Annotated in this window: 201 protein-coding genes and 4 riboswitches (2 of these 205 cut by a window edge); of the genes, 134 read left to right on the top strand and 67 right to left on the bottom strand. The window is 67.2% G+C overall.

Annotated features, from left to right (window positions below; translation table 11 throughout):
* The 3 genes in view from ACOQFL_RS06910 to ACOQFL_RS06900 are tightly spaced (at most 38 nt apart) and all read right to left on the bottom strand, a layout consistent with a single transcriptional unit that may run on beyond the window.
* On the bottom strand, positions 1-998 hold the 5' portion of the coding sequence (locus tag ACOQFL_RS06910) for a right-handed parallel beta-helix repeat-containing protein (RefSeq protein ID WP_435543247.1). It extends 817 nt beyond the left edge of the window; 998 of the gene's 1,815 nt are visible here — the first part of the coding sequence; its start codon is at positions 996-998; the stop codon falls past the left edge of the window.
* Positions 999-1,036: 38 nt separating this feature from the next.
* Entirely contained in the window at positions 1,037-1,465 is a 429-nt protein-coding gene (locus tag ACOQFL_RS06905) for an FAD synthase family protein (protein WP_435543246.1), read from the bottom strand.
* 2 nt (positions 1,466-1,467) lie between these two features.
* Positions 1,468-2,259, bottom strand: a complete 792-nt coding sequence (locus ACOQFL_RS06900; protein ID WP_435543245.1) for a CDP-alcohol phosphatidyltransferase family protein — start codon at positions 2,257-2,259, stop codon at positions 1,468-1,470.
* A 466-nt stretch (positions 2,260-2,725) separates the two neighbouring features.
* On the opposite strand from ACOQFL_RS06900, the gene ACOQFL_RS06895 reads away from it, so the two are divergent.
* Both ACOQFL_RS06895 and ACOQFL_RS06890 read left to right on the top strand, forming a co-directional pair.
* The gene (locus ACOQFL_RS06895; protein ID WP_435543244.1) at positions 2,726-4,264 is read left to right on the top strand and encodes a cellulose synthase operon protein YhjQ/BcsQ; all 1,539 of its coding nucleotides are present in this window, start codon (positions 2,726-2,728) and stop codon (positions 4,262-4,264) included.
* Positions 4,261-5,532: a hypothetical protein gene (locus tag ACOQFL_RS06890; protein ID WP_435543243.1), complete on the top strand. Its 1,272-nt coding sequence runs from the start codon at positions 4,261-4,263 to the stop codon at positions 5,530-5,532. The genes ACOQFL_RS06895 and ACOQFL_RS06890 overlap by 4 nt, the downstream gene beginning before the upstream one ends.
* 85 nt (positions 5,533-5,617) lie before the next feature.
* Here ACOQFL_RS06890 and ACOQFL_RS06885 read toward each other — a convergent pair whose 3' ends face one another.
* Entirely contained in the window at positions 5,618-6,163 is a 546-nt protein-coding gene (locus ACOQFL_RS06885; protein ID WP_435543242.1) for a YbhB/YbcL family Raf kinase inhibitor-like protein, read from the bottom strand.
* Positions 6,164-6,520: 357 nt separating this feature from the next.
* Between ACOQFL_RS06885 and ACOQFL_RS06880 the strand changes: the two genes are divergently transcribed.
* Positions 6,521-7,327 (top strand): S1 family peptidase, encoded by an 807-nt coding sequence (locus ACOQFL_RS06880; protein ID WP_435543241.1) that lies wholly within the window; start codon positions 6,521-6,523, stop codon positions 7,325-7,327.
* 25 nt (positions 7,328-7,352) lie between these two features.
* On the opposite strand, the gene ACOQFL_RS06875 is transcribed toward ACOQFL_RS06880, so the two are convergent.
* Positions 7,353-7,988, bottom strand: a complete 636-nt coding sequence (locus ACOQFL_RS06875) for a LysE family translocator (RefSeq protein WP_435543240.1) — start codon at positions 7,986-7,988, stop codon at positions 7,353-7,355.
* A 322-nt stretch (positions 7,989-8,310) separates the two neighbouring features.
* Here ACOQFL_RS06875 and ACOQFL_RS06870 point away from each other — a divergent pair, with 322 nt between their 5' ends.
* A complete protein-coding gene (locus ACOQFL_RS06870; protein WP_435543239.1) occupies positions 8,311-9,177 on the top strand; it encodes a S1 family peptidase in 867 nt (288 codons plus the stop codon).
* A 221-nt stretch (positions 9,178-9,398) separates the two neighbouring features.
* Here the strand turns inward: ACOQFL_RS06870 and ACOQFL_RS06865 are convergent, their stop codons facing one another.
* Positions 9,399-10,400 (bottom strand): adenosine deaminase, encoded by a 1,002-nt coding sequence (locus ACOQFL_RS06865; protein ID WP_435543238.1) that lies wholly within the window; start codon positions 10,398-10,400, stop codon positions 9,399-9,401.
* Positions 10,401-10,552: 152 nt separating this feature from the next.
* Between ACOQFL_RS06865 and ACOQFL_RS06860 the strand changes: the two genes are divergently transcribed.
* From ACOQFL_RS06860 to cobA, 9 genes are all read left to right on the top strand, one after another.
* Positions 10,553-11,029, top strand: a complete 477-nt coding sequence (locus ACOQFL_RS06860) for a GNAT family N-acetyltransferase (protein WP_435543237.1) — start codon at positions 10,553-10,555, stop codon at positions 11,027-11,029.
* 43 nt (positions 11,030-11,072) lie between these two features.
* Positions 11,073-11,242, top strand: a riboswitch (cobalamin riboswitch).
* Positions 11,243-11,278: 36 nt separating this feature from the next.
* Positions 11,279-13,474, top strand: a complete 2,196-nt coding sequence (locus tag ACOQFL_RS06855; RefSeq protein WP_435543236.1) for a putative cobaltochelatase — start codon at positions 11,279-11,281, stop codon at positions 13,472-13,474.
* Between the two features lie 345 nt (positions 13,475-13,819).
* A complete protein-coding gene (cobO, locus tag ACOQFL_RS06850) occupies positions 13,820-14,434 on the top strand; it encodes a cob(I)yrinic acid a,c-diamide adenosyltransferase (RefSeq protein WP_435543235.1) in 615 nt (204 codons plus the stop codon).
* Positions 14,428-15,831, top strand: a complete 1,404-nt coding sequence (locus tag ACOQFL_RS06845; RefSeq protein ID WP_435543234.1) for a cobyrinic acid a,c-diamide synthase CobB — start codon at positions 14,428-14,430, stop codon at positions 15,829-15,831. Before cobO ends, ACOQFL_RS06845 begins: the two co-directional genes overlap by 7 nt.
* A 506-nt stretch (positions 15,832-16,337) precedes the next feature.
* Positions 16,338-17,975, top strand: a complete 1,638-nt coding sequence (locus tag ACOQFL_RS06840; protein WP_435543233.1) for a cobalt-precorrin-4/precorrin-4 C(11)-methyltransferase — start codon at positions 16,338-16,340, stop codon at positions 17,973-17,975.
* Positions 17,976-18,027: 52 nt separating this feature from the next.
* The gene (cbiE, locus tag ACOQFL_RS06835; protein WP_435543232.1) at positions 18,028-19,236 is read left to right on the top strand and encodes a precorrin-6y C5,15-methyltransferase (decarboxylating) subunit CbiE; all 1,209 of its coding nucleotides are present in this window, start codon (positions 18,028-18,030) and stop codon (positions 19,234-19,236) included.
* Entirely contained in the window at positions 19,233-19,718 is a 486-nt protein-coding gene (locus tag ACOQFL_RS06830) for a cobalamin biosynthesis protein (protein WP_435543231.1), read from the top strand. Before cbiE (ACOQFL_RS06835) ends, ACOQFL_RS06830 begins: the two co-directional genes overlap by 4 nt.
* 493 nt (positions 19,719-20,211) lie before the next feature.
* Positions 20,212-21,312, top strand: coding sequence for a pyridoxal-phosphate-dependent aminotransferase family protein (locus ACOQFL_RS06825; protein ID WP_435543230.1), 1,101 nt, complete (start codon positions 20,212-20,214; stop codon positions 21,310-21,312).
* A gap of 390 nt (positions 21,313-21,702) precedes the next feature.
* Entirely contained in the window at positions 21,703-22,938 is a 1,236-nt protein-coding gene (cobA, locus tag ACOQFL_RS06820) for a uroporphyrinogen-III C-methyltransferase (protein ID WP_435543229.1), read from the top strand.
* Positions 22,939-22,995: 57 nt separating this feature from the next.
* Here cobA and cobN read toward each other — a convergent pair whose 3' ends face one another.
* On the bottom strand, positions 22,996-26,610 hold the full coding sequence (cobN, locus tag ACOQFL_RS06815; RefSeq protein ID WP_435543228.1) for a cobaltochelatase subunit CobN: 3,615 nt from the start codon (positions 26,608-26,610) through the stop codon (positions 22,996-22,998).
* Between the two features lie 130 nt (positions 26,611-26,740).
* A riboswitch (cobalamin riboswitch) is annotated at positions 26,741-26,865 on the bottom strand.
* A 124-nt stretch (positions 26,866-26,989) separates the two neighbouring features.
* Between cobN and cobG the strand changes: the two genes are divergently transcribed.
* Genes cobG through ACOQFL_RS06800 form a run of 3 tightly spaced genes read left to right on the top strand, consistent with a single transcriptional unit; the run spans position 26,990 to position 30,545 of the window.
* Entirely contained in the window at positions 26,990-28,381 is a 1,392-nt protein-coding gene (gene cobG, locus ACOQFL_RS06810) for a precorrin-3B synthase (protein ID WP_435543227.1), read from the top strand.
* Entirely contained in the window at positions 28,378-29,004 is a 627-nt protein-coding gene (locus ACOQFL_RS06805; RefSeq protein ID WP_435543226.1) for a precorrin-8X methylmutase, read from the top strand. The genes cobG and ACOQFL_RS06805 overlap by 4 nt, the downstream gene beginning before the upstream one ends.
* A gap of 23 nt (positions 29,005-29,027) precedes the next feature.
* Positions 29,028-30,545, top strand: coding sequence for a precorrin-2 C(20)-methyltransferase (locus ACOQFL_RS06800; RefSeq protein ID WP_435543375.1), 1,518 nt, complete (start codon positions 29,028-29,030; stop codon positions 30,543-30,545).
* Here the strand turns inward: ACOQFL_RS06800 and ACOQFL_RS06795 are convergent.
* Positions 30,533-31,282, bottom strand: coding sequence for a cobalt-precorrin-6A reductase (locus tag ACOQFL_RS06795; protein ID WP_435543225.1), 750 nt, complete (start codon positions 31,280-31,282; stop codon positions 30,533-30,535). The genes ACOQFL_RS06800 and ACOQFL_RS06795 overlap by 13 nt on opposite strands.
* Positions 31,283-31,521: 239 nt before the next feature.
* On the opposite strand from ACOQFL_RS06795, the gene ACOQFL_RS06790 reads away from it, so the two are divergent.
* Positions 31,522-32,625, top strand: a complete 1,104-nt coding sequence (locus tag ACOQFL_RS06790; protein WP_435543224.1) for a cobalt-precorrin-5B (C(1))-methyltransferase — start codon at positions 31,522-31,524, stop codon at positions 32,623-32,625.
* A gap of 107 nt (positions 32,626-32,732) precedes the next feature.
* On the opposite strand, the gene cobM is transcribed toward ACOQFL_RS06790, so the two are convergent.
* From cobM to ACOQFL_RS06770, 4 genes are all read right to left on the bottom strand, one after another.
* Positions 32,733-33,476: a precorrin-4 C(11)-methyltransferase gene (cobM, locus tag ACOQFL_RS06785; RefSeq protein WP_435543374.1), complete on the bottom strand. Its 744-nt coding sequence runs from the start codon at positions 33,474-33,476 to the stop codon at positions 32,733-32,735.
* Positions 33,473-34,717, bottom strand: coding sequence for a precorrin-6y C5,15-methyltransferase (decarboxylating) subunit CbiE (gene cbiE / locus ACOQFL_RS06780; RefSeq protein ID WP_435543223.1), 1,245 nt, complete (start codon positions 34,715-34,717; stop codon positions 33,473-33,475). Before cbiE (ACOQFL_RS06780) ends, cobM begins: the two co-directional genes overlap by 4 nt.
* Positions 34,718-35,170: 453 nt before the next feature.
* Complete coding sequence (gene yaaA, locus ACOQFL_RS06775) at positions 35,171-35,911, bottom strand: peroxide stress protein YaaA (protein WP_435543222.1); 741 nt, start codon at positions 35,909-35,911, stop codon at positions 35,171-35,173.
* 178 nt (positions 35,912-36,089) lie between these two features.
* Positions 36,090-36,362: a hypothetical protein gene (locus tag ACOQFL_RS06770; protein WP_435543221.1), complete on the bottom strand. Its 273-nt coding sequence runs from the start codon at positions 36,360-36,362 to the stop codon at positions 36,090-36,092.
* A 240-nt stretch (positions 36,363-36,602) separates the two neighbouring features.
* Here ACOQFL_RS06770 and ACOQFL_RS06765 point away from each other — a divergent pair, with 240 nt between their 5' ends.
* The gene (locus ACOQFL_RS06765; RefSeq protein WP_435543220.1) at positions 36,603-38,351 is read left to right on the top strand and encodes a proline--tRNA ligase; all 1,749 of its coding nucleotides are present in this window, start codon (positions 36,603-36,605) and stop codon (positions 38,349-38,351) included.
* 176 nt (positions 38,352-38,527) lie between these two features.
* Here ACOQFL_RS06765 and ACOQFL_RS06760 read toward each other — a convergent pair whose 3' ends face one another.
* Entirely contained in the window at positions 38,528-39,508 is a 981-nt protein-coding gene (locus ACOQFL_RS06760; RefSeq protein WP_435543219.1) for a DUF8017 domain-containing protein, read from the bottom strand.
* 63 nt (positions 39,509-39,571) lie between these two features.
* Positions 39,572-39,982 (bottom strand): YjbQ family protein, encoded by a 411-nt coding sequence (locus ACOQFL_RS06755; RefSeq protein WP_092627287.1) that lies wholly within the window; start codon positions 39,980-39,982, stop codon positions 39,572-39,574.
* Between the two features lie 137 nt (positions 39,983-40,119).
* Between ACOQFL_RS06755 and ACOQFL_RS06750 the strand changes: the two genes are divergently transcribed.
* Positions 40,120-41,166 carry an aminotransferase class V-fold PLP-dependent enzyme gene (locus tag ACOQFL_RS06750; RefSeq protein WP_435543218.1) on the top strand — a complete coding sequence of 349 codons (1,047 nt, stop codon included), beginning with the start codon at positions 40,120-40,122 and terminating at the stop codon, positions 41,164-41,166.
* Positions 41,167-41,688: 522 nt separating this feature from the next.
* Positions 41,689-42,255 carry a hypothetical protein gene (locus ACOQFL_RS06745; protein ID WP_435543217.1) on the top strand — a complete coding sequence of 189 codons (567 nt, stop codon included), beginning with the start codon at positions 41,689-41,691 and terminating at the stop codon, positions 42,253-42,255.
* Positions 42,256-42,363: 108 nt separating this feature from the next.
* On the opposite strand, the gene ACOQFL_RS06740 is transcribed toward ACOQFL_RS06745, so the two are convergent.
* Both ACOQFL_RS06740 and ACOQFL_RS06735 read right to left on the bottom strand, forming a co-directional pair.
* Positions 42,364-42,816, bottom strand: coding sequence for a ferritin-like domain-containing protein (locus ACOQFL_RS06740; protein ID WP_435543216.1), 453 nt, complete (start codon positions 42,814-42,816; stop codon positions 42,364-42,366).
* On the bottom strand, positions 42,813-43,268 hold the full coding sequence (locus tag ACOQFL_RS06735) for a hypothetical protein (RefSeq protein ID WP_435543215.1): 456 nt from the start codon (positions 43,266-43,268) through the stop codon (positions 42,813-42,815). The genes ACOQFL_RS06740 and ACOQFL_RS06735 overlap by 4 nt, the downstream gene beginning before the upstream one ends.
* Positions 43,269-43,567: 299 nt before the next feature.
* Between ACOQFL_RS06735 and rimP the strand changes: the two genes are divergently transcribed.
* The 6 genes from rimP (at position 43,568) to rbfA (ending at position 49,991) form a co-directional block, all read left to right on the top strand.
* Positions 43,568-44,125 (top strand): ribosome maturation factor RimP, encoded by a 558-nt coding sequence (gene rimP, locus ACOQFL_RS06730; protein ID WP_435543214.1) that lies wholly within the window; start codon positions 43,568-43,570, stop codon positions 44,123-44,125.
* Complete coding sequence (nusA, locus tag ACOQFL_RS06725; protein WP_435543213.1) at positions 44,122-45,201, top strand: transcription termination factor NusA; 1,080 nt, start codon at positions 44,122-44,124, stop codon at positions 45,199-45,201. The genes rimP and nusA overlap by 4 nt, the downstream gene beginning before the upstream one ends.
* 149 nt (positions 45,202-45,350) lie before the next feature.
* A complete protein-coding gene (locus ACOQFL_RS06720; RefSeq protein WP_435543212.1) occupies positions 45,351-45,614 on the top strand; it encodes a YlxR family protein in 264 nt (87 codons plus the stop codon).
* A gap of 80 nt (positions 45,615-45,694) precedes the next feature.
* A complete protein-coding gene (gene infB, locus ACOQFL_RS06715) occupies positions 45,695-48,979 on the top strand; it encodes a translation initiation factor IF-2 (protein WP_435543211.1) in 3,285 nt (1,094 codons plus the stop codon).
* A gap of 74 nt (positions 48,980-49,053) precedes the next feature.
* Positions 49,054-49,347 (top strand): DUF503 domain-containing protein, encoded by a 294-nt coding sequence (locus ACOQFL_RS06710; protein WP_435543210.1) that lies wholly within the window; start codon positions 49,054-49,056, stop codon positions 49,345-49,347.
* 149 nt (positions 49,348-49,496) lie between these two features.
* Entirely contained in the window at positions 49,497-49,991 is a 495-nt protein-coding gene (rbfA, locus tag ACOQFL_RS06705) for a 30S ribosome-binding factor RbfA (protein WP_435543209.1), read from the top strand.
* A gap of 148 nt (positions 49,992-50,139) precedes the next feature.
* On the opposite strand, the gene ACOQFL_RS06700 is transcribed toward rbfA, so the two are convergent.
* Positions 50,140-50,652: a CGNR zinc finger domain-containing protein gene (locus tag ACOQFL_RS06700; RefSeq protein WP_435543208.1), complete on the bottom strand. Its 513-nt coding sequence runs from the start codon at positions 50,650-50,652 to the stop codon at positions 50,140-50,142.
* 66 nt (positions 50,653-50,718) lie between these two features.
* Here ACOQFL_RS06700 and ACOQFL_RS06695 point away from each other — a divergent pair, with 66 nt between their 5' ends.
* Positions 50,719-52,062, top strand: a complete 1,344-nt coding sequence (locus ACOQFL_RS06695; protein ID WP_435543207.1) for an MATE family efflux transporter — start codon at positions 50,719-50,721, stop codon at positions 52,060-52,062.
* A gap of 25 nt (positions 52,063-52,087) precedes the next feature.
* Here the strand turns inward: ACOQFL_RS06695 and def are convergent, their stop codons facing one another.
* Positions 52,088-52,588, bottom strand: a complete 501-nt coding sequence (gene def / locus ACOQFL_RS06690; RefSeq protein ID WP_435543206.1) for a peptide deformylase — start codon at positions 52,586-52,588, stop codon at positions 52,088-52,090.
* A gap of 129 nt (positions 52,589-52,717) precedes the next feature.
* On the opposite strand from def, the gene truB reads away from it, so the two are divergent.
* The 8 genes from truB to ACOQFL_RS06650 all read left to right on the top strand — a co-directional run bounded on the left by truB (position 52,718) and on the right by ACOQFL_RS06650 (position 60,602).
* Positions 52,718-53,629 carry a tRNA pseudouridine(55) synthase TruB gene (truB, locus tag ACOQFL_RS06685; RefSeq protein ID WP_435543205.1) on the top strand — a complete coding sequence of 304 codons (912 nt, stop codon included), beginning with the start codon at positions 52,718-52,720 and terminating at the stop codon, positions 53,627-53,629.
* A gap of 105 nt (positions 53,630-53,734) precedes the next feature.
* Positions 53,735-54,715 carry a bifunctional riboflavin kinase/FAD synthetase gene (locus ACOQFL_RS06680; protein ID WP_435543204.1) on the top strand — a complete coding sequence of 327 codons (981 nt, stop codon included), beginning with the start codon at positions 53,735-53,737 and terminating at the stop codon, positions 54,713-54,715.
* A gap of 137 nt (positions 54,716-54,852) precedes the next feature.
* Positions 54,853-55,362, top strand: coding sequence for an XRE family transcriptional regulator (locus ACOQFL_RS06675; protein WP_435543203.1), 510 nt, complete (start codon positions 54,853-54,855; stop codon positions 55,360-55,362).
* 137 nt (positions 55,363-55,499) lie between these two features.
* A complete protein-coding gene (locus tag ACOQFL_RS06670; RefSeq protein WP_435543202.1) occupies positions 55,500-56,078 on the top strand; it encodes a 2'-5' RNA ligase family protein in 579 nt (192 codons plus the stop codon).
* A gap of 214 nt (positions 56,079-56,292) precedes the next feature.
* Positions 56,293-56,562 carry a 30S ribosomal protein S15 gene (gene rpsO / locus ACOQFL_RS06665; RefSeq protein WP_092627302.1) on the top strand — a complete coding sequence of 90 codons (270 nt, stop codon included), beginning with the start codon at positions 56,293-56,295 and terminating at the stop codon, positions 56,560-56,562.
* Positions 56,563-56,845: 283 nt separating this feature from the next.
* Entirely contained in the window at positions 56,846-59,098 is a 2,253-nt protein-coding gene (locus ACOQFL_RS06660; protein WP_435543201.1) for a polyribonucleotide nucleotidyltransferase, read from the top strand.
* A gap of 272 nt (positions 59,099-59,370) precedes the next feature.
* Positions 59,371-60,120, top strand: a complete 750-nt coding sequence (gene dapB, locus ACOQFL_RS06655; RefSeq protein ID WP_435543200.1) for a 4-hydroxy-tetrahydrodipicolinate reductase — start codon at positions 59,371-59,373, stop codon at positions 60,118-60,120.
* The gene (locus ACOQFL_RS06650) at positions 60,120-60,602 is read left to right on the top strand and encodes a tetratricopeptide repeat protein (protein WP_435543199.1); all 483 of its coding nucleotides are present in this window, start codon (positions 60,120-60,122) and stop codon (positions 60,600-60,602) included. Before dapB ends, ACOQFL_RS06650 begins: the two co-directional genes overlap by 1 nt.
* 17 nt (positions 60,603-60,619) lie before the next feature.
* Here the strand turns inward: ACOQFL_RS06650 and ACOQFL_RS06645 are convergent, their stop codons facing one another.
* Entirely contained in the window at positions 60,620-61,177 is a 558-nt protein-coding gene (locus tag ACOQFL_RS06645; RefSeq protein ID WP_435543198.1) for a GNAT family N-acetyltransferase, read from the bottom strand.
* 103 nt (positions 61,178-61,280) lie between these two features.
* Here ACOQFL_RS06645 and ACOQFL_RS06640 point away from each other — a divergent pair, with 103 nt between their 5' ends.
* Positions 61,281-62,492, top strand: coding sequence for a winged helix-turn-helix domain-containing protein (locus ACOQFL_RS06640; RefSeq protein ID WP_435543197.1), 1,212 nt, complete (start codon positions 61,281-61,283; stop codon positions 62,490-62,492).
* A 166-nt stretch (positions 62,493-62,658) separates the two neighbouring features.
* Here ACOQFL_RS06640 and ACOQFL_RS06635 read toward each other — a convergent pair whose 3' ends face one another.
* A complete protein-coding gene (locus ACOQFL_RS06635) occupies positions 62,659-63,612 on the bottom strand; it encodes a DUF4097 family beta strand repeat-containing protein (protein WP_435543196.1) in 954 nt (317 codons plus the stop codon).
* A 50-nt stretch (positions 63,613-63,662) separates the two neighbouring features.
* On the bottom strand, positions 63,663-64,208 hold the full coding sequence (locus tag ACOQFL_RS06630; protein WP_435543195.1) for a toxin-antitoxin system HicB family antitoxin: 546 nt from the start codon (positions 64,206-64,208) through the stop codon (positions 63,663-63,665).
* Between the two features lie 264 nt (positions 64,209-64,472).
* Here ACOQFL_RS06630 and thyX point away from each other — a divergent pair, with 264 nt between their 5' ends.
* The 7 genes from thyX to ACOQFL_RS06595 all read left to right on the top strand — a co-directional run bounded on the left by thyX (position 64,473) and on the right by ACOQFL_RS06595 (position 72,854).
* On the top strand, positions 64,473-65,225 hold the full coding sequence (thyX, locus tag ACOQFL_RS06625; RefSeq protein ID WP_435543194.1) for an FAD-dependent thymidylate synthase: 753 nt from the start codon (positions 64,473-64,475) through the stop codon (positions 65,223-65,225).
* A gap of 89 nt (positions 65,226-65,314) precedes the next feature.
* Positions 65,315-65,941 carry a TIGR03085 family metal-binding protein gene (locus tag ACOQFL_RS06620; RefSeq protein WP_435543193.1) on the top strand — a complete coding sequence of 209 codons (627 nt, stop codon included), beginning with the start codon at positions 65,315-65,317 and terminating at the stop codon, positions 65,939-65,941.
* A 224-nt stretch (positions 65,942-66,165) separates the two neighbouring features.
* Positions 66,166-67,110, top strand: coding sequence for a 4-hydroxy-tetrahydrodipicolinate synthase (dapA, locus tag ACOQFL_RS06615; protein ID WP_435543192.1), 945 nt, complete (start codon positions 66,166-66,168; stop codon positions 67,108-67,110).
* Between the two features lie 32 nt (positions 67,111-67,142).
* Entirely contained in the window at positions 67,143-68,834 is a 1,692-nt protein-coding gene (locus ACOQFL_RS06610; RefSeq protein ID WP_435543373.1) for a ribonuclease J, read from the top strand.
* 424 nt (positions 68,835-69,258) lie between these two features.
* Complete coding sequence (locus tag ACOQFL_RS06605; RefSeq protein WP_435543191.1) at positions 69,259-69,483, top strand: hypothetical protein; 225 nt, start codon at positions 69,259-69,261, stop codon at positions 69,481-69,483.
* A gap of 630 nt (positions 69,484-70,113) precedes the next feature.
* Positions 70,114-72,732, top strand: coding sequence for an FtsK/SpoIIIE family DNA translocase (locus ACOQFL_RS06600; protein WP_435543190.1), 2,619 nt, complete (start codon positions 70,114-70,116; stop codon positions 72,730-72,732).
* Positions 72,729-72,854, top strand: coding sequence for a hypothetical protein (locus ACOQFL_RS06595; RefSeq protein ID WP_435543189.1), 126 nt, complete (start codon positions 72,729-72,731; stop codon positions 72,852-72,854). Before ACOQFL_RS06600 ends, ACOQFL_RS06595 begins: the two co-directional genes overlap by 4 nt.
* A 156-nt stretch (positions 72,855-73,010) precedes the next feature.
* Here ACOQFL_RS06595 and ACOQFL_RS06590 read toward each other — a convergent pair whose 3' ends face one another.
* Both ACOQFL_RS06590 and ACOQFL_RS06585 read right to left on the bottom strand, forming a co-directional pair.
* The gene (locus ACOQFL_RS06590; protein WP_435543188.1) at positions 73,011-73,511 is read right to left on the bottom strand and encodes a phospholipase; all 501 of its coding nucleotides are present in this window, start codon (positions 73,509-73,511) and stop codon (positions 73,011-73,013) included.
* 82 nt (positions 73,512-73,593) lie between these two features.
* Positions 73,594-74,169: an amino-acid N-acetyltransferase gene (locus ACOQFL_RS06585; protein WP_435543187.1), complete on the bottom strand. Its 576-nt coding sequence runs from the start codon at positions 74,167-74,169 to the stop codon at positions 73,594-73,596.
* A 317-nt stretch (positions 74,170-74,486) separates the two neighbouring features.
* Here ACOQFL_RS06585 and pgsA point away from each other — a divergent pair, with 317 nt between their 5' ends.
* The 6 genes from pgsA to ACOQFL_RS06555 all read left to right on the top strand — a co-directional run bounded on the left by pgsA (position 74,487) and on the right by ACOQFL_RS06555 (position 79,915).
* On the top strand, positions 74,487-75,125 hold the full coding sequence (gene pgsA, locus ACOQFL_RS06580) for a CDP-diacylglycerol--glycerol-3-phosphate 3-phosphatidyltransferase (protein WP_435543186.1): 639 nt from the start codon (positions 74,487-74,489) through the stop codon (positions 75,123-75,125).
* Positions 75,122-75,619, top strand: a complete 498-nt coding sequence (locus ACOQFL_RS06575; RefSeq protein ID WP_435543185.1) for a CinA family protein — start codon at positions 75,122-75,124, stop codon at positions 75,617-75,619. The genes pgsA and ACOQFL_RS06575 overlap by 4 nt, the downstream gene beginning before the upstream one ends.
* A gap of 206 nt (positions 75,620-75,825) precedes the next feature.
* Positions 75,826-76,332 carry a helix-turn-helix domain-containing protein gene (locus ACOQFL_RS06570; protein ID WP_435543184.1) on the top strand — a complete coding sequence of 169 codons (507 nt, stop codon included), beginning with the start codon at positions 75,826-75,828 and terminating at the stop codon, positions 76,330-76,332.
* Positions 76,333-76,584: 252 nt separating this feature from the next.
* Positions 76,585-77,412 (top strand): PspA/IM30 family protein, encoded by an 828-nt coding sequence (locus ACOQFL_RS06565; RefSeq protein WP_435543183.1) that lies wholly within the window; start codon positions 76,585-76,587, stop codon positions 77,410-77,412.
* 6 nt (positions 77,413-77,418) lie between these two features.
* On the top strand, positions 77,419-78,303 hold the full coding sequence (gene pspM, locus ACOQFL_RS06560) for a phage shock envelope stress response protein PspM (RefSeq protein WP_503169959.1): 885 nt from the start codon (positions 77,419-77,421) through the stop codon (positions 78,301-78,303).
* A gap of 304 nt (positions 78,304-78,607) precedes the next feature.
* Complete coding sequence (locus tag ACOQFL_RS06555; protein WP_435543181.1) at positions 78,608-79,915, top strand: uracil-xanthine permease family protein; 1,308 nt, start codon at positions 78,608-78,610, stop codon at positions 79,913-79,915.
* A gap of 9 nt (positions 79,916-79,924) precedes the next feature.
* On the opposite strand, the gene ACOQFL_RS06550 is transcribed toward ACOQFL_RS06555, so the two are convergent.
* Positions 79,925-80,773, bottom strand: coding sequence for a ParA family protein (locus tag ACOQFL_RS06550; RefSeq protein ID WP_435543180.1), 849 nt, complete (start codon positions 80,771-80,773; stop codon positions 79,925-79,927).
* Positions 80,774-80,871: 98 nt separating this feature from the next.
* Between ACOQFL_RS06550 and ACOQFL_RS06545 the strand changes: the two genes are divergently transcribed.
* Both ACOQFL_RS06545 and ACOQFL_RS06540 read left to right on the top strand, forming a co-directional pair.
* On the top strand, positions 80,872-81,618 hold the full coding sequence (locus ACOQFL_RS06545) for a class I SAM-dependent methyltransferase (RefSeq protein ID WP_435543179.1): 747 nt from the start codon (positions 80,872-80,874) through the stop codon (positions 81,616-81,618).
* A gap of 182 nt (positions 81,619-81,800) precedes the next feature.
* On the top strand, positions 81,801-82,211 hold the full coding sequence (locus tag ACOQFL_RS06540; RefSeq protein WP_435543178.1) for an SCO2097 family morphological protein: 411 nt from the start codon (positions 81,801-81,803) through the stop codon (positions 82,209-82,211).
* Between the two features lie 109 nt (positions 82,212-82,320).
* Here ACOQFL_RS06540 and ACOQFL_RS06535 read toward each other — a convergent pair whose 3' ends face one another.
* The 3 genes from ACOQFL_RS06535 to ACOQFL_RS06525 are packed head-to-tail and all read right to left on the bottom strand — an operon-like array spanning position 82,321 to position 86,892.
* Positions 82,321-84,558 carry a transglutaminase TgpA family protein gene (locus ACOQFL_RS06535; RefSeq protein ID WP_435543177.1) on the bottom strand — a complete coding sequence of 746 codons (2,238 nt, stop codon included), beginning with the start codon at positions 84,556-84,558 and terminating at the stop codon, positions 82,321-82,323.
* A complete protein-coding gene (locus tag ACOQFL_RS06530) occupies positions 84,555-85,817 on the bottom strand; it encodes a DUF58 domain-containing protein (protein ID WP_435543176.1) in 1,263 nt (420 codons plus the stop codon). Before ACOQFL_RS06530 ends, ACOQFL_RS06535 begins: the two co-directional genes overlap by 4 nt.
* Before the next feature lie 4 nt (positions 85,818-85,821).
* Positions 85,822-86,892 carry an AAA family ATPase gene (locus ACOQFL_RS06525; protein WP_435543175.1) on the bottom strand — a complete coding sequence of 357 codons (1,071 nt, stop codon included), beginning with the start codon at positions 86,890-86,892 and terminating at the stop codon, positions 85,822-85,824.
* 757 nt (positions 86,893-87,649) lie between these two features.
* On the opposite strand from ACOQFL_RS06525, the gene rsmH reads away from it, so the two are divergent.
* The 11 genes from rsmH to ACOQFL_RS06470 all read left to right on the top strand — a co-directional run bounded on the left by rsmH (position 87,650) and on the right by ACOQFL_RS06470 (position 102,713).
* Positions 87,650-88,672, top strand: coding sequence for a 16S rRNA (cytosine(1402)-N(4))-methyltransferase RsmH (rsmH, locus tag ACOQFL_RS06520; protein WP_435543174.1), 1,023 nt, complete (start codon positions 87,650-87,652; stop codon positions 88,670-88,672).
* Complete coding sequence (ftsL, locus tag ACOQFL_RS06515) at positions 88,669-89,460, top strand: cell division protein FtsL (RefSeq protein ID WP_435543173.1); 792 nt, start codon at positions 88,669-88,671, stop codon at positions 89,458-89,460. Before rsmH ends, ftsL begins: the two co-directional genes overlap by 4 nt.
* 164 nt (positions 89,461-89,624) lie before the next feature.
* Positions 89,625-91,415 carry a peptidoglycan D,D-transpeptidase FtsI family protein gene (locus ACOQFL_RS06510; RefSeq protein WP_435543372.1) on the top strand — a complete coding sequence of 597 codons (1,791 nt, stop codon included), beginning with the start codon at positions 89,625-89,627 and terminating at the stop codon, positions 91,413-91,415.
* Positions 91,416-91,626: 211 nt separating this feature from the next.
* Positions 91,627-93,270: a UDP-N-acetylmuramoyl-L-alanyl-D-glutamate--2,6-diaminopimelate ligase gene (locus tag ACOQFL_RS06505; protein WP_435543172.1), complete on the top strand. Its 1,644-nt coding sequence runs from the start codon at positions 91,627-91,629 to the stop codon at positions 93,268-93,270.
* Complete coding sequence (locus tag ACOQFL_RS06500; RefSeq protein ID WP_435543171.1) at positions 93,267-94,775, top strand: UDP-N-acetylmuramoyl-tripeptide--D-alanyl-D-alanine ligase; 1,509 nt, start codon at positions 93,267-93,269, stop codon at positions 94,773-94,775. The genes ACOQFL_RS06505 and ACOQFL_RS06500 overlap by 4 nt, the downstream gene beginning before the upstream one ends.
* Positions 94,772-95,848, top strand: a complete 1,077-nt coding sequence (gene mraY, locus ACOQFL_RS06495; protein ID WP_435543170.1) for a phospho-N-acetylmuramoyl-pentapeptide-transferase — start codon at positions 94,772-94,774, stop codon at positions 95,846-95,848. Before ACOQFL_RS06500 ends, mraY begins: the two co-directional genes overlap by 4 nt.
* A 114-nt stretch (positions 95,849-95,962) precedes the next feature.
* Positions 95,963-97,393, top strand: coding sequence for a UDP-N-acetylmuramoyl-L-alanine--D-glutamate ligase (murD, locus tag ACOQFL_RS06490; RefSeq protein WP_435543169.1), 1,431 nt, complete (start codon positions 95,963-95,965; stop codon positions 97,391-97,393).
* 7 nt (positions 97,394-97,400) lie between these two features.
* Positions 97,401-98,825, top strand: a complete 1,425-nt coding sequence (gene ftsW, locus ACOQFL_RS06485) for a putative lipid II flippase FtsW (protein WP_435543168.1) — start codon at positions 97,401-97,403, stop codon at positions 98,823-98,825.
* 229 nt (positions 98,826-99,054) lie between these two features.
* Positions 99,055-100,170: an undecaprenyldiphospho-muramoylpentapeptide beta-N-acetylglucosaminyltransferase gene (gene murG / locus ACOQFL_RS06480; protein ID WP_435543371.1), complete on the top strand. Its 1,116-nt coding sequence runs from the start codon at positions 99,055-99,057 to the stop codon at positions 100,168-100,170.
* Positions 100,171-100,280: 110 nt separating this feature from the next.
* On the top strand, positions 100,281-101,672 hold the full coding sequence (gene murC, locus ACOQFL_RS06475; protein WP_435543370.1) for a UDP-N-acetylmuramate--L-alanine ligase: 1,392 nt from the start codon (positions 100,281-100,283) through the stop codon (positions 101,670-101,672).
* 390 nt (positions 101,673-102,062) lie between these two features.
* Positions 102,063-102,713 carry a cell division protein FtsQ/DivIB gene (locus ACOQFL_RS06470; protein ID WP_435543167.1) on the top strand — a complete coding sequence of 217 codons (651 nt, stop codon included), beginning with the start codon at positions 102,063-102,065 and terminating at the stop codon, positions 102,711-102,713.
* Between the two features lie 127 nt (positions 102,714-102,840).
* On the opposite strand, the gene ACOQFL_RS06465 is transcribed toward ACOQFL_RS06470, so the two are convergent.
* On the bottom strand, positions 102,841-103,524 hold the full coding sequence (locus tag ACOQFL_RS06465; protein ID WP_435543166.1) for a spermidine synthase: 684 nt from the start codon (positions 103,522-103,524) through the stop codon (positions 102,841-102,843).
* 533 nt (positions 103,525-104,057) lie between these two features.
* Between ACOQFL_RS06465 and ftsZ the strand changes: the two genes are divergently transcribed.
* The 8 genes from ftsZ to ileS all read left to right on the top strand — a co-directional run bounded on the left by ftsZ (position 104,058) and on the right by ileS (position 113,293).
* Positions 104,058-105,545 carry a cell division protein FtsZ gene (gene ftsZ / locus ACOQFL_RS06460; RefSeq protein ID WP_435543369.1) on the top strand — a complete coding sequence of 496 codons (1,488 nt, stop codon included), beginning with the start codon at positions 104,058-104,060 and terminating at the stop codon, positions 105,543-105,545.
* A 106-nt stretch (positions 105,546-105,651) separates the two neighbouring features.
* Complete coding sequence (gene pgeF, locus ACOQFL_RS06455) at positions 105,652-106,371, top strand: peptidoglycan editing factor PgeF (protein WP_435543165.1); 720 nt, start codon at positions 105,652-105,654, stop codon at positions 106,369-106,371.
* Positions 106,368-107,114 (top strand): YggS family pyridoxal phosphate-dependent enzyme, encoded by a 747-nt coding sequence (locus tag ACOQFL_RS06450; protein ID WP_435543164.1) that lies wholly within the window; start codon positions 106,368-106,370, stop codon positions 107,112-107,114. Before pgeF ends, ACOQFL_RS06450 begins: the two co-directional genes overlap by 4 nt.
* Before the next feature lie 61 nt (positions 107,115-107,175).
* A complete protein-coding gene (locus tag ACOQFL_RS06445; RefSeq protein ID WP_435543163.1) occupies positions 107,176-107,793 on the top strand; it encodes a cell division protein SepF in 618 nt (205 codons plus the stop codon).
* A 19-nt stretch (positions 107,794-107,812) separates the two neighbouring features.
* Entirely contained in the window at positions 107,813-108,097 is a 285-nt protein-coding gene (locus ACOQFL_RS06440; RefSeq protein WP_175496697.1) for a YggT family protein, read from the top strand.
* A gap of 46 nt (positions 108,098-108,143) precedes the next feature.
* The gene (gene wag31 / locus ACOQFL_RS06435; RefSeq protein WP_435543162.1) at positions 108,144-109,013 is read left to right on the top strand and encodes a DivIVA-like cell division protein Wag31; all 870 of its coding nucleotides are present in this window, start codon (positions 108,144-108,146) and stop codon (positions 109,011-109,013) included.
* Between the two features lie 94 nt (positions 109,014-109,107).
* Positions 109,108-109,671, top strand: coding sequence for a hypothetical protein (locus ACOQFL_RS06430; protein WP_435543161.1), 564 nt, complete (start codon positions 109,108-109,110; stop codon positions 109,669-109,671).
* A 430-nt stretch (positions 109,672-110,101) separates the two neighbouring features.
* The gene (ileS, locus tag ACOQFL_RS06425) at positions 110,102-113,293 is read left to right on the top strand and encodes an isoleucine--tRNA ligase (protein ID WP_435543160.1); all 3,192 of its coding nucleotides are present in this window, start codon (positions 110,102-110,104) and stop codon (positions 113,291-113,293) included.
* An 86-nt stretch (positions 113,294-113,379) separates the two neighbouring features.
* Here the strand turns inward: ileS and gnd are convergent, their stop codons facing one another.
* Positions 113,380-114,813: an NADP-dependent phosphogluconate dehydrogenase gene (gene gnd, locus ACOQFL_RS06420; protein ID WP_435543159.1), complete on the bottom strand. Its 1,434-nt coding sequence runs from the start codon at positions 114,811-114,813 to the stop codon at positions 113,380-113,382.
* Between the two features lie 216 nt (positions 114,814-115,029).
* On the opposite strand from gnd, the gene lspA reads away from it, so the two are divergent.
* A complete protein-coding gene (lspA, locus tag ACOQFL_RS06415) occupies positions 115,030-115,767 on the top strand; it encodes a signal peptidase II (RefSeq protein WP_435543158.1) in 738 nt (245 codons plus the stop codon).
* On the top strand, positions 115,764-116,696 hold the full coding sequence (locus ACOQFL_RS06410; protein ID WP_435543157.1) for an RluA family pseudouridine synthase: 933 nt from the start codon (positions 115,764-115,766) through the stop codon (positions 116,694-116,696). Before lspA ends, ACOQFL_RS06410 begins: the two co-directional genes overlap by 4 nt.
* 87 nt (positions 116,697-116,783) lie before the next feature.
* On the opposite strand, the gene ACOQFL_RS06405 is transcribed toward ACOQFL_RS06410, so the two are convergent.
* Positions 116,784-117,779, bottom strand: a complete 996-nt coding sequence (locus tag ACOQFL_RS06405) for an Lrp/AsnC family transcriptional regulator (RefSeq protein WP_435543156.1) — start codon at positions 117,777-117,779, stop codon at positions 116,784-116,786.
* Between the two features lie 302 nt (positions 117,780-118,081).
* On the opposite strand from ACOQFL_RS06405, the gene dnaE reads away from it, so the two are divergent.
* Together dnaE and ACOQFL_RS06395 are read left to right on the top strand one after the other, a co-directional pair.
* Positions 118,082-121,681 (top strand): DNA polymerase III subunit alpha, encoded by a 3,600-nt coding sequence (gene dnaE / locus ACOQFL_RS06400; protein WP_435543155.1) that lies wholly within the window; start codon positions 118,082-118,084, stop codon positions 121,679-121,681.
* 158 nt (positions 121,682-121,839) lie between these two features.
* On the top strand, positions 121,840-123,081 hold the full coding sequence (locus ACOQFL_RS06395; protein ID WP_435543154.1) for a cytochrome P450 family protein: 1,242 nt from the start codon (positions 121,840-121,842) through the stop codon (positions 123,079-123,081).
* 99 nt (positions 123,082-123,180) lie between these two features.
* On the opposite strand, the gene ACOQFL_RS06390 is transcribed toward ACOQFL_RS06395, so the two are convergent.
* On the bottom strand, positions 123,181-125,112 hold the full coding sequence (locus tag ACOQFL_RS06390) for an arabinofuranosyltransferase (protein WP_435543153.1): 1,932 nt from the start codon (positions 125,110-125,112) through the stop codon (positions 123,181-123,183).
* Positions 125,113-125,301: 189 nt separating this feature from the next.
* On the opposite strand from ACOQFL_RS06390, the gene ACOQFL_RS06385 reads away from it, so the two are divergent.
* The gene (locus tag ACOQFL_RS06385; protein ID WP_435543152.1) at positions 125,302-125,904 is read left to right on the top strand and encodes a DUF2567 domain-containing protein; all 603 of its coding nucleotides are present in this window, start codon (positions 125,302-125,304) and stop codon (positions 125,902-125,904) included.
* A gap of 106 nt (positions 125,905-126,010) precedes the next feature.
* Here the strand turns inward: ACOQFL_RS06385 and ACOQFL_RS06380 are convergent, their stop codons facing one another.
* From ACOQFL_RS06380 to ACOQFL_RS06370, 3 genes are all read right to left on the bottom strand, one after another.
* Positions 126,011-126,961: a DUF8017 domain-containing protein gene (locus tag ACOQFL_RS06380; RefSeq protein WP_435543151.1), complete on the bottom strand. Its 951-nt coding sequence runs from the start codon at positions 126,959-126,961 to the stop codon at positions 126,011-126,013.
* Between the two features lie 63 nt (positions 126,962-127,024).
* Entirely contained in the window at positions 127,025-127,705 is a 681-nt protein-coding gene (locus ACOQFL_RS06375) for an LON peptidase substrate-binding domain-containing protein (protein ID WP_435543150.1), read from the bottom strand.
* Positions 127,706-127,769: 64 nt separating this feature from the next.
* On the bottom strand, positions 127,770-128,435 hold the full coding sequence (locus ACOQFL_RS06370) for an NUDIX hydrolase (RefSeq protein ID WP_435543368.1): 666 nt from the start codon (positions 128,433-128,435) through the stop codon (positions 127,770-127,772).
* A 193-nt stretch (positions 128,436-128,628) separates the two neighbouring features.
* Here ACOQFL_RS06370 and nadA point away from each other — a divergent pair, with 193 nt between their 5' ends.
* The 3 genes from nadA to nadC are packed head-to-tail and all read left to right on the top strand — an operon-like array spanning position 128,629 to position 132,190.
* Positions 128,629-129,705 (top strand): quinolinate synthase NadA, encoded by a 1,077-nt coding sequence (nadA, locus tag ACOQFL_RS06365; RefSeq protein ID WP_435543149.1) that lies wholly within the window; start codon positions 128,629-128,631, stop codon positions 129,703-129,705.
* Entirely contained in the window at positions 129,702-131,306 is a 1,605-nt protein-coding gene (locus ACOQFL_RS06360; protein ID WP_435543148.1) for an L-aspartate oxidase, read from the top strand. The genes nadA and ACOQFL_RS06360 overlap by 4 nt, the downstream gene beginning before the upstream one ends.
* A gap of 26 nt (positions 131,307-131,332) precedes the next feature.
* Positions 131,333-132,190, top strand: a complete 858-nt coding sequence (nadC, locus tag ACOQFL_RS06355; RefSeq protein WP_435543367.1) for a carboxylating nicotinate-nucleotide diphosphorylase — start codon at positions 131,333-131,335, stop codon at positions 132,188-132,190.
* Between the two features lie 66 nt (positions 132,191-132,256).
* Here nadC and ACOQFL_RS06350 read toward each other — a convergent pair whose 3' ends face one another.
* The 3 genes from ACOQFL_RS06350 to ACOQFL_RS06340 form a co-directional block, all read right to left on the bottom strand.
* Positions 132,257-133,531 carry an amidohydrolase gene (locus ACOQFL_RS06350; protein ID WP_435543147.1) on the bottom strand — a complete coding sequence of 425 codons (1,275 nt, stop codon included), beginning with the start codon at positions 133,529-133,531 and terminating at the stop codon, positions 132,257-132,259.
* Positions 133,528-134,250 (bottom strand): hypothetical protein, encoded by a 723-nt coding sequence (locus ACOQFL_RS06345; RefSeq protein WP_435543146.1) that lies wholly within the window; start codon positions 134,248-134,250, stop codon positions 133,528-133,530. Before ACOQFL_RS06345 ends, ACOQFL_RS06350 begins: the two co-directional genes overlap by 4 nt.
* Before the next feature lie 78 nt (positions 134,251-134,328).
* Positions 134,329-135,027, bottom strand: coding sequence for a DUF5058 family protein (locus ACOQFL_RS06340; protein WP_435543145.1), 699 nt, complete (start codon positions 135,025-135,027; stop codon positions 134,329-134,331).
* Positions 135,028-135,189: 162 nt separating this feature from the next.
* Here ACOQFL_RS06340 and ACOQFL_RS06335 point away from each other — a divergent pair, with 162 nt between their 5' ends.
* Complete coding sequence (locus ACOQFL_RS06335; protein ID WP_435543144.1) at positions 135,190-136,209, top strand: Lrp/AsnC family transcriptional regulator; 1,020 nt, start codon at positions 135,190-135,192, stop codon at positions 136,207-136,209.
* A gap of 72 nt (positions 136,210-136,281) precedes the next feature.
* Here the strand turns inward: ACOQFL_RS06335 and ACOQFL_RS06330 are convergent, their stop codons facing one another.
* The 3 genes from ACOQFL_RS06330 to ACOQFL_RS06320 all read right to left on the bottom strand — a co-directional run bounded on the left by ACOQFL_RS06330 (position 136,282) and on the right by ACOQFL_RS06320 (position 138,218).
* A complete protein-coding gene (locus ACOQFL_RS06330; RefSeq protein WP_435543366.1) occupies positions 136,282-136,422 on the bottom strand; it encodes an Imm1 family immunity protein in 141 nt (46 codons plus the stop codon).
* Between the two features lie 465 nt (positions 136,423-136,887).
* Complete coding sequence (locus ACOQFL_RS06325; RefSeq protein WP_435543143.1) at positions 136,888-137,235, bottom strand: VOC family protein; 348 nt, start codon at positions 137,233-137,235, stop codon at positions 136,888-136,890.
* A gap of 191 nt (positions 137,236-137,426) precedes the next feature.
* Positions 137,427-138,218 (bottom strand): carbon-nitrogen hydrolase family protein, encoded by a 792-nt coding sequence (locus ACOQFL_RS06320; protein WP_435543142.1) that lies wholly within the window; start codon positions 138,216-138,218, stop codon positions 137,427-137,429.
* Between the two features lie 132 nt (positions 138,219-138,350).
* Between ACOQFL_RS06320 and ACOQFL_RS06315 the strand changes: the two genes are divergently transcribed.
* The 6 genes from ACOQFL_RS06315 (at position 138,351) to ACOQFL_RS06290 (ending at position 143,760) form a co-directional block, all read left to right on the top strand.
* Positions 138,351-139,940 carry an ABC transporter substrate-binding protein gene (locus ACOQFL_RS06315; RefSeq protein ID WP_435543141.1) on the top strand — a complete coding sequence of 530 codons (1,590 nt, stop codon included), beginning with the start codon at positions 138,351-138,353 and terminating at the stop codon, positions 139,938-139,940.
* Positions 139,941-139,954: 14 nt separating this feature from the next.
* A complete protein-coding gene (locus ACOQFL_RS06310; protein ID WP_435543365.1) occupies positions 139,955-140,947 on the top strand; it encodes an ABC transporter permease in 993 nt (330 codons plus the stop codon).
* Positions 140,940-141,863 carry an ABC transporter permease gene (locus ACOQFL_RS06305; protein ID WP_435543140.1) on the top strand — a complete coding sequence of 308 codons (924 nt, stop codon included), beginning with the start codon at positions 140,940-140,942 and terminating at the stop codon, positions 141,861-141,863. Before ACOQFL_RS06310 ends, ACOQFL_RS06305 begins: the two co-directional genes overlap by 8 nt.
* Positions 141,864-141,932: 69 nt before the next feature.
* Positions 141,933-142,877, top strand: coding sequence for an ABC transporter ATP-binding protein (locus ACOQFL_RS06300; RefSeq protein ID WP_435543364.1), 945 nt, complete (start codon positions 141,933-141,935; stop codon positions 142,875-142,877).
* Positions 142,871-143,512: an ABC transporter ATP-binding protein gene (locus ACOQFL_RS06295; protein ID WP_435543363.1), complete on the top strand. Its 642-nt coding sequence runs from the start codon at positions 142,871-142,873 to the stop codon at positions 143,510-143,512. The genes ACOQFL_RS06300 and ACOQFL_RS06295 overlap by 7 nt, the downstream gene beginning before the upstream one ends.
* Before the next feature lie 95 nt (positions 143,513-143,607).
* On the top strand, positions 143,608-143,760 hold the full coding sequence (locus ACOQFL_RS06290; RefSeq protein ID WP_165400588.1) for a hypothetical protein: 153 nt from the start codon (positions 143,608-143,610) through the stop codon (positions 143,758-143,760).
* A gap of 46 nt (positions 143,761-143,806) precedes the next feature.
* Here ACOQFL_RS06290 and ACOQFL_RS06285 read toward each other — a convergent pair whose 3' ends face one another.
* Positions 143,807-145,063, bottom strand: a complete 1,257-nt coding sequence (locus ACOQFL_RS06285; protein WP_435543139.1) for a M14 family metallopeptidase — start codon at positions 145,061-145,063, stop codon at positions 143,807-143,809.
* 264 nt (positions 145,064-145,327) lie between these two features.
* On the opposite strand from ACOQFL_RS06285, the gene hisD reads away from it, so the two are divergent.
* The 6 genes from hisD (at position 145,328) to ACOQFL_RS06255 (ending at position 152,618) form a co-directional block, all read left to right on the top strand.
* The gene (gene hisD, locus ACOQFL_RS06280; protein ID WP_435543138.1) at positions 145,328-146,641 is read left to right on the top strand and encodes a histidinol dehydrogenase; all 1,314 of its coding nucleotides are present in this window, start codon (positions 145,328-145,330) and stop codon (positions 146,639-146,641) included.
* A 64-nt stretch (positions 146,642-146,705) separates the two neighbouring features.
* Positions 146,706-147,824: a histidinol-phosphate transaminase gene (locus ACOQFL_RS06275; RefSeq protein WP_435543137.1), complete on the top strand. Its 1,119-nt coding sequence runs from the start codon at positions 146,706-146,708 to the stop codon at positions 147,822-147,824.
* A complete protein-coding gene (hisB, locus tag ACOQFL_RS06270; RefSeq protein WP_092627358.1) occupies positions 147,821-148,435 on the top strand; it encodes an imidazoleglycerol-phosphate dehydratase HisB in 615 nt (204 codons plus the stop codon). The genes ACOQFL_RS06275 and hisB overlap by 4 nt, the downstream gene beginning before the upstream one ends.
* A gap of 244 nt (positions 148,436-148,679) precedes the next feature.
* Complete coding sequence (locus ACOQFL_RS06265) at positions 148,680-149,627, top strand: PLP-dependent cysteine synthase family protein (protein WP_435543136.1); 948 nt, start codon at positions 148,680-148,682, stop codon at positions 149,625-149,627.
* A 391-nt stretch (positions 149,628-150,018) separates the two neighbouring features.
* On the top strand, positions 150,019-152,343 hold the full coding sequence (locus ACOQFL_RS06260; RefSeq protein WP_435543135.1) for an FdhF/YdeP family oxidoreductase: 2,325 nt from the start codon (positions 150,019-150,021) through the stop codon (positions 152,341-152,343).
* Between the two features lie 119 nt (positions 152,344-152,462).
* Complete coding sequence (locus ACOQFL_RS06255) at positions 152,463-152,618, top strand: CG2302 family histidine operon protein (RefSeq protein WP_435543134.1); 156 nt, start codon at positions 152,463-152,465, stop codon at positions 152,616-152,618.
* Between the two features lie 60 nt (positions 152,619-152,678).
* Here the strand turns inward: ACOQFL_RS06255 and ACOQFL_RS06250 are convergent, their stop codons facing one another.
* On the bottom strand, positions 152,679-154,055 hold the full coding sequence (locus ACOQFL_RS06250; protein WP_435543133.1) for a GntP family permease: 1,377 nt from the start codon (positions 154,053-154,055) through the stop codon (positions 152,679-152,681).
* 234 nt (positions 154,056-154,289) lie between these two features.
* Between ACOQFL_RS06250 and ACOQFL_RS06245 the strand changes: the two genes are divergently transcribed.
* Together ACOQFL_RS06245 and ACOQFL_RS06240 are read left to right on the top strand one after the other, a co-directional pair.
* The gene (locus ACOQFL_RS06245) at positions 154,290-155,939 is read left to right on the top strand and encodes a sensor histidine kinase (protein ID WP_435543132.1); all 1,650 of its coding nucleotides are present in this window, start codon (positions 154,290-154,292) and stop codon (positions 155,937-155,939) included.
* A gap of 212 nt (positions 155,940-156,151) precedes the next feature.
* Positions 156,152-156,838: a response regulator gene (locus tag ACOQFL_RS06240; protein ID WP_435543131.1), complete on the top strand. Its 687-nt coding sequence runs from the start codon at positions 156,152-156,154 to the stop codon at positions 156,836-156,838.
* Positions 156,839-156,854: 16 nt separating this feature from the next.
* Here the strand turns inward: ACOQFL_RS06240 and soxR are convergent, their stop codons facing one another.
* Entirely contained in the window at positions 156,855-157,316 is a 462-nt protein-coding gene (soxR, locus tag ACOQFL_RS06235) for a redox-sensitive transcriptional activator SoxR (RefSeq protein WP_435543130.1), read from the bottom strand.
* A 125-nt stretch (positions 157,317-157,441) separates the two neighbouring features.
* Here soxR and hisH point away from each other — a divergent pair, with 125 nt between their 5' ends.
* The 6 genes from hisH to hisI all read left to right on the top strand — a co-directional run bounded on the left by hisH (position 157,442) and on the right by hisI (position 160,391).
* Positions 157,442-158,071 (top strand): imidazole glycerol phosphate synthase subunit HisH, encoded by a 630-nt coding sequence (hisH, locus tag ACOQFL_RS06230; RefSeq protein WP_435543129.1) that lies wholly within the window; start codon positions 157,442-157,444, stop codon positions 158,069-158,071.
* On the top strand, positions 158,068-158,283 hold the full coding sequence (locus tag ACOQFL_RS06225) for a hypothetical protein (RefSeq protein ID WP_435543128.1): 216 nt from the start codon (positions 158,068-158,070) through the stop codon (positions 158,281-158,283). Before hisH ends, ACOQFL_RS06225 begins: the two co-directional genes overlap by 4 nt.
* 78 nt (positions 158,284-158,361) lie before the next feature.
* A complete protein-coding gene (priA, locus tag ACOQFL_RS06220) occupies positions 158,362-159,096 on the top strand; it encodes a bifunctional 1-(5-phosphoribosyl)-5-((5-phosphoribosylamino)methylideneamino)imidazole-4-carboxamide isomerase/phosphoribosylanthranilate isomerase PriA (RefSeq protein WP_435543127.1) in 735 nt (244 codons plus the stop codon).
* 13 nt (positions 159,097-159,109) lie between these two features.
* Positions 159,110-159,256, top strand: coding sequence for a hypothetical protein (locus tag ACOQFL_RS06215; RefSeq protein WP_435543126.1), 147 nt, complete (start codon positions 159,110-159,112; stop codon positions 159,254-159,256).
* On the top strand, positions 159,235-160,008 hold the full coding sequence (gene hisF / locus ACOQFL_RS06210) for an imidazole glycerol phosphate synthase subunit HisF (RefSeq protein ID WP_435543125.1): 774 nt from the start codon (positions 159,235-159,237) through the stop codon (positions 160,006-160,008). Before ACOQFL_RS06215 ends, hisF begins: the two co-directional genes overlap by 22 nt.
* The gene (hisI, locus tag ACOQFL_RS06205; protein WP_435543124.1) at positions 160,005-160,391 is read left to right on the top strand and encodes a phosphoribosyl-AMP cyclohydrolase; all 387 of its coding nucleotides are present in this window, start codon (positions 160,005-160,007) and stop codon (positions 160,389-160,391) included. Before hisF ends, hisI begins: the two co-directional genes overlap by 4 nt.
* 61 nt (positions 160,392-160,452) lie before the next feature.
* Here hisI and ACOQFL_RS06200 read toward each other — a convergent pair whose 3' ends face one another.
* On the bottom strand, positions 160,453-161,091 hold the full coding sequence (locus ACOQFL_RS06200) for a TetR/AcrR family transcriptional regulator (protein ID WP_435543123.1): 639 nt from the start codon (positions 161,089-161,091) through the stop codon (positions 160,453-160,455).
* Between the two features lie 87 nt (positions 161,092-161,178).
* Here ACOQFL_RS06200 and ACOQFL_RS06195 point away from each other — a divergent pair, with 87 nt between their 5' ends.
* From ACOQFL_RS06195 to lgt, 6 genes are all read left to right on the top strand, one after another.
* Positions 161,179-162,813, top strand: coding sequence for an anthranilate synthase component I (locus tag ACOQFL_RS06195; RefSeq protein WP_435543122.1), 1,635 nt, complete (start codon positions 161,179-161,181; stop codon positions 162,811-162,813).
* Positions 162,814-162,907: 94 nt separating this feature from the next.
* Positions 162,908-163,528, top strand: a complete 621-nt coding sequence (locus ACOQFL_RS06190) for a Trp biosynthesis-associated membrane protein (protein WP_435543121.1) — start codon at positions 162,908-162,910, stop codon at positions 163,526-163,528.
* Between the two features lie 303 nt (positions 163,529-163,831).
* Positions 163,832-164,644, top strand: coding sequence for an indole-3-glycerol phosphate synthase TrpC (trpC, locus tag ACOQFL_RS06185; protein ID WP_435543120.1), 813 nt, complete (start codon positions 163,832-163,834; stop codon positions 164,642-164,644).
* Between the two features lie 8 nt (positions 164,645-164,652).
* Positions 164,653-165,936, top strand: coding sequence for a tryptophan synthase subunit beta (gene trpB / locus ACOQFL_RS06180; protein ID WP_435543119.1), 1,284 nt, complete (start codon positions 164,653-164,655; stop codon positions 165,934-165,936).
* A complete protein-coding gene (trpA, locus tag ACOQFL_RS06175) occupies positions 165,933-166,742 on the top strand; it encodes a tryptophan synthase subunit alpha (protein WP_435543118.1) in 810 nt (269 codons plus the stop codon). Before trpB ends, trpA begins: the two co-directional genes overlap by 4 nt.
* Before the next feature lie 58 nt (positions 166,743-166,800).
* Positions 166,801-167,865 (top strand): prolipoprotein diacylglyceryl transferase, encoded by a 1,065-nt coding sequence (lgt, locus tag ACOQFL_RS06170; protein ID WP_435543117.1) that lies wholly within the window; start codon positions 166,801-166,803, stop codon positions 167,863-167,865.
* 104 nt (positions 167,866-167,969) lie between these two features.
* Here the strand turns inward: lgt and ACOQFL_RS06165 are convergent, their stop codons facing one another.
* The 4 genes from ACOQFL_RS06165 to ACOQFL_RS06150 all read right to left on the bottom strand — a co-directional run bounded on the left by ACOQFL_RS06165 (position 167,970) and on the right by ACOQFL_RS06150 (position 173,548).
* On the bottom strand, positions 167,970-168,767 hold the full coding sequence (locus ACOQFL_RS06165) for an ABC transporter ATP-binding protein (protein WP_435543116.1): 798 nt from the start codon (positions 168,765-168,767) through the stop codon (positions 167,970-167,972).
* 17 nt (positions 168,768-168,784) lie between these two features.
* Positions 168,785-169,876 carry a FecCD family ABC transporter permease gene (locus tag ACOQFL_RS06160; RefSeq protein ID WP_435543115.1) on the bottom strand — a complete coding sequence of 364 codons (1,092 nt, stop codon included), beginning with the start codon at positions 169,874-169,876 and terminating at the stop codon, positions 168,785-168,787.
* A 10-nt stretch (positions 169,877-169,886) separates the two neighbouring features.
* Positions 169,887-170,843: an ABC transporter substrate-binding protein gene (locus ACOQFL_RS06155; RefSeq protein ID WP_435543114.1), complete on the bottom strand. Its 957-nt coding sequence runs from the start codon at positions 170,841-170,843 to the stop codon at positions 169,887-169,889.
* A gap of 410 nt (positions 170,844-171,253) precedes the next feature.
* Complete coding sequence (locus ACOQFL_RS06150; RefSeq protein ID WP_435543113.1) at positions 171,254-173,548, bottom strand: HelD family protein; 2,295 nt, start codon at positions 173,546-173,548, stop codon at positions 171,254-171,256.
* Between the two features lie 340 nt (positions 173,549-173,888).
* On the opposite strand from ACOQFL_RS06150, the gene ACOQFL_RS06145 reads away from it, so the two are divergent.
* Positions 173,889-174,593 (top strand): FadR/GntR family transcriptional regulator, encoded by a 705-nt coding sequence (locus ACOQFL_RS06145; protein ID WP_435543112.1) that lies wholly within the window; start codon positions 173,889-173,891, stop codon positions 174,591-174,593.
* Between the two features lie 41 nt (positions 174,594-174,634).
* Here ACOQFL_RS06145 and ACOQFL_RS06140 read toward each other — a convergent pair whose 3' ends face one another.
* The gene (locus ACOQFL_RS06140) at positions 174,635-177,028 is read right to left on the bottom strand and encodes an ATP-binding protein (RefSeq protein WP_435543111.1); all 2,394 of its coding nucleotides are present in this window, start codon (positions 177,026-177,028) and stop codon (positions 174,635-174,637) included.
* Positions 177,029-177,074: 46 nt separating this feature from the next.
* Positions 177,075-177,455: a hypothetical protein gene (locus ACOQFL_RS06135; protein WP_435543110.1), complete on the bottom strand. Its 381-nt coding sequence runs from the start codon at positions 177,453-177,455 to the stop codon at positions 177,075-177,077.
* A 111-nt stretch (positions 177,456-177,566) separates the two neighbouring features.
* Here ACOQFL_RS06135 and pyk point away from each other — a divergent pair, with 111 nt between their 5' ends.
* Both pyk and tesB read left to right on the top strand, forming a co-directional pair.
* Positions 177,567-178,988, top strand: coding sequence for a pyruvate kinase (gene pyk, locus ACOQFL_RS06130; protein WP_435543109.1), 1,422 nt, complete (start codon positions 177,567-177,569; stop codon positions 178,986-178,988).
* A gap of 109 nt (positions 178,989-179,097) precedes the next feature.
* Positions 179,098-180,042, top strand: a complete 945-nt coding sequence (gene tesB, locus ACOQFL_RS06125) for an acyl-CoA thioesterase II (RefSeq protein ID WP_435543108.1) — start codon at positions 179,098-179,100, stop codon at positions 180,040-180,042.
* 149 nt (positions 180,043-180,191) lie between these two features.
* On the opposite strand, the gene ACOQFL_RS06120 is transcribed toward tesB, so the two are convergent.
* Positions 180,192-180,692 carry an Lrp/AsnC family transcriptional regulator gene (locus ACOQFL_RS06120; protein ID WP_092977519.1) on the bottom strand — a complete coding sequence of 167 codons (501 nt, stop codon included), beginning with the start codon at positions 180,690-180,692 and terminating at the stop codon, positions 180,192-180,194.
* A gap of 100 nt (positions 180,693-180,792) precedes the next feature.
* Here ACOQFL_RS06120 and ACOQFL_RS06115 point away from each other — a divergent pair, with 100 nt between their 5' ends.
* From ACOQFL_RS06115 to ACOQFL_RS06105, 3 genes are all read left to right on the top strand, one after another.
* Positions 180,793-181,401 (top strand): LysE family translocator, encoded by a 609-nt coding sequence (locus ACOQFL_RS06115; RefSeq protein ID WP_435543107.1) that lies wholly within the window; start codon positions 180,793-180,795, stop codon positions 181,399-181,401.
* A gap of 109 nt (positions 181,402-181,510) precedes the next feature.
* A complete protein-coding gene (gene dacB / locus ACOQFL_RS06110) occupies positions 181,511-183,103 on the top strand; it encodes a D-alanyl-D-alanine carboxypeptidase/D-alanyl-D-alanine endopeptidase (protein WP_435543106.1) in 1,593 nt (530 codons plus the stop codon).
* Between the two features lie 222 nt (positions 183,104-183,325).
* The gene (locus ACOQFL_RS06105; protein ID WP_435543105.1) at positions 183,326-184,003 is read left to right on the top strand and encodes a DedA family protein; all 678 of its coding nucleotides are present in this window, start codon (positions 183,326-183,328) and stop codon (positions 184,001-184,003) included.
* 132 nt (positions 184,004-184,135) lie between these two features.
* Here the strand turns inward: ACOQFL_RS06105 and bioB are convergent, their stop codons facing one another.
* The 4 genes from bioB to ACOQFL_RS06085 all read right to left on the bottom strand — a co-directional run bounded on the left by bioB (position 184,136) and on the right by ACOQFL_RS06085 (position 188,903).
* Positions 184,136-185,197 (bottom strand): biotin synthase BioB, encoded by a 1,062-nt coding sequence (bioB, locus tag ACOQFL_RS06100; RefSeq protein ID WP_435543104.1) that lies wholly within the window; start codon positions 185,195-185,197, stop codon positions 184,136-184,138.
* A 209-nt stretch (positions 185,198-185,406) separates the two neighbouring features.
* Positions 185,407-186,687, bottom strand: a complete 1,281-nt coding sequence (glyA, locus tag ACOQFL_RS06095; protein WP_435543103.1) for a serine hydroxymethyltransferase — start codon at positions 186,685-186,687, stop codon at positions 185,407-185,409.
* 50 nt (positions 186,688-186,737) lie between these two features.
* Positions 186,738-187,841 (bottom strand): glycine cleavage system aminomethyltransferase GcvT, encoded by a 1,104-nt coding sequence (gene gcvT / locus ACOQFL_RS06090; RefSeq protein ID WP_435543102.1) that lies wholly within the window; start codon positions 187,839-187,841, stop codon positions 186,738-186,740.
* A gap of 34 nt (positions 187,842-187,875) precedes the next feature.
* A riboswitch (glycine riboswitch) is annotated at positions 187,876-187,972 on the bottom strand.
* A riboswitch (glycine riboswitch) is annotated at positions 187,973-188,111 on the bottom strand.
* Positions 188,112-188,270: 159 nt separating this feature from the next.
* Positions 188,271-188,903 carry a TetR/AcrR family transcriptional regulator gene (locus ACOQFL_RS06085; protein WP_435543101.1) on the bottom strand — a complete coding sequence of 211 codons (633 nt, stop codon included), beginning with the start codon at positions 188,901-188,903 and terminating at the stop codon, positions 188,271-188,273.
* Between the two features lie 174 nt (positions 188,904-189,077).
* Here ACOQFL_RS06085 and ACOQFL_RS06080 point away from each other — a divergent pair, with 174 nt between their 5' ends.
* The 10 genes from ACOQFL_RS06080 (at position 189,078) to ACOQFL_RS06035 (ending at position 199,714) form a co-directional block, all read left to right on the top strand.
* Positions 189,078-190,727, top strand: a complete 1,650-nt coding sequence (locus ACOQFL_RS06080) for an AMP-binding protein (protein WP_435543100.1) — start codon at positions 189,078-189,080, stop codon at positions 190,725-190,727.
* A gap of 11 nt (positions 190,728-190,738) precedes the next feature.
* Entirely contained in the window at positions 190,739-191,506 is a 768-nt protein-coding gene (fabG, locus tag ACOQFL_RS06075) for a 3-oxoacyl-ACP reductase FabG (protein ID WP_435543099.1), read from the top strand.
* Positions 191,507-191,612: 106 nt separating this feature from the next.
* Positions 191,613-192,791 carry an acyl-CoA dehydrogenase family protein gene (locus ACOQFL_RS06070; protein ID WP_435543098.1) on the top strand — a complete coding sequence of 393 codons (1,179 nt, stop codon included), beginning with the start codon at positions 191,613-191,615 and terminating at the stop codon, positions 192,789-192,791.
* Positions 192,792-192,964: 173 nt separating this feature from the next.
* On the top strand, positions 192,965-193,126 hold the full coding sequence (locus ACOQFL_RS06065; RefSeq protein WP_435543097.1) for a hypothetical protein: 162 nt from the start codon (positions 192,965-192,967) through the stop codon (positions 193,124-193,126).
* A gap of 346 nt (positions 193,127-193,472) precedes the next feature.
* Positions 193,473-194,675, top strand: coding sequence for a Tm-1-like ATP-binding domain-containing protein (locus ACOQFL_RS06060; protein WP_435543096.1), 1,203 nt, complete (start codon positions 193,473-193,475; stop codon positions 194,673-194,675).
* Positions 194,668-195,537: a phosphoenolpyruvate hydrolase family protein gene (locus tag ACOQFL_RS06055; RefSeq protein ID WP_435543095.1), complete on the top strand. Its 870-nt coding sequence runs from the start codon at positions 194,668-194,670 to the stop codon at positions 195,535-195,537. The genes ACOQFL_RS06060 and ACOQFL_RS06055 overlap by 8 nt, the downstream gene beginning before the upstream one ends.
* Positions 195,538-195,799: 262 nt before the next feature.
* Positions 195,800-196,249 carry an SRPBCC family protein gene (locus tag ACOQFL_RS06050; RefSeq protein WP_435543094.1) on the top strand — a complete coding sequence of 150 codons (450 nt, stop codon included), beginning with the start codon at positions 195,800-195,802 and terminating at the stop codon, positions 196,247-196,249.
* A 267-nt stretch (positions 196,250-196,516) separates the two neighbouring features.
* The gene (locus ACOQFL_RS06045) at positions 196,517-197,458 is read left to right on the top strand and encodes an NAD-dependent epimerase/dehydratase family protein (protein ID WP_435543362.1); all 942 of its coding nucleotides are present in this window, start codon (positions 196,517-196,519) and stop codon (positions 197,456-197,458) included.
* Positions 197,455-198,888, top strand: a complete 1,434-nt coding sequence (locus ACOQFL_RS06040; RefSeq protein ID WP_435543093.1) for a hypothetical protein — start codon at positions 197,455-197,457, stop codon at positions 198,886-198,888. Before ACOQFL_RS06045 ends, ACOQFL_RS06040 begins: the two co-directional genes overlap by 4 nt.
* Positions 198,889-198,916: 28 nt before the next feature.
* The gene (locus ACOQFL_RS06035) at positions 198,917-199,714 is read left to right on the top strand and encodes a glycosyltransferase family 2 protein (RefSeq protein ID WP_435543092.1); all 798 of its coding nucleotides are present in this window, start codon (positions 198,917-198,919) and stop codon (positions 199,712-199,714) included.
* Here the strand turns inward: ACOQFL_RS06035 and ACOQFL_RS06030 are convergent.
* Positions 199,602-200,159: a GtrA family protein gene (locus ACOQFL_RS06030; RefSeq protein WP_435543091.1), complete on the bottom strand. Its 558-nt coding sequence runs from the start codon at positions 200,157-200,159 to the stop codon at positions 199,602-199,604. The two genes, ACOQFL_RS06035 and ACOQFL_RS06030, sit on opposite strands and share 113 nt — an antisense overlap.
* A gap of 323 nt (positions 200,160-200,482) precedes the next feature.
* Here ACOQFL_RS06030 and ACOQFL_RS06025 point away from each other — a divergent pair, with 323 nt between their 5' ends.
* Entirely contained in the window at positions 200,483-201,643 is a 1,161-nt protein-coding gene (locus ACOQFL_RS06025) for an NAD-dependent epimerase/dehydratase family protein (protein WP_435543090.1), read from the top strand.
* 191 nt (positions 201,644-201,834) lie between these two features.
* Here the strand turns inward: ACOQFL_RS06025 and ACOQFL_RS06020 are convergent, their stop codons facing one another.
* Entirely contained in the window at positions 201,835-202,320 is a 486-nt protein-coding gene (locus ACOQFL_RS06020) for a DUF6069 family protein (RefSeq protein ID WP_435543089.1), read from the bottom strand.
* Between the two features lie 719 nt (positions 202,321-203,039).
* Here ACOQFL_RS06020 and ACOQFL_RS06015 point away from each other — a divergent pair.
* Entirely contained in the window at positions 203,040-203,999 is a 960-nt protein-coding gene (locus ACOQFL_RS06015; RefSeq protein ID WP_435543088.1) for a M23 family metallopeptidase, read from the top strand.
* Positions 204,000-204,302: 303 nt separating this feature from the next.
* Here the strand turns inward: ACOQFL_RS06015 and ACOQFL_RS06010 are convergent, their stop codons facing one another.
* From ACOQFL_RS06010 to ACOQFL_RS05990, 5 genes are all read right to left on the bottom strand, one after another.
* Positions 204,303-205,115 (bottom strand): RNA polymerase sigma factor SigF, encoded by an 813-nt coding sequence (locus ACOQFL_RS06010; protein WP_435543087.1) that lies wholly within the window; start codon positions 205,113-205,115, stop codon positions 204,303-204,305.
* The gene (locus ACOQFL_RS06005; protein WP_435543086.1) at positions 205,112-205,588 is read right to left on the bottom strand and encodes an ATP-binding protein; all 477 of its coding nucleotides are present in this window, start codon (positions 205,586-205,588) and stop codon (positions 205,112-205,114) included. The genes ACOQFL_RS06010 and ACOQFL_RS06005 overlap by 4 nt, the downstream gene beginning before the upstream one ends.
* 443 nt (positions 205,589-206,031) lie before the next feature.
* Positions 206,032-206,679: a vitamin K epoxide reductase family protein gene (locus tag ACOQFL_RS06000; RefSeq protein WP_435543085.1), complete on the bottom strand. Its 648-nt coding sequence runs from the start codon at positions 206,677-206,679 to the stop codon at positions 206,032-206,034.
* Positions 206,676-207,413, bottom strand: coding sequence for a DsbA family protein (locus ACOQFL_RS05995; protein WP_435543084.1), 738 nt, complete (start codon positions 207,411-207,413; stop codon positions 206,676-206,678). The genes ACOQFL_RS06000 and ACOQFL_RS05995 overlap by 4 nt, the downstream gene beginning before the upstream one ends.
* Positions 207,414-207,818: 405 nt before the next feature.
* Entirely contained in the window at positions 207,819-208,511 is a 693-nt protein-coding gene (locus tag ACOQFL_RS05990; protein ID WP_435543083.1) for a GntR family transcriptional regulator, read from the bottom strand.
* A 276-nt stretch (positions 208,512-208,787) separates the two neighbouring features.
* Between ACOQFL_RS05990 and ACOQFL_RS05985 the strand changes: the two genes are divergently transcribed.
* The 10 genes from ACOQFL_RS05985 to ACOQFL_RS05940 all read left to right on the top strand — a co-directional run bounded on the left by ACOQFL_RS05985 (position 208,788) and on the right by ACOQFL_RS05940 (position 222,330).
* Positions 208,788-210,032, top strand: coding sequence for a PucR family transcriptional regulator (locus ACOQFL_RS05985; protein WP_435543082.1), 1,245 nt, complete (start codon positions 208,788-208,790; stop codon positions 210,030-210,032).
* A gap of 304 nt (positions 210,033-210,336) precedes the next feature.
* Entirely contained in the window at positions 210,337-211,797 is a 1,461-nt protein-coding gene (gene lpdA / locus ACOQFL_RS05980) for a dihydrolipoyl dehydrogenase (RefSeq protein ID WP_435543081.1), read from the top strand.
* Between the two features lie 149 nt (positions 211,798-211,946).
* Positions 211,947-213,068 (top strand): pyruvate dehydrogenase (acetyl-transferring) E1 component subunit alpha, encoded by a 1,122-nt coding sequence (gene pdhA, locus ACOQFL_RS05975; RefSeq protein WP_435543080.1) that lies wholly within the window; start codon positions 211,947-211,949, stop codon positions 213,066-213,068.
* A 140-nt stretch (positions 213,069-213,208) separates the two neighbouring features.
* Positions 213,209-214,201, top strand: a complete 993-nt coding sequence (locus tag ACOQFL_RS05970; protein WP_435543079.1) for an alpha-ketoacid dehydrogenase subunit beta — start codon at positions 213,209-213,211, stop codon at positions 214,199-214,201.
* A 124-nt stretch (positions 214,202-214,325) separates the two neighbouring features.
* Positions 214,326-215,627 (top strand): pyruvate dehydrogenase complex dihydrolipoamide acetyltransferase, encoded by a 1,302-nt coding sequence (locus ACOQFL_RS05965; RefSeq protein ID WP_435543078.1) that lies wholly within the window; start codon positions 214,326-214,328, stop codon positions 215,625-215,627.
* A 169-nt stretch (positions 215,628-215,796) separates the two neighbouring features.
* Positions 215,797-216,591: an EI24 domain-containing protein gene (locus ACOQFL_RS05960; RefSeq protein ID WP_435543077.1), complete on the top strand. Its 795-nt coding sequence runs from the start codon at positions 215,797-215,799 to the stop codon at positions 216,589-216,591.
* Positions 216,592-216,635: 44 nt separating this feature from the next.
* A complete protein-coding gene (locus tag ACOQFL_RS05955) occupies positions 216,636-217,340 on the top strand; it encodes a M50 family metallopeptidase (protein ID WP_435543076.1) in 705 nt (234 codons plus the stop codon).
* A 223-nt stretch (positions 217,341-217,563) separates the two neighbouring features.
* Positions 217,564-218,373, top strand: a complete 810-nt coding sequence (locus tag ACOQFL_RS05950; RefSeq protein ID WP_435543075.1) for an SAM-dependent methyltransferase — start codon at positions 217,564-217,566, stop codon at positions 218,371-218,373.
* A 135-nt stretch (positions 218,374-218,508) separates the two neighbouring features.
* Entirely contained in the window at positions 218,509-220,695 is a 2,187-nt protein-coding gene (locus tag ACOQFL_RS05945; protein WP_435543074.1) for a putative bifunctional diguanylate cyclase/phosphodiesterase, read from the top strand.
* Between the two features lie 87 nt (positions 220,696-220,782).
* Entirely contained in the window at positions 220,783-222,330 is a 1,548-nt protein-coding gene (locus ACOQFL_RS05940) for a glycosyltransferase family 39 protein (protein WP_435543073.1), read from the top strand.
* 100 nt (positions 222,331-222,430) lie between these two features.
* Here ACOQFL_RS05940 and meaB read toward each other — a convergent pair whose 3' ends face one another.
* From meaB to ACOQFL_RS05915, 5 genes are all read right to left on the bottom strand, one after another.
* The gene (gene meaB, locus ACOQFL_RS05935) at positions 222,431-223,417 is read right to left on the bottom strand and encodes a methylmalonyl Co-A mutase-associated GTPase MeaB (protein WP_435543072.1); all 987 of its coding nucleotides are present in this window, start codon (positions 223,415-223,417) and stop codon (positions 222,431-222,433) included.
* Between the two features lie 9 nt (positions 223,418-223,426).
* On the bottom strand, positions 223,427-225,658 hold the full coding sequence (gene scpA / locus ACOQFL_RS05930; protein ID WP_435543071.1) for a methylmalonyl-CoA mutase: 2,232 nt from the start codon (positions 225,656-225,658) through the stop codon (positions 223,427-223,429).
* The gene (locus tag ACOQFL_RS05925) at positions 225,655-227,577 is read right to left on the bottom strand and encodes a methylmalonyl-CoA mutase family protein (RefSeq protein WP_435543070.1); all 1,923 of its coding nucleotides are present in this window, start codon (positions 227,575-227,577) and stop codon (positions 225,655-225,657) included. The genes scpA and ACOQFL_RS05925 overlap by 4 nt, the downstream gene beginning before the upstream one ends.
* A gap of 96 nt (positions 227,578-227,673) precedes the next feature.
* Positions 227,674-228,879, bottom strand: coding sequence for a glycosyltransferase (locus tag ACOQFL_RS05920; protein WP_435543069.1), 1,206 nt, complete (start codon positions 228,877-228,879; stop codon positions 227,674-227,676).
* A 221-nt stretch (positions 228,880-229,100) separates the two neighbouring features.
* A complete protein-coding gene (locus ACOQFL_RS05915; RefSeq protein WP_435543068.1) occupies positions 229,101-229,781 on the bottom strand; it encodes a lytic polysaccharide monooxygenase auxiliary activity family 9 protein in 681 nt (226 codons plus the stop codon).
* A 549-nt stretch (positions 229,782-230,330) separates the two neighbouring features.
* Between ACOQFL_RS05915 and ACOQFL_RS05910 the strand changes: the two genes are divergently transcribed.
* On the top strand, positions 230,331-230,686 hold the 5' portion of the coding sequence (locus tag ACOQFL_RS05910; protein WP_435543067.1) for a response regulator transcription factor. The gene runs 340 nt beyond the window's last position; 356 of the gene's 696 nt are visible here — the first part of the coding sequence; it begins with the start codon at positions 230,331-230,333; its stop codon lies beyond the right edge, outside the window.

Here is a 230,686-nt window from a genome sequence, read left to right as displayed (position 1 = left end):
AAGCGCTCCCTGTTGTTCCGCAGCACCCGGTTGTCCACCAGTCGCACGCCGTGCGCCTCGTTCGACATCAGCCCCACGAGGCCGTTGTCGGCGATAACGTTGCCGTCCACTTCGGCGTTCGGGGCGAACACGGCCACCCCACTGGAGGCCGACCACGCGAACGCGTTGTCGCGCAGCACCACGTCGGCGGCGTTGACGACCACCATCGCCCCCCTTCTGCCGTACTCCTGCCGGGAGGCGTAATGCGCGATCCCGATACCGTGCAGGCTGCTGCCCGCAGCACGGGGACCGTCGAACTGCAGGAGCCACGGATGCACGCTCGCCTCGACTGTTTCGCCTCTCGGGTCGGAGCCCAACAACAGGGTGTTCTCGGCGGCGTCGACGTAGAAGGTCCCCGGCGTGACTTCCCCACGAGCCGCCACCTGCCGCAACGGTTTTCCGTTCAGGAAGACCATGTCCGGCAGACCGGCGTTCGGGTGTCGTGAATCGATTATCCTCGGCAGGTAGCAGTCCCGGCAGTAACCCGGCGACCAGCCTCGGTGCAGCCACCCTCGCGTGGTGCGGGTCCAGTCCGCGATGATCTCGCTGCCTTTCAACCACACCTGTTCACCGGGGAAGGATCTGATCCGCAACCGGTTGCGTACGATTCCCACACTCTCCCGGTACGTTCCTTCCCGGAGCACGATCGTCGAGGGTGAGCCCGCCCGCTCCACAGCCGCCCCGAGAGTGCGCAACGGTGCTTGCCTGGTGCCCGTCGCGGCGTCGGAGCCGTCGGTGGCCACGAACAGCGCGTCCGGGGGCACCGGCGTGTTCGTGCCGGGAACCTTGGGGAGCGGGGAAGCGTCGGGGAGCGGATGCCTGTCCACCGTTTCCGCCGTTCCGGAATTGATCCGCACCAGGATTCCCGCGAGCACGGCCGCGGCACACAGCAGGATCGCTCCCGAGGCGAGGACGAGTCGGTTTCGGTGTCTCTTCGTGCGCGGAACCAGCGGAAACATTTCGGGTTGGCCTCATCGGGTCGTCGTGTGGTGCTCGGTCAGCCGCCGGGACGTTCGGGTACCGAGATCCGGTCACGGAGTGCGGTGCTGGACACGTGTGCGGTGTACGGGAAGTACACGATCCTGACTCCCACGGCTCCCAGGCTGTTCTCCAGGGCCTCGCCCCGTTCGGTGTCCTTCCAGTCGTCACCCTTGATCAGAACGTGGAAACCGACCTTCCGCCATGCCAGGAACTTGTCCAGATAGGGGTCGGCCACCGCGTTGTCCACGTGCCGGACGCTCGCGACGATCTCGATTCGTTCCTCGAACGGAACGACGGGATGCCTGGCTTTGGCTCGCAGGATCATCTCGTCGGTGGCGACACCGGCGACGAGCCGGTCGCAGATCGAACGCGCTCGCTGCAGAATCCGGAGGTGGCCGATGTGGAACATGTCGTAGGCGCCGGGCGCGTATCCGATCACCGGCATGTTCACCGTCCCGATTCCGGTGGGCACAGTGCCCGCATCTCGAGGAACCATTTCGGTAGTGCCAGGCAGGCGAAACAGAAATGTGCCGCGAACAACATCGTGTACACCGTGAAGAAAGGAATCCTGTCACCCAAAAGAATGAAGCACAGGCACAGCACTCCATAGTCGGTCGGTGCGACCAGTAATGACTTGACGATTCCAGGTGTCGTGGAATTCGTCGAAGGTGCGGCGGGCGGTCTCGGATGTGCGCGCCGCAACTGGTCGTTGAGAATCATCGCGAAGAACAACACGCTTTCGGTCACCGCGAAACCGAGTGGAACCAACAACCACGCGCTCGCCGTGTCCCCGAACCGAAACGTCGAGAGCAGCACGGCCAGGTGCAGCACGGGGATCTTCGCGCTGTCGACGATGTGGTCCAACCATTCCCCTGCCGGGTTTCCGCCACCCCGCAGTCTGGCCAGCTGCCCGTCCGCGGAGTCGAGCGCGTAACCGAGCAGCAGAGCCAGCGCGACGATCACACCCAGTGTTCGGGAAGGAGGAACGGTGGCCAACCCGAGGATTCCACCGAATGTGAACACCGCGCTCATGGTGGTCACCTGGTTGGGGGTAAACCCGGCCGGGTAGGCCGCGGCGGCGAGATAACCGCCCGCCTTGCGGTTGATGAACCTGGAGTACGCGGGTGCTCCGCCGGCGGATTTCTGCGCTCCGGGGAGGCGGTGTAACGCTTCCCGGAACGCCGATTCGGCCCGAACGTTCCCCGACCGGGAACCACTCCGTAAGGCAGGTCCGCGCACAGGATCTCCTTCGTCGAAGGTACTCGTAGCTCTGTCCGAATACGTCACCCGGATCCGGGACGGGCCGTTATCGAATCGATGTTTCCGATGAGTGTTCACTCGAGAAGACGGAGAAATCGTCGTGTGCTCCGAGCGGGCGGAAACTTCACGATTCGTCAGACTCTCGGACGTGCCCGGATACTCGTCAAGCGGGCGCTGTTCGTTACACCGTTATCGTAATCATGGTGTTCGCCTCGGGGAGTGACACCGTTACCCCGCCCTCGGCGTAAGCTACCCCGCGGAGCGCGCCGACCGGCACGTTGTTCGGACACTTCGGACCGGTCGGAATCGGGTAATCCTCCGCTCACTGGTCGGGCCCCACGGAGGCTATCGTGATCGGTGCCGCCGTACCCCGTGCCTGTCGTCGCGGTGACCAGCTCGATCGTGACCGTCTCCGGTGGCCGCTCACGCGTCGAATGGAGCTCGCATGAATGAACCCCTGCCCGCCCCGAACATTCTCGGCGCGTTATGGCGCTATCGATTGAGTTCGCTCGGGATCGTCCTCGGCACCGTGCTGGTCAGCGTCCTCGTCGCGTTGACCGTGGGAAGTGCCGGAGTGGCCGAGGCCCGCATCGTGCTCAAGGCCCCCGATTCGGCGCAGGCGCTGGGTTTCGAGGTCACGAGCGAATCGGGGTTCGTGCGATACGTCAACCAGCGTGCGCTGTTCGTGACCTCCGATCGTACGCTGGGAACCGCCCGGGAACGGCTCGGCGGGCAGGAGACGATCAAGGAACTTCGTGAGGCGGTCACCGCCAAGGCCTCCGACAACGGTGACTCGATTCTCGTGCGGGTCGACATAGGTGATGCCGAACGCTCCACCGAGATCGCCAACGCCGTGGTGGCCGCCTACCAGCGGGAGTCCAGGGCGGAGGTCTCCGCGGCGGCGGACAAGGCGTTGCAGGCGCTGCGCAACCGACGCGAACAGTTGGTGGCCGACATCGCCGAATCCGGTTCCGGCACTGATTCGGCCTCCAGCCGCACCATCAGCGAGTTGGACCAGCGCATAACCGAGATCAGGATCGCCTCCGACCAGTTCGGCGATGGTGTGTCCTTTGTCGACAAGGCTGTTACCGACTCCTCGGGCGTCCTCACCGCCCTGCTACGTGACGCGGTCGTCGGATTCGCGGTGGGAGTGCTGTTGGCAGCGACGGTCGCCTGGGCACGCGCCGATCGTAACCGCAGAGTGCGCGACGCCGCGGACCTCGCGCGGTTGTCCGACGAACCACTGCTGGGTGAGGTGGAAGCCCTCGGCGAGGGAGAGACCGCTCGGTTGCACAACCTGGTGGTGCCGCCGCTCGGGTCCTACCGCCTCGTTTCCTCGGTACTGCGCAACACCGTCCGAGGTGGACTGGTGGCTGTCACGGGAGTTTCCACCGGGGACGGTGCCACCACGACGGTGCTGCAGGTGGCGGGAGCCGCCGCCCGGGACGGGCTTCGGGTGTTGGTGGTGGACGCGGCTGTTCGGACCAGGGAACTCTCGCACAACGTCGCGTTGCAGAACGACTGGTACGGCATGGCCCCCATCGCCACCGGTGCGGCGACCGTGCACGCCTCCACCAGGGTCATCGAGGTGGGACCCGGTATCGAGTTCCGAGTCATCCCCGCCGGGCGTGCCAGCGAGGGAGCTCCCGACTACTTCCGCTCCTCACTGTTGCGCAGAGCGATGGTGGAGGCCCGGGGTGGTTACGATCTCGTGCTGGTCGATCTGCCGCCGCTGGAATCCGCCCCGGAGGTCAGTGCCCTGGTCCCCGCCGCGGACGGAGTCGTGCTCACCGTCCGCAAGGAGCGTTCCGTGGCCGCGTTGCGCAGGGCACGTGAACGGATCGAGCTGCTGGGTGGCAAGATCGCCGGTTACGTTTTCACCTTCGCTTCCCAGAGCTCGCCGACTACGGCGCAGCCCACCGAGCAGCAGGGCGAGGCGCAGGGGCGAGTTTCCGCGACAACCGTTCACCGAGGTGGACAGTGACCTCGTACCGAACTCCCGGATGGCTTCGTGGCCAGGTGCGGGACGGTGTGGCCGGAGTGGCGGCGCAGGGGATCACCGCCGCCACCAGCCTCCTCGTCCAGCTGGTCGCGGCCGTTTCGCTGGGACTGTCACAGTATGGTGTCTTCGCGGTGTTGCTCGCCATGCTCGTCGGGGCCAACGCGCTCTACATCGGCTTCGTCTGTGACAGCTTCACCGTTTTCGACCGGCACGAACCCCGATACCGTGCGGCACTGGTCAGCGCGGCGCTGCTGGTGGCCGCGTTGTGCGTGTCGGGTGCGCTGGTACTGGCACTGACGTTCTCCGGTGGTGGGCTCCGGCTGGCTGTCCCGTACGCGCTGCTGGTGGGCTGCAAACTGGCCGCGGAAACCGTACGCAGACTGTTCGTGGTCCGGGTCTCCTTCCACGCCCTGCTGCTCAACGACGTGTGTTCGCTCCTCGTCACCGCGTTGGCGCTGCCGGTGCTGTCGGCGGTGGCTCGGGACCCCACTCCGGCGATGCTGTTCGGATCGATGTGCTGCGGTGCGTTCGCCGCGATGTCGCTCGGCTTGTGGCAGTTGCCCGGTTACGAGTGGCGTGCGCTGCGCCCGGGGGTCGCGGAACTGCCGGGGCTGGCCCGGTTCGCGGTGTGGCGAGCCCTGCAGTCCGGACTGCGTCCGCTGACGTTGCTGGCCGCCAGGCTCTCGGTGGTCGGGCTGATCTCCACGGCGGCTGTCGGGGTGCTCGAACTCGCCCGGTTGGTGGTCGCTCCGGTGCAGGTCGTGATCAACGGCTCGGGAAGCCTGTTGCTGGGCAAGCTGGCGGCACGCGAGCGGGGCGGTGACCGACGGGACCCGCGTCTGATCGGAAGGGCCGCCGGGCTGCTGTGCGGTGGCACGGTCCTCGCGGGACTGCTGATCGCGGTGCTGGCCCTGCTGCTCGCTCCGCCGTTGTTCGGCAGGAGCGTCGATGCCGGGGCCGTGTTCGGTTGGGTGGCCTATCTCGCCTTGTGGGCGGCGGGACTTCCCTATGCCACCGAGCTCGTGACCCGACGCATGTCCCGTGCGGTGTTCCTCCCACGGTTGACGGACTCGGTCGTGGGGCTGGGCGTGGCCACTACGGCGCTGGCGCTCGGCGCTCCGGTGGCCGCGTTGCCTTGGGCGTTGGCACTGGGTGGCGGATATGCCGCTTATCGGCTGCGGACGTTGGTTCGGTCCGAACCGGGTCTCCCGGCGGCCGCGGCGGAGCCTGGGGGCTACCGCGCGCGGTGAAGTGTCGACACCGCCGTCGTGCGGCCCCGGTTACTCACTCGGCGCCGCACGACGGTGCTCCGTGCCAACCGCACCGAGGAACGGTTCAGTGCGCGTAGGTCGGTGTGATCACGGCACGCCCCAGGGTGTGGAAGGCGAGCATGAAGTTGACCACGGCCGGAGTGGCGGTGCTGTCGACACCGAGCTTCTCGCTGTCGACCGCGTTCACCGCGAAGTAGTAGCGGTGTGGACGGTCGCCTTCCGGGGGAGCCGCGCCGCCGAACGCCTGCTCGCCCACGTCGTTGCGCACGTGGAAGGCGCCCTCCGGTACGCCGGTACCGCTTCGGTCACCAGCACCGGTCGCCAGGTCGGTGACCGAGGCCGGCACGTCGACGAGTACCCAGTGCCAGAACCCACCGGGGATGGGGGCGTCCGGGTCGAAGCAGGTGATCACGAAGCTCTTCGTGTTCTCGGGGAAGCCGTGCCAGGAAAGCTGCGGCGAGATGTTGTCGCCGCCGGCTCCCATGCCGTCGTACGCGTGGGCCTTGGCCATGGGTTGGCCATCGGTTACGTCTTTCGAGGTGACCGTGAACGACGGCACTTCGGGCAGCAGACTGTAGGGATCGGGATCGATGGGACGCTCCAGGCTCATTGCGTCTACCCTTCTCGTCGATCGGATTTCGGTACACCTCGGCCGGAATCGCCGTTCTTCGGTGATCGGCCGCTTCCACCGTAATCATCGCTCCGACCTCGATCGTGGGCACTCCCGTCGAGCTCCCACCGGTCCGGTTCGTCTTTCGGCGCTGTGCCGGAAACGCCATTTTGTCGCTCGATCAGGTGAGTCGTTGTCCAATCCCGGCTTGCTGCTGAGCTCTCAGCGGCGAGGTCGTAGACACTGACCGCGACGGCCCGGTTACGAACGACCACCAATGCGCGAAATCCGGTACTCGTTTTCCGTTACCTCCGGACCACGGTTCCGGAAAGCGGTGACCGCTACAGGGAGCTTCGAATGCGACGACGCTTGTGGCCCAACCTTCCGGCTGTGCTGTTCGTGACTCTCGCGTTCTGGGTGGTGCTTCCCACGACCACGGTTGCCACCGAGGAACCACCTTCCGAACTGAACACGGCATCGGCCACCCCGATCGTCGGAGGAAAACCCGCCGACATCGACCAGTACCCTTGGGTGGTTTATCTGAGCGACTCCCGGGGAAAGCAGTTCTGCGGTGGTGCGCTGGTCGCCTCGGACAAGGTGCTGACCGCGGCACACTGTGTGATCGACCGTCGAGCCCCCAGGGTCGACGTGGTGGCCGGCCGGGCAGACAAGAACAGTCAGCGAGGCAGGGTCCTGGGAGTGACCGACATCTGGTCTCATCCCGACTACAGAAGTCCCTACCAGGGGGCCGACGTGGCGGTGCTGACACTGCGGGAGCCTGTGTCACGTTCGGTGGTGAAGTTGGCCACCCCGAGCGACGACGGCCTTTACGGTGACAGCACCGAGGCGACCGTGCTGGGTTGGGGAGCCCGTTCCGAAGAGGGACAGCACTCGGACGTCCTGCACCGGGCGACGGTTCCGGTGGTCGGTGACGCCGAGTGCGCCAAGGTCTACGACCGCCAGTTCGTGCCGAACGCGATGGTGTGCGCGGGGTACCCCGATGGGGGAGTGGACGCTTGCCAGGGTGATTCCGGCGGTCCGCTGGTCGTCGGGAACAAGATCATCGGCATCGTCTCGTGGGGCGTGGGATGCGCCCGCCCCGGAAAGCCGGGGGTCTACACCGAGGTGGCGGCCTATACCGACCGGATACGGGCCCGGTTCTGACCTCGGAAGACTCGCGTCGGGCCGTTCAGCCGACCACCAGTCCCACGGAGATCCCCAGGAACGCGGCCGCGCTGACCACGTCGAGTGAGTTGCGGATGCTCGGTTTCCGCAGTCGGCCCGCCACGCGGGAGGCGCCGAGCACGATCGCCAGCTCCCACACGGCGGCCAACGACAGGAAAACGAGCCCGAGCATCGTCAGCTGCAGGGCCGGACTGCTCGCGGCTCCCACGAACTGCGGCAGAAAGGCCAGGCTGAACAGCAGCATCTTGGGATTGGTGATGTTGCTGAACAGCCCCCGCAGGTACGGGTTGGCATCCGGCGTCGCCGGGGCGTCACCGAGCAAGTCGGCGGTGTCGCCGTGCCGGGAGCGCCAGAGTCCGTGCAGGATGGTCGCTGCCAGATAGATCAGATAAGCCGCTCCCACCCACTTCAGCATCGAGAGCACTTCCGGCCTGCTGGTGACGAGTGCTCCCAGGCCCGAGATCACCAGGGCCACCTGCACCAGGCTCGCGGTGTGTATGCCCGCCAGGGTGTACAGCCCCGGCCGTGTCCCGAACCTCATAGAGGTGCGAAGCAACAGGAACGTGTCCACGCCGGGGGTGAGTACTACCGCCGTGCTGATGAGCACGAAGCCCGGCAGGGTTCCCGGATCCAGCAGCATGCCGTTCCTTTCCGTACGTGACCGTGGCCGATTCGGGTCGTCGACACACGTTTCACCGACAAGAGGTCACTTGTGGACGACAGGTTTCACACGTTCGAGGGAGATCGTGGGGCCCGTCTCGTCGCTTGCCGGACTGCCCGGTTGGTGTTTCAGGATTAATGCCGCGCAAAGTCCGACCAAGAAGCAACTTTTTCGCCTGAAGGCGAGTATAACGAAAAAAATTACGCTACAGCTGTGAGTTGTCCCTCCTGTGTTCGGTGCAACAACAGGCGCTACGTTCCGTCGTGGATTCAACACGCTCGGGCAGAACTGGAGACCACTGTTGTGGGTTCACGGCGGCACTTCCCTCGAGGAGGCCAATCGACCGCTGCGGTGTCGACTCGGGGTGCTCGTGTGCTGCCTGGTTCCGTTGCTGTGGGCCGTGCAAACCACCACTGTGGTTCAGGCGGAACCGATGGCCGAGCGCGGTGACGTGCGGGGCAGAATCGTCGGTGGTACCGCGACCGCCCCGGAGGCCGCACCCTGGGCCGTCGCACTCACCGACTCCGCCGGGACCCACTTCTGCGGGGGTGCGCTGGTGTCCGCTCGTGAGGTCGTTACCGCGGCGCATTGCACGCTCGATCCGGCAACCGGTGCGGCCAGGAGAATCACCGACATCCGGGTCGTGCTCGATCGCCGCGATCTCCGAACCCGGGAAGGCGAGGTGATCGCCGTCGAAGAGGTGTGGCGACACTCGCGGTACGAGCACTTCACCCGTGGTTACGACGTCGCCGTGCTGACCCTGCGGAGCAGGGCCCCCGCGCCGCCGTTGAAACTGGTGGCCGCCGAGGAGCGGGAGCGGTATCGGCCGGGCACCACCGGCACCGTTTACGGCTGGGGACGCACCGCCGAGTCGGAACCGACCTCACCGGTGCTGCGTTCGGTACGGGTTCCCGTGATGTCGAACTCCCGATGTTCCCGGGCATACCCGGGTTTCGATCCCGGCGCGATGTTCTGCGCGGGATATCCCGACGGAGGCAAGGACGCGTGCGGCGGGGACTCGGGAGGGCCGTTCGTGGTCGACGGCAGACTGGTCGGGCTGGTCTCCTACGGAAGTGGTTGTGCCCGCCCCGGCTTTCCGGGGGTTTACACGCGGCTCTCCTCCTACGCGACGAAGATTCGCGATGTCGCGGTGACTCCCGTCCGGTGAACTCGCCGCCGGGGCGGAGTGGTCCGTTTCGGGAAAACCGGCCACGACCACTCCGCTCCGGTGAACGGGTGCCGGGCGCCGCGGGAGAGGTGCCCCTCATCATCGGGAGCGTCCCGGGGCACGGCCGTCAGTCCGGGCGCGCGGATACCGAGTTGACGCTCCCGGCGGACTCACCGTTTCTCTCGTCGGCGGTACTCTCGGCGTTCGCTCCGGGGAGGAAGTCAGACCGACTCGATCTCGGTCAGCAGCTGTTCGCGTCGGCTGTCCCGGAGGAACGACGCCTCGACGGAGTTGCGCGCGAACTCGCGCAGCGCGGTCTCGCCGAACCCGAGCTCCCGCTCGATCGCCCGGAAGTTGTCACCCACGTACCCACCGAAGTAGCTCGGGTCGTCCGAATTGATCGTGGTGAGCACACCGGCATCGACCAGTCGGGGCAGTGGGTGCTCCCGCAGGTTCGCCACACCGCGCAGCCTCACGTTCGACAGCGGACACACCGTCAGCGGAACACGGTCACGTGCCAGCCTGCTGACCAGCTCGGGGTCGTCGAGAGCCCGCACCCCGTGGTCGACCCGCTCGACCCCCAGCACGTCCAGCGCCTGCCAGACGTAGTCGGCAGGCCCCTCCTCGCCCGCGTGGGCCACCAACCGGAGCCCCGCCTGCCGGGCCCGGGAGAACACCCTCGCGAAGTCTCCCGGCGGATGCCCCAGCTCCGCGGAGTCGAGGCCGATGCCGATTATGCGCTGCCGGTGCTCCAACAGTTCGTCCAGCATCCGCTCGGCCTCCTCACTGCCTCGGTCGCGCAGGAAGCACGCGATCAGCTCGGTGCTGATCCCGAAGCGACGCTCGCTGCTCGACAACGATGCCTCCAGCCCGTCGAGCACCGTCTCCAGCGCCACCCCTCGGGTGGTGTGTGCCTGAGGGTCGAAGAAGATCTCGGCGTGGCGCACACCCTGCGCCGCCGCCCTGGCGAGGTAGCCATCGGCCAGCTCGGTGAAGTCCGCCGCGCTGCGCAGCACGTTCATGCCGGTGTAGTACAGATCCAGGAACGACTGCAGGTCACCGAACTCGTACTTCCCACGCAGCTCCTCCACCCCCGCGTACGGCAGCGTGCGGCCGTTGCGCTCGGCGAGGGCGAACGTCAGTTCCGGCTCCAGCGCACCCTCGATGTGGATGTGCAGCTCGGTCTTGGGCACTCGCAGCGCCGTCGAGGTTTCCGTGCTCAATGTCTCGTCCCTCCCTGTGGCGGTGAACCGAAGTAAGTAAACGTAACCGTTCCGTCCCGTTCCGCGCGGAGCCCTCCGCCGAGTCGTGGCATGGCGGACTCCGCACGCCACGACCGCCCGGGATCACGCGACGGTGTGATAGGTACTGGAGGGTGAACCCGCATCCCCTCGCCACCGCGGTGCAGCGCGCCTACACGGCCGATCTCGCGCCGGAGGATTTCTACCGCATGCTGCGGCTGCGCGTGGACGTCTTCGTCGTCGAGCAGCACTGCCCCTATCCGGAACTCGACGGTCGTGACCTCGAAGGAGCAACCCGCCACTTCTGGATCGACTCCGCCGATTCCGGCGTGCTCGGATATCTGCGATTGCTCGAGGACCCCGACGGCACCTTTCGGATCGGACGGGTGTGCACCGCCCCTTCCGCCCGTGGAATGGGGCTCGGCAAGAAACTGATGCGTGCCGCTGTCGCCGAGGTCCGCAAGTCGTACGCGGTGCTTTCCTCCCAGACCTATGCGGTGGGGTTCTACCGGTCGTTCGGGTTCGTCGAGTGCGGTGAGCCCTATGAGGAGGACGGAATACCGCACATCGACATGTATCGGGACCCGACAGTGACGGGAGTAACGCGGTAGGGCACGACGTTTGGTGCCCGAACGGGCTTCTGCGAGGATGCGACGTGGCCCAAGCAAGCAACGGTCAGGAAGCCGGTGTGAATCCGGCACGGCCGGCGCCACTGTGACCGGGGAGCGTTTTTCCCACGAACTGGCCACCGGGAGTCACCCGGGAAGGCCGGAGAAACGCGGCGATCCGGGAGTCAGGACACTGCCGTTGCTGCGTTCCGCAACCAGGGGCGTCCGAGACCCTAGGAAGGAATACCGGCGATGACCGCTGCCACATCGGCACCGTCCACCGTGCGATACCCGTTCTCCGCGGTTGTCGGGCACGACGATCTGCGACTGGGGTTGTTGCTCAACGCGGTGTACCCGCGTATCGGCGGGGTGCTGGTGCGGGGGGAGAAGGGTACCGCGAAGTCGACCATCGTGCGTGCGCTCGCGGCTCTGCTGCCCGCTCTCGACGTCGTCGAGAACTGCCGCTTCGGTTGCGATCCCGCCGAGCCGGACACGGACTGCCCCGACGGGCCGCACGACGAGGCGGCGGCCGGGACTCGTCGCCCCGCCCAACTCGTGGAACTCCCGGTGGGCGCTTCCGAGGACCGCCTGGTCGGATCGCTTGACGTCGAGCGCGCGTTGACCGAGGGAGTCCGCGCCTACCAGCCCGGTCTGCTGGCCGCGGCCAACCGCGGGGTGCTCTACGTCGACGAGGTCAACCTGCTGCACGACCATCTCGTCGACCTGTTGCTCGATGCCGCCGCCATGGGCCGTTCCCACGTCGAGCGTGAGGGGGTCTCGCTGTCGCACGCGGCGTCGTTCCTGCTGGTCGGCACCATGAACCCGGAAGAGGGCGAGCTGCGTCCCCAGCTGTTGGACCGCTTCGGGCTGACCGTGCAGGTAGCTGCCTCGCGCGAGGTCGACACGCGTACCGAGGTGGTGCGTCGTCGACTGCGCTTCGAGGCCGATCCCGTCGGGTTCGCGAAGGAATGGGCGGAGGAGGACGCCGAGCTCGCGCGACGCATCGCCGATGCCCGCTCCCGGGTCGACTCCGTCCAGCTGCCGGACTCCGAGGTTCGCCGGATCGCTTCGGTGTGTGCCTCGTTCGAGGTGGACGGTATGCGCGCCGATCTGGTGCTGGCACGTGCCGCGGTCGCGCACGCCGCATGGCGGGGAGTCGACGCCGTCGCCGCGGCGGACGTGGAAGCCGCGGCGAGGCTGGCGCTGCCACACCGCCGACGGCGCGATCCGTTCGACGAGCCGGGAATGGACGAGCAGCAGTTGCAGCAGGCCCTGGCCGATGCCGAACAGGACGCAGCGCAGCAGCAGGAGTCCGCGTCGGACTCGGTCACGTCCGGTTCGGACGGTGGTTCCGAGTCGAACGATTCCGAGAACGGCCCCACTGACGGCCCTGACGAGGGGCCTTCGGACGAGGACGGTTCCGGAGGTGGTGGCACCGGCGCTCCGGACGCGCCCCAGGGGCCCGACAACGCCCCTTCGGGAGGGGCCGAAGGGGCACCGCCTTCCGGCGACGATGCCGCCGGTAATGCTGCCAACGGTTCGGACGGGAACAGCTCCGAGGGCTCCGGCGGAGCCCCGCGCGAGCGGACTTCCGAGGCCTCGGACAGCACGTTCCGGGCTCGGCTGCTGGAGATTCCCGGGCTCGGCGAAGGCGCACCGGGACGGCGCTCGCGGTCGCGTTCCCGTACCGGCCAGGTCGTGCGCTCGTCCGCGGTGGACGGTCACGGTGTTCACCTGCCCGCCACGTTGGCCGCCGCGGCGCCGCACCAGCGTTCCCGGGGCCGTTCCGGCCCCGGCCTGCGGCTGCACGCAACCGATCTGCGCCACTCGGTGCGCGAAGGACGTGAGGGCAATCTGGTGCTCTTCGCGGTGGACGCCTCGGGCTCGATGGCTGCCAGGGAACGTATGTCCGCCGTCAGCGGTGCGGTCATCGCGCTGCTTCGCGACGCCTACCAACGCAGGGACAAAGTGGGAGTGGTGACCTTCCGCGGGGCGGATGGCGAGATCGCTCTGCCCCCGACCTCGTCGGTGGACACCGCTGCCACTCGGATGCGCAGGCTGCCGACCGGCGGCAAGACGCCGTTGGCGGGCGGGCTGCTCACGGCTCGCAAGGTGATCCGTACCGAGCGGATGCGTGATCCGCAGCGTCGTCCGCTGTTGGTCGTGCTCACCGACGGTAAGGCCACTGTGGGCGTCGACGCCGCGGGTAACTCCTCCACTCGTAGCCGTCGCGCCGTGGACGACGCGATGCGTTCGGCGGCGTTGCTCAACGAAATGGATGTGGCTTCCGTGGTGGTGGACTGCGAGAACGGGCCGGTGCGTCTCGGCATGGCCGATCGGCTGGCGCATGTGCTCGGAGCTCCCAATCTGCGGTTGGAGGAACTCTCCGCCGACAACGTCGCCGGTGTTGTGCGCGCGGCACGGGAAGCCGGTGCGGTGCTCGCGTGAATCCGTTCCGTCGGGAGCGCACCGTCGCACACGGTGTGGCGGCCATGGCTGATACAATGCGTGGTGTCCACCTGACCCCCAGGGGTGGACCAAAGCGCCCTCGCGCTCCCGGCACCCCCAGGCCGGTTGAGTGCGAGGGCGTTCTCTCGGCATCCGCGGCTCGGACGCGGGCCGTGGACGAAGCGTGTTTCCCGCGAGCCGACGGCGAGATCGGTGTCCGTTCGCGGTTCGGCTGCCGCGCCCCCTCCGCACGTGACCGGGGTACCCACTTCGCACCTTCCCGTTGTAAACGCCCCGCGGTCGGGCCGTGGGAGCGAACGACCATCCTCGCTTGGAGATCCTGCTATGCCACAGGGACAACCGAACTCCGTACCGAATGACGGGCTGACCACCAGGCAGCGTCGTAACCGTCCCCTGCTCGCGGTGCACACCGGTGACATGAAGGGGAAGTCCACCTCCGCGTTCGGAATGGCGTTGCGCGGCTGGAACCAGGGGTGGTCCATCGGGGTTTTCCAGTTCGTCAAGTCGGCCAAGTGGCGAGTGGGCGAGGAGTCGGCCTTCCGGGCGCTCGGCAGGTTGCACGAGGAGACCGGTGAGGGTGGTCCCGTCGAGTGGCACAAGATGGGCGAGGGATGGTCCTGGACCCGCAAACGCTCCACCGAGCAGGATCATGCCGAGGCCGCGCTGGAGGGGTGGCATGAGATCGCCCGCCGGATCGAGCAGAGCAAGCACGACCTCTACGTACTCGACGAGTTCACCTATCCGCTGCACTGGGGGTGGGTCGACGTGGCGGAAGTGGTGGAAACCCTGCGGCAGCGCCCGGGATTCCAGCATGTGGTGATCACCGGTAGGCGTGCGCCGCAGCAGTTGCTCGACGCCGCCGATCTGGCACTGGAGACCGGCAAGCTCAAACACCCGATGGATGCCGGTCAGAAGGGGCAGAAGGGGATCGAGTGGTGAGCCGCCCGGTTTCGGCCGCGGTAAGCGGTTCCGCTCATCCGCGTGTCGTGGTCGCGGCGCCGGGGTCCGGGCACGGCAAGACCACCGTCGCGACCGGACTGCTCGCGGCACTGCGCCAGCGTCTCGGCAGGGTGGCGGGATTCAAGGTGGGGCCCGACTACATCGATCCCGGGTACCACGCCGTGGCCACCGGTGCACCGGGCCGTAACCTCGACCCCGTCCTGGTCGGGGAGAGTCGAGTCGCCCCGTTGTTCGCCCACGGTGCCGAGGGGGCGGACATCTCCGTCGTCGAAGGCGTCATGGGGCTGTTCGACGGCAGGCTCGGTTCCGTGGACGAGGTGCCGTCCTACGGTTCCACGGCTCATGTCGCCTCCCTGCTGGACGCTCCGGTGGTGCTCGTGGTGGATGCCAAGGGGCAGAGTCAGAGCGTGGCCGCGTTGTTGCACGGTTTCCGGGCTTTCCAGCCGGGACTGCGGCTGGGGGGTGTGATCTTCAACAGGGTCGGTTCGGCTCGGCACGAGGGGATTCTGCGGGAGGCCGCGCGCTCCGTGGGAGTCAACGTGCTCGGTGTGCTCGCCCGCGCCGACGAGCTGCACGTGCCCTCGCGCCATCTCGGCCTCGTCACCGCCGCCGAACACGGCGCGAGGGCCGACGAGGCCGTAGCGGGCATGGCGCGGATCGTGGCCTCGGGCGTCGATCTCGATGCGGTGGCCGCACTCGCCTCCTCGGCCTCCGGAATGTCCGTCCAGCCGTGGCGTCCCGAAGCCGCGCTCGGCGCCGGTGAGGTGACGGCCGGGGCGCCTCGGGTGGCGGTGGCGGGGGGTTCGGCTTTCACCTTCGGTTACACCGAACACGTCGAACTGTTGCGAGCCGCCGGGGCGGAGGTCACCGTGGTCGATCCGCTGCGGGACGAGCGGCTGCCCGCGGGCACCAGCGGACTGATTCTGCCCGGTGGGTTCCCGGAACAGTACGTCGCGGACCTTTCCGCCAACGAAAAACTGCGCCACGACATCGCGAACCGTGTCGACGAGGGACTGCCGGTGCACGCCGAATGCGCGGGCCTGCTGTACCTGGCGCGGAGTCTGGACGGATATCCGCTGTGTGGCGTGTTGGACGCCGACGCGCGAATGTCCCCGCGCCTCACCCTCGGCTACCGGGAGGCGGTGGCGGCGAGCGACTCGGTGCTGTTCGACGAGGGAAGCCGGGTCTCCGGGCACGAGTTCCACCGCACCGTGCTCACCCGGGCATCCGGGGAAGATCCGGCGTGGTTCTGGCGTGACGACGGTGTGATCACCGAAGGATTCGTGCGCGAGAAACTGCACGCTTCCTATCTGCACACCCACCCGGTTGCGATACCCGGGGCGATCGCGCGGTTCGTGCGGGAGTGCTCCCGCTGAGAGTGCGCTCGGTGAACCCGGCTCCGAACGTCACCGCGGTCGCCGCTCGGGCGTAATTTTCCTCCCCGCCTGTCGTTCGAGTGGACACGCGCCGGGGGAGGACCCGTCGCTCGTTGTGGATCGACTCTTCGAATCCCTTCCCGAGCCGGCCCTCGGTTGTGCCGGGCAGTGCCGCGTCCGTGCTCCACGGTGGAACGGTCGTTCCGGTTCGTGCGCCGTGTGCGGCCGGAACGGTGCGCTCGGTATCGCCGGCGGTTTCGCGATACGGTCGATCAGTACGCGTCGTGGCTTTTCGGTGTCGTGTCGAGGACCGAGGTGCGGTGTTTTCGAAACCGAGTGTCGCTCGCCCGCGCCACGGACGACCGTGGGACGAGTCGGAGATCTCGTGGGTGCACCGATGACTGGACCGCCTCGACGCGGGAGACGACCGTACCGGGTGCGGCGCGCATCGATTGTCCGCAGTGGTATTACTTGCACCGCGTCAGGCGGGAGAGGAGAACGATCGCATGACTTCGGGAACTCGTACCGGGCTGGTCTCTTTCGTAGGGGCGGGCCCCGGTGCGGTCGATCTGATGACACTGCGCGCCGCGCGTCGGATCTCCGAGGCGGACATCGTTCTCTGTAGCCCGAGTACGATTTCTCCCGAAGGTGTGCGGGAACACGCACGCACCGATGTCGAGTTGCTCGACACCACCGTGATCGACAAGCGCGAGGTCCAGGAGGTCTACCGCAGGGCGGAGCGGGAACGCCTGCGAGTGGTGCGGCTGCATTCCGGGGACGCCGCGGTCTGGAGTTCGGTGCAGCAGCAGTACGACACCTGTGCGCGCATGGAACTGGAAGTGGAGATGGTTCCGGGTGTGGCCGGTCACACTGCCGCTGCCGCCGCGGTCGGCAGGGAACTCACCGGCACGGACGAGGAGTATCCCCTCATGGTGGCCAGGCCGGACGGGCAATCCAACACGCTGCCCGAGGCCTCGAAAGCGCGGGAGTTCGCCGAGAACGGCATGACCATGGCGCTGTCGGTTTCGGCGTCACGCACCGGTCAACTCGTGGAACGGTTGCGCACGGCCGGGTACGGTGACGACGTTCCCGTCGTGGTCGCCTACAAGGTCACTTGCTCGGACGAGTTGGTGCTGCGCAGCAGCGTCGGCGAGCTCGAGGGACTCGTCAAGAAGCACAGGCTCTGGCGGAACACGCTTTTCCTGGTCGGTGAGGTGCTGCGATCGCAGGCCACCCGTTCACGGTCCTATTCCTCCGGGCGCTCGCGGGAGGAGGCGGCGCGGAACGGTCGCAACGCGGAACCGACCTCGAAACGGCGCGGTGGTTCCGGTGCTCGGTACTCCGCCGGGCGGTGGACCACGGAGCGGGGTTCGGGAACCCGCGGTGCTTCCGGTGACTCCGCGAGCGGTGCGGACGGGCCGTTGCCGCAGTCCCGTTCGGACGAACAACGCGATGGTGCGCGTGCCGACGCCGAGGTCGCTTGGTGGGCGGTGCGCGACTGGCAGCAGAACACCAGGGACGCCGTCCGGACCGGTGGTCGCGGCGGGGTTCGGCACTCGGTCGTGGCCGAGCAACAGTCCGCCGAGGAGATCACGGTCCCCGAAGAAAACGTGGCCACCGAACAGGGTGCCGCGGTGTCCGGAACCGGCGAGGACGAGGTCCCGGCGACGGACGATTCCGCCGAACCCGAGTCTGTGGCGGGCGTCGAACCAGCCCACACCGCTGACGGCACGGTCGCGGGGGAGGCGGGGCGCGAAGCCGCGGTCCCCCAGGGGAATGAGCGCGACGACGTGGAGTCCGCATCGAACGATTCCCCCGGTGGTACTGAGCGGGAGCTTGCCGGGGAACCGGTCGCGTCCGAGGAGGAGCCGGGGGAGCGGCGCACCGCCGAAGGGGACGAACAGGTCGAGGTGTCGACCGCGATGGACACCGCCGAAGTCTCGGAGTCGAAAGCCGACAAGAACGGGTCCGGTTCGGGCGCCACGGCGAAGCCCGGCGCCAAGGGTTCGGCGGCCAAGTCCGGCGGTGGCAGGTCGAACACCGCGAAGAGCGGAACCAGAACCAGGCCGCAGAAGAGCACGACGAACGGAAACAGGAGCGGTTCGTCGAGTACCGGTTCCGGGAAGCGGCGCGCTGCCGAATAGGAAACCACAGCGAGAATCCAACTCAACCTTCTAGTCTGACGGAGTGTGCGACGTGGCGGTCGCGGTTATCGGAATCGACGGTGGACCGTTGCCCGAGGGTGCGGCAGAGGTACTGAACTCCGCGGCGCTGATCGTGGGAGCTCCCCCGCACTTGCGGGCACACGCACCGGAAGGGGTGCGAACGGTCGAGCTCGGTTCGTTCGGACCCGCGTTGAGCGCGCTTTCCGCGTTGACCGCCGAGGAAACCGGTGTGGTGCTCGCCTCGGGGGACCCCGGTTTCTTCGGTGCCGTCCGCGCCCTGCGCGACAAGGGACTGCGGTGCGCGGTGCTGCCCGCCCTGTCCAGTGTGCAACGACTGCTCGCGAGCATGGGGCGCTCCTGGGAGGACGCCAGTGTGGTCAACGCGCGCATCGGGGGACTGCACCGTGCGCTCAACATCTGTCGCGCGCGTTCGGCCGTGGTGGTGCTGACCGGTGGGGACACCGGACCGGCGCAACTCGCCTCCGGGCTGCGTGGCTGGCGCCGCACGATGATCGTCGGTGAGGACCTCGGAGGCGAGCACGAGCGTGTAACCACGATCGAGCCGGAGGAGGCGGCGGAGCGTAACTGGTTCGAACCCAACATCGTCTGTTGCGTGGACGAGCCGGATGCCGTGCCCGGACGTAGCTGGCACAGCGGGGGCGAGCCCACACCTCCGGAACGGTGGGCCCTTCCGGAGGCCGAGTTCTCCCATCGAGAGGGAACCGTCACTCCGAGCGAAGTTCGTGCGCTCGCGCTGGCTCGACTGACTCCCAGGCCCGGCAGCCTGGTGTGGGACGTGGGGGCGGGCTCGGGTTCGGTGGCGGTGGAATGCGCCAGGATGGGTGCCGCCTGCGTCGCGGTGGAGTCCGATGAGGCCCAGGTCGTACGGCTGGTTTCCAACGCTGCCGCCCACGGGGTGAACGTCCGCGTCGAGGAGGGTGCCGCACCGGCGGTGTTGCGCGGGCTCGCCAAGCCGGATTCGATTTTCGTCGGGATCGACGACGCGGAAGTGCTCACCGCCTGCGCCCACGTGGGGGCGCGGCGGGTCGTGCTTGCCTCGCACACGCTGGACCGGATCGCGGCGAACCGGGATGTGCTGCGCAACGCCGGTTACCACGTCGAAGGCGTGCAGCTCTTCGCTAACCGGATGGTCACCTCGGACGAGGACGTTTCGGGACTGGCGGCGGGTGAGCCGGTGGTACTGCTCGCCGCGGAGCTTCCCAACGGGAACGCCGCGTGAATGTCAGCGGAGCTCTGGTGATCGGTATCGGTGCTTCCAGCGGGGTAACCGCTACCGCCGTGACGGAAGCACTGTCCGCACTGGACGGGCGTTTTCCCGGTGATCCCGTTGCCGTCCGGGCGGTGGCCACGATCGATCGTGCGGCGGAGTCGGGGCAACTGCGTGCCGGACTGCGAAAACACTCGCGGCACTGGTCGCTCGCGGTCGAGGGGGAACTGCCTGTGCTGTGCTACTCGGCCGAAGCGCTCGCCGGGACGATCGTCCCCAACCCGAGCGCTTCCGTGGGGCAACGGGTCGGCACTCCCAGCGTCGCGGAAGCGGCCTGTCTGCGTGCCGCCACCGAACTCGGGGAGGGCCCGGCTCGGATGGTCCTGCACAAGTTCGTCACCGCCGGGGTCACGCTCGCGGCGGCCAGTTCCGCGGGATCACCGCGAGCGTTGCGACCGGTCGTTCCCGGAAGAGTGCTCCGTCGGCTGCGTTGATCCTCGCGGGCGGAGGTCCCGGCTGATCACCGTGCTCGCCGTTCGACGCACTAAGCGTTACGGCCGCGTCAAGTTGGCTACACAAAGTGAGTAATTGGCCGACTATTAAGCCAATTTGGCGATAGATCTTGACTGTATCGAGTGAAGCTACATTACAGTACTGCAAGCTATATGCGAGAAAACTTCGGCTTGCGTGGTTGCCAACAGCCTTACGGGTGAATCGACCACGCCCACCACCGCACCGACTGGGGGTGTGCGGTGGTGTTTTCTTTTTCGGGCGTGTTTTCGCCGTTCAACGCGGTTCTTCCTCCCGCTCCGGAGCGTCGTTCCGCGGCTTCCGCGGGTTCCCCGTGGATGTGACATTGTCAACAGTTCGTTCGAACATGTTCGTGGAATCTTGTTTCCGTTGCATGGAATCCGGCGTGCCCAGGTCAGATCCGCGTCAAGTGGGTACGGCCCGTTGCGCTGGGGCGGTGTGCCTAGGCTGGGCGTCATGGCACTGGTTGAACGCTCTCTACTCGGCCCCGGGCCGTCGAACACCTATCCGGAGGCCACCGCGGCCCTGGCGGCTCCGCTGCTCGGGCACCTGGACCCGGAGTTCCTGAGACTGCTCGACGACACCGGGGAACGACTGCGGTCGGTCTGGGGCACCCGAAACCTCCGCACGCTCCCGCTTTCCGGAACCGGCTCCATCGGTATGGAGGCCGCCTTCGTCAACTTCGTGCGCCCGGGTGACGTGGTCGTCGTGGCCGTCAACGGTCTGTTCGGCGAACGCATGTGCGACGTAGCGAGCCGTTACGGAGCCGAGGTCGTGCGCGTCGACCACGACTGGGGAGAGCCCGTGGACGTCCAGCGCGTGCTGGACGCCCATCCTTCCCCGGAGCTGGTGGCAGCCGTGCACGCCGAGACTTCCACCGGCGTACGCAGCGATATCGGCCGACTCGGCGAGGCGTTGCGCGCTCGCGGCGACAACACCCTGCTGCTGGCTGACTGCGTGACCTCGATCGCCGGTGAACAGATCGACCTCGACGCCTGGAACGTCGACATCGCCTACGCCGGTACGCAGAAATGCCTCGGGGTTCCCCCCGGTCTCGCACCGTTCACGGTCTCCGAGCGCGCCTGGGAGCGCAGGGTCGAGAACCCCACCACCTGGTATCTGGACCTCGGGCTCATCGGGAACTACGTGACCGGAGGCGCCTCCGGCGGACGCGCCTACCACCACACCGCGCCCACCGCGATGGTCGCCTCGCTGCACGCCGCGCTCGGCCGGGTGCTCGAGGAGGGAATACCCGCGGTCGCCGAGCGCCACCGTGCGGCGGGCGAGGCGCTGCAGCAGGGCCTGCGGCGGATGGGGCTCGAACTGTTCGCTCCGGAGGGCAACAGGCTGCACCAGTTGACGAGCGTGTGGGTGCCCGAAGGGGTGGACTCCGCGGACGTGCGCAAGCAACTGCTGACCGACTACGGCATCGAGATCGGTGCCGGTGCCGGGCCGTTCGCCAACAGCGTCTGGCGTATCGGCCTCATGGGCAACAACGCGCGGCTGGACCGGGTGGAGATGCTGCTCGGTGCGTTGCGCACCGTCCTCGGTCGATGACCGCTCCGGGTTGACCTGGCCACGTGCTCGTGCCCGAGCCCGTCACCACGGCGGGGCCGGGCACGAGTACGTCCGGAATGTTCCCCAGGACTTTTACGGTGATCAACGGTCGTCGGAGCGGTCGTGCTCGCGGGCGTGTGCCCTGAACTCGGTATCCCGATGGCTGGGAGCGTGGTAGGTATCGGAAATCACTTCGAACTTCTCGGGTATCCGTTCGTGGCGGCCTTCATGGCAGTATGGGGAGGCGCCGCGCTCCGGTGGAAGCTGTCCGGTCCCAACTCGCACGAAGTTGTGCGTACTCAACGGTGACGGACACCTGCGGCAGCAACAGTTTCGAACCGACCCCGCCGACGTCGCCGGGGGTGTGACCCGACAGGAACGACTACCCAGATGACCTCGCAAAGCCAGCACCATTACTTCGCCGGACTCGATCTGCAGGACAGGCGGGTGGTGGTAGTCGGAGCCGGAACCGTGGCGCAGCGCCGCCTCCCCAGGCTGCTCAAGGCGGGGGCAAGCGTGGTGGTGATCTCGCCGGAAGCCACCCCGGCCGTGGACGCCATGGCCGAATCCGGGGAGCTGGTGTGGCACCGCAGGCCGTTCACCGCGGGAGATCTGGACGGGGCCTGGTACGCGGTGGCCTGCACCTCCAGCGCCGACGTCAACGAGCGGGTCGTCGCCGAGGCGGAGCGCGACCGGATCTTCTGCGTGCGCGCGGACGACGCGAGCAAGGGCACCGCGGTCACTCCCGCCGTCGCGGAACACGACGGACTGCTGTTCGGAGTGTTGGCCGGTGGTGATCACCGGAGGGCGGCCGTGGTCAAGGAGGCGCTGCTGGAGGCGCTGCGCACCGGACAGGTCGAAGAACGTGCCGAACCGCCGGAACCCGGTGTGGCCCTCGTCGGCGGTGGTCCGGGGGATCCCGATCTGATCACGGTTCGTGGCCGCCAACTGTTGGGGCGGGCCGACGTGGTGATCACGGACCGCCTCGCGCCGCGCGAACTGTTGGAGGAGCTCTCCCCCGACGTCGAGGTGATAGACGCCTCCAAGATCCCTTACGGGCGCGCGGCGAACCAGGAAGTCATCAACAAACTGCTGATCGAACGCGCCACGGCGGGAAACTTCGTGGTGCGGCTCAAGGGCGGCGATCCCTACGTCTACGGACGCGGTTTCGAGGAACTGCTCGCCTGCGTCGAGGCAGGGGTGGCTGTGACGGCGGTACCCGGGATAACCAGTGCGTTCGCGGCACCGGCGATCGGAGACGTGCCGGTGACCCACCGCGGGGTGGCACACGAGGTCGTCGTGGTCTCCGGCCACGTGGGGCCGCACGACGAGCAGTCCCTGGTGGACTGGCCCGCGCTGGCCCGGTTGAACGGGACACTGGTGCTGATGATGGCCGTCAAACGGATCCGGGAGTTCGCCGACGTGCTGCTCGAACACGGCAGGAGTTCCGAAACGCCGGTCGCGGTGGTCCAGGAAGGCAGCATGCACACGCAACGGACGCTGCGAAGCACCCTGCGGGACGTGGCCGACGAGGTCGAGAACTCAGAAATCCGGCCACCCGCCGTGATCGTCGTCGGTCCGGTGGCGGGATTGGCGCCCGACCGTCGCTCCCTGCCGGTGGGCTGATTCGGCCCGAATGTCGGCGGCGATTCCGCCCGTAATCGACGCCGACGAACCTCGGTGTCACTCGCCGCCGGGACCGTCCTCCAGATCACCCTCCACCTGCAGGTAGACCTCTCGCAGTCCCCGCAGCGTCTCGGGGTCCGGCTCCGCCCACAGTTCGCGGTTGGCGGCCTCCAACAGTCGTTCGGCGATTCCGTGCAGCGCCCACGGATTCGACTCGGTGAGGAACTTCTGGTTCTGCTCGTCGAAGACGTAAGTCTCGGCGAGCTTCTCGTACATCCAGTCGCCGACCACGCCGGTGGTCGCGTCGTAACCGAACAGGTAGTCCACCGTGGCCGCGAGCTCGAAGGCACCCTTGTAGCCGTGCTGGCGCATCGCCGAGACCCAGCGGGGGTTGACCACACGGGAGCGGAACACCCGCGAGGTCTCCTCGTGCAGCGACCGGGTTTTGATCGAGTCCGGTCGCGAGCTGTCCCCGATGTAGGCGGCGGGAGACTCGCCGCTCAGCGCCCGCACGGTGGCCACCATCCCGCCGTGGTACTGGAAGTAGTCGTCCGAGTCGGCGATGTCGTGCTCACGCGTGTCGGTGTTCTTGGCCGCCACCGAGATCCTGCGGTAGGCGGTCTCCATGTCCGACCTAGCCTCGACGCCGTCCAGTTCGCGACCGTAGGCGAAACCACCCCAGACCGTGTACACCTCCGCGAGGTCCGAGTCGTCGCGCCAGTTGCGGCTGTCGATCAGCGACAGCATCCCCGCACCGTAGGCACCCGGCTTGGAACCGAAGATCCGCATCGTCGCGCGGCGCTCGTCGCCGTGCTCGGCGACATCGGCCCTGGTGTGCGCGCGCACGTGGTTCCACTCGTCGGGCTCGTCCAACTCCGCGACCATCCGGAAGGCATCGTCGAGCAGGTTGACCACGTGCGGGAAGGCGTCCCGGAAGAACCCGCTGATTCGCACCGTGACGTCCACACGTGGGCGCTCCAGCTCGTCCAGCGGAATCGCCTCCAAGCCGTTCACCCGTCGCGAGGAGTCGTCCCAGGTGGGGCGGATCCCGATCAGCGCGAGCACCTCGGCGATGTCGTCACCGGAAGTGCGCATCGCACTGGTGCCCCAGATCGACAACCCCACGGATCCGGGCCATTCACCGTTGTCCTCGCGGTAGCGCTGCAGCAGCGACTCCGCGATGGCGTAACCGGTGTCCCAGGCCAGCCTGCTGGGAATGCCCTTCGGGTCCACCGAGTAGAAGTTCCTGCCGGTGGGCAGCACGTTGACCAGGCCGCGCAGTGGGGAGCCGCTCGGTCCGGAGGGGATGTAGCCGCCGTTCAGCGCGTGCAGCGTCGAGCCCATCTCGTCGGTGGTGGCCGCGAGTCGCGGCACGATCTCCGCGGCGGCGAACCGCAGCACCTCGGGAACCCGTTCCGGCACCTCACCCAGCACCGCCCGGCAGACTTCCTCGGCCTTCTCACTCTGCCAGCCGTGCTCCTCCATGGCCGACACCAGCGAGTGTGCCCGCTCTTCGACGTCGTCCACCCGTTCCCGGGCCTCCGAACCGTCCTCGGCGAGTCCCAGCGCCTCCCGCAGTCCCGGAACCGCGGCCTGCTGACCACCCCACATCTGTCGCGCCCGCAGCATCGCCAGCACCAGACCGACCCGGGCCTCCCCAGCGGGGGGATCCCCGAACACGTGCAGCCCCTCCCGGATCTGGGCGTCCTTGACCTCGCACAGCCAACCGTCGACCTGCATCAGCATGTCGTCGAACTCGGCATCGTGCGGGCGCTCCTCCAAACCCAGGTCGTGATCGAGCTTGGCGGCCTGCATCAGCGTCCAGATCTGGCTGCGGATGGCGGGCAGTTTGGCCGGGTCCATCGCCGTGATGTTTGCGTGCTCGTCGAGCAGCTGCTCCAGTCGTGCGATGTCGCCGTAGCTCTCGGCGCGGGCCATCGGAGGAACCAGGTGGTCAACCAGGGTCGCGTGCACCCGCCGCTTGGCCTGCGTCCCCTCACCGGGGTCGTTGACCAGGAAAGGGTAGATCAGCGGCAGATCGGCGATCGCCGCGTCCGTGGCGCAGGCCGCCGACATGCCCGCGGTCTTGCCCGGGAGCCATTCCAGATTGCCGTGCTTGCCCAGGTGCACCATGGCGTGCGCGTCGAAGTCGTCGACCAGCCAGCGGTAGGCGGCCAGGTAGTGGTGGCTCGGAGGCAGGTCCGGATCGTGGTAGATCGCGATCGGGTTCTCCCCGAAGCCACGCGGCGGCTGGATCATCAGCACGACATTGCCCGCCCTGATGGCGGCGAGCACGATCTCGCCGTCGGGGTCCTGCGAGTAGTCCACGAACAGCTCACCGGGCGGCGGTCCCCAGTGTTGTTCGATGTCGGCGCGCAGCTGTTCGGGGAGCGAGTCGTACCACTCCCGGTACCGCTTGGCGGGGATACGTACCGGATTGCCCGCCAGCTGCTCCTCACTCAGCCAGTCGCGGTCCTGCCCGCCCGCCGCGATCAGTGCGTGGATCAGCGCGTCGCCGTCCTGCGCCTCGACACCGGGCAGGGCGTCCGGGCCCTCCGCCGGACCGATGTCGTAGCCGTGCTCGTGCAGCGAGCGCAGCATCCGCACCGCCGACACCGGGGTGTCCAACCCCACGGCGTTGCCGACCCTGGCGTGTTTGGTGGGGTAGGCCGAGAGCATCAACGCCAGGCGCCTGCGTTCGGCGGGGATGTGTCCCAGCCTCCCGTGCCGGACCGCGATTCCGGCTACGCGCGCCGCGCGCTCGCTGTCGGCGACGTAGACCGGCAGTCCTTCGGAATCGTTCTCCTTGAACGAGAACGGTACCGTTATCAGCCTGCCGTCGAACTCCGGAACCGCGACCTGGGTGGCCATGTCCAACGGGGACAGTCCCTCGTCGTTCTCCTCCCAGGCGGTGCGGCTGCTGGTCAGGCACAGCCCTTGCAGGATCGGGATGTCCAGTTGCGCGAGTGCGCCGACGTCCCACGCCTCGTCGTCCCCACCGGCGGTGGCCACCGCGGGCTTGCTGCCTCCCGCTGCGAGCACCGTGACCACCAGGGCGTCCGCTCCGCGCAGCGCTTCGAGCAGTTCCGGGTCGGGGGTGCGCAGCGAGGCGCAGAACAGCGGCATCGCTTGTCCGCCCGCGTTCTCGATCGCGTCGCAGAGGGTGTGGGCGAACGCGGTGTTGCCCGCCATGTGGTGCGCCCGGTAGTACAGCACCGCGACAGTGGGGCCCGCCGTCCGCCCGGGTGTGCGCTCCAACCTGCCCCAGGTGGGGGTTTCCTCCGGCGGAGCGAAGCCGTGCCCGGTCAGCAGCACGGTGTCGGAAAGGAAGTGGAACAGCTGGGTCAGGTTCTCCGGCCCACCGTGGGCAAGGTAGGCGTGCGCCTCGGCACACACTCCACCCGGAACGGTCGAGCATTCCATGAGCTCGGCGTCCGGTTGTTGTTCCCCGCCGAGTACGACCACCGGTCGGGGTCCGTTCAGCAGGACGTCGAGCCCTTCTTCCCACGCCCTGCGGCCGCCGAGCAGCCGCACCACGACGAGGTCCACCCCGTCGAGCAGCCCGGGGAGATCGTCCGCACCGACCCGGGCGGGGTTGGCGAGCCGGTAGTCGGCGCCGCTGGCCCGTGCGCTGAGCAGGTCGGTGTCGGAAGTGGACAGCAGCAGGATCATGCGATTGGCTCCTCGGCGTCGAAAACCGGGGGGACCGACCAGGACAGGACGCGCGATGCACGCGCGTTCGAACGGCGCATCAGTAACCTTCCCAGGGGTCCTCGCCCCTTTTCAGTGGTGGCGGTGGTCGGAGTCTCCTGGCTGCCGGATCATCGCTCGCTCCGGTCTTCCCATCTCCACGAGACAGTGACCGTCTACGGAGTTCGCTCCTCGGTGACAGTGGCGGGACCGCGCCGGACTCGCACCGGCTTCCTCCGTGATCCACCGCAGATACGCGCTCCAGTTTCGGGAACGTGCGGATCCCTCGTCAAGCTGCGGGCACACCCCGACCCGCCATCGTGTCGCGGCGCACAGTGGTGCGGCCCGTAGCATCGCCGGAGTGTCCGAGAACTACAGTGCCGACCGCGACAGAGCCGACGCGTGCCCCGGTGCGCTCCGGGTTCATCAGGCCGCGGACGGTGGGCTGGCACGGATCCGAGTCCCCGGTGGTCGACTGGAGGCCCCGCAGCTGCGCGCCCTGACGAAGGCAGCCGTTGAGCTGGGGAACTCCACGGTCGAGCTGACCTCGCGTGCGAATCTGCAGCTGCGCGGGGTCGAAGCTCCCGAGGACTTGGGACGGCTGTTGGCCGAGGTCGGTCTGCTGCCCTCGCTGACCCACGAGCGGGTGCGCAACATCATCGCCGCCCCTTACGCGGGACTCGACGGTCGTGGCCGACTGCACTCGGTGCGGTGGCTCGCCGCGGAACTCGACGCGCTGCTGTGCGCAGAGCCCGCGCTGGCCGAACTGTCCGGCAGGTTCCTGTTCACCGTCGACGACGGGAGCGGTGATCTGGCGCGGTTGCGTGCTGATGTGGGATTGCTGCCGGTGTCCTCCGACAGCGTCGCCGTGCTGCTGGCGGGGAGCGATTCGGGAGTGCGCGTCCCGCCCGGCGCGGCGCCCGCCGCCGCGGTCACGGCCGCGTGCGAGTTCCTCGCCGTACGGGAACGGCATGGGGCCTCGGCGTGGCGAGTGGCCGAGTTGGACACGCTGGATGAGTTGACCGACGCGCTTCGTGCTCGTGTGGGGCGGTGGCCGGAATCCGTTGCCGATGTCACATCCCGGTCGTCCGTCTCGTTCACCGAGTGGATGAATTCCCAGGAAAGACCTGCTGTCGGTGAGCTGGCTCGCTCCGAGGGGCGGGCAGCCCTGGGCGTGGGAGCGCCGCTGGGGCGCTTGTCCCCGGCGCAGCTGCGTTGCATCATACGAGCGGCCGAAGCCGCGTCGGGTACGGTCCGATTGACGCCCTGGCGGACGGTGGTCGTCCCCGGCGTCGCCGAAGAGGAGTGTTCGACGTGGCTCTCCGCGCTGCACTCGTGCGGTCTGATCGTCGAAACAGCCTCGCCGTTCAACGGCGCGACCGCCTGTGCGGGGGAACCCGGATGCGCCAAGTCCCTGGCAGACGTCCACCGGGACGCCGCGCGTGGGCTGGCCTATGTCGAGGCGGCGGACGCCGGCGACACCGACACCGGTGTCCTGCCGGTGCACTGGGCCGGTTGCTCGCGCCGCTGCGGGCTTCCGCGTGGTCCGGTGGTGGAAGTACTGGCGAGTCCCTCCGGGTACCGGGTCAGCTCAACCACAGCCGCCGGGACCGAGACATGGGCCACAGAGGCGGGGACGGACGAGGTGGCCGAGGCCGTCCGGCGAGCCCGGCACGTCGGGGCGAGCACCGTCGAGCCCGGGAACGGACACGAGGACAACCAGCAGGAAACGGGTGACGAGGACAACCGGTGATCGAATACATCCGGGACGGCAAGGAGATCTACCGGCGCTCCTTCGCGACGATCCGCGCCGAAGCCGGTCTCGACGAGCTGCCGTCGGACGTCGCCGGTGTGGCCGTGCGCATGATCCACGCCTGTGGCATGGTCGACCTCGTCGACGATCTCGCCTTCTCGCCCGGAGTGGTAGGTGCCGCGCGCGAGGCGCTGGCCGCCGGTGCTCCGGTGTTGTGCGACGCGGAAATGGTGGCCGCGGGGGTGACGCGCCGCAGGCTGCCCGCCGCCAACGAGATCCTGTGCACCCTGTCCGACCCGCGGGTCCCGGGACTCGCCCGTCAGCTGGAAACCACCCGTAGCGCGGCAGCCATGGAGCTGTGGCGCGGCAGGCTCGACGGAGCCGTGGTCGCGATCGGCAACGCGCCCACCTGCCTGTTCCGATTGCTGGAGCTGATCGAGGAGGGCGCGGGAAAGCCGGCGGCGGTACTGGGAATTCCCGTCGGGTTCATCGGCGCGGTGGAGTCAAAACAGGCGCTGGAGGAGCACCCCGGCTGCCCCGAGTACCTGGTGGTGCACGGCAGGCGCGGCGGTAGTGCGATGACGGTCGCCGCCATCAACGCGATCGCGAGCGAGGAAGAGTGAGCAGCCAACACAGCAACGACCCCGTGCCCGGCCGACTGTTCGGGGTGGGGCTGGGGCCCGGCGATCCGGAACTGGTCACGGTCAAGGCGGCACGTCTGATCGGTGAGGCCGACGTGGTCGCCTATCACAGCGCCAGGCACGGCAACAGCATCGCCCGCTCGGTCGCCGAGCCCTATCTGCGTGGTGACCAGATCGAGGAGCCCCTGGTGTATCCCGTCACCACCGAGACCACCGATCATCCAGGGGGTTATCAGGGCGCGATCGACGAGTTCTACACCGAGATCGCGGGCAGGCTGGCCGCTCACCTCGCCGCGGGCCGCGACGTCGCGCTGCTGGGGGAAGGGGACCCGTTCTTCTACGGTTCCTACATGCACATGCACAAACGGCTCTCGGGTCGGTTCGAGACCGAGGTCGTGCCGGGCGTCAATTCGGTCAGCGCCGCTTCGGCCGAACTGGGACGTCCCCTCGCCGAACGTGACGAGGTCCTCACGGTGCTGCCCGGCACCTTGGAGCCGGGCGCCCTGGCCGAGCGGCTGCGGGACACCGACGCCGCCGCTGTGCTCAAACTGGGACGGACCTTCGAGGGGGTACGGGAGGCCTTCGAAAAGGCAGGCTGCCTCGACAGTGCCTACTACGTGGAGCGCGCCAGCACACGTCGCCAACGAGTCGAGAAGCTCGGCGACGTCGATCCCGAAAGCGTGCCCTACTTCTCACTGGCGCTGCTGCCCAGTCCGGTGGGGGAGACCACCGGCACCACCGCGGCCAGCGAGGAATCCCACGACGGCACCGGTTCGCGTTCGGGTGGCCTGAGCGTGGTCGGGCTGGGGCCCGCGGGGTGGGAGTGGACGACTCCCGAGGCGCAGGCGGCGCTCGGCGCCGCCGACGATCTCGTCGGCTACGGTCCCTACCTCGACCGAATTCCCACCAATCCGCGGCAACGCAAGCACCCCTCGGACAATCGGGTCGAAGCCGAGCGGGCCGCGGCGGCGCTGGAACTCGCCGCCACCGGGCGCGAGGTAGTCGTGGTCTCTTCCGGCGACCCAGGGGTCTTCGCGATGGCGAGCGCGGTACTGGAAGCGGCTACTGATCCGGCCTACGAGCACGTGAACGTCCGCGTGCTCCCCGGCCTCACCGCCGCGCAGGCGGTGGCCAGCCGAGTGGGAGCACCGCTCGGCCACGACTACTGCGTGCTCTCGCTGTCCGATCGCCTCAAGCCGTGGAGCGTCATCGAACAGCGGCTGGAGGCCGCCGCGAGTGCCGATCTCGCCATGGCCGTCTACAACCCTGCCTCCGCGAGCAGGCGTTGGCAGGTCGGCGCGGCCCGCGACACACTGCTTCGGCACCGTGCTCCCGACACTCCGGTGGTGATCGGCAGGGACATCGGAGGCACGGAGGAGGACGTTCGGATCGTCCGGCTCGACGAGCTCGATCCGGAACAGGTCGACATGCGGTGTCTGTTGCTGGTCGGCTCCTCCACCAGCAGGATCGTCGAGCGCTCGGACGGTACGACCGTGTTCACGCCACGCCGTTACCCGGCATGAGAACCGCGCTCCCGGAACCAGGTGAGTGCCTCCTCCACCGTGTGCACCACCGGTGCGGATGGGAGAGCCGGCTGGCGCACCAGCACCACCGGCAGTCCCAGCCTACGGGCGGCGCTCAGCTTCCCCTCGGTCATACTGCCCCCGCTGTTCTTGCTCACGATTACCTCTATCCGGTGAGTTCGGAGCAGCTCCAGCTCGGTGGCGGTGTCGAAGGGTCCTCTCGCGGAGAGCGTGGTCATGTTCGGGGGCAGTGGTTGTTCGGGTTCGTCGACGGTGCGCACCAGGAACCAGTTGTCCCGTGCGGCGGCGAAGCACCCCAGTTCCCGACGCCCGGTGGTCAACAGCACGCGCCGCCCGAGCTCGCCGACCTTCTCGGCGGCCTCGGCCGGCGAGTCCACCTGGTGCCACTCGTCGTCCGGCCCCGGCGACCACGCCCTTCTCCGCAACACCAGCAGTTTTGTTCCCGTGGTTTCGGTGGCCGAGACCGCGTTCTCGGTCATCCGCGCGGCGAACGGGTGGGTGGCGTCCACCACGGTCCCGATCCGTTCCCGACGGAGGTACTCGGCCAGTCCTTCCCGGCCGCCGAACCCGCCGATCCGGACCTCGCCCGCGGGCAGTCTCGGTTCGCGAACCCGACCGGCGAGCGAGGACACCACCGAGACTCCCAGCCGAGCGAGTTGTTCGGCCAGTCGCCTACCCTCGCCGGTGCCGCCCAGAACGAGGACACGCGGACTCATCGTTACACCTCAATTCGAGTGCGGAGTTCCGGCGGCGTCCCGTGCCCGGGCCTGGAACGCCGGTGGGATCGCGGTTTTCCGGGTTCCCGCCGTGGGCGGGTCGGGCCGGTCGTAGGGTCGAGCTCGTCGCCGGTGTGGTCGGGCCGTTGAAAGTTCCGGGCATCTTCGGCGCGCGGGAGCGGTGACCGCGAACTCTTCCGTCAGGACGACCAATCGAACCCGTTGGAGTGCATTCTGCCGTGGCGAACGAAAGCGCCGAGCAGTCGGGTGGGCTCCGGTACGGCTGGACCACCGGAGCCTGTGCCCTGGCCGCCACCACAGCCGCTTACACGGCGTTGCTCACGGGTGACTTCCCGGATCCCGTGCCGGTGCGGTTGCCCAAGGGACACTGCCCGTCCTTCGCGCTCACTCGGGAGCGGTCCGGACCGGGCTGGGCGTTCGCCGGAGTGGTCAAGGACGCCGGGGACGACCCGGACGTCACGCACGGTTCCGTCGTGCGCTCCCGTGTCACCCGCGGCGAGCAGGGCAGCGGGGTGGCCTTCCGCGCCGGATCCGGGGTCGGCACCGTCACCAAGCCCGGCCTGCCACTGGCGGTCGGTGAACCCGCGATCAACCCCGTTCCACGCAGGCTGATCACCGAAGCGGTCACCGAGCTCGCCGGGCGACACGGTGAGCCGGGGGACGTGGTTGTCGAGATCTCCGTCGAGGACGGCGAAGAGCTGGCCAGACACACCTGGAATCCGAGACTGGGGATCACGGGTGGACTCTCGATCCTGGGAACCACGGGAGTGGTGATCCCGTACTCGTGCTCGGCGTGGATAGACAGCATCCGGCGGGGAGTGGACGTGGCCCGTGCCGAGGGACTCGAGCACGTGGCGGGATGCACCGGCAGCACGTCGGAGCGCACGGTCGTCGAGCTCTACGGGCTCGCCGACGAGGCGCTGCTCGACATGGGCGACTTCGCGGGAGCGGTGCTGAAGTACCTGCGCAGACACCCGGTGGCCCGGCTGACGATCGCGGGTGGCATCGGCAAGATGGCAAAGCTCGCCGACGGCCACCTGGATCTGCACTCCAAGCGTTCCCAGGTCAACTTCGCGCAGCTGTCCCGCCTGGCGCGGCAGGAGGGCGGCAGCGTGGAACTGGCCGAACGCGTGAGCGGCGCCAACACCGCCCTCGACGCGCTCCAGGAGGCCCGCGCCGAGGATGTCCCGCTGGGGGACGTCGTCGCTCGGCACGCACGCGAAGTGGCCCTGGAAACGCTGCGTGGCTCAGCCGTGGAGGTCGAGGTGATCGTGATCGACCGTGGCGGCGAGATCGTCGGACGTACTTCTCCGGCGTTCTGACAGGAGCTCGCCATCCCGGTCTCCGGGTTCGGTCTCCGGGGCTCGGCGATTTCGCGAGAAATTGACGCCCGGCCCCGGGTGAGACCGTCAGTCTCCCGAAGGAGTGATCACGCGCGACAACGGTTCGCCGAGTAGAGGTGGCTGTCCGGGAACTCGCCCGCCGTGAGCACCTCGCCCACGACGATCACGGCGGTACGCTCGATCCCCGCCTGCCTCACCTGGTCGGATATGTCGGCCAGCGTGCCGCGCAGCACGACCTCGTCCTCCCTGCTCGCACCGGCGACCACGGCGACAGGGCATTCGTGCCCGTAGTTCGGCACCAACCGCTCCACGAGTTCCTCGACACGGTTGACCGCCAGGTGCAGCACCATCGTCGCCCCGCTGTTGCCCAGCGTTTCGAGATCCTCGCCCTCCGGCATCGGGGTAGCTCGGGCAGCGATCCTGGTGAGCAACACGGTCTGACCGACCCCGGGAACGGTGAGCTCCCGGTTCAGCGCCGCCGCGGCCGCGCTGAACGCGGGCACCCCCGGAACGATCTCGTAGTTCACACCGTGCGCGTCGAGCCTGCGCATCTGTTCGGCCACGGCGCTGAACACCGCCGGATCCCCGGAGTGCAGCCGTGCCACATCCTGCCCCCGACGGTGGGCCGCCAGCATCTCGTCGACTATTCCGTCGAGCGTCATCCTGGCGGTATCGACGAGTCGGGCCTCCGCCGGGCACTGTTCCAGAAGTTCCCGAGGGACCAGACTGCCCGCGTACAGACACACCGGGCTGTTCGCGAGGGTGTCCCGGCCCCGAACAGTGATCAGATCGGCCGCACCGGGGCCGGCACCGATGAAGTGAACCGTCATCGCTTCGTCACCGCCCACTGCGTCACCCGCATGGCGGGACGCCAAGCGGTGAATCCGCCGATCGGCGCGGCCTGTTCGATGCCGATGCGCACCAATTCGCCGCCCAGCCTGCTGTACCAGTCGGACACTATCGTCTCCGATTCCATCGTGACGGCGTTGACCACCAGTCGTCCCCCGGGGGCCAACGCCTCCATACAGGTCCGTAACACGTCGGGCGCGGTCACCCCGCCGCCGACGAACACCGCGTCCGGTCGTTCCAGCTCCCGTAGTGCTTCCGGAGCGGCTCCCCGAACGACGTTCAGCTCGGGAACCCCGAGTCGGGCGGCGTTGCGCACGACTCGTTCGGCACGCTCGGGGCCTCGTTCGATCGCGATCGCCCGACAGGACGGAGCGGCACGCATCCACTCGACGGCCACGCTTCCGGCGCCCGCCCCGACATCCCACAGCAGGCCACCGGGAAACGGAGCCAGCCGAGCCAGCGTGGTCACCCGCACATCCCGCTTGGTCAGCTGCCCGTCGTGCTCGAACGCCTCGTCCGGCAGTCCCGGCGCGCCTGCTGTTCGGAAGCGCTCGAACCTGGGCTGTGCTTCCTCGTCGGTACGACAGCGCACCGCGAGTACGTGCAGCGGTTCGGTGTTCTCCCGCAGTTCGGTTGCGGTCGTGGTGCGGTGCCGCTCGTGCGCGGCTCCCAGATTCTGCAGCACCGTCAGTTCACTGGCACCGAAGCCGTGCTCGGTGAGCAACTCGGCAACCTTCCCCGGCGTGGTCCCGTCCGAGCCCAGCACCAGGAGGCGTGCGCCCGGATCGAGCGCCGCCAGAACGTTCTCCACCGCTCTGCCGACCAGGCTGACCACCTTGGTCTCCTGCAGCGGCCATCCCAACCGGGAACACGCCAGTGACACCGACGAAGGGTGCGGTGTCACGTCCAGCCGCTCCGGCCCCAACACCCTGGCCAGGGTCGCACCGATCCCGTGGAACATGGGGTCCCCGCTCGCCAACACGCAGACGGCGCTGTCCGCGTGCTCGACGAACAAGCCGGGCAGCGCGGGCAGCAGCGGTGAGGGCCAGACGATCCGACGACCACTCGGCTCCGGTACCAGATCGAGCTGTCGACGGCTGCCCAGCAGCACATCGGCCTCGGTGATCGCTTGCCTGGCGCTCGGGGACAGCCCCGACCAACCGTCGGCGCCGATCCCCACCACCCGCACTCGCTCGGGCAACTCCGTACGCACCTCGTTCATGACGATCCCGGTGCCTCGGCCGTGGTCACCCGGCTCACAACGACTCCTGTTACCACGTCTTCCGAAGCCGTGCCGGACTTCACGCCCGTGCCGGGTCGCGGGTGGTGCCACCCATCGCGGAAGAAATACTCGGACACGTTCGCGGTTCTCCTTCTCCGGGGGTTGTGTCGCGGAACACGGTTCACCGCCGCGGGCAGTTCCGGGACCGGCGGGATCGGCCGGGTGCGTGCGGGCGGAGCAGCCCGGTGCGGCGTTGCCGGTGGGTGTTGACCACCGGTGGCCGGGATGTTCCGGACGGCGTGGGCGACTCCTGCCGGGCTCCGCGCGGCGCTGCGCCTCGCTTCTCGACCGAGTGGGCGACCGAACACACCGTGCTGCCACCCGTCGAACGCGACGGGGTGATTCTAGCCCACCGCGGGGGTGGCGACGCTGCCGGTGAGCAGCACGGCTCCGTCAGGCCACGATCACGCGCAGTGCCCGTTCACCGGCCCGCTCCACCCTGAGCCCGGCCTTTTCCGCCACCACGGCTATCGAGTCGAGATCGCCGGGCTCTTCCTCGGCACACGCCAGTGCGCGCGCCAACCGTCCCTTGTGGGCCTTGTTGTGATGGCTCACGGTTTTGCGTGAACCGTCCGCGAGCTCGGTGACCACGCTTACCTCCACAGCACCGCGCGTTCTCGCCAGCGCGGCGTAGGCCCCGGAACGCAGGTCCACCACCGGTGCCCGCTCGGCGGCCAGCACCGGCTCCAGCGCGGGCCGCCACACGGTGCGCAGTGGTTCGAGGCCGGGCAGGGCCGAGTTCGCCGAGAGCCGGTAACCGGGTATCCGGTCCCCACCTCGGACCATGCCGAACAGCGCCGAGGCGACAGCCAACCGGTTGTCGGCACGAGACCGCTCGACCGCCGACATCGAACCGACTTCCAGCGCGTCGTAGAGCACGCCGGTGTAACGCTCCAGCGCCGGTGCGGTCGGAGAGTTCCACAGCGTGGCGTTGCGCGTGACCTCGCCCGCCATTCGTTCGGACAGGCCGAGAGCCAGCAGGCTGGTATCGGGGTCCGACGCCAGTTCGGTCACGGCGTCGGCCAGCCGCTCCCGCACCGGGTTGAGCTCCCCGAACGAGAGTGATTCGAGCCGCAGCGGCGCTCCGTCACCACCGTTCGACTTGGTTTCGGACGGGGGAAGCAACACCAACACGTGAACTCTGGATCCTTTCCGTGTGAGCCTGGGGTTCAGAGGGCCCCGGAGGAACCGGGCCGCGTGGGATCCACCGCAGCCTAGTAGTGCCACGCCAGCTGCCACCCGGCCCGCTCGGTGTTCGCCACGACCCGGAGCCGAGCCGGCAACCGCCCGGCGCGGCTCGTGCCGGGCACCCTCAGCGCTCCTCGGGCGGCTGATCCTCCTCGTGGGTCACGCAGGGAAAGTCCGGCACCTGTCGACGAACCAGACTGTCCCAGCACGCTCGACAGGTCGGATACAGCAACCACTCCGTGGAACTCACCGGAGCGGGGTCCAGCAGCGTCCCGCACAGCGTCCGGACCTTCGACCAGCCCCACGGCGGACGTCCCTGCCGGAGCGCGTGGCGCATTCCGTCCAGCTTCCGTGCCGGATGCCAGAACAGGGGGCCCTCGCTGTCTTCCGAGCTCATCACAGCTCCCATCGTGTGCTCGGTTCGCTCGAAGTGCGGAACAATTGAGCCACAACCACGCGTACCGAGCGTGGGGAGATCCGCTACTGTGCTCCGATCGTGGGACCCGTGTCCCGCGCTCCGGAACCTTCCGCGCGGGAGTTCCCTTCCGGGAGGGGACTCGCCACTGACCGTGGTCCCGGCAGCTACGCTGCCCCGTAACACGCGAGGAGAACGCCGGGCGTAAAGGAGCGCGCAGCCGTGATCACGAGGATGTCCACGTTGTTCCTGCGTACCCTGCGGGAGGATCCGGCCGAGGCGGAGGTGCCGAGTCACCGCCTGCTCGTGCGCGCCGGATACGTACGTCGGGTGGCGCCGGGCATCTATTCCTGGCTGCCGTTGGGGTTGCGGGTGCTGCGCAACATCGAGCGGGCGGTACGTGAGGAAATGGACGCCATCGGTGCCCAGGAGATCCACCTGCCCGCACTGTTGCCGAAGGAACCCTACGAGGCCACCGGTCGCTGGACGGAGTACGGCCCGAACATGTTCCGGCTCAAGGACCGGAAGAACGGCGACTACCTGCTCGGGCCCACCCACGAGGAACTGTTCGCGCAGACGGTCAAGGGGGAGTACAACTCCTACCGCGACTTCCCCGTCATCCTCTACCAGATCCAGACGAAGTACCGCGACGAGGAACGCCCCCGCGCGGGAATTCTTCGCGGCAGGGAGTTCGTGATGAAGGACTCCTACTCCTTCGATCTCGACGACGAACAACTCCTGCGGTCCTACCAGCTCCACCGGCAGGCCTACGTACGGCTGTTCGACCGGCTCGAACTCGACTACACCGTGGTCTCGGCGACCTCCGGTGCCATGGGGGGCTCGGCCTCCGAGGAGTTCCTGGCGGAGTGCGCCACGGGCGAGGACACCTTCGTACGCAGCAGTGAGTCCGATTACGCGGCCAACGTCGAAGCCGTCACGACACCCGCGCCCACCGAGGGGAGGATCGAGGACCATCCCCCCGCCGAGATTCACCACACCCCGGACACCCCGACCATCGAGACCCTGGTGGAGTTCCTCGACTCCGAGAGCGAGCAACGCGCCTTCACCGCCGCGGACACGCTCAAGAACGTGCTGGTGAAGACCCGGGCTCCCGGAACCGAGGAGTGGGAACTGCTCGCGGTTGGCGTGCCCGGTGACCGTGAGGTCGACATGAAGCGGCTGGAGGCCGCCCTGGAGCCCCTCGAGGTGGCCCTGCTCGACGACGCCGATTTCGAGGCCAACCCGTTCCTGGTCAAGGGATACGTCGGTCCGTTGGCGCTGCGTGACAACGGGGTGCGCTACCTCGTCGATCCCCGGGTGGTCCGGGGCACCGCCTGGACAACCGGCGCCGACAAGCCCGATCACCACGTGGTCGACCTGGTCTGTGGCCGCGACTTCACCCCGGACGGAACGATCGAGGCGGCCGAGGTCCGGGAAGGGGACCCCTCGCCGGACGGACGCGGCGTACTGCGCTCCGCCCGCGGTATCGAGATCGGGCACATCTTCCAGCTGGGCCGCAAGTACACCGACGCCATCTCGCTGGACGCGCTCGGGCAGGACGGCAAACCGAAGCGGGTCACCATGGGCTCCTACGGTGTCGGGGTCTCCCGACTGGTCGCGGCCATCGCCGAGCAGCACAACGACGAGCTCGGCCTGGTGTGGCCGAGGGAGGTCGCACCCGCCGACGTGCACGTGGTGATCGCGGGCAAGGACGAGAACCTGGCCACCGAGGCGGAACGGATCTCCGCGGAACTGGACAGCGCGGGCATCGGTGTGATTCTCGACGATCGGAACGCCTCACCGGGGGTCAAGTTCGCCGACGCCGAGCTGGTCGGTGTTCCGACGATCCTCGTGGTCGGCAAGGGGCTGGCCAACGGCGTGGTCGAGGTGAAGGACCGCGCGAGCGGTGAGCGCACCGAGATCGCCGCGGACCGGATCGTGGGGCATCTGGTCGGGCTGCTGCGCGGCTGAGCGGGATGGCTTGTGCCGTCGGGAGAGCGGGTGCTCGGCGGAACCTACCGCCTGCCGCTCCACCGGGGAAACCCGGTGGGGCGGTCCCGTGCTGCTCACCGGCCGCGCGGGCGGTGAGCAGCCCCCCGCGTGAGTGCTGGGGGCTGCCTGAACGCTGTCGCGGAGTCCCCGCTCGGTCAGCGGCGTACCGGCCGTGCCGTGTCGATGATCCGCGGCACGAGCCGTTCGCCCGGGGCGCTCGGCGACGAGGCGGGACGCTCGCTGTCCGCGCTCGCCACCAGCACGACGTAGTCGTCCCTGGCCTTTATCACCAGTGCCGCCATCGTGGCCTGCGTGGGCACGCATCGGGCCCCCTCGCCGTGCAGCGTGACCGTCCCGGACAGCCGGACCGCCTCGAACCCCTCCACCGTGGTCTCGCGCGGTTCACCCGTTTCGATCGAGACGTGCTGCGCTACTCCGTTGGTGGTATAGAAGTTCTTCTTGGCCGTATTGAGTAGGGCCGTGGCGGCTTCGGGCATCGTCTTTCCGGTGCTGAGCCGCGTGCTCACCACGCGCCCTCCCACCAGTGGGGTTCCGTCGCACCGGTAGGAGGGGCCGTCCACGAGCCCGCGGAAGGTCAGCTCGCCGAACTCGGGAATCGAGTACTGCTCGTCCGAGGGGTACACGTTCCAGTCCGGCGGCACGTCGTAAGCGAGCTGGATCCGCCTGTTGTAGGCCACCTGCCAACCCTCGATCTCCGCTTCCGGAGCCGGTGGCGGGATCCAGTTCGTCGCCGATGCGCTCTCCTCGCCCGCCGCGACGTTACCGCCGGACGGTGAGGAGGCGGTGCCGTAGTAGATGCTGATGGTGATCGCACTCGCCAACAACAGGACGGCGAGCGCGAGTCCGGTAATCACCCGCCATCGAGTGCCCCGGCGACTCCCGCCACGAGCGGGTTCGTCGAACGTGCCGAAACCACGGTAGACGGACTCCCGGGGCATCCCCGAGTGGTTGGAATCGGAGTGCCAGCCGTACGGACTGGAGCCGGAATCCGCCGACCACCCCCCGGGGGAACCACCGGAATGGGGCGGCCACTGTGGATACTGCTGTCCGCCTCGCGGGCCGAATCCTGATTGGCCGGACGTGTTGTCGTACGGCCCACCGGGTGGTTGCGTCACACCGGGAAGATTACCGCTCCCGGGCCCCGGGACGGTCCGCCACCGCAGCGGGGACCGCTCGGTTCAGCCTCGGAGGAAACTCATCCGGATCCGACGCGTCGGGTTGTCGGTGTTGGTGTCCACCAGGCACACCGACTGCCACGTTCCCAGCGCCATGCGCCCCCCGAGCACCGGTACCGAGACGAAAGGCGCCACGAAGGCGGGAAGCACGTGGTCACGTCCGTGGCCGTACGAGCCGTGTCGATGTCGCCAACGGTCGTCCGCCGGGAGCAGCTCGCGCAGTGCGGCGAGCAGGTCGTCGTCGCTGCCCGCCCCGGTTTCGATGACCGCGATCCCCGCGGTGGCGTGGGGGACCCACAGGTGCAGCAGACCCTCGTCACCTTCGGCCCCGCGCAGGAACTTCTCGCACTCTGTGTTGAGATCGCGCACCACTTCGCGACCACCGGTGCGTATCTCGACCTCTTCGCTGTGCATGTCCGACAGTCTAGGACTCGCGTGGCGTTCCGGTCGGATGGCGCCGGAGCGATGTTCCGGCGCCGTGCGCCGAGTCCGGAGAGTCGCAAGGTCCACGATGCGATCGTCGTCGGTACCCGTCGCAGTATCGTTTCGACATGCGTGAGTCGTTCGGTGCGAGCTTCGAGGTCCCGACCGGTTATCTCAACACCGCGAGCATCGGAGTTCCGCCCGTCTTCGCGGCCGACGCCGTGTCCGCGGTGATCGACAGATGGCGGGCCGGTCGACTCGCCGCCCCCGAATTCGACGAGTTCGTGGCTTCGGCCCGGCGGGACTTCGCTCGACTGGTGGGCGTCGCCCCTGGACGGGTGGCCACCGGCGGTTCGGTGGGACAACTGGTCGGTTCGGTGGCGGCGAGTGTGCCCGACAACAGCAGCGTACTGGTGGTCCGGCGTGAGTTCACGAGCGTGGTGTTTCCGTTCGCCGCCCAACACGACCGTGGCGTGCGGGTGGTCGAGGTGGACCCGGACCGGTTGTTCGACTCCCTGCCGGAGCACGACGTGGTCGCGGTCAGCGTGGTGCAGTCCGCCGACGGCGCGGTGATGGACACCGACCGACTACGCGCGCTCGCCGAGCGACACGGTGTTCGGGTGCTGCTCGACGTGACTCAGGCGGCGGGCTGGATGCCGTTGGAGCTGGACTGGGCTGACTGGGTCGTGGGATGCGGCTACAAATGGCTGCTCACGCCGCGCGGTGCGGCCTGGCTGGCAGTCGGCACGGGAACACCGTGGCCACGTCCGCACGGCGCGAACTGGTACGCGGGGGAGGACCCGTGGCAGAGCATCTACGGTCTGCCGCTGCGGCTGGCGAGTGACGCGCGTTCGCTGGACTCCTCGCCGGACTGGTTCGCACAGCTGGGAGCGGCGGCCTCGCTGCGCTGGTTGGTCGGACTGGACAGGGCCGCGGTTCGCGAGCACTGCCTCGGGCTGGCCGGGTCGTTGTGTTCGGAGCTGGGACTGGCCGAACCGGATTCGCCCATAGTCTCCTTCGAGGCATCCGAAGCGTTGCCACGACTGCGGGACGCAGGTGTTCGGTTCTCCGAGCGGGACGGCAGGATCCGGGTGGCCTTTCACGTCTACAACACGGCGGAGGACGTTCGATCACTCCTGGAAGCACTCCGATCGGACTCCGCTTTCCCCGCGTAGTTGATGTGCTGTTCTCTGCCCGATCGTTACCCGCTACGGTAGGTGCCCGTGTCGGATCACCACGGTGCACCCGAACAGATGACGGGGTCGCAGCAAAACTTCGAGCGCGGGGACACCGCGCCACTCAATGCTGTCCGCGGCGGCCACGGGGGGTCACCCGACCGAGCAACGCCGGGGTGGAACGGGGAGGCTCGTTCGGAGGGGTCCGGCGAGGAGCGCACCCGACCGACGTTTCCCCCGCCCGAGCGGGCCAACCACGGGCAGCCGCAGAACGCCCGGTCTCACCATTCGCACCCGCAGCATTCCCAGGGGGGACATCCCCCTGGAGGGCAGCCCCAAGGTCCGGTCCCGCCAGGAGCTGGACCGGGGGCGGGCCAGGTCTCCCCGCCGTCCGACCCGCCGTGGGGAAATCCCGGGGCCCCAGGTTTCGGCGCCGCCGCGTCGAACAGCGCTCCCGCAGACGGTTCATCCGGTTCCGGAGGTGGCGGCGCCGGGATCACCCCGCTGGGATGGGCCAAACGAGTGCTGCTGCTCTGCGCGGTCTCGGTGGTATCCGGGCTGCTGTGGGTGATGCTCAAACCGAGTGCGCCCCCGAACACCTCCGAGGACTCCACCCAGGACGCCGGGAAACCCCGGACCGCCTACGACTTCGAAAGCAGGCTCAGCGACAAGCCCGCCAACTGCGCGGAGCACTCGACTGGCAAGATCTCGGAGTTCTTCGCCGACCACCCCTGCGAACACCTCACCCGTGCGCTGTACACCACACAGCTGGACAACGGGGAGAGGGTGCTGACGTCGGTGGTTACCGTGCGCATGCCCGACGCGGAGAGCGCCGAGCAGCTGGAGCGCATGGCCACCCGAAACGCCACCGGCAACATCGAGGATCTCGTCACGGCGGGACGCGACCTGCCGGAGAAGTATCCGAGCCTGTCCCACGACTACGGGTACGACTCGACGCAGCGGCAACGCCTGGTCGTCATCGGTGAGTCCTCCTACTTCGGGCGCAGTGACAGCGATGACGGCAGGCTCAAAAGCGTCACCACCGAAGCTCTGAAACTCGGCGACTACCAGGACGATCATCCCGGTTGAGGACTTCGCCTCCCGGCCACGGTGCCGTGGACGGCGACGGCGGATACCCGGGAGCGGTGTCGACCTCGCGCTTGGTTTCGAGGGCTTGGTGGAGTGGCTTCGCTCGGCTCACTCACGTCCGGGAAAGGCGTGCGCGCTCGGTTCGATCCCCAGCCGCGACCGCCACCGCGTCGCCCTGGTGGCGGCATCGGTCAGGCAGGTCAGCGCCAGCTCGCTCAGCTGCTGCTCCTCCGAGCGCTCCAGCACCGCCAGCCATCCGACGGAGCAGTCCTGCTCGGCCGCGAGCAACGCGCGCAGCGCCGAGTTCTGGTCGGTGACGGTTTTCGGGGGACGGTACGCCGGTTCGGCCGAGGGCGGCGCGACCCCCGCGGCGCGCAACAACCGTCGAGTGCGATCGCGATGCTCGCGATGTGTCGTCGCGGCCTCGTCGATACCCGATCTCACCTTCGAGTCCTCGGTAAAGGCCGTTGCCAACCCGTAGAGCCACACCGCGGCGTGCTCCGCCTGCAGCGCCTTCCGCGCTGCCTGTTCACTGGCTTCGGAGAGTTCTCTCGTACTCATGCCACGACCTCCCGCAGACCCGCGCAGCCTGCCGAGACACTCCCCGCGAGCCCCGCCCGGTAGCCGGACAGCTCGGGAACGGTTCGGGCCGCCTGACGCTGTGCCTCGTGCAACGCTGTCCGCAGGTGTTCCGCGGCCTGTTCCGGCCCCGAGGCGATGTTCTGCCGCTCGGTGGGGGCAGTACTCGTCGTGGATTCACCACCCGCCAAGCGATCGATCTCGCGTCGTAGTTCCCCGGCGTGCTCCTCGCGTGCGTTCGCGACGAGCCGCGCGCTCTCGGCGAGGTCGGGATGGCTTTCGGCCGTGGCTCGTGCCAGCTCCGTGTCGGCTCGTGCCCTCTCGGCGAGCTTGATCAGCGGGTCCGTCTCCGGTTCCGCGGAGCCGGAACAGCTCAGCAGCACCGGTGACAGCGTGGCCAGCGCCGAAAGGCGCAGCAGGGTGCGTCGGTCCACGTTTCCGACGGAGGCGTCGCGGCCGATCCGAGGAGGAAAATCCACGGTCACACATATTGCCAGTCGGTGGCGGTGATCGGTCGCCCGTGGTCCCGTGATCGTGTCGTTATCGGTTCGCCCTACGCCGCGCTCGGCAGCGGTTGGACGCGATACCCTGGAATACCACGGTCACCGTCGGTGCGTCACGACCGTGGGGCTTCGCAGCCCCGCGAAGCGGGTGACGTCGGCACGTAGCAAAATCACCCGGCGTCGCCTGCACCGGACAATTTCAGCCGCCGCGAACTTTTTGGAGTGCAAACGTGTCCAGCCCGCCGCGGGACGAGATAGTCGCGCGCCTGACGCCCACCGTTTCGCAGGCCGTAGCGGAGGTGGGATACGACCTCGAGGAACTCGACGTGCAGCAAGCCGGTCGCCGGCGGCTGGTCAAAGTGATCATAGATGCCGACGACGGGGTGGAGCTCGATGACATCGCCGATGTCAGCAGAGCCCTGTCCAAGGTTCTCGATGAGCACGACCACGTGCTCGCGGGGCCCTACAATCTCGAGGTCACCTCACCCGGTGTCGATCGCCCACTGACCAAACAGCGGCACTGGCATCGTGCTCGCAACAGGCTTGCCAGGATCAGGACGGTCGGCGGCGAGGAGCTGCTCGGTAGGGTCGGCCCCGCGGCAGAGAACAGTGTGCTGGTTCTGGCCGATGGTCGTGTTCGTCGATTGATTTACGGTGACATCGAGCGCGCGGTGGTCGAGGTTGAGTTCCAGCAGCCACCGGCGGAGGAATTGGTCAAGCTCGATCGGGCTGCGGACGTTGCCGCGGACGACGGCGGCGACGGAAATGACACGGAGGAGTCGAGGTGAACGTCGACATCGCCGCGCTGCGGGCGATCGAACGCGACAAGGACATCCCATTCGAGACGGTCCTGCAGGCCATCGAGTCAGCCCTGCTGACGGCCTATCGCCACACCGAGGGGCACCAACCGCACGCCAGGGTCGAGGTGGACCGCAAGACCGGCGTGGTGCGTGTGATTGCTCACAGTCTCACGCCCGAGGGAGAAATCGCCGAGGAATGGGACGACACGCCGGAAGGGTTCGGCAGGATCGCTGCCACCACGGCGCGCCAGGTGATCCTGCAACGGCTGCGGGACGCCGAGCACGAGAAGACCTTCGGGGAGTTCTCCACCAAGGAGGGGGAGGTTCTGGGCGGAGTCATCCAGCGTGACGCCAGGGCCAACTCCCGCGGCATGATCGTGGTGGAGATCGGTGACAGCGAGGGCGTCATTCCGGCGGCGGAGCAGGTGCCGGGGGAACGCTACGAGCACGGCAGCCGGATCAAGTCCTACGTGGTGGGTGTTTCCCGCACGGTGCACGGTACGCAGATCACCCTCTCGCGCACCCATCCGAACCTGGTTCGCAGGCTGTTCGCCCTGGAGGTTCCCGAGATCGCCGACGGGACCGTCGAGATCCCCTCGGTGGCCAGGGAGGCCGGACATCGTTCCAAGATCGCCGTACGCTCGACGGTCGAGGGGGTCAACGCCAAGGGGGCCTGTATCGGTCCGATGGGTGCCCGGGTGCGCAACGTGATGAACGAGCTCGGTCAGGAGAAGATCGACATCATCGATTACTCCGACGATCCGGCGACTTTCGTGGGTAACTCGCTTTCGCCCGCTAAGGTAGTCTCGGTGGAGGTCGTCGACGAACGAGCGAAGACGGCGCGGGTAATCGTGCCGGATTTCCAGCTCTCGTTGGCGATCGGCAAGGAGGGCCAGAATGCCAGGTTGGCGGCTCGGCTGACTGGATGGCGCATCGACATTCGCAGCGATGCCGATCCGAGTTCGCCCGCCACGACCGCGGGGCATCCGGACGCCGAACCCCCGGGTGTGGAGGGGTTCGTCTCCCAGGTGAATGATCTGCCGACCGTGGGTTCGGCGGAGTGAGAACTACGGGTTAGAATCACAGGTGGCTCAGCGCGAGGGGAGCGAGAATTCGTACACGATCGACCGGTAACCGTGGTGGAAATCACGAGCCGATCCGGACGTGTATCGGTTGTCGCACCCGGACGTGGGCTTCCGATCTGCTGCGGGTAGTGGCCGAGGACGGTCGTGAGGCCGTCCCCGATCCCGGGCGCAGGATTTCGGGACGGGGTGCGTGGTTGCACCCCGATCCCGCGTGTCTACGTTCGGCCGAACGTCGGCGGGCTTTTCCACGCGCGTTGCGCGTGCGAGGACAACTCGACAGCACAACAGTGCAGGCCTATGTGGAGCAGGTTGCTCACGAGCAAGCCAACACGGGTTTTTCCCGTACCAGGCAGTTAAAGGAAGCAGGTCGACCCGTCATGAATCAGCCGTGAAGCTGAAGCCATGAACGCGCACCGGCAGTAGGACGAGGTCGAGCGGGTCTGCCGCCCGACCTCACCAGATGAGGAGAGCAGTGGCAGGTAAGGCCCGCGTGCACGAGCTCGCCAAGGAGCTCGGCGTTACAAGCAAGGACGTACTCAACAAACTCGCCGACCAAGGCGAGTATGTGAAGTCCGCGTCGTCGACGGTGGAAGCACCTGTGGCACGCAGGTTGCGCGACGCGTTCACCAAGGCGGACAAGTCCACCGCGGCCGCAGCGGACAACGGTAGTACCGCTACGCATTCGAAGTCCGAGAACAAGACGAACGGGCAGGACACCAAGGACCAGGCCGAACAAGGCACGTCGCGTTCCGGTTCCGACAAGTCCGAGAAGACGGCCTCACGAGTTCCCAAGCCCGGCCCGAGGCCCAAGCCCGGTCCGAAACCGGGCCCGCCCGAGGCGAAGCCCGCGGCCAAGGCCGACTCGGAGCAGTCCGGGGCGAAGCAGTCCGGCGACGGTGCCGACTCTCAACGCTCCCGGCCGCCCGCTGCCGAGTTCCGGGACGAGACCGGTTCCCGAGAGGAACAGGCCAAGGGAGCCGACTCGAAGGGCCAGGGGAACGGATCGCAGCAGGCGCCGGCCGACAAGTCGAACAAGCAGGACCGGGCCGCTTCCGGTCAGGACGGGTCGGCGAAGAGCGAGCGCCAGGTTCCCAAGCCCGGGCCGCGCAATGTGCCCAAGCCCGGACCGCGTCCTTCCGACAACCAACAGCAGCAGGCCGGCGGCGAAAGCAGTGACGGCAGCGTAGTGCCGCCCAAGCCGCAGGCTCCCAAGCCGGGACCGCGTTCGCCGCGGGTCGGCAACAATCCGTTCGGTGTCGGCAGTGGTTCCCCGGGACAACGTGGTGGCTCCGGCGGAAAACAGGGCGGCCAGGGTGGTTCCGGCGGCCAGCGTCAGTCCGGTCGAGGTGGCCAGCAGGGTCAGGGCCAGGGCGGCCAGCGTCCGGAGAAGCAGGGCGGCGGCCAGCGTTCCGACAAGCAGGGTGGCGGTCAGCGCCCGGACAAGCAGGGCGGTCAGCAGCAGGGCTCGGGACAGGGCCAGCAGCAGACCCCCGCGGCCAAGAGCAACCAGCGCAGTGAAGGTGCTGCCAAGCCGAATCCCGGCACGATGCCGCCGCGTCCGAATCCGGGCATGATGCCCTCCCGGGCACCCAAACCCAGTGGTGGAGCCGGAAGCGGTTCCGGTGGCGGCGGTCGTGGTGGCCCCGGTGGTGGCCGTGGTCGCGGCCGTGGCGGCAACGCTCCGGCCGGTGGTGGCCCCGGTGGTCCCGGTGGTGGCCGTGGTGGTCCGCCGAGCGGTGGCGGGCCCGGCGGCGGTCCCGGTGGTGGCCGTAGCGGCAGCGGCGGCGGTTTCCGGGGACGTCCCGGGGGCGGCCCGGGCGGCGGTCGTGGTGGCACGGCCGGTGCCTTCGGCAAGCCGGGCGGTCCCTCCCGGCGCGGGCGCAAGTCCAAGCGCCAGAAGCGCCAGGAGTACATGGACAACATGCAGGCGCCCTCGGTCGGCGGGGTGCGGCTGCCGCGCGGTAACGGTGAGCCGTTGCGGCTGCGTCGGGGCGCCTCGTTGACCGACTTCGCCGAGAAGATCAACGCCAACCCGGCTTCGCTGGTGCAGGCGATGTTCCACCTCGGCGAGATGGTCACCGCCACGCAGTCCGTCTCCGACGAGGTGCTCGAACTGCTCGGCCAGGAGATGAACTACAAGATCGAGATGGTCAGCCCCGAGGACGAGGACCGGGAACTGCTCGAGTCCTTCGACCTCAGCTTCGGTGATCCGGGCAGCAGCAGCGACGAGTTGATGTCGCGTCCGCCGGTCGTGACCGTGATGGGCCACGTCGATCACGGTAAGACGAGGTTGCTGGACACCATCCGCAAGTCCAACGTCCAGGAGGGCGAGGCAGGCGGAATCACCCAGCACATCGGTGCTTACCAGGTGCAGACCGAGCTGGCTGGCCAGGACCGTCCGGTCACCTTCATCGACACACCCGGTCACGAGGCGTTCACCGCCATGCGTGCCCGGGGCGCGAAGTCCACCGACATCGCTGTGCTGGTCGTGGCCGCCGACGACGGCGTGATGCCGCAGACCGTCGAGGCGATCAACCACGCCCAGGCGGCGAGCGTGCCGATCGTGGTCGCGATCAACAAGGTCGATGTTCCGGGCGCCGATCCGGACCGGATCAAGCAGCAGCTCACCGAGTACAGCCTGGTCGCCGAGGAATACGGCGGCGAGACCATGTTCGTGGAGATCTCCGCGAAACATGGCCAGAACATCGAGGGACTGCTCGAGTCGATCCTGCTCACGGCGGACGCCACCCTCGACCTGCGGGCCAACCCGAACATGCAGGCCCAGGGTGTGGCGATCGAGGCACATCTCGACCGCGGCCGTGGCCCGGTGGCCTCCGTCCTGGTGCAGCGCGGCACGCTGCGGATCGGGGACTCGATCGTGGCCGGCGGGGCGCACGGCCGGGTGCGTCGGATGATCAACGAGCACGATCAGGACGTCACCGAGGCCAAGCCGTCGCAACCGGTCCAGGTCGTAGGGTTCACCTCGGTCCCCGGTGCCGGTGACACCTTCCTCATGGTCAACGAGGACCGGGTGGCGAGGCAGATCGCCGACCGGCGGGCCGCCAGGATCCGCGAGGCGCAGAACGCCGCCAAGCGCAAGCGCGTGAGCCTCGAGGACCTGGACAAGGTCCTGCAGGAGACCAACCAGCTCAACCTGATCATCAAGGGTGACAACTCCGGTACCGTCGAGGCGCTGGAGGAGTCCCTGAACAAGATCGAGGTTGGGGACGAGGTCGAACTGCGGGTGATTCACCGCGGTGTCGGTGGCATCAACGAGAGCGACATCAACCTCGCCACCGCGGAGAACACCATCGTTCTCGGGTTCAACGTCCGAGCCGAAGGCAAGGCGGCCGAGGTCGCCAACCGTGAGGGCGTGGAGATCCGGTACTACTCGGTCATCTATCGCGCCATCGAGGACATCGAGCAGGCCCTCAAGGGCATGCTCAAGCCCGAGTACGAAGAGGTGCAGCTCGGCAGGGCCGAGGTGCGCGAGGTGTTCAAGTCCTCCAAGGTCGGCACCATCGCCGGTTCCATGGTGCTCAACGGCATCGTGCGGCGTAACTCCAAGGCCCGATTGTTGCGGGACAGCGTGGTCGTGGCGGAGAACCTCACGATCAGCTCGCTCAAACGGTTCAAGGATGACTCCACCGAGGTCCGCGAGGGCTTCGAGTGCGGTATGACCTTGGGGTCGTACTCGGACATCAAGGAGAGCGACATCATCGAGGCCTACGAGATGCAGGAGAAGCCGCGCATCTGAGACCTCATCGGCGGGTGGGGACCGAGCGTTCGGTCCCCACCGTGCCGTGGGGCTCGTGCCGGTGTGGAATGCCGATGTACGTAGGTGCGCTCGAACTGGATGTGCTGCTCGGTGACGTTCAGTCGTTGAAGCAGAAACGTGCGGTGGTCCGACCGCTGGTCTCGGAGCTGCGGCGGCGTTTCGACGTCGCGGTCGCCGAGGTGGGGGGTAATGATCTCTACCGCCGCGCGGTCATAGGGGTCTCGGCCGTCTCCGGAGAGGCGGGGCAGGTTCGTGAGGTTCTGGAGGCGTGCGAGCGCGCGGTCGTCGGCCATCCCGAACTGGAACTGCTTTCGACCCGGCAGCGCATGCTCGGCCCGCAGGATTGAGTTTGTTCCGGCGAGCCGGCATGTGCTCTGCTACCCGTCAGGGGTGACGGGTTCCCCCTCGCGGGCACGGTGAGTGCCCTCGCGAGTTCTCGGACGAACACGACTATGGGGTCGTCCCGTGGGGGATCGACCGACAGAGGAGGTGCGCCGTGGCTGATTCTGCGCGCGCCCGTAGGCTGGCCAAACGTATCGCGCAGATCGTGGCTTCCGGGCTGGAGCACGAGGTCAAGGACCCCAGGCTGGCCATGGTGACCATTACCGACGCGCGACTCACCGCCGACCTGCGGGACGCGACTGTTTACTACACGGTTTTCGGTGACGACACCGACGAGAGTGCCACCGCGGCGGCGCTGCACAGCGCCACCGGCGTGCTGCGGTCCCGTGTCGGGCAGCACACCGGGGTCCGGTTCACACCGACGCTGACTTTCGTGGCCGATTCGCTTCCCGGTAACGCGCGTAGGTTGGACGAGGTCCTCACGCAGGCAAAGGAAGCCGACGCCGAGGTGGCGCGGCTTGCTTCGTCCGCCACTCCGGCTGGGGACGCGGATCCTTATCGTTCCTCCGAAGCGGAGAGCGAGGAGGACCTCGGTTCGGCCATTGTCGCCGGGGAGGACGAGCAGGACTCCGGTGGTCGGCAGGACTGAACCGGAGATCTCGTACGGGGCGCTTCTCATGGGCCCGAGGGTTTCCCGGGTGGCGCCTCCGTGCTTCTTGTCGAGAGCGTCGACTCACCGTTGCGGGAGCCCGGCGAGGAGTGTCCCGAAGGGGACGCTTCTCGATTCGGACGACCCGTCATTCGCGGTTACGAGCGCGGAAAGCCGCCACATTCACCCGATTCGCGCAGCGAGCCGAACAGAACTGTTTGGTTCGGTTGGCCGTAGTGTCCAGGAAGTAGTTCTCGCAGTCCGGGGCCGCGCACCGGCCCCATCGGTCGCTGCCGTGCAGCACCACTCCTTGCGCGAGTCCCCACGCGGCGACCGCTGCCATCTCCACCGCCGGATCCTCGTCGACGTCCGCGACGTGGATGTGCCATTCCGCGCCGTGGTCGGACAACCTCGGGCGTGGCGGATGGGCCGCCAGTAGTTCGTTCGTCTCCGCGAGCAGCGTCGAGGCGTCACCGGTCCTGGCCGCCGCCAGCGCTCGTCGGATTCCCGCGGCGACCTCTCGTAGTACACGCAGATCGGACTCGGTGATCCGTTGTGCCCACCAGGGTTCGTGCCGCAGTACTTCGCGCAGTGTCTCCGGGCTCGTCAGATCCGCGTTGGCGAGACGAATCGCACCCGCCGTGTAATCGGCATTGTCCATAGCTGATCCTTACCGTAGCCTCTCTGTAAGGGGTGGTTCCCGTGTTGACAGCTTACTGGAGGTGTGGTGTCCGATACCGATGAACGGGTTCCGGTGCGGCGGCTGCTCGCGCTGGCCCTCCCCGCGTTGGCCGTGCTGGCCGCCGAACCGCTGTACGTACTCGTCGACACGGCCGTGGTCGGGCACCTGGGCGCGATTCCGCTGGCAGGGCTGGCGTTGGGCGGAACGCTGTTCACTGTCGTCTCCAGCCAGCTGACTTTCCTCTCGTACGGGACCACTGCTCGTGCCGCGCGGCTGCACGGGGCAGGACGACGTGCCGATGCCGTCTCGGAGGGTGTGCAGGCGACCTGGCTCGGAGCCGGGGTCGGTTTGGGCATCCTGCTGCTGGCTCAGCTGTTCGCGGGTCCGGTCGTGCGATTGATGACCGGTGGTGGGGCCATCGCGGAGGCCGCGACGGGTTGGCTGCGCATCGCGTTGCTCGGGGCTCCGATGGTGCTGATCAGCCTCGCCGGGCACGGGTGGATGCGTGGGGTGCAGGACACGGTTCGGCCGTTGCGTTACGTGTTGGCGGGCAACGGTGTCTCACTCGTGCTCTGCCCCGTGCTGGTCTACCCGGTCGGCTGGGGAGTGGAGGGGTCCGCGGTGGCCAACGTCGTCGGCCAGACCATCGCGGCGAGCCTGTTCGTCCGCGCGCTGCTGACGGAACGGGTCACCGCGCTCCGCCCGGACACCGCGATGATGCGCGCCCAGCTCTCGTTGGGGCGAGATCTGATTCTGCGCACTCTGGCCTTCCAGGCGTGTTTCCTGTCCGCCACTTCGGTGGCGGCACGAACCGGTGCGGACACCGCGGCTGCTCACCAGGTCGTCTGGCAGCTCTGGAGCTTTCTGGCGTTGGTACTCGACTCGTTGGCGATCGCAGCGCAGTCTTTGGTGGGAGCGGCGCTGGGGAGAGAGGCAGCGCGCGCGGCCAAGAGTATAGGCAGGCAGGTGAGTTGGTACGGACTCGGCTTCGGCGTGCTGCTGGGAGTGCTGTTCGCGGTGTTGTTCCCCGTGCTGCCGTCCGCCTTCACCAGTGATGCCTCGGTACTGGCCGAGATCCCCTACGCCTGGTGGTTCTTCGTGGCCCTGCAACCGGTCGCCGGGGTCGTCTTCGCGTTGGACGGGGTGCTGCTCGGCGCGGGTGACGCCGCCTACCTGCGAACGGCGACGATGCTCAGCGCCGCGATCGGCTATCTCCCGCTGATCTGGCTCGCGCTGGTCTTCGGCTGGGGGCTGGCGGGCATCTGGACCGGGCTGAGCCTGTTCATGTTCGGCAGGTTGCTGACACTGCTGCTGCGGGCGCGCTCGGATCGGTGGGCTGTCGTGGGAGCAACGCGGGTTCCCGGCGATGCCACGGCCCAGCAGCACTAGGCTCGGCGAATCGTTCCGGGGAGGCTCAGTTGCCGTTCCAGAACCAGTCCGTGCCGCGCACGTCCTTCATGGCCGAGCGACGCTTCCCGGGCTCCAGTCGTTGCAGGTAGACGATGCCGTCCAGATGGTCCGTCTCGTGCTGCAGACAGCGCGCCATGAGGTCGGTCCCCTCGACGGTGACGGGGTCGTTGCGCAGGTCCACGCCGCGCACCTTCGCGTAGGAGGCACGGTGTGTCGGGTAGCTCAGTCCCGGTACCGACAGACACCCCTCCTCACCGTCCTGCTCTCCCGAGACCTCCACCAGCTCCGGGTTGAGGACGTAGCCCTTCTCGCCGTTGACGTTGTAGCTGAACGCCCGCAGGCTCACACCGATCTGCGGCGCGGCGACACCTGCCCGGCCGGGTTCGGTCACGGTGTCCAGCAAGTCGGCGACCAGCGAAGTTATCCTGTCGTCGAAGACGGTGACCGGCTCGGCCACCGTTCGCAGCACCGGGTCGCCGAACCGTCGGATCGGCTTGATCGTCAACGTGAACCTCCTGCTCGTCGCCGTGCACCACGTTAGCGAGCGGGGCCACACGCGTATCGGTCGGGGCGCGTCAGCCGAGCGGGTGGCCCGCTTCGGTCCCGTTGTCGACATCAGGCAGGATTGGGCGCCGTGCCGCGTCAGACCCGAACCTCTCAGCAGCAGACAGTGCCCGCCGGATTGCTGGTCGTGGACAAACCGGCGGGGATGACTTCGCACGATGTCGTCGCACGCGTCCGCCGCATCATGGGCACCCGCAAGGTCGGACACGCCGGAACGCTCGACCCGATGGCCACCGGGGTGCTGGTGCTCGGTTTGGAACGCGCCACCAAGCTGCTCGGCCACCTCGCGCTCGACACCAAGGCCTATCTGGCCACTGTCCGACTCGGTTCGGCGACCGATACCGACGACGCGGACGGGGAAGAGGTCTCAGCCACCGACGCTTCCGGGGTCACCGAGTCCGCCGTGGCGGACGCGATGGCCGAGTTGACCGGTGCCATCGAGCAGGTTCCCAGCAAGGTCAGTGCGGTGAAGATCAACGGGCGCCGTGCCTACGAGCTCGCTCGCGGCGGCGAGGAGGTCGAGTTGAACGCCAGGCCGGTCACCGTGTCGCGGTTCGACCTGCTCGCCACACACTCCGCCGAGGAGGTTCTCGATCTCGACGTGATGGTGGAGTGCTCCTCCGGCACCTATGTTCGCGCGCTGGCACGCGATCTCGGGGAGCGGTTGGGAGTCGGGGGGCATCTGACCAGGCTTCGCCGTACACGGGTCGGTCCGTTCGGGCTGGCAACCGTCCGCGGCCTCGAATACCTGGAACAGCACCCCGAGCTGTCCATGGACCTCGATCAGGCGGTCGCCGCCGCCTTCCCGCGACATCAGATCGACGCATCCACCGCACGGGCGCTCTCGCACGGCAAACCCGTCGCCGGAGCGGACATCGACGGCACCTACGCGGCGTTCGATCCCGAGGGGCACGCCCTCGCGCTGTTGCGGAATCAGGGGGCGAGGGCCAAACCGGTGTTGGTACTGCGTCCGGCCGGTTGACGGGCGGTGACACATCGCCCCGATCGGGGCCGTCACGAGGTCCTTCGCGGCGACACGCCCAGGTCCCGCCCGTGTGGCACGCATGGCTAGATAGGGTGGAAAGCCGTGCAGCGTTGGCGTGGCTTGGAGCAGTTTCCCAGTGGATGGGGCCGGTGTGTGGTCACCATCGGAGTTTTCGACGGGATGCACCGGGGGCATCAGCAACTGATCGGTCAGGCCGTGCGGCGGGCGCGCCAACGCGGTCTGCCGTGCGTACTGGTCACCTTCGACCCACATCCGGCGGAGGTGGTCCGCCCCGGCAGTCATCCCGCGCAGCTGACCACCCTGCAGCGCAGGGCCGAACTGGCAGAGCAGCAGGGAGTCGATGTTTTCTGCGTGCTGCCGTTCACCGCGGAGATGTCGCGAATGCCCGCCGACGAATTCGTTCACGAGATCCTCGTGGAGCGGCTACACGCCGCCGTCGTCGTCGTGGGCAAGAACTTCACGTTCGGTCACAAGGCCGCGGGGGACATAAACCTGCTGCACACACTCGGGCAGCGGTTCGGTTTCGAGGTGGAGTCCGCCGAACTGCTGGGTGGCCACACCGATGGTGCGGAGCACCAGGAACCGCCGGTCACGTTTTCCTCGACCTTCGTGCGTTCCTGTATCGACGCGGGTGACGTGGCCGCCGCTGCTGCCGCGCTGGGGCGCTGGCACCGGCTGGAAGGAATCGTCGTGCGCGGTACCGGCCGAGGAGGGAGGGAACTCGGATACCCGACCGCCAATCTCTCCACCCCCGAGTTCGCGGCGATACCGGCGGACGGGGTCTACGCCTGTTGGTTCACACATCGGCAGCGCGGCGCGACGGAACCGGAACAAACCCTGCCCGCCGCGGTCTCGGTCGGTAGTAATCCCACCTTCTCCGGCACCGAGCGCACCGTGGAGGCGTTCGTACTGGATGTCGATCGAGATTTCTACGGCGAGTACGCCGAGTTGGACTTCGTGGACCGGCTGCGCGGCATGGTCCGCTTCGACTCGGCCGAAGAACTGGTCGCTCGGATGGCGCAGGACGTGGCCGAGACACGGGCTCTCCTCGTGCCGCGGTGACCCCTTCGGCCGTACGGTTGATTGTCCAGGCATTATGAAACATTTTTCGGATTCCGGCCCCGTGTACGTCGTCGGCCTGGCAATATTCGGAACTCGAGAGGGTTCATCGATCCGAACGGCAGCCGGGGGGAGCCAACGTGCAGGAACGCGAGGTCGTCCAGCGGAATCTGGCGTTGCAACGTCAGTGGTACGGCGAACAGTTGGGCGATCGGGTACGGCGACTGGTGGTCGCCTACCGCACTTCACAGGCTCAGTTGGCGGAAGTACTGGGGATCAGCGCGCCGATGCTCAGCCAGGTTATGAGCGGCAGGCGTGCCAAGATCGGTAATCCCTCCGTGCTGGCCAGGCTCGTCATGCTGGAACGCAAGGTGTTCACCCCGGGTGTGGCAGCCGGGGAGTCCGAAGCGATGCAACAGGCACTCGAGGACGTCAGGGACTCCCGCCCCGCCCTCGGAAGGGACAGCATGCCCGTTCGGCAGGTGGGCAACAGTGAGGAAGTGGTGCGGCCCGCCCTGCTACAGATCGCTCAGCCGCACGAGCTGGAATGGGCTGCCGACCTGCTGGACGGCTACCACCCCGCCCTGGCCGGGCTGTTGCGAAGAGCCGCTTCCGGCGAGCCAAGGGCCGAGGACAGTAGCTCGGCGTGAATGGTCGGTGCCAGGGGCGTGGGGCGAGGAGGTGTCCGGGGTTTTCCGTGCCGAGATTCGGCGTGGGCGCGCCGGACGGCGAACGTAGGACGATGGGACCGCGACACTACCGTTGGCGGAATTCGGAAGGATTCCTGATGCGCTTGTTCACCGCGTTCTGGCCCTCCGAAGCCGCTGTCGCCGACCTTGCCGCCGTGGTGGGCGCCAACCGGGGCGGCAAGTGGCCGGGCCGAGCGGAACGACTGCGTGGTTTCCGCCCGATTCCGCCCAGCCGGTGGCATATGACTCTGTGTTTTCACGGCGACGACGCCGACCCCGACACCGTCGCCGCCCGACTGCGGGCCGGTGTGGCCGAGCTCCACGAGACCGAGCCGGACTTCGCCCTGCCACCGCTGTGCCTGGCCGGGGCCGGCACGTTTCGCGGTGCGCTGTGGGTGGGGGTAGTGCCGGAGAACGACGTCGGCAGCGGCGAGGTCGCACCCGTGTTGCGCAGGGTGGCCCTGCTGGCAGGAGCGGACGTGCGGCGTTTCCGCCCACACGTTACGATCGCTCGCTGGTCGGGCGGTAGGGTGGAGCCCGATCGGCTCACCGATCGGTTGAACAGCTATGTGGGACCGGCCTGGTCGGCGGGATCGTTCGACGTGGTCGCCAGCGAGCGGCACTCGGGGATGCTGACCTATCGGACGGTGTACCGGGTTCCGCTGAATCCTCGGTGACACGCCTCGCAGCGGGTATACCGCTTTTCGCCGGTCTCCCTGTTATGCTCGGTGGCAGCCTCCGGCTGCGGTCCGTGGCGGCCGGAGATCAGCCAGACGGGTGATTGCCAGCTTCGAGTGTTTGGCTTCAACCGAACGGTGACGATACGTAATCCGGTGTCGTGCCCAGCACGATATCGGCGGCACGGGACACGAAAAACAAGGAGACTCACTCGTGGCGCTGTCCACTACCGACAAGCGGCAGATCTTGTCCGAGTACGGCCTGCACGAATCCGACACCGGATCGGCCGAGGCGCAGGTCGCCCTGCTGACCCACCGGATCTCGGGGCTGACCGAACACCTCAAGGAACACAAGCACGACCACCATTCGCGTCGTGGCTTGCTGCTGATGGTCGGCCGGCGCCGTCGGATGCTCAACTATCTGACGCGGGTCGACATCACGCGCTACCGCTCGCTGATTCAGCGACTGGGACTGCGCCGCTGACAGTTCGCCGGGGGAGTGGCCGTGCTGCCACTCCCCTTGGTGTATGGAGTGGAACTCCACGAGCGACGTCCGGATCACGACCGGCAAGCGACACAGGGTTTCCAACACAGAGTCCACACCGCTGCCAAGCAGAGGCCTTCGCCGGTCCTCGGTAGTGGCCACAGGGGGTGTCGGAGTGAACATCCCCTGGGCTTCGATCGATGACCGGCCCCGTCGGACCACGCTGCGTGCGGTCGTTGTGGTCTCTGCGTTCGGAGGAGCCCGCAATTTCTAGGAGCATGAGTTGACAGACTCGCAGTCATACGACGACGGGGTGTACGAGAGCACCGCCGTCCTGGACAACGGTGAATTCGGCCAACGCACCGTCCGTTTCGAGACCGGCAGGTTGGCCAAGTTGGCGGCCGGCAGCGTCACCGCTTACCTGGACGACGGCACCATGCTGTTGTCCGCCACCACCGCCTCCAAACAACCCAAGGACACCCTCGACTTCTTCCCGTTGACGGTCGACGTCGAGGAGCGGATGTACGCGGCGGGACGTATCCCGGGATCCTTCTTCCGCAGGGAGGGAAGGCCCTCCACCGACGCGGTCCTGACCTGCAGGCTCATCGACCGGCCACTTCGCCCGAGCTTCGTCGAGGGGCTGCGCAACGAGGTTCAGGTCGTGGTCACGGTGATGAGCCTGAACCCCGAGGACTCCTACGATGTGCTGGCGATCAACGGGGCCTCGGCCTCCACCCAGCTGTCGGGCCTCCCCTTCTCCGGCCCGGTCGGCGGCACCAGGATGTCGTTGATCGACGGGCAGTGGGTCGCCTTCCCGACCCACGAACAGCTCAAGCGGTCCGTGTTCAACATGGTCGTGGCCGGGCGCATCGTCGGTGACGACGTGGCGATCATGATGGTCGAGGCCGAGGCCACCGAGGGGACCGACGCGCTGCTCACCGAAGGCGCCCAGGCTCCCACCGAGGAAGTGGTCGCGGGTGGTCTGGAGGCGGCGAAGCCCTTCATTCGGGTGCTCTGCGAGGCGCAGCAGCGGCTGGCAGAGGCCGCGGGCGATGCCACCGAGGAGTACCCCGTCTACCCGGCCTACGCCGAGGACGCCTATACCGCCGTGGAGCAGGCCGTTTCCGGGGAGCTGGCCGAGGCGCTGGCCATCGGCGGCAAGCAGGAGCGGGAGCAGCGGCTCGACGAGCTGAAGGAAATCACGCTGCAGCGGGTCGGTGTCGAGGAGGGCGAGGCCTTCGCCGGCAGGGAGAAGGAGCTCGGTGCCGCGCTGAAGGCACTGACCAAGAAGCTGGTCCGCCAGCGCATCATTCGGGACAAGGTCCGCATCGACGGCCGTGGTCTGACCGACATCCGCGGCCTCTCGGCCGAGGTGGGTGTGGTCCCCCGCGCACACGGTTCCGCGCTGTTCGAACGCGGTGAGACGCAGATTCTCGGGGTGTCGACGCTGAACATGCTCCGGCTGGAGCAGACCATCGACAGTCTCGGGCCGGACACCAGCAAGCGTTACATGCACCACTACAATTTCCCGCCCTACTCCACCGGTGAGACCGGTCGAGTGGGTACGCCGAAGCGGCGCGAGATCGGGCACGGTGCGCTCGCCGAACGCGCGCTGGTCCCGGTGCTGCCGGGCAGGGACGAGTTCCCCTACGCGCTGCGGCAGGTTTCGGAGGCGCTGGGTTCCAACGGTTCCACCTCCATGGGATCGGTCTGCGCCTCGACGCTGTCGCTGCTGAACGCCGGTGTTCCGCTCAAGGCCCCGGTGGCGGGTATCGCCATGGGGCTGGTTTCCGACGAGGTGGACGGTCAGACCCACTACGTGGCGCTGACCGACATCCTCGGTGCCGAGGACGCCTACGGCGACATGGACTTCAAGGTCGCGGGCACCAAGGACTTCATCACGGCCCTGCAGCTGGACACCAAGCTCGACGGCATCCCCTCCGAGGTGCTCGGGCAGGCGCTGGGACAGGCCAGGGACGCCCGGTTGGCCATTCTCGGCGTCATGGCCGAGGCGATCGGCTCGCCGGACGAGATGAGCCCGCACGCGCCTCGGGTGACCTCGATCAACGTTCCGGTGGACAAGATCGGTGAGGTCATCGGCCCGAAGGGCAAGATGATCAATACGATCACCGAGGAGACCGGCGCCGAGATCACCATCGAGGACGACGGCACGATCTACGTCGGCGCTTCGGACGGCCCCTCCGCGGAGGCGGCCATCGATCGGATCAACTCGATCGCCAACCCGCAGCTCCCCAAGATCGGTGAGCGCTTCCTCGGAACGGTGGTCAAGACCGCCGCCTTCGGCGCCTTCGTTTCCCTGATGCCGGGCAAGGACGGTCTCGTCCACATCTCGAAGCTCGGCAACGGCAAGCGCATCGGCAAGGTGGAGGACGTCGTCAACGTCGGCGACAAGCTCCGGGTGGAGATCGCCGACATCGACAGCAGGGGCAAGATCAGCCTGGTTCCCGTCGACGAGGAGTCCGAGTCGGTCAACGTCGACGAGGCTTCGGTGCAGCAGCCCGCGGAAGCGGAGTGACGATCCTTCGGGACCGGTGTTCCCGGCAGGGAACGCCGACCGGCCGAGCTTCGGTCGGAAGTTCCGAGTCGGCGGTGGCTGACCGCTCGATGTGACCCGGCCCGCCCGGAACTCTCCGGGCGGGCCGTACTCGTCAATGCCCGTCGCCCGTCCCGTGCGCTCTACGATCCGTTCGGTATCTCTCGCGGTCCGGGGCCGGTGCGCGAGCGGGTTCGAGGCGAGCAATATCGTGCTCGCTGGGGATCGGGCAGCTTTCGAAAGGAGTCGAGTCGTTGGAGCCGATCAGGGTCGGAGTACTCGGTGCGCGCGGGAAAATGGGGTCCGAGGCAGTTCGGGCCGTCGGGGAGGCAGCCGACACCGAGCTTGTCGCCGAGATCAATCGGGAGGATTCGCTGCGTGGGTTGTCCGAGGTTGGAGCCCATGTGGCGGTGGATCTGACCCATCCGGACTCGGTCATGGACAACCTGGCGTTCTGCGTGGAGCAAGGTATCCACGCGGTGGTCGGCACGAGCGGTGTCGGCACCGAGGAACTGAGCAGAATTCAGAGTTGGCTGGGTGAACAGCCGGAGGTCGGCGTACTCGTGGTCCCGAACTTCGCCATCGGCGCGGTGCTGGCCATGAAGTTCTCCGAGATCGCGGCGAGATACTTCGACTCGGCAGAGATCGTCGAATCGCACCATCCCCGCAAGGCTGATGCCCCCTCCGGGACCGCGGCCCGCACCGCACGGATGATCTCGCAGGCCAGGACCGCGGCGGAGCTGGGACCCATGCCCGATGCGACCACCAGGGACCCGGAGGGTGCCCGGGGTGCGGAGATCGACGACGTCCACGTGCACGCGGTACGCATGACCGGTCTGGTCGCGCATCAGGAGGTGTTGTTCGGCACCGAGGGAGAGACGCTGACGGTGCGGCACGACTCCTACGACCGGCGTTCCTTCATGCCCGGCCTGTTGCTCGCGGTGCGCGAGGTCGGCCGACACAAGGGAGTCACCGTGGGCCTGGATCCGCTGTTGGGGCTGTGATGTCCGAGATTGCGAAACGCCGTTCGTGGTCGCCGGGCGCGCGCGGAGCCGCGTTGCTGCTCGCGCTCGTGCTCGCGGTGTACCTGGTGCTGCTGGGGCGGCGGGCGGTGACGATGCTGCTCAGCGGTGTTCCGGCGTTCGCGGTGCTCGGGGTGGCCGTGTTCGTGCTGCCGGTCCTCGGTGCGGTTCTGGTGCTCGACCAGATCCGATTCGGGATGCGTACGCAGCACCTCGCGGAACGGATGAGCGACGAGGGAACGCTGCCGGACGTGTCACATCTGCCGCTTCGTCCCTCGGGGCGGGTGCGGCGCGACGCCGCCGACGAGTGGTTCGAGACCAAGCGCGCTGAACTGGAACGCACCCCGAACGACTGGCGAGCGTGGTACGCCCTGGCGCAGGCCTATGATCTGGCGGGTGACCGGAACCGCGGCCGTCGTTCCATGCGCAGGGCCATCGATCTGGAGCGGCGGGATTCCGAGTGAACCGATACTCGGTCGAATCACTCGAAACGCAGCTCCAGAGTTCCGGTGACGCGAAGTTCACGCAGTGGTCTGCCGCCCGCGTCCAGGGTCCGAACCGTTCCGTCCGGTTCCCAACCGAGACCGCGGTAGAAGGCCATGGACGCTTCGTCGGCCTCCGGGATCCAGGCGATGCCTCTGGTGTTGCCCGCCTCGCGTAGCCGCTGGGCCAACGTGCCGAGCAACCTGCCACCGTGCCCCCGACGCCCCCAGCGCGGCTCCACGAGCAGGGCGCTCACCAGCCCGGTGTGGCTCGCGTCCTCCGGTACGGAGCCGTCCGCCGCGGCCGTCTCCGCCACGGGAGCGGTACCCCCCACGCAGAAGCCGACCGTCCAGCTTCCCTCCGTGGCGAGCAGCACCGTCGTCGCGCTCTCCGCCACGGCCTCCGACCACTGCCGCTCGGTGGTGTCCTGGGTGAGTTCCTCCAGCACACCGGGCGGCAGTAGCTCCGAGTAGGCGCTGCGCCAGGTGCCGAGCTGAATCCGGGCGATCTCTGCCGCGTCCGCGACTGTGGCGGTCCGTACCTCGGCGTCGGCCATGCCGAAAACCTAACGTGTCCACCCCGACGGGGTCATTGGTGGTGCCGGAAACCGGAGCGACGCACGGACACGGCGTGTCGGTGCCCGCTGGCATGATCCCGGTATGCGCACGATCGATATCGCGGCGGCTCGACGTATCGCGCTGGCCGCCCAGGGGTTCGCCGAAGCTCCGGTTCACAGTGGGCCCGGCCGGCGGCAACTGCGCCGCGTGCTCCACAGGACCAATCTGCTGCAGCTCGACTCGGTCAACGTGGCGGTGCGTGCCCACTACATGCCCCTGTTCAGCAGGATCGGCGGCTACGACAGGTCGTTGCTCGACGACGCGGCCTGGCATCCGGCCCCCCGACGTCCTCGCATGCTCGTGGAGTACTGGGCGCACGAGGCCTCGTTGATCCCGTTGGCCGATTGGCCGTTACTGCGCTGGCGGATGCGGGACTACGCCGACACCTCTCGGCCCCGCTACCGCCGGCTATTGGAGCGCGCGCCCGGACTGACCGACGAGGTACGTACCGCCGTGAAGGAGAGCGGCCCGGTCAGTGCGGCGGAGTTGGAGCGCGAGATCGGCGGATCCAAGGTGGGAACCGGCACCTGGTGGAACCGTTCGGACACCAAACACGCCTGTGAACTCCTGTTCGCCGCCGGGGAACTGACCACGGCCACCAGGCACGGTTTCCAACGTCACTACGATCTCGTCGAGCGCGTGTTGCCCCCGGAAGTCCTGGCCCAGGATCCGCCGGAGGACGAGGCTGTGCGTGAACTGGTCTCGCGCGCGGCCCGTGCGCTCGGCATCGCCACCGAACCGGATCTGCGGGACTACTACCGGCTGTCTCCGGAGCGTTCCCGCAGGGCGGTGAGCGAACTCGTCGAGCAGGGCGAGCTGCGCCCCGTCGCCGTCGAGGGCTGGCCTGATCCGGTCTACATGCATCGCGGTGCTCGTACGCCCCGTTCGGTCGGAGCTCGGGCGCTGCTCTGCCCGTTCGACCCGCTGATCTGGTTCCGGCCCAGGGCCGAACGGCTGTTCGGCTTCAGGTATCGCATCGAGATCTACGTGCCCCGGCAGCAGCGGGAGTACGGGTACTACGTGTTCCCGTTCCTGCTGGACGATCGAATCGTGGCGCGCGTGGATCTCAAAGCCGACCGTCAGGCTGGTGTGCTACGCGTTCCGGGGGCGTTCGCCGAGCCGGACGTCGACCGGGGGCGCGTGGCCGCGGAGTTGGGCGTAGTCCTGCGGGAGATGGCCGACTGGCTCGGGTTGGACGGCGTGGTCGTCGGAGAACACGGCGATCTCGCCGCCGGGTTGCGCTCAACGGCGTGACGCTCCCCGGGCGGTTCTCGACCCGCTCTGTTGCCTCGCTCTGCTGCCCCGCCCTGTCGACAGCGTCCGGTGAGCCGTTGTGCTCGATGTCGGACCACCAGGGCGGGAGCGGGAGGATCGCACGAAGCGAGCGCGACGGAGTTCGATCGAGGAACCCTAGCGGCGCTCAGACAGCCGAGGTCAACAGCGCCTGCCCACTACCGGTTCGTCCGAAGAGCTTCAGCGGGGGCGATGTTGCCGGTGGTTCCGTGACCACTTCCAGCTCGCTGGAGATGCTGCCGGTGGAGGAGGTGAGATCCACTTCCGCGGTGACCCCGTGTCCCACGGCGAACTGCAGCTCGCCGGAGCCGGTGATCAGTTCCACCTGCCCCGCCGTGCCCTCGGCCACCGTGATGTTGCCGCTGCCGGAACGCACCAGCAGGTCGTCGCCGACCCTGCCCAGCCACACGCTGCCGCTGCCGGTCACCACCGAGGAGGCCGCCTCGATCGAGGCGATCTCGATCCGTCCGCTGCCGCTGCGCGCCTGTACACCTCCTCGCATGTTTCCGAGTCGGACCAGTCCGGAGCCCGTCCGGACCGTGGCGGTGCCGTTCGCCTCCTCGGTGACCACCGATCCGGAACCGCTCTGCAGACTCATGCGGCCCGCACCACCGGTGACCCGGATCGACCCGGGGCCGGTTCGGACGTTGATCCGCGAGCCGCTCGGTGCGTGCACCTGGAGCGAGAGGGGGACCGAACGCAGCGGAACCGTGGTAGGTGGATGGACTGCCACCCTGCTGTTGGTCATGTCGACGCGTGTCTGATTCACCGCCTCCGCGGCCGCGTTCAGCTCTCGATCGCTCTCGCGGTTACCGCTGTTGCCACGCCCGTTGCCCGGTTTGATCCCGGTTTCGTTGAACTGCTCGCTGACCCAGTTCAGCAGTCCGCTGAGTCCACCACGCCAGTCCGGGTAGCCGTGCTCTGGTTCGTGCCTCACTTCGACGTGCACCGACTCGGACTCGTCCAGCACGATCTCGACCGGTCCGACTCCGTTGCTCAGGTCCAGTTCCACCGGTCCCGCGACCCGGAACTCGTGGGTGCGCAGCAGTTCCCGGGGTGGTGGTTCCGAATGCTCGCTCAAGACGTTGTTCTCCTTTGGTGAGACCCCTACGGGGGGACGCGCTGGACGGACTAACCGTTGACCCACCCCCTGAGTCGGGAGGACGCGGGACTGTCCTGCCGGGATTCTCCGGAGTCTCCGGACTGTTCGGTCCCGCTGCCAGTCCAGGTGCCGGGGGGACGGGTTCCGTGCAACGCCCCCTGCACCGCCCTGGCGACCCACGTGTTCAGCGAGACTCCCTGCGTGGAGGCGGCCTGCTCGGCCTGGCCCTTGATCTCGTCCAGCAGACGCAGCGTGATTCTGCTGATGTCGCCGCTGTCGCCGCTCGGCGGTGGTTGCGGTGGTTCCTCCTCCAGAGGTTCCCGCCGCTGTTCCTCGACTCCACTTACCACCGCCCGTACGTCCCTGCCCTCCAGGCGCACGTCGACCACGCGGCCGTCCAGTTGCGTGGTCACCTCCGCGGCCAGGTCCGACAGTGCGTTCATCAGGGTCAGCCGCATCGCGGGTTCCAGAGCTCCGGACAACAGTGTCGCTGCGTGCCGGGTGCTCTCGTCCCCCACCGAGGCTGCCGCGCTCAGGTCCTCACGGAGCTGGTTGATGTGTGAGCTCAGATCCATGACATCACCATGACGTCATTTTGGTGTCATGGCAAGAAGTGCGTGGTGTCGCCACCCCGGTTCCGCGGGGCGCTCCGGGGCTCGGCAATGGGTCACGAATCTCCCGAACACCACCGTGTACCGCGCGTCGGACCGGCGAAGTCGGGGTCGTTAGGGTGTTCGACGAGGGAAGTGGCCACGCCGATCGCGGTGTCGGCCTCCCGGGGGAGTCATCGCCGGTGGTATCGCGCCGGCCGTAGTACGCAGGAAAGGGGTTCGCCCGCCGTGACCGAGATCGTCCCGCCGAAGGTACGGCTGATCGGCAAGACCGAGTTCTTCCCGCCCGAAGACGTGGAGTGGTCGACCGATGCCGACGGGGGACAGGCGTTGGCGGAGTTCGCGGGTCGTGCCTGCTACCAGTCCTGGAGCAAACCGAATCCCGCCACCGCGACCAACGCCGGGTACCTGGACCACATCATGGAGGTCGGGCATCTCTCCGTGCTCGAGCACGGAACCGTGACCTTCTACATCAGCGGTGTCTCTCGCTCGCTGACCCACGAGTTGATCCGCCACCGGCATTTCTCCTATTCCCAGCTGTCGCAGCGTTACGTTCCGGAACGGGACGCGGGCATGGTAGAACCCGACATCATCGCCGAGGACCCCGAACTGCACGAGAAGTTCCTGGCCGCGACCAAGGCGGGGCTGGAGGCCTACGCGGATCTGCAGCAGGCGCTGCAGGAGAAGTTCGCCGACGAACCCAAGGCGACGCTGCGTCGCAAGCAGGCCAGGCAGGCCGCCCGCGCCGTCCTGCCGAACGCCACCGAGACGCGCATCGTCGTCACCGGAAATTACCGCGCCTGGCGGCACTTCGTCGCGATGCGCGCCAGTGAGCACGCCGACGTGGAGATCCGCGGATTGGCCGTGGAATGCCTCAGGCAGCTGCGGGGAGTGGCCCCCAACGTCTTCGGTGACTTCGAGATCACCGAGCTGCGGGACGGGACCGAGGTGGCTTCGAGTCCGTACGTGACCGAGGGTTGAGACGCCTCGTGACCTTCGGCGATCCACTGTGGGTCGTGGATCGCCTCCTCGCACGGACTTCGTCCGGATGTCCCGGCTAGAGTGCGGGCATGGGTGTGGCTAACGACGAACGTCAGCAATTGTGTGATCTGTTCGAGCGGCTGGGTCCGGAAGCGCCGACGCTGTGCCACGGTTGGTCGACGCGTGATCTGGCCGTTCACCTGGTTGTGCGGGAACATCGGCCGGACGCGGCGGGCGGGAAGCTGTTGAAGGCGCTGGCCGACCGTGGGGAACGTGTTCGGGGTGAACTGGCTCAACTTCAGTGGGAGGAGCTGGTCGACCGGGTACGTCAGGGGCCGCCGAAGTGGAATCCGCTCGGCATCGGGGCGGTCAACGAGGGTGTGAACAGCGCCGAGTACTACGTGCATCACGAGGATGTACGGCGGGCACAGCCGGGTTGGCAGCCGCGAGCGGAGGATCCGGAGCGTTCGGAAGCCCTCTGGAAGGCGCTGTCCCGCACCGCCCGGTACTTCTACGGTCGCAGCCCCGTGGGCGTGGTGCTCCGTCGTCCGGACGGCCACGAGATCTCCGCGAAGAACGGCCCGCGGACGGTACGCATCCTCGGTTCGTCGGAGGAGCTCCTGTTGCACGCCTTCGGCAGGAAATCCGCACAGGTCAGCTTCGAGGGGAACGAGGCCGACGTGCTGGCGGTGGAGGATCTTCGCCGCAGCGTCTGAGCGAGTTCCGGTGGTGGGTCCGCCGCGCCCGGCGGTCTCCGATGAAGTGACGTGTCTCACTGTTCGGGGTTGTGAAAGAATCCGGGCGTTGTTCCCGCCGGGCGCGGAACAACGCCTCGCTTCGGTTCGAATCGTCGTGATGTTTCCGTCGGCAGGACGTCCCCGGGACACAGTTCCGAGACGGGCACGTCCGGTGATCTCCTCGGAGGGTAGCGTCAGCAGTTATGACCGTCAGTCCCACAGCTACCGAAGGTCGTCCTTTCGGGCGCGTTCTCACCGCCATGGTTACCCCGTTCGACACGGACGGGAATCTCGACACGGCTCTCGCGCAACAGCTGGCCTGTTATCTGGTGGACCGGCTGGGTAACGACGGCCTGGTCGTCAACGGCACCACCGGTGAGAGCCCCACCACCACCGACGAGGAGAAGGAACGGCTGCTGCGTGCCGTCTCCGAGGCAGTCGGGGATCGTGCCACCGTGGTCGCGGGGGCGGGGACGAACGACACCGCGCACTCCGTGGAACTGGCACGGGGGGCCGAGAAGGCCGGGGCCCACGGGCTGCTCGTGGTAACCCCCTACTACTCGAAGCCGCCGCAGGAAGGGCTGTACTCGCACTTCACCACGGTGGCCGATGCCACGGAACTCCCCGTGATGCTCTACGACATCCCCCCGCGCTCGGTGGTTCCGATCCAGACCGAGACGCTCAAGCGGCTCGCCGAGCACCCCCGCATCAAGGCGGTCAAGGACTCCAAACACGATCTGCTCGCGGGCAGCGATGTGATCGCCAATTCCGACCTCGTGTACTATTCCGGGGAGGATCCGCTGAACCTGCCCTGGCTGTCCACCGGGGCGGTCGGTTTCGTCAGCGTGGTTGGTCACGTGGTCGGTGACCGGCTGCGCCAGATGTTGGACGCGCACGAGTCCGGTGATGTCGCCACCGCCCGTGAGATCCATTACGGTTTGCTCCCGGTTTACCGGTCGATGAACTTCGTCGGCGGTGTGATCTTCTCCAAGACGGCGCTGCGCCTGTGTGGCTATGAGACGGGCCAGCCCCGGCTCCCGTTGCCGTCGGCCACGGACGAACAGGTGCGCATCATCGCCAGCGATCTGTGGGACGCTGGTCTGGTCCTGGTCAATCCCGATGCGGCAACCGAGGTGACATCGCGTTGACAGCACGCGCAACGTCGACCGAGAAACATCCCCTGACACCGACGTCGGCGACTCCGGCTCCGCCTCCGCTGGAGGAGGGGGCGCTCCGGGTGGTCGCCCTCGGCGGTATCGGTGAGGTCGGCAGGAACATGACCGTGTTCGAGTACGACGGTCGGTTGCTGGTGGTCGACTGCGGTGTGCTGTTCCCGGAGGACGATTCCCCCGGAGTGGATCTGATCCTGCCCGACTTCGGCCCGATCGAGAACCGCCTCGACGAGATCGAGGCGATCGTGCTCACGCACGGGCACGAGGATCACATCGGCGCCCTACCCTTCCTGCTGCGGCAACGCCCGGAACTGCCGGTGGTCGGCTCCGGCTTCACGCTCGCGCTGCTGTCCGCCAAGTGCCAGGAACACCGGTTGACGCCACGGCTCGTAGAGGTCGAAGAGGGCCAGCGCAGCAGTCACGGCCAGTTCGACCTCGAGTTCTTCGCCGTCAACCACTCGATTCCGGACGCGCTGGCGGTGGCGATCCGCACCCCCGCCGGTACCGTGCTGCACACCGGTGACATCAAGCTGGACCAGCTGCCGCTGGACGGTCGGCTGACCGACCTCGCCGGATTCGCCCGGATGGGCAGTGAGGGAGTCGACCTGTTCCTGGTCGACTCCACCAACGCCGAGGTGCCCGGGTTCGTCACTCCGGAACGTGAGATCGGCCCCGTGCTGGACTCGGTGATAGGACGTGCCACGCAGCGCGTGATCGTGGCCTGCTTCGCCAGCCACGTACACCGGGTGCAGCAGGTGCTCGACGTGGCGGCCTCCTACGGACGCAAGGTCTGCCTGGTCGGGCGTTCCATGGTGCGCAACATGGGGATCGCCGCGGAACACGGCATCCTGCGGGTTCCGGAGGGAGCCCTGGTCGATCTGGAGGAGGCGCTGCAGATGTCGTCCGACTCCGTGGTCTTCGTCTCCACCGGGTCGCAGGGGGAGCCGCTGTCGGCGCTGTCACGGATGGCCCGTGGCGAGCACAAGCAGATCAGCATCCAGCACGGTGACACGGTCATTCTGGCGAGCTCGATGATTCCGGGCAACGAGACCGCGGTTTTCGGCGTCGTCAACGGGCTGGTCAGGCTGGGGGCCGAGGTGGTCCACCAGGGGAGTGCCAAGGTGCACGTCTCCGGGCACGCCTCCGCGGGCGAACTGCTCTACCTGTACAACGCGGTGCGGCCCGCCAACGTGATGCCGGTGCACGGGGAGTGGCGGCACCTGCGGGCCAATGCCGAGCTGGCCACGCTCACCGGGGTCCAGTCCGACCGGGTGGTCATCGCCGAGGACGGCGTCGTGGTGGACCTGATCGACGGTGTCGCGAGCATCGCGGGGCGGGTCGAGGTCGGACACGTCTATGTGGACGGACTCTCGGTCGGTGACGTGGGCGAATCCACCTTGTCCGATCGTCTGGTGCTCGGTGAAGGTGGCTTCATATCCATCACGGTGGCGGTGGAGGCCGGTACGGGACGCGCGGTATCGCCTCCCACCATCTCCGGTCGGGGCTTTTCGGACGACCCCAAGGCCCTCGACGAGGTGGTTCCGCTGGTGGAGATGGAACTCTCGCGAACCGAGGCCGAGGGCATCACCGATACGCACCGAATCGCGCAGACCGTGCGGCGTACGGTCGGCAAGTGGGTCGCCGACACCTACCGGCGTCGTCCGATGATCGTGCCCAACGTGCTTCCGGTGAGTTCCTGAACCGCGTTTTCCGCTCGGGCCGACGGTTTGCTCGTTCGGCGGAACCGCCCGACGGTTCCCGCTGTGAAGCCACGTGTCTCGAGCGGGAGCACACCCCCTGGCGATACGCGGGGCGGGGGTTTCGTGCCGTTCCACGACCGTGGGTCGGAACTGTTCGGGAGACACTTTCGAGTGGACAATCATGGGTGTGTCTCCGGCTACCGTGGACACATTTTGTTTGCAACAGCACTTTCGTGTGGTCATCTTACCTCGATGGTGGGACTGAGCGCGCTGGTTCTCGGCTGTGATGCCAATGTGGAAAACAGCCGGTCGGCGGAAAGCTTGCGAGGAAACTTTCGTGTTTCCGTCGCTCCGGTTCGCTCCGCAGTAACAGTAGATCGCAGATTGGGGTCCGATCGTGCGTAAGTCGCTTCGCCTTCTGACGGTGTCGGCAGCTGCCGCCGGTCTCATGGCCGTGGGTTCGCCCGCCATGGCCGACAGCAAAGACAACGACGGCATCAACATCCTCAACGACAACAACGTCAGTGTCCTGCCGATCCAGCTTTGCGGCAACGACGTCGCGGTGCTCGGCGCCAACCTCAACATCGCCTCGCCGGAGACCACCAAGTGCGTCAACGCGCCCATCGTGGACCACCCCACGGCGCGATGAGCGGTCGGCCGGTCCCGGCGTGTCGTCAGAGGACCGGCACACGCCGCGAAAACGTGTGACGGGATTCTCGTAGCCGGCGAGTCGATGTTCGGGTGCGTGAGTGAAGTGGGAGCCCTCGGGCACACAGAGTCGAACCGGTAATACCGGCGATGTTTCCCAACGGGCGCTGTCGGGGTGGGCGCGCTCGGGAAGCGATCGACCGGGAAGCCGCTACGGGCCGAAGTCACACCAGGGGAGGGGGAGCGCTCGGCGCCGCGCATCATGTGCGGCGCCGAGCGTTTTTCCGTGGCGGGGAGTGGTTCTGCCGAGCGGAAGGAACACCGTGCGCGAGGCGGTGGATCGGGCATTCGAGCGTGCTTCCGGTTGCTGCGGGACCGCGGAGTTCGGTTCGGAGACCGACTCGGGTTCGGGAAGCGGTTCACCGGCGTGAAGAACATTCCGGCCGCCGGTCGAGCGGCAGCGAGGGAAAGCCCCGACGATATCTGTGGAGCCGCCGTCGGTCCGCAAGAATTCTTCCCGCGGCGATCGGCCGCGGAGCGGGAACCATTGGGCCCGAACCCGATGGGAATTCCGCCCCGCAGGACGGGGAGGAACTCGAACGAGAGACGGAGCACCGATACCGTGTTCGGTATGGCCAGCGGCACGACGGGTAAAGGGCGGTCGAACGCGCGTGGCGGCGGGGAGCGCAGTGGTTCCTCCGGGACGAACACGAAGAAGTCCACTTCGAACGGAGCCGGCTCCAAGAACACCGGGAGCGGGGAAACGCGTTCCGGTCGGTCCTCCGCCGGAAAAGCCGCCACGACCAAGCGCACCGCGAAGAACGGCTCGCGGCGTTCCACCGCCAACCGGGGGAATGGTTCCAAGGGGGCCAATTCCCGCAGCTCCCGGAGCGGAGCCGGGGGGTCCGAACTGGGCCGCAGTCTTGCCCGGACGACCGGAACCCTGCTGCGTACGTTGGGGCGCACCAGGGAGCTCGAACCCGCGCACCGGCGGGACGGAGTGGCTCTGATTTTGCTGGCCGTGGCGGTGGTCACCGCGGCAGGCGTGTGGTGGCAGGCGGGCGGTCCGGTCGGGCACTGGCTCGACTGGCTGCTGCGTTCGGTGGTGGGAGCGGCCGCACTCGCGCTTCCTCCGGTGCTGTTCGCGGTGGCGGTACTGCTCATGCGTACCGAGACCAATCCCGACGCGCGTCCGCGAATGGTGGTCGGAACGGCGCTGCTGCTGTTCGCGGGACTCGGTGTACTGCACATCGTGACCGGTGCGCCCCGAGGAGCCGAGGAGTGGTCGGAGGCGGGCGGGCTGCTCGGATACGCGGCGGGCGGACCATTGGCCAACGGGATGACCGGCGTCGTCGCGGTGCCGGTTCTCGTGTTGGTCTCGCTGTTCGCGGTGTTGTTGTTGACGGGAACAGCGGTACGCGACGTTCCCGAACGACTTCGTCAGCTCGCCTATCCCGAACACGACGCGTCCGAACCGGCCGACGAGGAGCTGAGTCCGTCCGAACCGGGCAGTACCGAGCTCCGTCGACCGGCCAGGCGCAGGCAGGCCGCCATGACCGGATCGTCCTCCGGGGAGGACTCCGGGAAAACTGTCGAGCGGGCCGGTACGGCCCAACCCGCCGCGACGTCGGAGCAGCCGCGGGCCGAATCACGCACCGACACGTCCTCGAAGGCGGTCCAGAGCAGCGGGGCCGCGCCGGTCCAGGCAACCGGGGCCGCTCCGGAGGAGCCGCAGCAACTCACCCTCAGCCGGACCGTGGAGGGTGACTACCACCTTCCACCACTCGACGTCCTGCAGGAAGGTGATCCCGCGAAGCGGCACAGTAGCGCCAACGACGCGATGATCGAGGCGATCAACGGGGTGCTGCGTCAGTTCAAGATCGACGCGGAGGTGACCGGATTCGTCCGCGGTCCCACGGTCACCCGCTACGAGGTCGAGTTGGGGCCCGGGGTCAAGGTCGAGAAGATCACGGCGTTGACCAGGAACATCGCCTACGCCGTGGCCAACGACAACGTAAGGCTGTTGGCCCCCATACCCGGCAAGTCCGCGGTTGGGATCGAGGTCCCCAACAGCGACCGCGAGATGGTGCGACTCGGTGACGTGTTGCGCTCACCCACTGCGGCCAACGACACGCATCCACTGGTGATAGGGCTGGGCAAGGACATCGAGGGCCAGATGGTCACCGCGAATCTGTCCAAGATGCCCCATCTGCTCTGTGCCGGTTCGACCGGCTCCGGCAAGTCGAGCTTCGTCAACTCGATGCTGGTCTCGTTGTTGGCGAGGTCCACCCCGGACGAGGTCCGGATGATCCTGATCGACCCGAAGATGGTGGAACTGACTCCCTACGAGGGGATTCCGCACCTGATCACCCCCATCATCACCGAGCCCAAGAAGGCGGCGTCCGCTCTCGGCTGGCTCGTGGAGGAGATGGAACAGCGGTATCAGGACATGCAGGCCAACAGGGTCCGCCACATCGACGACTTCAATGCCAAGGTGCGCTCCGGTGAGATCACCACTCCTCCGGGAAGCGAGCGTGAGTACCGTCCCTACCCGTACATCCTGGCGATCGTGGACGAGCTGGCCGACCTGATGATGACCGCGCCCCGCGACGTCGAGGACGCGGTGGTGCGGATCACGCAGAAGGCACGTGCGGCGGGCATCCACCTGGTGCTGGCCACCCAGCGTCCCTCGGTGGACGTGGTCACCGGTCTGATCAAGACCAATGTCCCGTCCCGGTTGGCCTTCGCCACCTCCTCGCTGACCGATTCGCGAGTGATCCTCGATCAACCGGGAGCGGAGAAGCTGATCGGTATGGGTGACGGTCTCTATCTGCCCATGGGAGGCGCACGCCCCGGCCGAGTGCAGGGGTCCTTCGTCAGTGACGAGGAGATACACCGTGTCGTGGGTTACACCAAGGAACAGGCGGAACCCGATTACGCGGACGGAGTCACGGTTGCCAAGGCAGGGCAGCAGAAGGAGGTGGACTCCGATATCGGCGACGATCTGGACGTGCTGCTACAGGCAGCGGAGCTGGTGGTCACCAGCCAGTTCGGCTCGACCTCGATGCTGCAACGGAAACTGCGGGTCGGTTTCGCCAAGGCGGGCAGGCTGATGGATCTGCTGGAATCCAGAAGCGTCGTCGCGCCCTCGGAGGGCTCCAAGGCGCGTGAGGTGCTGGTCAAACCGGAGGATCTGGACAGTGCGCTGAATTCCATCCGGGGTGGTCCGCCCCCGCAGGAAACGGAATGATTCGTTCGCGGGGCTCCGAAGTGCTGTGGGAATCCCGTTACCGGCGGCGCTTCGTCGAATCGTCCACCCCGGACTCCGCCCCGCGGGCCTTGCTGATCCTGCGGGCCCTGCGGTTCCTGTGAGGCCGCAGGGCCCGTGTCTGGACGACCCGGTCGAACGGCTCGGACGGTGTGTTTTCACCGATCGGCCCGTTCGGCCGGGGTCTTTCGGCCGGGATCTTTCGGCTGGGAGTTCCGCCGACGCCACACGGCCGGCTTCCGAGCTCCGCCCCGAACGGATTACTCCGTGGCGAGCTGTGCCTTCCGCAATGCCTCAGCGGTGCCTGCGCTACTGGCGCCGAACTGCCGTACGGCGTGGTAGTACACATCGGCCGCGCGTTCGCACAGTGCGTCACCCGCGCAGCTGGAGTACATGTCCGCGCGGAAGTTGTCGTCGATGATCGCCCTGTTCTGTTCGCTGAACCGGTTCTGGAGCTTGTAGTTGCGGTATCCGAAGTCGTGTCGGTGGCAGCTCGGGGTGAAGTCGTAGCCGAGCGGAGCGTCCGGTGAGTACGAGCAGGAGTCCGAGGACCAGTCGAGTTGGTCGGGGTAGGGGCGTTCGGCGCGAATTTGTCCGAACTCGCCCAGGGTGACTTCGAAGAGATAGTGGTCGGTGGTCCGGCGAAGTTGCGAGTCGCCGATCGCCGCGTACGCGCTGGTGCCGGTCAGCAGTGTCGCGAAACAGGCTGCCAGCAGCATCACCAGTACTCGCGGCCCGCTTCGAGTATTCCGTTCGAACACGGATCGTCCCCTAGCGACGGATGATCTGTAGTCGAATCAGTCCTATCGTTTCGGGCGGGCGAGCGCTTCGTGCGATCGGGCGTTATCGAATGATCCGGTCGGCCCCTTCCGTGTGTCGCGGTTGGTTCCACTCCTCCAGTCGCAGCAACATGCGCGTATTGCCCAGTGTGTTCGGCTTGACGTAGGGCAGATCCAGGAACTCGGCGACGCCCTGGTCCGCGGAACGACGCATCTCCGCGTACACGGCGGGACTGACCGGTGTCCCGGTGATCGGTTCGAATCCGTGTTTGGCGAAGAACTCGGTCTCGAAGGTGAGTACGAACAGCTTCGGCAGCCCCAGCTCCGCCGCGAGTTCGACCAGACCGTTCACCAGCCGGTGCCCCACCCCCTGGCCGCGAACACGCGGATCCACCGCCACGGTGCGCACCTCCCCCAGATCCTCCCAGAGTACGTGTAGCGCGCCGCAGGCGACGATGTCCTTCGGGTCCCGATCCGCGCTTTCGGCCACCCAGAACTCCTGCACGCTCTCGTAGAGGGTGACCAGATCCTTTTCGAGTAGTACTCGGCCAGCATATGTGTCCACGAGTCGTTTGATTTCCCGGACGTCGCCGATGCGAGCACGACGAATCGTTATCCTCTCTTTCGCATAATCATGCATAAAGGTATTCTACTGCGATTTTCCGCTCCGGTGGACAGCCGGGGTTGAGCCCCTCGGAATCTCGGCCGGTCGCCGTGCTCCTCGGGGCGGCGGGTTTCCCCGCTCGTCGGCTCGTGGCCGAACGCTATGCTTGACCCACCAGTGGTGGCCGGTTCGTCCGCCGCCCTGAAGTCACGGCCGTCGCGCCGCACCCGCCGTCGGTGCGAGTTCGTTCGGTCGATCGCCCCTGCGGTGGACGGTGCGACCGTTGTCGCAGATCCTGGGGGTGGCACTGCGCACGAGGTCCGTAGCGGACAGGATCGGTTCGAGGAGTTGCCATGACAGCGGACAGTGCGGCGTCGGACCGGCCTGTGTCCGGCCAGGGCGACGCCGATACCGAGCGAACGGTCCCGGTGGTCAACATCGCCAACGCGCTGACCACCTCCCGGTTGCTGCTCGTTCCCGTCTTCCTGATCGTGCTGTTCTGGGCGGGTGGGCACGACCCGCTGTGGCGCTGGGTGGCCACCGCGGTGTTCGCCATCGCCTCGATCACCGATCGAATCGATGGCGACCTGGCTCGCCGTCGCGGTCTCATCACCGACTTCGGCAAGATCGCCGATCCGCTCGCGGACAAGGCGCTGACCGGAGCCGCGCTGGTCGGACTCAGTGCGCTCGGTGATCTCGGATGGTGGGTGACAGGAGTCATCATTTTCCGAGAGGCTTCGGTCACCCTGCTGCGGTTCTGGGTCATCCGGCACGGCGTCATCCCCGCCAGCCCGGGCGGCAAGCTCAAGACGATGTTGCAGGCCCTGGCGATCGGCCTCTACCTGCTGCCGCTCGGTGAAGCCGCCGATCCGCTGAAGTGGGTGGTCATGGGGGCGGCAGTGCTGGCCACGGTGATCACGGGTGCCGACTACGCGGTGCGCGCGTTCCGGCTGCGCTCGTTGAGTCCGCGTTCACGTGGAGTGCGCGCATGACTTTCCGCCCGGAGGGGCGGGTGGAACACGAGGAGCTGGTGGGCGGCATTCTGGAATCGCTGCGGCTTCGTGGGCTCACTATCGCCACCGCCGAGTCCCTGACGGCCGGGATGCTGAGCATGCTACTGACCGATGTCAGCGGTGCCAGTTCGGTGGTGCGCGGCGGTCTTGTGGTGTATGCCACCGATCTGAAGAGTTCGCTCGCCGGTGTCAGCTCCGAGCTGTTGGCCGAGGGCGGGGCGGTGCAGCCCGAGGTGGCCGAGCAGCTCGCCCGGGGAGCCCGGCGACACTGTGTGGCGGACTGGGGTGTCGGTCTCACCGGCGTGGCGGGGCCCGACTGGCAGGACGGGGTGCCGCCGGGAACCGTTCACCTGGGTTTCGCCGGGCCACAGGGGTCCGTGATCCGGACGGAGCGGTTGAGCGGGGAGCGTGGTTCGATCCGGTGCGGTGCCGCCTTGCGGGCCCTGGAACACTTGGAGGCGCTGTTGCGTTGAACCGGAAGAGAACTCGACGTTACCGCCGGCAGTCACGCGCGCTGTCTCGCTTCATGAGACATTGGGGTCGTTGGCTCCGTCTTGTGGATGAGACGCGTTCGCCCTCGGCGGACTCGTGGTAAGCGAGCCGTGCGTTGGCGTCGCGTTGAGTAGTGTGGGGCGTTGACGCGTCGCGCAGGATGTAGGCGACGGAATGGAGGCGCGCGATGACCGTGTTGTTGCGGGAGGCGGTCGGAGAGCGACTGCGCCGCGCGCGGGCTGCTCAGTCCCGCACCCTGCGGGAGGTTTCGCGCGCAGCCCGGGTGAGTCTTGGTTATTTGTCCGAGGTGGAACGCGGTCGCAAGGAAGCGTCGAGTGAGCTGCTCGGCTCTATCTGCGACGCACTCGATCTCCCACTGCCCGAGTTGCTCGTGACCGTGGCGGGCGACTTGGACTCCTCGGAGACCGTGGTGGCGCCTTCGGTCGTGGAGCAGGCCACGCCTGCCGAGATCGAGGGGGACCGGTTGGTCTCCAGCCTGATCGATTCCGAACTCGCCGAGACGGAGATGGCCGACGGGGAAGCCGAGCCCGTACCGGCCGGTGCCGAAAGCGTTTCGGATTCGTTCGACGTGGACGAGGACTCCGAGTCGCAGGACTGGCGGCTGCAGCCGGTGCTCAGCCAGCGCATCAGTCCGCCGGGACGCACTTCCAACGGGGTGGTAGTGGCCGCTTGAGAGTCCGTGACCGACCGAACCACCCGTGGATCTTCGGATTTTTGCCGGAGATCCACGGGTCTTGGTGGAAGCCGTCCGACCGAGCTGACACTATGGGGGGTAGACGCTGAGGTCGGTAAGCGTTTCCGGTCTGTTGTGCGTGGGGTCCCACGATTCGGTGAAGCGACTCCGCGGAGCAACCGGCAGCGGCGTCCCATCGGCGTGAATGCCCGATCAGGGCGCAACCGGTAGGACAGAAAGCAGGCGGAGGAGATGGCCAACCCTTTCGTGAAGTTCTGGAAGTACCTCATGGCGTCGTTCTCGTCCAAGGTCGATGAGCACGCCGATCCCAAGGTGCAGATCCAGCAGGCCATCGAGGAAGCTCAGCGGCAGCACCAGGCGCTGTCGCAGCAGGCCGCCTCGGTCATCGGCAACCAGCGACAGCTGGAGATGAAGCTCAACCGGCAGCTGAACGAGGTCGAGAAGCTGCAGGGATCGGCGCGCCAGGCCGTGACCATGGCCGATCAGGCTCGTGCCGAGGGTGACGAGACCAAGGCGCAGCAGTACGAGGAAACCGCCCAGCAACTGGCAGGCCAGCTCGTCACGGCCGAACAAGGGGTGGAGGACCTCAAGAGCCTGCACGATCAGTCGCTGCAGGCCGCCGACCAGGCCAAGCAGGCCGTGGAGCGCAACGCCCAGGTACTACAGCAGAAGATCGCCGAGCGGACCAAGCTGCTCAGTCAGCTCGAGCAGGCCAAGATGCAGGAGCAGGTCGCGGGCTCGTTGCGGCAGATGAACGACATGGCCGCGCCCGGCAACACGCCCTCGCTCGACGAGGTGCGGGACAAGATCGAGCAGCGCTACACCACCGCGCTCGGCGAGGCCGACCTGGCGCAGAACAGTGTGCAGGGGCGGATGATGGAGGTCCAGCAGGCGGCCACGGACGCGGCGGGCGTCAATCGACTCGCCCAGATCAGGGCGGCCATGGGGACCGGTGAGCAACAGCAGGTCACCGGTGGGACGACTCGGAGCGAGTCGACCCCCGCTCCGCAGCAGCAGCCGCAGTCGCAGCAGCAGAACCCACAGTCCGGCCAAGCGTGACCCACCGTGCGCGGGAGGGGTGACGGAATCGGTGAGTGGAGCGACTACGCGCTCCAACAGTTGCGTGGGCCGGTGCTCACCGGTGTTCGCCGCAGGATCGCGGCTTGGCGCGATCCGCGGGCCCGTTTGATCCGGAGGCGGAGCAGGGCGAGGCGAACCGCTGTGGGCAGCGGAGTGACGACGGGCGTCTTCGGAAGTGGGGCATACCTGGCCTACGCACCGGAAACCATCGGGCTTCCGGCCGACTCCGCCGGGGACGTGCTGCTCGATCTGACCTCGCTCGGACTCGGTGGCATGGCGCTGGCCGCGGGTGTGGGGACAGTCGGGGCGATACGTCGCTACCGCAGGCTCACCCGGACGCCGCTGCCGGAGCCGCCACCGGAACCGGTCAGTCTGCCTGCGCGCGAGTCCGCTGCCCACGAGCCCATGCGGCGACTACGCGATGCGGAGCAGGGCCTGCATCTCTCGTTGAGTCGGCTCTCCGAGCACGTCGGTCAACTCGATGAGCCGGTGGCCGAGGCGCGTGGTACCGCCGCCGAAGTGGCAGCGACGTTGCGTTCGGTGGCCGAGCGTCTCGTGGCTGTGGAGGCCACGGTCGAACACGCTCCGGAAGCTGAACGCACCCAGCTTCGCGCGGACGTTCGTCGGATGCGCGCCGAACTCGACGACGGTGTCGAACGGTACGGAGCCCTTGTGGGCGCGGCGGGACGCGCCGTGGCCGCAGGTAGAGGTGAGCAGCACGGGCCTCAGTTGCGCGATGCCACGGATCGACTCGCGGGGCTGGCCTCGGCCCTGCGTGAACTCTCCGGTTACGAGTCCCCGGACACCGGTGAGTTGGGCCCGCCGGAACAACCTCCCGGCGGGGGTCCCCGGGGCGACTCCTCGCATTGAGATTCCGGTGGTCCGAACCGGGCGTAACAGCTGTCCCATCCCGCTGCTGGAGCAGGCCGCCCGCTCCGGCCGCCGGGCGGCGGCACGTGGTGAGAACGCTCCCCGAGCCGGTCGGGCCAGTTTTCCCGAATCGGTTTCCCGAACTGTTGTGAAATAGTAATCTTCACGGCTGTCGCTTGAGGGGATCTCGTATGCCGCACCGTGCTGTCGCGATCCGTCCCCGGGACCGTTGGCCGGGAGAACACCGCGTTGGAACAACACGGCTCGGGATACGTTTCCCACGATTCCCGAACTGGAGGAAGATGTGGCTTTGTGGGCCGTGCGCGGCAACGGCCGCCAACCGCCTGTCGGTGAGGACGTGGCAACCGAGGAGCGGCTCAGCTGGCCACGGACCATGGGGCTCGGGCTGCAGCACTTGTTCGCCATGTTCGGCGCGACGGTGCTGGTGCCCCGGCTGACCGGACTGCCGGTGGCGACGACGTTACTGGCCTCCGGGGTGGGAACCCTGCTGTTCCTGCTGCTGACGCGCAACCGCGTACCCGCCTACCTGGGAGCCTCTGTGACCTTCGTGGTGCCCCTGGGGATAGCTGCCGAGCGTTCCGGGGCGGGACCGAGCGGCATGGTGGGGGCCATCCTGGTCGTGGGGCTGCTCGTGACCGCTGTCGGAATCTCCGTCAAAGCGTTGGGGGTGCGCCTGCTCGAGACGGTCATGCCCTCCGTGGTCACCGGAGGAGTGGTCGTGCTCGTCGGACTCGGCATGGCCGCCCATTCGGTCACGCTGTTCCGGGAAGCCGCGCGAAGCGTTCCGTCCTTCCAACCGGTTCCGGTGGCTGCCGTGGTGACCGCGTTGGTCATCGTCCTGTTGGCGGTCTTCGGCCGTGGACTGCTGAACCGTGGCTGTGTGCTGTTCGGGATCGCTGCTGGATGGCTCTACGCGTTTGCCGTCGGAGGGATCCAGCAGGTTCGACTCGATTCGCTGCGCAGTGCCCCCTGGTTCGGACTTCCCGAGCTGATCACCCCGCGGTTGCACATCTCGGTGATCCCGGTGGTGTTGCCGCTGGTGGTCGTCCTCGCCGCGCAGCAGGTGGGAGTGGTCAAGGCGGTGGCGGCCTCCACTGACCGAGACCTCGACGGCAACGTGGGCGATGCGTTGATCGGTGGTGGTTTGGCCACCACGCTTTCCGGGGCCGTGGGCGGGAGTGGGTTGATCGGCTACGCCGAGAACACCGGAGTGATGGTCGCCAGCAGGGTGTTTTCCACGGCTGCCTGCGTGACCGCCGCTGTGGCCGCTGTGATGCTGGCCTTCTCACCGAAGGTCGTGGCGCTGTTGGACACTGTTCCTATCGGTGTCGTCGGAGCGGCGACGATGGTGTTGCTGGGGATGGTCACACTGATAGGTGGACGGATCTGGCTGCGGGCTCGCATCAGGTTCACCGATCCGGCCAACCTGGCGGTCGTGATTGCCACCCTGCTCATCGGTGCGAGCGATCCCACGCTCTCGCTCGGCGGTTTCCGGCTGAGTGGCGTGGTCTGGGGTGCGCTCCTGCTCGTGCTGATCCACCCCCTGCTGCGTGCCCTGGTCGACGCGATACGGGGCCGCCCACGCGACTGAGTCCTCCCTTCAGTCCTCCGCGGCGTCGAGCTCCTCGTCGTCCCCCTCGTCCGGTTCCGGAGCGCGTTGCGGTCTACCCGCACGCAGGGTGCGCGCCAGCAGTAGGTTGAACGCCAGGGCCACCTCTCGGGCCCCGGGTGTGCCCCACTGATGCACGGGCACGCAGGCTCCCTGCGCCTGCTGTACCGCCAGCCTGTCCGGTAGTGCTACCGGCATCACCAGTGGCCCGAATATGTCGCGTAACTCGTCGATTCTGAACTGGTGCTCGTGTGAGCGAGCACGAACCCGATTCACCACGACTCCGAGTGGCTGCAGGTCGGGATTGTTGGCCGTTCGTTCCGCCTGAACCGCTTCGAATGCCCGCTGTACGCCGGAGACGGCGAATATGGTCGGTTCGGTGACCAGCAGTGCCCGGTCCGCGGCTATCAGCGCCGAACGTGTCAATCGTCCCAGCGAGGGTGGACAGTCCAACAGGATCAGTCGGTACGGCAACTCTCCGTCGGCCGCCGCTTCGGTCAGCTCCGAGAGTGCCTCGGTCAGCCGAGTGAGGTGTTGTTCGTTGCCGTCCCAACCGTTGTGGATCTCGGCGTCCTCGGAACCGACGAGTACGTCGACCTCCTCGCCCCAAGCGCTCGGTGCCACCGCGCGGGCCACCGTTTCTGGGCTCGGGTCGGCCAGCACGTCGCTCAACCCGCGCTCGGTCTGCCCCGGCTCCAGCGAAGCCGTCGCGTTGCACTGTGGATCGAGGTCCACCACGAGGGTGCGTGCGCCTTTGCGCATGGCCGCCGAAGCCAGCCCCAGCACCACTGTCGTCTTACCCACGCCGCCTTTGAGGCTCAGTACCGCCACCGTGTGCACGCCCGTAGCCTACGTATCGCGCGAGTCGTCCGGGTGAACTGATCCGTCGTGGCCCGGTCCGCTGCAGTAGTGCCGAACGGCGAGATTACGCTTCCCCTATGAAGTCCGACGCCGTGTACCGGGTGCTGGAAACCGAGTTGATCGACGCACGTCGCCGTCGTGGCGGGGTGCCCGAGGTGCTGGATATCGGGGGCGGCAGCGGTGTCTGGGCGGTGCCACTGGCGGTGTCGGGATGTTCGGTCACCGTGGTGGACCCCAGCCCCGACGCGCTCGCCACGTTGCGCCGCAGAGCGGGCGAGGCGGGCGTGAGTGAGCGTGTGGCCGCGATCCAGGGGGACACCGACGCACTGCTCGGAGCCGTCCCCGAAGGAGGAGCCGATCTGGTCCTGGGGCACGGTCTGTTGGAGTACGTGGACGACGTCGACGAGTCATTGCGTGCGCTCGCCGCCACCGTTTCCCCCGGTGCTGCCGTATCCGTGTTGGCGGCCAACAGGTACGCGGCCGTGCTCGCGCGAGCTCTGACCGGGCGGGTTGCCGAAGCGCTGCGGTTGTTCAACGACCCGAACGGTCGTCTCGACCATCCGGTGAGCGAGACGGTGCGGCGCCGCTTCGACACCGATTCGCTACGGAACGTGCTCGATTCCGTCGGTCTTGAGGTCGAGCTGATGCAGGGCCAGAGCGTGATTTCCGACCTCGTCCCCGGTTCGTTGCTGGAGGGTTCTCATTCGAACGGCGATGCGCTGCGGGAACTGGAGATGGCAGCCGCGGCGCAACCGCCGTTGCGGGACATAGCCACCAGGCTGCACGCGCTGGCCCGCGTCCCGGATGGTCACGCGGCGCAGTGAGGAATACCTCTACAGGATGATGTTGGGGGATTATTATGGCCTCGGGGGCGGGACCGGGTAGTCGTCTCGTCGCTGGGGCCGTATCCTCGGTTGTGACGCCCCCAAAAAGCGTTCACCGGAGCTTCGTGAAACGAAATGAGTGAGGCTTCGGTGACACGAACTAGTGTGCCGGAGGAGGAGCCATGCCACTCTCCGAGCACGAGCAGCGAATGCTCGACCAGATCGAGCGCGCGCTCTACGCCGAGGATCCCAAGTTCGCCTCCAACGTGCGTGGAGGGCGGTTGCATCGACCCTCCAGGCGGCGTCGCCTACAGGGCGCCGCCGTGTTCGTGCTGGGGTTGATCCTACTGGTGCTCGGCGTGGTTATTCCGGTCACGGCAGCCGGGATACCCATTGTGAGCGTGGTCGGCTTCCTCGTGATGTTCGGCGGAGCAGTGATCATTCTGTTCGCCATGCGCGGTAGTACGGAGGACTCGGAGGCGCAGTCGGATGACAGCGGTGAAGGTTCTTCAGGTGCGAAACGCAGGGCGGGGGAACGGAACTCCCTGACACAGCGGATGGAGGACCGTTTCCGGAAGCGCTTCGAGAGATAGTGCTCACGTGAGACTCGGGACGGCGTTCGCCGCACCCGAGCAAAGCTGGGTACGCCCGGATCACGGCGTGATCCGGGCGTTTCCGCGTTCGGTCTCGTTCGAACGGCTTTCAGTGCCGTGCGGTGGGATTTCCACGCGTGGGCAGGCGCAGCACCGACCTCGGCAGCAGTCGCTCTCGGAACCCGAGGGGTCTGGCCGCCCGCAGTCCCGCCTTCGCCCGCCGTAGGATCTCGAGCGATGACGCGGTCTGGCGGCGCCCTGGGGGACCGTACCTTTCCCGTTCCACCGCGCTCGCCAGTTCGTGCCAGGCTCCCCGCTGTTCGGGGGACATCTCGTACTTTCCGCTGATCCGGTCGGCGGTACGGCGCGGGGTTTCACCCGGTGGGGGGAGTTCGCCCCGATCCGTGGCTTCGTCGAGCAACTCCCGCCACGCGTTCTCGGCCGCTCCGAAGCCTCCCGCGGTTATCAGGCTCGATCGCCTTCCGCTCCGCAGCGTCCGCAGTGTGGCGGGCGCGCCGAGGCTCGCCAGCAGTACCACCAGTGTCGTGCCGCAGAGCAGTAGTATGCCGATCGGTATGCCAGGTCCCGCCGGATCCCCCGAATCGGCTCGCGGATCCTCCTGACGTGCTGTTCCGTCGTTCCGCTGGGTCGGGTTCGTCGTCCGCTCACTCGTGGGGGTGGTCTCCCCTTCGTCCTGCTGCTGGGCCGCGGTGGAATCGAGATACGAAGGTGTGGAGCCGCGGCCGTCCGCCAGCGGGGTCGGATCGAAGGTCACCCAGCCGTGGCCGGGAAAGTGCGCTTCCACCCACGCGTGGGCGTCCTCAGTGGTGATCACGCGTTCGTCACCCCGGGGCCGTCCCGAGGTGAACCCGACCGCGACACGGGAAGGAATGCCGATCTCCCGCAGCAGTACCGCCATGGCGGAGGCGAACTGCTCGCAATAACCCCGTTTACCCCGGAATAGGAAGTCCTCCAGCGCCCTGTGCGAGGAGGGGGGCGCGGTCCCCAGTTCGTAGCTGAAACCGTTCGTCGGATCGGTGAAATAGTTGTTCAACGCGAGGGCTCGGTCGAACCGGTTGTCGGCGTTCGCCGTTATGCGTCGTGCCAGCTCGCGTACCCGCTTCCCGGCGCCACTGGTGGCGATATAGGCCCGATCGACCGAGGAGTTCCCCGACGAGGCCCGTAGCTCCGCCTTGCTCGGGTCGGGGAGGACGGCCAGTTCGGTGTAGCTTTCGGTGTCGTCGGTTTCCCGAGTGAAAACCATTCCGGAATCGGGGTCGTAACGCCAGTCCTCGCCTATACCGGAGACCTGGCGAGGTACTCCGAACACCGGTAACCAGGCATCGCGGTAGCCCACCGGCTCGATCTCGATCGGCTTCGGGGCTGCCGTCGACCGTTCGGCTCCGGGAGGCATGGGCAGACGGCCCTGTACCGGAATGCCTTCGGGGAGCCTGCCGAGTCGCCAGCCCCGCTCCGGGTCGAAGCGACTCAGCGTCATCGCACGCAGGTAGGTATCCCTCGGTAACCCTTCCACCCGGAACAGTTCCACTTCCTCGTCGCGTGTCAGTTGACCGCGCAACGAGGTGAACGGGCGCAGTCCGATCTCCCCGGTGTCCGGCGCCGTCGGGTTCCGGTCGGCCCCCGGGATCCTGCCCCGCGTACCCACCCCCGTGAAGACCGCGCCCGCCAGCAAACCGACCACACAGGCCATGGCTGTGACGGTGACGGCTTCGGAGAGCCGCCGAGCGGAAACCCCGCCTTCCTTTCCCGACCGCGGGAGCCCCACCCCGAGCGGGAGCAGGACGGCGAAACCCAGCGCACTGCCCGCGAAAACCCACCAAGGCAACATTCGGTCGGCCAGTGACGCGGGGATCGCGAACATGCACAGCAGCACCAGCCCGGCCACGGCCGGCGCGCGGCAGGTGACGGCGATCCGATCAACCAGGATCGTGACCACTCCGATCCCCGAACAGACCAGAGTCACTATGGCGCTCTCCGCCGGAACGGGTGGTATCCCGGTACGGATCACTTCGACCGCTTCACCGAGCAGGTTCGAGAATTCCTCGAAGGTCGTAAGGGTGGGAATCAGCCCGAGAACACCGTCATCGCCGAACAGTGCCGTGAGCATCACGACCAGAGTGGCGAACTGCACCGGCACACCCCACCACGAATCACGCCTCATACGTAGCGCGATTCCGGTTCCGGCCACGGCCGTGGCCGTCATCACGGCAGGCGGGAACCATCGCCAGTCGGCGAGTACCACCGAAAAGGAGGTCGAGGTCAGCAGTACGACCAGTAGGGCGACTACACCGGTGGTGGTGCGACGGGCGGTCTCGGTCCGGTTCATCGGTCCATCCGTGCGATGTCCGGGGAAACGGTCTGTTCGCAAAGGCTCTCCCATACGCGTGGTATCGGAGTGGTCGGTCCGTCGACCGTGGTGACTGTCCATCCCGCGCCGCGCAGTCGTCGTGCCACAGCCGACTGGCCACCCTCCTGCCCGTCGGTGTTCCAGCCCGCCACATTCAGCAGCAGCGCCAGACTGCGCGCACCCGTGGGACGAAGTGAGGCCAGCTCGTCGGCGCCCGCCAGAGTCGTGCGTCCCAGTATCGCCACCAGGTCCTGCCCACGGGCGGGGTCCTCACCCCCGGTGAGGTCACGCCTACCGGAGGGTTGCAGCGCCGCCAGCGCCTCCAGCGGGAGAGCCTCGTCCGTTTCGACGTCGAGCCGGCCGCTCCGAGGATCGTCGCCCGGTATCGGCTCACCTCCCGCACCCACCAGGCGTAGCCGCCGGTTGTTGTCGTACAGGTGGGAGCATATGCTCGCCGTCGCGGAAACCGCCCATTCCAAACTGGAGTGTTTGCTCACCCCGCGATGCGCGACGGCCCGCTGGTCGAGCAGCACGGTCGTCCCCCCTCGCTCCGGGCGTTCCTCGGTACGGACCATCAGCTCGTCGCGTCGTGCCGTCGTCTTCCAGTGCACCCTGCGGATGTCGTCGCCCTGCCGGTACTCCCGCACGGTGCTGTCATCGGCCCCTCCACCGGCGTGGGTGCCGCCCGAACCGGAGTCGCCCTTTCCGGCGCCGAATCCGGCGGGCAGCCCGGTCAGCTCGAATACGCGCGGTACGACGATCAATCGGCTCGTGGTCAGAAGTTCCCTGTCGAAGGCCGAGAACCCGAACGGATCTCCCGAGCGACAACGCAACGGCCCGATCCGGTGAACTCCTCGGAGCTCGGCGTGGATCGCGTACTCCACGCTCGTTCCGCTCCGCCCCGGAGAGCGGTCGAGTACTCGGTAGGCATCGCCGCCCAGGGAGTTCGGAACGCTGTCGGTCAGCTCCGTAGCACCGACCGGCATGCCGGAGCGGGAGCTCAACCGCAGCCGCACGGTGGTGGGGGTGTCGACCTCGGTTCGCCACGGTTCCAGCTCACGCCGTGCCGTGAGTCCCGTTCCGCCGCGTGCCGCGAAGGCAGTGGCGAACAACGGCAGGGCGGCGAGGAACACTGCCACTCGGAGCAGGTCGCGCTCGTCGAGCACCAATGAGCAGATCGTCGATGCGACGGCCGCCGCCAGCAGGCACCGACCACGGATGGTCAAGCCGGACAACACGGGATCACCGTCGCCGGAGTTGCTCGGTACCGCGCGGTACCGGTACTCGATCCAGCAGCTGGCCGATCAGATCGGCTCCGCTCTGCCGCGCCGCGCGGGCCTCGCCGCTGAGTACCAGTCGGTGCGCGAGTACCGGCACCGCCACGGCCTGGATGTCGTCGGGAACGACGAACTCCCGTCCTTCGAGGGCGGCCTGGGCCCGCGCGGCGTGGATCAGCTGCAGGGTGGCTCGCGGGGACGCTCCCAGCCGCAGTTCGGCCAGATCACGAGTGGCCGTCACCAGGTCGATCGCGTAACGGCGCACCTCGACCGCGACGTGGATCCCGCCCACCGCCGCCAGCAGCTCGGCCACTTCGGCGGCGTCGGTGACGGGCTCCAGCTTGTCCAGCGGGTCGGAGGCGGCGCGTTCGTCGACCATCGCCAACTCCGCTGTGGGGTCCGGGTAGCCGATGGAAATCTTGCAGGTGAACCGATCGCGCTGCGCTTCGGGAAGGGTGTAGGTGCCCTCCAACTCGACCGGGTTCTGGGTGGCTATGACCATGAACGGGATCGACAGCTCGTAACTGTGTCCGTCCACGGTTACCTGGTTCTCCTCCATGCATTCCAGCAGCGCCGACTGGGTTTTCGGCGAGGCCCGGTTGATCTCGTCGCCGACCACGATGTTCGCGAACACCGGTCCTTCCCGGAACTCGAACTTCTCGGTGCCCCGGTTGTAGATCGACACCCCGGTGACGTCGCTCGGCAGCAGGTCCGGGGTGAACTGGATCCTGCTGGCGGTGCAGTCCACGGAGCGTGCGAGTGCCTTGGCCAACGAGGTTTTGCCGACCCCGGGCACGTCCTCCACGAGCAGATGGCCACGCGCCAGCAGCGTCACCATGGCGAGCCGGACCACCTCGGGCTTTCCGACCAGCACGCTTTCCACATTGGTGGAGATGCGCCGCAACGTGTCGTGCATCCACTCGATGGGGACGTCGTGCGGGAGGTCCGTCGTGTTTTCGCCCGCCGGTCTCCGCGCCGTCTCGTCGCCGGCCGTGGTGGGCGCGGCGCCGTTCGCTGTGTATCTCTCCGGCGTCACCAAACCTCCAGATACCGTTCCGCCCGGATCGTCACAGCCGGACGTACTGCCACGGGTGGCCCCGTGCCACCGAGATGGGGCGTTCACGGCTGTTCGCGGTGTCGCCACGCACCTTGCCGGAAGTCTCTCAGACCCGATGTAAGTGGTGAGTGTGTGTACAACTCACCATGAGGTCCCCGACGTCTCCCAACGCCCGGGTGAGGGGGAGGGCGCCCGTGTGAGGGGCTGGTGGTTGCGGGGGAGGGGTCTCGGTGCCGATCCGTGCGGCAATGGCGAACTCCGACCCGTTTCTCTCCGGGGCGCCGGGTGCCCGGCGTTTCCGGTTGACGGCGAAAAGGGGTGGGGTAATGTGGCCCCGAGTGGGGATTCCGATTTCGCCGTTCCGGCGGAATCGAACAGGCGGGGCGATCGAGCCGTGCGGGATTCGCGCCGGTGGTCCCGTGCGGGGTGGCTTCCGGGGTTCCCGGCCGAATCGGCCCGGTTCCGGTGCGCAGGGGGTGGTTTCCGATGAGTCTCGCCGGTCGTGATCACGGGTTCGGAGACGTCGGAGACCGGTGCTCGGCGGTGGTGTCGCACCGCGTTCCGTTTCGTGAGTTCGTCCTCCCCGGCGGCATCCGGTGTGTCATCCCGGTGATCGAGTCGGACGGCTCGGGGGCGGCCGGGAGGATGCGCTTGCTTCGCCCGGGATCATGAAGGTTCTTCGTGAATCGCTGCCCCGCCCGGCACGAGCCGCTCGGAACAGGAAGGAAATGCCAGCGTGCCAGACAACCCCGAACCCGCTGCCGACTCCGAGCGGGAATTCACCGAGGGGAAGCCCGATCCGGAAACGGCACAGCAGCGGCACCTTCCCGTTCTGTTGGAACGAACCGTGGAGTTGTTCGAACCCGTGTTGCGGGAGCGCAGCACCACGGTGCTGGATGCCACGCTCGGTATGGGAGGACACACCGAGGCGCTGTTGCGTGCGTTTCCCGGCGTGACCGTGATCGGCGTGGATCGTGACCCCGAGGCCCTCCGGCTGGCTCGACAGCGCCTGGCGGAATACGGCCAGCGCGTCCGGCTGGTACACGGGGTGGACGATCAACTGGAAGAGATCCTGGCCGAACAGGGGGTGTCCGAACTCGACGGAGTCCTGTTCGATCTCGGTGTCTCCTCGTTGCAGCTCGACGAGTCCGAGCGCGGTTTCTCCTATGCCAGGGACGCGCCGTTGGACATGCGCATGGACACCACCACCGGCCGGACGGCCGCCGAGGTGCTCAACACCGCTTCGCGTGCCGAACTGATCCGGATACTTCGGGAGTACGGCGAGGAGAAGTTCGCCGCCCGAATCGCGTCGGAAGTCGTGCGGGCTCGTGAGGTCGAGCCGTTCGGCAACAGCGCGCGGTTGGTCCGGTTGATCTACGACTGCGTGCCCGCAGCGGCCAGGCGAACCGGCGGCCATCCGGCCAAACGAACGTTCCAGGCGCTTCGCATCGAGGTCAACGGCGAGCTCGAGGTGCTGCGCCGTGCTCTTCCCGAGGCCGTCGACGCGCTCAGCGGCGGTGGCCGCATCGTGGTGCTGTCCTACCACTCGCTTGAGGATCGGGCCGTCAAACGGGTCTTCGCCGAACGGGCCAAATCGCGTACCCCGGTCGATCTGCCGGTCGAACTGCCCGGTCACGGACCACAATTGCGGCTGCTCACGCGTGGTGCCGAGTTCGCCGACGAGACGGAGGCGGCGAGCAACCCCAGAGCGAGCTCGGTGCGGCTGCGCGCGGCCGAGCGGATCGAGGAGACGCCATGACGGCAGCCGCACGGGGCGGTGACCAGTCCGGCGGCAACGGCCGCGGGAGGCGGCCGCGTACCGACAACCGTACCGATTCCAAGGGAACCATTCGCGCGAACCGGCGGGTGCACGTCCGGTCCTCCTCGGGTGAACGCGCCTACGAACGCAAGCAGGAGCGTGGCCGCCGTTCCTCGGAACGAAACCCTTCCGCCGGGAAGCAGCGACGTTCCACGGCGAGCGGTGGCGCCACCGAATCGCACGAGCCCTCCGCGCGAGAGGTGTTGCTCGGTTCCGGGCTCCTGCGGTCCGGCAGGGAGAGCCTGGTGTCGCTGACCGAGCGGCTCGCCACGTCCCGGGTTCCGTTCGTGGGCACGGTGGTGATCGTGCTCGTGACGGGAATCGTGGCAACGCTGTGGCTCTCCATAGCCGCGGTGGGCAACTCGTACCACATGCAGGAGTCCAAGCAGCGGGTACAGGCCCTGTCCGAACGCAAGGAGGACCTGCTGCGTTCGGTGAGCAGGATGAGTTCGATCTCCGAGATCAGACGCCGGGCCGAGCGGATGAACATGGTCCCGGTATCCGAGGTCGCGCATCTGGTGCGTCGGCCCGACGGATCGATCGAAGTCGTCGGTGATCCGCGACCGGCCGAGGCGCCCGAATCCACGCAGCAGGGGGAGAGCGGCGACTCGAACGGGGATGGGGAGGACGCCGGTGGCGGTGACTCCTCCGGTCAAAGCCAACCGCAGCGGCAGGAGGAGTCCTCGGGCGGTTCCGAGCAGTCGTCGAACGAAGCGTCGGTGGGGTGACAGACGTGGCTTCTCGTGATCGGCAGGGCGCCAAGTCCCGGCAGGGCGGCAATCGTTCGGGGCGGGCACCGCGGCGTGGGACGGCCGCGAGCGGGGGCACCAAGCTCGCTCGTGGCGGTGGTTCCGCGGGCAAGCGACGTGGTCCGCGCAAATCTCGCCCCGGAGTGGCTTCCAACAAGCGGCGGTTCGGCATCGGCCGGATATTGCTGGTACTGGCCCTGGTATCCGCCGGGGTGAAACTGGTGGTGATACAGGGCTTCGAGGCGAGCGCGTTGTCCGAACGGGCCGACGACCAGTTGCTCACCAAGACCACGATCCCCGCGCAGCGGGGTTCCATCCTGGATTCGGAGGGCAGGGTGCTCGCCTTCAGCAGCGAGTCCCGCAAGCTCTACGCCAATCCGAGACTGCTGGATCAGCAGCAGCGCGAGGCGGAGAATCCCGAGGCGTTGCCCGGCCCGGAGAAGAAACGGGAGATCGCTGCCTACATCGGCAAGGTGACCAACGGCAGGGTGAGCGAACAGGAAACCCTGCGAGCGTTGTTCTCGGGTGAGCAGTTCCTCTACTTCGGCTCGTTGATCGATCCCGCGGTCGCCCGCAAGATCCACGACAAGTATCCGCAGATCGGTACCGAGTACAGGGCGGTCCGGCAGTATCCGGCCGGCTCGGTGGGCGCCGGTATCGTCGGTTCCGCCTCCTGGCGCAAGGGCAAGAACGAGATCCTGGGAAACGTCGGCCTCGAGAGCTCGCTGGACAGCGCGCTCTCCGGCGAGGACGGTCTTCGGATCTCCCACACCGCCCACGGAAGCACCGGACTCGTCATCCCCGGGACCAAACGCACCATCCGACCGGCGGAGCCGGGCTCCGACGTCCGGTTGACCATCGACTCGGACCTGCAGTTCGTGCTCGACAGCAAACTCGATTCCTACGTTCGGGAGGTCGGTGCGGAGGGAGGCAGTGCGGTCGTGCTGGACTCGCGGACCGGCGAGGTGCGCGCCCTGGCCAATTCCGATCCCTCGGTCGATCCCTCGCAGGGGAGTCGTGCCTCCCGTCACCTGAGCAATCCGGCGGTCACCACTCCCTACGAACCCGGTTCGGTGAACAAGGTCATCACGGCCGCCGGGGCCATCGAACACGGCATCATGCGGCCCGACAGCGTGCTGCGTGTGCCGTCGAAGATCGAGATGGGTGGTGCCACGGTCAGGGACGCCTGGCAACACGGCACTCTCCCGCTCACGTTCACCGGAGTGCTCGCCAAGTCGTCCAACGTGGGAACCCTGATGACGGCGAAGAAGCTGGGCAAGGAGCGCTTCGGCGAGTTGGTGCGGAAGTTCGGCCTGGGCAGTAAGACCGGCATAGCCCTTCCCGGGGAGAGTTCCGGGGTCGTTCCGCCGAGCAAGCAGTGGTCGGACACCCGGTTCGCCAATCTGCCGATCGGCCAGGGGCTGTCCATGACCGTGTTGCAGATGGCTGGGATGTACCAGGCCATCGCCAACGACGGCGTACGGATCCCGCCGCGAGTGGTGGACTCGACCATCGGACCGAACGGCCAGGAGCACCAGCGGCCCGACCCGGAGGGGGTCCGGGTCGTCAGCGAGCGAACCGCCGACACGGTCAAGAACATGCTGCGCGCGGTCGTGCAGGACGAGCAGGGGCAGCGCGGCACCGCACCGCAGGCCGCGTTGGCGGGCTACCAGGTCTCCGGTAAGACGGGGACGGCGCAGCAGCCCGACCCCGAGTGCGGCTGTTACAGCAACTCGCAGCACTGGGCCACCTTCGCGGGGATGCTGCCTGCCGACAACCCGAGGTACGTGATCGGAATCATGCTCGACAATCCCGACAGGGGAAATCTCACCGCCGCTCCGCTGTTCCACGACGTCGCGGCCGATCTGACACGTCGGTACGACATCCCGCTGTCCGCCGAACCGGCTCCGGAGATGACACTGCGGGTTAGGTGACTCGACGGGTGGGATGACCACGACGGTGTCCCGTGCCGGATCGTTCGGACCGGTGTGCGCGAGCCGACCGGAGAACTGCCGGGCTCATGTGTAGGGAAAAGCAGTGTTTCACTCGGCCGAGTGAAAACCGTTTGAGCAGGCGAGACCGCCTCGCGACGCACCTGCCTACCGTAAAGCTGCTCCGTGGAGCGGTACCGGTAACCTTTTTCCCGTGCCTTCCCCGGTTGCGAGTTCTCCGCCACGTCCCTCGCGTGTCGAGCCGGTACGTGTCGAGGAGTTAGCCGACTCGATCGGTGCCCGTGTAGTTCGTCCTGCCGAAACCCCGGAATCAGGGGACGCCGCGTCCGTCGAGGTGACCGGAGTGACGCTGCGTGCCCAGCACGTACGGCCGGGTGATGTCTTCGCCGCGTTGCGGGGTGCCAGCACGCACGGTGCCGAGCACGCGGCCACCGCACTGGACGCGGGCGCCCGGGCGGTCCTCACCGATGAGGCTGGTGCCGCGCACACCGCCCTGCTGCGGCACCCGGCCGTGGCACGCGGCGAGGTCGTGCTGTTGATTCATCCGGATCCGCGCGGCGTGCTCGGTGAGCTCTCCGCAGAGGTCTACGGCCGTCCCGCCGACAGGTTGTCGGTACTCGGTGTGACGGGCACCTCGGGCAAGACGACCACGAGCTATCTGATCGACTCGGCGCTGCGCTCGGCCGGGCTGGTCACCGGCCTGATCGGGACCGTCGAGACCCGGCTGGCCGGCTCCCGGCTGGAAAGCGCGTTCACCACCCCGGAAGCCCCCGACCTGCAGGCACTGCTGGCGGTGATGCTCGAAGGGGGAGTCACCCACGTGGTCATGGAGGTGTCCAGTCACGCCCTCGTGCTGGGCAGGGTTGCCGGGCTCGGGTTCGCCGTGGGCGGCTTCACCAACCTCTCCAGCGAACACCTGGACTTCCACCGCGACATGGCGGACTACTTCGCGGCCAAGGCGATGCTGTTCGACGGTCGTTGCGCTCGGGAGGTGGTGTGCACCGACACCGAGTGGGGCCTGAGACTGGTCGGGCCGGAGACCGTCACGGTGGCCACACAGGGCACCGCGGACTGGACGGCCACCGATGTGGTCACCAGCAGCACCGGTGCACAGCGGTTCGTCCTCAACGCTCCCGACGGCGCCCGTACCGAGGTCGAGCTGCGACTGCCGGGCTCGTTCAACATCGCCAACGCCCTGTTGGCCACCGCGATGACACGAGCCGTCGGCGTCGAGTACGCCGACATCGCGAACGGACTCGGTGAGGTGGATGTTCCGGGACGCATGGAGCGTGTCGCGTTGGGACAGGACTTCGCGGCGGTGGTCGACTACTCCCACAAACCGGGAGCCGTCGGCGCTGTTCTGGAGGCCGCGCGTTCCCAGACGGCGGGGAAGGTGATCGTCGTGCTCGGTTGTGGTGGCGACAGGGACACGGACAAACGTCCCGTCATGGGAGCCACGGCAGCCCGGCGGGCCGACATTGTGATAGTGACCGATGACAACCCCCGTAGTGAGGATCCCGCGCTGATCCGTGCCGCCGTGCTCGAGGGAACCACGCGGGTCGCGAAGTCCGAACGTGCCGAATCCCACGAGATCGGTGATCGGCGTGCGGCCATCGTGGAAGCGGTACGGCGCGCAGCCGACGGTGACATCGTCGTGGTTGCCGGTAAGGGGCACGAAACCGGTCAGGAAGTGGCGGGTGTGGTTCACCCGTTCTCCGATCGCGACGAACTCACCGCGGCACTGCGTGAACGGGTCGGGAATCCGCAAGGGACGGAAACCGTCCCCGCTGGTCGAATCCCCGACAACCAGCGGGGAAGTGACGAGGAGGCAAGGTGATCCGGCTCAGCCTCGACGAGGTAGCTGGGGCGGTCGGTGGCAGGCTGCACCGCGCCGATGGCAGCGAGGTCGTCACCGCGGCCGTCGAATTCGATTCCAGGAAGATTCGGCCCGGCGGGCTGTTCGTGGCGATGCCGGGCGAGCAGGTCGATGGTCACCGGTTCGCGGAACAGGCCGTCTCCGACGGTGCCGTCGCGGTACTGGCCGCCAGGGAGGTCGCGGCTCCCGCCGTGATCGTTCCCGCCGTCGGTTCGGCGGAGCGGTCCCGTGCGATGGCGCTCGCGGCCGACGAGGACGGCTCCGGAGCCGCGGTTCTGGTGGCCATGGCCCGGCTCGCCCGTTTGGTCGTGGACAAACTCGCGAAACAACTCACGGTCGTGGGAGTGACCGGTTCGTCCGGCAAGACCTCGACCAAGGACCTGATCGCGCAACTGCTCGAACGGATGGGCCCCACGGTGGCCCCCCCGGGGTCGTTCAACAACGAGCTCGGTCATCCGTGGACAGTGCTGCGTGCCGACGAACGAACCGAATACCTGGCGCTGGAACTCTCCGCCCGCGGCATGGGGCACATCGCGGAACTCTGCGAGTCCGCTCCGCCCCGGATCGGGGCGGTGCTCAACGTCGGCAGTGCCCACCTCGGCGAGTTCGGTTCCAGGGAAGCGGTGGCACAGGCCAAGGGTGAGCTCGTCGAGGCCCTGCCGAGCGCCGCCGAAGGCGGAGTGGCGGTACTCAACGCCGACGACCCGGTCGTTTCGGCCATGGCCGAGCGCACCCGGGCGCGGGTGCTGCGTTTCGGGCAGCACCCCCATGCCTCGGTCCGAGCCGAGGACGTGGAGGTGGACGAGCTCGCGCGGCCGCGTTTCACCCTGATCACTCCCGAGGGGCGTGCCGGGGTGCGATTGCCGCTGCACGGTGAGCACCACGTCGGCAACGCGCTGGCAGCGGCTGCCGTGGCGTTCGAGCTCGGAGCCACGACCGGGGACATCGCCGACTGGCTGAGCGGGATCGAACAGCTGTCCGGAAAGCGGATGGAGGTCACCACCACCCCCGAGGGGGTGACCGTGATCAACGACGCCTACAACGCCAATCCCGAGTCCGTGCGGGCCGCGTTGAAAGCACTGGCGGCCATGACGCACGACCGTCCCGGCAGGGGATGGGCGGTACTCGGTGCGCTCGGTGAACTGGGCGATGCGGGCCCCGAGGAACACGACGAGATAGGACGCCTGGCCGTGCGGCTGAACATCGATCGCCTCGTGGTGGTGGGTGATCAGGCAAGCGCCATGCATCAGGGAGCCGCGTTGGAGGGCTCCTGGGGAGAGGAATCGGTTCTGGTACCCGATGTGGACGCTGCCCTCGCCTTGCTGCGCGAGCAGCTGCGGCCCGATGACGTCGTGCTGGTCAAGGCCTCGAACGCCGCGGCGCTGTGGCGGGTCGCCGAGGAGCTGACTCCCGCGGTACCCGGTTCGGCGGAGGGCTCCACCGGGCGGGACGGTGGTACGACGTGAAGCACATTCTGATCGCGGCCGCCGTCGGGCTGGTCGTCTCGATTCTGTTCACCCCTTACCTCATCCGGGTCTTTTCCAAGCAGGGGTTCGGTCAGGAGATCCGCGAGGAGGTGCAGAAGTCCCACTCGGCCAAGCGGGGGACACCCACCATGGGTGGGATGGCGATCCTCGTCGCCATGTGGGCGGGCTATCTGGCCACGCATCTCACCGTCTCCGAGGCGCTTCCCAGCGTCACGGGCCTGCTGGTGCTCGGCCTGACCACCGTGCTGGGCTTCGTCGGTTTTCTGGACGACTTCATCAAGATCCGCAAGCGCCGCAATCTCGGACTCAACAAGACGGCCAAGCTCGTGGGGCAGATGGTCGCCTCGGTCCTGTTCGCGATCCTGGCCCTGCAGTTCAAGGACCAGAACGGCATCACCCCCGCCTCCGCGCACCTGTCGTTCATTCGCGACATCAGCGTGGTCTCGTTCGGGGTCATCGGCTTCGTGATCTTCGCCTACGTCGCGATCAGCGGTTGGTCCAACGCGGTGAACTTCACCGACGGCATGGACGGGCTCGCGGGTGGCACCGCGGCGATGGTGCTGGCCAGTTACGTGTTGATCGGGTTCTGGCAGTTCCGCAACTCCTGTGCGTTGTTGGACGACCCCGGGCCGGCCTGCTATCAGGTGCGTGACCCGCTCGACGTCGCGGTGGTGGCCGCCGCCGCGATGGGAGCCTGTGTGGGGTTCCTCTGGTGGAACGCCGCTCCGGCCAAGATCTTCATGGGGGACACCGGTTCGCTCGCGATCGGTGGACTCGTGGCCGGACTCTCCATGACCACCCGAACGGAACTGTTGATGATCGTCATCGGCGGTCTGTTCGTGGTGGAGGCGCTCTCCGTCGTGCTGCAGATCGTGGTCTTCCGTACCTCGCGGCGCAGACTGTTTCGGATGGCCCCGTTCCATCACCACTTCGAACTCGCCGGGTGGGCGGAGACGACGGTTATCATTCGGTTCTGGATACTGGCGGCGATCAGCTGCCTGTTCGGTGTCGGGCTGTTCTACGCCGACTGGTTGGCATTGGTACCGAGCTGAGGCCCGGTGGCCCGCCGAGACGCGTTCCTCCGGAGCGAGTGGTCGCCGTGCTCCGGGGACGTCCCGGCGGGCCGATGAACGAGACAGCAGTTCACGAGGATCTTTGGTGAGGTCATGAGCAAGGTGGGGACGCGGATTCTGGTCGCCGGAGCTGGGGTTTCCGGCAGATCGGCCGCCGAGGCGCTGCTGGCCGAGGGGACGACTGTCACCGTCACGGACGCTTCCGAGGAACGGCTGGCCGAGCTGTCCGGACCACGGATGCAAGGCGCCGAACTCGTCCCCGGCCTCACCGAGCCCCCGCGCGGTACCGATCTCGTGGTCACCAGTCCCGGCTGGCGCCCCGATTCACCGCTGCTGACGGCCGCTGAGGCCGCCGGAATCGAGGTGATCAGCGAGATCGAGCTCGCCTGGCGGCTCGACCGGACCTCCGCACTGCCCGCCCGCTGGCTCGCCGTCACGGGAACCAACGGCAAGACCACCACCGTCGGGATGCTGGAGTCGGTGCTGCGTGCGGCGGGAATGGATGCGGTGGCCTGCGGAAACGTTGGACTGCCCGCCGTGGATGCCGTCCGCGCGGGCCATCGTGTGCTGGCCGTGGAGCTGTCGAGTTTTCAACTGCACTGGTCGAACACCTTCTCCCCCGACACCGGGGTCATCCTCAATCTCGCCGAGGACCACCTGGACTGGCACGGCTCATTGCACGCCTACGGCGCTGCCAAGGGCAAGGTGTACGGCGGGAACTCGGTTTCGGTCTACAACGCGGACGACCCCGCCTCCCGTGAACTCGTCACCGAACACTCCGTGGCGAGACGGGTGGGGATCACGCTGGGCGAGCCCGAGCCCGGTCAACTGGGAGTTCGGGACGAGGCACTGCTCGATCGCGCGTTCGGTCCGGACGGGGTTTCCGCCTCGACCGAAGCCGCACCGGTGCCGCTGGCCACGGTGGCCGATGTTCGGCAGGTGGGTGAGCACAATCTCGCCAACGCCCTCGCCGCCTGCGCGTTGGCCCGGTCGTGCGGGGTGTCCGCGACCGCCTGTGCCGAAGGGCTCCGCGAGTTCGCTCCCGGAAAGCATCGTTCCGTCGTGGTCACCCGGTCGAGGGGAATCGTCTACGTCGACGATTCCAAGGCGACGAACCCACACGCCGCCTCGGCCGCGCTCGGTGCGCATCGGGACGTGGTATGGATCGCGGGTGGCCTCCTGAAGGGGGCCGAGGTCGACGAGCTCGTCCGGCAACACGCCCACCGGTTGCGTGCCGCGGTGTTGATCGGTACTGATCAGGAGCCGATAGCCGAGGCGTTGCGCAGTCACGCCCCGGAGGTGCCGGTCGTCGGTGTTCCCCCGCGCCGGGAAGCTGCCATGTCGGAGGCGGTGCGGTTGGCCAGCGACTACGCGACGTCGGGAACCGCGGTCGTGCTGGCACCGGCCGCGGCGTCCATGGACATGTACACCGACTACGCCCATCGTGGGCGGGAATTCGCGGCCGCGGTACGTGCCGTGGCGGCGGAACCGGGGACGGAACCAGCCGAATATCCCAGGGGGTGAGGCAGCTGTGGCAGCCCGGAACACGAGTGGGACTCGTGGACGAGGCACACCGGGGGTCGCGGAGGGGCTGCGCGGGATCAGTTCCGCGCTGACTTCCTGGTTGACCAGACCGCTGGCCTCGTTCCACCTGTTACTCGTGGTGTTCGGGCTGCTGACGGCTTTCGGGCTGGTGATGGTGCTGTCGGCCTCCAGCGTGGAGTCCTTCAGCCGCCAGGGCTCCTCCTACAGCATCTTCCTGAAGCACCTGCTGCACTGCCTCGGCGGAGCGGTTTGCTGCTACGTGGCAATGCGAATGCCGGTGTGGATGCTGCGCCGGTTCAGTCACGTGTTCCTGTTGGTGTGCCTGGTGCTGCTCTCCTTGGTGCTGACCAAGTTGGGCTTCTCCAACAACGGTGCCCAGAGCTGGTTTCGGATCGGGCCGGTCTCGTTCCAACCGGTGGAGCCCGCCAAGATCGCGCTCGCGCTCTGGGGGGCTCACGTGCTCGTCACCAAGCGGGCCCTGCTCGGCCAGTACCGTCATTTGCTGGTGCCGGTGCTGCCGGCGGCGCTGTTGATGTTCGCCTTGGTGATGATGCAGCCCGATTTCGGCTCCACGGTCACTCTCGGCATCGTGCTGCTGGCGCTGTTGTGGTTCGCGGGTGCACCGTTGCGGTTGTTCAGCGCCCTGGTGCTCGGTGCCGTAACCGGGATGCTCGCCCTGATTTTTCTTTTCCGCTACCAGATAAGTCGGATTACCTCGTTCTTCGGCTCCGACAGCGGCAGTGGCAGCGGCAGCGGCGACAAGAGTTTTCAGGCGACCCAGGCGCGGCTGGCGCTCGCCGACGGCGGCATGTTCGGCGAGGGAATCGGACGCGGGTGGTCCAAGTGGCAGTACCTGCCCGAAGCGGACAACGACTTCATCTTCGCCGTGCTGGGCGAGGAACTGGGGTTCGTGGGGTGCGCCTCCGTGCTGCTGTTGTTCGGTACGGTCGCCTACGTGGGGATGCGGATCGCCGCTCGCAACACCGATCCGTGGATCAAGCTGGTCTCGGCCACGCTCACCATGTGGTTGGTGGGGCAGGCCGCGATCAACATCGGTTACGTGGTGGGGCTACTGCCCGTCACCGGACTGCCGCTACCGCTGATCTCCTCGGGGGGCAGCTCGGTGGTGACCACCATGGTCGTTTTCGGATTGCTGGCCAACTTCGCCAGGCACGAACCCGAGGCCATCGCGGCGTTGCGCTCCCTCGGCCCGGGCAGGATCGGCAGATTGCTCCGGTTGCCCACTCCCTCGCCCTATCGGCCTCCCGCCTCGCGCCGTCCCGCCAGGGTGGCCAACCAGCGCAGACCCCAGGCCACCAAGCCGTCCGGCAAGAAGAACCCCTCCGAGGGGTCGAATCCCGCGAAACGGCGGGCACCGAGCGGACAACGACGTTCCGGGTCGCCGCGATGAGCCGGAAACCGCCGGAACGAGCGGTTTCCACCGACGGGAGCGGGGAGCCCGTTCGATGGGCATGACAAGCTCGCGTGAAACGGCTCCGGTGCTGTGAATCACCGGACCGCCGCCGATCGTCCCGAATCGCCACCCGATCCAGCGGTGCGCGATCGAAAAACCAAGGAGGACTTCGTTGAACACGCAGCAACCGGGTGACCCGAGCGGTCGAGCTGGAGCACCGTCTCCCGTGGGGGAGGCCGGCGCCGATTCGCCGCGACGTCGGGGGCCCACGGTCGTCGTGGCGGGTGGTGGCACAGCAGGCCACATCGAGCCCGCGATGGCGTTGGCCGATGCCGTCCGCAGGCTGCGTCCGGACGCCAATGTGGTGGCTCTCGGGACGGAACGCGGGCTGGAGACCGAGATCGTGCCCGCACGCGGCTACCCGCTGGAACTGGTTCCCCCGGTGCCGATGCCGCGCAAGGCCAGCCCCGAGCTGCTCAGGATGCCGTCGAAGGTCCGCGATTCGGTGCGTCGTACCCGTGAGGTGCTGGAACGGGTGGGTGCCGACGTGGTCGTCGGATTCGGTGGCTATGTCTCTCTCTCCGCCTATTTGGGAGCCCGTGGTCGAGTTCCGATCGTCGTGCACGAGGCGAACGCACGAGCCGGGCTGTCCAACAAGGTGGGAGCCCGTTTCGCGAGGGAAGTGCTGGCGGCCGTGCCGGACAGCGGGTTACCCGGGGCTCGCACCATCGGAATACCGCTGCGCGAGTCGATAACCACGTTGGACCGTGCCTCGCTGCGTGCGCAGGCCCGCGCGCACTACGGGCTGCGTCCCGATGCGCCGACCGTTCTGGTCTTCGGTGGTTCGCAGGGTGCGCAGACACTGAACACCGCGTTCTCGGGAGCCTCCGACGAGTTGGGGAGGGCCGGTATCGGTGTGCTGCACGCGCACGGACCCAAGAACACGGTGGCGGTGCGGGAGCTTCCCGGAGCTCCGCCCTACGTGCCGGTGCCCTACCTGGAGCGGATGGATCTGGCATACGCCGCGGCCGATCTGGTGGTGTGCCGCTCGGGTGCGATGACGGTGGCCGAGGTGTCCGCGGTGGGGCTCCCCGCGGTGTTCGTGCCGCTGCCGCACGGCAACGGTGAACAGGCCCTCAACGCGCAACCCGTGGTCACCGCCGGCGGTGCGAAACTGATTTCCGACGCGGAACTGACACCGCAGCGTGTCATCGATGAGATACTGCCGTTGGCAGGTGATTCCGACGTGCTGGCACGAATGAACCGCGCGACGCTGGGAACCGGGCATCGCGAGGCGGATCGGGTGCTGGCCGAGACCACGCTGGAGGTGGCCGGGGCGTGAACGACGATGAGGATGGCAGGCAGTCGCGGGAGACACTTTCGGAGGGTTCTCCCGCCGCCACCGACGATCTGCTGTCCCGGGTGCATCTGATCGGTATCGGTGGGGCGGGGATGAGTGGTATCGCCCGCATCCTGCTGGCCCGGGGAAGGAGGGTGTCGGGCTCGGACGCCCGTGATTCGAGAACCGTGCTCGCCTTGCGTACCCAGGGGGCCGCCGTCGCGATCGGACACGGCGGGCCGAACCTGGACCAACTCGAATCGGGGCCGAGTGCCGTGGTGATCTCCACGGCCATCGAGGCCGAGAACCCGGAGCTGGCCGAGGCACGTCGCCGGGGTGTGCCGGTACTCGGCCGTGCCGAGGCGCTGGCCGCACTGATGCGGGACCACCGGGTGGCATGTGTCACCGGAACGCACGGCAAGACCTCCACCACATCCATGCTCACGGTGGCGCTGCAGCATTGCAGACTCGACCCGTCGTTCGCCATCGGCGGTGATCTCAACGACTCCGGGGCGAACGCGCATCACGGTGAAGGCGGGCTGTTCGTCGCCGAGGCGGACGAGAGCGACGGTTCCTTCCTGGTGTTCTCCCCCTCGGTGGCGGTGGTCACCAACGTGGAGCCGGACCATCTCGACCACCACGGAACCACCGAGGCCTATGTCGAGGTGTTCGAGAGGTTCGTGGAGCGGATCGAGCCGGGTGGAGTGCTCATCGCCGGAACCGACGATCCCGGTGCCGCCGCGCTGGCCGACCGAGCCGAGCGTGCGGGGGTGCGGGTACGGCGTTACGGCACTGCCGTGGCGGGGTCGGAGGACGCCCGCATCGTCTCCTACGCGCCACAACACGGTGGAGGTTCGACGGAACTGATCCTGGGCGGAAGCGGTGCCGTGGAACTCTACGTCTCGGTCCCCGGCGAGCACATGGCGGCGAACGCGGTCGCCGCGCTGCTGGCTGGGATCGAGCTCGGGGCCGAGACCGGCGAGCTGCTGGAGGGGCTGGCAGCGTTCGGTGGGGTTCGGCGTCGTTTCGAGTTCAAGGGGAGAGCCGACGGTGTGCGCGTTTACGACGACTACGCGCATCACCCCACCGAGGTCCGGGCTCAACTGCGCGCCGCGCGTACCGAAGTGGATTCCGGCAGGATCGTCGTCGCCTTTCAACCGCACCTGTTCTCCCGCACCGCCGCGTTCGCCGAGGAGTTCGGTGCGGCGCTGGCAGAGGCCGACGAAGTGGTGGTGCTCGACGTCTACGGTGCGCGTGAACAGCCGCAGCCGGGAGTGTCCGGTCGACTGATCGCGGACGTGGTGCCGCTTCCCCCTGAACGGGTGCACTACGAGCCCTCGATCACCGAGGTCGCGCCGCGAACGGCGGAGTTGGCACGTCCCGGTGACATCGTGCTGACCATGGGGGCGGGCGACGTCACCATGCTGGGAGCGGAGATTCTGACCGAGATCGACAGTCGTGACGGTGTCGCCGACACAGGTGCCCCGGAGAACCGGGACCGCTGACCGGCTCACCCGGTTTCCGGGCCGGCCCGGAAACCGGGTGAGCGCACTTTCCCGGGAGGTGTGTCTCCCGGGGCGAGCACAGCCCGCTGCCTGCCGAGAACCGGCAGAGGCTCCGCCGAGCGGGAGCACGGGAAAACCGAGCCACCAGAGTTCCATCGAATCCCCGGCGACCCCATCTCGCCCGCTCGACCGGCGTGCGCGGGCCGGTACCCGAGCATGCGAGCGGGTTCCGCCGTGGGTTCCGAACGAAGCACCATCGGACGAGATCGTGGAGTCGTCATGGCGGATTCCGGAACGACACGGACACGTCAGCGCGGTCGCGCCGCCTCGAGAGCTCGGCGAGGGCGTGGATCCGGTACCGAGTCCTCCGGTGTGGGGGTTCGAGGTTGGATGGCGCTGGGGTCGCTCGCCCTGTTGACCATCGGTGCGGTTGTGCTCTTCTTCACGCCGGTGCTGGGAGTGCGCTCCGTGCGGATCGAGGGAACCAGGGTGCTCGAACCGTCCCGGGTGCGTCAGGTGGCGGCGATCGAGCGCGGGACACCGATGGTCCGGGTGGACCGTTCCGGGGTACGGCGGCGCGTGAACGGTATTTCCAGGATCGATACGGCCACCGTCCGGTTGTCATTGCCCGCCACGGTGGTCATCGGCGTCGAGGAACGTCGACCTGTGATGTACACCGGGACCCCCGGGGGATTCCGGCTGGTCGATGACGAGGGGGTCGGTTTCGCCACGGTCACCGAGCGGCCGAGCGAACTGCCCGAGCTCCGGCTCGACTCGGAACAGGGGACGAAGCGCGTGCGGATGGCGGCTGTGACCGCCGTGACCGCTCTGGACGAAAAAACGCTGGATCAGGTGAGCACCGTACGTGTCGGGACCGGAACGGGAGCCCCGCGGATCCGTATGTCGCTGACCCGGGGACGTACCGTCGAATGGGGTGGGCCGGGCGAGTCCGAACGAAAAGCGACGGTTCTCCGTGTGCTGCTCACCCGTCCCGGTGAGCTCTACGACGTGACCAGCCCGGAGCTGCCCACAGTTTCTTGAACCGAGAGCCTGCGGCCGGTGAGGCGGTAGTCTGCCGTTGTCCGGGGATACATCGTTCGGGTGGCGAGTCTGTTGGGACGCCGATCAGAGGAGCCCGTCGGCCCCGTTCCCTCGCACCGGGTGTTTCTCAACGTGTTCCCAAGTAAAGATGGTACTCCGTACGCAGCGAGCCCAGCGTGACCGGAATCGTGTGCCGCCGTACCGTGTCGAAGACCTCCCGCATGGTCGTTTCCAGCTCGGAGGAGTGCGCCGCGGACCAGATCGCCACCACCCCTCCCGCCGCGAGCCGGTTGTGACAGTCGATCAAAAAGGCCCGTTCGTACACCGTCTCGTTGGCGTCGTGCACGAGGTAGCCGGGGCCGTTGTCCACATCGAGCAGTATCAGCTCCAGGGAGCCACTCGTACGCTCGGCCAGAACCGCGGTGACATCCGAGGCGAACAGGTGTATCCGCTCATCCGAACGGTCGTCGGCCAGTTCGGGAACCAGACCGCTCCGATACCACTCGATGACCGCCGGCTCCAGTTCAGCGACGGTAACCTCGCGCACGAGCGGTTCGCCCAGTACCTCGTGCAGGGTGTAGCCGAGCCCGAGTCCGCCGATCAGCACCCGCGCGCCCTGCCCGGATCCCTCGCTCTCCGGGACGGGCAACGAGTCCAGTGCCGTGCGCGCCAGCATTCGCTCGCTCTCGGTATGGGCGGTGTCCATCACGAACACCCCGTTGACCCGTAGTTCGAGCGTGCCGTCCGCGCGCCGCAGCAACACGACCTCGCCCCGCGGCGAATCCACCGTGGCCACTCGTTCGACCGACACTCGTCCCACGCCTTTCGTCGGCTGCGTCGCCTACGCGTTGTTTCAGCGCTCGGCGCGGATCGGCGGCCGTGCGGATGTTCGGCAGCTGTTGCCCCGCCCCGCTTTTCCTCACCCGGCAGCACACAATATCGTTGACGAGGTCCACCGTTCGAAGGTCCGTGTGCGTCCCGGATCAGCCGTCATGGACACCACGACTCGCGGATGCGTTCGCGGTACGGTGTGGACTGTGATCGTGACAAGCCGACGGGTCGGGTGTACTCGAGGTTTCGTGGTGTGGGGCGCGGAGCTTTCCGGGTGTCGTGCGGGTGTTCGTGGTCACGGCCGGTGAGTCGATGACACACGTGCGGCGGTAATCGGCGTGGCTGCTGGACTCCTGCCGTCCACGGTGCATAACGTCCGATCACTGCGGGTTGACGACGAGTCGGCCACGTAGTCACACACCACACCGGACGCCCGACGGCGTCCACGACCCGAGACCTGTCACGGTCCACCCACAGCGAGCGCTTCAGCCACGACCAGGAAGGCGGATGACGATGACGCCCCCGCACAACTACCTAGCGGTGATTAAAGTCGTCGGCATCGGTGGCGGCGGTGTAAACGCCGTGAATCGGATGATCGAGGTCGGGCTCAAGGGTGTCGAGTTCATCGCGGTGAACACCGACGCGCAGGCCCTCCTGATGTCGGATGCCGACGTCAAGCTCGACATCGGCCGTGAGCTGACGCGCGGTTTGGGAGCGGGAGCCGCTCCCGATGTCGGATACCAGGCAGCCGACGATCACAAGGACGAGATCGAGGAGGTGCTCAAGGGCGCCGACATGGTCTTCGTCACCGCGGGCGAGGGAGGCGGCACCGGTACCGGCGGTGCTCCGGTGATCGCCTCGGTGGCCCGCAAGCTGGGGGCGTTGACCATCGGTGTCGTCACCCGGCCCTTCTCGTTCGAGGGCAAGCGCAGAGCCAACCAGGCCGAACAGGGCATAAAGGATCTGCGTGACGAGTGTGACACCCTGATCGTCATCCCCAACGACCGGTTGTTGCAGCTCGGCGACATCGGCGTGAGCCTGATGGACGCCTTCCGCTCGGCTGACGAGGTGCTGCTTTCCGGTGTGCAGGGAATCACCGATCTGATCACCACACCGGGGCTGATCAACCTCGACTTCGCCGACGTCAAAAGCGTCATGTCCGGGGCGGGGAGTGCCCTGATGGGCATCGGCTCCGCACGGGGTGAGGGCAGAGCGGTGGAAGCGGCACAGAAGGCGATCAACTCACCGTTGCTGGAAGCCAGCATGGAAGGCGCGCACGGTGTACTGCTCGCCATAGCGGGTGGTTCGGATCTCGGGTTGTTCGAGATCAACGAGTCGGCTTCGCTGGTGCAGGAATCCGCCCACCCCGAGGCCAACATCATCTTCGGTACGGTCATCGACGATTCACTGGGCGACGAGGTGCGGGTCACCGTGATCGCGGCCGGTTTCGACGCCGGGGCACCGACGCACAAGAAACTGGATCCCGACAAGGTCGGTTCCACCGAGGAGGACGACCCCGAGGCGCCCGTGACGGCGGGCCAGGTGGTCGAGGGGCAGGCCGAACCCGTCAACCGGGAAACACCGGCTGCCACCGAGAGCGCGCCCAGCGCATCGGCGCCCTACTCGACCGGCCCGCCCGAGGAGCACACCGGCACCACCCCGATCAGGCACGAGTCGTCGCCCCAGCAGTCCGATCCGGAGGGCACGAACGTCCCGGCCGCGGGGTTGTCCCAGGAGGCTGTCTCCTCCGAAGCTGGGAGGACGCCGAACCACGAAACCGGGGAACAGCGTCAGCCCCAGCAGGGTGTCGGAGGTGCCGTCGGTACGGACGGTTCGACCATCGGTGGTGAGCAGCAGTCCGGCACGGTGCCCGCCAGGCCCGCTGGTGGCTACCCCGGATCCGGGAGCGGGTTCGGCGGTTCGTTGCTGGGACGTTCCAGGAACCAGAACGACGACGACAACGACGACGAGGTGGATATCCCGCCGTTCATGCGTAGGTGACACGACTCGTTCGCCCGTTCGTGGAGTGCGGGACAATGCACGGTGTCGGCGTGGTCGAACCTGGCGCGCCGTGGCATGTTCGCAAGCACTCGCGGGAGGGCGCATCGTGCGGATTCGTCGTGTGGTCACGACTCGTGAAGGTGGTTATTCGAAACCGCCGTTCGACTCGTTCAACCTGGGGGGACGTGTCGGCGACGATCCGGAGCACCTGGCCGCGAACCGGGGAAAGCTCGCCGCCGGCATCGGGATAGCCGAACAACGTTTCGTCTGGATGGAACAGATCCACGGCAGAACCGCGGTCGTGGTGGATGGTCCACGCGCGGAACCCGTGGAGGGGGCCGACGCGTTGATCACCGCCGTTCCGCGGTTGCCGTTGGTCGTGCTGACCGCCGACTGCGTACCCGTTCTGCTCGGCGATCCGGTCAGCGGTGTCGTGGCCGCGGTACACGCCGGGCGTGTGGGGGCACGAGTCGGTGTACTCGTCAGCGCACTGCGGCGGATGGTCGAGACCGGAGCCCGGATCGACCGGGTCGAGGCGCTGCTCGGCCCCGCCGCGTGCGGTGGGTGCTACGAGGTTCCCCCCGAGATGCGTGACGAGGTGGAACGGCAGTTGCCCGGCAGTGCCACCAAGACGCGTGGCGGCACTCCCGCCCTGGACCTGCGAGCCGGCCTGTGGGAACAACTCGCCGCCGCGGGCATCGCACGGATCGGACAGGACCCGCGTTGCACGTTGGAGAGCCCGGAGCTGTTCAGCCACCGGCGTGATTCGGGGAGCACTGGAAGGATCGCCGCGGTGGTCTGGTCCGAGCCGGAGGAGCAGCAGTGAACGAGGAGACAACCGAACACGCCCGTAAGGCCGGAATAGCGGAGTCGCTGGCCAAGGTCAGGGAACGCATCGATCGGGCCTGCGTGCGCGCGGGAAGGTCCTCCGGGGAGGTCGCGCTGTCCGCGGTCACCAAGACGTTTCCTGCCTCGGACGCGGCACTGCTGGCCGATCTCGGTGTGACCGATCTCGCGGAGAACCGGGACCAGGAGGCCGCGCCGAAGGTCCGTGAGTTCCGGCGGTTGCGCCCGCGATCCCGCGTGCGTTGGCATATGGTCGGTCAGTTGCAACGCAACAAGGCGCGATCGGTGGTGCGTTGGGCCGACGTGGTGGAGTCGGTGGACAGCCGTCGCCTGGTCGAGGCGTTGCAACGGGCTGTGGGCGGTGCTCTCGAAGCGGGTGAGCGTTCCGAGCCGTTGGACGCACTGCTTCAGGTCAACCTGGAGCAGCGTGCGGATCGGGGTGGTTGTTCACCGGAGGAGGTCCCTGAGCTGGCGGAGATGATTACACGAATGTGTGAGATTCGACTCTGCGGTGTTATGGCTGTCGCCCCGCTGAACGAGGATCCGGATGTGGCGTTTGCCACCCTTTCGGAAATTTCCGAGCGGCTTCGACGGGATTTCTCCGAAGCTCGGGAGGTGTCGGCAGGAATGAGTGGTGATCTGGAGAGTGCGATAGCCCACGGTTCGACCCGAGTGCGTGTCGGAACGGCGTTGCTCGGGGGGCGCCCGTTAGTCTCGCCGTGAGCCGCCAAGCGGATCGAGGGCCTGCCGTCGCTGTACTTTTCGCGGAGGAAGGGGCTTGCCGATGAGTAAGCTACACAAGCTTAAGGCGTACTTCGGCATGGTCCCGGCCGAAGAAGTCGACGAGTACGACGAAGCGCCCGACGGATACGCTCCGGACTACGACGAGTACGACTCGTCGGAGGACAGGGCGCTCGCTTCGCGCCGACACCTCGGTACACGCGGTGGCGGCCAGGAGGACGATCAAGAGGATGACCATGACAGTGAGCCACGCCCGCGCATCGCGCGTACTCGGAGGCAGTGGGGAGCCGAGAGCCCGGTGCGCGGTTCGTTGGCGGTGGATCCCAACCTGGAACAGGCTCCACGGTTGCGCGCGGTGACCGACACGGGCAGCCACTACAATTTGAGCAAGATCACAACCTTGCATCCGCGTAGCTACAGTGAGGCGCGGACCATCGGAGAGCAGTACCGCGACGGCACACCGGTGATCATGAACCTGACCGAGATGGATGAGGCCGACGCCAAGCGGCTGGTGGACTTCGCCGCTGGTCTGGCCTTCGCGATGCGTGGTTCCATCGAGAAGGTCACCAGCCGTGTGTTCCTGCTCTCGCCCCCCAACGTCGACGTGGCGGCCGAGGACAAACGCCGCCTCGCCGAGGGGGCCTTTTTCAATTACGGGTGAGTGGTGGCAGAGTTGAGTTGTGGAACCGGCCCTGATCGTTCTTTACTATCTGCTGTTCTTCTTCTGGCTGCTGCTCATAGCGCGTATCGTGGTGGAGCTCGTTCGTGCGTTCGCCCGCGACTGGAGACCCGGTGGCGGGGTTGCGATCGCACTGGAGACCATCTACACAGTGACCGATCCACCCGTACGCTTGCTGCGTCGGGTGATCCCGACGGTCCGAATCGGCAACGTCGGGCTGGACTTGTCCATTATGGTGCTGCTGCTGGTCGTGTACATCTTGATGCGACTGGTTCAACCCGGGTAACGGGGAACCCGGTGACTCGCAGCCGAGGAGTGCGTGAGGTGATCTTGTGGGTTTGACCCCCGCCGACGTCCATAACGTGGCGTTCAGCAAACCTCCCATCGGAAAACGGGGTTACAACGAGGACGAGGTGGATGCCTTCCTCGATCTCGTCGAAGCCGAGCTCGCGCGGCTCGTGGAGGAAAACGGGGACTTGCGGAACCAGGTCGAGCAGCTGGAGTCCCAGCTGCAGTCGGCCCAGTCCGATCTCGACGAGGCGCGGAGTCAGCCCGCCTCGGCCGACTCGGGTGCCGCCGCTGGTCCGTCGAGCTCCGCGGCTGCTTCCGAGGAGCCCCGTAGACTGCAACCCGTTCCCCCGCCCACTGCCGCTTCCGAGCAGACCTCGCCGGGCGGTGACCAGCACGTGCAGGCTGCCAAGGTGCTCGGCCTGGCGCAGGAGATGGCCGACCGGCTTACCGGTGAGGCCAAGACCGAGTCCGACGGGATGCTCTCCGAGGCGCGTACCAAGTCCGAACAGTTGCTCTCGGACGCACGGACCAAGGCCGACAGCATGGTCAACGACGCGCGCAGCCGAGCCGAGACGATGCTCAACGACGCGCGCAGCCGAGCCGAGACCCTGGAACGCCAGGCGCGCGAGAAGGCCGCGGGCCTGGAACGGGACGCGCAGCACAAGCACGCCGAAGTGATGGGCAACATCACGCAGGAGAAGAACGCCCTCGAGAAGAAGATCGAGACGCTACGCACCTTCGAGCGAGAGTACCGCTCCCGATTGCAGACCTACCTGGAGTCGCAGCTGCGTGAGCTGCAGGATCGTGGTTCGGCCGCTCCGGCGGAGGGCTCCGGCAACGGCAGGTCGAACTCCTCGGGGCAGCAGAGTGGCAGTTACAACTTCGGAGCACGTGCCGCGGAGGCGGGCTGAGGTTTTTCGGAGCGGGTGGCGCGTTTCGACGTGTCACCCGGCTCGTTGATCCGGGACGTACGGTCCTCGGATCCAGCTGAAAGCGTGAGTGCTCGTGCTGTTGACAGTGCTGCTTCTCCTCCTGGCGGCCGCGGGTGTTCTGGTGTTCGCGGTGGCCGCGGGTTCGGCCCAGTGGGCCTGGCTCTCGGTGCTGCTGTGCGCCGTGGCGGCCGTCCTGTTGTTCTGGTCCCGTGCCCGTGATCGGAAACCCCGTGATCGGAAACGGAGCCGCCCCGCGCCACGACACTCGGCGCACGCCGTCGCGGGCGATGCCGCATCCGGGCCGGTGGCCGAATCCGAAGCCGAGCTGGACGGGTCCGGCACAACGTTCGGGGGCGACACCATCGGCCCGCACGCGGAATCCGTCGAGCCGGATCCGGGCACCGAGCCGTCCGAGCAGCGAACCGATGCCGCTGACGTGCTGCTGGTGTGCGAGTCGGACGCCGAGGTGTTCGTGATCGACGAGCGACCTCGCTACCATCTCGACGACTGCTCGTGGGTCGGTCAGCGCTCCACCATGCCGCTGCCCGTGGGGGAGGCGCGTGAGCTCGGCTTCACCCCCTGCGCGGTCTGCTCCCCGGACACATCGGTGGCCCGGCTGGAGCGGTCGAGCGTCTGAGACCGCTGGCGCCCCGCGCACCCCCGGTAGCGCTCGGGAGACAGCCGGGTGCCGGTACCGCGGCGGCCCGCCGAAACACTTCCGCGAACCGGTAAGCGGGTGCGCATCGCGCCCTGCGCTGATCGGCTGGCGTCGAACCGCTATGCTGGACCCAACGGCGTTGATCCGGCCATCACCGGGGAGCCTCCGGAAGAACGGATGCGGGCACGTGGTGTTCGTTTCCCAGTAGAACCGGACGGGCAGGCCCGTCACAGCCGTGAACGAGAGGTCACGTGCCGTTTTTCCGGCCACGTGGCAAGCGGGGTGGTACCGCGGTACGCGAGCGTGCGTTGTCCCGCAGCGAGCTCGCAGTGTCGTCCCTGCTCGAGCATCTCCGTCCGATGCTCGTGCGGCGTAACCACACGACACACTCGCGAGGAGCGCATCCGCGATGGCTTATCCGAAGGTACCGTTCAACGGCGCGGATTCCGGGAATTCCGAAGCCGCGCGCTCCACCGACGCGGTGGCCGCGCAGCCTTCCTTTCCCACGATCGAGCACGAGGTCCTGGACTTCTGGGAACGGGACGACACCTTCCGCGCCAGCGTCGCCACCCGTGAATCCGGGCACAACGGTTCGAACGAGTTCGTCTTCTACGACGGACCGCCGTTCGCGAACGGTCTGCCGCACTACGGGCACCTGCTTACCGGTTATGCCAAGGATGTGGTGCCGCGCTACAAGACCATGCGGGGCTACCGCGTCGAGCGCAGGTTCGGCTGGGACTGCCACGGTCTGCCCGCCGAGGTGGAGGCCGAGAAGCAGCTCGGCATCAGCGCCAAATCCGAGATCGAGTCGATGGGTGTCGCCGAGTTCAACGAGGCCTGCCGTAGCTCGGTGCTGAACTACACCGACGAGTGGCAGGACTACGTCACTCGGCAGGCGCGTTGGGTGGACTTCTCCAACGACTACAAGACGCTGGATCTCGACTACATGGAAAGCGTCATGTGGGCCTTCCGGACCCTCTGGGACAAGGGGTTGGTCTACAGCGGTTTCCGAGTGCTCTGGTACTGCTGGCGTTGCGAGACGCCGCTGTCCAACACCGAGACGCGGATGGACGACGTGTACCGGCAGCGGCAGGATCCCGCGGTCACTGTCGGAATGCGGTTGGACTCGCCGGGTGCCGTCTTCGACGGGGCGCTGGCCCTGGTTTGGACCACCACCCCTTGGACACTGCCCTCCAACCTCGCCGCCGCGGTGAATCCCGAGATCGAGTACGTACTGGTGCGGCCCGCCGACGGCGAGCATTCCTACGTCCTGGCCGCCGACCGGTTGGCCGCCTACACCAGGGAGCTCGGCGAGGACGTCGCCGAGCGTGTCGTCGCCCGTTTCAGTGGTAGTGAGCTGCTGGGAGTCCGGTACGAGCCGCCGTTCGACTTCTTCGCGGGCAGGCAGCACGCGCACCGCGTCCTGGCCGCCGACTACGTCACCACCGACGACGGCACCGGGCTGGTGCACATCGCTCCCGCCTTCGGTGAGGAGGACAAGGCGGTCACCGATGCCGCCGGGATCGAACCCGTCGTGCCGGTCGACGAGCACGGCAGGTTCACCTCGGAGGTCGCGCCCTACGAGGGGCAACAGGTATTCGAGGCGAACAAGGCGATCATCAGGGATCTCAAGGCGGCCGGCTCGTTGCTGCGCCACGAGACCTACGACCATCCCTATCCGCACTGCTGGCGCTGTGACAACGCGCTGATCCAGCGTGCGGTGTCCTCCTGGTTCGTCGAAGTCAGCAGGTTCCGCGACCGAATGGTGCAGCTCAACCGGCAGATCGACTGGGTGCCCGAGCACATCAGGGACGGCCAGTTCGGCAAGTGGTTGGAGAACGCGCGGGACTGGAACATCTCCCGTAACCGTTACTGGGGCTCCCCCATCCCTGTGTGGGTCTCCGACGACCCGGAGTACCCCCGTACGGACGTGTACGGCTCGCTCGACGAGCTGGAGGCCGACTTCGGTGTGCGACCCACCGATCTTCACCGTCCGAACATCGACCTGCTGACCCGCCCGAACCCGGACGACCCCACCGGCAGGTCCACCATGCGCCGCGTACCGGACGTGCTGGACTGCTGGTTCGAGTCGGGGGCCATGCCCTTCGCGCAGGTGCACTATCCGTTCGAGAACGCCGAGTGGTTCGAACACCACTATCCGGGCGACTTCATCGTGGAGTACAGCGGGCAGACGCGCGGGTGGTTCTACACCCTGCACGTGCTCGCCACCGCGTTGTTCGACAGGCCCGCGTTCGCACACGTGCTCGCGCACGGGATCGTGCTCGGTCACGACGGGCTCAAGATGTCCAAGTCCAAGCGCAACTACCCGGACGTGCGCGAGGTCTTCGAGCGCGACGGATCCGACGCGATGCGCTGGTTCCTGATGTCCAGCCCGATCCTGCGTGGCGGGGATCTCGTCGTCACCGAGAAGGGAATCCGGGACGCGGTCCGGCAGGCGGTGCTCCCGCTGTGGAACTCCTGGTACTTCCTCGCGCTTTACGCCAACGCGGAGAGCGTCGAGGGAACCTGGCGTACCGACAGTGGGCACGTACTCGACCGCTACGTACTCGCCAAGACGCGCGAGCTCGTCGACAACAGCCGGGATGCGATGGACGCGTTCGACCTCTCCGGAGCGTGCGCGGCCGTGAGGGACTTCCTGGAGGTGTTGACCAACTGGTACGTCCGGCGGTCACGTGATCGTTTCTGGGCGGGCGATAAGGACGCCATCGACACGTTGCACACCGTTCTCGAGATCACCTGTCGAGTGGTCGCCCCGCTGTTGCCGTTGACCGCCGAAGCGGTCTGGCGCGGACTGACCGGCGGGCGTTCGGTGCACCTGGCGGACTGGCCGGGTGCCGAGGAGCTGCCCGCCGACCCCGAGTTGGTATCCGCCATGGACAGCGTCCGTCAGGTGTGCTCGGCCGCGCTCGGGTTGCGCAAGTCGAACAAACTTCGTGTCCGACTGCCGTTGCGCCGGTTGGTCGTGGCATTGCCGCGCTCCGAGTCGCTGCTCCCGTTCGTCGAGCTCGTGCGGGACGAGGTCAACGTCAAGAATGTCGAGCTGACCTCGGATGTCGCCGCGCACGGCCACTTCGAGGTCTCGGTCAACGCTCGGGTCGCGGGGCCGCGACTCGGTGGCGATGTGCAGAAGGCGATCAAGGCGGTCAAATCCGGTGAGTGGACCCGCACCTCGCAGGGTGGTGTGCTGGCGGCGGGGATCGAACTACACCCGGAGGAGTTCTCCGAACACCTGGTTTCGACCGATCCCGGCGCGGCCACCGCGCTGCCGAGCGGTGACGGACTGGTGGTGCTGGACACCGAGGTGACGACCCAGCTCGCCACCGAGGGATTGGCCCGTGACGTCGTCAGGGTGGTTCAGCAGGCCAGGCGTGAGGCCGGTTTGGTCGTCTCGGACCGGATCGTGGCAACGATCGCCGCCCCGGAGTCGGTTCGTGCGGCCGTGGCGGAACACCACTCGTTCGTTGCTGGTGAGACGTTGGCCGACGAGATCGAGTCCGCCGAGACGGCGGGTGACGGTGCGCTGGTCGGCACGGTCGGCGACACCGATACCGAGATCGCGGTTTCGGTGGTCAGGTCCTGAACGGACAGGTCGTTCCGGTCGTGCGGGACGGAGTGGCGGGACCTCCCGAAGGCCCCGCCACTCGATGACTCGGCGGACTTTGCCGATCAGGCCTCGTGCTCGGAGCGATCGGCCGCCCATTCGGTGTGGAAAACCCCGTCGAGATCGCTTCGGCGGTAGGTGTGCGCTCCGAAGTAGTCCCGCTGTCCCTGGATCAGCGCGGCGGGCAACCGCTGCGCGCGAACGGTGTCGTAGTAGGCCAACGAGGTCGAGATCCCGGGTACCGGCACTCCGGCCGCCGTGGCGACGGCAACCACACGACGCCACGAGTCCTGGGCCTCGCCGAGCGCCTCGCGGAAGTCCTCGTCGGCCAGCAGACCGGCCGGTCCGGAGGTCTGATCGTAGGCCGCTCGGATACGGTCCAGGAACTCCGCCCTGATGATGCAGCCGCCCCGCCAGATCGTGGCGATCGCACCGAGGTCGATGTTCCATTCGTAGGTCTCGCTGCCCGCCTGGATCTGGTCGAACCCCTGGGCGTAAGCGATGATCTTGGAGGCGTAGAGGGCGCGTTCCACGTCGGCGACGAACCGTTCGGGATCGTCGACCACTGGGCCCGTCGAAGGACCGGGAAGCCCGGATGCGTCCTCGCGCAGCCGCGGCTGCCCGGAGATCGAGCGCGCGAAAACCGCTTCGGCGATTCCGGTCACCGGGCTGGCCAGTTCCAGTGCGTTCTGTACGGTCCAGCGACCGGTGCCCTTCTGCTCGGCCTGGTCCAGCACCACGTCGACGAACGGCAGGGAGGTACGGCTGTCCACGTGACCGAGCACCTCGGCGGTGATCTCGATCAGATAGGAGTTCAATCGGCCGGTGTTGAACCGACGGAAGGTCTCGGCGATCTCGCCCGGTGCCAGCCCGAGAACCCGGCGCAGCAGGTCGTAGGTCTCCGCGATGAGCTGCATGTCGGCGTACTCGATGCCGTTGTGCACCATTTTGACGAAGTGACCCGCCCCGTCCGTCCCCACATGGGTGACGCACGGTGTGCCGTCCACGTTGGCGGCGATCGAGCGCAGAATGGGTTCCAGCTCACGGTAGGCGTCGGACGAACCTCCCGGCATGATGCTGGGCCCGTGCAGCGCCCCCTCCTCACCACCGGAAACCCCGGCCCCGACGAAATGCACTCCCCGGTCGGCCAGTGCCGCTTCCCGACGTCGGGTGTCGGCGAAGTTGGCGTTCCCGGCGTCGACGAGGACGTCTCCCGTGTCCAGCATCGGCACGAGTTCGTCGATCACCGCGTCGGTGGGGTCCCCGGCCTTGACCATGATCACCAGGCGACGGGGGCGTTCCAACGTGTCGACGAGTTCCCGTAGCGACCCGGTGGCCAGGAAATTTCCCTCGTCTCCGAACCTGGTGATCAGCTCGTCGGTGCGTTCCCGACGCCGGTTGTGCACGGCCACCCGCTGCCCGTTGCGGGCGAGGTTGCGGGCCAGGTTCCTGCCCATGACGGCCAGGCCCGTAACCCCGATGTTCGCCTTGTCGCTCATCTGTGCTCCGATCCGATGTCCCGATCCGCGACGCGAACCGGGGTGTCCGCTCGGGCAACATCATCAGTTGTCCCCGTGTTCCAAGGGCATGCCTAGCGCACCGGCGTGGGTTTCGCAGCGCGGTGTTCGCCGCCTCCTCGTTTCGCGGCCGGGACGGAGCACACCGCCGCCCCGGCCTGGCTGAACCCCTCCCGACCGGTCAGGGACAATGGGGGAGTGAGCGATGAGCACCACACGAGCGACCCCTCCGGCTCCGCACGTCCGGCGCCCGGTTCGGCCACCGAACGTCGCGGTCCGCCGCGCCCCCGATTGCTGGTGCTGTTGTTCGGGATCGCCGTGGTCCTGATCGGGGTGGACACGATCACCAAGTCGTTGGCGGTGGCCGAGTTGGAGGACCGAGAGCCGGTCAAACTGTTCGGTGGGGCCCTGTACTTGGTGCTCTTCCGCAACCCGGGAGCCGCGTTCAACATCGGCACCGGACTGACTTGGCTGCTGGCCCTGCTGGCGATCGTGGTGGTCGGCGTCATAATCTGGTTCGCCCCGAAGCTCCGTTCCACCGGTTGGGCGGTGGGTATCGGTCTGGTGCTGGGCGGTGCCTGCGGCAATCTCGTCGACCGGATATTCCGGGAACCCGCTCCGCTGCGCGGTCACGTGATCGACTTCCTGTCCGTGTTCGCACCGGACGGAAGCGTCTGGCCGGTGTTCAACCTGGCCGACTCCGGGATCGTGTGTGGTGGTGTGCTGATCGTGCTGCTGGCACTGCTGGGCTACGACTACGACGGAACCGTGCATCGGCGAGGGGCGGAACGAAGCGCCCGTGCCGGCGAGAGCGACGATCACACCACCGGGGGCGAGCGACACGAGACCGCGGCCGGTAATCCTTCCGAACGGGGGACGGCTCCGTCGGGCTCGGCCGAGGAGCAGCGACGCGAGGACGGTGAGGAAAGCTCGTGAGTGAGTTGCGCACACTGCCCGTGCCCGACGGGCTCGACGGCATGCGGGTGGACTCCGGGCTGGCCAAGCTGCTGGGGGTGTCGCGCAACACCGTCGCGGCGCTGACCACCTCCGGAGACGTCGAGTTGGACGGCGCGCCCGCCGGCAAGTCGGACCGGTTGCTGGCCGGATCGTGGCTCGAGGTGCGACTTCCGGGCGAGGAAACGTCCCCCGAGGTCGTCGCGGTGCCCGTGGAGGGCCTGACGATCGTGCACGAGGACGACGACATCGTGGTGGTCAACAAGCCCATAGGTGTGGCGGTTCATCCCAGCCCCGGCTGGGAGGGGCCGACCGTGCTCGGTGGGCTGGCCGCGGCGGGGATCAACCTCGCCGTTTCCGGCCCCCCGGAACGGCAGGGAGTGGTGCATCGCCTCGACGCGGGCACTACGGGAGTCATGGTGCTGGCGAAGTCGGAACGTGCCTACTCCGCGTTGAAGCGTGCGTTCAAGGAACGCACGGTGGACAAGCACTACCACGCTCTGGTGCAGGGCCACCCCGATCCGAGTCGAGGGACGATCGACGCGCCCATAGATCGTCATCCCAGGGTCGATTACAAGTTCGCCGTGGTCACGGACGGCAAGCCCAGCGTTACCCACTACGAGACGGTGGAGGCGTTCCGGGCGGCCTCGCTGGTGGACGTGAAACTCGAGACGGGCCGCACCCATCAGATAAGGGTGCACTTCTCGGCAGTGCGCCATCCCTGCGTCGGCGACCTGACCTACGGTGCCGATCCGACGCTCGCACGGCGGCTCGGCCTCACCAGACAGTGGTTGCACGCGTACTCGCTGTCCTTCGAACACCCCGGTTATGGCGATCGGGTGACTTTCGACAGTGACTACCCGGCGGACCTGAGTGAAGCGTTGGAGCAACTGCGGGAACAGGACCACTGAGCCGGTCCCGGCCGGTATCCACGCGGTCCCTCCGGACCGGCCGGTACCGGCCGACCGAGGCGGTGTGGCAGGGTATCCACCTGCCGCTCAGAGGTCGCTGATGTCCCAGACCAGCGAGTGGGGGCCCGGGTCGGCCTGCGGTGACCACTCGACGCTGCGTAGTTCGGTTTCCTCGGGCAACACGAACACGCTGTGCCCACCACCCGTTTCCCCGGGCGAGACGCCGGAGCTGTGCGGCGGCCGGGAGGAAAGCGTCACCGAGGACCTGGACACGGTCGAGCCGTCTCGGGCCACCAGCAGCAAGTGCTGGTCCGGTGGCGAGTCGAACACGGTGGTGCCGCGGTTGGTCAGCTCGATGTGCACCACGATCGCCCGCTGTCCTTCCTCCAGGGTGTGCCCTGCGGCGCTGAACAGGAAATCGGCGGGGTCGACCACCTCGACCAGCAGCACGCTGACCGGTTCACCATTGGGGCCGACCGTGTCCAGCTTGCTGCCGACCTTGCCCGCTCTGGGGACAGCGGGTGGGCGCGGTGTCGGACCCCCCGTAGCACTCTGCTCGCTCCGGGGCCATGCCGCGGAACCGGGAGGCCCCCACGTGTTGGGTGCCGCGGGTGGTTGTTGTGCCGGTGGCGTGGGGGAAGGCTGCTGTGGGCCCTGCGGCGGCTGTTGTTGCGGCGACGGCACCCCCTGGCCGGGCGAGGGTGGCGACTGCGGGGCCATCTGCGGATACGGTCCGTGCGGTGGGTAGGGACCGCTCATGCCACCGGGGACCGCATAGCCCCCACTGGGCGGTCCCGAGTGCTGCGGCGGAGGTGGCGCTCCCGTCCCGGAGGGAGGTGCCTGGTAGCCACCGCCGGGTTGGCTCGGCTGGACTCCGACGGAGGCGAGCGCGTTACGGATCCCGTTCGGATCGCACTCCACCCCGACCACCAGTGGCAAGCCGGTGGTGGACAGCGTGGCCAGTCTCGCGGCCACCTCACGCACGTCCATGTTCAGGTAGGCGGCGAGTTCGTGAACTGCGGCGCGACCTGTCTCGGCGACGGCGTTGAGCAGACGGACGTCCACGGGATCTGGTGCAGCCACGTCCTGTCACGCTACCCGCTCCGGTGAGCCTCGTGTTTCGTGGTGTCGATCCACTGCCGAAGCGTCGTTCGGCGGACTTCCCCGGCTTTCTTGCGCGCCCGGCGTCCGCCCGCGAACACACCGGGGACGGTCCGATGTCGGCGGAACGGACTGGATTAGGGTTGGGGGCTCGGTCCCGGTCCACCTTTCGCCGTAACGCGAAGGACGTCGACCGCACCGGACTCCGAATCGACCATGCGAAGCATCTTTGCTGGTCACAGTATTGAGTTGCGCCGTGTTGCTCCACGGGAGGGAGATCCGTCGTGCCTGCCGATTCGTTCGTTCATCTGCACGTGCACACCGAGTATTCGATGTTGGACGGCGCGGCGAAGATGGGGGCCCTGTTCTCCGAGGCGAAGCGTCTCGGGATGCCCGCGGTCGCGATGACCGACCACGGCAACATGTACGGTGCCGACGAGTTCTATCAGCAGGCCAAGAAGGCGGGCATCAAACCGATCATCGGTATCGAGGCCTATGTCGCGCCGCAGAGCCGCTACCACAAGAAACCGGTCTTCTGGGGGGAGGCCAAGCAGCGCAGCACCGACGAGTTCGGTGAGGGCGGTGACGTGTCGGGTGCGGGTGCCTACACGCACATGACCATGCTCGCGCGGAACTCGACCGGATTGCGCAACCTGTTCACCCTGTCCAGCCGTGCCTCCTTCGAGGGGCAGTACCGCAAGCCCCGCATGGACCGTGAGCTGATCGCGGACCACGCGGAGGGGATCATCGCCACGACCGGCTGTCCCTCCGGCGAGGTGCAGACCCGACTCCGGCTGGGGCAGTACCGCGAAGCCCTGCAGGCGGCCTCGGACTACCGTGACATCTTCGGCCCCGAGAACTACTTCCTCGAACTGATGGACCACGGGCTGGTCATCGAGCGTTCCGTCCGGGAGAACCTGCTCAAGATCTCCAAGGAGCTGGGGCTGCGCCCGCTGGCCACCAACGACAGCCACTACGTCACCGTCGACCAGGCCGAGTCGCACGGGGCTTTGTTGTGCGTGCAGTCGGGCAAGACCCTTAACGACGAGAGCCGGTTCCAGTTCAACGGGGACGGTTACTACCTCAAGTCCGCCGAGGAGATGCGCGAGTATTGGGACTCCGAGGTGCCCGGTGCCGCGGACAACACGCTCGTGGTCAGCGACCTGGTGGAGTCCTACGAGCAGGTCTGGACCTATGAGGACCGGATGCCGCGTGTCACCGTCGAGGCGGGGCGAACGGAACGGGACGCGTTGGCCGCCGAGGTGGAGCACTACCTGCCCACGCGCTTTCCGGACGGGATCGGCGAGGAGTACCGGGAGCGGATCGAACGCGAGATCGACGTGCTGGACACCAAGGGGTACTGCGCGTACTTCCTCGTGGTCGGTGACGTCACCCGCTGGGCGAAATCGGAGAACATCCACGTCGGTCCCGGACGTGGCTCGGCAGCCGGATCGCTGCTGGCCTACATCCTGCACATCACCGATCTCGACCCGATCGCCCACGGCCTGATCTTCGAGCGCTTTCTGAACCCGGAGCGGGACTCCCCGCCGGACATCGACCTCGACTTCGACGATCGCAGGCGCGACGAGGTGCTGCAGTACGCCATCGACAAGTACGGGCGTGACAAGGTCGCCCAGGTCATCACCTTCGGCAAGATCAAGACCAAGGCCGCCATCAAGGACGCCGCCCGGGTTCATCACGGTCAGCCGGGGTTCGCCATCGCGGACAAGATCTCCAAGGCGCTTCCCGCCCCGATAGCCGCCAAGGACATCCCGCTGGAAGGCATCGTCGACCCGGAGCACGAGCGCTACGCCGAGGCCGCCGAGGTGCGCGGGCTCATCGAGAACGACCAGTCCGTTTCGCAGATCTTCTCCACCGCCCGTGGCCTGGAAGGGCTGATCCGCAACGCGGGAGTGCACGCCTGTGCGGTGATCCTGTCCTCGCAACCGCTGATGGGCACGGTTCCGCTGTGGATGCGCGACGACGGTTCCATCATCACCGGATGGGACTACCCCAGCTGTGAGGCCATCGGTCTGCTCAAGATGGACTTCCTGGGGCTGTCCAACCTGACCATCCTGGGTGATGCCCTGCAGTCCGTACGTGCCAACCACGGGCTGGACATCGACCTGTCCAGGCTGGCGCTCGACGATGCCAACACCTACGAGCTGCTCGCCCGTGGCGAGAGTCTGGGCGTCTTCCAGCTCGAAGGCGGGGGAATGCGCGAGCTGCTCAAACGGCTGCGTCCCACGGAGTTCACCGACATCGTGGCGGCGAACGCCCTCTACCGGCCCGGCCCCATGGAAGTCAACGCCCACCTGGACTACGCCGATCGCAAGAACGGTCGCAAACCGATCGAGCCCATCCATCCCGAGCTGGAGGAGCCGCTGCGCGACGTGCTGGCCGAGACCTACGGTCTGATCGTCTACCAGGAGCAGATCATGGCGATCGCACAGCGGGTGGCCAACTACACCCTCGGGCAAGCGGACATCCTGCGTCGGGCCATGGGCAAGAAGAAGAAGGAAGTCCTCGACGAGGAGTTCGTGCGCTTCCACGCGGGCATGTCCGAGAACGGTTACAGTGAAGAGGCGATCAACGCCCTGTGGACCACGGTGCTGCCGTTCGCCGGTTACGCGTTCAACAAGTCCCACGCCGCCGGTTACGCCCTGGTGGCCTACTGGACCGCCTATCTGAAGGCGAACTACCCGGCCGAGTACATGGCAGCACTGCTGACCGCCAACGGCGACAACAAGGACAAGATGGCGGTTTATCTCTCGGAGTGCCGTCGGATGCAGGTCCGGGTGCTTTCCCCCGACGTCAACGACTCCAGGGACACGTTCACCGCCGTCGGCTCCGACGTCCGGTTCGGGCTCAGCGCGGTTCGCAACGTCGGTGGCAACGTGGTCGGCTCGATATGTCGGGTCCGGGACGAACAGGGAAGATACGTTTCATTCCGGGACTTCTTGGACAAGTCCGAGACGGTGGCCTGCAACAAACGTGTCGTGGAGTCGCTGATCAAAGCCGGTGCCTTCGATTCGCTGGGGCACACGCGAATGGGACTGACCGAACAGCACGAATCCGCTGTCGACGCGGTCGTCGGGTTGAAACGGCAGCAGGCCGCCGGACAGTTCGACCTGTTCGGCCCCGCTTCGAGTGACGACGCGGCCTCGGAGAGTTCCCCGCTGGCCCATCTGACGTTCTCCGCCGAGGAATGGCCCCGCAAACAGTTGCTGGCCTACGAACGCGAGATGCTGGGGCTGTACGTCTCGGCGCATCCGTTGGACGGGGCAGAGAAACTCCTCGCGCCCTACCAGGACACCGGCATAGCCGAGCTGATCGGTGGGGAACGCTCCTCGTCCGGGGGCAGGGACGGCAAGGATCAGGTGCGGATCGCGGGGATGATCTCCGGCATCCAGCGCAGGATCAACAAGAACGGTCAGCCGTGGGCCATCGTGACGATGGAGGACATGGACGCCAGCGTGGAGGTCCTGTTCTTCCCCAAGGCGTACGAGATGTTCGCCGATACGCTCGTCGAGGACACCGCGATAGCGGTCAAGGGGCGCATCAACGAACGGGAGGGTGCCATCAGTGTGTTCGCCTCGGACGCTGTTCCGGTGGATATCTCCGCTGCCGAGACCGATCCCGGCAGCAGCCCTCCGTTCGTGCTGCGTCTCAACGCCGCCAAGGTGGATCGGGGGATGGTCAACGAGCTCAAGCGCACGTTGCGCGCCCATTCCGGTGCGGTGCCGGTCCAGGTCAAGTTGCAGGGCAGTCGTGGCGAGACCCGACTGGCGCTTTCCAGTGAGTTCTTCGTCAACACCGACAACGGTTTGCAGGGCGAGCTCAAGGGGCTGCTGGGTGCCGGGTGTTTCGAGTCCCTGACCTGATCGGGTTGTCCGCTCCGGAAGGATCACCCGTGGGCTCCTGCCGAGCGGATTACCCCTTGCCGGTGAAAATCGTTCGTGCCTTTCCGGTGTAGTAGTGACAGATCAATTATTAACGGTGTTAACTGTGGGTGGACCGGTGTCTATCGCGAAGGGCTGTCATGACTTCGTCCCAGCAGTGTCCACACGACTCCGTTTCGGTTCTCGACAAGGAGTTCCTGCAGGATCCGCACGTGCACTACTCGTGGATGCGGGAATCCGACCCCACCAGGAGAGTGGTCACCGTGACCGGGATGCCGGTATGGCTGGTGACCCGCTACGCCGATGCCAAAGCCGCATTGACCGACCCCAGGCTCAGCAAGGACTACCGGGGGATAGGGCGGATCACGGAGCGTGAGGTCGAGCGCGGGGCCCAGCGGGCCGACATCTCGGAATCCGTGCAGGCCCACATGCTCAACATGGATCCGCCCGATCACACCCGACTGCGCAAGTTGGTGGTGAAGGCTTTCACCGCCCGTCGCGTCGAGGCGCTGCGTCCCAGGATCGAGCAGATAACGGGTGAACTGCTCGACGAGATGGCGGCGACCGAGCATGCCGGTGACGTCGGTATCGATCTGCTGGACGAGTTCGCCTTCCCCCTGCCAATCCGTGTGATCTGCGAACTGTTGGGGATCCCCGAGGACCGCAGGGACGAGTTTCGCGAGTGGTCCAACACCGTGGTTTCCGGACAGGATCCTCAAGCCGCGGAACAGGCTGCCGCCGCCATGGCGGACTACCTGCTCGAACTGGTCGAGGAGAAACGACGGAAACCGATGGACGACCTGCTCACGGCGCTGATCGAAGCCAGTGAGGACGCGGATCGGCTCAGCGGCGGGGAGCTGATCGCCATGGTGTTCCTGCTGCTGGTCGCCGGACACGAGACCACGGTCAACCTCATCGGCAACGGGGTACTGGCATTGCTGCGCGATCCGGAGCAGTACCGGCTGCTGCGCGAGGAACCGGAACGGGCCGCTTCGGTGGTCGAGGAGACGTTGCGGTTCGACGGTCCCGTGAATCTGGCGACCTTCCGGTACACCACGGAACCGGTGATGGTCGGAGATGTGGAGATCCCCGCGGAAGAGCTGGTGCTGGTCGCGCTGGGCTCGGCAAACCGCGACTCGGACAAGTTCGACACGCCCGATCGGTTCGACCAGGACCGAGCCACCAACGGCCACCTGGCTTTCGGGCACGGTATCCATTTCTGTGTCGGAGCCCCGTTGGCACGTTTGGAGGGGCAGATAGCGCTGCGACGGCTCACGGAGCGCTTTCCCACCATGGAGCTGGCCGTGCCGGACGAACAGCTGTCCTACCGCCCGAGCACGTTGATGCGTGGACTGGAGCAGTTGCCCGTCCGGCTTGCCTGAGGTGAACTCCCGCCCCCGGCGGGTGAAGCCGCTCGCTCGACCGACCGGACGGACCTCGTTGTCGCTGCCGGTGGCGGCCCGAACGGGGACTTCGGTTCGTCACCGCACGACGATCACGGTGTACGGGCCGACTTCTCTGGTGGTGAACTCCGGGCCTCGGAACAGTGCCGCGTCGAACAACACCCGGTGGTTCAGCACGTTCGGCTGGGCGGGAAAAACGTCGCGTTTCAGCGTCAGCGAGAGTTTCCCGATGGGCGGGGTCGAATTCTCGGCCGTGTCATCGCCGTCGGTCGGCACCCCGGACTCCCGGCGATGCCGGAGTACGAACACGTCCGGAGCGCGGAACGGGCTGTCGCGTAGCAACTGTGCCAGCTCGGCGCTGTCCGAGGCGTCGGCCCAGCGCGCTATCTCCGCGGCGCGCTTTTCGTACTCACCCAGCGGATTGGCGTAGTGCGGTGTTTCCTGCTGGAACATCCAGTACGACTCGAACGAGCCCAGCTTGTAGTTCGTGCTCAGCACGACGTTCCGCTGCGGATTTCGACCGGTCATCCCGGATATGGTCGAGATGAGATCGTCCAGCCAGGAGTTGGGTTCGTTCGGGTTCCGCGCGCCGAGGGCATTGTGGCCGGTGGGGTAGTAGTCCTCGTACGCCTCCTGGACGCGGGACTCCAACCCGGTGTTGAGTTGGTACTGCGCCACCGAGAGCGAGCCGGTCATGGCCAGCACCACCGACAGCGCGGTCACCTGGGGCAGATACCTCTCTGGAAGCCTGCCCCGCAGCCTGTGGAGCAGCTCGACCAGTCCGATCACGCCGGCCACGGCCAGGAGGCACTCCAGGATCACACGGAGGCGGAACGCCAACAGCGTGGTCTCGGCGACCAGCGCCAGTGTGGACAACCCGAACCACACGTAAACGGTGACCGTCGCCGTCAGCAACGCCGCCGCGAGCCGAGTGCTCGTGGTGCGAAGTATCAACCACACCAGACCGCACAGGCACAGCACCCCGAATGGGGAGAACTCGGCGAACGGCAACGGTAGGTAGGCGCTTCCAGCGGGCAGGTAGTGCTGTGCCGCGCTCCTCTCGGAGAATCCCCTCGCGAGCAGGAACGGAGCCCACACTCCCAGAGCCAACAGGCCGCTGACCACTCCGATGGGTACCAACCTCAGGAACAGTTCCCACACCGTGCGCCCGACCGGAGCGCCACCCGCGACGCGTCTCGCACCGATGACGAGGGCCATGGCCACGATCACCAGCACCGCGAAACCGAAGTTCAGCGTGTAGGTCATCGCCGCGAAACCGACGAAGATCCCCAGACCGAGCAACACACCGCGTGGTGCGCGCCCTCGTCTGGACAGGGCGTACCAGGCAAGTACGGCCATCGGAGCCAGCAATGCGGCGGAGGGCCAAGCGTACGGTTCCATCAGGCCGTGGCGCATGCCGCTCAACATCGTCACCAGCGCGGCCAACAGTGCCTGTTCACGCGGCAGCACCAGACTCCACAGCGTGAAGGCCAGCACGACGACCACGGCCATCCACGTCAGCGCGTAGGGTTTGTAGGAGGCCCAGCCTTCCCAGCCGATCAGGTTCGCGAATCGCCCGCCGAGCCAGAACCATCCCCATGGGTAGTAGGGGACGATGTCCGCGTAGTTCATGTCCGCGGGCACCAGGTTCTCCGCCATCCGGTTCAGGTACTGCAACCGAAACCCGTTGTCCACCGAGGAGCCCCCGTAGTAGAACCGGGTGCGTTGCAGCGGCAGTGCCAGCAGCAGCGTGGTCAGTGCTGTCAGGGCGGTCCAGACACCGAGGAGGCGCAGCCTCCCGTTTCCGATTCTTCTCCCGAGAGCCGACGGAACCACCAGCAGCAGCAGAAGTACGGTGGAGCCGAGAACGGCGAGGGCTTCGGGTGCGTTACCGGGTTCGGAGATTCCCGGCTGAACGATGACGAATTGCAGCAATACACTGAGCACGACCGTGATTCCCGTGCCCAGCAAAAGTTCGAGGACCGTGCGACCGCCGGAAAGTCTCGGCATCGAGTCCGGGGAACTCCACTCCGTGTGGTCCGTTCCGGTCGAGCTGGAACTCGGCAAGGTGCCACTCCCGGTCCTGAGAATTCGATGATGGACGTTACGCAGAATAACGACAGTTGAGCGGCTGTGCTCTCGTGACCCCGGACAGTAGTTGTTCGTGGTCGATTCGCCGGTTCGTTCGGAGGAGGCTCGGTGTCGGAACAACCGGTCGAGGGACCGGAGGAGGGGTACGCGGCCGAACGCGATTCGGTCGCGCGGCGACAGCTACGAACACGGGCGCAGCGCCCCGGAGTGGTGTTCGGCGCGGATCTGTTGCCCGCCCTGAGTGTGTTGTCGTTGGTGACCTTGCTGGGGTTTCCGCTCGGTTGGATCTGGGCTCGTCTGGCACCGCCGCGGGAAAGCACCATGACACCAGAGGGTGAGCTGGTTCCGGTGCTGGTCGAGAGCTACCACGAATTCGACGGGCTGGCGGTTTTCCTGCTGCTGAGTTCCGCCTGTGGCGTGCTCGTCGCCGCGGTGGTCTGGCAGCTGCGCGGCCGCAGGGGGCCCGTGCTGCTCGTGGCGACGGTGCTGGGTTCGTTGCTCTCGGCCTGGCTGGGAATGCGGCTCGGCACCTCGTTCGCCGCCGGTATGTACCCGGTGCCGAACACGCTGCGGCCCGGAGATCTGGTGGCTGTGGCGCCCCGGTTGGACACGTGGGTCGGTTTGCTGGGGCAACCCATGACCGTCGCGCTGACCTACGGGCTCGTCGCTTCGTGGAACGGCCTGGACGATCTCGGTAGGCGACGAGGCTGAACGGGCCGAGAAGCACCCCCGTTCCCGAGGGTCGTGCCCGGGCGAGGCAGTGGTTCCGGAGCGGGGACCTCGACCCGTGGTGGTGGCCCGGGCAGCGGTCGCAGCGTCAGCCCGGCAGCAGTCGCAGCGAACGCAGTGCGCGTTCCATCGTGTCCGGTGTCTCGGCCCCCTCGAACTCCTGGTCCGCCATGCCCACCAGAATCGCGGTGCCCTGCTGGTACGGCAGGGCCATCGCGCCGATGTAGGCGGACTCGGTGAGGCACGTTTCCGTGGTCGCCGGAACGATCTCCGCACTGACGAAGGTGGCTGTCAGTTTTCCGTCGTCGAGGCTCACCCGCTGTGGTTCTCGCTGTTTCAGCTGCGGACGTGCCCCGTCGCTGGTGCTCCAGAGCATGTTCCCGAGTTTTTCGATGGTCTTCCTGCCTGCTTTGGCGTTGTCGGTCATCTTCGAGGAGGTCAGGCCGATCAGGGCACGGAACGATTGCGGTGCCCGGTCACAGAAGCCCGCCATGTACAGCGAGTACCCGCTCAGTGTGATCGTTTCGGTCGAGGAATTTCCCAGCCGGTTGACCGCGCCGGGGTGCGGTGTCCAGTCGCTGGGAACGTCGTACGCAACACCGGTCTCCCACACCGCCACGGACTGCCAACCGGGAATCGCGGCGGGGACGGACCGCCGCGAGCCGCTCGTGGTGCTCGTGGAGCTCGCCGCGACGGCTCCGTTTCCTCCACCGTCGTCGAGGTTGACCAGTACCAGTGTGGTGATGATGATGACCACACTGGCTATCGCGGTCGAGACCACAGCGATGGTCGGGCCACGGCTCCGCACGGGGGGAGCCGCCGACTCCCCCCGGGACGGGGTCCAAGACGGCGTGCCGTACCGGTTCGACGCCGCCTGGGGCGGTGCGAACGAGGCGCCGTGCCGAGAGTGCCCGTACTGGGGTTGTTCGGCGGCGGGGGACCCGTCCCCCGGGGCGGGTTGCCCGGTCAGCGGATCGTAGTAGCGCTGTGCCCCGCCGTCCGGTCCCGTCCAGCTGTTGGACCCGCCAGGTAACGACATGGTTCGTGATCCTAGCGAGTACCGCGAATCGTGTGTCGGGTCCTCGCGTGATCGCGTCGGAAATCAGTTGGTTCCCGCGTGTTCGGCGAACTCGGACAACTGGGCTGGAACGGCGCGCAGTCTCCGCACGAACTCGGTCTCCCGATTGATCAACGAGCGGATCTCGCGCATTCGCGCCACCGGGTCGGTCTCGGCGAGCAGGTCCTGCCGGTCGTCCGGTGCGAGAACGCAGCTCTCCGCCAGTGCGTAGGACAGTTCGGCGAACTCGGTGCTCTCGTCGGGGGTGGTGGTGCCCTCCACCCGGAGTCCGGTCGCCAGATAGCGCTCCTGGGCGGCTCGGGCCGAGACCGACAGCCTCTCCCTGAGCTGCTCGGAGTCCTGCTGTGGAGTGCTGTCCGGCAGCCACTCCACGCGGGCCATCAGATAGGGAGCCGCCTCGGTGTCCAGTTGCAACAGTCGAAAGCGGTCCCGACCGGTGGTGGTGATGTCGTAGCGCCCCTCGGGGAGCTGCTGTACCTCGTCGAGGTGCGCGGAGCACCCGACCTCGTACATCGCGTCGACGTTGTCCTCGCCGACCTCCCATCCCTGGCGGATGCCGACCACACCGAACCTGCGGCCGGGTACGACTTCGTTGACCAGATCCATCACGAGTTGCCGGTAGCGTGCCTCGAAGATGTGCAGCGGTAGCGAACCGCCCGGCAACAGCACGTTACCCAGCGGAAACAACGGAAGCGTTTCAGTCACGCCACCAACCTACTTGTACTGTCGTCACGCTGACCAGCAGAGCTGCTCCGGCAGCACTCCGGGGTCATCCGGGCGGGCGCAACACCGCGAACCTGTCCGTGATCTGCAGGTCACGCGAGGTGAACCGGAACAGCGCGGGTGGCCGACCCCCCGACGGGCCCGCCGCCACGGTTTCGCCCGTCGCCTCCAACACACCCCGGCGGGAGAGCACACGCTGCAGGTTGGTGGCCGATACCCGGTATCCCAGGGCTGCCGAGTAGAGATCACGCAGTTCGGAGACGGTGAATTTCGGCGGAGCCAGCGCGAAGCCGATGTTGGTGTAGGACAGTTTGGAGCGCAGGCGTTCCCGGCTCGCCAGCAGGATCTCCTCGTGGTCGAACGCCGTTTCCGGTAGTGCTTCGACGGGGTGCCAGGCGGTGTCGTCCGGCAGCTCCGGGTCCGTGTCGCAGGGGATCAACCCGAGGAAAGCGGTGGCCACGATGCGCTTGTCCGGGACTCTGCCGGGAGAGCTGAACACCGCCAGCTGCTCCACGTGTGTGAGCTCGCGCACGTCGACCTTTTCGGCGAGCTGCCTGCGGATGGAGGATTCCACCGTTTCGTCGGGGCCCAGCCTGCCGCCCGGAAGTGCCCAACGGTTCGGATGGGGTGGTCGGGCGCGTTGCCACAGCAGTGCCTTCAGGGATCCCTGCCGCACCTGCACGACTCCCGCGAGTACCTCGTGGCCCGTGATGCGGCTCGTATCCCGCTCCCGGAACCCCGGCGGCGTGTTAGTATTGGACACGTTTTCGATCCTAAGACGAAAACCCTGGTCGCGAAATCAGGAGTTCGACAACCCGGTGATCAACCGGGCCCCGTGGGGAAATCGGGCCCTGCGGGGAAATCGGCGCGGTGGTTCGACCACTCGTGTCGGTGAGGAGGAGGACATGGCCGCGACAGCAGCCACTGCCGGTGGTTACGGCAACCCGGCGGGACTCGACACCGCAGAGCTGCGGCGTACCGAAGACGGTTACACGGGTATTCCCGGTAACGAGGCGTGGGCGGCCGAGGTTCGCCGGTTGGCCGAGCGGCTGGACGCCGTGGTGCTCGCGCACAACTACCAGATCCCCGAGATCCAGGACGTCGCCGATCACACCGGCGACTCGTTGGCACTCAGCAGGATCGCCGCCGAGAGCACGGCGAGCACGATCGTCTTCTGCGGTGTGCACTTCATGGCCGAGACCGCCAAGATCCTCAGCCCGCACAAGACGGTGCTGATTCCCGACGAGCGGGCGGGGTGCTCCCTGGCGGACTCGATCACCGCCGAGGATCTTCGCGCCTGGAAGGCCGACTTCGTGCGAGCGGGCGAGCCCGAGCCGGTGGTGGTCTCGTACGTCAACACCACGGCCGAGGTCAAGGCGGAAACCGATGTCTGCTGCACCTCCTCGAACGCGGTCGAGGTCGTGCGCTCGATCCCCGAGGAGCGTCCGGTGCTGTTCTGTCCGGACCAGTTCCTCGGCGCGCACGTGCAGCGGGAGACCGGTAGGCGGAATCTGTACGTCTGGGCGGGTGAGTGTCACGTACACGCGGGAATCAACGGCGCCGAGCTCGCCGAGCGGGCCGCCGCCGAGCCGGACGCGGAGTTGTTCATCCACCCGGAGTGCGGTTGCGCCACCTCGGCGCTTTACCTGGCCGGCGACGGGAGCGTGGACTCCGAGCGGGTCAGGATCCTGTCGACCGGCGGGATGCTCGACGCGGCCCACCGAACCGGTGCGTCCTCGGTGCTGGTGGCCACCGAGGTCGGGATGCTGCACCAGCTGCGCACGGCGGCTCCGGAGGTGGACTTCCGGCCGGTGAACGACCGCGCCTCCTGCAAGTACATGAAGATGATCACGCCTGCCGCGCTGTTGCGCTGCCTCACCGAGAAGGCCGACGAGGTCAGCGTCGATACCGAAACGGCGCGACGTGCTCGCTCGGCCGTGGAGCGAATGATCAGCATCGGTCGGCCCGGTGGTGGCGAATGACCTGGCAAGCGGGTGCGGACCTGCTGATCGTCGGAACCGGTGTCGCAGGGTTGACCGCCGCGCTGCGTGCCCGGGAGCGCGGGCTGCGCGTGTTGGTGGTCTCCAAGGAAGTCACCGGGGTCGGCAACACCGAATGGGCACAGGGCGGCATCGCCGTGGTCAGATCGGAGGAGTGCGATCCCTCCGACAGCGTGCGACAGCACGTGCGGGACACCCTCGAGGCAGGCGCCGGGCTCTGTTCCACCTCGGCGGTGCGCACGATACTCGGGGACGGCGCGGCCGCCGTGCGTCGGCTGTGCGCGGCGGGCGCACGGTTCGACGGCGAGGCGTCCGGAACGCTCTCGCGTACCCGTGAAGGCGGGCACAGTGCGTTCCGCGTGATTCACGCCGGTGGTGACGCGACCGGTGCCGAGGTGCAGCGCGCACTGATCGAGGCCGGTACCGAGGCGGGAATCCCCATCCTGGAGAACCACTGCGTGGTGGAGCTGTCGCACACCGAGTGGGGAGCGGTCGGTGGCGCGCTCGTACTCGACCACGCGGGCAGACCCGGTCTCGTGCAGGCGCCCGCCGTGTTGCTGGCCACCGGCGGGCTCGGTCAGCTGTACCGGGCGACGACCAATCCGGAGGTCGCGACCGGGGACGGTGTGGCGCTCGGCCTGCGCGCCGGGGCCGCGGTCGCGGACCTGGAGTTCGTCCAGTTTCATCCGACCGTGTTGCACACCTCCCCCGCCGAGGGTGGGAGCCGACCGTTGATCACCGAGGCGGTCCGGGGCGAGGGAGCCGTGCTGCTGGATTCCCGGGGTGAACCGGTGATGGCGGGAAAGCACCCGAGGGGCGATCTGGCTCCCCGCGACGTCGTCTCCGCCGCGATCAACGAGAAACTCGCCGAGACCGGCTCGGAGTCGGTCTACCTCGACGCGACCGGGCTCGGCGACGGATTCGCCGCGCGTTTCCCGACCGTGTACACGGCGTGTCGGGACGCCGGGATCGACCCGTTGGTGGACCCCATTCCGGTCACCACGGCCGCGCACTACTCCTGCGGCGGGATCATGTGTGATGTCGACGGCAGAACCGGGGTGACAGGCCTGTACGTCGCGGGTGAGGTCGCGCGTACCGGGCTGCACGGTGCCAACAGGCTCGCCTCCAACAGCCTGCTGGAAGGACTGGTACTCGGTACCCGTTCCGCCGACGCCGCGCTGCGCGATATCCGCTCGGGTTCCCTGCGCCGGGGTTCGGTGGTCACCGAACGCCCGCCCGCCGCCGCCGTGGTCGAGCGGTCCCGACTACAACAGCTCATGAGCGGATACGCCGGTATCGGACGTCACGCCGACGGGCTGCGGCAGGCCAAGTCCGGACTGGACGCGGCGGCCGTGGTCCGGCCGTTGCGCAGTCGTGCGGAAGTCGAGGACGCCGCGCTCGGACTCACGGCTCACGCGCTGCTCGCCGCGGCCGCGGACCGGACCGAATCGCGTGGTTGCCACCGGCGCTACGACCACCCCGACACCGATGATCTGCGGTGGGGGCGCCCCAATCCGCTGCGGCTGGATGTGTCCGGCTGGTTGATCCGTTCCACCCCGGAGGAATCGAGGGAAGTGGCTTGAACCTCTCCGAGGACACCGTCCGAAACCTGCGCACCGCCGAACTGGAGCCCGCGGAGAGCTCGGTTCTGGTGCGTGCGGCGCTGGCCGAGGACCTGCGCTACGGCCCGGACGCCACAACGAGGGCCACCGTGCCCGCCGATTCAGTGGCCACCGCCGCGTTCAACACCAGAGGGAGCGGTGTGGTGGCCGGACTGCCGTTCGTGTTGGCCGTGCTGGACGAGACGATCGGCCCGGAGGGCTACCAGGTGCTCTCGGCGGTCTCCGACGGCGGGGAGGTCGCCGCGGGCGAGTGCGTGCTCACGGTTCGCGCGCCGGTGGGAGGTCTGCTCACCGCCGAACGGACGGCGTTGAACCTGCTGTGCCACCTCTCCGGTGTCGCGACGGCTACGGCGGCCTGGGTGGCGGCGGTGCGCGACTCGCACTGTGTGATCCGGGACAGTCGCAAGACCGTGCCCGGAATCAGACTGCCGCAGAAGTACGCGGTGCGCTGCGGTGGTGGCAGCAACCATCGACTCGGACTCGGCGACGCCATGCTCGTCAAGGACAACCACGTGGCAGCCGCCGGTTCCGTGACCGCCGCGCTGCGGGCATGCCGCGAGTACGCGCCCGATCTGGAGCTCGAGGTCGAGGTGTCCGGTCTCGACGAACTCGACGAGGTGCTGCCCGAGAAGCCGGCGTTGGTGCTGCTGGACAACTTCACATCGGGGGACTGCGCCGAAGCGGTCCGACGTGCCGCGCAACGGTCTCCCCGAACCGAGCTGGAGGCTTCCGGAGGACTCACCCTCGACGTCGCACCGACCTACGCCGCCACCGGAGTGCACTACCTGGCGGTCGGAGCGCTGACTCATTCGGCGGGCGTGCTGGACATCGGGCTGGACATGTGAGCCGTCGTCCGAAACACCGGGTTCGTTCGTCACTCCGACCGAACCCGGCCCATCGGATCCCTCGTCTCACGCCGTCCGCAGGAACGTGAGCATACCGACCACGGCGGCTTCCACCATCCTGGACAGTGTCGGTTCCATCACCGGCGCGAACAGCGGGGAGTGATTGGCGGGCAGGTCGGTGGTGGTGCCGGCCGCCTCGGCCCGTTCCTGCCGCTCGGGATCGTTGCCGCCGATGAACCAGTAGCAGTACGGCACGTCGATGGCATCGCCGAGCAGTCCGAAGTCCTCGCTGCCCATGAGCAGTTGACCCGGTTCGACGTCGCCGCCGTCCGGGAACTCGCGCAGCGAGCTCATCGCGCGATGGGTGACTGTCTCGTCGTTGACCAGAGCGGGGAACGTCGACAGTTCGGTGATCTCCGGTTCCGGGGCGCCCGAGGCCGCCGCCTCGGCACTGACGACGCGCCGCAGCGCGGCGAGCACCCTTTCGCGCTGTGTCTGGTCCAGCGTACGCACGTTGAGTGTGAACATCGCCGAGTCCGGAATCACGTTCTCCTTCGTGCCTCCCGCCACCCTGCCGATGGTGACCACCGCGGAGTCGAGCGGATCCACCTCGCGGGACGTGATGCTCTGGATCCGGGTGATGGTGTGAGCGACCTGCACGATCGGGTCGATCGCGGCGTGCGGTTGCGAACCGTGCGACCCACGCCCGTAAGCGGTCACCTGCCAGGAGTCGGCGATCGAGGCGGAAATGCCCGGGCGGTACCGTATCGAGCCTGCTGCTCCCGGCCCCACGTGCTGGCCGAGCAGCACCTCCGGGCGCGGTGCCCGCTGCCACAGACCGTCGGCGATCATGCCCGCGGCTCCCGCCGCGGTCTCCTCGCCGGGCTGGAAGATCAGCACCACCGTGCCCGCCCAGCTCTCCCGCGCGTGCGCGAGCAGTGTCGCGCTCGTCAGCAGCGCCGCGGTGTGCGTGTCGTGCCCGCAGGCGTGCATGACGGCTGTCTCGGTGCCGTCGGGCAGGGTGCCTGTCGCCGTCGAGGCGTAGTCCAACCCGGTCTGCTCGGCGACCGGCAGCGCGTCGGTGTCGGCGCGGAAGGCCACCACCGGCCCCGGGCCGTTCTCGAGAACCCCCACGACACCGGTGCCCGCGCAGCGGAACGTCGGAATGCCGAGCCGCTCCAGGTGCTCCTCGATCAACCGTGCCGTCCCGTGCTCCTGCATCGACAGTTCGGGAGCCGCGTGCAGCGTCCGGTAGATCCGGTGCAGTTCGGGGTGCAGTTCACCTAGACCGGCCAGTACCTTCTCGGCACTGCGTCGTGTGGCGGTAGCTGTATCGTTCAAGCTTTCCCCTCGGTTTCTTCGGTGTTGTTCCTGGAGCCCGCCCTGTCACGCAGCAGCACCGACAGCACCACGGCCGCCAGCGTGCACACGGCCATGGCGTACACGGAGGTGGACGGGACCAGCGGAACGAGGACGAAAACTCCCACCGCTCCGCAACACAGCGCGATCGGGATCGTGCGCCGCTGGCCCGCGCTCATCACGGCCTGGATCAGCATGGGGCCGAAGATCGCGGGAACCACGTAGCCGAAAACGTCCCGCACCGCTTCGGGGATCACCGACATGATCCAGGTGCCGAGCACTCCGACGAACACCAGCAGCGAGACCAGGTGCACCGAAACCGCACCGACGATGGCTGTCACGGTCGTGATCTCCGCCTTGGCGGTGCCCTGCTTGGCCCCCACGGCGTTCTGGGCGGACAGCGCGGAGGGCAGGAGTTTGTTGGAGACGTTGCCGATCATGAACGCCTGGTACGTGGCGGCCGAGCCGAGCATCGGGTAGTAGGTGATCGGTTCCGCGATCCACAGCACGCCGAACACGGCGGCGATGGCCAACCAGGTCCGCGACACCGTTTCCGCACCGGGCCAGTACCCCAGGCCGAACATCAGGTACAGCGGGCCGCTCAGCGAAATCACGAGTCCCGCCAGCAGTGTGGCCTGTCCCCACCGCGAGGTGCTCCGATGGAAGGTCTCCATCGGACCGGCCGAAAGCCTGGTCGACATGTCCGTGCTCCTTTCCGAAGGGCGAGTTCGACAGTGGTTCCTCGCCTTGGTCGAGCGGGCTGCCTTGGTCGACCGACGTCAGATCGCTGTTCCGGCGCCGAGCAGCGCCCCGGCCATCGAGATGCCCAGTGACCATTCCCTGATCCACTGCTTTCCGGTGCGGGCCGCGACCAGCTGCAACACCAGCATCACCACCGCCCCGGTCACGAAGGTGATCAGGTGGACCCCGGATTTCATCGACTCGTTCAGGCCGAGATAGCAGAAGGCGGCGATCATCGCCGCGCCCGGAACGATGGCCATCACCGACGGGTTCAGGCTGCGAACCTTCCGGTCGGTGCGGCGCAGCAGTGGAGTGAAGATCAGTGCGCTGATCATCCACGCGGCTCCGCCCACACTCATCGTGAAGAAGACCAGTGCGAAGGCGGAGTTGTCGTAGCCCGCCCCGCCGAGTTCGATTCCGATCGAGTCGGCGGCGGTCTGGGCGGCCAGTGTCTCGAACATCACCGAGCCGATCAGTCCGACCCGGGTGAGCACCGCCGGGGTGCCGAACATCGTGAGCAGACCGATCGCCACGAAAACCACCGCCAGCGAGGGTCCGAAGGCCGAGACGGCACCCGTGCGGAAGGCGCGGACGAGGGTTTCGCGCGGGATGTCGTTCGCTTTCGCCGCGTTCGACGCGGCACGCAGGTATGCCAGCGACTGAACCGTGATCACGAGGAAGATCCCGATCACGGCCAGCCACAACACCGGCGAGTACGCGATGTTCGGAGTACGCATCCGCACACCTTTCGTCAGCCGTCGGTTGGGCCGTCCGGCGGAGCGGAGTTCCGCCGGAGGCACTGCCTGGTGGTTCCCGGAAGCATGTAGGAGACGTCGGACCAACCCTTGTGATCGCGGGAAATTTCGATTTGACTCGCTGCCGTGCAGGATTCCGCCAACATGGACGAGACCGATCTGGCTTTGGTGCACGCGCTGCAGTTACGGCCCAGAGCCAGCTGGGCACACCTCGGAGGCGTGCTCGAGGTGGACCCCACCACGCTGGCCCGTCGATGGGACCGGCTGAGCCGACGTGGTCTGGCCTGGTTCAGCTGTTACCCCTCGAGCACGAAGGACTGGAGCTGGCACGACTGGGAGGCGGGGGCCTACGTCGAGGTGGAGTGCCTTCCGGGGCAGCGGCAGGGCGTCACCGAACGACTGGTGCGCAAGTCCTCGGTGTGGAACATCGACGCCACGTCGGGCAGACGCGATCTGATGCTGACCATGATCGCGCCGAGCATCGTCGCCATCGACACCGAGGTATCCGAGTCGATCGCACCGATCCCCGGGGTGCGGGCCACCCGCACCCATTACTTCCGGGCGATCTTCCGGGACGGCTCCAGCTGGCGGTTGAACGCGCTCTCACCGGAGCAGCAGCGGCAGCTGGCTTCGGAGCCCACCGCGGAGCGGGCCACACGCCCGAGCGGCCAGGATCTCGAAGTGCTCCGGATACTCGGGCCGAACGCGCGGCTGTCGGCCTCGACGGTCGCCGAGCGGCTCGGATGCTCGGTGAGCACCGCTGGGCGCCGGATCGCTCGGGTGATGGATTCCGCGTTCGCCGCCGTACGCTGCGAGGTGGCGCACAACATCGCGGGCTGGCAGGTGGCGGCGACGCTGTGGCTCGACGTGCCGCAACAGGACCTACGCACCGTCGCCGCGGACATAGCGCGACTTCCGGAGATCCGGCTGTGCGTGACGGTCGGCAGCGAGGCGAACCTGGTGGCCCAGATCTGGCTGCACCGGCTGGAGGACCTGGACCGCTTCGAGATGCTGTTGGCCACCAAGTTCTCCGGCACCCGCGTGCTCGATCGCTGGATCACACCGAGCTTCGCCAAGCGGCTCGGTCACGTCATCGACGTGGCCGGTCGTCGGACCGGCTTCGTCCCGTTGTTCGGAGCGCGGGACCAGGAGATCGGGCCGTGACGCTGCTCGGGATACAACCGAGTCACCCGCTTACTTCGTGGAGCGGGATCCCGTTCGCGTAACAACCGTGTCTCAGTACCAGTACCCGGGCTGCCACCGCACGCACTCGGTGCGTGTTCCGGTGCGGCCGTACTCGGCGATGGCCTGGCGGGCTCGATCGAGGGGTAGCGAGGCAGCGGCGGGGAACCACAGGTCGCCTTCGGGGGCGAACAGCAGCGCCGGAGTCTCCTCGGTTGACGTAGTTCAACGCCGCCCACGGTTGGTTTTGGAAGGGCAAGCGATACGCAACCGGCCGTCCTCGGGAAACGCGGGGCCGTCCTCGTCGCCTATCGAGCGATACGGGCGGTCCCAAACGTGAATCTCGCAGATCGGCAACGGCGGATCGGTGAGGATGGTTTCGATCAGCTCTGCTGTCTCGTCGGGCGTGTGCGCGTACCTGGCGCGGTCGCCGGAACTTCTCGTCTGTTGCCCTCGTCGGGGACAGCAAGCTGGAGCAGCTCTCCCCTGTCCTGAGCACGAGCCCCGAGACCTTCACCGCGTTCATCGACGCGGTGAAGGCCGATCGGTTCGAGTGAATCCCGGTGAACAGTGCGGCGCCCCCGGGGACACTTCATGGTGAAGATGGACCGGGGGCGCTGTTTTTGCTTCGGTGGCCCGCAGTGACAGTGAGACCAGTCCTTACTTGTGGCTGACCACGTTGGTCACCCGGCCGTTCGGGTCACGAACGAAGAACCGGCGCGCTCCCCACTCCTCGTTGCGCAGCGGGTGCACGATCTCCGCACGGTTCTCCACCATCCGCGCGTGGACGGCGTCGACATCTTCCACCTCGACGCTCATGTCCGGTACTACCGGGGCCGTCTCGTCGTGGGTCATGAAGGTGACCTGGGCCGTGGGGTTGCCCGGGGAAGCCACCGTCATGACCCAGCCGAGGTTCATTACCTCCTCGAACCCCATCAGAGCGTAGAACTCTCGGCTCTCGTCCATGGCTTCCGACCGGATGTCGGGCATGGCTCGGCGGATGGACATCGGTGACTCCTGTTCGAACGAGAAAACACAGGCGTCCCCGATTCTCCGCGCAGGTGCGACACCGCACATCGAGCGCGGCACGAACCGTGACGAACGCACACGTCCGGGACAGGTAAGCCCCACTACTGGAGCCCACGCCGGATCTCCAGCACCGGAGCGCCGCTCCGAACGGGCCCCGCCGGGGCGGTGGATCAGAACTTCCGGTTGGCGAGCACCGGAATTTCCTCCCGGGCCTGTTCGGCGCGTTCCGGAGCGATGTCTGTGATCAGCACGTCGGGTTCGGCATCGAGCTGATCGTGTATCACCCCGTAGGGGGTGACCACGGTGCTGTAGCCGATACCGGTGGGAGCCTTGGCCGACGGTTCGCGACCGATGCTGCGTGGATCCGCCTGCCCACAGGCCAGTACCCAGGAGGTGGAGTCCAGCGCCCTGGCCCGCGCCAGCAGTTCCCACTGGTCGCGCTTGCCGCTTCCCGCACCCCACGAGGCCGCCGTCACCATCACCGAGGCGCCCCGCTCCGCCAGTGTGGTGAACAATCCGGGGAAACGAATGTCGTAGCAGGTCGTAAAACCCACGGTGGCGCTGGGAAGCCGCATCGTCAGCGGTTGGTCTCCCTCGGCCACGTTGCGCGACTCGGTGAAGCCGAACGCGTCGTAGAGGTGGATCTTGTCGTAACGTGCCCGCATACCCGGTCCGGTCACCAACATCGTGTTGGTCACGCGGCCGTCCTCGGTGGGGGTGAACATTCCCGCGGTCACGGTGATGCCCGCGTCACTGGCCAGTCTGCCGACCTCCCCGGCCCACGCGCCGTCCAGCGGTTCGGCCAGCGGTGCCAGCTGGACCCCGAAGCAGGCCATGGTGGCTTCCGGGAAGATCGCGAGTTCCGCACCGGCCTCGGCGGCACGACGCACTCCTCCCGCCACGAGCTCCAGGTTGGCGTCCAGGTCCGGTGTGGACGCGATCTGGCACAGCGCGACGCGCACTTGGGCTCCTCCCGTAGTGGCCGGGCTACACTCGTCATCCTCCCATGCTCCGCCCGAGAGCGACGAGTGCGCGCGAGTAGGCAACGTCTCATCCTATTGCCATTCTCTTGCAGCAGTTTCTAGGGTTACCCCGTGCTGAACCGGCGTACACTGATCACCTCTTCCCTGGCCGCCTTCGCCGTGGCGGGAACGTCCTGCTCGGCTCCCCGGGGAACCGACGGTGGCGATCCCCGATCCATGCTGCTCGCCGACGGTTACGAGCCTGACAGCCTCAATCCGCTGCTCGGCTACGCGCGATCGGGTGCGGCCAAGTTCTACGACGGTTTGCTCGCCTTCGACGGCAACGGGCAACTGCATCCGGCGCTGGCGAAGGAACAGCCCAGCCCCACGGACGGCGCACGCACCTGGACCGTGCGGCTGCGCCGCGACGTGAGGTTCCACGACGGCAGTCCTTTTCGCGCACGCGACGTGGTGGCGACCTACCGCGCCGCCGTCGATCCCGCCTACGCGGCCACGATCAGTTCCGGGTTGTCGATGCTCGAGGACGTGGAAGCCGTGGACGAGCACACCGTGCGGTTCCGGCTCAGCATCCCCTACGCGGCCTGGCCCGCCCGTATGGTCATGGGCATCCTGCCCGAGTCCGCGTTGGCCGAAGCCGTGCCACAGGACGAGTCCCCGATCAATACGCAGCCGGTCGGCACCGGCCCCTATCGGCTCGCGGAGTGGCGGCGTGGTGAGCGAATGGTCTGGCGTGCCAACGAGAACTACTGGGGAGGTACGCCGCGGATCTCCGAGATCACCGTCGTTTTCGCCACCGACGACAACACCAGGGCGCAGCGCGTGCAGGCAGGGGAGTTCGACGGCACCGTGCTGCCCCCGCTGCTGGCCGAGCGGGTGGGCAACGGTTCCTACCGCACCGTGCATCACGACACCGCCGACTACCGGGCCATCACGCTGCCTGCCGACCAACCCGTCACGGGGGATCCCGCGGTGCGAATGGCGCTCAACCTGGCGGCGAACCGATCCGAGATGGTGGACAGTCTGCTCGGCGGTCACGGCGAACCCGCGTACACTCCCATTCCGGAGTCCATGGGGCGGTTCCACGAGCCCGAGGCGAAGTTGGAGTTCGACCAGGGGCGTGCCCGCCGAATCCTGGACGAGGCGGGCTGGCGGACCGGTTCGGACGGGATTCGCGCCAAGGAAGGCACACGGGCGAGTTTCACCGTGATGTACTTCGCCGACGACACCCTCCGCAAGAAGTTCGCCCAGGCGTTCGCCTCGGACGCCCGGAAGGTGGGAGTGCGGGTCGAACTGGCCGGAGTGGACCGCGCCGAAGCCGCCGAACGAATCGGTACCGACGCGATAGTGCTCGGTGGCGGCAGCCCGCTGGATCCTGACCTGCAGATGTATTCCGGTCTGCACTCCTCGATGATCGGTACCGGTACGTACCGGAACCCTGCCAAGTACCGCAACGAGCGGGTGGACTCGGCACTGGACGCCGGCAGGAGCACCGTCGAACCGGCCGAGCGTGCCAGGCACTACAAAGCGGCGCAGCGTGCCTACGTCGCGGACCCCGGCCTGGTTTATCTGGCGTTCATCCAGCACAGCTACGTCGTCCGCACCGGGGTTTGGGAGGGTTACGAACCCGTCGTGGAACCGCATACGCACGGCACCACCTGGGGTCCGTGGTGGAACGTCGAGGACTGGACGCCGAAGAAGTGAGAACACGCTCGAGAGTGCCCGCGGGCCGGGCGCGACCCCGCGCGGTCGCCGGACTCGTCGTGCGTCGGCTCGTGCTGGCGGTACCCGTGCTGCTGGTGGTCTCCCTCGCGGTGTTCCTGCTCGCCGCGGCATCGCCGTTCGATCCGATCCACCAGTACTACGGGGTGCAGATCTTCGACGCTTCGGCCGCGGACGTGGCCAGGGTACGAGAACAGCTCGATCTCGACCGCCCGGTGCTCGTGCGGTTCTGGGACTGGTTGAGCGGAATCCTGTCCGGTGACCTCGGCATGTCCCGCTCGATGCGCGCACCTGTCGCGGACGTGCTGGCGAGGCGTCTGCCGTGGACGCTGCTGCTCGCGTGCTGCGGTCTGGCTCTCGCCGTGGTGTTCTCGCTGGTGATCGGAACCGTGGCCGCTTGGCGGCAGGGTGGCTGGACGGACCGGCTGATCACGGCGGTCGGTCACGCGCTGGAGGGGATTCCGCCCTTCGTGGTCGCGCTGCTGGCCATCGCCCTGTTCTCGCTCGGCCTCGGGTGGCTGCCGGTGGCCGGTCTCACCGACGCGGGCAGTTCGCTCGGCCCGGCGCAGGTGATCGAGCACCTGGTACTACCCGCCGCGGTACTGGGAATATCGCAGAGCCCCTGGCTCGTACTGCACGTACGACAGTCGTTGCTGACAGCGTTCACCGAGGATCACGTCACCGGTGCCCGAGCCAGGGGTCTCCGCGAACGCGTCGTGGTCGCGCGGCACGCGTTGCCCACCGCGCTGTTGCCGTTCGTGACACTGATCGGTGCCCGTATCCCCGAACTCGTGACCGGCGCCGTGCTGGTGGAGGAGGTCTTCTCCTGGCCGGGCGTGGCCTCCGCCGTCGTCACCGCGGCGAGAGCAGCGGACTATCCGCTGCTGGCGATCCTGACCCTGCTCGCCACGGCCGCCGTGCTGCTCGGTTCCCTCTTGGCCGACGTGGCAGCCGTACTACTCGACCCGAGAGTCTCCGCTGATGGTTGAGCTCGAACCCGACAGTGCCACCGCGGGTCGACCCCGTCCCTGGCGCAGCGCCACTCGTGTCCGTGCCGGGGCCGTCCGGGGTGCGGCCGGAGCCGTGCGCGCACGGCTCCGGCTCGTTACGGCGATAACCGTGCTGTGCGTGCTCACCCTGGCCGCGTTGTTGGTTCCCGCCCTGTCCGCGGCACCCGGCACCGTGGACTACCAGGCCATACGACTACCACCGAGTCCGGGACATCCGTTCGGCACGGACACCTCGGGACGCGATCTGTTCGTGCGCTCACTGGCGGGACTGCGAGTGTCACTGCTCGTGGCGGCGGTCAGCACAGTGGTGTCCACAGTGCTCGGCACCGCGGTGGGTGCGCTCTCCGGTGCGTCGGGAGGATGGGCGGACCGGCTGCTGATGCGTGTGGTGGACGCGGTCAACGCCGTACCGCACCTGTTGCTGGGCATCGTGATCGTCGCGCTCTACCAGGGAACGGTGCTCGCGGTGGTGCTGTCCATCGGCCTGACCCACTGGGCCACTGTCGCGCGTGTGGTGCGTTCCGAGGTGCTCGGACTTCGTAACCGGCCCTATGTGGACGCGGCCGTCTCGGCCGGTGCCGGTCGATGGTGGGTGCTGCGCAAACACCTGCTGCCCGCGATCGTGCCTCAAGCGGCATTGTCCGCGGTGCTGCTCGTGCCGCACGCGGTGTTCCACGAGACCGCGCTGAGCTTCCTCGGTCTGGGATTGCCCCCGCACCTGGCCAGCATCGGCAACATTCTCTCCGACGGGAGAGAGGGGGTCCTGCTCGGTGCCTGGTGGATCGTGGCGTTTCCGGCCGGGCTGCTCGTGGCCACCACGCTCTCGGTGTCCGGGATCGCCGCCGCCTGGCGGGACCGGACGATTCCCACTCGACGTTCCGAACTGACGCTTTGAACGCCCCGCGAACCGAGCCGGATGGAGTGATCATCGGTGCAGCAGTCGCCACTGCTCTGGTTGGACGACATGTCGGTGCGTTTCGAACTGGGGCGAAGCCGTGGTTTTGAGTCCGTGCACGCCGTCACCGACGCCAGGCTGCGGCTGTTTCCCGGCCAGGTACTGGCGCTGGTTGGCGAGTCCGGCTGCGGCAAGTCCGTACTCGCCTCCGCACTGCTCGGGTTGCTGCCCGCCAACGCGTGGTCACGTGGTCGTGCCCTGCTGAGTTCCGCAACGGACGAGGACGTCGAGTTGCTCGCGGCGTCCGAGAGCGTGCTCGCGCGCGGCGTTCGCGGCAGGCGAGTCGGTCTCGTCCCCCAGTCCGCCGCGACCCACCTCACCCCAGTGCGCACCGCACGTGCCCAACTCTCCGAGTCGTTCCGTGAGCTGCGTGGGCGTGCCGACCGTGCCGAGGTGGACGCGCTGGCCCGCCGGGTCGGGTTGGAGCCTGCCGACCTCGATCACTATCCGCACGAGCTGTCCGGGGGCATGGCACAACGTGTCGCGGTGGCCTCGGCCCTGGTGGCCGAACCTCCGGTTGTCATCGCGGACGAGCCCACCACGGGACTGGACCGAGCGTTGGTCGATCGTGTCACGGATCTGCTCGGCGAACTCGCCGATCGCGAAAGAGGAGTGTTGTTGATCACTCATGACCTGGACGCCGCCGCACGGGTGGCCACCCACGTGGCGGTGATGTACGCCAGCCGGGTGGTGGAGAGCGGACCCGCGGCCGAAGTGTTCGGCGAGCCCTGGCACCCCTATACGAAACGGCTGCTGGCGGCCCTGCCGGAGGGAGGGTTTCAGCCCGTCCCCGGTCATCCACCGGCACTGACCGAGTTGGCCGAGCTCGAACGCGAGTGGGGGTGCGTGTTCTGCCTGCGTTGCCCCGAAACACCCGGTGTGGCGCCGTGCAACGGCGAGCCGGGCCTCGTCGAGTACGGGTGCAGGTCCGTCGCGGCGCATCCGCCGTGCTGAGCGCCAGAGGAGTGGCCGCGGGGTATGCCCGCGGTCGTGCCGTGCTCGACGGAGTGGATCTGACCGTTCCCCGAGGAGTGGTTCGCGGCCTTGCCGGACCGAGCGGTTGCGGCAAATCCACGCTGGCCAGGGTGCTGGCCCTGCTGCAGCGTCCCTGGTCGGGCACTGTCGAGCTGGACGGCCGTGAGATCCGGGGCGCCCGCTACTCGGTTCCCAGGGAGTCGCGCACCTCGGTGGGGATCGTTTTCCAGCAGCCCCGCCCCGCTGTGGACCCGCGTATGACGCTGCGCGAAATCGTCTCGGAACCGCTGCGGGTCCGTGGTGTGCGGCAGCTTCGGTCCGAAGTGGCGGAGTTGGCCGAGGTGACCGGTCTCGACGCGGAGCTGCTCGGCAGGATGCCGCACGAGGTCAGCGACGGCCAGTTGCAGCGGGCCTGCCTGGCACGTGCGCTGGCCCCGCGTCCTCGTTACCTGATCTGCGACGAGATGACCGGGATGCTGGACGCCTCCACCACGGCCGGGCTCGTCCGCGTCGTGACCCAGCGCGTGACGGAAGAGGGACTCGGTGTGCTGGCCATCAGCCACGACGAGTCGCTGCTGCGTGCCTGGGCCGGTAACGACGTCATCCGGTGGTAGGGCGGGGGAGTGTGGCAGGGTGAGGTGGTTGTCCGGTGCACGGTCATCACGTGTCGTGGTGGCCGTAGGCGCTCGATTGGTTGTGGAGAGCACTGATGAGTGAACAGACCACGTTCATGCAATGGCGTGAACGAGCCAAAACCGAGATCCGTGACGAACACCCGCAGCTGCGCTGGCTGCTGATCACTGCCGGAGTGGTCGTGGTGCTCGGGATCGTGCTGGGGGCCGCGGTGCTGCTGCTCCTCTGAGCGTTCGAGGTGGGGCGTCGCGCGCGACGCCCCACCCGCGACTCGGTCAGCCACCAGCTTCGTTCAGCAGCATCGCCACCGCTTCGTCGTTGCGAGCGGTTTCCCGCTCGATGACTTCGTCCGGTGGATAGAAACCGTCGATTCCTCCGCTGCCCGGATACATCTCGAACGTGAACGAGAGGATGCCGTGTTCGGCCCACATCCAATCGTTCACGCTGCCGTCGGTGACGTAGAGGTCACTCGACTGCATCGGTGTGTAGCCGTTGCTGCGCGCCATCGCGTTGCCCAACTCGGCGAACCGGCGGTACTGCTCTCGCGTCATGCCCGGTGCCGTGTCCGCGGTGGTGTAGCCGTACGGCCACAGCACCAGTTCCGAGAAGCTGTGGAAGTCGATGTGCGCGGTTATCCGTTGCCGCCCTTCCGACTCGCGTGATTCGACGAAGTCTTTTATCGCGGTGGTTTCCGGTGCGGAGAAGGGTGCCGGGCCGCGGTAGGTCGGTTGACTCGGGTTCCCGCTGGACCCGCCGCAGCAGCCCCACTTGTAGCCCCAGTTGCGGTTCAGGTCCACCGGAACGCTCTCCCGGTTGCGGCGCCAGGCCCGATAGCCGTCCCCCGACACGTCGTAGGTCGCGCCGTCCGGGTTGACCATCGGGATGATCCAGATCTCCCGGCTGTCGACCGCGTTCGTGATTTCGGGGTCGGAGCCGTGGTTGTCGGTATAACGCCGCAGGATACGCAGGCACATCTCGGTCGTGAGGTGTTCTCTGGCGTGCTGGTTGCAGGTGAACAGCACTTCCGGTTCGTTCTCGTCCGTCCCGGCGTTGTCACTGATCTTGACCACCGGGATGTCCCTGCCCCGCGCCGAACGGCCCGCGCTCGTGCTGTCGACGATTTCCGAGTGTTGGGCCGCCGCTTCCTCGATCTCCGAAATCGTTTCGGAGTAGGTGTGGTAGCCGCTGTCCTCGGGAGGGAAATCCGCGGGCAAGGCCTCTGCGGGAGCGGGGGCATCGGTCGTGGCGGGTAGACGTCGCGGGGTCAGCCCCCGAGCACGCAGCCGTTCGGCCTGCGCCGGGGTGGCTTCTACGAAGGCGGTCTTCCCGGTTACCGAAAGCACCAGCGCACCGGTGCGATTGACAGCTGTGCGAGAAGCGGTGTCGGTGTTCGGGACCCGGTAGACAGCCCTGTGGGGATCTTCCTCGGCATGATCGCTTCCCCGTGCGAACGCCGACTGGGTGGCAGGCAGCGACAGCAGGAGAGCGGTGACCGACAACGCCACGGTGGTCCGTCGTCGTAGCGTGCGCATGTTCCTCCGATCGATCACGGAATCGGTGCTTCACCGAGGTTCACCGCGATTACCCTTCGTCACAACATGCCCACGTATGAGAGTGGGACCGTTTTTCGTGTTAGGAGACCTTGCCGATATGGCTTGCCTGCCCGCCCGGTGCGGCACGGCTCGTTCGTCCGGGGTGGCCCGTCCAGGCGTGTCGAGTGAAGCGGAGCTGCCGACGGAGCCGGTCAGGACGACGGATACCCTGGTTCCCAGCAACGTTTCGCGGAGGGAAGTCCCATGCTCAGCCGTATCGACCTGCGCGGTCGGGAACCGTCCGTCGGTGAGCTACGCAGCCGGCTGCCACGTGCCGGTATGGACGTGGAACACGCGCTGCCCGCCGTGCGGCCGCTGCTCGACGACATCGCCGAGCGCGGTGCCGCCGCGGCCCTGGACCACACCGAGCGGTTCGACTCCGTGCGTCCCGAGCGGGTACGGGTCCCCGACACGGAGCTGCGTGCGGCTCTGGAGGGATTGGACTCCTCGATCCGCACCGCGCTCGAGGAGTCCGTGCGTCGCGCCAGGAAGGTGCACGCCGAGCAGCGGCGTACCGACGTCACCACCGAGGTCGCCGACGGCGGCACGGTGACCGAACGCTGGGTGCCGGTCTCCAGAGTCGGGCTCTACGCCCCGGGTGGCCTGGCGGTGTATCCCTCCAGTGTCGTGATGAACGTGGTTCCGGCGCAGGCGGCGGGCGTGGAGTCGCTGGTGGTGTGCTCACCGCCCCAGCCGGAGTTCGACGGCAGGCCGCATCCGACCATCCTCGCCGCCGCCGCGTTGCTCGGCGTCGACGAGGTGTGGGCCGTCGGTGGCGCCCAGGCGGTGGGGCTGCTCGCCTACGGCGGTTCCGACACCGACGGGCGGGAACTGCTTCCGGTGGACATGGTCACCGGGCCGGGCAACGTCTACGTCACAGCGGCGAAGCGGCAGTTGCGGAACATCATCGGCATCGATGCCGAGGCCGGGCCGACCGAGATCGCCGTACTGGCCGACGAAACGGCAGATCCGGTACACGTCGCCACCGATCTGATCAGTCAGGCCGAACACGACACGCTGGCCGCCAGCGTGTTGGTGACCACCTCCGAGGAACTCGCCGACGCGGTCGACCAACGGTTGGCGGAACGCGTTCCCGCCACCAAACACACCGAACGGATCCGCACCGCCTTGACCGGGGAGCAGTCCGGCTGTGTGCTGACCTCCTCGATCCCCGACGGGATCCGGGTCGTCGACGCCTACGCCGCTGAGCACCTGGAGATCCAGACCGCCGAGGCCTCCCGGGTGGCTGCCGGGGTCCGCAACGCGGGCGCCATCTTCGTCGGTCCCTACGCGCCGGTATCGCTCGGCGACTACTGCGCGGGCTCGAACCACGTGCTGCCCACCGGTGGTTGTGCCCGGCATTCCTCCGGGCTGAGCGTGCAGAGCTTCCTGCGCGGCATTCACGTGGTCGACTACAGCGAGCGGGCGCTGCGCGAGGTCACCGAGCAGGTGGTCGCGCTGGCCGATGCCGAGGACCTCCCCGCGCACGGTGAAGCCGTGACAGCACGGTTCGAATGAGCCGGTCGACGAAACCGGCGTTCGGACACCCCTCCTGCCGAACAACGACGAATTGGTGGAATCGATGAGCGACGTGATCGGCGGCGAGACGACGCTGGCCGATTTGCCCCTTCGGGAGGACCTGCGCGGCCGCAGTCCGTACGGGGCGCCGCAGCTGGACGTTCCGGTGTTGCTGAACACCAACGAGAACCCGTTCCCACCTCCCGAACAGCTGGTCGACGACGTCGTCGCCACCGTCGGCGAGACCGCTGCCGGGCTGAATCGCTATCCCGACCGCGACGCGGTGTCGCTGCGCGAGGATCTGGCGTCCTACCTGTCCGGTGCCACCGGCGTGTCGATCTCGTCCGACAACGTGTGGGCGGCCAACGGCTCCAACGAGATACTGCAGCAACTCCTGCAGGCGTTCGGAGGGCCCGGGCGCACCGCGCTGGGCTTCGAGCCGTCCTATTCGATGCATCCCGTGCTCGCCGCGGGCACACGCACGGACTGGCTGCCCGAGCCCCGTCGTTCCGACTTCACGCTGGACGGTGCCGAGGCGGCGCGAGCGGTGACCGAACGTCGGCCGGACGTGGTTTTCGTGACGAGCCCGAACAACCCTACCGGGCAGTCGATCGATCCCGAGGACCTGCGCGCCCTGCTGCGCGCCGCTCCCGGTCTTGTCGTCGTGGACGAGGCGTACGTGGAGTTCTCACAGCGGAACAGCGCGGTCTCGTTGCTGGCCGAGTTCCCCACCAAACTCGTCGTCAGCCGGACCATGAGCAAGGCTTTCGCGTTCGCGGGTGGACGTCTCGGCTACCTTGCGGCTTCTCCCGCCGTGATCGACGCGTTGCTGCTGGTGCGGCTGCCGTACCACCTGTCCACCGTCACCCAGGCGGCCGCGCGGGCCGCGTTGCGGCACGCCGACGCCACACTCGGCGGGGTCAAGCAGCTGGTGGACGAGCGTGCCAGGGTGACCGGCCGGTTGCGTGAACTCGGATTCACCCCGGTCGACAGCGACGCCAACTTCGTGCTGTTCGGCATGTTCGAGGACGCCCACCGCGCCTGGCAGCGCTACCTCGACTCCGGGGTGCTGATCCGGGACGTGGGTATCGGTGGCCACCTCAGGGTCACCATAGGATCGCCGCGGGACAACGATGCCTTCCTCGCGGCCAGTGAGCGAGTCCGTGAGGAGCTCTCCCGGTGAACGACACGGTTTCCCGTACCGGACGGGTGGAACGCACCACCAAGGAATCGACGGTCTCGGTCGAGCTGGATCTCGACGGAAGCGGCCGTGTCGAGGTCGACACCACTGTGCCGTTCTACGATCACATGCTGCACTCGCTCGGCACGCACGCCGCGTTCGACATGACCGTGCGCGCCAGTGGGGACATCCACATCGACGCGCACCACACCGTCGAGGACACCGCGATCGTGCTGGGACAGGCGCTGCGCCAGGCTCTCGGGGACAAGACGGGTATCCGCCGGTTCGGGGATGCCTGGATACCGATGGACGAGACACTGGCGCACGCGGCCGTCGACGTTTCCGGGCGACCCTACTGCGTGCTGACGGGGGAACCCGAGCAGTACAACACGTTCAGCGTCGGCAACAACTATCCCTTCGTGCTCAATCGGCACGTGTTCGAGTCGTTGGCCTTCCACGCCGGGATCAACTTGCACGCTCGGGTGATCCACGGCAGGGATCCGCATCACATCACCGAGGCGCAGTACAAGGCGATCGCCCGCGCATTACGCGCCGCCGTCGAGCCGGACCCTCGGTTCGCCGCCACGGTTCCTTCCACCAAGGGAACGCTGTAACCGGTTTCGAATCGGACCGGTTTCGAATCGGACCGGTTTCGAACCGGATCGGGCTCGCTCCGGCCGAGTGGCGGTTTCCCCGCGTCACGGTGTTCCGGTGCCCAGGTCACACGAGCGGGTGGAACTGCAGGGTGACTCACTTGACAACACCGCAATACGGTCGCATTGTCGCTCATTAAGCAACATAGCGTGCATTACGCAACAGAAGTGTTGCCGCTTTGACAATGGTGTCAAGGGAGAGCGCATGACCGGATCACCGCTGGCCGGGGCGAGACCACCCTCCGTTCCGGATCACCCCGCCGACATCGGTTCCGTGCTGGAAGCGGTCGGCGATACCCCGTTGCTGCGTATCGAGGGAATCCGGGTCAAGCTCGAGTTCCTCAACCCGTCGGGTTCGATCAAGGCGCGTATCGCCACTTACATGATCGAACGCGCCGAACGGGAGGGACTGCTGCGTCCCGGCGACACCATCGTGGAAGCCAGCAGTGGTAACACCGGCAACGCCATGAGCATGGTGGCCGCGGTCAAGGGATACCCGATGCTGGTGGTGATGCCACGCAACGTCAGCACCGAACGTGCGGCCATCTCGCGTGCTTTCGGTGCCGAGGTCCGTACCACCGGCGACTTCCACGTAAACGACGCGCTGCGCACCGCACGCGAGCTCGGTGCGCAACCCGGCTATTTCGCGCCGCAGCAGTTCGACAGCGAGTGGAATGTCGACGAGAACCGCAGCTGGCTCGGTCCGGAGATCCTGCGGCAGTTTCCGCCGGGCGTCCAGCCCGATGCCGTGGTCGGTGGTGTCGGCACCGGTGGAACGATCATCGGGGTGGGGCAGGCGTTCCGCGCTGTCAACCCGGGATGTCGGATCGTGGCCGTGGAACCCAACGAGTCGTGCACCCTGGCATGCGGTGAGATCGACAAGCACCTGATCGAGGGGATCTCGGACGGCTTCGTGCCGGGAGTGTTCGACAGGCATCGCCACGAGGTGGACGAGATCATGGCCGTGGACAGTGCCGAGGCCATCGAGCAGTCCCGCGAACTCGGAAGACGCTACGGTCTGTTCGTGGGGCCTTCCTCGGGGGCGCATCTGCTCGCCGCCAAACGGCTGCGGCGTGCCAGACCGGAGCTGGGGGAGATCGTGACCTTCCTCGCAGACGAAGGAGAAAAGTATCTCACCGAACACTTCGCCTGATCGAAGTTCTTCGGTCGCGTTGTCGGGGTGCTCGCTTGGCGGAACCTCCCGCCGGCTCTCGCTCCGGGCGGCCCGACATCGGGTAGGTACTACACAACGTCGGGCCGTCCTCGCGAGAGCGCGACGCGGGAGAACCCGCGGGTGGTCGCGCTGGTGACGTGGTTTCGACGCTTCCAACACCGGAAAGGCTCACGCCGATCGGCAGCGAGCCAGGAAAACATCGATGAGAACCGGGGCAACCCGGTTGGCGTGGGCGGAGTGAACTCGTCGCAGCGGTGCTCGTCGCCGCTTCGGGGGCTCCATTGGGGCTCGTGCTGGCGTTTACGGCGTGCCGGCGCGATGATGTATCTGTTCGACCAGTGAATTCGCGGCGAAAGGCGGGGTGGATCACGTGAGTCGGCGCGGCCCCGATAAGGACATCGACGAATCGGAACTCGAAGTGCACGGCCGAGAGCGATCCGCTGCCGGGGTGCGGGGAGTGGTGGTTTCACTCGCCCGGAGTCTGCAGCAGATGGGGCCGGTACGTACCGCCAAGACCCTGCCGTTGCTGAATCAGCGTGCTGGATTCGACTGCCCCGGATGCGCATGGCCCGAACCGAGGGAGGCCGATGGCGGTTCCCGAAAGCGGGCGGAGTTCTGCGAGAACGGAGCCAAGGCCGTCGCCGAGGAGGCCACCACCCGCACCGTCGGCCCCGAGTTCTTCGACCACCACTCGATCGACGAACTCGCCGAACGAACCGACTACTGGCTGGGGCAACAGGGACGCCTGACTCGGCCGATGATCCGGCGCGAGGGGGACACCCACTACCGACCGATCGACTGGCAGCGAGCGTTCGAGGTCATAGCGGACAAACTCCGCGAGATCGGGCCGGAGCGCACCTCGTTCTACACCTCGGGGCGGGCGAGCAACGAGGCGGCATTCTGCTACCAACTGCTGGCACGTTCGTTCGGCACCAACAACCTGCCCGACTGCTCGAACATGTGCCACGAATCCTCCGGAACAGCCCTGAGCGAGACCATCGGCGTGGGCAAGGGCTCGGTCACCCTGTCCGACATCGAGCACGCCGATCTCGTCGTGGTCATGGGACAGAATCCGGGAACCAATCACCCCCGCATGCTGAGTTCGCTGGAGCGCACCAAACACAACGGTGGGCGGATCCTGGCGATCAATCCGCTGCCGGAAACCGGGTTGATGCGGTTCAGCAATCCCCAGAACGTTCGAGGAGTGGCCGGATCCGGCACCCCGCTGGCCGACGAGTTCGCCCAGATCCGGATCGGCGGTGACCTGGCGCTGTTCAAGGCGCTCGGTGCCCTGCTACTGCGGTTCGAGGACGAGGCGCCCGGCACCGTGCTGGACCGCGAGTTCATCGAGGAACACACGTACGGGTTCAACGAGTTCGCCGCACGCGGTCGGGACATCGACTGGCAGGAGGTCGAGCGGCTGACCGGCCTGGAGCAGCAGCAGATCGAGCGCATCGCCCGGATGCTCGCCGACTCGCGTTCGACCGTGATCTGTTGGGCCATGGGGCTCACCCAACACCGACAGGCCGTTCCCACCATCCGCGAGATCGTCAACGTACAGCTACTGCGGGGCATGCTCGGCAAACCCGGAGCGGGGCTGTGCCCCGTGCGGGGCCACTCCAACGTGCAGGGCGACCGCACCATGGGAATCTGGGAACGCATGCCGGAGTCCTTCCTGGCCGCGCTGGACGAGGAGTTCGGGCTCTCGGTGCCCCGCGAGCCCGGGCGGGACACGGTGGAGACACTGCGTGCCATGCACGACGGCAGCTGTACCGCGTTCTTCGGGCTCGGCGGCAACTTCGCCGCGGCCACACCGGACAGTGCCGCGACCGAGGCGGCACTGCGTGCCTGCGAACTCACCGTGCAGGTATCCACCAAGCTCAACCGTTCGCACGTGGTTCCGGGACGAACCGCGCTCATTCTGCCCACGCTCGGTCGTACCGAACGCGATCGTCAGGCCGGCGGGGAGCAGTTCGTCACGGTCGAGGACTCGATGTCGGTGGTCCACGGCTCCCGGGGGCGGCTGGAGCCGGCCTCGCCCGATTTGCTGTCCGAGGTAGCCATCGTGTCCGAACTGGCACGGACACTGCTCGGCGAGGATCACCCGGTCCCGTGGCGGGAGTTCGAGAACGACTACGACCGCGTCCGCGAGAGCATCGCCCGAGTGGTTCCCGGCTGTGCCGACTACAACAACCGGGTCCGTGAACCCGACGGATTCGTGCTGCCGCACCCCCCACGTGACAGCAGGACCTTTCCCACCGCCACCGGAAAGGCCAACTTCACGGACAATGTGCCGGACATGATCCACGTCCCGGAGGGCAGGTTGCTGTTGCAGAGCCTGCGCAGTCACGATCAGTACAACACCACGATCTACGGGCTCTCGGACCGGTACCGCGGGGTGGAGAACGCGCGACGCGTCGTGCTGGTCAACCCCGTCGACATCGCGGAACTCGACCTCGCCGAGGGACAGACCGTGGACCTCGTCTCGGAATGGGCGGACGGTTCAGGCGGCATCGAGGAACGCAGGGCCGATTCGTTCCGGGTGGTCGGCTACGCGACCCCGCGTGGCTGCGTTGCGGCCTACTATCCGGAGGCGAACCCGCTGGTTCCGCTGGACTCGGTGGCGGAGTACTCCAACACTCCGGTGTCCAAGGCCGTGGTGGTTCGATTGGAGCCCGGTCGGACGGTGGTGTGACGGCCCGGTCTCCGCACGCGGAACTCGCGAAGCACCGCTGCTAGGCTCCTGCCGCGGGTGTTCGGTTCTCCCGTGCCGATCATTTCCCGCCGAGACCGCCACGAAAGGTTTGCCCCGCTGTGCGCGATTTTCTGCCGATCATCCTGCTCGCGGTGGCGGGCTTCCTGGCAGGCGGTTCCTACTCGATGTGGAAGACCGCACGGGGGCCCGCCGTGGTGCTCGCCGCTGGCGCGGTACTGGCGCTGGCGGGCGGACTCCTCTGGATGTCGTGGTGACCCCGGGCTCGCGACGTGGCAGGACCACGCCGCGAGCTCCCGAGCCGCCGTGGGCGGCGATCAGATCACCGCGCTCAGTAGCAGTACGAAGCCCAGCGAGACGACGGAGGCCAGCGTCGTCACCAGGGTGCAGGTCTTGAGCGTGCCCCTGGTGGTCAGTCCGAACAGCCGCTGGAACATCCAGAAGAAGTTGCTGTTGACGTGCACCGCGAACAACGCTCCGGAGCCCGCGGCCAGGGCGATCAGCAGCGGTGCGATGTCGGTACTGCCGAGCGCCGGTGCCAGCACGCTGCCCGCGGTGATCGCCGCTACCGAGGTGGATCCGATCGTCACGTGCAGCACCACCGCGATGAACCAGGCCAGCAGCAGTGGGGACAGGGCGTTCGAGGAGAAGTAACCCGCCAGAATGTCCTCCAACCCCGTGGCCGAGATAACTCCGCCGAGTGAACCGCCGATACCGGTGATGATCAGAATCGGGCCGCACTCCCGTAGTCCGTTCCCCACGGCCGAACTCGCGACCTGCCGGGAGAAACTGCCCCACGCCAGCGAGTACGCGATGACGACCCCGATGAACAGCGCCACCAGCGGACTACCGAGGAAAGCCAGCGGTCCGGAGGTGATGCCCGCCACCTTGGCGATCCCGCCCCCCGCTATGAGCAGGATCGCGATGAACAGCGGCGCCAGCGACACGCCCAGTCCGGGTAGACGACGTTCCTGCCGGGGCGGGCCCGTGGGGGCATCCTCCGAGATTCCGGCTGTTTCCTCGTCCGGGACCCCGGTGGGATCCTCCTCGGCCAGTTCGTCCTTCTCGCCGTTCCACAGACCACCGCGCAGCAGCAGCCGGTAAAGGTAAATGGTCACGAGTGCCGTCGGCACCGTCACCAGCAGACCGAACAGCAGCATCCTGCCCAGTGAGACGTGCAGCAGACCGGCTACGGCCAACGCTCCCGCACCCGGGACGACCAGCACGAGCCCCAGCTCCGATCCCAGGATCAGCGCGGCGCCCATGGCCGCCCTGCCGTCCCGTCTGATCCGTGGCGCGATGGAACGCCCCAGCGGTGCCGTCAGCACGAGCAGCACGTCGGTGTAGATGGCCGGAAAGATACTGCTCATCGCGGTGCCGAACACGTACGGCGAGCGTTCGGCGCCGAATATCCGCAGTAGTCCCTCGGTCAACCGGCGTAACGCGCCGGTGACCGAAAGCAACGAGCCGAGTAGGACGCCGAAGGTGATCAACAGACCGATATCGGTCATGATCCCGCCGAATCCGCCGGTGATCGCTTCGGTGGTGCCGCTGAATCCCAGCCCGGTGGCGAGCCCGAGATAGAGTGAGCCGCACAGCAGCGCGATCAGCGGTTCGAGCCGAAGTGCGAGGATCAGCAGAATCGTGCCCGCGATCGCCACCCCGGTGTGCAACAGAATCAGCGATTCGTTCAACTGCCCAGCCTTCCATGGTCGCGACGGTTAACACCGTGTTGCGGTTGGCAACGTCGTTTCGGAACCATCGGTCGATGTCCTCGCGCTGTCAGCGTTGTGTTCATTTCGTTCACCGGGCCGGTCGCGGGCCGGGCCGGTCGGAAACTCGGACAGCCGTGGCCGAAAACCCCCGTCACGCCGCCGAACCGGGGCTTCGGCGACCACGGGAACCGGAGTCCCGACAGGAGAGTCACAGTGATCGCCGACCACCGGAAACGTGTCCGTGACCGTGCCGATCGCGGTACGCGCTGGAGTCTGGCTCGTCGACTGTTCGTGTTGCAGATCGTGATCGTGCTCGTCGTGGTGCTGTCGGGAGCCTGCCTGGCCTGGTACAGCGCGCGGGCGCGGAATCAGCAGGCCGCAAGGAACGAGGTGCGGGCCGTGGCCGAGACGTTGGCGACCACTCCCTTGGTGAGTTCGGCGTTGGACTCCGACGAGCCCAGCGCCCGATTACAGCCGGTGGCGCGCCGAGTCACCTCCCGTGCGGGCGTGGACTTCGTGACGATCATGAACACCCGCGGTATCCGCTACACCCATCCCGATCCGGAGCGGATCGGGGAACGGTTCTGGGGACACATCGGACCGGCACTGCGCGGGAACACGTTCACCGAGACCTACACCGGCACACTGGGCCCTTCGGTACGAGCGGTGGCTCCCGTGGTGGGCAGGCAGGGTGAGGTCAGGGCGCTGGTCAGCGTGGGAATCAGGGTTCGCGCACTGAGCCGCAGGTTGCGGGATCAGCTGCGTGCCCTGCTGCTGGTGGCCTGTGGTGCCCTGGTGTTCGGTGGGTTGGCGACCTACGCGGTCAGCGTGCGCATGCGCGGCCACACCCACGGGCTCACCCCCGCGGAGCTGAGCGGTATGTACGAGTACCACGAGGCCGTCCTGCACACGGTCGGTGAAGGCCTGCTGCTGATCTCGCCCGACGGAACAGTGACCTTGTGCAACGACGGCGCCGCGGCGCTGTTGGGACTCGGGAGCGAGTACGTGGCGGGACGCCGGGTCGGGTCCCTCGGACTGCCCGGGGCGTTGCTCGAAGTGTTTTCGAACGGTGCGCCGGTGCGGGACGAACCGCATCTCGTGGAGGACCGGATCCTGCTGGTGACCGTCGAAGCCGCTCACTCGGGCCGGGCGCTGGGCAACGTCATCACCCTGCGCGACCATACCGAGCTGCGCACGCTGAACCGCGAGTTGGAGACACTGCGCGGTTTCTCGGAATCACTGCGTTCGCGGGCACACGAGTCGGCGAACCGGCTGCACACCATAGTTTCGCTGGTCGAACTCGGGCGTACCGAACAGGCGGTGGAGTTCGCGACCTCGGAGCTGCGCACCGCACAGCAGCTCACGGATCGAGTGGTCGGCGCCGTCGACGAGCCGGTGCTCACCGCCCTGTTGCTGGGCAAGTCGGCCCAGGCTCGCGAGCGTGGGGTGGAGGTCAGGATCACCGAGGACACCCGCGTCGATTCGGCGCCGCGCGTCGGTTCCCGTGATCTGGTCACCATTCTGGGCAATCTGATCGACAACGCGGTGGAAGCGGTGCTCCTGGCCGAGAACCGGGCCCCCTTGGTGGCGGTGACCGTTCGCGCCGAGCGGGACTCGTTGTTGCTGCGCGTGGCCGACAACGGTTCGGGCGTCGATGTCGAGGAGACGCGGAACCTGTTTCGCCACGGGCACTCCGGTAAGGACGAGCGGAGAGGGATCGGACTCGCGCTGGTGGGACGAAGCGTGCGGCGTCACGAGGGGCGGATCGAGGTGTGCAACGGCGCCGAAGGACTGCGGGGCGCGGTCTTCACCGTGCGACTGCCGCTGGAGCCTTCCCAACCCGACGATCCGAGCGAGACGTGACCGTCGCCCGGATGGGCTTCCGGAGGAGAGCGGGCGGGCACGTCGCCGAGCGCGTCTCCGGGAACCGGGCGGACCACACCCCTGCCGGTGAGCTGCACGACAACCGGTGTGCTCGTGTGGCATGCTTCCCGCTGCCGTTGCCGGGGTGAGGAAGCGGACAACCGTGCGCTCGCGTCGCCCGGCGGGAAGTGTCGTGACGGTGAGGAATTCGGATGATTTCGGTGCTGGTGGTCGAGGACGACGAGGTGGCCGGTGAGGCACACGAGACCTGTACCAACAGTGTCGCCGGTTTCCGGGTGGTCGGGCGGGTCCGCACCGGGCAGGAAGCGCTGCGTTTCCTGACGCACACCGCTGTGGACCTCGTGCTGCTCGACCTACGACTGCCCGACATGGACGGACTGCGAGTCAGCAGGATGCTGCGTACCCAGGGCAGCGGTACCGATGTCATAGTGGTCACCTCGGCGCGTGATCTCGACCGGGTGCGTGAGTCGGTCTCCAGCGGTGTCGTGCAGTATCTGCTCAAGCCGTTCACCTTCGCGGCCATGCGGGACAAGCTGCGCAACTACGCGCGGTTCCGGGACGAGCTCTCCCGTGGCGGTGCCGTCAACGGGCAGCACGAGATCGACCGTGTGTTCGCCACGCTGCGTGACAACGATCGCCAGGAACTGCCCAAGGGAATGGACGAACAGACGCTGACGTCCGTGGCTTCGGCCCTGCGCGAGAGCGGGGACGGCGCCTCAGCCGGGACGGTGGGAAAACTGGCCGGGGTTTCCCGGGTGACGGCGCGCAGGTATCTCGAGTATCTGGTCGAGCGCGACATGGCACGACGTTCCCCGCGACACGGCGGTGTCGGACGCCCCGAGCTCATCTACAGTGCCGACCTCGACGACACGGGCTGAGCGATTCGTGCTCCGTTCAGAGCCCACCCTCGGCTTTCGGCCGAAGCCGTGGCGCAGCGGGACCGCTGGCAGCCATCCAGTCGTCGGGATTGTGCAGCGAGCACGTGTTCAGCGACAGACAGCCGCAACCGATGCAGCCGGTGAGCCGGTCCCGCAGCCGTTGCAGTCCGTCGATGCGGGCGTCGAGTTCGTCGCGCCAGCGCTCCGACAGCTTCGCCCAGTCCGCCCTGCTCGGAGCGTGATCGTCCGGCAGGGTGCGCAGCGCTTCCGCGATGTCCTCCAGGCTCAGCCCCACGCGTTGGGCGGCGCGGATGAACGCCAGTCGCCGCAGCACGCTCCGCTCGTAGCGTCGTTGGTTGCCGCTCGTACGCGTCGACCTGATCAGCCCGCGGTCTTCGTAGAACCGAAGTGCCGTGGTCGCTATTCCACTGCGTTCGGCGAGTTCACCGATGGTCAGTTTGGCGGCGGATTTCGACACTCCGCCAGCATAACGAGTGTGGAAGTGGTCAACTATGCGAATTCGGTCGAGCGCGTATCGGAACAGCCGCGGCCGTGAGCGCCGTCCTGGCACGCTACCGCTCCGGGAACGGGTAGGCTGGTCGCGTGCCACGAGTCGTCGTACTGGACTACGGATCCGGCAATCTTCGTTCGGCCGAGCGTGCCCTGGAACACGCGGGCGCGCGGGTCGAAGTGAGTGACGATCATCGTGCGGCCATGGAAGCCGACGGTCTCGTCGTTCCCGGGGTCGGGGCCTTCTCCGCATGTATGCGCGGATTGCTCGAGGTCGGTGGGGACGAACTCGTCGACCGGCGACTGGCCGAGAACCGGCCCGTGCTCGGTATCTGTGTCGGGATGCAGATCCTGTTCCAACGGGGGGTCGAGCACGGCGTGTCCGCCGAGGGAGTCGGCCGCTGGCCGGGTGTCGTGGAACCGTTGCGGGCTGAGGTGCTGCCCCACATGGGCTGGAACACGGTGACCGCGCCCTCCGACAGTGTGTTGTTCGCCGGGATGGACCCCGCCACCAGGTTCTACTTCGTCCACTCCTTCGCCGCCCGTGGTTGGGAGGAACCCGCCGGAGAGCCGAACAGCTCGCGAAGGTCGGTGTGGGCCGAGCACGGCGAGCCGTTCCTGGCCGCTGTGGAGGACGGTGCCCTGATGGCCACCCAGTTCCATCCCGAGAAGTCCGGTGCCGCGGGCAGCGCCCTGCTGCGAAACTGGCTGGAAACGCTGTGAGCGCACGTCGGTACGGGTTGATGCGTCCTGGCGGTGCCGCCAGAGTGGTGGCGTTCGTGCTGTGCTTCGGCATGGTTGTCGGGTTCTCAGCCACGTATCTGCTGGCGGCGGGGGTATCCGGCTGGTTGGTGATCTCCGTGGCTCTGCTGGTGCTCGCCGTTCCGGTGGGGGGCGCGCTGTACTCGGGCAGTCGTTCGCGAGGGCGGCGCTGAGCGCGACCGGTTCGACCGCCGCGCGGCACCGTCACGGGTGGCGGCGTACTCGTGGCCCGTTCGTCGTAGGCTTGGGCCGTGACTTTCACGTTGCTTCCCGCTGTTGACGTTGCCGATGGGCAGGCCGTACGTCTTGTGCAGGGTGCCGCGGGCACCGAGACCTCCTACGGGGATCCGTTGCAAGCCGCGTTGGCGTGGCAGCGGGCGGGGGCGGAGTGGATTCACCTCGTGGATCTGGACGCCGCCTTCGGGCGCGGTTCGAACCGGGAACTGCTCGCCGAAGTGATCGCGAAACTGGACGTCGACGTCGAGCTCTCCGGCGGTATCCGGGACGACGATTCGTTGCGCGCCGCGCTGGATACCGGTTGCGCCAGGGTGAATCTCGGGACGGCCGCGCTGGAGGATCCGGAGTGGACCGCGAGGGTGGTCGCCGAGCACGGTTCGCGCGTCGCGGTCGGGCTGGACGTGCGGATCGGCGAACAGGGGCACCGGCTGGCCGCTCGTGGCTGGACGCGGGACGGCGGGGACCTGTGGCAGGTGCTCGACAGGTTGGACGCCGCCGGCTGCTGTCGCTACGTGGTCACCGATGTCAGCAAGGACGGCACGCTGGGCGGGCCGAACCTGTCGTTGCTCCGTGCCGTCTGCGACCACACGTCCGCGCCGGTGGTGGCCTCCGGCGGGATCTCCACTGTGGATGACCTGGTGGCGCTCGCCGAGCTGGAGCCGTCCGGGCTCGAGGGGTCGATCGTCGGCAAAGCGCTGTACGCGGGCAATTTCACCCTTGCCGAGGCGCTCGAAGCCGTCAGGGGATGAGCACGGGCAGCGGGTGACCTCGAACACGGGCGCGGCGATTTCGCGCGAAATCGCCGCGCCGTTCGGGTTCCGCACCCGTCCGCACGCGATCGTCGAAGCCGACGAACCGGTCCACCGGCGGACACTTATGCTGGTGGCATGGCGGTCGCTGTGCGTGTGATCCCCTGTCTGGATGTCGACCAGGGGAGAGTGGTCAAGGGAGTCAACTTCACCGGGTTGGTCGACGCGGGGGATCCGGTGGAGTTGGCGCGTCGCTACGACGGCGAGTGGGCCGACGAGCTGACCTTTCTCGACGTCACGGCCTCCTCCGCCGACCGAGAAACCACCTACGACGTGGTTCGTGGCACGGCCGACCAGGTTTTCATTCCGCTGACGGTAGGAGGCGGGGTGCGCGGTCCCGAGGACATGGACCGGTTGCTTCGCGCCGGGGCGGACAAGGTCAGCCTCAACACCGCGGCGATCGCGGATCCGGAACTTCTCCGCACGGCATCGCGTCGTTTCGGCGCGCAGTGTGTGGTGCTGTCCGTCGACGCCAGGAGGGTTCCGTCCGGTGGTGCGGAAACTGCCTCCGGATTCGAGGTCACCACGCACGGCGGTCGCAGGGGAACCGGCATCTGCGCGGTGGAGTGGGCGGTCCGAGCCGAACGACTGGGCGTCGGCGAGATACTGCTCAACTCCATGGACGCGGACGGCACCAAGGCGGGTTTCGACCTGGAGATGATTCGTGCCGTGCGTGCCGCCGTCCGGATTCCGCTGATCGCCAGTGGTGGTGCGGGAGACGTGGAGCACTTCGCACCCGCCGTGCACGCCGGAGCGGATGCCGTGCTGGCCGCCAGTGTTTTCCACTTCGGTGAACTGACCATCGAGCAAGTCAAGAACGCCATGCGAGCGGAGGGGATCACGGTCCGATGACCTCATCGGCACACCAGGAGGAGGCCCTCGACCCGGCCATCGCCGCGAGACTCAAACGCAACGGGGACGGGTTGATCGCCGCCGTGGCCCAGCAGCACGACACCGGCCAGGTGCTGATGATGGCCTGGATGGATGACGAGGCGTTGCGACTCACCCTGCGCGACAGGCGGGCCACCTACTACTCGCGCAGTCGCGCCAGGCACTGGGTCAAGGGCGAGTCGTCCGGCCACACGCAGTACGTGCGCGAGGTCCGGCTCGACTGCGACGGTGATACCGTGCTGCTGCTCGTGGAGCAGCATGGCGCCGCTTGCCACACGGGTGCCCCCGACTGTTTCGAGTCCGACGTGCTGCTGCGCCCCGAGGCGCGGGCCGCGACCGAGTGAGCACTCACCACAGCCCCGCTCGGGTGATCGGTTACCGGTACCGGCTCCGGGCGGGGAGCGGTCAAGGGCTCCGCGAAAGATTCGGCCGCAACGGCCCGGTCAGGTAACGTTGCAGACTGGGGGCGATGGTAGCCACCACGGTCTCGTGGTCGGCCCCCGCCAGCGGTTCCATCCGTACCACGTAGCGCATCATGCCCAAGCCGACCACCTGTGATCCGCACAACGTGGCACGCAGCTCGGGTTCGTCGGAGCCCAGCTCACGCAGCAACCTGCCGAAGAGTGCGGTGCTGAGGAACTCCCGCAGCATGCGCACCGCGCTCTCCCGCACGGACAGGCTGCGTATCAACGCGGTGAACTCGCCGCCTCCCGCCTCGTCCCACACCGACAGGAACATCCCCAGCATCCGCTCCGCCAGCTGCTCGTCGGGGCCGTCCAGCAGTAGCGGTAGCAGTTTTCCCGGCTCGATCGGTATGGCCACCGCCGCGGTGAACAGTCCCTCCTTGCCACCGAACCAGTGCCGCACCATCGCTGGGTCCACCCCCGCCCGGCTCGCGATGGCCCGCACGGTGGCGCCCTCGTAGCCGTTCTCGATGAACGCGGCGCGGGCCGCGTCGAGCAGTTCGCCCCTGGTACTCCGATCACCGCCACGTCTGCCCCGTCGTAGCCGGGTCTCCTCGTTGCCGTGGCTGTCTGGTCGCACGATCTCATCCTCACTGTCGGGACGCGGCTTCCGCAACTTCCGGTCAGTCGCGGTAAGCCGCCGTGGGCGGCCTGCGACAATGACCCCATGGTCGGCGACGGTGACATCGGCACTAGCAGCCCATCGCGAGCCGAATTCCGTGAGCTCGCCGTGGGGCGCCGGGTAATCCCGGTCGTGCGGCGACTGCTCGCGGATGACGAGACGCCGCTCGGGCTGTATCGCAAATTGGCGCGCAACGAGTCCGGAACGTTCCTGTTCGAATCCGCCGAGAACGGGCGTTCCTGGTCGCGCTGGTCCTTCGTGGGAGTGCACAGTGCCGCTGCTCTCACGGTGCGTGATGGTGAATCGCAGTGGCTGGGGACACCGCCGGCGGGCTTGCCCATCGACGGGGATCCGATGACGACGCTGCGCGAGACCCTGCGGCTGTTGCACACCGATCCGCTGCCCGGCCTGCCGCCGCTGACCGGCGGAATGGTCGGCTACCTCGGCTACGACACCGTGCGCCGGTTCGAACTCCTGCCGGAGGATACTGAGGACGATCTCGGTATCCCGGAGATGGTGATGCTCTTCGCCACCGATCTCGCCGCGCTGGATCATCACGAGGGGACCGTCACGTTGATCGCCAACGCGGTCAACTGGGACGACAGCCCCGAGCGGGTGGACGCGGCCTACGACGAGGCCGTAGCCAGGCTCGACGAGATGACGCGACGGTTGCACGTTCCCGCGCCCTCCACCGTGGCGACCTTTTCCCGGCCGGAGCCGGAGTTCACCCGGTACCGCGAGTCCGAGCGACACCGGGAGGCGGTGCGACGCGCCAAGGAGGCGATCCACGAGGGCGAGGCCTTCCAGGTGGTCGTCTCGCAGCGTTTCGAGATGCGCACCGACGCGCAGGCGCTGGACATCTACCGGATACTGCGCACGACCAATCCGAGCCCCTACATGTACCTGCTGCGGCTGCCTGATCCCGCCGACGACCAGCCGTTCGACATCGTGGGATCCAGTCCCGAGTCGTTGGTCAAGGTACGGGACGGCAACGCCACCACCTATCCCATCGCCGGGACCAGGTGGCGGGGCGCCGACGAGGACGAGGACGTCGCCCTCGAAAAGGAACTCATCAACGACGAGAAGGAGCGTGCCGAGCACCTCATGCTCGTCGATCTGGCCCGCAACGACCTGGGAAGGGTGTGCCGTCCCGGATCGGTGCACCCCGTGGAGTTCTTCCGAGTGGAGCGCTACAGCCACGTCATGCACATCGTCTCCTCGGTCACCGGTGAGCTCGCGGAGGACCACAACGCGCTCGACGCGGTGACCGCCTGTTTCCCCGCGGGCACGCTGTCCGGGGCGCCCAAGCCTCGTGCCATGCGGATAATCGAGGAGCTGGAGCCGACACGGCGTGCGCAGTACGGCGGAGTGGTCGGCTACTTCGACTTCGCGGGCAATGCCGACACGGCCATCGCCATCCGTACCGCGCTGCTGCGGCACGGTACCGCGTACGTTCAGGCGGGCGGCGGTATCGTCGCCGACTCGGACCCGGCGGCAGAGGACCAGGAGTGCCTGAACAAGGCCAGGGCGGTACTCAACGCCGTAGCCACCGCGGGGACACTCCGCCTCCCGGCGGAGGACCCGAGTGCCCGGATCGGTGAGGGCACGTCCGACGGCCACGTCGACGAGCTCCGAGTCGATACCGCGTTCCCGGGCGCGGGAGGGCCGCTTTCGAAGTGAGGCCTTTTACCCCACCCCGGGCGCCGGATCCGCCGGAGGTCCGGCTTCCCGAGACACCGAACCCCGGAGCCCGAGACGGGAGTGTGAAACCGGCTTGACCAACCGACAGGAGTCAACCGGGCGGAGCTTGGTGGGCCGCCGGTTGCTGGTCTCGTGCGTCCTCGGCATGCTTGCCGTCGCCGTCGGGCTGTGGGCGGCCGGTTCACTGGTGTGGCTCCGGCAGCGTTACCGGACACCGTTCTCCGGGGCGGACGTGGCGCGAGTGACCGGTGAGGCGATCCGCCCCGAGCTCACCCCGCTCGCGCTGGCCACCTTGGCGGCGATCGCCGCCGTGCTGGCGAGCGGTGGTCTGCTGCGTCGGTTGATCGGCCTGATCGTCGTCCTCGAGGCGGTTCTGCTGGGGTGGCGCCTGTTCGACTGGTTGGCAGGCCCATTGGGTGTCTCCGAGGTCCCCGGCGCCGCGCCGGGCAGCGAGCCGCTGGAAGTGCGGGGGGTGCTGCCCTACGGTCCCACGCTGATGGGGGGTGCGGCGCTGGTGCTCCTGCTGTGCGGCCTGGCGGTGATGTTCGCCGCCCGGCGAATGCCGGCAATGGGGTCCAAGTACTCCGCACCCGCCGAAGCACGGGAAACCCGTGATCCGGACCGGCGTCTCTGGGAGGATCTGGACGAAGGGCGCGACCCCACCGAAGCGGGTGACGGAGACGAGAACGATTGATTCCCGGCCGAGGGCCGGTCACGGCTCGGGGAGGGAGCGTTCCGGGGCCGCGACAGAACTGTGTTTTTCCCGGCGCAGGGCCTTCCTGGTAACGCGAGTGCGCGTCGACCAGGGACCAAGGTCCTTGATGCGCTGGGACATTGTTCCGCCCCCTGCGGCGGGGTTCACACTGAACGGGTTTAGCATCGGTACCGCGACCGGCACGGCGGGGAAGGGGAGTGTCGTGATCGAGCGCGATAGGACGATCCGCGCGTATTGCCACCTGCGAGTAAGTGTCCGGCCGGCCCTGTGCGAGGTGGCCTCGTGAGTGTTTTGGACACGATCATCGACGATGTTCGACAGGACCTGGCCGCCCGTGAGGCGGAGGTCCCGTTCGAGGAGGTCAAACAGCTTTCGGCGGCCGCGCAACCACCCAAGGACGTATGGGCGGCACTGCACGAACCCGGCGTCGGCGTGATCGCGGAGGTGAAGCGGCGCAGCCCCTCCAAGGGGGAGCTGGCCGACATCGCCGAGCCCGCCGATCTCGCCGCCGGATACTACGAGTCGGGTGCACGCATCATCAGTGTGCTCACCGAGGAGCGTCGCTTCGGGGGCTCGCTGCGGGACCTGGACGCGGTACGCGCCCGGGTGAACGCACCGCTGCTTCGGAAGGACTTCATCGTCAGTCCCTACCAGGTGCACGAGGCCCGTGCGCACGGTGCCGACATGGTGTTGCTCATCGTCGCGGCCCTGGAGCAGAATGCTCTCGAAGCGCTGCTGGACCGTGTGGAATCGCTCGGCATGATGGCCCTGGTCGAGGTGCACACCGCGGAGGAGGCGGATCGCGCGCTCGCGGCCGGCGGCAAGATCATCGGAATCAACGCGCGTGACCTGCACACTCTGGAGGTCGACCGCGACGTATTCGGTCGCATCGCTCCGGGGCTGCCCGCCGGGGTCATCAAGATCGCGGAATCCGGTGTGCGGGGGCCCAGCGATCTGATGGCCTACGCCGGTTCCGGCGCCGACGCGGTGCTGGTGGGCGAGGGGCTGGTCAGCAGTGACAATCCACGTGCGGCGTTGACACAGTTGGTCACGGCGGGGTCGCATCCCGCCTGCCCGCGTCCCAGCCGCGGATAGGAAGCCGGATGACAGCACGAGACTCCGATGCCGCACGGCAAGTCGCGACTCCGGGGGAGGCGAACCCACACGGGCACGACCCCGATCCAGGTGGGCACTTCGGTTCCTACGGGGGTCGCTTCATGCCCGAGGCCCTGATAGCGGCACAGGACGAGCTGGCCGAGGAGTACGAGAAGGCTCGTAACGATCCGGAGTTCGTCGCCGAGCTCGAGCGACTGTTGCGTGACTACGCGGGCAGGCCCTCCCCGTTGACCGAGGTCGAACGCTTCGGGGCCCACGCGGGCGGTGCTCGGGTGTTCCTCAAGCGGGAGGACCTCAACCACACCGGATCCCACAAGATCAACAACGTGCTGGGCCAGGCCCTGCTGGTCAAGCGGATGGGCAAACGCCGCGTGATCGCCGAGACGGGCGCGGGCCAGCACGGCGTCGCCACCGCCACGGCCTGCGCGCTGCTCGACCTGGACTGTGTCGTGTACATGGGGGCCACCGACACCGAGCGGCAGGCCCTCAACGTGGCTCGGATGCGCCTGCTCGGAGCCGAGGTGCGTCCCGTCGACACCGGTTCGGCCACCCTCAAGGACGCGATCAACGAAGCGCTCCGCGACTGGGTGACCAACGTCGCGGACACGCACTACCTGCTCGGCACCGCTGCCGGCGCCCACCCGTTCCCTCTCCTGGTGCGCAACCTGCACCGGATCATCGGCGATGAGAGCAGGGAGCAGGTACTGCGCCACACCGGCAGGCTGCCCGACGCGGTGGTCGCCTGCGTGGGCGGGGGATCCAACGCGATCGGGATCTTCCACGGCTTCATCGACGACCCCGGCGTGCGCCTGGTGGGTATGGAGGCCGGGGGGCACGGCCTCGACAGTGGTGAACACGGTGCCGCGCTCACCAGCGGAACGCCCGGCACGCTGCACGGTGCCAGGTCCTATCTGTTGCAGGACGAGGACGGCCAGATCGCCGAGGCGTACTCGATATCCGCGGGGCTGGACTATCCCGGAGTGGGGCCCGAGCACGCCTGGCTGGCCGACACCGGGCGTGCGGAGTACCGCGCTGTCACCGATGACGAGGCGATGCACGCGTTCCGGCTGCTGTCCCGCACCGAGGGCATCATCCCGGCCATCGAGTCGGCGCACGCGTTGGCCGGGGCCCTCCGGCTGGGCGAGGAACTCGGCCCGGAGGCCGTGCTCGTGGTCAACCTTTCCGGGCGGGGTGACAAGGACATGGACACTGCCGCGCAGTACTTCGGTCTCGTGCCCGAGGCCGGGATCACGGGAGAGGATCAGCGGTGAGTCTGCACGAGGTATTCCGCGAGCGCGCGGCACAGCGAAGCGCGGCCCTGATCGGTTATCTGCCCGCGGGGTTTCCCACCGTCCCGGACAGCGTCGAATTGTTCCGCGCCATGGTGCGCGGTGCCGGTGACACCCCCGGCTGTGACGTCGTCGAAATCGGTATTCCCTATTCGGATCCCGTCATGGACGGCCCCACCATCCAGGCAGCCAGTGGTGAAGCCCTGCGCAACGGGTTCCGGGTACGCCAGTTGTTCGACATCGTCTCCGCGGTCGCCGAGACGGGAGCCGCTCCGGTGGTGATGACCTACTGGAATCCGGTACACCGCTACGGACCCGACGCCTTCGCACGGGACCTCGCGGCCGCGGGCGGACTCGGTGTGATCACTCCGGACCTGGTGCCCGACGAGGCCGATGAGTGGTTGGCCGCGGCGCGGCAGCACCGGCTCGACCGGATCTTCCTGGTCGCGCCCTCCTCCACCGAACGCAGGCTGGCGATGACCGCCGGAGCCGGTTCGGGTTTCCTGTACGCCGCCTCCGTAATGGGGGTCACGGGTGCGCGTGACTCGGTCTCCGGTTCCGCCCGGGAGCTCGTGCGGCGCACCCGCGCGCACACCGAGCTGCCGGTCGGCGTGGGGCTGGGGGTGCGCACCGCCGAGCACGCCGCCGAGGTGGCGGAGTTCGCCGACGGTGTGATCGTCGGCTCCGCCTTCCTCGACCGTGCCAGGCAGGCCGGCGCGGCCGGGGTCGCGGAGTTCGCGGCCGAACTCGGACGTGGTGTGCGGAAGGATTCCGCCCCGGTTCCGTGAGGGAAGCGATCGAGGAGCCAGTGGCGGTCCTCGTCCCGCCGCCCGTTACGGTGGTCGCGTGACTGGCGCGCTATCCGCCTCGGCGACCACCTATCTGGCCAACATACCCAGCCCACCCCAGGGCGTGTGGTACGTCGGGCCGATTCCCATTCGTGCTTACGCCCTGTGCATCATCGCGGGGATCGTCCTCGCGATCCTCTGGGCGGAGCGGCGATGGGTCGCCCGAGGCGGGCGGAAGGGCGCTGTCACCGACATCGCGGTCTTCGCCGTCCCGTTCGGCCTGGTCGGCGGCAGGCTCTACCACGTGATCACCGATTACTGGCGCTACTTCGGCCCGGACAGTCCCAATCCGTGGTGGGACGTCTTCAAGATCTGGCAGGGCGGTCTCGGCATCTGGGGAGCCGTGGCGCTGGGCGCGGTCGGGGCCTGGATCGGTTGCAGGAGGCGAGGCGTGCCCCTGCCCGCCTTCGCCGACGCCGTCGCCCCGGGCCTGGTGGTCGCGCAGGCGATCGGCAGGCTGGGCAACTACTTCAACCAAGAGCTCTACGGCGGACCGACCGACCTGCCGTGGGGGCTGGAGATATACCAACGCGAGCCGAATCCGGTGACCGGTGTGGCGGTCAGCGACGTTCCCGTCGAAGTGGTGCACCCGACCTTCCTCTACGAGCTGGTGTGGAACCTGTTGGTCGCGCTGCTGCTCGTCTGGGCCGACCGCAGGTTCCGGCTGGGGCACGGCAGGGTGTTCGCGCTGTACGTGGCCGGGTACACGGCGGGCCGGTTCTGGATCGAGATGATGCGCACCGATCCGGCTTCCACACCGTTCGATCTCGGCATCCGGGTCAACGTCTATGTATCGGCGCTGGTCTTCCTCGGGGCGGTCGTCTACCTGCTGCTGGTCCGGCGTTCCAGGGAGGAACCCGAACGGTTGCTGGGCAAGCCGTTACCCGGAGACCCGGACTACGGCGTGACCCCTCCCGACACGCCCGCCGACGTGACGACATCGCCGGACGACTCCCGGAAAAGCCCCGAGGAGCGGCAGCCCGGTTCCGGAGGGGATTCCGAAACCTCCGAGAACGCGCGGCGGCCGGGTGATCCCGGAAGCGGCGACGAAGGGCGACGTTAGCGGTGACTCGCGCGGCCGCCGTGCCGGAACCGGGGCCGAGGGGTGACGCGTGTGGCCCGACGGGGGCGCCCCCGTCATCATCCCGTCACCTCTCCATCGGACAGTCACTCTTCCCGAGGGCGGTGTCTCGAATCCCGCACGGGCGTTACGGTCGGTGAGCCGTCCGGTGACGGCAGAATCGAGACCCGCGCCGCGTAGTGCCGTCGCAGTACCTCGGTGGTCAACACTTCCCCCGGAGCGCCCTCGGCGCTCACCCTGCCGTGGTCGAGCAGCAGCAGTCGTTCGGCGTACTGCCCCGCCATGGTCAGGTCGTGCAGGGTGGTCACCACGGTGGTGCCGCGCTCGTGGCGCAGTTCGTCCACCAGGTCCAGCAACGCCTGTGCGTGTCCCACGTCCAGCCCGGTGGTGGGTTCGTCGAGCAGCAGCACCCCGGTGCGTTGTGCCAGGGCGCGTGCCAGGACCGCGCGCTGGCGCTCGCCACCGGAGAGCTCGGCCAGCGTTCGCTCCGCGAGATCGAGCAGGTCGAGCCGTTCCAGCACCTCCACGACTATGTCGAGATCCCTGGTGCTCTCCCGTCCCAGCAGGCCGGTGTAGGGCGTACGCCCCAGGAGCACGTAGTCGGTGACGGTCATGCCGACCGGTAGCTGCGGCAGCTGCGGGGCGTATCCGAGTAGTTTCGCCCGCTCGCGCTGTCGGAGCCCGCTGACGCGGCGACCGTCCACCGCCACGGTTCCGCCGTGGTGCACCAGTCCGAGCATCGCCTTGAGCAGCGTGGACTTGCCGGAACCGTTCGGTCCGATCACACCGAGCCAACCGCCCTCACCGATCGCTGCCGAGATGTCCGACAGTACGGGGCTACCGCGGTATCCCGCGCTCAGCCCGTCGAGTTCCACGACGCTCATCGCTCTCCTGGCTCGGGTCATCGTCGTCGGCTGGTGTGCAGCAACAGCGCGAAGAAGGGCGCGCCGGTGAACGCGGTGATCACCCCGATCGGCAGTTCGGCGGGGGCCATGACCGTCCGCGCCAGCATGTCCGCCCCGACTAGGAAGGCCCCGCCGAACAGCAGGGACACCGGTACGATCACCCGGTAACTGCCACCGAGGGCCAGCCGTACCAGATGCGGAACGACCAACCCCACGAAACCGATCAGCCCGGCCACCGACACCGCTGAGGCGGTGGCCAACGAAGCGGCCACCAGGATCAGGGCGCGTACTCTGCCCGGTCGCACTCCCAACGCAGCTGCTTCCTCGTCGCCTGTGCCCAGCAGGTCCAGTAACCGCCCGCAGGCGCACAGCACCACCGTGGCCAGGCACAACCCGGGCAGTACCGTCAGCACCTCGTGCCATCCGCTGGTGCTCAACCTGCCCAGCAGCCACATGTAGACCCGTTGCAGCGATTCCACGCGCAGCTGTTGCACGAAGGTCTGCGCGGCGGTGAGAAACGCACTCACCGCCACGCCCGCCAGTACCAGCGTGGCCGTGTCCGGGCCGGCCGAACGTCCGATCAACCAGGTCAACCCGACCCCGCCCAGCGCCCCGAGGAACGCGGCCACCTGCGCCAGACCGGTACTGCCGAGGGTTACCTGCGGGACCGCCGTCACCACGATGGTCACGCTCAGCCCCGCTCCGCTGGCCGCTCCCAGCAAATAGGGATCGGCCAGCGGATTGCGGAACACGCCCTGGAAGGCCGCTCCGGAGACGGCCAGGGCGGCTCCGACGAGTACGGCCAGCACCACTCGAGGCACGCGCAACTGCCACAGTATCGCCGCCTCACGCTCGGACAGCGGCGAGACACCACCGGTAAGTTGGGCGCCGAGTTCGGCGAGTACCCGTTGCCATCCCAGCTCCGCGGCTCCGGTCAGTATCGAGACCAGCACCAGCACGGCGAGCGCCGCGAGACCGAGCAGCAGGTGACTCGGCCGCAGCGTGCTGCCACGCGGTCGTCCGGGCCGCTGCGAAGAGCTCGCGGAAGCTCCGATCGTGCCTGCGGGCAGGGTTCGCGAATCGCGCATCGGAGGAGAGTCAGCCCTGCCTGGTGCTGTCGATCGCTTCACTGATCGAGCGGGCGAGTTCCACCACGCGCGGTCCCCACCTGCTGGCCACGTCCTCGTTCAACTCGTAGACGTGTCCCTGCTTCACCGCCGTCATCGTCTGCCAGCCGGGCCGCTCGGCCACAGCTTCCTCGGTCACGCCGGCCGTCCCGGTGTCGGCGAGAAAGATCATGTCCGGATCCGCCCGCAGAATCCTCTCCTCGGACAGCTGGGGGAACTTGCCCCCGGCGGAGTCGGCGATGTTGTCCAGCCCGAACTTCTCGTAGACGCTGCCCACGAAACTCTTCGAGGTCGCCGTGAAGTAATCGGGGCCGACCTCGTGATAGTAGGTCAGCGGCTGTTCGAGTTCGGGGGCCTCTCGCACCAGTTTGTCGATCTCGGAACGAACCCGCCGTACCGCGTCGGCGGCCTCCTCGTCGTGCCCGGTGGCGCGTCCGAGCGCCTTCATCTGTCGGTAGGCGGCCGAGAGATCCTTCGCCGAGGGAGTCAGCAGTACCGGGATGTCGAGCTCACGTAGCCCCTTGGCCAGTTCACCGGCACTGCCCGCCTGTGCGATCACGAGATCGGGGCGGTAGTCCGAGACGGTGCCTGCTCCGACGTTCAGCGCGGAGATCTCCTTGCGCGGCGCCCGTTCGGGGTAGGTGGAGTACTTGTCCACGGCCACCACTCGGTTGCCCGCTCCGATCGCGTAGAGCACCTCGGTAGCGGTGGGGCTCAACGAGACGATGCGCTTCGGCTGCTCGGGCAGCGTCACCGGCTCCTGCCCCGAAAGCTTTACGCGTACCGGAAACGCCGAAGCCGGATCGTTGCCCTGCTGGACCGGTTCTTCGGAGGCCGGGCGCTGCGCACACGAGGCGATCCCCGTCAGAAGAGCCACCAGGGCGAGCAGCAGGGGCATCCCGCGGCGGAATCCGGTTGTCCGACTCATGATGTCCTCGGTTTCGGTCGGTGCCCCGTGGCGCCCGCCGGGTGGGCGACGCCGCGTTTCTGCACCGGGAACGGCTGTCGTCGATGTCGTGTCGAGATACTCCCGCAGGGCCCTACGCGTCCCGTTCGGAGGCGCACGGTCGCCGTGGACGTAGTGCACTCACAGCGGATTACGCTCGTACGACATCACGAAAGCCGCGCCCTTGTGTTCGGGCGTGGCTTCCTGAACAGGAAAGATACCATTTCGCTCCTGGCGGGGGCAGTATCGTCCGTTGCGTGCCGTCCCGGGGATCACCCGAGTCCGTTGTGCGAACCGCCGAAATGCCGTAGCGGCCCGCCACTCTTCGAGCGCTCCGATCGACCGTGGATCGATTTCATCGACTCGCCGAAACCGGAACCACGAGCGGCGGTTCAGCTTTCGGGGGGGTCCAACGGGGTGGGTAGGTCGCCGTGATGTACGACACTGAGCCTGGTCGTGGTTCGGGTGAGCGCCACGTAGATGTCACTGATCCCCCGGGGAGACTGCTCGAGGATGCCCGCGGGGTCAGCCACGATCACGCTGTCGAACTCCAGTCCCTTGGCCTGATCGACGCTGAGGACCATCACCGGCGCTTCCAGACCCTCCGGCCGCGGCCCCACCGCGGCCCGGGGGATCAGTGCGGCGACCTCGTCCCCGAACTCCTCCCGACGCTCGGGCGGGCAGAGTACCGCTACGTGGCCGCCGTCGACGGCTTCGAGTTCCTCGGCGGCCAGTCGCGCGGTCCGCGCGGCACCTTCTTCCTTCGGAGTCCGCACCAGGGACGGCTCGATGCCCGTGCTGCGCACCGAGGTCGGCACGGACAGATCCACGTCCATCTCGGCGAGCAACGGGGTCGCCATCGACATGATCTCGCTCGGCGTCCGGTAGTTGACGGTGAGCTCCTCCAGGCGCCACCGACGCGCCACGTACGGTCCGAGCACGTCGTGCCAGGACGAGGCGCCCGCCGCTGAACCGGTCTGGGCGATGTCACCCACCACGGTCATCGAGCGGCTCGGGCAGCGTCGCATGATCACTCGCCACGCCATCGCCGACAGTTCCTGCGCCTCGTCGACGATCACGTGCCCGAAGGTCCAGGTGCGGTCCCCGGCCGCTCGTTCCGCCGCTGTGAGCTCGCTGTTGGTGCGATTGCGCTCCGCGAGCAGGTCGGCGTCGAGTACGTCGGAGACCCGTAGCCGTTCGGGATCCATGATCTCCTCATCCTGCTCCATGATGTGCAGCACGCCCTCGGCGTAGGCGAGTTCCTCCCGCTCCTGCCGCAGCTGTGCCTGCTGCTGCTCCGAGTCGTCCTCCCCCAGCAGCTCCGCCAGCTCGTCGAGCAGTGGAGCGTCGGCGGGTGTCCACTCCGAGCCCGGTTCCCGCAGCATCGCCCGGCGTTGTGACTCGTCGAAGTACCTGCGTGCTGCCTTCTTCATGCGTTCCGGCGAGCTCAACAGCTCGTCCAGCAGGGTGGTGGGTTCGATCTCCGGCCACAACTGTTCGAGCACCTCGCACACCTGACTGTCCGCCCGTAGCTCCGCCGCGATGTCGTCGATGTCGCGCTGGTCGAGCAGATCCCGCCCCAACCGGTCGGCCACCTGTAGCGCCAGTGCCGAGAACATCTCGCGCCGGAAGATCTTCCTGGCCTCGTTGTGCGGTTTGCGCGCTCGCCGGGCCTTGGTGCGTGCCTGGCTGCAGGTGGTTTTGTCGATGTGGAGCGGCTCGCGGTCGAAAGTCACCTCGATGTACTTGCGCGGTACCTGCTGGCGGTCCCGCACGGCGTTGTTGAGCACCGAGACCATTTCCGTACGCCCCTTGAGCTCGGCGGCGGTGGCCGTCTCCGTCGCTGTGGCCACCACACCCGGATACAGCTCTCCGACGGTGGACAGCAGCACACCGGTCTCGCCGAGGGAGGGCAGCACCTGGCCGATGTAGCGCAGGAAGGTCTTGTTGGGGCCCACCACCAGCACCCCGCGCTTGGTCAGCTGCTGCCGGTAGGTGTAGAGCAGATACGCGGCTCGATGCAGTGCCACCGCCGTCTTGCCGGTGCCGGGGCCGCCCTGCACCACCAGAACGCCGTTCATGCCGCTGCGGATGATGTTGTCCTGCTCGGCCTGGATGGTCGCGACGATGTCGCCCATCTGGCCGGTACGGCGTTCGTCCAGCGCCGCCAGCAGCGTCGCCTCGCCCGCCAGCCCCAGGTGGCTGCCCTGTTCGGCGGAATCCAGATCGAGAACCTCGTCCTCCAGATCCGTGACCGTGCGCCTGGTGGTGCGGATGTGCCTCCGCTTTATCACCCCGTCACGGGAGGCCGCAGTGGCCAGGTAGAACGGCCGTGCGGCCGGAGCGCGCCAGTCGATCAGCAACGGCGCGTACTCGTTCTCCTCGTCGAACAGGCCGAGCCTGCCGATGTGGAACCGCTCTTCGCTGTCCAGGTCGAGTCTGCCGAAGCACAGCCCGTTCTCCACCGCACTGAGCTGCGAGAGCTTGTCGATGTGCATCTTGGTGGAAATGTCACGCTCGGTACGTGCCTGCGGAGTGCCACCGGTCTCCCGCAGCGTCTCGGCGAGACGTTTGCTGTTGTACCGCCGCAGTTCGTCGAGCTTGTCGTAGAGCATCGAGACGTACCGCTGCTCGGCGGCGACGCTGTCGGCGTGGTCAAGTTCCCGATCGGCTCGGGTTTCGGACACGACTCCACCTCGTGCGGTCATGCGCGTTGGAACAGGACGGGCGTGGGCTCCCGGGCGCTGCGGTGTGCTTCGCGACACCGCGCCTCGCCAACAGGCCCGACGAACGAGTGTACCCCGGAAACGACACGACCATCGGGTGCAGTTGATCGTGGAGTGTGCCCACCGTCGGCGCCGTTCCCGTCACCTCCGTTCCGGTGCAGGAGGAGACGGGCGGATATTCTCGTCGCCTGGAATGTGGACGTGCCATACCCGTGTCCGGCACTGTCGTTTTCCGGCGAACCCCGAGTGGGAGGCGCCGAAAGTGGTGGGCGGGGCACGCGTGGCTGTGAACGGAGCCGGCATGAGCGGAGGACTGCACGGGGAGATCGTCGAGATACTGGGGAGGGAGATCAGTGCGGGCGTTCATCCTCCGGGCAGCGTGTTGCGTGGCGAGGATCTCGAACAGCGTTTCGGAATCTCGCGCACCGTGGTGCGCGAAGTGGTGCGTACATTGGCTTCGATCCGTCTCGTGGTGGGGCGGCAGCGTGTGGGCATCGTGGTTCGGCCCCGCGAGGAGTGGAACACCTTCGACCCCACGCTGATCCGCTGGTTGTTGGAAACCGACCGCGCCAACCAGGTCAAGACGCTCGTCGAACTGCGTACGGCTGTGGAGCCGGTGGCTGCCGGTGCGGCCGCCCAACGCGCTCACGCCGAGGACGTGACCGAACTGATTCGCACGGTTGAGCGGATGAACGAACTGGCCGAGGCGGGGGACCTGGAAGGTTTCCTGGAGGCCGATGTCGCCTTTCACTCACTGGTGCTACGGGCTTCCGGCAACGAGATGTTCGCGCAGCTGCACGAAGTCGTACGGGAAGTGCTGCGATGGCGCACCGAGCAGGGGCTGATGCCCGCGCATCCCGAACCGCTGGCCGTCGGTCTGCACGGCGAGATCGCACGGTGCATCGAGGAGGGACGGTACGGCCGGGCGGAAACGGCCATGCGGGAACTGGTCGCCGAGGCGCTGCACGGCACGCTCAGGTTCCTGGAATCCACCGAAGGGAAGTGAGTGAGCGCTGGTCGATCGAGCACAGGGTCGCGAAGCTCCCTCTACTCCCCCTGTTCGGAACGCATTCCGGCGACCCATCCCGCGATCTGGGCCCGGGAGGTGAAATCCAGCTTGGTCAGGATGTGCTGCACGTGCCCTTCCACGGTGCGCAGTGCGATGACCAGTTGTTCGGCGATCTCCTTGTTGGTGCGCCCCTGGGCCACCAGCCGGGCGATCTCCCGTTCCCGGCTGGTCAGCGGCATCGGGTGTACGTTCTCCCGCTGTGTTTCCCGGGAGCGCTGTTTGACCTCCAGTGCGAAGTCGAGCGCCGTGTCGTGCTGCCAGTGGTACCCCCTGTCGAAGGATTCGCTGTAGGTCTCGTCGCCCAGTGCCTCCCTGGTGGCGACCAGCTGGGCACGGTGCTGCTCGGCGAAATCGGCGTAGAGGTTCGGGGTGGAGTGAGCGGATTCCCAGGCTCCTCCCGCCGCGCCGAACAACCTGGCCGCGCGTTTGTCGTTGCCCCGTAGGTGCGCGACCCAGGCCAGCGTGTCCAGGCTGAACGCGATCGCGAGCCGATTGTCCAGTCGTCGCTGCAGGTTCAGCGCTTCCTTCAACGCCGGTTCTGCCCTGTCGGGTTTGCCGGTGATCGTCTTGAGATAGCCGATCGCCCACAGCGTCCAGGAACGCCAGTACACCTCACCGCGTCCGGTGGTGATCGCCAACGCGTCGTCGAGCAGTTCCACCCCGTCCCGCTCGTGGCCGTTGACCGCGCGCGCCACCCCCAGTCCGATCAGTGTGAACAGTTCCCCCTCCTTCTCGGCCCCGCGCCGGAAGGCTTCCAGCGCGGTTTCGAGCAGCCTGATCGCCGAGTCCGGATCCCCGTCGAACAGGGCGACCATCCCGTAGGTTCGCGTCAGGTGGGCACGTTCCAGCGGTGCGTCGTGCCCCTCGAGCGTGGCGGCCGCGGTGTCCAGTGAGCGGCGTGCTCCGGACACGTCGCCGTGCAGCAGGGTGAACCAGGCGCTGGAGGCCAACGCGGCGGCCCGTTCGCGGGGCGCCTGCCGCGTCCCGGTCAGTGCCAGTGTGCGATCCAGCCAGTAGCGGGCCTCGGAGTGCGCCCCCCGCAGTTGCCAGTAACGTCCCAGCGTGGTGGCCAGTCGTAGTGCGACGGCTGGCCCGTGGGGTACGGAGGTTCGTTCGTCCGCGCTCTGCTCCTCGGAACTCTCCCCGCCGTGTTCGGTCATCGAACGCAGCGCCGCTCGCAGGTTCGCCTGCTCCAGGCGCAGCCGTCGTACCCACTCGACCTGCTCGGCCCCCAACCATTCCGTGGCGAAGCGCCATACCGTGCTGACGTACCACTGGCGGTGCCGCGCCTCGGCCTCGGACCGGTCACCGGCTGCCCACAGTTTTTCGAGGCCGTACTCGCGAAGCGTGTGCGGCAGCACGAAGCGGCTGGGCCCGTCGTCCGACTCGCGCAGCAGGATCGACTTGTCCACCAGAGCGTGCACCAGCGAGGCCGCCCTGGATCGTTCCGCGGTGCCGTCGATCACGTACTCCGCGGCTTCCAGGTCGAAACTGCCCGAGAACACCGATACGTGTGCCCATGCCCTGCGTTCGGGCTCGGTGCACAGATCGTAGCTCCAGTCGATCAGTGCCCGCAGCGTTTGCTGTCGCTGCGGCGCACCGGTGCGGCCCCCGCTGAGCAGTTCGTAGCGTTCGTCGAGTCGCTCCTCCAGCTGCCGCGGGGCCAGGGAGCGTAGTCGCACCACGGCCAGCTCTATCGCCAGCGGATTTCCGTCGAGCCGGTGGCACAACCGCATCAGCACCGGGGCGTTGTCCGAGGTGACCTCGAACTCCGGAATGACGGCACGGGCCCGGTCGAGGAACAGCCGTACCGCCGCGTACTGTTCGTACGCCTCCGAGGCGGGCAGTTGTTCCGGGTCGGGGGTTTGCAGCGGCGGCACGACCAGCGTGCTTTCCCCGGCCGCGCCGAGCGACTGCCTGCTGGTGGCCAGTACACGAAGCCCGGGGCACGAAGGGATCAACGTGTCCACGAGTTCGGCGCAGGCCTGTACCAGGTGTTCGCAGTTGTCCAGTACAAGGAGCGCTTCGCGCTCCCGGAAGTGTTCGACCAGGTTGTCGAGTTGGGTGCCCGTCGACGTTTCGGCGACGTTGAGCTGCTCGATCACGGCGGCCGCCACCAGGTCCGGATCGTGCAGCTCACCCAGTTCGACCTGCCAGGTCTTGTCCCGGAACGAACGGGTCATGTTGGCGGCGACCCGAAGCGCCAACCGGCTCTTGCCGATGCCGCCGGGGCCGGTCAGGGTCACAACCCTCGACTCGGCCAGCAGTCGTTTGGTGAGCGTGATCTCGCGACGCCTGCCGACGAAGCTCGTTACTTCTGCCGGGAGATTGCCGCCGGCAGCGCGTGAGCGGGCCCGTGCGGTGGAGTCCACACCGCCGAGAATACCTCCGCTCACTCCCTCGGACCGGTCTCGCTGTTCAGGGGTTGGGGGGTGACCTGGAGCGATGTTTACTCACACGAACGTGTGAGTTTTGGGAGTTCGTGCCGCGGGCGATCCGCCGGTACAGCACGACCAGCGCGTAACCCACGGCGATCCCGCACAGATCCGCGATCGTGTCCAGCGCGTCCGCGTCGCGGTGCACCGGCAGTAACCGCTGCAATGCTTCGGAGAGCGGTGCATAGCACACCAGGCACGGCAGCAGCAGTCGATGGTCGATCCGGGCCGCTCGGCCCGTCAGCGTCAACACCGCGAACAGCGCCAGATGTATTAGCTTGTCGGTGCCGCGCGGGGAGTCGGGAACCCCCGCAGGCGGAGTGAAAAGAATCACCAGGCTCGCCACGCAGCTCAGTGTGAACAACGCGCGGTGTGTACGGGGACTGAAAGGATCCAGCATGCGGCCTCTCGGATGTTGGTTGACCTCGACGGTGGCATACTGCGCGCGGGACTCGACGGACTAGGCTGTTGCACCGTGAGTCGACGAGCCAAAATCGTTTGTACTATGGGGCCGGCCACCGCCAGTCCGGAGAAGGTGGCCGAGCTCGTCAGCGCCGGCATGAATGTCGCTCGGCTGAACTTCAGCCACGGTAGCCACGACGATCACCGTCGGGTTTACGACATGGTGCGGGCCGAGACGGCCGAATCCGGACGTGCCGTGGGGATCCTGGGTGACCTGCAGGGGCCGAAGATCCGACTGGGAACCTTCGCCGAGGGTGAGGTCGAGTGGCGCACCGGCGAGGTCGTCCGGATCACTGTGGACGATGTGGTCGGTAACCACGACCGGGTCTCCACCACTTACGAGGGGTTGATCGGAGACGCGAAGGTCGGCGACCAGATCCTGGTGGACGACGGGAAGGTCGGGTTGACGGTCACGGCGGTCGAGGAAACCGACGTGGTCTGCGAGGTCGTCGAGGGCGGCCCCGTTTCCGATCACAAGGGGCTTTCGCTGCCGGGGATGGACGTCTCGGTTCCCGCCATGTCCGACAAGGACGTCGAGGACCTGGAGTTCGCGATGCGGATGGGCGTGGATTTCATCGCGCTCTCGTTCGTGCGTACTCCCGCCGACATCGACATCGTTCATCAGGTCATGGACCGGGTCGGGCACCGTGTGCCGGTGATCGCCAAGCTGGAGAAACCCGAGGCGGTGGACAACCTCGAGGCCATCGTGCTCGCCTTCGACGGCGTCATGGTCGCCAGGGGGGATCTCGGTGTCGAGCTGCCGCTGGAACACGTGCCGTTGGTGCAGAAGCGGGCGATCGGCATCGCCAGGGAGAACGCCAAACCGGTCATCGTGGCGACCCAGATGCTCGACTCCATGATCGGCAATCCCCGCCCGACCAGGGCCGAGGCCTCGGACGTCGCCAACGCCGTGCTGGACGGTACCGATGCCGTCATGCTTTCCGGTGAGACCAGCGTCGGGGAGTATCCCGTGGAGACGGTCGAAACCATGGCCCGCATCGTCGAGGCCGTGGAAGCCGGTTCCTCAGAGCCGCCGGAGCTGAGCCACGTGCCGCGGACCAAACGTGGTGTGATCTCCTACGCCGCCAGGGACATCGGCGAACGACTCAGCGCCAAGGCACTGGTTGCCTTCACCCAGTCCGGTGACACCGTTCGTCGGCTGGCGCGGTTGCACACCAGGTTGCCGCTGTTCGCGTTCACCCCCGAGGAGTCCGTGCGTAGTCAGCTCGCTCTCACTTGGGGGACGGAGACCTTCCTGGTGCCTAGTGTGGATACCACTGACCAGATGGTGCGCCAGGTGGATCAGGCGATGTTGTCGATCGGACGTTCCGACAGTGGCGACATGGTCGTCATCGTCGCGGGATCCCCGCCCGGAACCGTCGGATCGACCAACCTGATCCGGGTACACCGTCTCGGCGAGGAGGATCACGTCTGAGTTTTCCCGGTCGCGGCGGAACCGGATCCACGGTACGAATCGCCGTGCTCCGGCACTCCGCTGCGGGGGGAGGAGCGGCGTGTGCCAACACCGACACGAGGAGTCCGAAGTGACCCGAGCGGCACGAGCCGCTGCCGCCGATCCGGCGGGGACCGGCAGTCAGTCGTCCGTTCCGGTGGATGCCAGTGGTATGCCACACGGACAGCCGGTGCTGGATCGACTGGTGGCATTGCTCGACCTCGAGCCGATCGAGGAGAACATCTTTCGTGGCGTCAGCCCGGCGGAGTCCCCGGTCCGCGTGTTCGGGGGCCAGGTAGCGGGACAGGCCCTCGTCGCCGCGGGTAGAACCGTGCCCTCCGAGCGCCGGGTCCATTCGCTGCACGCCTATTTCCTGCGGCCGGGAGATCCGAGTGTCCCGATCGTCTACGAAGTGGATCGCACCCGGGACGGTCGCTCGTTCACCACCCGCCGCGTCATCGCGGTACAGCACGGCAAGACTATCTTCTCGTTGTCCGCTTCGTTCCAGGTCGAGGAACGGGGGATGGATCACGCGGAACCCATGCCGGAGGTCCCCTCCCCGGAGGAGCTGCCCACCTACGGTGAGCGTCTCGGCCTGCTGGCCGGTGAAGTGGGCGGCATGGCGAATCTGCCCCGGCCCATCGACATGCGGCACGTGACCGAACCGCCGTGGTTGAGCAGGCAGGACGGCCCCAGGGACGCGCGCAGCAGGGTGTGGATGCGGGCCGACGGCAGCCTTCCCGACGACGACCTGCTGCACGTCTGCCTGCTCGCGTATGCCTCCGACCTGACCCTGCTGGACTCGGTGCTGGCCAGACACGGCGTCTACTGGGGGGTGGACGAGGTCCACGGCGCCAGTCTCGACCACGCGATGTGGTTCCACCGGCGGTTCCGTGCCGACGAGTGGTTCCTCTACGACTGCAGCTCTCCCAGCGCCTCGGGAGCACGGGGGCTGGCCACCGGGAATTTCTTCTCGCGGGAGGGCTCACTGCTGGCCACGGTGGTGCAGGAAGGTCTGTTGCGCGTCGGTGACTGAGCGGACCGGGCACGAATTCCGTGCCCGGTTCCGGTACTCACCCGTGCCCGCCCGCGTGGCGGCGGCGGGTGCCTCGGAGGCACGCCACGAGCCGTTCCTTCCGTCCCCACCGTGCTTCCGACCGCCCGTGCCCTGCTTTCACGCGCCGTTCAGCCGCGGCGCCGCGCGGGCCGCGGTGGTCGTGGCGGTGTCAACGCGCGGGTGTGCACCTGCTCCAGCACCACCGAGGTGGTGAAGTGGCGTACCTCGGTACGTGCCGAGAGCTTGTCCACCAGGAAACTCTGCAGGTGAGCGCTGTCGGTCACCGCGAGGTGCAGCAGGAAGTCGGCCTGCCCACTCACGTGCAGCAGTGACCGTGTCTCGGGCTGGGCCATCACGAACTCGCGGAAGGACTCGACCACCGCCCGGGTGTGTGGACGCACGTTGATCGAGACCACCGCCTCCAGCGTGAGCCCGGTGGCCGCCGGATCCACGTCGATGTGCGACCCGGTGATCACGCCCTGTTCCCGAAGCCTGCGTACTCGCTGCAGGCAGCTCGAGGCGGCGAGGCCGATCCGTTCGGCCAACGTCCTATTGGCCAGGGTCGCGTCGTTCTGCAACTCCTCCAGGATTCGCCAATCCACCGAATCCAGTTCCGCTGAACTCGTCATAACCGAACTTTCTGTGCCGTAGCTGGATCGAACTCGAACGATTAACCCACTATAGCCCCAGCTTTCGAAGAATTGTCGGTTCGAGTGCGAGGAGTTCGCAGTGCACATCGCTTGGGGGTCGTTCCTGCTCGCCCTGCTGGTGATCATTCTGGTTCCGGGGCCCGACTTCGTGATGGTGACGCGTAGCGCCGCGACCGGGGCCCGCTGGGGATGGCTGGCCGCGGCGGGAGTGACCTGTGGGTTGCTGATTCACGCCACCGCGGCCACCGTCGGCCTCTCGGCCCTGGTGATCGCGTTCCCCGCGGCGTTGTTCGTGATCAAGGTGCTCGGTATCGGCTATCTGGTGCTGATGAGCGTTCGAATTCTGCGGCGAGCCGGCTCCACGGCCGTGGCGGGGGATGAGGCGGCTCCGACCTCGGGACGCGCCGTCTTCCTGCGTGGATTGCTGGTCGATGTGCTCAACCCGAAGGTGCTGCTCACCTTTCTCACGCTGCTGCCGCAGGCGATGGCTCCCGCCGGTGACCCCATGAAACAGGCGTTGCTGCTCAGTGCCGTCGCCGTCGCCTCGTTCGCGGCCTGGTGGCTCCTCGTCGTCCCCTCGGTGGGCTGGTTGTCGGCCTTCCTGGCCGTCCCCAGGCGCAAACGCGTCTTCGAGCGGTGCTGTGGAGGTGCGCTGCTGGTGATGGCGAGTTCGATAGCGCTGGCGTGAGCCCGCGACACGCCCGCGTTGACCACGGTGTCGACACGTGCTTGGTTGATCGGGATCATCATTCGTCCCGACCAGTGGTGACGAGTGCGAGCGGCCCGGAGGAGTGGCGGTGCGGCGTGTCCTGGCGTTGTTGACCGGTTTCGTGATGCTTTTCGCCGTGCCGGGGGCCGCGGATCCCGTGGTGCGGCACGAGAGACCCCCTCGATCTGAGGAGGAACTGCGTGCGGATCTGGATCAGATTCTCTCGGATCCTCGGTTGGCCGGTGCTTCGGTCGGAGTGGTGGTGCGCGATCCGGTGACCGACCGGATCCTCTACCGGCGGTCACCGGACCGACGGCTGATTCCCGCTTCCAACGCCAAGCTGTTCACCGCGGCCGCGGCACTCGAGGCGCTCGGTCCCGACTTCCGGTTCGACACCAGGGTGCTGGCCACCGGAGAACAGCAGGCGGGGGTGCTCTCCGGTGATCTCTACCTGCGCGGTGGTGGTGATCCGACGATGTCGGCCGGGGACTACCGTGCCCTCGCCGACCGGGTCGCCGAATCCGGTGTTCGGGTCGTTCGGGGGGATGTGCTGGCCGACGACTCCTACTTCGACGACCGCGCTCTTGCCAACGGTTGGATGGCTGTCGACGAACCCTACTACTACGCTGCCCCGATCTCGGCACTGACCGTCGCGCCGAACAGTGATTACGACGCGGGTACCGTGCTGGTTCGGCTGCGACCTACCCGGCCGGGAGAGCCGGTGCGGGTGAGTACCCGGCCGGCCACCGAAGCGGTCGAGATAGTGAACCGAGCCCGTACGCTCGCCGCGGACGCCACGGGAGGGTTTTCCGTCCGCCGCGCGCACGGCACCGACCGTGTGATCGTCAGCGGCGGAATATCGGCGGGATCCGGCACCGGGCGAGCCCTGAGCACTGTGGCTGATCCCACCACGTACGCGCTGGACGTCTTCCGGCACGCCCTCCGCGAACGTGGTGTCACCTTTCAGGGCTCCGGTGAGGATGAAACACCGGATCGGGCTCGGGTGATGGCCGAACACCGTTCGATGCCGCTACGGCGGTTGCTGGTGCCCTTCCTCAAACTCAGCAACAACGGTCACGCCGAGACACTGGTCAAGACCATGGGCAGGGTCCTACGAGGTGAGGGGAGCTGGCGGGCAGGCCTCGAGGTGCTCCGGAGCAGGCTGGACGAGCTGGGCATCGATCCCGCGAACTACCGGTTGGCGGACGGCTCGGGGTTGTCCACGCTGAACGCGGTCTCGCCCGCGCAGCTGACCGAGTTGCTCGACGCCGTCCGCGACCGACCGTGGTTCGAGGCCTGGAAGCGAGCACTACCGCTTGCCGGTGCGCCGGACCGGATGACCGGGGGGACTCTCGGTGGCCGGATGCGGGGTACCGCGGCCGAGGGCAACGTCTCGGCCAAGACCGGTTCGATGACGGGGGTCACCGCGCTGTCCGGCTACGTGCGTACCCGTACCGAGCGGCCGTTGGTGTTCTCCGTGGTGTTCAACGGGTTCCTGTCGGCACCGCCTCGTGGCCTGCAGGACGCCGTGGCGGTTCGGCTCGCCCGGCACGGCGCGGATTCCCCGGAGCCCGTACCGGGTCACGGTGAACGGGAGGGCCCCTCGAGTTCGGTCGTCGACATCCCGGCCACGCGTCCCGACGAGGCGATGTTCGAGTGCTCCTGGAGCAAGAGCTGTTGAAGGTAACGTGCGGGAAAGTCACGTTTCGGGCCGGGCGCCCCGTAGCGGGCGCTCTCCTGACCGGTCGTGACCGTGCTCCCGCTGCCGCGCGACTCCGCTGCCGTCCGAACCCGTTCCTGGGATCCTCGGGGCGAAACCGGGCGTGTTTCGGGGTGATTCCGGATTCATGTAATCGGCATCACACGGTAGCGTGATCGATGTTACCCGGCTCTAGGAGTGTGTGTGTCTGTCGTCAGTGAACTGCTGACCGCGATCGCCGGGTTACCTCGCCCGCTGCTGGTCGTGGTGGTCGGAGCGCTGGTACTGGGTGAGTGCACACTGGGCATCGGGTTCGTGGTGCCGGGGGAGAGCGGGCTGCTGATCGCCTCGGCCGCCGTGACGGACTTCGGGTTCTTCCTGACCCTGTCGGGGTCCGTGGCGCTGTTCGCCGCGCTCGGCGACAACATCGGTTTCCTGTTCGGACGTCGCTACGGTTGGCGGCTACGGGAGACCGCCGCGGTGCGCAAGCTGGGGCAGCGGCACTGGGACCGTGCTGGGACGCTGCTGCGGCGCTACGGCGTGGGCGCGGTGTTCGTGTCGAGGTTCCTGCCCGTGGTGCGTACGCTCACTCCCGCGGCGGCGGGTTCCTCCGGTCTGGGCTACGGCAGATTCCTGCCCGCTTCGCTGGTGGGCGCCGGAGCGTGGTCCACGTTGCACGTCGCCATCGGCTGGCTGGCGGGTGCCTCGGCCAAGTACGTCGAACACATCCTCGGCGGAGCCGGTTGGGCGGTGGTGGGAGTGCTGGTGCTGTCCGGAGCGGGCACCTGGCTCTGGCGGCGACGCAAGGCGCGGAAAACCGGTGCCGGGACCGGGGCCACCGACGACTTTTCCGGGCTGGACGACCTGGACCGAGCCGCGTGAGCGGTTCGTCCGGCTCTCCACCCTCGGTAAGCACGGCACTCGGTTGTCCTTCGCACGTCCCTCCACCGCAGGTGCGTCCGAGGTGGCGGCCTCCACCGAGTGGCTCCCGACACCTCGGACGAGTGATCCCGATCAGACGTTGCTCGCGACGTCGGTGCCGACACCGCGCCTGCGGATGTTGACCAGGTCCTCGCGTTGCTGCGGCAGAGTGCGTTCCCCCGCCCCCTCGATCACGAATCCCGCGTCGGCGATCAGTTGCCGGTCCTGGTCGCCGGTTCTGCCCTCGCTGGTCAGGTAATCGCCGAGAAAGATCGAGTTCGCCAGCTGCAGCGCCATGGCCTCCACGTTGCGCAGATGGATCTCCCGTCCTCCGGCGAGCCGGACCTCCACGTCGGGGAAGAAGAACCGGTACAGCGCCAGGATGCGCAGACACCGCTGTGGTGTCAGCCGCCACTCACCCGCCATCGGTGTCCCCTCCATCGGGATCAGGAAGTTGATCGGTACCGAGTCCGGGTCGAGCTCCCGTAGTTCGAAGGCCAGGCTCACCACGTCCTCGTCCGACTCGCCCATTCCGAATATCGCCCCGGAACAGGGGGAGAGTCCGGCACCGGTGGCGTTGCGCACCGTTTCCACCCGGTTCTCGAAGGTGTGGGTGGAGCAGATCTCGGCGTAGCGCTGTTCGTTGGTGTTGAGGTTGTGGCTGTAGGCGTGAGCACCGGCCGTTCGCAGCTGCTCGGCCTGGCCCGCCGCCAGCAGCCCGAGGCAGGCGCATATCTCCACGTCGGGCCGCTGCTGCTTGATCGCCCCGATCGTCTCGGCGATGCGGTCGATGTCACGTTGCCCGGGGCCGCGGCCACTGGCGACCAGACAGATGCGTTTCGCCCCGGCTTCGGCGGCCTCGTTCGCCGCGGTCGTCGCCTCCGCCGCCTTCACCCACGAGTACTTGAGAATTTCCGAGTTCGATCCCAGGCGCTGCGAGCAGTAGGTGCAGTCCTCCGGGCACAACCCGCTCTTCATGTTGATGATGGTGTTGAGTTTGACCCTGTTACCGAAGAAGTGTCGACGTACCCGTCCCGCGGCCGCGACCACGTCGAGCACGTCGAACTCCTCGGTCAGCAGCCGTTCGGCCGCCGTGCGACTCGGCGCCTCGCGTCGCAGCGCCTTCGTGACCAGCTCATCCAGTGTGATCGTCATGCCCTCGACACTCGTCGACCGGGCGAGTCGCGACAAGATCGTGAAACCTACAACATCGCTCCCGCCGAATTGTTCGGATGTAGCCGCTGGTGCCGAGAAAAGTGCCGCACTCCGGAACATCTCCGGAGTGCGGCACGGTCGTGACACGTGGTCCGCGCACGGACGCCGCCGTTGCGAGCGGGGCTGTCCTCACGGACCCACCCGATACGTCACAGGTTCGGGTACAGCGGGTGCTTGGCCGCCAGAGCCTCCACGCGGCCGCGCAGCTTCTTGCTCACCGACTCGTCGAAGTCGGAGTGCAGCGCGGTGGCGATGATCTCGGCGATCTCGGTGAAGTCCTCGGCGGCGAAACCGCGGGTGGCCAGTGCCGAGGTGCCGATGCGCAGTCCCGAGGTGACCATCGGGGGGCGCGGGTCGTTGGGTACCGCGTTGCGGTTGACCGTGATACCGATCTCGTGCATCCGGTCCTCGGCCTGCTGGCCGTCCAGCTCGGAGTCGCGCAGGTCCACCAGGACCAGGTGCACATCCGTGCCACCGGAGACGATCTGCACCCCCGCCGCCTTGGCGTCCTCGGCCTGCAGTCGGTCGGCGATGATCCGGGCGCCCTCCAGTGTGCGGCGCTGCCGGTCGGCGAACTCCTCACCGGCGGCCAGCTTGAACGCGACGGCCTTGCCCGCGATCACGTGTTCCAGCGGGCCGCCCTGCTGGCCGGGGAACACCGCCGAATTGAACTTCTTGCCCAGGTCCTCGTCGGAGGACAGGATCACACCGGCACGCGGCCCACCCAACGTCTTGTGGGTGGTGGTGGTCACCACGTGGGCGTGCGGTACCGGGTTGGGGTGAAGCCCGGCAGCGACCAGACCGGCGAAGTGGGCCATGTCCACCATGAGGTAGGCACCGACCTCGTCGGCGATCTCGCGGAACCGCTTGAAGTCCAGCTGCCGCGGGTAGGCGGACCAGCCCGCGATGATCACCTGCGGCTTGTTCTCCCGGGCGAGTCGGGCGACCTCGTCCATGTCGACCAGGTGGTCGTCCTCGCGGACCCGGTACGGCACCACGTTGTAGAGCTTGCCGGAGAAGTTCAGCCGCATCCCGTGAGTGAGGTGACCACCGTTGGCCAAATCCAGGCCGAGGATCGTGTCACCGGGCTTGAGCAGCGCGAACATCGCCGCCGAGTTGGCCTGCGCGCCGGAGTGCGGCTGCACGTTGGCGTAGGAGGCCCCGAACAGCTGCTTGACCCGGTCGATGGCGAGTCGCTCGACGACGTCGACGTGCTCGCAGCCGCCGTAATAGCGCTTGCCCGGGTAGCCCTCGGCGTACTTGTTGGTCAGTACCGACCCCTGAGCCTCCAACACCGACTGGGGTGCGAAGTTCTCCGAGGCGATCATCTCCAGCGTGTTCTGTTGCCGGTGCAGTTCCGCGTCGACCGCGTTGGCCACCTCGGGGTCGACCGATGCGAGCCTCTCGTTGAACAGATCGCCTGACGGCATGATCACTTACCTCCGTGTTCCTGATTCTCGGTGGAGCGGGTCGGGCGCGTTCAGCGGTTCCGGCTGTAGAAGGGCGGGTCAACGACCTCCACAGCGACTGCCTTGCCGCGAATGTCCACTTGTAACTCGGTTCCCGTCTTCGCGTAGGCGTGGTCCACATAGGCCATCGCGATCGGGTGTCCCAGCGTGGGCGACGGCGCACCGCTGGTCACGACGCCGATGTCGACGCCGTCACCGTCCAGTACCCGGTAACCGTGGCGTGGGGCGCGGCGGCCCGTTCCGCGCAGCCCCACCAGTGTGCGCTCCGCTGTCCGCTCCGCTGCGTCGGCGAGCGCGGCGCGTCCCACGAAATCTCCCGACTTGTCCAGCCGGACCACCCTGCCCAGATTGGCGTCGAACGGGGTCACCGCGGTGGAGAGCTCGTGACCGTGCAACGGCATACCGGCCTCCAACCGTAGTGTGTCCCGGCATGCCAAGCCGGCGGGCTGTATCCCGTGCGGGGCGCCCGCCTCGCTGAGCGCCTGCCAAACCGTAGCGGCGTCGTTGACGGATGTGAACAGCTCGAAACCGTCTTCGCCGGTATAGCCGGTGCGGGCGAGTAGAACATCACAATTGGCTACCCTGCCGGGGTACCCCGCGAAGTACTTGACCGCTGTCAGGTCGATCTCGGTCAACGGTGCCAGGATGTCCTTGGCCACCGGGCCCTGAACCGCGATCAAGGCATACTCGTCGGACAGGTCGGCGTACTCGGTGTCGAAACCGCGTACCCGCTCGGCCAGCTCGGCGGAGACCACGGCGGTGTTCGCGGCATTGGCGACCACGAGGAACTCCTGTTCGCCGGTGCGGTAGACGATCAGATCGTCCAGTACGCCGCCCGCCTCGTCGCAGATCATCGTGTAGCGCGCACGCCCGACCGTGATCGCCGAAGCGTTGGCCACCAGCGCGTAGTCCAGCGCCTCGGCGGCCTGGGGGCCGCTGATACGAAGCTCGCCCATGTGCGTGAGATCGAACAGGCCCGCCGTGCCGCGTACCGCGTTGTGCTCGTTGATGTCACCCGAGTAGCGCAGCGGCATCTCCCAGCCCGCGAACTCGGTGAAGGTGGCCCCAAGCTGCTGGTGAATCTCGTGCAGTGGTGTCTTGCGGGACGGTGACATGATGGGAACTCCTGATAGGTCGGCGCCTGCTCGGCGTCTCCCCGGAGTCATTGGCCTGAGAGTTTCACCGCGCTGTGCGGCTTGCACCGTGGGCGAGGGGCACGTAACCCCTGCTTTCCTCCTGAATCGCCTGGTGCCATGCGGTGATCGGGCCTGAGAGTTTGTCGGGGAGTGTTGCTCCTTCGGCGCTCCGCGCGCACGTTGGGGCCATTGCCGTGGCCGGGCAGCGATGCCGCGAGCCGAGTGCGGAGTCTCTCCCGCATGACGTCATGGGCGCACTCTTCGATTGTAGCGTGAACGCTACGTAGCCCCGGCTGTCGAGTCAACAGCAGCGCAGCCGAGCATGGCCGGGTTTCCCCCGCGCGTGTGGCGCGCGCCAGGGCCGCCGAGTGGTGTTCGCGTTTACGGGAACTCGACCGGGTGCGGCACTCAGTGGATCTCGTCGAGATCCGTGTAGCGTTTGCGCAGCCCTTCCGTGAAGGCGTGTAGTGCCAGCTCGAAACTGGCGTTGTCGATCTCCGTCGCGTGACTGCGCAGCAGATGTGCTCTGCCGAGGTTGGGGAACCTCTCGTCGTAGACCTCGGCGTCGTCGACGAACCCGCCCGCGAACGATCCCATCGCGCTGCCCACCACGAGATACTTCACGGAAGCCCCGATCATGGTCGCGTAGCGCTGCGGCCAACCGGCCTCGACCAGCCCGCCGTGCACCGCGTCGGCCCGGCGCAGTGCCGCTTCCCGGCGAGCGGGGCCCGAGGCGAGGAACGGTACCAGGTTGGGGTGTTCCACCAACGCCCGGCGATAGGAGCGGGCCCAGACGGTCACGCCCGTGACCCAGTCCGTCTCGAAGCCGGAGACGTCCACCTGGTCCATCATCGAGTTGGCGAGATCGTGCAGCAGTTCGTCCTTGTTGGGGACGTAGTTGTACAGCGAAGCCGCCCGCACTCCCAGCCGTTCCGCCAGGCGTCGCATCGAGAGTGCCTCCAGCCCGGCGGTGTCGATGATCTCGAGTGCGGACTCTCGGATGCGCTCCATCGACAGCAGGGGCGTGCTCGGTCTGGGCAAGAAGTGGCCTCCGGGACCTGTTCGGGGGCGAGTCCGGTTTCGTTGTTCTCGAGTCTTGTCAAACGTTGTCGTCGATTTTAGGGTCTCATAAAACTAACGTCGTTAGTTAAGCTGTCGGCCGCAGTGCTGCGTGCCGCACGCGGTAGCGGCTCCTGGCTATTGAGGAGGTCGCTGATGACCACGAATCATCCGGACACTGTGACAGGGGAGCAGCCGATGGCCACGGGTTCGTCCGCCTCGCTCTCACTCGCTTCGGTGCTCGCGGAACCCGCCCGCCGCACTCCGGAAGCCCCGGCCGTGCTGGAGGGCTCGGAGCGGGTGGATTACGGCGAGCTCTGGGAGCAGGTGCGTCGCCACGCCGCCGCACTGCGGGAGCTCGGTGTCAGCGCGGGGGACCGGATCGCTCTGGTTGCCCCGAACGTCGTGGACTTCGTTCGTGCCTACTACGCGGTGCAGGTGGTCGGCGCGGTCGTGGTGCCCGTTCCGGTGTTGCTCGTCGCTTCGGAAGCCGCCCATCTGGTCTCGGACTCGGGCGCGAAAATGATCCTGGGGCACAGCAGTCAACTGGAACTGGCCCGGGGCTGTGCCGAACGAACCGGTGCGAGCGTGGTGACCCTGGGGGAAGTCGACTCCCGGCAGTGGGTCTCCCGCCAGGGGGAGTACGACGAGCCCTCGCTGACCGAGCTGGCTGCCGGGGCCGAGCCGTTGTCCGGTTTCGTGACGCGCGCACCGCAGGACGAGGCGGTCGTCTTCTATACCAGCGGGACCACCGGCAAACCCAAGGGTGCCGTGTTGACCCAGCTGAACATGGTCATGAACGCTACGGTCAACGCTTTCGACGCCAACGACACCGATTCGAGTGATCTGGTGCTGGGATGCCTGCCGTTGTTCCACGTTTTCGGCCAGACGGTCTCGATGAACACCACGTTCCGTGCCGGTGCCTGCCTGGTGCTGCAACCCGCCTTCGATCCGGCACAGGCGCTGGAACTGATTCGTGAGCACGGAATTACCCAGTTCAACGGAGTACCCACGATGTTCGGCCGGATGCTGGAAGCCGCCCCGCCGGACCTGCGGTTGCCAAGCCTACGACTGTGTGTCTCCGGTGGGGCCGCGCTGCCGGTTTCGGTGCTGGAGCGTTTCAACGAGCGGTTCGGCGCTCGAATCCTGGAGGGCTACGGCCTCTCCGAGACCTCGCCGACCGCAACGGTCAACCAGCCCTCCATCGGAACGCGGGCGGGCACCGTGGGGCATCCGTTGTGGGGTGTCGAGGTCGAGATCGCCGAGCCGGACTCCGAGCGGATCGAGCTGTTGCCCCGCGGCACCCGCGGCGAGGTCGTCGTACGTGGGCACAACGTGTTCGCCGGTTACCTCGGGAATCCGGAGGCGACTCGTGCCGCGCTCGTCGACGGCTGGTTCCGTACCGGCGACATCGGGGTCAGGGACGAGGACGGGTTCCTGTCCATCGTCGACCGCAAGAAGGAACTGATCATTCGCAACGGATACAACGTCTACCCGCGGGAGGTCGAGGAGCTGCTGCTGGAGCATCCCGAGCTGGCACAGGTGGCGGTCGTCGGGCTGCCGGACCCCACCCGTGGCGAAGAGGTCTGCGCGGTAGCGGTGCATGCCAAACTGTCGGCAGGGGATACCGACCAGTCGGTTAGCGATCGGGTGGTCGAGTGGGCCGCGGCCCGGCTGGCGGCGCACAAGTATCCGCGACGAGTGGTCTTCACCGACGAGCTCCCGCTCGGGCCCAGCCACAAGGTGCTCAAACGGGAGCTGCGGGACCGGATCATTCGGGACGAACAACAGGCGAGCCGAAACTGAAGGAGTGCAACGTGGCTCAACAACTGGACGAACGAGTGGCTGTCGTGACCGGAGCCGGAAGGGGGATCGGCGCCGGTATCGCCGAGAAGCTCGCTTCCGACGGAGCCGCCGTCGCCGTGGTGGACCTCGACGAGTCCACCTGCGCCGAGACCGTGCGGCGTATCACCGACGCGGGTGGGTCGGCACTGGCCGTGGCTGCCGACGTCACCGACTCGGACTCGGTGGAAAATGCCTTCGGCCGGATCTCGGAGCAGTTGGGAACCGTCGGTGTGCTGGTCAACAACGCCGGGGTCACCAAGGACAACATGCTGTTCAAGATGTCCGAGCAGGACTGGGACACCGTCATGGGGGTTCACCTGCGTGGTGCTTTCCTGTGCAGCAAGGCCGCACAGCAGCAGATGGTGCCCCAGCGCTGGGGAAAGATCGTGAACCTTTCCAGCGTGTCCGCGCTCGGCAATCGCGGCCAGGCGAACTACTCCACCGCGAAAGCGGGAGTGCAGGGGTTCACCAGAACCCTGGCGATCGAGCTGGGACCGTTCGGCATCAATGTCAACGCGATCGCGCCCGGTTTCATCGTCTCCGAAATGACCGCGTCCACGGCCGAGCGGCTCGGAATGACCTTTGAGCAGCTGCAGGAGGGAGCGGCCGCCGAGACGCCGGTACGCCGCGTCGGTCAGCCCGCCGACATCGCCAACGCGGTGAGCTTTCTGGCCAGTGAACAGTCCTCGTTCGTAACCGGTCAGACGCTCTATGTCGACGGCGGTCGCAAGCTCGGCTGACCCCGGTCCGCACTCGGCGCACCGGTGCGGCCGGTGCGCCGTCCCCCGTCACATTCTCGGCGATTTCCCGCGAAATCGCCGTTGCCGCCACCGAGGAGGGCTTGTCATGGTTGATTTCGCACTGTCGGACACCGAACGTGATATTCGCGACTGGGTTCGCAACTTCGTCCAGCGTGAGCTGATGCCACTGGAGCAGCAGGTTCTCGACCGGGAACGGCGTGGTGAGCGCGGTCTGACCAAGGAGGAGACCCAGCAGCTGCGCGACAAGGCACGCCAGGCGGGTTTCTGGGGGGTGCAGACTCCGGAGGAGTACGGCGGCATGGGGTTGTCCGCGGTGCTGACGGCCCTGGTCGAGGTGGAGCTCGGCCGGACCTTCGTGCCGTTCAGTTTCGGAGGCGCCGCGGACAACATCCTCTACTACGGCAACGAGGAGCAGAAACAGCGCTATCTGCTCCCGACTATCGAGGGGACCCGGAAGTCCTGCTTCGCGATAACCGAACCGGACGCCGGTTCTGACGCGAAAAACATTCGCACCACTGCTCGTAAGGAAGGGGCGGAGTGGGTCATCGACGGTGAGAAGACGTTCATCACCGGTGGCATCGACGCCGACTTCGCCATGGTCTTCGCCGTCACCGACAGGGAGAAGGGGGCTGACGGCGGAGTCACCTGCTTCCTTGTCGACCGAGACATGGGCTGGACCTCGGAACCCATCGACATCATGGGGGAGTGGGACCGGCAACCCGCCGCGCTGACCTTCGACGGTGTCCGGGTGCCGGAGGAGAACGTGCTCGGCGAGGTGGGCAACGGCTTCGGACTCGCCATGCAGTGGATCGGGCGGGGCAGGTATCTGCTACCCGCGCGCGCCCTGGGCGGCTGTGAACGCATGGTGGAAATGGCCACGGAGTACTCGCAGTCCCGCAGGACTTTCGGGGCCCCGATCGCGGACCGGCAGGCCATCCAGTGGATGATCGCGGACTCCGCCGTCGAGATCGAGGCGTTGCGCTGGCTGGTGCTGCAGGCTGCCTGGCAGGTTGACCAGGGCATGGACTCCCGTCACGCGCAGTCCCTCGCCAAGCTGCACGGCGGTGTCCGCGCCAACGAGATCGTGGATCGGGTGATGCAGATCCACGGCGGCATGGGCTATACCAGGGAACTTCCCATCGAGCGCTGGTACCGGGACCTGCGGCTGCTGCGTATCTTCGAGGGGACCGACGAGATCCAGCGTCGTACCGTGGCGCGCAACCTGCTCAAGGGGCATGCCTCGATACGCGGCGTGCTGGGCTGATGCCCCGGTAAAGCACCACGCCCGGCGGAACTCCGTCACCTCTGCTCCGTCCCGGGCCCGCGGTTGCCCGGGGGTTCGCGTGACGTTCCGCCGGGTGTGACGGCGGTCTCACCTCGTGATTCCGGTGGGTACTCTGGACGTCGGACGGCCCCGACTGGACGGCAGGAGCGATCATGTCGATCTTCAAAAAGGTAGCCAAGATAGCCGCCTTCGCCAAGAGTCCGCAGGGCAGGCGCGCGATCGAGCAGGCGAAGCGTTACGCCCAGGACCCCAAGAACAAGGAAAAGATCGACCGGGTCGTGAGCAAGGTCAAGGGCAGGGGGAGGAGTCACTGACTCCTCGACGACTCCGGGTGGCCTTCCCGAGGACAGGAGCGCGTGGGGCGGTACTCGTGCGTACGGCGGCTCCCCCGTGCGCCCTGTCCGAGTTTTGCCTCGTGGCGGCCCGGACGTGAGCTCGGGAGGTCCGCTCCCGTGATCATCCCGGCGACTCCGGTTGCCGAAATCCTCGGACGAAGCGCGTCGGATACGCGTCGAACTGCCCGGCCGGTGCACCGGCCGGGCAGTTCTGCTCTCTGCTCGTCGTCCCGTCTAGGGTCCCTCCGGAGCGCGGGCTGTTCCTCGACTCGAAGAACCACTAGGGTGCCACACGTACGATCACCGTTCGGGCACGGAGCGTTAGTTGGGCAGGGTCTACGTAGTCGGAACCTTCGATACCAAAGGCGACGAACTCGGGTACGTCGCCGACCTGCTTCGTGCCGACGGCTCGTCGGTGGTGACCGTGGACCTGTGTACGGCGGGAGCGGGCTCCGCCGCGGCCGCCTCGATCCCCTCCGAATCGGTGGCCGAGCATCATCCGCACGGTAGTGCTGCCGTGTTCACCGGAGAACGCGGCTCCGCGGTTACCGCGATGTCGGAGGCGTTCCGACGGTTTCTACTCACCCGCGAGGATGTCGCGGGAATCCTCGGTGCGGGCGGCTCGGGAGCCACCGCACTGGTTACGCCCGCCATGCGAGCGTTGCCCGTCGGTGTTCCGAAGTTCGTGGTCTCCACAGTCGCTTCCGGAGACGTTTCCGGCTACGTCGACGCCAGCGACATCACGATGATGCCCGCGGTCACCGATGTCGCCGGGCTGAACCGGATATCGAGGCGGGTGTTGGCCAACGCCGCGCACGCCCTGCACGGGGCAGCGAACGCGACCCCGCCGGAGGTGGCCGACAGGAACGCCGTCGGCCTTTCCATGTTCGGTGTGACCACTCCGTGCGTCAGCGCCGTAGCCGAAGAGCTCGCGGCCGAGTACGATCCGCTGGTTTTCCACGCGACCGGAACCGGGGGCCGCGCGATGGAGAAACTGGTCGATGACGGGCTGCTGTACGCGCTGGTGGACATCACCACCACCGAGATCTGCGACCTCGTTTCCGGTGGGGTGATGAGTGCGGGCGGGGAACGGCTCGACGCGCCCGCCCGAGCGGGGTTGCCCTACGTGGGTTCCTGCGGGGCGCTGGACATGGTCAATTTCGGCGCTCCGAACACCGTGCCGGACCGATACCGTGACCGGCTGCTCTACGAGCACAATCCGCGGGTAACCCTGATGCGTACCAACCAGGCGGAATGCGAGGCCATCGGTCTGTTCCTGGCCGACAAGCTCAATGCCTTACCCGGCCGGGTGAGATTCCTGCTGCCCGAGGGTGGAGTGTCGGCGTTGGATGCTGCGGGCGGCCCCTTCCATGACCCGGAAGCCGACGAAGTGTTGTTCGACACACTCGAACGTAACGTGGTGCAGCACGAACAACGGCGTCTGATCCGGCTGCCGCACAACATCAACGATTCGCAGTTCGTCCGGGCGTTGCTGGACGCGTTCCACGAGGTGGTGGCTGATGAGTGAACAGCACCGTGACACGAGTTATCGGGAAGGACCGCCGGATCGTGCGGGCATCCTGCGGCGGCTGTACGACAAGGTGGAGCGTGGCGTACCGATAGTCGGCGGGGGCGCGGGAACGGGGCTGTCCGCCAAGTCGGAGGAAGCCGCTGGGATAGATCTCCTCGTGTTGTACAACTCGGGGCGTTACCGCATGGCAGGCAGGGGATCGCTGGCGGGACTCCTCGCTTACGGGAACGCCAACGACATCGTGCTGGAAATGGCGCGCGAGGTGTTGCCCGTGGTCCGAAACACGCCGGTGTTGGCGGGAGTGAACGGAACGGACCCGTTCATGATTCGGGAGAAGTTTCTCGCGGAACTGCGTGATCTGGGATTCGCCGGAGTGCAGAACTTTCCCACCGTCGGCCTCATCGATGGTGTGTTCCGGGCGAATCTGGAGGAAACGGGGATGGGATTCGACCGTGAGGTGGAAATGATCCGCGCCGCCCGCGAAATGGATCTGCTCACGACGCCCTATGTTTTTTCCGCGGACGACGCGCGGGCGATGACGCGCGCGGGAGCCGACGTGATCGTTTGCCACATGGGGCTCACCACCGGCGGAAGTATCGGCGCCGAAACAGCGCCGAGTCTGGACGAATGTGTGGCCTCGGTCGAGGAGTGGTCGGCGGCGGCCACCGAGATTCGCGAGGATGTTCTCGTGCTCTGTCACGGCGGTCCCATAAGCGCGCCCGCGGACATGGCTTACGTGCTCTCGAAGACCGGCCGTTGTCACGGATTCTACGGTGCCAGCAGCATGGAGAGACTACCGACCGAACAGGCGATCACCGCTCGGACCGGCGAGTTTCTGGAGCAGCGGGGATCCGGCTGAAGCGTACGGTGGCCTCCCGGGCCGCATGGTGGTGCTGGGCCGATCGCCCGCGCGGGGCGCGGAGCGCTGACCGGTTCTTCGTCTCCCGACACGTTCTCCGCTCGTTTTCGGGATCGGCGGGATGTCCGGGGCGGAGCTGGCGGAAACGTCTCAGCGTCGGGAGGTCGGACAAAACCAACGAACGTGCCGGCAGCGGTCGCGGCCTGCACGGCCAAAATTTGTTACGGGTTCCAGTTACCCGCGATAAGGAGTGTGTTGGTTCGTGGCCGAGTCGTATTCCAGCGCCCTGGTGCAAGCTCCGGTGGATCGTGTTTGGCGTGTTTTCGGTGATTTCGCTGCCCTAGCCGAGTGGCATCCGGCCATAACCGCGGGCGAACTCGAACAGGATTCGTCTCCGTTCGCGGTGGGAGCCGTGCGGGAACTCCGGTTGGCCGACGGTTCGACCGTGCGGGAGCGGCTGATCGCGTTCGATTCGCTTCGACGATCCTACGGTTACGAAATGCTCGAAGGACCGTTCCCGGTGTGGAACTATCGAGCCACGGTTCGCGTGGCGCCGATTACCACCATCGGCGCGACCTTCGCCGAGTGGTGGGCGTCTTACGACCTCGCCACCGATCCGGACACCGACCGGGCGGCCGAGCTCGATCGTGTTTTCCGTGAGGACGTGTTCGCCACCGGCCTGATCGCCCTGGGGCGGATCTGCGCGGAGTGACGCCGGGTCGCCGGTGCGATCGTCGCCCCGACCGTTTCCGTCGGCTTCCCGTGCCTTCCGCCTCCGTTGCCGCCACTTCGTGCGGTGCCGAACGCGACCGAGGAGTTCGGCCATGACTCGGCGCTCCGGAAGTATTTTGTTGCACAGCGAAAATGGCGACGGGATATGTAATGGGCGGGCTGGCGCGCGTCGAATATGCCAACGGTTAGAGTCGTACGCGTGCCAAGCAGCTTCGTGCAGTCCGCAGCAGATTCAACAGATCCCGAGATCGGAGCCGAGCGCGTCGTCGTCACCGGCGGATCGGGTTTCGTCGGAAGAGCCGTGGTCAGGGCGTTCGTGCAACGTGGCAACCCGGTGACGATCGTCGATCGAGTGACTCCCGAGATACCCGAGCAGTATCGTCACCTGGTCACACACGTGGCAGGCGAGCTGACAGATCCGCAGGTGCGGGAAGCGGCTGTTCCGGAGAACAGTGCCGGGATCATCCACCTGGCCGCCATCACCTCGGTGTTGCGTTCCGTGGACAAACCCGCGGAGACTTTCTCCGAGAACGTCGAGGTCACCCAGGGGTTGCTCGAACTGGCGCGGCAGCGTGGTGTTGGACGTTTCGTGCTGGCCTCGACCAACGCGGTGGTCGGGGACATCGGTTACGGGACCATCTCCGAGCGGCTCCCGCTGCAACCGCTGACCCCCTACGGTTCGACCAAGGCCGCCTGCGAGATGCTGCTGTCGGGTTACAGCGGCGCCTACGGCATAGCGACAACCGCACTGCGGTTCACGAACATCTACGGCCCGGGCATGAGCCACAAGGACAGTTTCGTCCCCAGGCTGATGCGTGCGGCGCTGGCGGGTGAAGGTGTGGAGGTCTACGGCGACGGTTCGCAGAGCCGCGACTTCGTGCATATCGACGACGTGGTTCAGGCCATCACGGCATCCTGGGACAAGCAGTACAGCGGAACCGCGGTGATCGGCTCCGGAAGCTCCATCTCGGTCATGGAACTCATCGAATCGGTACGCGCCGCCACGGGCAAGGAACTGCCGGTCACGCACGTACCCGCCAAGAACGGCGAGATGCCCGCCGTGATCGTCGAGATCGAGAAGGCCAGGCGGGAACTGGGATACACACCCAACGTGCGGTTGACCGACGGGTTGCGCACGGTGTGGGATGACTTCCGTGACGCTGCCGACAGGGTGTCCGCAGCGACATGACCACTCGACTGTTGCGCACAGTCCGCCAGCACTGGTTGCTGGTGCTGTTCCTGTTCGTCGGCGTGCTGCTGCGGATCGTGGTGGAGATCGCGTACCAGCCTGCGCTGCTCTACATCGACTCCTTCCGATACCTGAAGGACCTCGGGGTCTTTTTCCCGGGCAACATCAACCCCATCGGCTACGAGGTGTTGCTTCTCGGTCCGGTTCTACTGATCGGCGATCTGGGACTCGTGGCGATAGTGCAGCACCTGCTGGGGTTGGCGCTGGCACTTTCCAGTTACGCGTTGCTGATGCGTTTCGGGTGCAGGCGGTGGTTGGCCGCGCTCGCGGTGGCTCCGGTGCTGCTGGACGCCTACCAGCTCCAGATCGAGCACCTGATCATGTCCGACCTGCTGTTCCAGGTAATGCTGCTGCTCGTGGTCATCCTGCTGACCTGGTGGGGCACCCCCGGGCCCCGTCTGGCTCTGCTGGGGGGCCTGTTGCTCGGCGGTTCCGTGCTGGTGCGTCTGGTCGGTCTCACCCTGGTGGTACCCGCGGCGGTCTTCGTGTTGCTGGCGGCCGGGCTGCGTCCGAGGGATGGCTGGAGGCGACGACTGGGATCGGCCCTGGCGCTGGTGGCAGGCTTCGTGTTCATGCTCTCCGCCTACGCGGGGTACCACATGTACTGGACCGGCGTCCCAGCTCTCGGTGGTTCCACCGGTAGTGTCGTCTTCGGGCGCACCGCGATGGTCGCCGACTGCGAGCGGCTCGAACTGACGCCCGCCCAGCAAGCTGTGTGCCCGGAAGCCCCGGTGGCCGAGCGCAAGCGTACGGGCATCGACTACTATATGCACTTTTTCCACAACGAGGTCGACGCAGGTGAGCTGCCCGAGGAGGTCAGTTACTCCGAGGCACAGCACTCACTGGCGTTCAAGGTACTGCGCAACCAGCCCTTCGAAGTGTTCGCGGGTATCGCCAAGGACTTCGCCAAGGGGTTCGCGCCGATGCGGACACTCTCCCCCGGTGATGTTCCGCTGGCCCGCTGGCAGTTCCAGACCGAGTACCCGCTCTACACCCATGAGTGGGTAACGCTGGATTGGCTGGAGTACTACGATCAGGGCAGTTACTCCGTCAACGAGCGTGCGGCGGGCTTCCTGCGCGCATACCAGCTGGGGGGAGGTTACACTCCTGGCACCGTTCTGGGGCTGGCTCTGGTCCTCACCGTAGCGGCGATGCTGGGGGTGGGGAGAGCCCGCCGGAGTGGACTCCGGGCCGTCTGCCTGCTTTCCGGCGGCTTGGGTACCGCGGTGTTGTTCACAGCGGCGGCGATGGAGTTCTCCTGGCGTTATCAACTACCCGCACTCGTCCTGCTGCCATTGGCGGGTGCGTTGGGGATCACGGCCATTACCGGCCGTCGAATTGATACGAAGGGTTCCACGACGAACCGGTAGCCGAGATCACGGCACGAAGGAGCACGAGATGCCGACGACCTTCCCGGACGAGGTCGATGAGGATGCACTGGCCGATTACGCGGCGCGGTATGGTGATCATCGGTTCGCGCCGGTGGTGGTGCTGATCGCCGCCTACAACGAGCGGGACGCCATACCAGCCGTGCTGGAGGGGATTCCCGGTTCCAGCTGCGATCTCGACGTGGACACCCTGGTGGTCGTCGACGGGGCCTCCGACGACACCGCCGACGTCGCCGTGAGGCACGGCGCCTACACCTGTGTGGCCGGGTCCAACCGTGGCCAGGGTGCCGCGTTGCGGCTCGGCTACCGACTCGCGGCCGAACGCGGTGCGAGTTACGTGGTCACCACTGATGCCGACGGACAGTACGAGATCGACGAGCTTCCCCGGTTATTGCGTCCGATCCTCGACGACGAGGCCGACTTCGTCACCGGCTCGCGCAGGTTGGGGAGCAGTGAGAACCCGCAACTGCTGCGCCGCCTGGGGACCTACGTGTTCGCCTGGCTGGTCAGCATGATGACCGGACAGCGCATCACCGACACGTCCTTCGGATTCCGCGCGATGCGGGTCGAGGTGGCCAACTCGGTTCGACTGGAACAACAGCAGTACCAGTCGTCCGAGCTGCTGGTGGGCGTGTTGGCGCGCGGCTATCGGGTTCGGGAGCAGGCCATGACCATGCGCCAGCGGGTGGCCGGTGTCAGCAAGAAGGGCAACAACGTGCTCTACGGCTATCGCTACAGCAGAGTGGTGCTGGGCACCTGGCTCCGGGAACGTCGAGCCCGACGGCTGTCCGGTGCCGCCGGGGAGTAGCGAAGACCACGCGGTCGAGCAGGAAGAACTTGACCACGAACATCAGCAGGTAGGTACCGAGGTAAGCCCCCCACACGAGGGCCAGCCTGCGGACCTCGGAATCGGCGAAGAGACTGTGGGCGAGTTCCTCCGTGTAGTTGGTGGCGACCGCCGCTATCAGGAAGGTGGTCACCGAGACCAGCGCGAATCGTGTCAGTTCACCGCCCAGCCGGTTGCTGCCCGTGCTTCCCCAGTTTCTGCGATTGAGGAAGAAGTTGGGGACCGCTCCGGCGAGCCACCCCAGCACGGTGGACAGGGTCGCGGCCGAGCCGATCCAGTAGGACACGACGAATACGAGTTGGCTGCTGATGGTCGCCAACGCGGAGACCGCGGCGAAACCACGCAGCAGTCTCCAGTACCGGCCTTTGCCGCCGGACTTCGAGGGCGGCTCCGGGGTAGCGGCCACGTTTGCTTCCCTCCGGACGGAAGAGTGGTTGTCCAAAACGAGCTCCACGAACTGTACGGAAGTGGCTCCGCCATCCGGCGAACGGATGAGAGCATGCCGTTCGTGGAGTTGTGGTTGGCTGTTGCGCCGCAGCAGTTAGCCTTTCACATCGAACACGATAGTGTGGGGAGGGCTTGAGTCGCGCACAGCGTGTTCGATGAATTACATTCTGTGGATACCCACAAGGTGCGGGTGTCGCGGAACGGACCCTGATAGGTGGCAGCCACGGTGTCCTTACACACGGGCACCGAGGGATGCCGACATTTTGTAGAGGAGAAGAAGGCGTGCGAATCCTCGTCCTCGGTGGGGACGGCTATCTTGGTTGGCCGACCGCTCTGCATCTGTCCGACTGCGGTCACGACGTGGCCGTGGCAGACAACTTCGCCCGTAGGGCCTACGACCACGAAATGGGTGTACGCAGTCTGGTTCCGGCGGAGCCGCTGCAGGTGCGTGTCGATGCCTGGCAGGAGGTTTCCGGGCAGGACATCAAGATGTACTACGGTGATCTCGTCGACGCCGACTTCACCGTCGAGATGATCCGGGACTTCCGTCCTGACACCATCGTGCACTTCGCCGAACAGCGAGCCGCTCCCTACTCGATGATCGACCGCAAGCACGCGGTCTACACCCAGCAGAACAACGTTGTCGGTAACCTCAACGTGCTGTTCGCGATCCAGGAAATCGATCCGGAGATCCACCTGGTCAAGCTCGGCACCATGGGTGAGTACGGCACGCCCAACATCGATATCGAAGAGGGCTGGCTGGAAGTCACTCACAAGGGGCGCACCGACCGGATGCTGTACCCGAAGAAGCCCGGCTCCTTCTACCACCTCAGCAAGGTGCACGACAGTCACAACATCGAGTTCGCCTGTCGTATCTGGGGGCTGCGTGCCACCGACCTCAACCAGGGTGTCGTATACGGGCAGGAAACGCCGCAGACCGTGCGTGACCCGCGGTTGGCGACCCGGTTCGACTACGATGCCATCTTCGGTACGGTGCTCAACCGCTTCGTGATCCAGGCAGTGCTCGGGCACCCCCTCACTGTTTACGGAACCGGCAGCCAGACACGCGGTGTCATCGACATCAGGGACACCGTGGAGTGCATCCGCCTCGCTGCCGAGAGCCCTGCCGACAAGGGCGAATTCCGGGTCTTCAACCAGATGACCGAAAGCTTCTCGGTCGAGGAGATCGCCAAGACGGTCGCCAACAACTACGACGGCTCCGTCGAGGTGGAGTACCTCGACAACCCCCGTGTCGAGCAGGATCAGCACTACTACAACGTGGTGCACACGGGCCTGGTCGAACTCGGGCTGGACCCGCACCTGCTGTCCAACACCCTGATCAACTCGCTGTTCGGCGTCGCCGAGCAGTTCAAGGACCGGGTTGACCTGGCCGCGATGCGTCCCACCGTCGAGTGGCGCACGGCCTCCAGCCCGATGCGCTGAGGGCTGATTCACCACGAGGGGACGAACTCGACAGCGGGCGTGGTCGTCCCTGCCGCTGGTTGCGTTCTCCGCTCGAAGAAGCGGGTTCGTGTCCGGTGATCGGCTTCGGCGGCTGAACCGGATCCCTTCCGGGAACGGGCGGACCGGGTGGTTTCGAGACGAATCATTCGGAGAAGTCTTCGTGTTCCGGTTCAGCCGCCGGTTGTTCCCCGCCGGGGTCTGCTGGCCCCGGCGGCCACCCCCGTCACGAGTGTTCCGATCGCCAGACCGATAACCACGTTCAGCGCGCAGCTGGCGACCTGCGTCTGCAGTGCGGCATCCGTGGTGAATGGGCGTACGGCTACGGCCACGGTGGCCAGCGTTACTATCCAGCCGAAGAAGAGGTTCGGACGCGGTGTGGTCACCAGCAGCAGGTGCATCAAGGCCGTCGCCAGCAGCGCGGCGAGTGCGGCGAACAGGCACAGCCGGGCCGTGCTGACGTCGCCCAGCGTTCCATAGCGCGACGGGCCTAGTACGGGGATTCGTAGGACACCCCGCATGACCACCACCGCCACGAACCCCACGAGCGCGGCCACGAGTGCGGTGGCGGCTCCGCCGGTCCACAGTTGCTTGGCGTTGACCGAAGTACGACCATTGTCGCCTCCGTCGCCGAGTGAGCGGGTGTAATCGTCGGACACGGCCAGCCCTCCCCGCCGAAACGGTTATCACCCGACCAGGCTTGAGGACAGTCCTCCGGAGCGCAACGCAGGAACCTTTACCTCACTCCGAAGAGTGGCTCACGGCTTAGTCGAGCATGCGCTCGCGCGCAGAGGTTACCTCGCAACGTGTTCGGCTCGGCATGTTCCGTCGTCACGGATAGCTACTCGTGAATGAGAGTCGTATTGGCGTGTCGGACGTCACCGTGAGGCCGTGAATTCGTGAAGATGATATTTCTTCGATGAATTCGATCAACGCCCGAACGGGCTACGTTTCGGGATTTCACGATCTTTTTTAGATCGTTTTCGCCCCGATTTGCGATCTCCGCCCGGTCCTCGGCGGGATCTTCCTGTTTCCGTTGTCGTCGTTTTTACCAGCGAATTCGGTGGAAATGATGTTTCCCTGCTTCGCTTCGCCGGGAACGGGATTGATCCGATCGTCGTCGGCCTGTACTGCCAAGTGGTCGTTTGGTTGATCCGTTATCGAAGGGTAATCAAGCTTCGGATACGCAGAGTGTCCAACCGCGTTGATTATGTGCTTTTTCCCTGCGACTAAAGGGTGAACGCTTGATGTCTCGGATACATAAAGCTACGTTGCACCAGGTACGTCACGGTTCGGTCACGACGAACTCGATCCCCCGACGAGTAAGCCCGACCCCCGACGGGCAGTGGCCGGACCTCCCCGAGACGGAAAGGCGAACATGGCCGACAAGAACGACGAGAGTGGCCGTCGCAAGACCTCCACCCTCAAGTCCTATCTGCCTCAATCCCTGCGTAATTCTTTTTCCCGTGACTCGCGAACCCCGGTTCGCAACAAGGTGTTGGCGGGTGTGGTTGCCGCCGGTGCGTTCGTCGCTGTGGGGTCCCCCTTCGTCGCGGCGACGAACGGGGACGGTTCGGAATCGCAGAATCGTGATGTCGCCCCGGTCGCCGAACAGAGCCCGCTGAGCGCCGCGATCAACGGCACCCCCGAGTCCCCCGGCTCGGTCCAGCTGCGTAGTGGCGACTCCCGGAACGACGGTTCGGAGCACCAGAACCTGAACAAGAGCGAGAAGGTTCAGCAGCAGCGCGAAAAGGCCGAGGCCGAGAAGGCCAAGGCCGAACGCGAGGCCGAACAGCGCAAGGCCGCTCAGGAACAGGCCGAGAAGAAGAAGGAGTTCGAGCGCAAGGCCGCCGAACAAAACAAGTCCGATAACAACGACAAGCAGTCGAAGGACAAGGCCGCGGCCTCCGAGAAGTCCGCGAAGTCCGAGAAGTCCGCGAAGTCCGCAACCCCCGAGAAGCTGGTGCAGAGCGGCTTTCTGACCTCCGGATACCACAGCCGCGGTGGTACCCACGCCGGCATTGACATCGGCGCTGACACCGGTACACCCATCTACGCGCCTCAGGCGGGCACCGTCATCAGCTCCGGACCCGCCAGCGGGTTCGGCCTGTGGGTCCGGGTCCAGCACGATGACGGCAAGGTCACCGTTTACGGACATATCCACAGCTCGCAGGTCAGTGTCGGCCAGCGTGTGGAGGCCGGGCAGCAGATCGCGACAGTGGGCAGCCGTGGGCAGTCCACCGGTCCGCACCTGCACTTCGAGGTTCGTACCGGCCCCGGCGCCCAGGAGATCAACCCGATTCCGTGGTTGAAGCAGCTGGGCTACGCCCTCGGCTGACCCCGGAAGGCTGATCACGAGCCGCCGCCCCCAGGTCGTTGCCGGGGATCCGAGTTACCCCCGACACCGGATCCCCGGCAACTCTCCAAACAGCGGTTTTCGCACCCCGCCCTCGGAGGCGTCTCCAATCGGTGGACCTCACCGGTGCTGATGCCCCGGGGGCTTTCGTGTGGCTTGGGACGGGAGCCGGTTCTCCGGGCCCGGAGGCTCCTACTCGGGCTGTCCGGGGACCCGAATTCCGAAGGGCGGGGCGCCGCGAAGGAGTCGGATGACTCCGGGTGGTTTCGCGGTGGTACCGCCGTTTCAGTTGTCCGTCACAGGTTCGGGGGGAGCCTCGACCTCGAGCCGTTCCCGTAGCCAGCTCAGCGTCCGGGCCAGCAGGCGGGAGACGTGCATCTGCGAGATGCCGATCTGTTCGGCGATCTGGGTCTGCGTCATGGACTTGAAAAAGCGCAGTATCACGATGCGCCGTTCCCGCTCGCCCAGTTCGCGCAGCAACGGACGAATCGCTTCCCTGTTCTCCACCTCGTCGAGTTCGGCGTCCGGGGAGCCGATCGCGTCTCCCAGCGGTATCTCGTCGGTGTCGCTGAGCAGTTCGTCGAGCGAACTGCTCCGGTAGGCGTTTCCCGCTTCAAGTCCCTGGTGCACCTCATCCCGACTGATGCCGAGATGCTCCGCGATCTCACTGGGAACGGGAGCTCTGCCCAGCTCCTGGGAAAGCGTCGATATGGCCGAGGAGATGGACAGGTGGCGTTCCTGCAGTCGTCGGGGGACCCGTACCGTCCAGCCGGTGTCACGGAAGTGGCGCCGCACCTCGCCCATGATGGTCGGCACCGCGTAGGACAGGAAGTCGACACCCCGCTGTGGATCGAACCTGTCCACCGCGTTGATCAGGCCGAGTGTGGCGACCTGGATGAGGTCCTCCTGGGACTCACCCCGGTTGCTGAACCTCCGCGCGATGTGCTGCGCGATGGGAAGATGCGCCGTGACCAACTTGTCCCGCAGCTCCGCGCGACGCCGGTCCTCCTTGTCCAGGTCCGCGAACTCGACGAACAGCGGGGCCAGCTCTTCGTAGTCCTGACCTCGATAGACGTGTTCGGAGTCCGCCTGCGTCACTCGTGGACCATCCGTCCCTTACTCAGCTCGATCCGCACGACGTGCCCGTCATCGCGGCTGTCGGATTCCTGAACCGAGGATGCCACGGTGTCGGTAAGCGCGCCGAGTACGCGCCAACTGAACGTGTTCTTACGAGGCCCGGACGGATCGGTACTGGTCACCTCAGCCGTGAATTCCAGTCTGTCGTCCTCGGTTCGGAACCTGCCCAGTAGTTGACTCCGCTCGGCGGCGAGGCGAACCAGCGACGAGCAGGCCTCGTCCACGGCCAGGCGCAGATCCGCGATGGTGTCGATGTCGAAATCGGCACGCATGGCGAGATCACCTGCCACGGCGCGCATGACGGGCAGCTGTGTCGCGACGGCGGATACCCGAACTTCGACCACCCGTGATTCGTCACCCGCCTCGGCGGCTTCGATGTGCTGTGCGGCGTCTTCCGGTGATGCCCGATTCCGGTCCGGATGGGATGCTGACACGCGGACTCCTCGTTCCAACCTCATGCGAGACCACCGCACATCGAATCAAAGGGGGAGAACCGTCCGTCGCTTCGGGGGGTGGCTCGCCCCGGCGGGACAGCCGGTTGCCGCGCGCTTCCGGTGCGCGGTGATGTCGAACGGACCTGAACACTCATAGCCGCCTCATACCCGGTAACGGAACGGGACAAACGGATGTCCCACCTGTCGGGGACGAGTGCGTTCGCCGCGGAGCGGCCGGTTGCCGCGGCTCAGCGGAAGGGCCGTGGACCCCCGGGAGGGGAACGACCCTGCGGAACGGCGGCGTCAGCTCCGACAGCGGACGAGGGCACCGCCGCGGATGGAGCGGGGCCGCGGATGGCTCGGGCGAGCCCGGGCGACGGTTCCCTCGTCCTTCGGTCCTCGGGCGAGCCGGTGAGCACGCCTCCGGAGCGGTTGTGCTTCGGTTACACCAGCGTGCTCCAGTAGCTCCAGAAAGCTTGCAGGATCATCCCGACGATCACCAGGTACCACAGCACCAGCACCACGCTGTGCACCTTGCTCACCGCCGTGACCACTGGTTTCAGCGGTCCAGCCGGGATGTGACCGCTTCCCAGGTTGTGCAGCGTGGTGTACCAGAAGATGGCTATGGTCACCACCCAGACGACCATGCAGTAGGGGCACAACGCCTGGATCTCGTACAGGCTCTGCCAGATCAGCCAGTGCACGAAGATCACGCCGAAGATCGTGCCGAGCTGCATTCCGATCCGGTGCCAGCGCGGTGGGCGGAAGCCGGACAGCATGACGACACCGGTGGTGGTCACGATCGCGAACGCGGCTACCCCGATCAACGGATTGGGGAAGCCGAATGCCTTCGCCTGATCGCTTTCCATGACCGAGCCGCAGGAAACAATTGGATTGATACTGCAGCTGGTCACGTAGTTCGGATTGATCAGGCTGAGATATTCTTCGACGCTGAGTGCGAAGGCGGCGAGGAATCCCAGGCCGCCCCCGATCAGGTAGAGCCAGCCCAAACCTCTGCCGAACGGTGCCCGCTCGGAGTGGGGTGGGGCGGAGGAGTCGTCGTGTGTGTTCGGCTCGGCGGTCGCGGTCACTTGGCCAGCGCTCCGTCGATCTTGTCACGCAACTGCTGCAGCGGTGTGCCTCCCTGCGAGAACTGGACCTTCTCACCGTTCAGGAAGAACGTCGGTGTGCTGGTCACCCCGGCTTGCTGGCCGTCGGCGAGCCCCTGGTCGACACGCTGCTGGACCTTGTCCGAGTTCATGTCCTCGCGGAACTGCTCGGTGTCCAGGCCGAGCTGCTCGGCGAACTGCGTGAACTGCTGCTGTGCGCGCTGCTTGTCGCTGCTGACCCCGCTGCCGCTGTCGGCGGGTGTGGCCCAGGAGGAGTAGTTGTCGAACAACTTGTGATACATCGGCTGGAACTTGCCCTGCATGGCGGCCGCTTCAGCCGCCTTCGCGGCCGGCACCGCCAAGGGGTGCATGTCCAGCGGATGGTTCCGAACCACGAAATTGATCTTGCCCTCGTACTCCTTCTCCAGCTCGCTGGTTACGTTCTGGTAGAAGTTGTGGCAGGCGGGGCACTGGTAGTCCACGAATTCGACCAGGGTGGGAGCGCCCTGGCCCGCCTCGACGACCTGGTGGCTGCCCTGGGGGTGCAGCACGGAGGCGGCGACCTTGTTCGAGGATGCCTCGTCGGTCTGGTTGCCGCCTCCGAAGATCATCACTCCACCGATGACTGCCACCGCGACGACCAGCACGATCGCGGTCAGGATGATATTGGTCGAAGCCCCGCTGCGCTTCGCCATCGGATTGGTTGTCTTGGGCATCGGCCTGCTACACCTTCGACGGTCGGTTTCCGCGCGAGCGGACTCGCGCACGGACGTTGGTCAAGTTTCCCCTACTCACACGATCGTGGAATTCACCGGGGTGCGTGATATCACCCCTGTGTTCGTGGAAACCGTGCACTGGCGGGTATTCGCCACCATCATGCCTGCATTATCACTCTGACGGTGGTGAAGTATGGGTGAATTGGCCTACGCTCCGTGGCTTACGCCGCCTTGCTCCCTGCCGTGACGGCAACGAGTCGGCGCGCGGCGTCGCCCCGATGTGATCGTGCCTCGGAGCGCCCGCCCCCTCCATCGGGAAACCGGGAACTCCGCGTTCGACGGACGCGACCCGGCGCCGGTTCGGTCTCGTCACGAGCCACGTGCTCGGCTCCGGTCACGGGCGCTTTAGTCACCCTGGCGTTCCGGCCAGGTTTCCCGGGCGTCGAGGTGTTCTATCAGCAGGCGTCCGAGCGTGCGCAGGTGCTCCCGCGTCGTTTCCTCGGCGGCTGTCGGTTCCCCGCTCTCCAGCGCCCGCAACACCGCGCCGTGGTCCCGGACGCACGCCTGTGGCCACCCGGCGGCCGCCAGGGACTGTTCCCGTGGCGCGTAGCGACTCGCCAGTTCGAAGAACCACGCGAGCTTGCGTGCCCCGGAAGCCTTGCCGAGCTCACGGTGGAACCGGTTGAGCAACTCGGTGGCAGTGGCGCCGTCACCGAGCTCGTGAGCCCGGGACAGCTCGTGCTGCAGTTCGCGTAGCTCCCACAATCGTTCACCGGTGATCCGGCCGGCACAACGTCCGGCGAGACCTCCCGCGAGCAGAGCGCGTAACTCGAAGATGTCCTCGAGATCCTGCCTGCTCGGCGGTGCCACCGCGAACCCCTGGCGCGGTTCCAGCTCCACGAAGCCTTCCGCGGAGAGAGCTATCAACGCCTCGCGGACCGGGGTCACGCTTATCCCCAGGTCCTCGGCGAGCTGGTCCAGTCGCAGGTACTCCCCCTCCGGAACCTGACCCGTGATGATCTGCTCACGGATGTGTACCGCGACCTCCTCAGGTAGTTGGGGTCTGCGTCCGTGGGATGGTGATCCGGATGCGGCCATCGAACTCCCGATCGTCGCGCGGGTGTGGCATCGATTGCGGTTGCCCGTGCCACCGGGACTCGGCCCGAACAGGGTGCGGACCGAATTGTCGAGGAATGTGCCGTTGCGCGCATCGTGTGACGGTCGTGAACGGTTCCGTCCCCCGGGATGCGGGCAGCCGAGTCCCGCTCCAGCGGCCAACGAAACTGTGCGCTGCCGATTTCCGGCCGAATCCTTTTCGCCGCCCTTGCGGGGGCAGCTCGTGCTCGGCACTACGGCGTATCGTCTGGAAGCGTGGTGGCTGATCCCTTCACAGGTGGCGTCCACGGGGAACTGACCCACAATCTCCCCGAAGGACGCGCCGAGCAGATTACGCGTTCGCTGGCCGAGAAACGCCTCGACGACGTGCCCGGGCTCGCGCAACGGCTCATGGACGCGATATTCACGGACAACCCGGAATGGACCGATTACCGGCCGGTTCCCCGTGAGGACCTGTGGGAGGGATGCGCCAACTACCTGGCCCGAGCGCTGCACGTGCTGAGCGGACGTGTGCCTCGCAGTGAGGACGACTCGGTGGCCTCGGCCATCGGCAGGCGACGCGCCGAACAGGGGGTCCCGCTCGAGGTGATGCTGCGGACCTTTCGGATCGGCGGTCGGATCCTCTGGGAGGCACTGGTCGAACAGGCCCACACCGACAGAGTCGATCCGGACGCCGTTCTCGGTGGGGCCACCACGATGTGGACCGTGATCGACGCGCTGTCCTCGGCGCTGTCCACCTCCTATCGCAACACCGAACTGGAGCAGCTGCGCAACGACGACCAGCGAAGGCACGCCCTGGTGGAGGATTTGCTCAGCGGGCGGGCGCGCGACACCGCTTTCGCGCAGCGAACCGCCAAGGAACTCGACCTGCCCACTTCCGGCCCCTACGTCGTGGTGGTGGCCGAGATGATCTCCGACGGAAGTTTCGCCCTGCGCGGTCAGCAGGCCGCGCTCGCCGCGTTGCACATCCGTTCCGTCTGGCAGGTCCGGGCGGACACCCTGGTGGGGCTGATCGCGCTGGAACAGCACGACGAGTCGAGTGCGCTGGCGGCCCTGCGACAGCTCGTCAGGGGCCGGGCCGCGGCTTCTCCGCTGGTCAGTGGTCTGGCCGAAACGGGCATGGCTCACGAACTCGCCCTCACGGCGCTGGGAACGTCCCAGCGCGGGGCCGTCGAGCTCGTCTCGCTGCAGCAACGTTATCCGGAAGCGCTGCTCGTCCAATCGCCCGACCTCGCGCGGCGACTGCTCGACGACCAGTTCGGGGAGATTCTCGCGTTGCAGCCCAAGGAGCGGGACATGCTGCTGGAGACCCTGGCCGCCTGGCTGGAGGAGAACTGCTCCACGGCCAATGCCGCCGTTCGGCTGCACTGTCACCGCAACACGGTGTTGAACCGGTTACACCGGATCACGACGCTCATCGGCAGACCGCTGCACGGTCGTGACTCGTACGTGGCCCTGTCGCTGGCGCTTTCCGCGCTGCGGATGGGTGGCAACGAGCGCTGACGGAACAGGCGTGGCGGTTGTCGTCAACCGATGTCGCGAACAAATTGCCGCGTTTTTTACAGCTTGTTCGGCATCGTTCGTTTTCTGTTCGTGACCTCGCTCGCACAACAGCCAAATTTTCACTTTGCGTATTCAATCGTGTTCCGAGTGTCACTGAATGGTGGGGCTGATGTGCGGGTTGCACAGTGACTGAGGGTCAACTCTGGGCGTAGCGGCATGGCGCCGTCGTGGTCCCGGTCACGACACTCGAGATGCGACAGTTCGAGGCTTCTCGGTGGGTGCACGAGCAAAGGAGCACAGCGAAGTGCAGGAATTCGACCTCCTGGTGGTGGGCGGCGGCCCCGGTGGCTACGTCGCGGCGATCCGTGCGGCGCAGCGCGGTCTGTCGGTCGGCCTGGTGGAGAAGGAGAAAGCGGGCGGTGTGTGCCTGAACTGGGGATGCATCCCGACGAAGGCGATGCTGCGCTCCGCCGAGGTCTACGAGACGGTGCTGCATTCCGCCGATTTCGGAGTGCACGCCGAGAACGTGACACTGGACTTCTCGGCGGTGGCACGTCGTAAGGACGGTGTCGTCAAGAACCTCACCGACGGGGTTGCCGGCCTGCTCAAGGCCAACGGCGTGACCGTCATCGACGGCCACGCGCGGTTCACCGACTCCCACACCGTGGATGTTCATCCGAACGGGGACTCCCCGCTCGGCGAAGGCGGCCCGCGTTACGCGGCCGAACCCGCGGGTGGTCAGGCCGTGGAACGCGTGAGCGGTCGCGACGTACTCATCGCGACCGGATCGGTGCCCGCGCGGTTGCCCGTTCCGGGAGCCGAGCTTCCAGGGGTGATCACCTCCGACGGTGCCTTCGGGCTCGAGGAGGTCCCCGAACGCATCGCCGTGGTCGGGGGCAGTGCCGTGGGTGCCGAGTGGGCGAGTATGTTCGCCACCTTCGGCAGCGAGGTCACCGTGGTGGAGATGGCTCCCAGCCTGGTTCCCATCGAGGACGCCGAGGTCGGCAAGGCGCTCGGCCGTTCCATGAAGAAGAGCGGGATACGGGTTCTCACCGAATCCACGGTCTCTTCCATCGAACAGGCCGACGGACAGCTGCGGGTGCACGTGGATGGTTCCGAGGCGCAACAGCTCGACGTCGACGTGGTCCTCATGGGAGTGGGACGCAAGCCCAACACCTCCTCGCTCGGGCTCGACACCGCCGGCGTCGCCACCGACGAACGTGGCTTCGTGACGGTCGACGACAAACTGCGTACCAACGTCGAGCACGTCTACGCGATCGGGGACGTCACCGGCAGGGCACTGCTGGCGCACGTCGCCTCGCACCAGGGCGTGGTAGCCGTCGACACCATCGCGGGGCACGAGGCCCACATCGACTACGGCGTCGTCCCGGCCGCCACGTTCACCCATCCGGAGATCGCCAGCGTTGGTCTCACCGAAGCGGGAGCGAAGGAGCGCGGCCACGACGTCGTCACGAGTCGTTTCCCGTTCGCGGCCCTGGGTAGGTCCAAGACCACCGGGGATGAGGAAGGGTTCATGAAGATCGTGGCGGGCAGCAAGCACGGCGAGATCCTCGGTGTGCATGTCATAGGCCCGTCCGCGAGTGATCTGATCACCGAGGGAACGCTGGCCATCAGTCTCGAAGCCACTCTCGACGAGCTCGCCGACACGATCCACGCTCACCCGACGCTGGGCGAGATCGGGATGGAATCCGCCATGTCGGCACTGGGGTTGCCACTGCACACCGCGCCGCCGCGGCGGCGCTGAACCGCGGCGCTCCCGGAAGCGGTCCCGTCCCGGACGGCTGGGACGGGACCTTCGATCAGGACATCGGCGTCCGACCGTCATCGCCGCGAACCGCGTTGTTCGGCCCGAAGCGGCGCCGCAACACACCCACTCGAAAAAGGGGATCTCTCATGGCGGAGACCGCTACCCGTAGCAAGTCGGCAACCTCCGGCTCGAAGGGCCGTCGGAGCGGAACTCGTTCCGGTGGTAATCGGGTGCAGCAGCGTCAGGAGAACACCGCGCTGGCATCCGAGTCACCGGAAACGCTGCGGGATTACTTCCGGCAGATGAGCCTCGTCCGGCGTTTCGAGGAACGCGCGGCGCAGGGCTACACCCAGGCCAAGATCGGTGGCTACTGTCACCTCAACCTGGGCGAGGAGGCCACTGTGGTCGGGCTGATGAGCGCGCTGCGCCGCTCCGACTACCTGTTCACCAACTACCGCGAACACGGTTACGCCATCGCCAAGGGGATCGAACCGGGCAAGGTGATGGCCGAGCTCTACGGTCGAACCACCGGCACCTCCAAGGGGCTGGGCGGCTCCATGCACATGTTCGACACCGAGGTCGGCCTGCTCGGTGGTTACGGAATCGTCGGTGGCCAGATCCCGTTGGCCACCGGAGCCGCGCTCGCCATCGACTACCGTGGTGGCGACGAGGTCGTGCTCTGCCAGATGGGTGACGGCACCACCAACATCGGCGCGTTCCACGAGTCGATGAACATCGCCGCGCTGTGGAACCTGCCCGTGGTGTTCGTAGTGGTCAACAACTACCTCGGGATGGGGACCACGGTGGACATGTCCTCCGCGGAGTCCGAGCTGTACAAGCGGGCTGTCGCCTACCGGATGCACGGGGAACGCGTCGACGGCAACGACGTGGTGGCCGTGCGGGAAGCCGCGGGGCGATTGGTCGAGCACGCCAGGCAAACCGGACAGCCCGCGATGTTGGAGGCGGTCAGCCACCGGATGAAGGGTCACTCGGTGGTCGACCCCGCCAAGTACCGCAGTTCCGAGGACACCGAGGCGGCGCGCGAGGCCGATCCGGTCGCCGCGTTCCGATCGCAGCTGATCTCGGCGGATGTGCTCGACGAGGACGGTGCCGCCGAGATCGAGCGCACCGTGCAGGCCGATGTCGACGCGGCCGTCGCCTTCGCCGATGACAGCCCGCACCCCGACCCGGCCACACTGTTCGACTACACCTACGCCACCCCGGTCGCCAACGATTCCCGGAGGTTGCCCGCCGATCCCGTCTTCTGACGGGAATCGTTCCCGACTCCCGCGGACGAACTCGCCGCCGACGAGCACCGCGGGAGTGATCCCTCGAATCACACCCCGCCACGAGGCGCCGGGGCCGCGCGTGCGGCCCCACGGCGCGACCATGTCCAGGAGATACACCGTTGGCCGTCATCACTTACCGGCAAGCGCTGCACGACACGCTGCGCGAGGAAATGCTCTCCGATGAGAACGTGTTTCTGATCGGAGAAGAGATCGGAGTCTTCGAGGGCTCCTACAAGATCACCGCGGGACTGCTCGAGGAATTCGGCGAGAAGCGGGTACGCGACACTCCGATCGCCGAGGAAGGTTTCGTCGGGGCCGCGGTGGGAGCCGCGATGCTGGGACTGCGTCCGGTCGTGGAGCTGATGACGATCAACTTCTCGCTGCTGGCGCTCGACCAGATCGTCAACCACGCCGCGAAGATCTACGGCATGTTCGGTGGCCAGTCCAACGCCCCGATGGTGCTGCGCACCCCCGGTGGTGGTGGGCAGCAGCTGGGCGCGACGCATTCGCAGAACATCGAGCTGTACTACGCGTTCGTGCCCGGACTGAAGGTTGTCGCACCGAGTACCCCGGCGGACGCCAGGGCCCTGCTGAAGGCTTCGCTGGCCGACAACGACCCGGTGCTGTTCCTGGAGAACCTCGCGCTCTACAACACCAAGGGCGAGGTTCCCGACGACCTGCCGCCTGCGGAGATCGGCAAGGCCGGTGTCACCCGCACCGGCAGCGACATCACCATCATCGGCTACTCGCGCATGGCCACAGTGGCAACTCAGGTCGCCGACCAGCTGGGTGAGGATGGGATCTCAGCCGAGGTGATCGACCTGCGCAGCCTGCGGCCGTTGGACCGGGAGACGCTGGTGGAATCCGTCCGCAAGACCGGATGCGCCGTGATCGCCGAGGATGACTGGTTGACCTACGGCATCGGTGCCGAGATCGCGGCCTCCATCTCCGACGGGGCTTTCGACTACCTCGACGCCCCGGTACGTCGTGTGGCCGCGGCCGAGGTTCCGCTGCCCTATGCCAAGCCCCTGGAGCGGGCGGCGTTGCCCTCCGCCGAGTCGCTCCACGCGGCGGTACGGCAGACGCTCGACGCCGTCGGACATCGTCGCTGACACATTCCGCAGCAAGGCGCAGGCTCACCGCGTCGGCCCGGTGGACCGGGCCGCCGGGCGGCGACCGCGTTCGGCTCGGATCGAGCCACGGGGTGAGCCGGACCACCAGGATCCGAGGAAGACCATGACCGAGATTCACATGCCGCGCCTGTCCGACACCATGGAGGAAGGCGTTATCTCCACCTGGCGCAAGCAGGTGGGTGACCAGATCAACCGCGGCGACGTCGTGGCAGATATCGAGACCGACAAGGCCGTCATGGAGATGGAGGCCTACGACGACGGGGTGCTGGAGAAGATCCTCATCGGTGCGGGCGAGACCGTTCCCATCGGTGTCCCCATCGGGATCATGGGCGACGGATCGGGCTCCGCCGCTGCCGCCGCTGCTTCCGGGGGCGACTCCGAGGGGACCGCCGGCGGTTCCGCGACCACGGGATCGAGCTCCGAGCCCGGTTCCCCCGAGAGTGCTTCTCCCGAGTCCGCCGTGGCACAACCCGCCGTGTCGACGGATTCCGATGCGGGTCCCCGCGAACGCCCGAAGGCCTCACCGCTCGCCCGAGCCGTTGCCAGGGAGAAGGGCGTCGACCTATCCACCGTGACCGGTACGGGCCCCGGTGGACGCATCATCCGGGTCGACATCGAGGCGGCGGCCGAGGCGAAGGCCGACACCGGGTCGTCCCAGCAGCCGACCTCGGTATCCCATCGGGACGAGAGCTCGGAGCCCCAACAGCAGAACCAGGATCTCGAAGAGATCCCGTTGAGCAATATCCGCAAGGTCACGGCTCGGCGGCTGACCGAGAGCAAGCAGCAGGCACCGCACTTCTATCTGACCAGTGCCGTGGACGTCACGGACCTGATCTCGTTCCGCTCCGACCTCAACGAACGGCTGCAGGCCTCCGGTGGTCCGAAGGTCAGCGTGAACGACCTGGTGGTCAAGGCCTGTGCCACCGCCCTGCGCGCGAATCCCTCGGTCAATGTCTCGTTCCGGGACGAGAAGCTGTTCCAGCACAAGCGGGTTCATCTCGGGGTGGCGGTGGCTCTGGAATCGGGCCTGGTCGTACCGGTCATTCCCGACGCCGACCGCAAGAGCGTCTCCGAGATCGCGGCTGAGGGCAAGGAGAAGGCCGAGCGCGCCAGGGAGGGCAAGCTCAAGCCCGACGAGATGTCCGGAAGTACCTTCAGCGTGTCCAACCTGGGCATGTTCGGTATCGAGGAGTTCTCGGCGGTCATCAACCCGCCCGAGGCGGCCATCCTCGCCGTGGGCGCGACCCGCGAGGAGGTGCAGGTCCACGACGGGGAGTTCGTGGTGCGCAAGATGATGCGCATGACCCTGTCCGCCGATCACCGTGCGGTCGACGGAGCCGTGGGAGCCGTGTTCATGCAACAGCTCACCTCGCTGCTGCAGGATCCCATCCGGATCATCGCCTGATACCACGGTTGTCCGCCGATCGTCACGGTCGGCGGACAACCCGCTCGCGGGTACCGCCGGAGGTGAGCGGCGAGCCTCGTGACTGCGCCGAGTAACCGCCGACACGGCCGAACGGGTGGTCTCTCATAGGATCGCGGGGACAATGCCGCCCACAGCTAGGCTCATCCTGATGAACCACATGTCCGCCGGGGCCCGTGATCTCGGAACCGGATTCGCCAGCATCGTGCGTTCGCCGCGGATGTTGTTGCTGGGCGGAGTGCCCGCGCTGCTGAGCAGTCTGCTGCTGCTGGCCGGGATCGTCGTGCTCGCCTTCTCCAGTGGTGACCTCGCGGACTGGTTGACACCCTTCGCCGACGGCTGGTCGGAATGGTGGCGTCGCTCGTTCCGGGGAGTGCTGGCACTCGCGTTGCTCGCCGGAGCGGTGCTGCTCGGTTCGGTGTCGTTCATAGCACTGACCCTGTTGATCGGGGGGCCGTTCTACGACCACCTCGCCGAGCGCACCGAACGGGAACGAGGCCTCGGCGGTGGTGAGAACACCGGTTGGTTACGACTGCTGGTGCGGGGACTGGCCGACGCGTTACGACTGGTGCTCATCGGCGTGGTCGGCACCCTCCTCCTGTTCCCGCTCGGTTTCGTGCCGGTGCTGGGGCAGACGGTGGTGCCGGTGCTCGGTGTGCTCTTCGGCGGCTGGCTGATCGCGCTCGAACTGACCGGGCCGGTGTTCCAGCGGCTCGGCATGACGCTCGGCCCCCGGCATCGGATACTGTGGCGTCATCGACGCACGGTGCTCGGTTTCGCGGTGCCTGCGTATCTGCTCTGCCTGATACCGGTGGCGCAGCTCGTGGTGATTCCCTCTGCCGTGATCGGAGGCACCCTGCTGGCGCATCGGGTGCTGGGTACCCGGTGGCCGGACGAGTCAACGGCGGACGGAAACCGAACCAACGGTACGGGGACGGTCCAATGACGTTGGCACCGTAGATGACTCCCCCCGTCTCAAGAGGATCCACTGTGGAAGACGTCGTTCGGTTGCTGCCCGACTTCTCCGGGACACTGCCCGCCTCGGTGGTCGCGCTGCTTGCCCTGGTGCTGGTCACCTATCGGGCGAGTTGGACAGTGCTGCGCAACGTGATCACCATCGCTCACGAAGGTGGTCACGCGGTCGTGGCGCTGCTCAGCGGGCGCAGGCTCAACGGCATCAGGCTGCACTCGGACACGTCGGGCCTGACCGTCTCCACCGGGCCGGCTCACGGTCCGGGGATGGTCCTTACGCTGTTCGCGGGCTATCCGGCGGTCTCGCTGCTGGGGCTGGTGGCGGCGTGGTTGGTTTCGGCGGACCGGGTGTCGTTGCTGCTCCGCGCCGCTGTGGTGGCGCTGGCGTTGCTGCTCGTCGCGTTGCGCAATCTCTACGGTGTGCTCTCGGTGCTGTTGACCGGCACCGCGTTGTTCGCGGTTTCCTGGTGGGCCACCTCTGGTGTGCAACTGCTGTTCGCGCAGTTGCTGGGGTGGTTCCTGCTGTTGGGAGGTATCCGCCCGCTTTTCGAGTTGTCCGGCAAGCGTCGCAGGGGAGGGGCGGGCAACTCCGATGCGGATCAGCTGGCGCGCCTGACGGCGGCGCCCGCGGTGCTCTGGTTGTCGCTGTGGTTGTTGATCGCTTTCGGAACGCTGGTGCTGGGAGCGAACTGGCTGTTGGCGGATCTGGTTCCGTTCCGGTGATCTTCCCGCTTCCGGTGGTCGAGTGGGGCCCGATCGGGCGAGTATTGTCCCCGTGGCGATGTTCCGCTCGTAACGAGAGGACCGTCCCTGCTCCGCGACGCCGGTGAGCGGGCCGGCCGACGGTGGAGACCCTCGGCTCTCCCGACGTGTCGGTGCGAGGTTCGCGGTGTCCGGAGCGCCCACTAATCTCGGGTGTACGCGAACGAACCGGCAAGGGGGCTCGTTGACGGAACAGACGGATTGGTTGCCGCGTGATCTGGACGAGGAGGTTCCCAGCGCGGCGCGGATATACGACTATTTGCTGGGCGGTGCCCACAATTTCGCCGCCGACCGCAGACTGGGCGAGAAGTTCCTGACCGCGTTACCGAGCGCCCGACACGTCGCCCGTCTCAACCGTGCTTTCCTGCGCCGTGCGGTGCTGACTCTCGAAGATGCCGGTATCAGGCAGTTCATCGATATCGGATCGGGCATTCCCACCGTAGGGAACGTGCACGAGATCGCGCGGGACGTCGACGAGAACTCCAGGGTCGTCTACGTGGACAACGAGCCCCTCGCGGTCGCCCACAGCGAGTTGTTGCTGCGCGACGACCCGAACGCGACGATGCTGCAGGCGGACCTCCTCGATCCGGAAGGCGTATTCGGGCATCCGCGAACCACGAGCCTGCTGGATCTGTCCCGGCCCATCGGGTTGCTGATGGTCGGTGTGCTGCACTTCGCCACTCCCGAGAACGATCCGGCCGACATCGTGCGTCGTTACCGCGAAACGCTGCCCTCGGGCAGCTATCTGGCGCTCTCGCATTTCACCGACGATGTCAGGCCCGAGGACATGTTCGAGGTCGCCGAGGTGATGCGGCAGAGCGCCGATCCGATCCACCCGCGGTCTCACGCCGAGATCACCGAACTCTTCGAGGGTTTCGAACTGCTCGACCCCGGAGTGGTGGGTACGGCGCTGTGGCGTCCGGATGACGAGGGCCTGCACGCCGAGACTCCCGGCTCGGCGCAGATCTACGCCGGAGTTGGCTACAAAGCGTGATTTTTGTGGGTTTCGTCGTGTAATTGTTCTTTCCGAGGAGGGAGGCATGTTGCCCAACCGGACTGCCGAGATACATACCGTTGCGATAATCTGCTTTCTCTCGGAAGTAAATACCCTGAACGTGGGATTGATGAGATGAGCCACGCGAGTTCGGACAGGGAGCTCCCGATCGACGATGGGGCAGGCCAGGACGAAAGGGTGGCCACCTGGGAAAGTGGACGATGGTGCGCCGAGCTGGCCACCCAGTGGGCCCGGTGGCTGAGCCACACCGCCTACATACCGATGGCTCTCGGTTCGCTGGAATCCGAACTCCACGCACTGATCGAGCTGATTCTCGAAGGACTTCGGCAGCCGGAACGGCTCGAGACGACCGGCCACTCGGTGGGAAACCGGTTGGTCACGCTGCACGCGACCGGGGAGGACAGCCTCACCCGCAGTCTGGAACTTCTGTGCCGCACCCTGTTGCCCGACCCCTCGAACGAATCCGCGCGGCGGGTGCTGACCCTGCTTGCCTCCGTCGCCTCCGGCTACGCCGATGCCGATCGGGGTAGCGCTCTCGAACAGCAGGAAACCCTCAAGCGCGCCCTGTTGTGGTCCAAACTGGACACCGAGCGCAAGCTGCGCGTCAGCGAGGACCGTTTCCGGGAGGTCTTCGACACCACTCCGATCGGTATGGGCCTGTGTGACCTCGACGGTACGTTCCGGGAGGTCAATCCGGCGCTGGAACGAACTCTCGGTTACAGCGCACCGGAACTGGTCTCCACCGCCGTCACCGAACTGTTCGACCCCACGGAAGCGGAGATCGTCTCGACCAATTACGCCGAGCTGCTGCGGGGCAGGCGTGACGGGCTGCGTGAACGCCGCAATCTGGTGCGATCCGACGGCACGAAGGCTTGGACCTATATCGCCGTCTCGGTGCTACGCGACGCCGACGGCGAGGCTTACCGGATCGTGCTGATGGTCGAGGACCTGCGCGAACTCAACGACCTGCAGGAACAGCTCTACTTCCAGACACTGCACGACCCGATCACCGGTTTGGCGAACCGCCAGCACTTCCGGACGAGGCTGGAAGGGGCCCTCAGCTCCTTCGCACCCGACGAGCGACTCACGCTCTACCAGCTACGGCTCGACGGTTTCGGGCTCATCAACAACGGACTCGGTTACGAGGTCGGCGACAGCATCGTGCAGTCGGTCGCCAACCGGCTCTCCGGACTCGTCCGCGACGAGGACGGGCTGGTCGCCCGGATCGGTGGAACCGAGTTCGCCGTGCTGCTCCGGCAGGGTCCCCGTACTCCGGGAATCGCGGAGTTCGCCGAGCTGATCAACACCGAACTGGACGAGCCGATCTACATCGACGGCAACGGCTTGGCGCCCACGGCCAGTATCGGTGTCGTACAGCGTTCGGTCGGTGCTGCCGAGCCCACCGACATGTTGTGGGCAGCGGAAGTGGCGCTGCGCAGCGCGGAGAAGGCCGGAAAACGACAGTGGGCCGTGTTCGATCCACACCGGGCCCCCGTCGAACTGACCGAGGCCAAACTGGCCGCCGTCATGCCCGGTGCTCTGGAACTCGGAGAGTTCGAGGTCGGTTACCGGCCACTGGTTTCGCTGACCGACGGAGAGCTCGTGGCAGTCGAGGCACGGTTGGCATGGCAGCCACAGGACCACGAACGGTTGGAGCACGACGCGTGTCTCCGCCTGGCCGAACGTTCCGGTATCACCCTCGCCCTGCGCGACTGGGCGCTGCGCACCGCTTGGCGACAGCTGTCCGAGTGGCACGCGGCCGGATTCGATCACCAGCTCGTGGTGGGACTCAGCCCCAACCAGTCCCGCGATCCTGATCTGGTGTCCCGTGTTCGGCGCGTCCTCGAGGAGGAATCGCCGGATCCGAGTCGACTGCTGCTGTGCATGTCGATGACGGCGCTGATGGGAACCGGCGGGGAAGCCGCTGACAACGTCGCGACCCTGGCGGAGATGGGGGTTCGTACGGCGGCCCACGAGTTCCGCGCCGCTCCCGCCGAACTGCGTTTCCTGCGGAAATTCCCCACCCATACCGTGCTGCTGGCACCCGATCTCGTCCGACTCGTCGAGGAGGACGAGACCTTCGAGTCCCCGGAACTCAGGGCGCTCGGCGGTATGATCCCACTGGTGCGTTCCTGCGGTATTCACTTGGCGGTGCCGGAAGTGCGTACCGGACACCAGGCCCGGTTGTGGCGGGAGCAGGGCTGTGACATCGGATCCGGCCCCTTCTATTCCGAGGCGCTGTCGGCGTCGGAGATGACGGAGTTGCTGCGGGCACGTGCTCCCGCGCAGGACGCCTCGTAGTCGAGCTCCCCGCTCGGAGCGGATGCGAACGTCGGGCATCCTGGCTCCGGCCGGGTACACGGTTTCTCGGTACGGAGGAGGCAAGTCGTGGAGATCACCGCGCGGGAGGCGGGGAGCGGTCCGTTCCCCGCCCGGCGTCCGTTCGCGCTCGTTCCGGTCGCGGCCGTCACCACGGTGGCCGTGGCGGTGATGTTCGCCTTCGCCGGGCGGTACGGCTACTTCGGGGACGAACTGTACTTCGTGATCGCCGGTGCGAATCCGGCGTGGGGATACGCCGATCAGCAGCCGATCGTTCCGTTGCTCGCCGTGGCTATGGAGAAGTTGTTCCCCGGGTCGCTGATCGCGCTGCGCACCCCTTCGATCCTCGCCTTCGGGTTGGGGGCCGTAGTGGCCGCGCTCGTGGCCCGCGAACTGGGAGGTGACCGTCGTGCGCAGGCGTTCACCGCGATGGCCTTCGTGCTCGCCTTCGCGTCGATGTACCGCAATCTCAACACCATAGGTCTCGACATCCTGGGCTGGACCCTGCTGACGCTGCTGCTCCTGCGTTGGGCACGCACCCACCAGGCGGGTGAGGACGACGATCGGTTGCTGCTGCTGTCCGGTGTGGTGGTGGCCCTGAGCGCGCAGGTCAAGATCCACATCGCCGTGTTCGTGGTGGTTACCCTGCTGACGCTGATCGTCCTCGGTCCTCGTGCGATCTTTCGGCGTCCATTGTTGTGGGTGGGTGCGCTGATCGCGGCAGTAGTGACCGTTCCGACCGTGGTGTGGCAGTTCACGCACGGCTGGCCACAGCTGGCCGTGGCACGCTCCTCCTCGGCCGAGATGACCTCGGTCGGAGGGCGGTTGTTCAGTTTCGTCGGCATGCTCGCCCTGTTGGGGCTGGTGTTCGGTCTGGTGCTCGGCGGGTACGGCCTGTGGCGCCTGCTGCGCGCCACGGAGACGCGTCCCTACCGGTTCCTGGGATGGAGCGCGGTCGGGGTGGTCGTGGTGTTCCTGGCGGTGGGTGGCAAACCGTACTACGTGGCGGGGGTGTTCCCGTTGCTGTGGGCGGCGGGAGCGCTGGGGTTCCAGCGTCGCCGCGAAATCCTCGCGGGGGAGAACCGGCGTGGGTCGGGGTGGCTGGCCTGGCCCGCAGTGGCCGTGTCGGTGGTGATTACCGCGCAGTCGTTGCCCCTCGCCTCGGTGGAGTCGTTCGCCGAGCGAGACACCGCTCCGGTCGACTTCCGGGGCAGCGAGATCGGATGGCCCGAGCTGGCCGCCGATGTGGGCGGTATCTACCACGAACTTCCTCGGCGGCAACGTGAGCACACCGTGGTGCTCGGTTCGCACTACTGGACCGCCTCGGCGGTGGAGTTCCACGGGAGGCGAGCCGACCTGCCCGATGCCTACAGCGGTTCGCGGGGATTCTGGTTCTTCGGGCATCCCCCTGCCGGAACCACCACCGTGATCCACATCGGTGAGATCGCGCCCGGAGTGCGCGATCGTTTCGAGCGGGTTCGCCGGGTCGGCACAGTGGACAACGGTCTGGGGGTCGACAACGTGGTGCGGGGACAGCCGATCTACCTCGCCGACGTCACCGGTGTCGACTGGCAGCGGGTGTGGCCCGAGTTCAGGGACATGACCCTGTCGCTGTGAACGTGGCTTCCCCCGGCGTACATTTCGCGAGAAATTGACGTGGCGGTACGCCCACCAGGAAGAAACCGGAGCCGTTCCCGCGCCGTTCAGCGGAGTGCCCTCACCGTTCCCGGAAGGCCCGCAGGATCCGCTCGGCGGCCATCCCGGCGGTCATCTCGCCGTCGCGCACTCGTGATTCGATCTCCTCGCGGGTCCGTTTCACCCCGGAATCCGCGAGGAGTTCGCTCATCAGCTGGTCCCGCACCAGCTCCCAGGTCCACTCCCACCGCTGCTCGCTGCGTTTCTCCGCCAGTTCACCGGCCTCGGAAAGCGCGGCGTGGTGCTCCAGCACCTGCTGCCAGAGCTTGTCCAGCCCCGTACCGTTGAGTCCGCTACAGGTGGTGATCCGCGGATTCCACGAGTTGTTCGGCGGAGTCAGCAGCCGAAGTGCCCCACGCAACTCGCGGGCGGACTGGCGAGCTTCGTCCTCGTGCGGTCCGTCGGCCTTGTTCACGGCCACGATGTCGGCCAACTCCAGCACACCACGCTTGATGCCCTGCAGTTGATCACCGGTTCGCGCGATGGTCAGCAGCAGAAAGCAGTCCACCATCCCCGCCACGGTCACCTCGGACTGTCCGACCCCGACGGTCTCCACCAGAACCACGTCGAAGCCGGCGGCCTCCATGAGCACGATGGTCTCCCTGGTGGCCCTGGCGACACCCCCGAGCGTTCCGGCACTGGGGGAGGGACGCACGAAGGCGGCCGGATCGGAGGCCAGCGCCCCCATCCTGGTCTTGTCGCCCAGGATGCTCCCGCCGCTGCGGTTGGAGGAGGGGTCCACTGCCAATACCGCCACCCGGTGTCCCTCGCCGGTGAGTTTGGTGCCCAGCGACTCGATGAAGGTGGACTTTCCGACGCCCGGCACGCCGGTGACACCGATACGACGCGCGCCTCCCGAGTGGGGCAGCAACTCGGTAAGCAGTCGTTGGGCCTTGTCCCGATGATCGGGGCGGGTCGACTCGACCAGGGTGATCGCCCGCGCCAGCGTGGTGCGGGAGCCTGCCAGTACGCCCTCGGCGAGTTCGTCCACATCGATGGTTCGCGGCATTGTCCGCTCTCACTCGTCGTGGCCGAGCTCGACGCGCAGCTGGCGCAACAGCCGCTCCGCCGCCTCGGCGATCACGGTGCCCGGCCCGAACACGGCGGAGGCCCCCGCCTCGTGCAGCGCCTCGTGATCGGCGGGCGGGATGACCCCGCCGACCACGATCATGATGTCCGCACGATCCAACGCGTCCAGCTCGGCGCGCAGCGCGGGAACCAGTGTCAGGTGCCCAGCGGCCAGCGAGGAAACCCCGACGAGGTGCACGTCGGATTCGGCGGCCTGCTGGGCGACCTCGGCCGGGGTCTGGAACAGCGGGCCGACGTCGACGTCGAACCCCAGGTCGGCGAAGGCGGTGGCGATTACCTTCTGTCCCCGGTCGTGCCCGTCCTGGCCCATCTTCGCGACCAGGATGCGGGGCCTGCGACCCTCCGCCTCCGCGAACTCCGAAACGGTGGTCCCGACTTGCTCGATCGCACTGTCGTGGCCTGCCTCCTCGCTGTACACCCCGGAGATGGTACGGATCTGCCCGGAGTGGCGACCGAACGCGGCTTCGAGAGCGTCCGAGATCTCGCCCACCGTGGCGTGGGCGCGCGCGGCGTCCACGGCCAGCGTGAGCAGGTTGTGCTCCAGGTCCTCGGGCCGCTCACCGTCCACGGTGGCCTGCGCGACGGCGGTGAGCCTGCGCAGCGCGTCGGAGCACACCTGTTCGTCGCGCTCCTCGCGGAGCCTGCGCAGCTTGTCGAGCTGTTCGGCACGAACCGCGCTGTTGTCGACCTTGCGTACCTCGGGGCCGCCGTCCTGCTCGGTGCCGTCGGGTTGGTACAGGTTGACACCGATCAGTGGTTGGCGCCCGGAATCGATTCGCGCTTGAGTACGTGCCGCGGCTTCCTCGATACGCATCTTGGGGATGCCCGCCTCGATAGCGGCGGCCATCCCACCGGCCTGCTCGATCTCGTCGAGGTGCACCTGGGCACGCTCCGCGAGATCTCGTGTGAGGCTCTCTACGTAGTGGCTGCCGCCCCAGGGGTCGATGGTGCGGGTGGTGCCGGACTCCTGCTGCAGCACGAGCTGGGTGTTGCGCGCGATGCGGGCCGAGAAGTCGGTGGGCAGCGCCAGTGCCTCGTCCAGGGCGTTGGTGTGCAGCGACTGGGTGTGTCCCTGGGTGGCGGCCATGGCCTCCACGCAGGTGCGGGCCACGTTGTTGAACGCGTCCTGCGCGGTCAGCGACCAGCCGGAGGTCTGCGAATGGGTGCGTAGCGACAGCGACTTGGAGTCGTTCGGTTCGAACCGCGACACCAGCTGTGCCCACAGCAGCCTGGCGGCACGCAGCTTGGCCACCTCCATGCCGAAGTGCATCCCGATTCCCCAGAAGAACGACAACCTGGGCGCGAAGGAGTCGATGTCCAGTCCGGCGTCCCTCCCCGCCCTGATGTAGTCGAGCCCGTCGGCCAGGGTGTAGGCCAGCTCCAGGTCGGCGGTGGCACCGGCCTCCTGGATGTGGTAGCCGGAAATGGAGATCGAGTTGAACTTCGGCATCCGAGCCGAGGTGTAGGCGAAGATGTCGGAGATGATCCGCATCGACGGTCGTGGTGGGTAGATGTAGGTGTTGCGGACCATGAACTCCTTGAGGATGTCGTTCTGGATGGTCCCCGCCAGTTTCTCCGGCGGCACCCCCTGCTCCTCGGCCGCGACGATGAACAGCGCCAGCACCGGAAGCACCGCGCCGTTCATGGTCATGGACACGCTCATGTTGTCCAGCGGTATACCGTCGAACAACTGCCGCATGTCCAGGATCGAGTCGATGGCCACTCCCGCCATCCCCACGTCGCCGGCCACGCGCGGGTGATCCGAGTCGTAACCGCGGTGCGTGGCGAGGTCGAACGCCACCGACAGGCCTTTCTGCCCCGCGGCGAGGTTGCGTCGGTAGAACGCGTTGGACTCGGCGGCGGTGGAGAACCCGGCGTACTGCCGGACCGTCCACGGTTTGTTGACGTACATCGTGGAGTACGGACCGCGCAGGTACGGCGCGATTCCCGGGTAGCCGTGCGGAAAACGCAACCCCGAGGTGTCCTCCTCGGTGTAGAGCGGCTTGATGTCGATGCCTTCCGGGGCGTGCCAGCTCAGCGACTCCGCGTCCCGGTCGGTGCGCTCCCGTAGCTGCCGGTGCCATCCCGGCGTGTCGGCCTCGACCGGTGGATCGTCCAGCTCGACCTCGGCGAAATCCGGAATCCTGCCGTGGCTGCTCATGGTGTCGCCTTCGCTACGGCCGGGGTCGACACACCCCAGCGCTGGTGGATGTCGTTCAGTACTGTCGGTGCGTCGCCGCCCGCGTGCACGAATCCGTCCACGCTCGCCGCGGCCGAACCGCGGGACTTGCCCGCGAGTAGTATCAGCTCCGCGCCCGCCGCTCGGAGTGCCAGCGCGGTCTCCTCGGCACGTTCCTCGTAGAGCCGGTCCGTCGAGCACAGGCACACCAACGGTGTTCCGGCCCGCTCGAACGCGGCTACCACCGCTGCCGAGTCCTCGGTCTCACCCGCCTCGGTCGTTTCCACACCGCCTGCCGCGAGCAGGTTCCGCACGAAGGACGCACGTGCGGTGTAGGAAGCCAGCGGCCCCAGCGTCGCCAGGAACACCAGTGGTCGCCCCCTCGGCTGTTCGGCCGCTCGATCGGCCTCGTCCCGCAGCCGTTCGTACTCCTCGGCGTAGCGATGCCGGGGCAACCCGCCGTGCTCCGGTTCCGCCGGACGGGGCTCGCGCACGAGCGGCCGTTCGTGCGGATCGGGGAACTCGCTGACTCCGGTTATCGGTTCGGTCCGGCAGGCGACGGCCCGTTCACGTTCCCGCCACGTCTCGGCCAGGCGGTCGGTGACCAGACCGGAGTCCAGCGCGGCGGTCAACCCGCCCTCGGCCTCGATACGCCGGAACCAGCTCCAGCCCGCCCCGGCGATTTCGTCGGTCAACGACTCCACGTAGTACGAACCACCGGCCGGGTCGATCACCTGTCCCAGGTGTGCCTCGTGCAGCAGCAGTGTCTGAACGTTGCGGGCCATCCGGCGGGAGAACGCATCCGGTAGTCCGAGCGCGGCGTCGAACGGCTGGACCGTGATCGCCTCCGCGCCGCCCGCTGCCGCGGCGAACGCGGCGATGGTCGAACGCAGCATGTTTACCCAGGGGTCGCGCCTGGTAAGCATGGCCGAGGAAGTCACGGCGTGCTGGTGCTGCCCCCGGGAGCGAGGGGTGACTCCGCAGGCCCGCAGCACCCGCTCCCACATCCGCCGCGCCGCGCGAAGCTTGGCCATGGTGCTGAACTGGTCCACCGTCGCGGCGAACCGGAACTCCAACAGACCGGCCGCGGTGTCGAGATCCAACTCGGTTTCGGACAGCGAGCGCAGGTACTCCACTCCCGCGGCCACGGCGCAGCCCAGTTCCTCGGCGTCCGAACCACCCGCGTCGTGATAGGGGAGCCCGTCCACACTGATCGCTCTCATACCGGGGCAGGTGTGCGCCCAGCGCCGTGCCAGCTCGACCGCGGGGGCCACCTCGTACTCCCGTCCGGTTCGCGCGCGCAGCCCCAGGGGGTCGGCACCGAAATTGCCGCGCAGCGACTCGTACGGCACGTTCGATCGTTCGGCCGACCGGAGCAGCTCCTCCGCCGCCGCCTCGTAGTGCTCGCCCGCGCGCAACACCACACCGGCCATGTCCAACCGCACTCCGTGTAGCACGTCGCCGAGGTCGTCCACCGCGATGCCGCCCGGCCCGAGCCGCAACCACACCGAGCGTGCTCCGCCCACCAGATCGGCGAGGATCTCTCGGTTGGTGGTGTCGACGTCGGGGTCGTCGTGGTACTGGCGTACGTCCCACCCGTTCTCGACGCCACCCGCGGTCAGACTGTTCCTGGTGAAGGGTGCGGAGCCGGGGACACCGGTTCGCGAATGCCCCGTGCGGGCGGTGTAGAGCGGGTGAACGTCGAAACCGTCGTGCAGGCGGGTGTCCAGCAGCTCCTCCGGCGCCTCAGGAACGGGCGCCTCCTGCTTCAACAGGCCGGATCTGCGCAGCACCTGTTCGACCTGTTCCTGCCACTGGCGGTGTGTGGGCAGTTCGAAGCCCGCCATCAGGTCCCGCCGGTCTCCGTGTTCGCTCGTCGCTGAGCGTTCCGACGCCGTCATGGGAGCCGATGGTATTCCGGTGGTCCACTGATCGAGACATACGCGAGGTGTGATGCGTGTCCCAAAATTGTTAGTAGGCGTTAACCGGGCACGTGGTCATCGCCCGCCCAGTTTCTCCAACTCGGTGACCATTTCGGCGAACGGTGGCAGCGCGAGGAACTCCCGCGCGATCGACCTGGCACGGTGTCGGTGGGCGGAGTCGGCGAGTACGGTTCCCACCGTCGTGCGCAGCGAATCGTGCGAGACGTCCTCCAGGTCGAGCCGTTTCCCCGCGCCGAGCCGCTCCACCCGGTCGGCGTTGGCGGGTTGTTCGGCGAAGGTCGGCAGTACGACCATCGGTACTCCGCTGCCGAGTGCTTCCCGGACACCGCTGAACCCGCCGTGGGTGATGAACGCGTCGCAGGTTGGCAGCAACAGCTGTTGCTGGACGAAGGAGGTCAGGTACACGTTGTCCGGACGCGCCCCCTGCCAGTCCTCCGGGGCGACTCCCCGGCCCAGCGCGACCACCCCGGTCACCCGCAGATCACCGAGGACCTCCACGATCGTGGCCAACAACCCCCTGGGGCCGGCGTCGTGCAGCGCCGCCGCGTTGGAGCCCAACGTGGCCAGCACCAGCGGCCGATCGTCCGGTAGCTCCGCGATCGCGGGATCGAGTCGCTGCTCCGCAGCGCGCGGTGCCCGGTAGTAAGTCGCCGAGTCCAGCCGCAGGTGTTCCGGGTAGAAACTCTCGGGCACGATGCCGAGCCTGCGATGCCGAAACGGATGCAGCGGATCGGAGACTGCGGGCATGCCGAGCCGCTCGCGCTGCTCGTTGATCCTTGCCAGCAAGTCCTCATGACCGTGCGGCCCCAGTGGGCCGGTGTCCAGCGCCGCATGCGGGATGTCGAGGTATTCGGCGGCGTAGTAGCCGGGGTAGTCGGCCGCCTCGCGTACCAGTAGGTCCGGTCCGAACGAACGCAGCGACTCGATCGATTCCTCGGCGGTGTCACCCGCGACCGCTCCGGCGAAGAGGCGTGCGAAGTAGTCGGGCTCGGCACGGATCGTGTGGCGCCCGAGTCCCGCCATCACGGAGGGGTCGAGGCCGAGACGTTCGACGGTCTCCGGCCGTTGGAAGATCTCCCGCGGCCCCATCGCGTTCGGAAGTACGAGTGGGGTCACCCCGTAGGCGCGTACCTCGTCGGAGAGCTCCGGTGAGGTCAACACCCCGACCTCGTGCCCGGCCTCGGCCGCGAGTCCCGCCAGTGGCAACAGGGCGGGTACGAGGTGGGAGTAGACCGGTTGACTGCTGAACGCGATGCGCACGCTTGCTCCTGAAGCTGCCGGTGAGGAGTTGTCGGTCACCGACATTATGAATCACCGTGGCCGAACCCGTGCTGTCGCGGTGAGAGCGTGGCTCCTGGAGACGGCGGCTCGGTGAAGCGGGTGGCCCGTTGCGACGTCCGGGGGCGGGAACGCGTCGATGCCCGGGAACTCGTCCCCGGGCATCGAGTGTGCGACGAACCGGACCCTTGACATCCGCCCCGTCAGTTTCCGTTGAACTTCACGTCGCTGCAGAAGTAGTAGGACTGATCCATGTGCGAGGCTTGCCAGACCGTGTAGACGATGTGGCGACCGGTGCGGTCACCCGCGTCGATGTTGTCGATCGTCGTGGTCGTCGCGGGCGGACGTGAGCCGGTCTCGTTGACCAGTTCGAGGTTGTCCCATCCGAGCCGCTGAGTCGTGGGATCGAAGCCCTGCTTGGTGATGTAGACCTTGTAGTAGTCCGCGCCGTGCTGGGCCTGGTCGGTGACGGTCACCGAGAACTGGTTGTCCTTGGTGACGGTCTTCCATGGGCCCGGCTCGTCGAGCGCGGCGTAGCGGTCCCTGCCGGCACTGCACAGCTGACCGTCCGGAATGGCGGACTCGTGGTTGCCGTTGACGCCGTTGACGTACAGACCGTTCCAGTTCCACATCGCGTTCGGGTTGGCCTGCCACGCCTGCCAGCACATCGGGTCCTCTTCTTCCATCGCGGGGGACTGGAAGTTGTCGGCCCACCGGTCCCAGCAGCCGTAGTTGCGGGAGGGTGGGTTGGTCGCGGACCCGTGGGCGCTGGCCTCCTGCGGCTGGCCCATCTGCATTCCGGCGAACATCGCGGTGACGGCGGCGGAAAGGGCCACCACCCGCGTCAGGACGCCGGTGCGTCGACGAACGGAACGCTTGGACATTTCGTCTCCTAGAGAGAGGAACACGGTGCATGGGAGCGCTCCCAAAAAGACTCTAGCGAGCCTGAAGGAAGTTGTGAACCCTCTCACAGTAGGGTTTTCCTTTCCCGGCCTTCAGGAGGAATGAACCTTCGGTGGCGAGGTTCGGGCGCCCATTGCCCCGCGGATGACCAAGGGGACGTCTTTGTCGAAGAGGCGGCTCCGCGCGCTGCAACGCTCGCAGCCGCAAGGGGCAGGCCGAAGCGAAACCACACTCTTGTGCTTGTCTGCACAGGGCACCCCGGGCTTCTGTCGGCGAGGTTGTCCCGGGTGCCGACTCAACGGACTTCGCGCGATCTAGTTGTGCTGCTCTGACCAGCAAGGTCAACGAGATAGCTGATCTGTTCGGGGTAATGAGTACCTCCGGATTCACTAAAAACCGGTTAGTCGGCTTTTGTGTTTACAAACCGCATAAGTGGTTTGTATATTGAGGACGTTCTGGCATGCGGGGCTCGAGCATGCAGAGTCCTCGTGGCGCTGAGGGAGTCAGGGCAACGAAACTGGGAGCTGACGATGCATCTGCTTGTAGTGGAGGATGAGAAGGACGCAGCTGTAGCCTTGACCAACGGTCTTCGCCGACACGGTCACGCGGCTGTGGCGGTCAACACGGGCAACCACGCGTTGGATGCCTACCATGATGTGGATCTCGTGTTGCTCGACCTGGACTTACAGGACATGGACGGACTCGAGGTATGCCGCAATATCCGAATGGCCTGCGACGTTCCGATCATCGCGTTTACCGAGCGCAGTACCGAGTTGGACAAAATCATGGTACTGCAGGCGGGTTCGGACGACTGCCTGGACAAACCGTACGGGCTCCGGGAGCTGATGGCCCGCATCGATGCTGTCATGCGACGAGTGCGTTCGCG

The sequence above is a fragment of the Actinopolyspora sabaoui genome (assembly GCF_051225635.1).
Lineage (GTDB): Bacteria > Actinomycetota > Actinomycetes > Mycobacteriales > Pseudonocardiaceae > Actinopolyspora.
Note: the sequence above shows the minus strand (reverse complement) of the source record. Positions and strands in the feature narration are given on the sequence as shown.

Bases quoted from the DNA above. Each gene is read 5' to 3' on its own strand.
- ACOQFL_RS06640 (WP_435543197.1), top strand. From the start codon at position 61,281: ATGCGCACGATCGATATCGCGGCGGCTCGACGTATCGCGCTGGCCGCC.
- ACOQFL_RS06700 (WP_435543208.1), bottom strand. From the start codon at position 50,652: ATGGACAATGCCGATTACACGGCGGGTGCGATTCGTCTCGCCAACGCG.
- ACOQFL_RS06750 (WP_435543218.1), top strand. From the start codon at position 40,120: ATGCGTGAGTCGTTCGGTGCGAGCTTCGAGGTCCCGACCGGTTATCTC.
- ftsL (WP_435543173.1), top strand. From the start codon at position 88,669: ATGACGGCAGCCGCACGGGGCGGTGACCAGTCCGGCGGCAACGGCCGC.
- ACOQFL_RS06540 (WP_435543178.1), top strand. From the start codon at position 81,801: ATGCCACTCTCCGAGCACGAGCAGCGAATGCTCGACCAGATCGAGCGC.
- ACOQFL_RS06015 (WP_435543088.1), top strand. From the start codon at position 203,040: ATGGCCGACAAGAACGACGAGAGTGGCCGTCGCAAGACCTCCACCCTC.
- ACOQFL_RS06575 (WP_435543185.1), top strand. From the start codon at position 75,122: ATGACTTTCCGCCCGGAGGGGCGGGTGGAACACGAGGAGCTGGTGGGC.
- ACOQFL_RS06040 (WP_435543093.1), top strand. From the start codon at position 197,455: ATGACCACTCGACTGTTGCGCACAGTCCGCCAGCACTGGTTGCTGGTG.
- ACOQFL_RS06335 (WP_435543144.1), top strand. From the start codon at position 135,190: ATGGACGAGACCGATCTGGCTTTGGTGCACGCGCTGCAGTTACGGCCC.
- ACOQFL_RS06630 (WP_435543195.1), bottom strand. From the start codon at position 64,208: ATGGATCTGAGCTCACACATCAACCAGCTCCGTGAGGACCTGAGCGCG.
- scpA (WP_435543071.1), bottom strand. From the start codon at position 225,658: ATGAGCAGCCACGGCAGGATTCCGGATTTCGCCGAGGTCGAGCTGGAC.
- murD (WP_435543169.1), top strand. From the start codon at position 95,963: ATGAGCAAGGTGGGGACGCGGATTCTGGTCGCCGGAGCTGGGGTTTCC.
- ACOQFL_RS06265 (WP_435543136.1), top strand. From the start codon at position 148,680: ATGACCGGATCACCGCTGGCCGGGGCGAGACCACCCTCCGTTCCGGAT.
- ACOQFL_RS06770 (WP_435543221.1), bottom strand. From the start codon at position 36,362: ATGAGCTCGGAAGACAGCGAGGGCCCCCTGTTCTGGCATCCGGCACGG.
- ACOQFL_RS06535 (WP_435543177.1), bottom strand. From the start codon at position 84,558: ATGAACCGGACCGAGACCGCCCGTCGCACCACCACCGGTGTAGTCGCC.
- ACOQFL_RS06825 (WP_435543230.1), top strand. From the start codon at position 20,212: ATGGCACTGGTTGAACGCTCTCTACTCGGCCCCGGGCCGTCGAACACC.
- ACOQFL_RS06840 (WP_435543233.1), top strand. From the start codon at position 16,338: ATGACTTCGGGAACTCGTACCGGGCTGGTCTCTTTCGTAGGGGCGGGC.
- ACOQFL_RS06710 (WP_435543210.1), top strand. From the start codon at position 49,054: ATGTACGTAGGTGCGCTCGAACTGGATGTGCTGCTCGGTGACGTTCAG.
- ACOQFL_RS06285 (WP_435543139.1), bottom strand. From the start codon at position 145,063: ATGCGCACGCTACGACGACGGACCACCGTGGCGTTGTCGGTCACCGCT.
- cobA (WP_435543229.1), top strand. From the start codon at position 21,703: ATGACCTCGCAAAGCCAGCACCATTACTTCGCCGGACTCGATCTGCAG.
- bioB (WP_435543104.1), bottom strand. From the start codon at position 185,197: ATGACGATCACACTGGATGAGCTGGTCACGAAGGCGCTGCGACGCGAG.
- ACOQFL_RS06885 (WP_435543242.1), bottom strand. From the start codon at position 6,163: ATGAGCCTGGAGCGTCCCATCGATCCCGATCCCTACAGTCTGCTGCCC.
- ACOQFL_RS06390 (WP_435543153.1), bottom strand. From the start codon at position 125,112: ATGCCGAGACTTTCCGGCGGTCGCACGGTCCTCGAACTTTTGCTGGGC.
- ACOQFL_RS06855 (WP_435543236.1), top strand. From the start codon at position 11,279: ATGACCGCTGCCACATCGGCACCGTCCACCGTGCGATACCCGTTCTCC.
- ACOQFL_RS06290 (WP_165400588.1), top strand. From the start codon at position 143,608: ATGAGTGAACAGACCACGTTCATGCAATGGCGTGAACGAGCCAAAACC.
- cobO (WP_435543235.1), top strand. From the start codon at position 13,820: ATGCCACAGGGACAACCGAACTCCGTACCGAATGACGGGCTGACCACC.
- ACOQFL_RS06340 (WP_435543145.1), bottom strand. From the start codon at position 135,027: ATGCGTACTCCGAACATCGCGTACTCGCCGGTGTTGTGGCTGGCCGTG.
- meaB (WP_435543072.1), bottom strand. From the start codon at position 223,417: ATGCCGCGAACCATCGATGTGGACGAACTCGCCGAGGGCGTACTGGCA.
- ACOQFL_RS06300 (WP_435543364.1), top strand. From the start codon at position 141,933: ATGTCGGTGCGTTTCGAACTGGGGCGAAGCCGTGGTTTTGAGTCCGTG.
- ACOQFL_RS06065 (WP_435543097.1), top strand. From the start codon at position 192,965: ATGTCGATCTTCAAAAAGGTAGCCAAGATAGCCGCCTTCGCCAAGAGT.
- hisI (WP_435543124.1), top strand. From the start codon at position 160,005: ATGACCTCATCGGCACACCAGGAGGAGGCCCTCGACCCGGCCATCGCC.
- cobM (WP_435543374.1), bottom strand. From the start codon at position 33,476: ATGACGGTTCACTTCATCGGTGCCGGCCCCGGTGCGGCCGATCTGATC.
- ACOQFL_RS05990 (WP_435543083.1), bottom strand. From the start codon at position 208,511: ATGGCCGCATCCGGATCACCATCCCACGGACGCAGACCCCAACTACCT.
- hisF (WP_435543125.1), top strand. From the start codon at position 159,235: ATGGCGGTCGCTGTGCGTGTGATCCCCTGTCTGGATGTCGACCAGGGG.
- ACOQFL_RS05915 (WP_435543068.1), bottom strand. From the start codon at position 229,781: ATGTCCAAGCGTTCCGTTCGTCGACGCACCGGCGTCCTGACGCGGGTG.
- ACOQFL_RS06545 (WP_435543179.1), top strand. From the start codon at position 80,872: ATGAAGTCCGACGCCGTGTACCGGGTGCTGGAAACCGAGTTGATCGAC.
- ACOQFL_RS06470 (WP_435543167.1), top strand. From the start codon at position 102,063: ATGGCGCTGGGGTCGCTCGCCCTGTTGACCATCGGTGCGGTTGTGCTC.
- ACOQFL_RS05925 (WP_435543070.1), bottom strand. From the start codon at position 227,577: ATGACGGCGTCGGAACGCTCAGCGACGAGCGAACACGGAGACCGGCGG.
- murC (WP_435543370.1), top strand. From the start codon at position 100,281: ATGAGTGGTATCGCCCGCATCCTGCTGGCCCGGGGAAGGAGGGTGTCG.
- ACOQFL_RS06880 (WP_435543241.1), top strand. From the start codon at position 6,521: ATGCGACGACGCTTGTGGCCCAACCTTCCGGCTGTGCTGTTCGTGACT.
- ACOQFL_RS06360 (WP_435543148.1), top strand. From the start codon at position 129,702: ATGACCTGGCAAGCGGGTGCGGACCTGCTGATCGTCGGAACCGGTGTC.
- ACOQFL_RS06345 (WP_435543146.1), bottom strand. From the start codon at position 134,250: ATGTCGACCAGGCTTTCGGCCGGTCCGATGGAGACCTTCCATCGGAGC.
- ACOQFL_RS06070 (WP_435543098.1), top strand. From the start codon at position 191,613: ATGGTTGATTTCGCACTGTCGGACACCGAACGTGATATTCGCGACTGG.
- ACOQFL_RS06275 (WP_435543137.1), top strand. From the start codon at position 146,706: ATGAGCGACGTGATCGGCGGCGAGACGACGCTGGCCGATTTGCCCCTT.
- ACOQFL_RS06380 (WP_435543151.1), bottom strand. From the start codon at position 126,961: ATGTCGTTACCTGGCGGGTCCAACAGCTGGACGGGACCGGACGGCGGG.
- cbiE (WP_435543223.1), bottom strand. From the start codon at position 34,717: ATGAACGAGGTGCGTACGGAGTTGCCCGAGCGAGTGCGGGTGGTGGGG.
- ACOQFL_RS06620 (WP_435543193.1), top strand. From the start codon at position 65,315: ATGGGTGTGGCTAACGACGAACGTCAGCAATTGTGTGATCTGTTCGAG.
- ACOQFL_RS06160 (WP_435543115.1), bottom strand. From the start codon at position 169,876: ATGCGCGATTCGCGAACCCTGCCCGCAGGCACGATCGGAGCTTCCGCG.
- ACOQFL_RS06645 (WP_435543198.1), bottom strand. From the start codon at position 61,177: ATGGCCGACGCCGAGGTACGGACCGCCACAGTCGCGGACGCGGCAGAG.
- dapA (WP_435543192.1), top strand. From the start codon at position 66,166: ATGACCGTCAGTCCCACAGCTACCGAAGGTCGTCCTTTCGGGCGCGTT.
- ACOQFL_RS06080 (WP_435543100.1), top strand. From the start codon at position 189,078: ATGACCACGAATCATCCGGACACTGTGACAGGGGAGCAGCCGATGGCC.
- trpB (WP_435543119.1), top strand. From the start codon at position 164,653: ATGACAGCACGAGACTCCGATGCCGCACGGCAAGTCGCGACTCCGGGG.
- nadA (WP_435543149.1), top strand. From the start codon at position 128,629: ATGGCCGCGACAGCAGCCACTGCCGGTGGTTACGGCAACCCGGCGGGA.
- ACOQFL_RS05965 (WP_435543078.1), top strand. From the start codon at position 214,326: ATGACCGAGATTCACATGCCGCGCCTGTCCGACACCATGGAGGAAGGC.
- ACOQFL_RS06650 (WP_435543199.1), top strand. From the start codon at position 60,120: ATGTCCGAGATTGCGAAACGCCGTTCGTGGTCGCCGGGCGCGCGCGGA.
- ACOQFL_RS06445 (WP_435543163.1), top strand. From the start codon at position 107,176: ATGAGTAAGCTACACAAGCTTAAGGCGTACTTCGGCATGGTCCCGGCC.
- ACOQFL_RS06670 (WP_435543202.1), top strand. From the start codon at position 55,500: ATGCGCTTGTTCACCGCGTTCTGGCCCTCCGAAGCCGCTGTCGCCGAC.
- ACOQFL_RS06565 (WP_435543183.1), top strand. From the start codon at position 76,585: ATGGCCAACCCTTTCGTGAAGTTCTGGAAGTACCTCATGGCGTCGTTC.
- ACOQFL_RS05960 (WP_435543077.1), top strand. From the start codon at position 215,797: ATGAACCACATGTCCGCCGGGGCCCGTGATCTCGGAACCGGATTCGCC.
- ACOQFL_RS06240 (WP_435543131.1), top strand. From the start codon at position 156,152: ATGATTTCGGTGCTGGTGGTCGAGGACGACGAGGTGGCCGGTGAGGCA.
- hisD (WP_435543138.1), top strand. From the start codon at position 145,328: ATGCTCAGCCGTATCGACCTGCGCGGTCGGGAACCGTCCGTCGGTGAG.
- ACOQFL_RS06155 (WP_435543114.1), bottom strand. From the start codon at position 170,843: ATGAGTCGGACAACCGGATTCCGCCGCGGGATGCCCCTGCTGCTCGCC.
- ACOQFL_RS06585 (WP_435543187.1), bottom strand. From the start codon at position 74,169: ATGCATGATTATGCGAAAGAGAGGATAACGATTCGTCGTGCTCGCATC.
- ACOQFL_RS06395 (WP_435543154.1), top strand. From the start codon at position 121,840: ATGACTTCGTCCCAGCAGTGTCCACACGACTCCGTTTCGGTTCTCGAC.
- ACOQFL_RS06325 (WP_435543143.1), bottom strand. From the start codon at position 137,235: ATGTCCATCCGCCGAGCCATGCCCGACATCCGGTCGGAAGCCATGGAC.
- ACOQFL_RS06120 (WP_092977519.1), bottom strand. From the start codon at position 180,692: ATGACGAGTTCAGCGGAACTGGATTCGGTGGATTGGCGAATCCTGGAG.
- gnd (WP_435543159.1), bottom strand. From the start codon at position 114,813: ATGAGCGACAAGGCGAACATCGGGGTTACGGGCCTGGCCGTCATGGGC.
- cobN (WP_435543228.1), bottom strand. From the start codon at position 26,610: ATGATCCTGCTGCTGTCCACTTCCGACACCGACCTGCTCAGCGCACGG.
- ACOQFL_RS06195 (WP_435543122.1), top strand. From the start codon at position 161,179: ATGGTCGGCGACGGTGACATCGGCACTAGCAGCCCATCGCGAGCCGAA.
- ACOQFL_RS06145 (WP_435543112.1), top strand. From the start codon at position 173,889: ATGAGCGGAGGACTGCACGGGGAGATCGTCGAGATACTGGGGAGGGAG.
- ileS (WP_435543160.1), top strand. From the start codon at position 110,102: ATGGCTTATCCGAAGGTACCGTTCAACGGCGCGGATTCCGGGAATTCC.
- gcvT (WP_435543102.1), bottom strand. From the start codon at position 187,841: ATGTCACCGTCCCGCAAGACACCACTGCACGAGATTCACCAGCAGCTT.
- ACOQFL_RS06305 (WP_435543140.1), top strand. From the start codon at position 140,940: ATGGTTGAGCTCGAACCCGACAGTGCCACCGCGGGTCGACCCCGTCCC.
- ACOQFL_RS05945 (WP_435543074.1), top strand. From the start codon at position 218,509: ATGAGCCACGCGAGTTCGGACAGGGAGCTCCCGATCGACGATGGGGCA.
- glyA (WP_435543103.1), bottom strand. From the start codon at position 186,687: ATGCCGTCAGGCGATCTGTTCAACGAGAGGCTCGCATCGGTCGACCCC.
- ftsZ (WP_435543369.1), top strand. From the start codon at position 104,058: ATGACGCCCCCGCACAACTACCTAGCGGTGATTAAAGTCGTCGGCATC.
- ACOQFL_RS06740 (WP_435543216.1), bottom strand. From the start codon at position 42,816: ATGAGTACGAGAGAACTCTCCGAAGCCAGTGAACAGGCAGCGCGGAAG.
- ACOQFL_RS06875 (WP_435543240.1), bottom strand. From the start codon at position 7,988: ATGCTGCTGGATCCGGGAACCCTGCCGGGCTTCGTGCTCATCAGCACG.
- ACOQFL_RS06035 (WP_435543092.1), top strand. From the start codon at position 198,917: ATGCCGACGACCTTCCCGGACGAGGTCGATGAGGATGCACTGGCCGAT.
- ACOQFL_RS06895 (WP_435543244.1), top strand. From the start codon at position 2,726: ATGAATGAACCCCTGCCCGCCCCGAACATTCTCGGCGCGTTATGGCGC.
- ACOQFL_RS05995 (WP_435543084.1), bottom strand. From the start codon at position 207,413: ATGCCCAAGACAACCAATCCGATGGCGAAGCGCAGCGGGGCTTCGACC.
- ACOQFL_RS06905 (WP_435543246.1), bottom strand. From the start codon at position 1,465: ATGCCGGTGATCGGATACGCGCCCGGCGCCTACGACATGTTCCACATC.
- ACOQFL_RS06600 (WP_435543190.1), top strand. From the start codon at position 70,114: ATGGCCAGCGGCACGACGGGTAAAGGGCGGTCGAACGCGCGTGGCGGC.
- ACOQFL_RS06795 (WP_435543225.1), bottom strand. From the start codon at position 31,282: ATGAGTCCGCGTGTCCTCGTTCTGGGCGGCACCGGCGAGGGTAGGCGA.
- ACOQFL_RS06595 (WP_435543189.1), top strand. From the start codon at position 72,729: ATGATTCGTTCGCGGGGCTCCGAAGTGCTGTGGGAATCCCGTTACCGG.
- pdhA (WP_435543080.1), top strand. From the start codon at position 211,947: ATGGCGGAGACCGCTACCCGTAGCAAGTCGGCAACCTCCGGCTCGAAG.
- ACOQFL_RS06755 (WP_092627287.1), bottom strand. From the start codon at position 39,982: ATGCACAGCGAAGAGGTCGAGATACGCACCGGTGGTCGCGAAGTGGTG.
- ACOQFL_RS06570 (WP_435543184.1), top strand. From the start codon at position 75,826: ATGACCGTGTTGTTGCGGGAGGCGGTCGGAGAGCGACTGCGCCGCGCG.
- ACOQFL_RS06165 (WP_435543116.1), bottom strand. From the start codon at position 168,767: ATGAGCGTCGTGGAACTCGACGGGCTGAGCGCGGGATACCGCGGTAGC.
- ACOQFL_RS06055 (WP_435543095.1), top strand. From the start codon at position 194,668: ATGAGTGAACAGCACCGTGACACGAGTTATCGGGAAGGACCGCCGGAT.
- pgsA (WP_435543186.1), top strand. From the start codon at position 74,487: ATGACAGCGGACAGTGCGGCGTCGGACCGGCCTGTGTCCGGCCAGGGC.